Source organism: Nocardia sp. NPDC004711 (assembly GCF_053601595.1).
On the sequence record NZ_JBSGCB010000014.1, the window covers coordinates 1 to 197,960 of the forward strand.

General features: G+C 68.1%; 204 protein-coding genes, 4 pseudogenes and 1 riboswitch. Of the genes and pseudogenes, 112 read left to right on the plus strand and 96 right to left on the minus strand.

The window, feature by feature from the left end:
• Positions 1–272: 272 nt before the first annotated feature.
• Positions 273–530, plus strand: a pseudogene (locus tag ACWEKS_RS15770) (GNAT family N-acetyltransferase); the annotation flags it as partial.
• Between the two features lie 61 nt (positions 531–591).
• On the opposite strand, the gene ACWEKS_RS15775 reads toward ACWEKS_RS15770, so the two are convergent.
• The 6 genes from ACWEKS_RS15775 to ACWEKS_RS15800 all read right to left on the minus strand — a co-directional run bounded on the left by ACWEKS_RS15775 (position 592) and on the right by ACWEKS_RS15800 (position 5,870).
• Positions 592–1,383, minus strand: coding sequence for an SAM-dependent methyltransferase (locus ACWEKS_RS15775; RefSeq protein ID WP_452340740.1), 792 nt, complete (start codon positions 1,381–1,383; stop codon positions 592–594).
• Positions 1,384–1,498: 115 nt separating this feature from the next.
• Positions 1,499–2,137, minus strand: coding sequence for a hypothetical protein (locus ACWEKS_RS15780; protein ID WP_452340741.1), 639 nt, complete (start codon positions 2,135–2,137; stop codon positions 1,499–1,501).
• Between the two features lie 225 nt (positions 2,138–2,362).
• Positions 2,363–3,277 (minus strand): hypothetical protein, encoded by a 915-nt coding sequence (locus tag ACWEKS_RS15785; RefSeq protein WP_452340742.1) that lies wholly within the window; start codon positions 3,275–3,277, stop codon positions 2,363–2,365.
• Positions 3,278–4,220: 943 nt separating this feature from the next.
• A complete protein-coding gene (locus tag ACWEKS_RS15790; protein WP_452340743.1) occupies positions 4,221–4,592 on the minus strand; it encodes an SLOG family protein in 372 nt (123 codons plus the stop codon).
• Positions 4,593–5,022: 430 nt separating this feature from the next.
• Positions 5,023–5,349 (minus strand): antibiotic biosynthesis monooxygenase family protein, encoded by a 327-nt coding sequence (locus tag ACWEKS_RS15795; RefSeq protein WP_452340744.1) that lies wholly within the window; start codon positions 5,347–5,349, stop codon positions 5,023–5,025.
• A 95-nt stretch (positions 5,350–5,444) separates the two neighbouring features.
• The gene (locus ACWEKS_RS15800; RefSeq protein ID WP_452340745.1) at positions 5,445–5,870 is read right to left on the minus strand and encodes a DUF2871 domain-containing protein; all 426 of its coding nucleotides are present in this window, start codon (positions 5,868–5,870) and stop codon (positions 5,445–5,447) included.
• 231 nt (positions 5,871–6,101) lie between these two features.
• Between ACWEKS_RS15800 and ACWEKS_RS15805 the strand changes: the two genes are divergently transcribed.
• Complete coding sequence (locus ACWEKS_RS15805; RefSeq protein WP_452340746.1) at positions 6,102–6,725, plus strand: TetR/AcrR family transcriptional regulator; 624 nt, start codon at positions 6,102–6,104, stop codon at positions 6,723–6,725.
• Between the two features lie 99 nt (positions 6,726–6,824).
• The gene (locus ACWEKS_RS15810) at positions 6,825–7,190 is read left to right on the plus strand and encodes a hypothetical protein (RefSeq protein WP_452340747.1); all 366 of its coding nucleotides are present in this window, start codon (positions 6,825–6,827) and stop codon (positions 7,188–7,190) included.
• A 10-nt stretch (positions 7,191–7,200) separates the two neighbouring features.
• On the opposite strand, the gene ACWEKS_RS15815 is transcribed toward ACWEKS_RS15810, so the two are convergent.
• The 8 genes from ACWEKS_RS15815 to ACWEKS_RS15850 form a co-directional block, all read right to left on the minus strand.
• On the minus strand, positions 7,201–7,959 hold the full coding sequence (locus tag ACWEKS_RS15815) for a hypothetical protein (protein ID WP_452340748.1): 759 nt from the start codon (positions 7,957–7,959) through the stop codon (positions 7,201–7,203).
• Between the two features lie 222 nt (positions 7,960–8,181).
• Positions 8,182–8,838 (minus strand): 3-oxoacid CoA-transferase subunit B, encoded by a 657-nt coding sequence (locus ACWEKS_RS15820; protein WP_452340749.1) that lies wholly within the window; start codon positions 8,836–8,838, stop codon positions 8,182–8,184.
• On the minus strand, positions 8,835–9,602 hold the full coding sequence (locus ACWEKS_RS15825; protein ID WP_452340750.1) for a CoA transferase subunit A: 768 nt from the start codon (positions 9,600–9,602) through the stop codon (positions 8,835–8,837). The genes ACWEKS_RS15820 and ACWEKS_RS15825 overlap by 4 nt, the downstream gene beginning before the upstream one ends.
• Positions 9,599–10,201 carry an RBBP9/YdeN family alpha/beta hydrolase gene (locus ACWEKS_RS15830; protein ID WP_452340751.1) on the minus strand — a complete coding sequence of 201 codons (603 nt, stop codon included), beginning with the start codon at positions 10,199–10,201 and terminating at the stop codon, positions 9,599–9,601. Before ACWEKS_RS15830 ends, ACWEKS_RS15825 begins: the two co-directional genes overlap by 4 nt.
• The gene (locus ACWEKS_RS15835; RefSeq protein WP_452340752.1) at positions 10,194–11,555 is read right to left on the minus strand and encodes an MFS transporter; all 1,362 of its coding nucleotides are present in this window, start codon (positions 11,553–11,555) and stop codon (positions 10,194–10,196) included. The genes ACWEKS_RS15830 and ACWEKS_RS15835 overlap by 8 nt, the downstream gene beginning before the upstream one ends.
• Positions 11,556–11,701: 146 nt before the next feature.
• The gene (locus tag ACWEKS_RS15840; RefSeq protein ID WP_452340753.1) at positions 11,702–12,754 is read right to left on the minus strand and encodes a 3-keto-5-aminohexanoate cleavage protein; all 1,053 of its coding nucleotides are present in this window, start codon (positions 12,752–12,754) and stop codon (positions 11,702–11,704) included.
• A 35-nt stretch (positions 12,755–12,789) separates the two neighbouring features.
• Complete coding sequence (locus ACWEKS_RS15845; protein WP_452340754.1) at positions 12,790–13,683, minus strand: TauD/TfdA dioxygenase family protein; 894 nt, start codon at positions 13,681–13,683, stop codon at positions 12,790–12,792.
• Between the two features lie 47 nt (positions 13,684–13,730).
• Positions 13,731–14,705 (minus strand): quinone oxidoreductase family protein, encoded by a 975-nt coding sequence (locus ACWEKS_RS15850; protein WP_452340755.1) that lies wholly within the window; start codon positions 14,703–14,705, stop codon positions 13,731–13,733.
• Positions 14,706–15,000: 295 nt separating this feature from the next.
• Between ACWEKS_RS15850 and ACWEKS_RS15855 the strand changes: the two genes are divergently transcribed.
• From ACWEKS_RS15855 to ACWEKS_RS15870, 4 genes are all read left to right on the plus strand, one after another.
• Positions 15,001–16,098 carry an AraC family transcriptional regulator ligand-binding domain-containing protein gene (locus ACWEKS_RS15855; protein WP_452340756.1) on the plus strand — a complete coding sequence of 366 codons (1,098 nt, stop codon included), beginning with the start codon at positions 15,001–15,003 and terminating at the stop codon, positions 16,096–16,098.
• 98 nt (positions 16,099–16,196) lie between these two features.
• On the plus strand, positions 16,197–17,729 hold the full coding sequence (locus tag ACWEKS_RS15860) for a MutS-related protein (RefSeq protein WP_452340757.1): 1,533 nt from the start codon (positions 16,197–16,199) through the stop codon (positions 17,727–17,729).
• Positions 17,720–19,228: a MutS-related protein gene (locus tag ACWEKS_RS15865; protein WP_452340758.1), complete on the plus strand. Its 1,509-nt coding sequence runs from the start codon at positions 17,720–17,722 to the stop codon at positions 19,226–19,228. Before ACWEKS_RS15860 ends, ACWEKS_RS15865 begins: the two co-directional genes overlap by 10 nt.
• 235 nt (positions 19,229–19,463) lie before the next feature.
• Positions 19,464–19,751, plus strand: a complete 288-nt coding sequence (locus ACWEKS_RS15870; RefSeq protein WP_452340759.1) for a hypothetical protein — start codon at positions 19,464–19,466, stop codon at positions 19,749–19,751.
• Positions 19,752–19,837: 86 nt separating this feature from the next.
• On the opposite strand, the gene ACWEKS_RS15875 is transcribed toward ACWEKS_RS15870, so the two are convergent.
• Positions 19,838–20,176: a hypothetical protein gene (locus tag ACWEKS_RS15875; protein ID WP_452340760.1), complete on the minus strand. Its 339-nt coding sequence runs from the start codon at positions 20,174–20,176 to the stop codon at positions 19,838–19,840.
• Between the two features lie 258 nt (positions 20,177–20,434).
• Here ACWEKS_RS15875 and ACWEKS_RS15880 point away from each other — a divergent pair, with 258 nt between their 5' ends.
• Positions 20,435–21,367, plus strand: a complete 933-nt coding sequence (locus tag ACWEKS_RS15880) for an AraC family transcriptional regulator ligand-binding domain-containing protein (protein ID WP_452340761.1) — start codon at positions 20,435–20,437, stop codon at positions 21,365–21,367.
• A gap of 273 nt (positions 21,368–21,640) precedes the next feature.
• Here ACWEKS_RS15880 and ACWEKS_RS15885 read toward each other — a convergent pair whose 3' ends face one another.
• Positions 21,641–22,738 (minus strand): amidohydrolase family protein, encoded by a 1,098-nt coding sequence (locus tag ACWEKS_RS15885; RefSeq protein ID WP_452340762.1) that lies wholly within the window; start codon positions 22,736–22,738, stop codon positions 21,641–21,643.
• Between the two features lie 599 nt (positions 22,739–23,337).
• Between ACWEKS_RS15885 and ACWEKS_RS15890 the strand changes: the two genes are divergently transcribed.
• The 4 genes from ACWEKS_RS15890 (at position 23,338) to ACWEKS_RS15905 (ending at position 26,016) form a co-directional block, all read left to right on the plus strand.
• Entirely contained in the window at positions 23,338–23,823 is a 486-nt protein-coding gene (locus ACWEKS_RS15890; RefSeq protein WP_452340763.1) for a hypothetical protein, read from the plus strand.
• Positions 23,808–24,128: a transcriptional regulator gene (locus tag ACWEKS_RS15895; RefSeq protein ID WP_452340764.1), complete on the plus strand. Its 321-nt coding sequence runs from the start codon at positions 23,808–23,810 to the stop codon at positions 24,126–24,128. The genes ACWEKS_RS15890 and ACWEKS_RS15895 overlap by 16 nt, the downstream gene beginning before the upstream one ends.
• 172 nt (positions 24,129–24,300) lie before the next feature.
• Positions 24,301–24,663 carry a hypothetical protein gene (locus tag ACWEKS_RS15900; protein ID WP_452340765.1) on the plus strand — a complete coding sequence of 121 codons (363 nt, stop codon included), beginning with the start codon at positions 24,301–24,303 and terminating at the stop codon, positions 24,661–24,663.
• 468 nt (positions 24,664–25,131) lie between these two features.
• Positions 25,132–26,016, plus strand: a complete 885-nt coding sequence (locus ACWEKS_RS15905) for a recombinase family protein (RefSeq protein WP_452340766.1) — start codon at positions 25,132–25,134, stop codon at positions 26,014–26,016.
• Between the two features lie 174 nt (positions 26,017–26,190).
• On the opposite strand, the gene ACWEKS_RS15910 is transcribed toward ACWEKS_RS15905, so the two are convergent.
• Positions 26,191–26,502 carry a hypothetical protein gene (locus ACWEKS_RS15910; RefSeq protein WP_452340767.1) on the minus strand — a complete coding sequence of 104 codons (312 nt, stop codon included), beginning with the start codon at positions 26,500–26,502 and terminating at the stop codon, positions 26,191–26,193.
• Between the two features lie 203 nt (positions 26,503–26,705).
• On the opposite strand from ACWEKS_RS15910, the gene ACWEKS_RS15915 reads away from it, so the two are divergent.
• Positions 26,706–26,927, plus strand: a complete 222-nt coding sequence (locus ACWEKS_RS15915) for a hypothetical protein (protein WP_452340768.1) — start codon at positions 26,706–26,708, stop codon at positions 26,925–26,927.
• Between the two features lie 187 nt (positions 26,928–27,114).
• Here ACWEKS_RS15915 and ACWEKS_RS15920 read toward each other — a convergent pair whose 3' ends face one another.
• Positions 27,115–28,041: an SMP-30/gluconolactonase/LRE family protein gene (locus tag ACWEKS_RS15920; protein WP_452340769.1), complete on the minus strand. Its 927-nt coding sequence runs from the start codon at positions 28,039–28,041 to the stop codon at positions 27,115–27,117.
• Positions 28,042–28,816: 775 nt separating this feature from the next.
• Positions 28,817–29,296 carry a GNAT family N-acetyltransferase gene (locus ACWEKS_RS15925; RefSeq protein WP_452340770.1) on the minus strand — a complete coding sequence of 160 codons (480 nt, stop codon included), beginning with the start codon at positions 29,294–29,296 and terminating at the stop codon, positions 28,817–28,819.
• A gap of 744 nt (positions 29,297–30,040) precedes the next feature.
• Between ACWEKS_RS15925 and ACWEKS_RS15930 the strand changes: the two genes are divergently transcribed.
• From ACWEKS_RS15930 to ACWEKS_RS15945, 4 genes are all read left to right on the plus strand, one after another.
• Positions 30,041–30,325, plus strand: a complete 285-nt coding sequence (locus ACWEKS_RS15930) for a hypothetical protein (protein WP_452340771.1) — start codon at positions 30,041–30,043, stop codon at positions 30,323–30,325.
• Between the two features lie 188 nt (positions 30,326–30,513).
• Complete coding sequence (locus ACWEKS_RS15935) at positions 30,514–31,173, plus strand: hypothetical protein (RefSeq protein WP_452340772.1); 660 nt, start codon at positions 30,514–30,516, stop codon at positions 31,171–31,173.
• Between the two features lie 666 nt (positions 31,174–31,839).
• On the plus strand, positions 31,840–33,063 hold the full coding sequence (locus ACWEKS_RS15940; protein ID WP_452340773.1) for an oxygenase MpaB family protein: 1,224 nt from the start codon (positions 31,840–31,842) through the stop codon (positions 33,061–33,063).
• Between the two features lie 71 nt (positions 33,064–33,134).
• A complete protein-coding gene (locus ACWEKS_RS15945; protein ID WP_452340774.1) occupies positions 33,135–33,932 on the plus strand; it encodes a TetR/AcrR family transcriptional regulator in 798 nt (265 codons plus the stop codon).
• Positions 33,933–33,989: 57 nt separating this feature from the next.
• On the opposite strand, the gene ACWEKS_RS15950 is transcribed toward ACWEKS_RS15945, so the two are convergent.
• Entirely contained in the window at positions 33,990–35,228 is a 1,239-nt protein-coding gene (locus tag ACWEKS_RS15950) for a serine hydrolase (RefSeq protein WP_452340775.1), read from the minus strand.
• Positions 35,229–35,314: 86 nt separating this feature from the next.
• On the opposite strand from ACWEKS_RS15950, the gene ACWEKS_RS15955 reads away from it, so the two are divergent.
• Positions 35,315–37,345 carry an ArnT family glycosyltransferase gene (locus ACWEKS_RS15955; RefSeq protein ID WP_452340776.1) on the plus strand — a complete coding sequence of 677 codons (2,031 nt, stop codon included), beginning with the start codon at positions 35,315–35,317 and terminating at the stop codon, positions 37,343–37,345.
• Positions 37,346–37,489: 144 nt separating this feature from the next.
• Here ACWEKS_RS15955 and ACWEKS_RS15960 read toward each other — a convergent pair whose 3' ends face one another.
• On the minus strand, positions 37,490–38,068 hold the full coding sequence (locus tag ACWEKS_RS15960) for a TetR/AcrR family transcriptional regulator (RefSeq protein WP_452340777.1): 579 nt from the start codon (positions 38,066–38,068) through the stop codon (positions 37,490–37,492).
• Between the two features lie 345 nt (positions 38,069–38,413).
• Between ACWEKS_RS15960 and ACWEKS_RS15965 the strand changes: the two genes are divergently transcribed.
• From ACWEKS_RS15965 to ACWEKS_RS15975, 3 genes are all read left to right on the plus strand, one after another.
• Positions 38,414–39,157 carry an SDR family NAD(P)-dependent oxidoreductase gene (locus ACWEKS_RS15965; RefSeq protein WP_452340778.1) on the plus strand — a complete coding sequence of 248 codons (744 nt, stop codon included), beginning with the start codon at positions 38,414–38,416 and terminating at the stop codon, positions 39,155–39,157.
• 157 nt (positions 39,158–39,314) lie between these two features.
• Positions 39,315–39,698 (plus strand): DUF427 domain-containing protein, encoded by a 384-nt coding sequence (locus tag ACWEKS_RS15970; RefSeq protein ID WP_452340779.1) that lies wholly within the window; start codon positions 39,315–39,317, stop codon positions 39,696–39,698.
• Between the two features lie 53 nt (positions 39,699–39,751).
• Positions 39,752–40,156 carry a hypothetical protein gene (locus tag ACWEKS_RS15975; protein WP_452340780.1) on the plus strand — a complete coding sequence of 135 codons (405 nt, stop codon included), beginning with the start codon at positions 39,752–39,754 and terminating at the stop codon, positions 40,154–40,156.
• 580 nt (positions 40,157–40,736) lie between these two features.
• Here the strand turns inward: ACWEKS_RS15975 and ACWEKS_RS15980 are convergent.
• A complete protein-coding gene (locus ACWEKS_RS15980; RefSeq protein ID WP_452340781.1) occupies positions 40,737–42,287 on the minus strand; it encodes an FAD-dependent monooxygenase in 1,551 nt (516 codons plus the stop codon).
• Positions 42,288–42,367: 80 nt separating this feature from the next.
• Between ACWEKS_RS15980 and ACWEKS_RS15985 the strand changes: the two genes are divergently transcribed.
• The gene (locus ACWEKS_RS15985; RefSeq protein WP_452340782.1) at positions 42,368–43,003 is read left to right on the plus strand and encodes a TetR/AcrR family transcriptional regulator; all 636 of its coding nucleotides are present in this window, start codon (positions 42,368–42,370) and stop codon (positions 43,001–43,003) included.
• Positions 43,004–43,017: 14 nt separating this feature from the next.
• On the opposite strand, the gene ACWEKS_RS15990 is transcribed toward ACWEKS_RS15985, so the two are convergent.
• Positions 43,018–44,922, minus strand: a complete 1,905-nt coding sequence (locus ACWEKS_RS15990) for an alkyl/aryl-sulfatase (RefSeq protein WP_452340783.1) — start codon at positions 44,920–44,922, stop codon at positions 43,018–43,020.
• 129 nt (positions 44,923–45,051) lie between these two features.
• On the opposite strand from ACWEKS_RS15990, the gene dinB reads away from it, so the two are divergent.
• Together dinB and ACWEKS_RS16000 are read left to right on the plus strand one after the other, a co-directional pair.
• The gene (gene dinB, locus ACWEKS_RS15995; RefSeq protein WP_452340784.1) at positions 45,052–46,281 is read left to right on the plus strand and encodes a DNA polymerase IV; all 1,230 of its coding nucleotides are present in this window, start codon (positions 45,052–45,054) and stop codon (positions 46,279–46,281) included.
• 36 nt (positions 46,282–46,317) lie between these two features.
• Complete coding sequence (locus ACWEKS_RS16000; RefSeq protein ID WP_452340785.1) at positions 46,318–47,115, plus strand: HugZ family pyridoxamine 5'-phosphate oxidase; 798 nt, start codon at positions 46,318–46,320, stop codon at positions 47,113–47,115.
• 29 nt (positions 47,116–47,144) lie between these two features.
• Here ACWEKS_RS16000 and ACWEKS_RS16005 read toward each other — a convergent pair whose 3' ends face one another.
• Positions 47,145–48,017 (minus strand): class II glutamine amidotransferase, encoded by an 873-nt coding sequence (locus ACWEKS_RS16005; RefSeq protein WP_452340786.1) that lies wholly within the window; start codon positions 48,015–48,017, stop codon positions 47,145–47,147.
• A 75-nt stretch (positions 48,018–48,092) separates the two neighbouring features.
• Between ACWEKS_RS16005 and ACWEKS_RS16010 the strand changes: the two genes are divergently transcribed.
• Positions 48,093–48,323, plus strand: coding sequence for a hypothetical protein (locus tag ACWEKS_RS16010; RefSeq protein ID WP_452340787.1), 231 nt, complete (start codon positions 48,093–48,095; stop codon positions 48,321–48,323).
• Positions 48,324–48,380: 57 nt separating this feature from the next.
• The gene (locus tag ACWEKS_RS16015) at positions 48,381–48,809 is read left to right on the plus strand and encodes a nitroreductase family deazaflavin-dependent oxidoreductase (protein WP_452340788.1); all 429 of its coding nucleotides are present in this window, start codon (positions 48,381–48,383) and stop codon (positions 48,807–48,809) included.
• Positions 48,810–48,829: 20 nt separating this feature from the next.
• Here the strand turns inward: ACWEKS_RS16015 and ACWEKS_RS16020 are convergent, their stop codons facing one another.
• Complete coding sequence (locus tag ACWEKS_RS16020) at positions 48,830–50,140, minus strand: epoxide hydrolase family protein (protein WP_452340789.1); 1,311 nt, start codon at positions 50,138–50,140, stop codon at positions 48,830–48,832.
• 23 nt (positions 50,141–50,163) lie between these two features.
• Here ACWEKS_RS16020 and ACWEKS_RS16025 point away from each other — a divergent pair, with 23 nt between their 5' ends.
• The gene (locus tag ACWEKS_RS16025) at positions 50,164–51,387 is read left to right on the plus strand and encodes a site-specific integrase (RefSeq protein ID WP_452340790.1); all 1,224 of its coding nucleotides are present in this window, start codon (positions 50,164–50,166) and stop codon (positions 51,385–51,387) included.
• 20 nt (positions 51,388–51,407) lie between these two features.
• Here ACWEKS_RS16025 and ACWEKS_RS16030 read toward each other — a convergent pair whose 3' ends face one another.
• Together ACWEKS_RS16030 and ACWEKS_RS16035 are read right to left on the minus strand one after the other, a co-directional pair.
• Entirely contained in the window at positions 51,408–52,589 is a 1,182-nt protein-coding gene (locus tag ACWEKS_RS16030) for an NAD(P)/FAD-dependent oxidoreductase (RefSeq protein ID WP_452340791.1), read from the minus strand.
• Between the two features lie 107 nt (positions 52,590–52,696).
• Positions 52,697–53,227 carry a hypothetical protein gene (locus ACWEKS_RS16035; RefSeq protein ID WP_452340792.1) on the minus strand — a complete coding sequence of 177 codons (531 nt, stop codon included), beginning with the start codon at positions 53,225–53,227 and terminating at the stop codon, positions 52,697–52,699.
• 194 nt (positions 53,228–53,421) lie between these two features.
• Between ACWEKS_RS16035 and ACWEKS_RS16040 the strand changes: the two genes are divergently transcribed.
• The 5 genes from ACWEKS_RS16040 to ACWEKS_RS16060 all read left to right on the plus strand — a co-directional run bounded on the left by ACWEKS_RS16040 (position 53,422) and on the right by ACWEKS_RS16060 (position 56,452).
• The gene (locus tag ACWEKS_RS16040) at positions 53,422–54,039 is read left to right on the plus strand and encodes an ArsR/SmtB family transcription factor (protein WP_452340793.1); all 618 of its coding nucleotides are present in this window, start codon (positions 53,422–53,424) and stop codon (positions 54,037–54,039) included.
• 2 nt (positions 54,040–54,041) lie between these two features.
• Complete coding sequence (locus ACWEKS_RS16045) at positions 54,042–54,776, plus strand: SRPBCC family protein (RefSeq protein ID WP_452340794.1); 735 nt, start codon at positions 54,042–54,044, stop codon at positions 54,774–54,776.
• 61 nt (positions 54,777–54,837) lie between these two features.
• Positions 54,838–55,410: a dihydrofolate reductase family protein gene (locus tag ACWEKS_RS16050; RefSeq protein ID WP_452340795.1), complete on the plus strand. Its 573-nt coding sequence runs from the start codon at positions 54,838–54,840 to the stop codon at positions 55,408–55,410.
• 188 nt (positions 55,411–55,598) lie between these two features.
• Positions 55,599–56,036 (plus strand): GlcG/HbpS family heme-binding protein, encoded by a 438-nt coding sequence (locus ACWEKS_RS16055; RefSeq protein WP_452340796.1) that lies wholly within the window; start codon positions 55,599–55,601, stop codon positions 56,034–56,036.
• 206 nt (positions 56,037–56,242) lie between these two features.
• Positions 56,243–56,452, plus strand: coding sequence for a hypothetical protein (locus ACWEKS_RS16060; protein ID WP_452340797.1), 210 nt, complete (start codon positions 56,243–56,245; stop codon positions 56,450–56,452).
• A gap of 50 nt (positions 56,453–56,502) precedes the next feature.
• Here ACWEKS_RS16060 and ACWEKS_RS16065 read toward each other — a convergent pair whose 3' ends face one another.
• Positions 56,503–57,291 carry a hypothetical protein gene (locus ACWEKS_RS16065; RefSeq protein WP_452340798.1) on the minus strand — a complete coding sequence of 263 codons (789 nt, stop codon included), beginning with the start codon at positions 57,289–57,291 and terminating at the stop codon, positions 56,503–56,505.
• Between the two features lie 166 nt (positions 57,292–57,457).
• Between ACWEKS_RS16065 and ACWEKS_RS16070 the strand changes: the two genes are divergently transcribed.
• The 4 genes and pseudogenes from ACWEKS_RS16070 (at position 57,458) to ACWEKS_RS16085 (ending at position 59,056) form a co-directional block, all read left to right on the plus strand.
• A complete protein-coding gene (locus tag ACWEKS_RS16070) occupies positions 57,458–57,841 on the plus strand; it encodes a MarR family winged helix-turn-helix transcriptional regulator (protein WP_452340799.1) in 384 nt (127 codons plus the stop codon).
• 87 nt (positions 57,842–57,928) lie between these two features.
• Entirely contained in the window at positions 57,929–58,234 is a 306-nt protein-coding gene (locus ACWEKS_RS16075) for a GbsR/MarR family transcriptional regulator (RefSeq protein WP_452340800.1), read from the plus strand.
• Between the two features lie 92 nt (positions 58,235–58,326).
• Positions 58,327–58,716, plus strand: a pseudogene (locus ACWEKS_RS16080) (FAD-dependent oxidoreductase); the annotation flags it as partial.
• Between the two features lies 1 nt (position 58,717).
• Complete coding sequence (locus ACWEKS_RS16085) at positions 58,718–59,056, plus strand: hypothetical protein (protein WP_452340934.1); 339 nt, start codon at positions 58,718–58,720, stop codon at positions 59,054–59,056.
• 28 nt (positions 59,057–59,084) lie between these two features.
• On the opposite strand, the gene ACWEKS_RS16090 is transcribed toward ACWEKS_RS16085, so the two are convergent.
• The 6 genes from ACWEKS_RS16090 to ACWEKS_RS16115 all read right to left on the minus strand — a co-directional run bounded on the left by ACWEKS_RS16090 (position 59,085) and on the right by ACWEKS_RS16115 (position 65,885).
• Positions 59,085–59,249, minus strand: a complete 165-nt coding sequence (locus ACWEKS_RS16090) for a hypothetical protein (protein WP_452340801.1) — start codon at positions 59,247–59,249, stop codon at positions 59,085–59,087.
• Between the two features lie 128 nt (positions 59,250–59,377).
• Positions 59,378–60,997, minus strand: a complete 1,620-nt coding sequence (locus ACWEKS_RS16095) for an MDR family MFS transporter (RefSeq protein WP_452340802.1) — start codon at positions 60,995–60,997, stop codon at positions 59,378–59,380.
• Positions 60,998–61,025: 28 nt separating this feature from the next.
• Positions 61,026–62,165 (minus strand): cytochrome P450, encoded by a 1,140-nt coding sequence (locus ACWEKS_RS16100; RefSeq protein ID WP_452340803.1) that lies wholly within the window; start codon positions 62,163–62,165, stop codon positions 61,026–61,028.
• Between the two features lie 27 nt (positions 62,166–62,192).
• Positions 62,193–63,398, minus strand: coding sequence for a GNAT family N-acetyltransferase (locus ACWEKS_RS16105; protein WP_452340804.1), 1,206 nt, complete (start codon positions 63,396–63,398; stop codon positions 62,193–62,195).
• Positions 63,395–64,696 (minus strand): DegT/DnrJ/EryC1/StrS family aminotransferase, encoded by a 1,302-nt coding sequence (locus ACWEKS_RS16110; protein WP_452340805.1) that lies wholly within the window; start codon positions 64,694–64,696, stop codon positions 63,395–63,397. Before ACWEKS_RS16110 ends, ACWEKS_RS16105 begins: the two co-directional genes overlap by 4 nt.
• A gap of 7 nt (positions 64,697–64,703) precedes the next feature.
• Positions 64,704–65,885 carry a 2-deoxy-scyllo-inosose synthase gene (locus tag ACWEKS_RS16115; protein ID WP_452340806.1) on the minus strand — a complete coding sequence of 394 codons (1,182 nt, stop codon included), beginning with the start codon at positions 65,883–65,885 and terminating at the stop codon, positions 64,704–64,706.
• A gap of 294 nt (positions 65,886–66,179) precedes the next feature.
• Between ACWEKS_RS16115 and ACWEKS_RS16120 the strand changes: the two genes are divergently transcribed.
• Positions 66,180–66,968, plus strand: a complete 789-nt coding sequence (locus ACWEKS_RS16120; protein ID WP_452340807.1) for an MmyB family transcriptional regulator — start codon at positions 66,180–66,182, stop codon at positions 66,966–66,968.
• Here ACWEKS_RS16120 and ACWEKS_RS16125 read toward each other — a convergent pair whose 3' ends face one another.
• The 12 genes from ACWEKS_RS16125 to ACWEKS_RS16180 all read right to left on the minus strand — a co-directional run bounded on the left by ACWEKS_RS16125 (position 66,969) and on the right by ACWEKS_RS16180 (position 78,494).
• Entirely contained in the window at positions 66,969–67,760 is a 792-nt protein-coding gene (locus ACWEKS_RS16125; protein ID WP_452340808.1) for an alpha/beta fold hydrolase, read from the minus strand.
• A 145-nt stretch (positions 67,761–67,905) separates the two neighbouring features.
• Entirely contained in the window at positions 67,906–68,502 is a 597-nt protein-coding gene (locus tag ACWEKS_RS16130) for a GTP-binding protein (RefSeq protein ID WP_452340809.1), read from the minus strand.
• Entirely contained in the window at positions 68,477–68,824 is a 348-nt protein-coding gene (locus tag ACWEKS_RS16135; protein ID WP_354832974.1) for a DUF742 domain-containing protein, read from the minus strand. Before ACWEKS_RS16135 ends, ACWEKS_RS16130 begins: the two co-directional genes overlap by 26 nt.
• Positions 68,821–69,255 (minus strand): roadblock/LC7 domain-containing protein, encoded by a 435-nt coding sequence (locus tag ACWEKS_RS16140; protein WP_452340810.1) that lies wholly within the window; start codon positions 69,253–69,255, stop codon positions 68,821–68,823. Before ACWEKS_RS16140 ends, ACWEKS_RS16135 begins: the two co-directional genes overlap by 4 nt.
• A complete protein-coding gene (locus tag ACWEKS_RS16145) occupies positions 69,252–70,784 on the minus strand; it encodes an ATP-binding protein (protein ID WP_452340811.1) in 1,533 nt (510 codons plus the stop codon). The genes ACWEKS_RS16140 and ACWEKS_RS16145 overlap by 4 nt, the downstream gene beginning before the upstream one ends.
• Before the next feature lie 396 nt (positions 70,785–71,180).
• On the minus strand, positions 71,181–72,128 hold the full coding sequence (locus ACWEKS_RS16150; protein ID WP_452340812.1) for an ABC transporter substrate-binding protein: 948 nt from the start codon (positions 72,126–72,128) through the stop codon (positions 71,181–71,183).
• Positions 72,129–72,174: 46 nt separating this feature from the next.
• Positions 72,175–73,344 (minus strand): LLM class flavin-dependent oxidoreductase, encoded by a 1,170-nt coding sequence (locus ACWEKS_RS16155; RefSeq protein ID WP_452340813.1) that lies wholly within the window; start codon positions 73,342–73,344, stop codon positions 72,175–72,177.
• Positions 73,341–74,576 (minus strand): LLM class flavin-dependent oxidoreductase, encoded by a 1,236-nt coding sequence (locus tag ACWEKS_RS16160; RefSeq protein WP_452340814.1) that lies wholly within the window; start codon positions 74,574–74,576, stop codon positions 73,341–73,343. Before ACWEKS_RS16160 ends, ACWEKS_RS16155 begins: the two co-directional genes overlap by 4 nt.
• Before the next feature lie 109 nt (positions 74,577–74,685).
• A complete protein-coding gene (locus tag ACWEKS_RS16165) occupies positions 74,686–75,711 on the minus strand; it encodes an ABC transporter substrate-binding protein (protein ID WP_452340815.1) in 1,026 nt (341 codons plus the stop codon).
• The gene (locus ACWEKS_RS16170) at positions 75,708–76,478 is read right to left on the minus strand and encodes an ABC transporter ATP-binding protein (protein ID WP_452340816.1); all 771 of its coding nucleotides are present in this window, start codon (positions 76,476–76,478) and stop codon (positions 75,708–75,710) included. Before ACWEKS_RS16170 ends, ACWEKS_RS16165 begins: the two co-directional genes overlap by 4 nt.
• Entirely contained in the window at positions 76,475–77,455 is a 981-nt protein-coding gene (locus ACWEKS_RS16175) for an ABC transporter permease (RefSeq protein ID WP_452340817.1), read from the minus strand. Before ACWEKS_RS16175 ends, ACWEKS_RS16170 begins: the two co-directional genes overlap by 4 nt.
• Position 77,456: 1 nt before the next feature.
• Complete coding sequence (locus ACWEKS_RS16180) at positions 77,457–78,494, minus strand: NrtA/SsuA/CpmA family ABC transporter substrate-binding protein (protein ID WP_452340818.1); 1,038 nt, start codon at positions 78,492–78,494, stop codon at positions 77,457–77,459.
• A gap of 205 nt (positions 78,495–78,699) precedes the next feature.
• Here ACWEKS_RS16180 and ACWEKS_RS16185 point away from each other — a divergent pair, with 205 nt between their 5' ends.
• Together ACWEKS_RS16185 and ACWEKS_RS16190 are read left to right on the plus strand one after the other, a co-directional pair.
• Positions 78,700–79,449, plus strand: coding sequence for an IclR family transcriptional regulator (locus ACWEKS_RS16185; RefSeq protein ID WP_452340819.1), 750 nt, complete (start codon positions 78,700–78,702; stop codon positions 79,447–79,449).
• A gap of 88 nt (positions 79,450–79,537) precedes the next feature.
• On the plus strand, positions 79,538–80,509 hold the full coding sequence (locus ACWEKS_RS16190) for an aldo/keto reductase (protein ID WP_452340820.1): 972 nt from the start codon (positions 79,538–79,540) through the stop codon (positions 80,507–80,509).
• On the opposite strand, the gene ACWEKS_RS16195 is transcribed toward ACWEKS_RS16190, so the two are convergent.
• The 3 genes from ACWEKS_RS16195 to ACWEKS_RS16205 all read right to left on the minus strand — a co-directional run bounded on the left by ACWEKS_RS16195 (position 80,506) and on the right by ACWEKS_RS16205 (position 82,658).
• Complete coding sequence (locus tag ACWEKS_RS16195) at positions 80,506–81,249, minus strand: aquaporin (RefSeq protein WP_452340821.1); 744 nt, start codon at positions 81,247–81,249, stop codon at positions 80,506–80,508. The two genes, ACWEKS_RS16190 and ACWEKS_RS16195, sit on opposite strands and share 4 nt — an antisense overlap.
• A gap of 84 nt (positions 81,250–81,333) precedes the next feature.
• Positions 81,334–81,756 (minus strand): helix-turn-helix domain-containing protein, encoded by a 423-nt coding sequence (locus tag ACWEKS_RS16200; RefSeq protein ID WP_452340931.1) that lies wholly within the window; start codon positions 81,754–81,756, stop codon positions 81,334–81,336.
• 143 nt (positions 81,757–81,899) lie between these two features.
• Entirely contained in the window at positions 81,900–82,658 is a 759-nt protein-coding gene (locus ACWEKS_RS16205) for a hypothetical protein (RefSeq protein ID WP_452340822.1), read from the minus strand.
• A gap of 108 nt (positions 82,659–82,766) precedes the next feature.
• On the opposite strand from ACWEKS_RS16205, the gene ACWEKS_RS16210 reads away from it, so the two are divergent.
• The 6 genes from ACWEKS_RS16210 to ACWEKS_RS16235 all read left to right on the plus strand — a co-directional run bounded on the left by ACWEKS_RS16210 (position 82,767) and on the right by ACWEKS_RS16235 (position 92,132).
• On the plus strand, positions 82,767–83,276 hold the full coding sequence (locus ACWEKS_RS16210; protein WP_452340823.1) for a hypothetical protein: 510 nt from the start codon (positions 82,767–82,769) through the stop codon (positions 83,274–83,276).
• A gap of 247 nt (positions 83,277–83,523) precedes the next feature.
• Entirely contained in the window at positions 83,524–84,009 is a 486-nt protein-coding gene (locus tag ACWEKS_RS16215; RefSeq protein WP_452340824.1) for a MarR family winged helix-turn-helix transcriptional regulator, read from the plus strand.
• A gap of 190 nt (positions 84,010–84,199) precedes the next feature.
• On the plus strand, positions 84,200–87,724 hold the full coding sequence (car, locus tag ACWEKS_RS16220; protein WP_452340825.1) for a carboxylic acid reductase: 3,525 nt from the start codon (positions 84,200–84,202) through the stop codon (positions 87,722–87,724).
• Positions 87,725–87,789: 65 nt separating this feature from the next.
• Complete coding sequence (locus tag ACWEKS_RS16225; protein ID WP_452340826.1) at positions 87,790–88,746, plus strand: class I SAM-dependent methyltransferase; 957 nt, start codon at positions 87,790–87,792, stop codon at positions 88,744–88,746.
• A 379-nt stretch (positions 88,747–89,125) separates the two neighbouring features.
• Positions 89,126–90,445, plus strand: a complete 1,320-nt coding sequence (locus ACWEKS_RS16230) for a family 1 glycosylhydrolase (protein ID WP_452340827.1) — start codon at positions 89,126–89,128, stop codon at positions 90,443–90,445.
• A gap of 322 nt (positions 90,446–90,767) precedes the next feature.
• Positions 90,768–92,132 carry a family 1 glycosylhydrolase gene (locus ACWEKS_RS16235; RefSeq protein WP_452340828.1) on the plus strand — a complete coding sequence of 455 codons (1,365 nt, stop codon included), beginning with the start codon at positions 90,768–90,770 and terminating at the stop codon, positions 92,130–92,132.
• A 20-nt stretch (positions 92,133–92,152) separates the two neighbouring features.
• Here the strand turns inward: ACWEKS_RS16235 and ACWEKS_RS16240 are convergent, their stop codons facing one another.
• Positions 92,153–92,830: a MerR family transcriptional regulator gene (locus ACWEKS_RS16240; protein ID WP_452340829.1), complete on the minus strand. Its 678-nt coding sequence runs from the start codon at positions 92,828–92,830 to the stop codon at positions 92,153–92,155.
• A gap of 100 nt (positions 92,831–92,930) precedes the next feature.
• Here ACWEKS_RS16240 and ACWEKS_RS16245 point away from each other — a divergent pair, with 100 nt between their 5' ends.
• Positions 92,931–94,661 (plus strand): GMC oxidoreductase, encoded by a 1,731-nt coding sequence (locus ACWEKS_RS16245; protein WP_452340830.1) that lies wholly within the window; start codon positions 92,931–92,933, stop codon positions 94,659–94,661.
• A gap of 111 nt (positions 94,662–94,772) precedes the next feature.
• Here the strand turns inward: ACWEKS_RS16245 and ACWEKS_RS16250 are convergent, their stop codons facing one another.
• Positions 94,773–95,231, minus strand: a complete 459-nt coding sequence (locus ACWEKS_RS16250; RefSeq protein WP_354833010.1) for a hypothetical protein — start codon at positions 95,229–95,231, stop codon at positions 94,773–94,775.
• 237 nt (positions 95,232–95,468) lie between these two features.
• On the opposite strand from ACWEKS_RS16250, the gene ACWEKS_RS16255 reads away from it, so the two are divergent.
• The 5 genes from ACWEKS_RS16255 to ACWEKS_RS16275 all read left to right on the plus strand — a co-directional run bounded on the left by ACWEKS_RS16255 (position 95,469) and on the right by ACWEKS_RS16275 (position 101,458).
• Positions 95,469–96,044, plus strand: a complete 576-nt coding sequence (locus tag ACWEKS_RS16255) for a DUF2599 domain-containing protein (protein WP_452340831.1) — start codon at positions 95,469–95,471, stop codon at positions 96,042–96,044.
• A 128-nt stretch (positions 96,045–96,172) separates the two neighbouring features.
• Positions 96,173–97,453 (plus strand): aminotransferase class V-fold PLP-dependent enzyme, encoded by a 1,281-nt coding sequence (locus ACWEKS_RS16260; RefSeq protein WP_452340832.1) that lies wholly within the window; start codon positions 96,173–96,175, stop codon positions 97,451–97,453.
• A gap of 2 nt (positions 97,454–97,455) precedes the next feature.
• Positions 97,456–98,706 (plus strand): heavy-metal-associated domain-containing protein, encoded by a 1,251-nt coding sequence (locus ACWEKS_RS16265; protein ID WP_452340932.1) that lies wholly within the window; start codon positions 97,456–97,458, stop codon positions 98,704–98,706.
• Positions 98,703–100,124, plus strand: a complete 1,422-nt coding sequence (locus ACWEKS_RS16270; protein ID WP_452340833.1) for a decarboxylase — start codon at positions 98,703–98,705, stop codon at positions 100,122–100,124. Before ACWEKS_RS16265 ends, ACWEKS_RS16270 begins: the two co-directional genes overlap by 4 nt.
• Complete coding sequence (locus tag ACWEKS_RS16275) at positions 100,124–101,458, plus strand: pyridoxal-phosphate dependent enzyme (protein WP_452340834.1); 1,335 nt, start codon at positions 100,124–100,126, stop codon at positions 101,456–101,458. The genes ACWEKS_RS16270 and ACWEKS_RS16275 overlap by 1 nt, the downstream gene beginning before the upstream one ends.
• A gap of 1 nt (position 101,459) precedes the next feature.
• Here ACWEKS_RS16275 and ACWEKS_RS16280 read toward each other — a convergent pair whose 3' ends face one another.
• Positions 101,460–101,684, minus strand: a complete 225-nt coding sequence (locus ACWEKS_RS16280) for a hypothetical protein (RefSeq protein WP_452340835.1) — start codon at positions 101,682–101,684, stop codon at positions 101,460–101,462.
• Between the two features lie 519 nt (positions 101,685–102,203).
• On the opposite strand from ACWEKS_RS16280, the gene ACWEKS_RS16285 reads away from it, so the two are divergent.
• Positions 102,204–102,569, plus strand: a complete 366-nt coding sequence (locus ACWEKS_RS16285; RefSeq protein WP_452340836.1) for a hypothetical protein — start codon at positions 102,204–102,206, stop codon at positions 102,567–102,569.
• 120 nt (positions 102,570–102,689) lie between these two features.
• The gene (locus ACWEKS_RS16290) at positions 102,690–104,558 is read left to right on the plus strand and encodes a Na+/H+ antiporter (protein WP_452340837.1); all 1,869 of its coding nucleotides are present in this window, start codon (positions 102,690–102,692) and stop codon (positions 104,556–104,558) included.
• Here ACWEKS_RS16290 and ACWEKS_RS16295 read toward each other — a convergent pair.
• Positions 104,534–105,790 carry an MFS transporter gene (locus ACWEKS_RS16295; RefSeq protein WP_452340838.1) on the minus strand — a complete coding sequence of 419 codons (1,257 nt, stop codon included), beginning with the start codon at positions 105,788–105,790 and terminating at the stop codon, positions 104,534–104,536. The two genes, ACWEKS_RS16290 and ACWEKS_RS16295, sit on opposite strands and share 25 nt — an antisense overlap.
• 274 nt (positions 105,791–106,064) lie before the next feature.
• Between ACWEKS_RS16295 and ACWEKS_RS16300 the strand changes: the two genes are divergently transcribed.
• Both ACWEKS_RS16300 and ACWEKS_RS16305 read left to right on the plus strand, forming a co-directional pair.
• Positions 106,065–106,529 carry a hypothetical protein gene (locus ACWEKS_RS16300; protein WP_452340839.1) on the plus strand — a complete coding sequence of 155 codons (465 nt, stop codon included), beginning with the start codon at positions 106,065–106,067 and terminating at the stop codon, positions 106,527–106,529.
• Entirely contained in the window at positions 106,526–106,840 is a 315-nt protein-coding gene (locus ACWEKS_RS16305; protein ID WP_452340840.1) for a transcriptional regulator, read from the plus strand. Before ACWEKS_RS16300 ends, ACWEKS_RS16305 begins: the two co-directional genes overlap by 4 nt.
• 29 nt (positions 106,841–106,869) lie before the next feature.
• Here the strand turns inward: ACWEKS_RS16305 and ACWEKS_RS16310 are convergent, their stop codons facing one another.
• The gene (locus tag ACWEKS_RS16310; protein ID WP_452340841.1) at positions 106,870–107,310 is read right to left on the minus strand and encodes a hypothetical protein; all 441 of its coding nucleotides are present in this window, start codon (positions 107,308–107,310) and stop codon (positions 106,870–106,872) included.
• A gap of 601 nt (positions 107,311–107,911) precedes the next feature.
• On the opposite strand from ACWEKS_RS16310, the gene ACWEKS_RS16315 reads away from it, so the two are divergent.
• On the plus strand, positions 107,912–108,319 hold the full coding sequence (locus ACWEKS_RS16315; protein ID WP_452340842.1) for a hypothetical protein: 408 nt from the start codon (positions 107,912–107,914) through the stop codon (positions 108,317–108,319).
• Positions 108,320–108,399: 80 nt separating this feature from the next.
• Here ACWEKS_RS16315 and ACWEKS_RS16320 read toward each other — a convergent pair whose 3' ends face one another.
• Positions 108,400–108,786, minus strand: a complete 387-nt coding sequence (locus ACWEKS_RS16320; protein ID WP_452340843.1) for a DUF6221 family protein — start codon at positions 108,784–108,786, stop codon at positions 108,400–108,402.
• 97 nt (positions 108,787–108,883) lie between these two features.
• Between ACWEKS_RS16320 and ACWEKS_RS16325 the strand changes: the two genes are divergently transcribed.
• On the plus strand, positions 108,884–109,510 hold the full coding sequence (locus ACWEKS_RS16325) for a TetR/AcrR family transcriptional regulator (RefSeq protein ID WP_354833038.1): 627 nt from the start codon (positions 108,884–108,886) through the stop codon (positions 109,508–109,510).
• A 58-nt stretch (positions 109,511–109,568) separates the two neighbouring features.
• Here ACWEKS_RS16325 and ACWEKS_RS16330 read toward each other — a convergent pair whose 3' ends face one another.
• Positions 109,569–110,078, minus strand: coding sequence for an SRPBCC family protein (locus ACWEKS_RS16330; protein WP_452340844.1), 510 nt, complete (start codon positions 110,076–110,078; stop codon positions 109,569–109,571).
• 60 nt (positions 110,079–110,138) lie between these two features.
• Between ACWEKS_RS16330 and ACWEKS_RS16335 the strand changes: the two genes are divergently transcribed.
• Positions 110,139–110,759 (plus strand): TetR/AcrR family transcriptional regulator, encoded by a 621-nt coding sequence (locus ACWEKS_RS16335; RefSeq protein ID WP_452340845.1) that lies wholly within the window; start codon positions 110,139–110,141, stop codon positions 110,757–110,759.
• Here the strand turns inward: ACWEKS_RS16335 and ACWEKS_RS16340 are convergent.
• A complete protein-coding gene (locus ACWEKS_RS16340; protein WP_452340846.1) occupies positions 110,756–111,097 on the minus strand; it encodes an ArsR/SmtB family transcription factor in 342 nt (113 codons plus the stop codon). The genes ACWEKS_RS16335 and ACWEKS_RS16340 overlap by 4 nt on opposite strands.
• A gap of 87 nt (positions 111,098–111,184) precedes the next feature.
• On the opposite strand from ACWEKS_RS16340, the gene ACWEKS_RS16345 reads away from it, so the two are divergent.
• The 3 genes from ACWEKS_RS16345 (at position 111,185) to ACWEKS_RS16355 (ending at position 114,253) form a co-directional block, all read left to right on the plus strand.
• Complete coding sequence (locus ACWEKS_RS16345) at positions 111,185–112,405, plus strand: MFS transporter (RefSeq protein ID WP_452340847.1); 1,221 nt, start codon at positions 111,185–111,187, stop codon at positions 112,403–112,405.
• A 72-nt stretch (positions 112,406–112,477) separates the two neighbouring features.
• A riboswitch (M-box (ykoK) riboswitch) is annotated at positions 112,478–112,653 on the plus strand.
• Between the two features lie 201 nt (positions 112,654–112,854).
• Positions 112,855–113,568: an MgtC/SapB family protein gene (locus ACWEKS_RS16350; RefSeq protein WP_452340848.1), complete on the plus strand. Its 714-nt coding sequence runs from the start codon at positions 112,855–112,857 to the stop codon at positions 113,566–113,568.
• Between the two features lie 61 nt (positions 113,569–113,629).
• Positions 113,630–114,253 carry an AAA-associated domain-containing protein gene (locus tag ACWEKS_RS16355; protein WP_452340849.1) on the plus strand — a complete coding sequence of 208 codons (624 nt, stop codon included), beginning with the start codon at positions 113,630–113,632 and terminating at the stop codon, positions 114,251–114,253.
• Position 114,254: 1 nt separating this feature from the next.
• Here ACWEKS_RS16355 and ACWEKS_RS16360 read toward each other — a convergent pair whose 3' ends face one another.
• The 3 genes from ACWEKS_RS16360 to ACWEKS_RS16370 all read right to left on the minus strand — a co-directional run bounded on the left by ACWEKS_RS16360 (position 114,255) and on the right by ACWEKS_RS16370 (position 116,565).
• Positions 114,255–115,019 (minus strand): glucose 1-dehydrogenase, encoded by a 765-nt coding sequence (locus tag ACWEKS_RS16360; RefSeq protein WP_452340850.1) that lies wholly within the window; start codon positions 115,017–115,019, stop codon positions 114,255–114,257.
• 123 nt (positions 115,020–115,142) lie between these two features.
• Positions 115,143–115,583 (minus strand): nitroreductase family deazaflavin-dependent oxidoreductase, encoded by a 441-nt coding sequence (locus ACWEKS_RS16365; RefSeq protein WP_452340851.1) that lies wholly within the window; start codon positions 115,581–115,583, stop codon positions 115,143–115,145.
• A gap of 142 nt (positions 115,584–115,725) precedes the next feature.
• Entirely contained in the window at positions 115,726–116,565 is an 840-nt protein-coding gene (locus tag ACWEKS_RS16370; RefSeq protein WP_452340852.1) for a helix-turn-helix transcriptional regulator, read from the minus strand.
• Positions 116,566–116,647: 82 nt separating this feature from the next.
• On the opposite strand from ACWEKS_RS16370, the gene mraY reads away from it, so the two are divergent.
• A complete protein-coding gene (gene mraY / locus ACWEKS_RS16375; protein WP_452340853.1) occupies positions 116,648–117,736 on the plus strand; it encodes a phospho-N-acetylmuramoyl-pentapeptide-transferase in 1,089 nt (362 codons plus the stop codon).
• 63 nt (positions 117,737–117,799) lie between these two features.
• On the opposite strand, the gene ACWEKS_RS16380 is transcribed toward mraY, so the two are convergent.
• Both ACWEKS_RS16380 and ACWEKS_RS16385 read right to left on the minus strand, forming a co-directional pair.
• Positions 117,800–119,377, minus strand: a complete 1,578-nt coding sequence (locus ACWEKS_RS16380; RefSeq protein ID WP_452340854.1) for a DHA2 family efflux MFS transporter permease subunit — start codon at positions 119,375–119,377, stop codon at positions 117,800–117,802.
• A gap of 89 nt (positions 119,378–119,466) precedes the next feature.
• A complete protein-coding gene (locus tag ACWEKS_RS16385) occupies positions 119,467–119,640 on the minus strand; it encodes a hypothetical protein (protein ID WP_452340855.1) in 174 nt (57 codons plus the stop codon).
• Between the two features lie 159 nt (positions 119,641–119,799).
• On the opposite strand from ACWEKS_RS16385, the gene ACWEKS_RS16390 reads away from it, so the two are divergent.
• The 10 genes from ACWEKS_RS16390 (at position 119,800) to ACWEKS_RS16435 (ending at position 126,016) form a co-directional block, all read left to right on the plus strand.
• On the plus strand, positions 119,800–120,021 hold the full coding sequence (locus tag ACWEKS_RS16390; RefSeq protein ID WP_354833062.1) for a hypothetical protein: 222 nt from the start codon (positions 119,800–119,802) through the stop codon (positions 120,019–120,021).
• A 37-nt stretch (positions 120,022–120,058) separates the two neighbouring features.
• Complete coding sequence (locus tag ACWEKS_RS16395) at positions 120,059–121,162, plus strand: SPFH domain-containing protein (protein WP_364611279.1); 1,104 nt, start codon at positions 120,059–120,061, stop codon at positions 121,160–121,162.
• Between the two features lie 43 nt (positions 121,163–121,205).
• Positions 121,206–121,601, plus strand: coding sequence for a cold-shock protein (locus tag ACWEKS_RS16400; RefSeq protein ID WP_452340856.1), 396 nt, complete (start codon positions 121,206–121,208; stop codon positions 121,599–121,601).
• A gap of 51 nt (positions 121,602–121,652) precedes the next feature.
• Positions 121,653–122,753 (plus strand): ATP-dependent DNA ligase, encoded by a 1,101-nt coding sequence (locus tag ACWEKS_RS16405; protein ID WP_452340857.1) that lies wholly within the window; start codon positions 121,653–121,655, stop codon positions 122,751–122,753.
• The gene (locus ACWEKS_RS16410; RefSeq protein WP_452340858.1) at positions 122,750–123,814 is read left to right on the plus strand and encodes a DNA polymerase domain-containing protein; all 1,065 of its coding nucleotides are present in this window, start codon (positions 122,750–122,752) and stop codon (positions 123,812–123,814) included. The genes ACWEKS_RS16405 and ACWEKS_RS16410 overlap by 4 nt, the downstream gene beginning before the upstream one ends.
• A 204-nt stretch (positions 123,815–124,018) precedes the next feature.
• A complete protein-coding gene (locus ACWEKS_RS16415) occupies positions 124,019–124,360 on the plus strand; it encodes a hypothetical protein (RefSeq protein ID WP_452340859.1) in 342 nt (113 codons plus the stop codon).
• A 30-nt stretch (positions 124,361–124,390) separates the two neighbouring features.
• The gene (locus tag ACWEKS_RS16420; protein WP_452340860.1) at positions 124,391–125,005 is read left to right on the plus strand and encodes a hypothetical protein; all 615 of its coding nucleotides are present in this window, start codon (positions 124,391–124,393) and stop codon (positions 125,003–125,005) included.
• Positions 125,002–125,388 (plus strand): hypothetical protein, encoded by a 387-nt coding sequence (locus tag ACWEKS_RS16425; protein ID WP_452340861.1) that lies wholly within the window; start codon positions 125,002–125,004, stop codon positions 125,386–125,388. Before ACWEKS_RS16420 ends, ACWEKS_RS16425 begins: the two co-directional genes overlap by 4 nt.
• Positions 125,385–125,723: a hypothetical protein gene (locus tag ACWEKS_RS16430; RefSeq protein WP_452340862.1), complete on the plus strand. Its 339-nt coding sequence runs from the start codon at positions 125,385–125,387 to the stop codon at positions 125,721–125,723. Before ACWEKS_RS16425 ends, ACWEKS_RS16430 begins: the two co-directional genes overlap by 4 nt.
• Positions 125,720–126,016 (plus strand): YbaB/EbfC family nucleoid-associated protein, encoded by a 297-nt coding sequence (locus ACWEKS_RS16435; RefSeq protein ID WP_452340863.1) that lies wholly within the window; start codon positions 125,720–125,722, stop codon positions 126,014–126,016. Before ACWEKS_RS16430 ends, ACWEKS_RS16435 begins: the two co-directional genes overlap by 4 nt.
• Here ACWEKS_RS16435 and ACWEKS_RS16440 read toward each other — a convergent pair.
• Positions 126,013–126,306, minus strand: coding sequence for a hypothetical protein (locus ACWEKS_RS16440; protein WP_452340864.1), 294 nt, complete (start codon positions 126,304–126,306; stop codon positions 126,013–126,015). The genes ACWEKS_RS16435 and ACWEKS_RS16440 overlap by 4 nt on opposite strands.
• A 255-nt stretch (positions 126,307–126,561) precedes the next feature.
• Between ACWEKS_RS16440 and ACWEKS_RS16445 the strand changes: the two genes are divergently transcribed.
• Genes ACWEKS_RS16445 through ACWEKS_RS16455 form a run of 3 tightly spaced genes read left to right on the plus strand, consistent with a single transcriptional unit; the run spans position 126,562 to position 129,342 of the window.
• Positions 126,562–127,578, plus strand: coding sequence for a TIGR03617 family F420-dependent LLM class oxidoreductase (locus ACWEKS_RS16445; RefSeq protein ID WP_452340865.1), 1,017 nt, complete (start codon positions 126,562–126,564; stop codon positions 127,576–127,578).
• Complete coding sequence (locus ACWEKS_RS16450) at positions 127,575–128,381, plus strand: enoyl-CoA hydratase/isomerase family protein (RefSeq protein WP_452340866.1); 807 nt, start codon at positions 127,575–127,577, stop codon at positions 128,379–128,381. The genes ACWEKS_RS16445 and ACWEKS_RS16450 overlap by 4 nt, the downstream gene beginning before the upstream one ends.
• 19 nt (positions 128,382–128,400) lie before the next feature.
• Positions 128,401–129,342, plus strand: coding sequence for an SDR family NAD(P)-dependent oxidoreductase (locus tag ACWEKS_RS16455; RefSeq protein WP_452340867.1), 942 nt, complete (start codon positions 128,401–128,403; stop codon positions 129,340–129,342).
• 9 nt (positions 129,343–129,351) lie between these two features.
• On the opposite strand, the gene ACWEKS_RS16460 is transcribed toward ACWEKS_RS16455, so the two are convergent.
• A complete protein-coding gene (locus tag ACWEKS_RS16460) occupies positions 129,352–129,969 on the minus strand; it encodes a TetR/AcrR family transcriptional regulator (RefSeq protein WP_452340868.1) in 618 nt (205 codons plus the stop codon).
• Between the two features lie 140 nt (positions 129,970–130,109).
• On the opposite strand from ACWEKS_RS16460, the pseudogene ACWEKS_RS16465 reads away from it, so the two are divergent.
• Positions 130,110–130,430 (plus strand): annotated as a pseudogene (locus ACWEKS_RS16465) (DUF4158 domain-containing protein); the annotation flags it as partial.
• A gap of 257 nt (positions 130,431–130,687) precedes the next feature.
• Here the strand turns inward: ACWEKS_RS16465 and mptB are convergent.
• The 3 genes from mptB to ACWEKS_RS16480 form a co-directional block, all read right to left on the minus strand.
• Complete coding sequence (gene mptB, locus ACWEKS_RS16470) at positions 130,688–132,391, minus strand: polyprenol phosphomannose-dependent alpha 1,6 mannosyltransferase MptB (protein WP_452340869.1); 1,704 nt, start codon at positions 132,389–132,391, stop codon at positions 130,688–130,690.
• Positions 132,392–132,921: 530 nt separating this feature from the next.
• A complete protein-coding gene (locus ACWEKS_RS16475) occupies positions 132,922–133,362 on the minus strand; it encodes a hypothetical protein (RefSeq protein WP_452340870.1) in 441 nt (146 codons plus the stop codon).
• A 157-nt stretch (positions 133,363–133,519) separates the two neighbouring features.
• A complete protein-coding gene (locus ACWEKS_RS16480; RefSeq protein ID WP_452340871.1) occupies positions 133,520–134,653 on the minus strand; it encodes a pentapeptide repeat-containing protein in 1,134 nt (377 codons plus the stop codon).
• 361 nt (positions 134,654–135,014) lie between these two features.
• On the opposite strand from ACWEKS_RS16480, the gene ACWEKS_RS16485 reads away from it, so the two are divergent.
• The 5 genes from ACWEKS_RS16485 to ACWEKS_RS16505 all read left to right on the plus strand — a co-directional run bounded on the left by ACWEKS_RS16485 (position 135,015) and on the right by ACWEKS_RS16505 (position 140,570).
• Positions 135,015–135,365: a hypothetical protein gene (locus ACWEKS_RS16485; protein ID WP_452340872.1), complete on the plus strand. Its 351-nt coding sequence runs from the start codon at positions 135,015–135,017 to the stop codon at positions 135,363–135,365.
• A gap of 42 nt (positions 135,366–135,407) precedes the next feature.
• Positions 135,408–135,614, plus strand: coding sequence for a hypothetical protein (locus ACWEKS_RS16490; RefSeq protein WP_452340873.1), 207 nt, complete (start codon positions 135,408–135,410; stop codon positions 135,612–135,614).
• A gap of 519 nt (positions 135,615–136,133) precedes the next feature.
• The gene (locus ACWEKS_RS16495) at positions 136,134–136,445 is read left to right on the plus strand and encodes a hypothetical protein (RefSeq protein WP_452340874.1); all 312 of its coding nucleotides are present in this window, start codon (positions 136,134–136,136) and stop codon (positions 136,443–136,445) included.
• A gap of 411 nt (positions 136,446–136,856) precedes the next feature.
• A complete protein-coding gene (locus ACWEKS_RS16500) occupies positions 136,857–137,327 on the plus strand; it encodes a hypothetical protein (RefSeq protein WP_452340875.1) in 471 nt (156 codons plus the stop codon).
• Between the two features lie 231 nt (positions 137,328–137,558).
• Entirely contained in the window at positions 137,559–140,570 is a 3,012-nt protein-coding gene (locus ACWEKS_RS16505) for a Tn3 family transposase (RefSeq protein WP_452340876.1), read from the plus strand.
• A gap of 41 nt (positions 140,571–140,611) precedes the next feature.
• Here the strand turns inward: ACWEKS_RS16505 and ACWEKS_RS16510 are convergent, their stop codons facing one another.
• On the minus strand, positions 140,612–142,138 hold the full coding sequence (locus ACWEKS_RS16510; RefSeq protein WP_452340877.1) for an MDR family MFS transporter: 1,527 nt from the start codon (positions 142,136–142,138) through the stop codon (positions 140,612–140,614).
• 94 nt (positions 142,139–142,232) lie between these two features.
• Here ACWEKS_RS16510 and ACWEKS_RS16515 point away from each other — a divergent pair, with 94 nt between their 5' ends.
• Positions 142,233–142,955 (plus strand): TetR/AcrR family transcriptional regulator, encoded by a 723-nt coding sequence (locus tag ACWEKS_RS16515; protein ID WP_452340878.1) that lies wholly within the window; start codon positions 142,233–142,235, stop codon positions 142,953–142,955.
• Positions 142,956–143,097: 142 nt separating this feature from the next.
• On the opposite strand, the gene ACWEKS_RS16520 is transcribed toward ACWEKS_RS16515, so the two are convergent.
• A complete protein-coding gene (locus ACWEKS_RS16520; RefSeq protein ID WP_452340879.1) occupies positions 143,098–144,336 on the minus strand; it encodes a serine hydrolase domain-containing protein in 1,239 nt (412 codons plus the stop codon).
• Positions 144,337–144,413: 77 nt separating this feature from the next.
• On the opposite strand from ACWEKS_RS16520, the gene ACWEKS_RS16525 reads away from it, so the two are divergent.
• Positions 144,414–144,992 carry a YdeI/OmpD-associated family protein gene (locus ACWEKS_RS16525; RefSeq protein WP_452340880.1) on the plus strand — a complete coding sequence of 193 codons (579 nt, stop codon included), beginning with the start codon at positions 144,414–144,416 and terminating at the stop codon, positions 144,990–144,992.
• 60 nt (positions 144,993–145,052) lie between these two features.
• Here ACWEKS_RS16525 and ACWEKS_RS16530 read toward each other — a convergent pair whose 3' ends face one another.
• Positions 145,053–145,889 (minus strand): LLM class F420-dependent oxidoreductase, encoded by an 837-nt coding sequence (locus ACWEKS_RS16530; RefSeq protein WP_452340881.1) that lies wholly within the window; start codon positions 145,887–145,889, stop codon positions 145,053–145,055.
• A gap of 22 nt (positions 145,890–145,911) precedes the next feature.
• Positions 145,912–146,322, minus strand: a complete 411-nt coding sequence (locus ACWEKS_RS16535; RefSeq protein WP_452340882.1) for a winged helix-turn-helix transcriptional regulator — start codon at positions 146,320–146,322, stop codon at positions 145,912–145,914.
• A gap of 274 nt (positions 146,323–146,596) precedes the next feature.
• On the opposite strand from ACWEKS_RS16535, the gene ACWEKS_RS16540 reads away from it, so the two are divergent.
• Positions 146,597–147,508, plus strand: coding sequence for an NADP-dependent oxidoreductase (locus ACWEKS_RS16540; RefSeq protein ID WP_452340883.1), 912 nt, complete (start codon positions 146,597–146,599; stop codon positions 147,506–147,508).
• Here ACWEKS_RS16540 and ACWEKS_RS16545 read toward each other — a convergent pair.
• Positions 147,505–148,374, minus strand: a complete 870-nt coding sequence (locus ACWEKS_RS16545) for an AraC family transcriptional regulator (RefSeq protein ID WP_452340884.1) — start codon at positions 148,372–148,374, stop codon at positions 147,505–147,507. The genes ACWEKS_RS16540 and ACWEKS_RS16545 overlap by 4 nt on opposite strands.
• A gap of 149 nt (positions 148,375–148,523) precedes the next feature.
• Here ACWEKS_RS16545 and ACWEKS_RS16550 point away from each other — a divergent pair, with 149 nt between their 5' ends.
• On the plus strand, positions 148,524–149,561 hold the full coding sequence (locus tag ACWEKS_RS16550) for a saccharopine dehydrogenase family protein (protein ID WP_452340885.1): 1,038 nt from the start codon (positions 148,524–148,526) through the stop codon (positions 149,559–149,561).
• 40 nt (positions 149,562–149,601) lie between these two features.
• On the opposite strand, the gene ACWEKS_RS16555 is transcribed toward ACWEKS_RS16550, so the two are convergent.
• The 3 genes from ACWEKS_RS16555 to ACWEKS_RS16565 all read right to left on the minus strand — a co-directional run bounded on the left by ACWEKS_RS16555 (position 149,602) and on the right by ACWEKS_RS16565 (position 152,182).
• Positions 149,602–150,273, minus strand: coding sequence for a TetR/AcrR family transcriptional regulator (locus ACWEKS_RS16555; protein WP_452340886.1), 672 nt, complete (start codon positions 150,271–150,273; stop codon positions 149,602–149,604).
• Positions 150,257–151,402 (minus strand): acyl-CoA dehydrogenase family protein, encoded by a 1,146-nt coding sequence (locus ACWEKS_RS16560; protein ID WP_452340887.1) that lies wholly within the window; start codon positions 151,400–151,402, stop codon positions 150,257–150,259. Before ACWEKS_RS16560 ends, ACWEKS_RS16555 begins: the two co-directional genes overlap by 17 nt.
• Positions 151,403–151,489: 87 nt before the next feature.
• On the minus strand, positions 151,490–152,182 hold the full coding sequence (locus tag ACWEKS_RS16565; protein ID WP_452340888.1) for a TetR/AcrR family transcriptional regulator: 693 nt from the start codon (positions 152,180–152,182) through the stop codon (positions 151,490–151,492).
• A 188-nt stretch (positions 152,183–152,370) separates the two neighbouring features.
• Here ACWEKS_RS16565 and ACWEKS_RS16570 point away from each other — a divergent pair, with 188 nt between their 5' ends.
• The 5 genes from ACWEKS_RS16570 to ACWEKS_RS16590 all read left to right on the plus strand — a co-directional run bounded on the left by ACWEKS_RS16570 (position 152,371) and on the right by ACWEKS_RS16590 (position 156,884).
• Positions 152,371–152,586 carry a hypothetical protein gene (locus ACWEKS_RS16570; protein ID WP_452340889.1) on the plus strand — a complete coding sequence of 72 codons (216 nt, stop codon included), beginning with the start codon at positions 152,371–152,373 and terminating at the stop codon, positions 152,584–152,586.
• Entirely contained in the window at positions 152,583–153,845 is a 1,263-nt protein-coding gene (locus ACWEKS_RS16575) for a hypothetical protein (protein ID WP_452340890.1), read from the plus strand. The genes ACWEKS_RS16570 and ACWEKS_RS16575 overlap by 4 nt, the downstream gene beginning before the upstream one ends.
• A 116-nt stretch (positions 153,846–153,961) precedes the next feature.
• The gene (locus ACWEKS_RS16580) at positions 153,962–155,422 is read left to right on the plus strand and encodes an SDR family NAD(P)-dependent oxidoreductase (protein WP_452340891.1); all 1,461 of its coding nucleotides are present in this window, start codon (positions 153,962–153,964) and stop codon (positions 155,420–155,422) included.
• A gap of 291 nt (positions 155,423–155,713) precedes the next feature.
• Positions 155,714–156,490, plus strand: a complete 777-nt coding sequence (locus ACWEKS_RS16585; RefSeq protein WP_452340892.1) for an O-methyltransferase — start codon at positions 155,714–155,716, stop codon at positions 156,488–156,490.
• Positions 156,491–156,509: 19 nt separating this feature from the next.
• Positions 156,510–156,884, plus strand: a complete 375-nt coding sequence (locus ACWEKS_RS16590; protein WP_452340893.1) for a DUF2784 domain-containing protein — start codon at positions 156,510–156,512, stop codon at positions 156,882–156,884.
• Here ACWEKS_RS16590 and ACWEKS_RS16595 read toward each other — a convergent pair.
• Genes ACWEKS_RS16595 through ACWEKS_RS16605 form a run of 3 tightly spaced genes read right to left on the minus strand, consistent with a single transcriptional unit; the run spans position 156,868 to position 158,685 of the window.
• Positions 156,868–157,620, minus strand: coding sequence for a hypothetical protein (locus ACWEKS_RS16595; protein WP_452340894.1), 753 nt, complete (start codon positions 157,618–157,620; stop codon positions 156,868–156,870). The two genes, ACWEKS_RS16590 and ACWEKS_RS16595, sit on opposite strands and share 17 nt — an antisense overlap.
• Complete coding sequence (locus ACWEKS_RS16600; RefSeq protein ID WP_452340895.1) at positions 157,617–158,444, minus strand: ABC transporter ATP-binding protein; 828 nt, start codon at positions 158,442–158,444, stop codon at positions 157,617–157,619. Before ACWEKS_RS16600 ends, ACWEKS_RS16595 begins: the two co-directional genes overlap by 4 nt.
• Positions 158,437–158,685: a hypothetical protein gene (locus ACWEKS_RS16605; protein ID WP_452340896.1), complete on the minus strand. Its 249-nt coding sequence runs from the start codon at positions 158,683–158,685 to the stop codon at positions 158,437–158,439. The genes ACWEKS_RS16600 and ACWEKS_RS16605 overlap by 8 nt, the downstream gene beginning before the upstream one ends.
• A 45-nt stretch (positions 158,686–158,730) precedes the next feature.
• Here ACWEKS_RS16605 and ACWEKS_RS16610 point away from each other — a divergent pair, with 45 nt between their 5' ends.
• Together ACWEKS_RS16610 and ACWEKS_RS16615 are read left to right on the plus strand one after the other, a co-directional pair.
• The gene (locus tag ACWEKS_RS16610) at positions 158,731–159,291 is read left to right on the plus strand and encodes a helix-turn-helix domain-containing protein (RefSeq protein WP_452340897.1); all 561 of its coding nucleotides are present in this window, start codon (positions 158,731–158,733) and stop codon (positions 159,289–159,291) included.
• A 35-nt stretch (positions 159,292–159,326) separates the two neighbouring features.
• Complete coding sequence (locus ACWEKS_RS16615) at positions 159,327–160,103, plus strand: O-methyltransferase (RefSeq protein WP_452340898.1); 777 nt, start codon at positions 159,327–159,329, stop codon at positions 160,101–160,103.
• A gap of 49 nt (positions 160,104–160,152) precedes the next feature.
• Here ACWEKS_RS16615 and ACWEKS_RS16620 read toward each other — a convergent pair whose 3' ends face one another.
• Positions 160,153–161,514, minus strand: a complete 1,362-nt coding sequence (locus ACWEKS_RS16620; protein WP_452340899.1) for a cytochrome P450 — start codon at positions 161,512–161,514, stop codon at positions 160,153–160,155.
• Between the two features lie 62 nt (positions 161,515–161,576).
• The gene (locus ACWEKS_RS16625; RefSeq protein WP_452340900.1) at positions 161,577–162,365 is read right to left on the minus strand and encodes a thioesterase II family protein; all 789 of its coding nucleotides are present in this window, start codon (positions 162,363–162,365) and stop codon (positions 161,577–161,579) included.
• A 62-nt stretch (positions 162,366–162,427) separates the two neighbouring features.
• On the opposite strand from ACWEKS_RS16625, the gene ACWEKS_RS16630 reads away from it, so the two are divergent.
• Complete coding sequence (locus ACWEKS_RS16630) at positions 162,428–163,801, plus strand: CoA transferase (RefSeq protein WP_452340901.1); 1,374 nt, start codon at positions 162,428–162,430, stop codon at positions 163,799–163,801.
• A 168-nt stretch (positions 163,802–163,969) separates the two neighbouring features.
• Positions 163,970–165,538, plus strand: coding sequence for an MFS transporter (locus ACWEKS_RS16635; RefSeq protein ID WP_452340902.1), 1,569 nt, complete (start codon positions 163,970–163,972; stop codon positions 165,536–165,538).
• 23 nt (positions 165,539–165,561) lie between these two features.
• Here ACWEKS_RS16635 and ACWEKS_RS16640 read toward each other — a convergent pair whose 3' ends face one another.
• Positions 165,562–166,134, minus strand: a complete 573-nt coding sequence (locus tag ACWEKS_RS16640) for a TetR/AcrR family transcriptional regulator (protein ID WP_452340903.1) — start codon at positions 166,132–166,134, stop codon at positions 165,562–165,564.
• Positions 166,135–166,267: 133 nt separating this feature from the next.
• Here ACWEKS_RS16640 and ACWEKS_RS16645 point away from each other — a divergent pair, with 133 nt between their 5' ends.
• The 3 genes from ACWEKS_RS16645 to ACWEKS_RS16655 all read left to right on the plus strand — a co-directional run bounded on the left by ACWEKS_RS16645 (position 166,268) and on the right by ACWEKS_RS16655 (position 168,668).
• The gene (locus ACWEKS_RS16645) at positions 166,268–167,299 is read left to right on the plus strand and encodes a nucleoside hydrolase (protein WP_452340933.1); all 1,032 of its coding nucleotides are present in this window, start codon (positions 166,268–166,270) and stop codon (positions 167,297–167,299) included.
• Positions 167,296–168,183: an amidohydrolase family protein gene (locus tag ACWEKS_RS16650; protein ID WP_452340904.1), complete on the plus strand. Its 888-nt coding sequence runs from the start codon at positions 167,296–167,298 to the stop codon at positions 168,181–168,183. Before ACWEKS_RS16645 ends, ACWEKS_RS16650 begins: the two co-directional genes overlap by 4 nt.
• Before the next feature lie 122 nt (positions 168,184–168,305).
• The gene (locus tag ACWEKS_RS16655; RefSeq protein WP_354849236.1) at positions 168,306–168,668 is read left to right on the plus strand and encodes a DUF1304 domain-containing protein; all 363 of its coding nucleotides are present in this window, start codon (positions 168,306–168,308) and stop codon (positions 168,666–168,668) included.
• Here the strand turns inward: ACWEKS_RS16655 and ACWEKS_RS16660 are convergent.
• From ACWEKS_RS16660 to ACWEKS_RS16670, 3 genes are read right to left on the minus strand one after another with little or no spacing between them, the layout of a single operon-like run.
• Entirely contained in the window at positions 168,654–169,649 is a 996-nt protein-coding gene (locus ACWEKS_RS16660; RefSeq protein WP_452340905.1) for a zinc-binding dehydrogenase, read from the minus strand. The two genes, ACWEKS_RS16655 and ACWEKS_RS16660, sit on opposite strands and share 15 nt — an antisense overlap.
• An 11-nt stretch (positions 169,650–169,660) precedes the next feature.
• A complete protein-coding gene (locus ACWEKS_RS16665; RefSeq protein WP_452340906.1) occupies positions 169,661–170,083 on the minus strand; it encodes an organic hydroperoxide resistance protein in 423 nt (140 codons plus the stop codon).
• Complete coding sequence (locus ACWEKS_RS16670; protein WP_452340907.1) at positions 170,083–170,535, minus strand: MarR family winged helix-turn-helix transcriptional regulator; 453 nt, start codon at positions 170,533–170,535, stop codon at positions 170,083–170,085. Before ACWEKS_RS16670 ends, ACWEKS_RS16665 begins: the two co-directional genes overlap by 1 nt.
• Before the next feature lie 201 nt (positions 170,536–170,736).
• Here ACWEKS_RS16670 and ACWEKS_RS16675 point away from each other — a divergent pair, with 201 nt between their 5' ends.
• From ACWEKS_RS16675 to ACWEKS_RS16685, 3 genes are all read left to right on the plus strand, one after another.
• Entirely contained in the window at positions 170,737–171,921 is a 1,185-nt protein-coding gene (locus ACWEKS_RS16675) for an acyl-CoA dehydrogenase family protein (RefSeq protein WP_452340908.1), read from the plus strand.
• A gap of 193 nt (positions 171,922–172,114) precedes the next feature.
• Positions 172,115–173,092: an alpha/beta hydrolase gene (locus tag ACWEKS_RS16680; RefSeq protein WP_452340909.1), complete on the plus strand. Its 978-nt coding sequence runs from the start codon at positions 172,115–172,117 to the stop codon at positions 173,090–173,092.
• A gap of 15 nt (positions 173,093–173,107) precedes the next feature.
• Positions 173,108–173,233 (plus strand): hypothetical protein, encoded by a 126-nt coding sequence (locus ACWEKS_RS16685; RefSeq protein ID WP_452340910.1) that lies wholly within the window; start codon positions 173,108–173,110, stop codon positions 173,231–173,233.
• 111 nt (positions 173,234–173,344) lie between these two features.
• On the opposite strand, the gene ACWEKS_RS16690 is transcribed toward ACWEKS_RS16685, so the two are convergent.
• The 4 genes from ACWEKS_RS16690 to ACWEKS_RS16705 all read right to left on the minus strand — a co-directional run bounded on the left by ACWEKS_RS16690 (position 173,345) and on the right by ACWEKS_RS16705 (position 179,059).
• Positions 173,345–173,851 (minus strand): N-acetyltransferase family protein, encoded by a 507-nt coding sequence (locus ACWEKS_RS16690; RefSeq protein ID WP_452340911.1) that lies wholly within the window; start codon positions 173,849–173,851, stop codon positions 173,345–173,347.
• 5 nt (positions 173,852–173,856) lie between these two features.
• Complete coding sequence (gene meaB, locus ACWEKS_RS16695; protein WP_364612020.1) at positions 173,857–174,855, minus strand: methylmalonyl Co-A mutase-associated GTPase MeaB; 999 nt, start codon at positions 174,853–174,855, stop codon at positions 173,857–173,859.
• A 125-nt stretch (positions 174,856–174,980) separates the two neighbouring features.
• Positions 174,981–177,239 (minus strand): methylmalonyl-CoA mutase, encoded by a 2,259-nt coding sequence (gene scpA / locus ACWEKS_RS16700; protein WP_452340912.1) that lies wholly within the window; start codon positions 177,237–177,239, stop codon positions 174,981–174,983.
• Positions 177,240–177,241: 2 nt separating this feature from the next.
• Positions 177,242–179,059 carry a methylmalonyl-CoA mutase family protein gene (locus ACWEKS_RS16705; protein WP_452340913.1) on the minus strand — a complete coding sequence of 606 codons (1,818 nt, stop codon included), beginning with the start codon at positions 179,057–179,059 and terminating at the stop codon, positions 177,242–177,244.
• A 168-nt stretch (positions 179,060–179,227) separates the two neighbouring features.
• Between ACWEKS_RS16705 and ACWEKS_RS16710 the strand changes: the two genes are divergently transcribed.
• The gene (locus ACWEKS_RS16710) at positions 179,228–179,941 is read left to right on the plus strand and encodes a TVP38/TMEM64 family protein (protein WP_452340914.1); all 714 of its coding nucleotides are present in this window, start codon (positions 179,228–179,230) and stop codon (positions 179,939–179,941) included.
• Here the strand turns inward: ACWEKS_RS16710 and ACWEKS_RS16715 are convergent.
• The 4 genes from ACWEKS_RS16715 to ACWEKS_RS16730 form a co-directional block, all read right to left on the minus strand.
• Positions 179,920–181,104 (minus strand): hypothetical protein, encoded by a 1,185-nt coding sequence (locus ACWEKS_RS16715; protein WP_452340915.1) that lies wholly within the window; start codon positions 181,102–181,104, stop codon positions 179,920–179,922. The genes ACWEKS_RS16710 and ACWEKS_RS16715 overlap by 22 nt on opposite strands.
• Before the next feature lie 691 nt (positions 181,105–181,795).
• Entirely contained in the window at positions 181,796–182,242 is a 447-nt protein-coding gene (locus tag ACWEKS_RS16720; protein ID WP_452340916.1) for a hypothetical protein, read from the minus strand.
• Between the two features lie 2 nt (positions 182,243–182,244).
• Positions 182,245–182,712: a hypothetical protein gene (locus ACWEKS_RS16725; RefSeq protein ID WP_452340917.1), complete on the minus strand. Its 468-nt coding sequence runs from the start codon at positions 182,710–182,712 to the stop codon at positions 182,245–182,247.
• A 210-nt stretch (positions 182,713–182,922) separates the two neighbouring features.
• Entirely contained in the window at positions 182,923–184,263 is a 1,341-nt protein-coding gene (locus tag ACWEKS_RS16730) for a lipase family protein (RefSeq protein ID WP_452340918.1), read from the minus strand.
• Positions 184,264–184,594: 331 nt separating this feature from the next.
• Here ACWEKS_RS16730 and ACWEKS_RS16735 point away from each other — a divergent pair, with 331 nt between their 5' ends.
• Positions 184,595–185,134: an ATP-binding cassette domain-containing protein gene (locus ACWEKS_RS16735; protein WP_452340919.1), complete on the plus strand. Its 540-nt coding sequence runs from the start codon at positions 184,595–184,597 to the stop codon at positions 185,132–185,134.
• Between the two features lie 78 nt (positions 185,135–185,212).
• On the opposite strand, the gene ACWEKS_RS16740 is transcribed toward ACWEKS_RS16735, so the two are convergent.
• A complete protein-coding gene (locus ACWEKS_RS16740; RefSeq protein WP_040863871.1) occupies positions 185,213–185,548 on the minus strand; it encodes a transglycosylase family protein in 336 nt (111 codons plus the stop codon).
• 434 nt (positions 185,549–185,982) lie between these two features.
• Between ACWEKS_RS16740 and ACWEKS_RS16745 the strand changes: the two genes are divergently transcribed.
• From ACWEKS_RS16745 to ACWEKS_RS16770, 6 genes are all read left to right on the plus strand, one after another.
• Positions 185,983–186,720, plus strand: coding sequence for an IclR family transcriptional regulator (locus tag ACWEKS_RS16745; protein ID WP_452340920.1), 738 nt, complete (start codon positions 185,983–185,985; stop codon positions 186,718–186,720).
• Between the two features lie 172 nt (positions 186,721–186,892).
• Entirely contained in the window at positions 186,893–187,972 is a 1,080-nt protein-coding gene (locus ACWEKS_RS16750; protein WP_452340921.1) for an ABC transporter substrate-binding protein, read from the plus strand.
• The gene (locus tag ACWEKS_RS16755; protein ID WP_452340922.1) at positions 187,969–188,805 is read left to right on the plus strand and encodes an ABC transporter ATP-binding protein; all 837 of its coding nucleotides are present in this window, start codon (positions 187,969–187,971) and stop codon (positions 188,803–188,805) included. The genes ACWEKS_RS16750 and ACWEKS_RS16755 overlap by 4 nt, the downstream gene beginning before the upstream one ends.
• Positions 188,798–189,670, plus strand: coding sequence for an ABC transporter permease (locus tag ACWEKS_RS16760; RefSeq protein WP_452340923.1), 873 nt, complete (start codon positions 188,798–188,800; stop codon positions 189,668–189,670). The genes ACWEKS_RS16755 and ACWEKS_RS16760 overlap by 8 nt, the downstream gene beginning before the upstream one ends.
• Before the next feature lie 24 nt (positions 189,671–189,694).
• Positions 189,695–191,041, plus strand: coding sequence for an LLM class flavin-dependent oxidoreductase (locus tag ACWEKS_RS16765; RefSeq protein ID WP_452340924.1), 1,347 nt, complete (start codon positions 189,695–189,697; stop codon positions 191,039–191,041).
• Positions 191,042–191,059: 18 nt separating this feature from the next.
• The gene (locus ACWEKS_RS16770) at positions 191,060–191,998 is read left to right on the plus strand and encodes a TauD/TfdA dioxygenase family protein (protein ID WP_452340925.1); all 939 of its coding nucleotides are present in this window, start codon (positions 191,060–191,062) and stop codon (positions 191,996–191,998) included.
• 100 nt (positions 191,999–192,098) lie between these two features.
• Here ACWEKS_RS16770 and ACWEKS_RS16775 read toward each other — a convergent pair whose 3' ends face one another.
• The gene (locus ACWEKS_RS16775) at positions 192,099–193,349 is read right to left on the minus strand and encodes an SPFH domain-containing protein (protein ID WP_452340926.1); all 1,251 of its coding nucleotides are present in this window, start codon (positions 193,347–193,349) and stop codon (positions 192,099–192,101) included.
• On the minus strand, positions 193,349–193,780 hold the full coding sequence (locus tag ACWEKS_RS16780; RefSeq protein ID WP_357007533.1) for an NfeD family protein: 432 nt from the start codon (positions 193,778–193,780) through the stop codon (positions 193,349–193,351). Before ACWEKS_RS16780 ends, ACWEKS_RS16775 begins: the two co-directional genes overlap by 1 nt.
• 128 nt (positions 193,781–193,908) lie before the next feature.
• Here ACWEKS_RS16780 and ACWEKS_RS16785 point away from each other — a divergent pair, with 128 nt between their 5' ends.
• The 4 genes from ACWEKS_RS16785 to ACWEKS_RS16800 all read left to right on the plus strand — a co-directional run bounded on the left by ACWEKS_RS16785 (position 193,909) and on the right by ACWEKS_RS16800 (position 196,488).
• Positions 193,909–194,733, plus strand: coding sequence for a DUF3097 domain-containing protein (locus tag ACWEKS_RS16785; protein ID WP_452340927.1), 825 nt, complete (start codon positions 193,909–193,911; stop codon positions 194,731–194,733).
• Between the two features lie 22 nt (positions 194,734–194,755).
• Complete coding sequence (locus ACWEKS_RS16790) at positions 194,756–195,565, plus strand: hypothetical protein (protein WP_452340928.1); 810 nt, start codon at positions 194,756–194,758, stop codon at positions 195,563–195,565.
• Positions 195,566–195,616: 51 nt separating this feature from the next.
• Complete coding sequence (locus ACWEKS_RS16795) at positions 195,617–196,009, plus strand: VOC family protein (RefSeq protein ID WP_452340929.1); 393 nt, start codon at positions 195,617–195,619, stop codon at positions 196,007–196,009.
• A gap of 155 nt (positions 196,010–196,164) precedes the next feature.
• Positions 196,165–196,488 carry a hypothetical protein gene (locus ACWEKS_RS16800; RefSeq protein ID WP_452340930.1) on the plus strand — a complete coding sequence of 108 codons (324 nt, stop codon included), beginning with the start codon at positions 196,165–196,167 and terminating at the stop codon, positions 196,486–196,488.
• Between the two features lie 21 nt (positions 196,489–196,509).
• Here the strand turns inward: ACWEKS_RS16800 and ACWEKS_RS16805 are convergent.
• Positions 196,510–197,480, minus strand: a pseudogene (locus ACWEKS_RS16805) (IS110 family transposase); the annotation flags it as partial.
• Between the last annotated feature and the right edge of the window lie 480 nt (positions 197,481–197,960).

The window sequence follows — 197,960 nt, forward strand, 5'->3', positions numbered from 1 at the left end:
ATCCTCGCGATCAACGAATCCAGTTCGGCCACAGCATGATCCAACACCACCCGACAGGTCTACCAGCAACGAATCACGCGAGTGCAGTTGCAGTACTAGGCGGTGTCGAGGTGGCCTGCAATGACGCGAATTCCATAGTCGGCGTGGCACTCTGGGCCCCGCCCGGCCACTGGCACGTCGCCGACACCGCGATGCCACCCCAACTGCCGGGCCTCGCCTACGCCTTCCGACACCGCCTGCTCATGGCCGGCAGGCTCGCCGACCGCATGGCGGCTGCCCATCCTCGCGAACCGCACTGGTATCTCGCCGTCATCGGCTCGCTGCCCGGCGTCCGAGGTCAGGGGTACGGCCAGGCGCTGATGGGGTCCCGCCTCGAGCGGTGCGACGCCGAGGGCATCCCCGCCTACCTCGAATCCAGCAAACCTCAGAATGTCCCGTACTACGAACGCTTCGGCTTCGACGTCACCGGCACCCTCGATGCGACCCGCGGCGGTCCACCGCTGTGGCCGATGTGGCGCACTCCGCGCTGACGCGCAAATGCGGTGTTGCCGACCGGGATTCGGCCGGCAACACCGCATTTGCGTGACAGGGTTACGGTTTGCGGGCCATACCTCCGACCACCAGCTGTTCCCAGACTGTCAGCTCAGGGTTGGCGGCGTCGGGCTCCGATGGATCGGGACGCCACTGGGCGCATGGGCGCAGGCCGTCCTCCTCCAGTGTCAGTGCACCGAAGAGGAACTCGATCTCCGGTTCGGTGCGGAAACGACCGCGACCGAACGCTTCCACGATCTTGTTCGCGGTCGCCACGGCCTCGCGGGTGGCGCCGGAACGGAAGTGTGAGATATAGACCCGGCTACCGGAAGGGAAGCGATCCGACCAGTACCGAACCACGCCGGCCGGATCCTCTTCGTCATTGACGAAGCTGAGGGTGATCCCGAACAGGATGCCCACCGGCTCGTCGAAGTTGATCAGACGCTGTACTTCGGCATGCTTCTGAATGCTGTCCGGATCACGAATATCCGCTTCCAGCACCACGATTCCGTCATCCACGGCGAGCAGGGCCCGGCCGTGAGAAGCCACGAACGGGTCGTCGTCCACATACACGACGCGGGCGTCCGGATACACCTGCCGCACCACCTCGTGCACATTGACGCGGGCAGGCAGGCCGCAACCCATATCGATGATCTGGCGAATTCCGGCCGCCGCCATGGCCTTCACGGCCCGCAGCACAGCCTCCCGATTCGTGATGGCCAACCGCTCGGATCCGGGTAGGTCCTCGATGAAGTAGTCACCGACATCCTTGTCGACACCGTAGTTGTCGCGCCCGCCGAGTACGTAGCTGTATACGCGTGCCACGCTCGGCCGGGACTGCCGCGCTCGCATGGCGTTGATGTTCAAGTGTCACACCCCTCTTTCCTCATCGACGATACCGCTATCCACCAGGAAATCCTGCGCCATCCACGCAACACCGCCAGCCGCTCCGAACGACGGATCGTGCCTATTGCGTAGCGCCCGCGGCGGCCGCGGTCGTGGGCACCGCGGCGGTGGTTGTCGGTGTGGGAGTGGTTGTTTGGGGCGCGGTCGTCGTGGTCGTGACCGGTGCGGCGGTTCCCGGATCCGTGGTGGTGGCGGTGGTGGTCGGGGCGACCGTGGTGGTCGGCGTCGGGATTATGGACGCCGAAACCGGATCGGGGCAATGGCCGAGTATCTCACCGAGACGGTTGATCTCGGCATTGCTACGCGGGTCACCGACATAGTTGATCTTGTCGGTGCACTTGACGTAACCGTCAGGCGCGGGGGCTCCGCCGGGGGGCGAGTCGGACACGGGCGGGGTATCGGGCGACTCGCCCGGGGGCTGCTGCTGCGGCGCCACGCCGCCCGGCGAGCCCGCCACGGGACTACCCCCGACCGGCTGGCCCGCACCCGGACTCGCCACGGGCGCACCAGAAGTAGTCGAGACCGCCACCGTGCTCGTCACACTGGCCGACGGCTTGACCGTCGTCGCGGTCGCGGTCGATTTTCCCGAGTCACTCGAGCAACCCGCCACCAGCGCGACCACCGGTGTCATCATCAGCACCGCGATACGCGTGGCCGTTTGCGGGCGCGACCGACCACGCCATTCCGCCAGAGCGGACATCGATTCCTCCTGAGGGTGCAGCCCCAACCCCGACTCATCCGCTGCACGAGCATCTTTCGCCGATCCAGAACCGAACCGGCAACCTTGAATCCAGGGGCATTAACACCCCCCGCTCGACCCTAAGGGCTCCGGCAACCGGACGCCATCGTGCTCGGTGCCCCTATTTCCGTGGGCCACTTATCGATCAGGTACCTGCGATTTATCGATTGAGTGCCGACTCTACTCTCATGGCTTCGCCGCCGAGGCCGGATCACGTTGCGCGAGCAGGGCATCCAGCTGCTTTTCGGCGCGTTCGGCACGCGCCAGGGTCTGGGTACGGGCATCGTCCAGGGCGGCGAGCCGTTCGGCGGCCTCCTGCCGTGTCTTGTCGACGGCGGCCGCCGATTCCGTCCGCACCGCGGCCAGGTCGGCGGCGGCCTGCCGGCGCACCTCGGTGAGTTCCGTCCGCGACCGATCGAGCTCGGCGCGGGCCCCCTTCAGTTCGTCCCGGGTGTCGGCGACCACCTGATTGCGTTCGGCCACAGCGGCTTCGGCCCGTTCAATGGTGCGCTCGGCATCGGCGGCACGCTGCACGGCGAGATCGCGTTCCGCGCCCGCCGCGGTGATCCGCTGGGTGGCGTCCCGGCGCACCTGCTCGATCTCGGCCGCCGCCTTCGAGCGGGCCAGCTCGATGTCCTCGCCGGCCTGCTGGCGCGCCCGCTCGGTGTCCTCGGCGGATTCTCGCCGGATGGTGCGGATCTCGGCCTCGGCCTCCGCCCGCGCGGCGAACACATCGTCGGCCGCCTGCTTCGTGACCCGCTCGACTTCCTTCAGCGCGTCGTCCCGCGCGGCGAGTGCCTCCGCGATCCGGCTCTCGGCCTCCTCCGCGGCCAGCGCCGCGTCCTCGGCCGCCGATTCGGCTGCCGCCCGCGCCTCTTCGGCCTCCCGCCGCGCCTGCTCGGCCGCGACGGTGGCCATCTCCGCCTCCGCGATCCGCCGTGCCGCATCCGCCTGCACGGCCTGGACCTGCGCTTCCGCGACGGCCGGATCGGCCAGCGTGGACAACTCCGCCACGGCGGTATTGAGCGTCGTCCCAAGCTGTTCGGCGATCGCACGGAACTGTCCGAGCAGCTCATCGGCCCGCAGCCGAGCCACGGTCACCGGCCCCCGTTGCGTCACAGTGACATTCGCCGGGGGCGTCTCCCCCTCGGCCTGTTGCTGCCGTTGCCGCTCTCGCCAGGCCCGCCAGCGGGTGTGCTCCGGGTGATCACAGTATTCCGACGGACGCCCCGGCCCTCCGCCACGCGTAATTGGTTTGGTGCAGCCGGGGTAGTTGCAGATGCTCGACACAACGGGAATCGTAGCGTTGGTTTCGTCAAATCCAACGGAACAACACGTAACGAAACCTGAAGTACCCCAAACCAAACCGAGCCGTTCTGACCCCCGATAAGTGAACCTTATCGGAGGTCAGAATCGCCACTCCCCCTGAAAACGCTTGATTCCGTTTCGTTTACGTTTGGTTGGCCCACACGCTACGGAAATGCAACGAAACCTCTGAAAAACTGGGCACGCATGTACGCTCGTACCACTTCTGTCGGGTCTCACCTAAAGTGGCGGATTCTCAACCCATCTGGCGAAAGCGTGGCGAGTTTGGCGTGGCAGCGTCACATCGTCGAGGTCGAAACCGGCCCGCCGGCGGACGCGGCGGAAGGTTCGAGACCTCGCCCGGAAGACGATCCCGCACAGCCGATCCACGCGCGTGAGAAGGCCAAGGCCACGGAGTTGACGGCTCAGTGCCGGCGAACGAGCGCGCGGCCGAACACGGATCCGATTGGATGGTTGCTGGTGGGTACCGCCCAGGCTGGGTGGCGGTTTGTGCTGGTAACGTCCGAATTGTGACGATCCCTGATCTTGTCGCTCGGGCGGTGGCAATCCGGGGCGACGTCGGGCGCGCCGACGTCGGAAGCCGAACTGGTTGCGGCCGAAGCTGGCTCGGGGTTCGCTTCGATACCCAGTATCGCGACCTGATGTTGATCTGCAGCGGCATCGAGGGTCTGGGGTCGTGGCGGACCGCAGGTCAGACGCTCGCGACCCGCCGACCCCGTCAGCGCTCGGGCATGATCCCGGACCGGAAGATGCGCGTCGGGATGCCGGCTCGTTGCGCCAAATCGGCGGTATGACTGGCACCGGCTGAACCGTCGTGAATGAAGGCCAGGCATACATCGGCGCCCAACTTCACCATCTCTGCATTCCGCTGGAAGCCCGCGCGGCGACCGAACTGCTTCCAATCCGCCGGAATCCGTTCAACCTGCCCACCCCAATGAGTCCAGCACGCCTCGCACAGCGCATCAGCACCGGTCGGACAAGCCCCCGACACCAGAACGGCATCCAGATCCCACACCTCTGCCAACGCATCCCGAATGATGCGCCGGTCCCTCCACGACCGCGAGCCGGTCACCAGAACCCGTTTTCCCACGCTGCACAGATCTCCCTCGAATTGGCCGGTTGCACTTCGCCGCACACTCTGTCAGCAGGTCCCGACATCCCGCACCGACAACGCCCCGCACCCGAATCCCGGTCCCAGTTCACGGCCGCCGAATCGCGACGACTGCGTTCAACGCCGACGCCGCGGAAACCGCCACTCAGTCTGAGCAACACCCACCGGCAGCCGCCCCATCGCGGCTGGCCGACCGCAGGTCAGAGGCTCGCTCTCCGCCAGGTCGGCTGAGAACTCACAACTCTCACGAGATGTGGTTGCCAGGTCTCACCCAAAGTGGCGGATTCTCAACCAAATTCCGGACAGGGGTCCGACATCGACGCAACGACCGCGGACGTGGCCTTCCGCGCCTGACACTGCTGGGGCGGACCCCGTCTTGGGCCCGCCCCGGCAGTGTCAGGCGCGATTGTCAAGCGCCACAGATCCCCTCGACGGCGATCTTCTGGAATGCAGTTGGGTAGGTAACGATCCCGTCGGGATACTTCGCTGCCCCCTGCTGGAACTCTGGGTTGGACAAAGCCGCCAACAGTGCTGCGGAGGATTCCCACACTGCAACATTGGCAAACAGCTGGCTGCCGCCGATTCCGCGGTTCATTTGAGTGGAGACGAAGCCCGGCTCCCACTTCATGAAGGAAGCGTCCGCGGCCCAGATCTTCAAGAAGTCATCAGCCAACTCGGCCGGGACGGCAAAAATGTTGATTACGGTGATCGGACCGGTGGTTTCCTGCAGCTGCACGGGGAGTGGGACCGCGGGATCCAGTGCCTTGAATTGAATTATTGTTTCATCCTTTCGTTTCTACCTTGATTCGTAAATCTTGAGATGCCGATCCGTCATACCTGGACGGGTTCTTCCTGACGGGCCGTCACCGGCCGATACAGGCAGGCGAAGAACAGCGCGAACCCAACGGTCAGGAGGATGTGTCCACCTCCGGCCAGATGGGCTGGCAAGTCACTCTCGGAGTGGCCCAGCACGGTCCGAATGCCGATCATCGTCATGCAGGCCACCGACCAGAGGACACCTGCGTTGTACGTCCAGAAGAACCATCCGTATAGCCGCTGTGAAGAAAGTGCGAACTGCTTTTCCAGGGCCAAGACAATGAGAAAAAACAGCGTGCCGAGCGACAGGAGGTGCGTATGCGTGATCGCAAGCTCGGTCTTCCCGGTGAAATTGTGGGACTTGGTGAAATCGCGATAGAACAACCCGGACACCAGTCCGAGCACGGTATAGAGGGTCGCCGCGTAGTAGAGCTGTTTCATCGAGATCCTTGTCGGAGTGTTCGGCGCTGGCCACCTTTGGGCACCCTGCCCGATCCTGTCGGCCGGTCGGCCATCATGACGACCACCACACTAGAACAGATGATCGTTAAATGGAACAGTGGTCTAGTAGGTAGTCCGATGCTCTCCTACACTCGATGTAGTACGAGCAAGTCGACGACGAGGGGCTCGATACGCTGACTGGCGAGGTGAGGTTGTTGACAGGAGGAGTAGATGTCGGCGGAGCAATCCAGCGTGATCCGCTTGCGTGATCGACGTGAGCAACTGACGCTGCGGATCATCCTGACCACCGCACGCCGGCTCTTCGCCGAGAGCGGATACACGGGTACGTCGATTCGGAGCATCGCCCGCGAGGCCGGGGTAGCACCGCAGACGATCTACTCGCACTTCGGCTCCAAGGCCGGAGTGTTGCGGGGACTCATCGACCTGCTCGAGGAAGAAGCGGGGTTGATCGACCTGCGGGCCCAGTCCGAGCACCTCGACGATCCCATGGAGTTGATCCGGACACTGGCAAGAGGGAGCCGGCAAGTCCGCGAGCGGTGCGGTGACATCCTCACCCTGCTTCACTCCGGAGCCAGCATCGATGCCGACATCGCTAACGCCAGGACCGAAGCTATGCGACGCAACCGCATCGAAATCGACGCAGTCATCGGGCAGATTCGCGATGCCGGTAGAAATCTCGACGTCAACGCCACAGACGTCGCAGTTTCACTGATGACGGACGACGTCTATCACAGCCTGGTCACCGATGCCGGCTGGACGCCTGCGGCGTACGAGCGATGGCTCACAAACACGCTCGCGCTCCTGCTGTCGCGCTCGGAGCCGGAAGTCGGCTGAGCATTTCGACGACCGCGTTGAGCGGAAACCGCCACTCAGGGCTGCGGCATACATTTGCGCAGTACCACCCATAACCGACCAGGAAGGACGGGATCCGACGTGTCCGACGCAGAACGGATCAACTGGGATCATCTCAAGACTCGGCAGCCGACCGACGCTGAAAGAGATTCGCTGCGAGCAGACCTGGTCGAACGGGCGCTTGCGGTCAGGCGGAACGGGTGGGACGACTACCGGTCCGTGTGGACGAGCGGCGAGGTTGCCGGGGTCGCCTACCTGCTAGAGGAAGGCGACCTGCTGGAGGAACTCGACGAGCACGAGGGGTCGGTGCTGACCCGATTCGCCGGCGATCTCTACGGCTTCAAGGGCGCACGGAAAGACATCGAAGCCGGCTTGGTCGGCACCCAGGCGTGGTTCGCCACCGCCCGCGCCGAACTGGATGCCCGCAGTTCCGGCGCGAACGGATAAGCACTATCGGCTATTTCGCCTGTGGCGCAGGCTGGGCCGGATCCTTGCAGTACGGGAGTTCGGGTGGGCAGGGGGTGAGGATGGTGGAGAAGTACTGGATGGCCGAGAAGAGGGTGACGGGTCCGCCGGCGAGGACGATGCCGGCCATGGAACCGACCGCGCCGAGGGTTGCCATGCCGAGTACGCATCCGGCGACGGTGGCGCCGACGAAGGGCACCAGCAAGGCGATGACCGGGCTGGAGATGACGGCGCCCGCGGCACCGCCGACCAGACAGCCGACACCGGCGCCGAGCACGGCACCGAGCACGGCGCTGACGGCCGCACCGATCGCGACGCGTTGCGCGAATGCACCCAGGGCTTGTGCGTCACGTGGCGTAAAGGATTCGGCCACTTGGGTTGCCGCTTGGTCGACGGTCACGACGTCGCGGGCGTCGACCCGAGTGATCTGCTGCGGGTTGGCCTTCGACGGTGTGAGGGTCGCGGTCGAGCCGTCGAGTCGGGCGGTGACAGGGTAGGCGGTGTCGTCGATGCGGTAGGTCAATGGGAGCGCGGCGACGGGTCGGTCGTGCCGGTCGAAGAGCACCAGTTGCTCGTCGAGACGGCGCAGTGTGCCGTCGCTGACGGTAATAACAGCGGAGTCGCCCTGCCGGGTGACTTCGTATGCCACCGAGCCGGATTCGTCGCCTGCGGTCGGTTCCGCGTAGGCCGTTGCGGCGGGAATGACCACTGCAGTCGCTGCGAACGCGGCGACTACCGCGGATTTCCTCATTTTCATGGGTACCTCATCATCATTGATGGAATCGGGCGCGGCACTGCGGTCCTCACCCGTGGTTAGCGGGGGTAATAGGCCCCGCATCCGGCGGTCAGGCGCCGGAGGCTGTGTCGTTCGCGAGAACCGTTGCCCCTGGGGCGGTATGGGCCGCGACGAGCTCGCTTTGAGGATCTTGCCGCTCGCGGTCATCGGTAGGGTTTCGGTGAACTCGACGATGCGTCAGGACGCGACGGCCAGCGGTGCGGCGGTGGCGGCCCGTACCTGCGCCGCAATGATGCCGGGGGCGCATTCGCGCAGCATCAGTCCGGCCGGAGTGACATCGATGACGGCGAGGTTGGTGATGATGCGGTGCACCACCCGTTCGCCGGTCAGCGGAAGCGTGCAGTGGGACACGATCTTCGGCGCTCCGGTCTTGTCGGTGTGTTCCATGAGCACCAGGACGCGACCGGCGCCGTGCACCAGATCCATTGCTCCGCCCATACCTTTGACCATGTGGCCGGGGACCATCCAGTTCGCCAGATCGCCCGCGGACGAGACCTGCATCCCGCCGAGCACAGCGGTGTCGATGTGCCCGCCGCGGATCATGCCGAAGCTGGTGGCCGAGTCGAAGAACGACGCCCCCGCCACGGTGGTGACAGTCTCCTTGCCTGCGTTGATCAGATCGGCGTCGATGTCTGCCGCGGCCGGATACGGTCCGGTGCCGAGGATTCCGTTCTCGGAGTGCAAGGTGACGCGAACGCCGGCCGGTAGATGGTTCGGGATGAGGGTCGGCAGCCCGACGCCGAGATTGACGTATTCGCCCGGGCGGAGTTCGCGGGCGGCCCGGGCGGCCATTTCGGTGCGGGACCAGCCCAGATTCGTGGTGGCCGTGGTCATGTCGACTGCTCCTGGGCGACGGTTCGTTTCTCGATGTGTTTGAGCTGCGGTCCGGTGTGCACCACCCGGTCGACGAAGACGCCGGGCAGGTGGATACGCGCCGGATCGAGATCGCCCGCGGGAACCAGGTACTCGACCTGCGCGATGCAGCAGCGTCCGGCCATGGCGGCCAGCGGGTTGAAGTTGCGGGCCGACTTCTCGAACACCAGGTTTCCCTCGGTGTCGCCGATGCGGGCGTGCACCAGCGCGAAGTCGGCGGTGAGCGCTTCTTCGAGCACATAACGCCGCTCACCCCAGCCGCCGAAGGTGCGTACTTCCTTGGCGGGCGAGGCCACCGCGACCGATCCGTCCGCGGCATACCGCCACGGCAGCCCGCCATCGGCGACCGGGCTACCGACCCCCGCCGGCGTGAAGAACGCCGGAATGCCCGCGCCGCCGGCCCGCAATTTCTCCGCAAGGGTGCCCTGCGGGGTCAGCTCGACCTCCAGTTCGCCGGCCAGGTACTGGCGGGCGAACTCGCTGTTCTCGCCCACATAGGAGGCGATGATGCGACGGATGCGCTTGTCCGCCAGCAGAATTCCGAGGCCGTGCGCATCGGTGCCGCAATTGTTGGATATCACCTCGAGATCGGTGACCTCGCGGGCGGCGAGCGCGTCGATGAGTGCGTCGGGGATACCGCACAGCCCGAATCCACCTACCGCGAGCGAGGAGCCCGAGGTGATGTCGGCGACGGCGGCCGCGGCCGACGCGGCGACCTTCGTCATCGGGTGGCCTCCGGTGCGGCCGCCACCGGCGGCGTCTCCTCGACGAGTTCTCGCAGCAGCTCGGCCGCGCGCGGCCAATCCCCGTATCCCGAGGCGGGATTGAGGTGGCCGACCTCGCCGAGATCGACCAGTCGACTCCCCCACGCCTCCGCCATCCCGGAGACACGCCGGTAGGTGGCCAGCGGGTCGTTGGTGGAGGCGGCGACGATGCTGGGAAATGGCAAGCGCCGCCAGGGAATCGGCGTCCACCCGTTGGCGTCCAGTTCCTCGTGCGAGGGGTACCCGTCCGGTAGCGGGGTCTCGAAATCCGGGGGCGTGGCCAGTAGCGCGCCCTGCACGGGCCGGGTGGACTGCTGAGCCCATCGCACCGTGATCATGACACCGGCGCTGTGGGCGACGAGCACGACGGGCCCGTCGATCTCGGTGAGCACCGCGTCGAGGGCGGCGACGCGGGCGGCGCAGGAGAGCTTGTCCCGCTCCAGCGGCGGCACCGTGCGGACCCGGTCCAGCTGGTCGGCGAGCCGGGTCTGCCAGTGGTCGGGGACGTGGTCGCGCAGCCCGGGCACGATCACAATGGTCGGTGTGGTGGTCTCATTCATGGGGTGCGGCAAGTCCTTTCGAAGGTCGATGCGTCAGGCCGGAGTCGAGCGCGGCGAGCCTGCGCAGCCCGGCGGGATAGGCCCGCTTGCCCAGCGCGAGTGCGGCGATGGCGAGCAGATAGGTCAGCGGCGCGAGCCGCAGCGCGTTCGCCAATCCGAGGTGATCGGCTAGGACGCCGACGACGAACGGGCCCAATGCCAGGCCGAGCAGACTGTTGGCGAGGGTGAGGGTGCCGAAGGCCGAAGCCTGGACGGAGGGGTGGGTGAGGTTGGCGACCATGGCCGCGGCCGGTCCCGACGATCCGCCGGAGAAGAACGCCCCGACGCCGATCAGCAGTAGCTGCAGCGGACCGTGGCCGACGGCGAAACCGATTGCGAGGCAGGCCAGGGCGATCGCGCAGAACACGATGGCCGCGGTCCATTTGCGGGCCATGTCGGTGCGGCTGACCCGGTCGGTGATCATCCCGCAGCCCACCATTCCGGCGCCGACGAGCAGCACGAACACCGAGGCGACCGCGCCCGCCCGGTCCGGGGCCAGGTCGTAGTAGCGGCCGAAGAAGCTCGGCATCCACGACAGCAGCACCGCTGCGGTGAAGATCTGCAGGGCACTGCCCGCGTACGCGCACAGGACCGCCGGATTGGTGAACAGTGTCGAGACCGGAATCCGCAGGCCCGCTCCACTTTCCTGGCTCGGCGCCGGGTCGGCGGCGTGCCGGGCGAGCTTCTCCTCGCTGACGGCCGCCCGGAACAGCGCCGCCAGGACCAGCCCGAAGACCGCCATGAGAGCGAACGACCAGCGCCATCCGAAGTGCACGGCGATCACCCCGCCGAACGCCACGCCCAGCACCGAGCCGAACGATCCGCCCGCCATGAACGCGCCGCTCAGCGCGGCATGCATGCGGGGCGCGAAGACGCTGAGCACCACGGCGATTCCGACGCTGCCGTAGGCGGCCTCACCGACGCCGACGAGGAAGCGGGCACCGAGCATCTGCGGGTAGTCGGCGGCCACCGCGCACAGCAGGGTGGCCGCGCTCCACAACACCGCCATCAGGACCAGGCTGCGCACCCGGCCCCAGCGGTCGGCCAGCAGCGAGAGCGGCAACGTCAGTAGACCGACCATCAGCGCGACCACGCTGCTGAGCGAGGCCAGCCGCGAATCCGAGAGTCCCCATGCGGTTTTCAGGAAGGGAAAGACCGCGCTGAGGACTTGGCGCGACATGTAGTCGGCCAGCAGCAGACCGAAGGCCAGCGCGAAGATGAGCCACGGATACGCCCGGCGGGTCCGTGCGACCGCCGTGGCCGGGGCGGCGGCCGGCTGGCCGTCCGTCCCGGCGGCGGTAGTGTGCAACTCCATTGGTGCTCCTACGTATCCGGTGTGCGAGACGGTGGTGCACACCGGAGTTAGAGAGGGAACCGGGGGCACACGACCGTCGGCCGTGTGCCCCCGGAAATCGGGCACTGCCAGATCAGCGACCCGAGAGGCGGCCCGGTGCGAGCTGGTCAGGCGTGGTGGGTGAAGCCGACCTGGCCCGGCTTGCGGTTGGGCGCGAAGCCGAGCTTGGCGAGCGTCGCGTCCGCGTCGGCGTAGCGCTCGTCGAGCTTGTAGATCCCGCGCGCCTCCTTGCCGGTGGCGACCTCGCGACCCAGCTCACCGGCGATGCGCACCAGTTGCTCGACCTGCTGCACCGAGGTCATCTTCTGGCCCTTGCGACCCCAGAGGGTGTCCTCGTTGCCGCAGCGCGCGTGCAGACCCATCGCGATGGCCATGGTGTTGACCGGCAGCACGCTGCGCATGAGCGTCTCGAGGGTCAGCACCGCGCCGTCGGGGACCCGGCGGATGAACTCCATCATGTTGTAGGGGTTGGGTCCGTCGAAGCCGCCGCCGATGCCGACCCAGGTCACCATGAGCGGGCCGGTGTAGACGCCGCGGCGGATCAGCCGTTCCACCGTCTCGAGCTGTGCGATGTTCGCGAGCTGGAAATGCGGTTGAATTCCGGCCGCCTGCAATCGCTTCAGGTGCTCCTCCACCCAGCCCGGTCCCGCCGGGACGTGCATCTCGCGGTAGGCCTCGTACACCTCCGGGCGGGTGAACGAGGTGCCCGCGATGTCGTCGGCGGTCATCAGCTCGACGATGTTCATCTGATTGGTGTTGATGGCGATGGTGACCTGATCCGGCTTGGGATCCAGCGCCGCGAGCATGTGGCGTGCGTCGTCGGAGAGCCATTTGGCGTCGGCGCCATCACCTTCCGGCGCGAACGAGATGGAGCCGCCGACCTGGAGGATCATGTCCGGCACCGCCTCTCGCAGCCGGCCCAGCAGCTCGTTGAACTTCGAGAGCCGCTTGGAGCCCTTGCCGTCGAGTTCCCGCACGTGGATGTGCAGGACGGTGGCGCCCGCGTTGTAGCAGTCGACCGCCTGCTGGACGTGCTCGTCCATGGTCAGCGGCAGGTCTTCGCGGAAGTCGTCGGGCTCCCACTCGGGGCCGTAGGGGGCGACGGTGATGACCAGCTTCTCCTGGACCTCCGGGAACAGCGCATCGTCGTGGAAATGCATGGGTTTACTCCAATGTGAGTGGGCTGGAAGGGATGTCAGTACGGGAGGTCGCCGATGATCCCGGCGCGCTCCATCTTTCGGATCGCGGGCCAGTAGTCCTGGACCGCGTAATGCTGGGTGGACCGGTTGTCCCAGATGGCGAAGCTGTTCGGGGTCCACCGCCAGCGCACCTGGTATTCGGGGACCGCGGCCTGCCGCATCAGGTAGTGCAGCAACTCCGCCGCGCCCGGCGCGTAATCGAAGCCGAAGCGCACGTTCTCGGGGGTGTGGTAATTGACCAGGTGTGTGGTGAAGGCGTTGACGAACAGGATCTGCTCGCCGGTCTCCGGGTGTGTGCGCACCACCGGGTGCTCGGCGTCCGGAAAGCGTTGCGCCAGTTCGTGACGCTGCTCCAGCGGCATGGCCGCGCCGAAGCTGGCCTCGATGCTGTGCCGGGCGCGCAGGCCTCGGATACGGTTCTTCACCTCGTCGGGCAGACGCCGGTACGCCTCGGCCATATTCACCCAGATGGTGTCGCCACCGACGGGCGGCGCCTCCACACAGCGCAGCACCGAACCCATCGGCGGATGCTGTCGCCAGGTGGCGTCGCAGTGGTAGGCGTTCTCGTAGTGTTCCGGCGCGCTGTCCAGATCCTTGTAGATGCGCACCAGGCCCGGGTGGTCCGGGTCGCTGCCGGCTACCGGATGGTCCTCCAGCTCGCCGAAGCGACGGGCGAGCGCGACGTGGTCGGCGCGGCTGATGTCCTGATCGCGGACGAACAGGACCTTGTATTCGAGCAGCAAGGCGCGCAATTCGGCGAAAAGATCGGCATCGTGCGCGGCCGCGGCCAAGTCGACGCCGGACAGCTCGGCACCGATAGTGCAGGTCAGCGGCGTCACGCCGATAGACCAGCGCAACGTCGAATCCTCCAGCGGGGTAAGGGTTGTCATGACAGTCCTCCAAGGGGTGTGAGCCGCGGCATCGGGCGGCCGGAGTTTCAGAGCACGAAGACCGAGGTGCCGACGCTGCGACCGGACTCCAGGTCGCGGTGCGCCTGCTCCGCGTCGGGCAGCACGTAGCGCTGATTGATGTCGACGCGAATGCGGCCCGCGGCGACGTGGGAGAAGAGCTCACCCGCGAGTTCGGCTCGTTCGGCGGGGTCGGCGATGTAGTCGGCGAGCGCGGGGCGCGTCACGAACAGCGAACCCTTCACCGCCAACTGCATGGCGTCGATCGGGGGGACCGGGCCCGACGCGGTGCCGAAGCAGACGAGCAGGCCGCGCCGCGCCAAGGAATCCAGAGACGACTGATAGGTGGTCTTCCCGATGCTGTCGTAGACCACCGGCACGCCCTTGCCGTCGGTGATCTCCCGGACTCGTTCGGCGACGTTCTCGCGGGTGTAGAGCACGACGTGATCGCAGCCGTTCGCACGGGCGATCGCGGCCTTCTCCGCACTCGACACCGTCCCGATCACGGTGACGCCCAGCAACTTCGCCCACTGGGTGAACAGCGAGCCGACACCGCCGGCGGCCGCGTGCAGCAGCACGGTGTCCCCGGCGCGCAGCGGGTGAGTGCGCCGCAGCAGGTATGCGGTGGTGAGTCCGCGCATGGTCATGGAGGCGGCGGTCTCGAACGCGATCTCCTGCGGCAACCGGATCAGGTGCTCGGCGGGCATCACGCGTTCGGTGCTGTAGGCGCCGAGCGGGCTGCCGGTGTAGGTCACGCGGTCACCCGCCCGGAAATCGGTGATGTCCGGACCGACCGCCTCGATCACGCCCGCCGCCTCGACGCCCATGCCGGCCGGCAGCGCCGCCGGGTAGAGGCCGGTGCGGAAGTAGGTGTCGGCGAAGTTCAAGCCGACCGCTTCGTGCCGAATCCGGACCTCGCCCGGTCCGGGCTCGCCGACTTCGGCTGTCTCCCACCGCAATACCTCCGGTCCGCCGGTTTCGTAGAAGCGAACAGCTTGTGCCACAGTGCATCTCCTTTTGGACGCGACCGCGCCGGGGCGGCGATCGGCGTTCTGGGTCCGACAGGGGTACCCGGCACCGACCCGTCGCGTGCCCGCGGCTGCGGGGACGCTCGGAGGCCCGGGCTATCGAGAACGAGAGACCTGCGCAGAATTCGTGCCGGGTGCGCTCACCGACCGCGACTTCCTGCTTTCCGCTGGTCAACTCGTTGTGATGAACCCAGAGTAAGACGGATCACAGTCATTTGCTTATCCTTGCGGGACAAGAATCCATTCAGCTCGGGACACGAGAGGATGTGTGGTGAAACCGCTCGCCCGCTATGCCGCGTTGAACAATTACGTGGAGCTGGGACGATCCGTCGGTCTCGATCCGGTTCGCCTGGTGCGCGAATCCGGGCTCGATCCGGCGAGCCTGACCCTGCCGGACCGCTGGGTGCCGGCCGCCACCATCGCCGATCTGCTCGAACGCTCCGCGGCCGCCGCGCAGTGCGAGGACTTCGGGCTGCGCCTGGCCGAGCGGCGACGCTTCGCGAACCTCGGCCCATTGAGCCTGGTCATCCGCGAGGAACCGGATGTGCGCAGCGCGCTGCGGGTCATGTCCCGGCACGAGCACATGTACAACGAGGCGCTGCACACCCGCCTCACCGAACGCAACGGTCTCGCCACCATCCGGCTCGGGCTCGATATCGGGCAGCCCGGCGAAACCCGCCAGGCCATCGAACTCGCCGTCGGAGTGCTGCACGGCCTGCTGCGCGGATTCCTCGGCAGCGGCTGGCAGCCGGTCGAGATCCGCTTCGCCCACGCCGCGCCGTCCGACCGCAGCACCCATCACCGCATGCTCGGGCCGAACATCACCTTCGGTCAGGACTTCAACGGAATCATCATCTACACAACAGATCTCGATGCGCGCAACGCCATGTCGGACCCGCTGCTGCGCACCTACGCCCAGCAGTTCCTCGGCTCCACCGACCTCACCGCCACCGCCACCACCATCGACCGGGTCCGGGAATTGATCGAACTCCTGCTGCCGACCGGCCGCTGTTCGGTCGAACAGATCGCTCGCAGCCTCGGCGTCGACCGCCGCACCATCCACCGGCACCTCGCCGCGGAAGGCGAAACCTTCACCGCCCTACTGGATTCCACCCGCGCCGAACTGGCGCAGCACCTGGTCACGAATCGCCGCCACTCCCTCACCGAGATCGCCGAAATGCTGGCCTTCTCCTCCCCCAGCAACTTCTCCCGCTGGTTCACGAAACGCCACGGCTGCAGCCCGAGAACCTGGCGTGCCCAGGGCAAGCCCACCGTGCGCCCGAAAGTCCATGACGCCCAGCAGGACCTGGAAGGTCACCGTCATCGACCTGCGCCGAATCTGACAGCGGAACCAGAATCCAAAAGATAGCTTGACGGCCGGTAAGGTATTCTCTACCGTGCAATAGGTCCGTCCGAGGCTCGCCCGCTGTTGCCGAGGGGCTGGCATACCTGATGGAGGTGGGGTGTATGCCGGGCGTCAGCATGCTGTGGCCGGACTCAGTGGCGTTGGGCGACAGCCTGATCGTGGATTCGGGCGCGGTGACCGACCTCCATATCGATCGGATCATCGCCGCCGTCGTCGGGGCCGATGAATACCGGCTGCGGGCCTGGCTTTCCGAACCCGTCCGGGACCCGGAGACGGTGAGGTACCGACACGAGATCTTCGCCGATCTCGCGGATGATTCGGTGTGGGAAGCGTTCGACGCGTTCGCCGCCGGCATGCGCCGCACACGTGAACGGCTCGATTGGCAGGAACGCCTGCATCATCCGCATCAGCGTCAGTGGTGGCAGCTCAGTGCTGCTGCCGAATACGTCGAGGCGGTAACGCGGTTCACCGAGGCGCTGGCCGCACTCCCCCTGTCCGCTCGTGCGCTGACCCGATGGCGGGAGTTCATCGCCGAATACATCGTTCGGCCCGACTTCGGGCATCTGGCCACGGCCGTGCACCAGGCGCAGCAGGCGTTGAGATCGGTGCGCTACAGCGTGCGGATCGTCGACCGCACCCTCGAGGTGGGGCCCGTCGGCGCTGAGGCGGATTACAGCGCGGCGATCGCGAAGTTGTTCTCGCGCTTCGGTGTCGGTGCGCCGCGGCCGGGGCGGCCGCGCTCGGACTGGGACGCCATCAATCACATGGAGGAGCAGATCCTCGATCGTGTCGCCGTTTTGCACCCTCGGAGCTTCGAGCAACTCGCCGAATTCGCCCGCAACCACGGGCAGTTCGCCGACACCGCGGTGATGGCGTTCGATCGGGAGATCCAGTTCTATCTGACGTATCTCGCCTTCGTCCGCCGGGTCAGTGGAACAGACCGGGCGATGTGCCTGCCACAGTTGGCAACCCGGGGCACGGAGATTCACGCCGAAGGCGCGTTCGACCTCGCACTGGTCACCCGTCGCGGGCGCGCCGACACCGAAGTGGTGCGCAACGATCTGCGGCTGTCGGGTCCGGAACGAGTACTGGTGGTGACCGGCCCCAACCAGGGCGGGAAGACGACCTTCGCGCGCACGGCCGGCCAGCTGATCTATTTCGCCGCGCTCGGCTGCCCGGTCCCGGCCCGCAGTGCCTGCCTGCCGTTGGCGGACCGGCTGTTCACGCATTTCGAACGTGCCGAGCAGGCAACCGATCCCGATGGGCGTCTCGCCGAGGAGCTGCTGCGCCTCCGCGACACACTCGCGGAGGCGACCGCGGACAGCGTGATCATCCTCAATGAGAGTTTCAGCGCGACCAGTACCGCCGATGCCGTGCGGATCGGCCGCGATGTGCTCGATCGGATCGTCGAGCGTGGCGCGATGGCCGTGTGGGTCACCTTCTTCGACGAGCTGGCCCGGTCCGGACCGGCCACAGTCAGCATGGTGGCCACCACCGACCCCGGCGATCCGTCCCGGCGCACGTTCCGCATCGAGCGCAGACCGGCCGACGGCCATGCCCACGCCGTGGTGCTCGCCGAGCGCTTCGGGCTGACCTACGACCTCGTGACCGCCAGGATCGCCGCATGCAGGTGAATCTTCTCCATCCTGCCGACTACGAACCGCGTCCAGCAGGCAACGGGGACAACGCTTTCGATGATCTCGGTCTCGAGTCACTGTGCACTGCGGCCTCCGACGATCCTGTCATCCGTGATGCCGTGCGGGCCGGGCTGGCGGCACCGGTGACCGATCCGGAGGTGATCCGCTACCGGCACGCCGTGCTCGCCGACTGCCAGGCTCATCCGATACTGGTGCGCGAGCTCTACCTGATCGCGTCCCAGGCAACCGAAGTCAGGCGCCGCAAGGCCGGTCCATTGCACCGCGCCAGTGGGAAACTGCTGCTCGCGCTGGAACCCCTGACCGAGTTGATCACGTTCCTCCGGCGATTGCGCGCCCTCTGCGATCGGGACGGCCGCCGGTTCCGAGCGCCCGGATTCACCCATCTGATGGCCGTCATAGCAGCTGAGCTCGACGACCGGTATCTCGACAGTGTCGAAGCACAGTTGGCGGCAATGGATTTCGACCGCGGTCTGCACATCAGCGCCGGGCTCGGCGCCGGCAACCGGATCGAGGGCATCGTGCTGCACGAGCCGATCCGCCGTCGCCGCTTCGGATTCGATCGCCCGAGCCGCCACGCCTTTCGCGTCATCGACGAACCCGACCCCGAATTCGACCCGGTCATGCAGCTGCGCGACCGAGCCGTGTCCGTGATCGCCGATGTCGTCAACGACGCGGTCGTCCACGTGCAGGACTTCTTCCGGCGACTGAGCAGCGAACTCGCCTTCTACGTCGGCTGTCTCGCACTACACGACCGCTTCCGCAATGCCGGGCTACCGGTGTGCCTGCCGACCCCGCATCCCGCCGGTCAGGCGCGACTGCGTTGCACCGGCCTGCGCGACGTCACACTGTGCCTGACCTCCGGCCACCCGGTGGTCGGCAATGACATCGACGCCACAGGCCGCTCCCTGATCGTCATCACCGGAGCCAACAGCGGCGGCAAATCCACCCTGCTGCGCAGCATCGGCACCGCCCAGCTGATGATGCAGGCCGGAATGTACGTCGTCGCAGACACATTCGAAGCCGATGTCCGCGATGGCGTCTACACCCACTTCGTCACCGACGAGGACCGCACCCTGTCCCACGGCAAGCTGGCCGACGAGCTGGCCCGCATGAGCCGCATCGTCGACCGCATCACCCCGAACTCCCTGCTGCTGTGCAACGAGTCGTTCTCCTCCACCAGCGAACACGACGCCACCCGCATCGCCGCCCCACTCGTCGACGCACTCCTCGAAGCCGGCGTCTCAATCGTCTTCGTCACCCACCTCTACGAATTCGCCCACCGCCGTCACCAATCCGCCCACCCGACCGATCTCTTCCTCCGCGCCGGCCACCACCCGGACGGCACCCGGACCTTCTCCTTCACACCGGCACTCCCGGAACCCACCAGCCACGCCGACGACGTCTTCCGCCGGATCTTCGACGCTCCTACTGCCTTCCACGGTTCAGACGGATCTGCGCTACCAGGGCGCCTCTGACTGCACGATATTGCGGCGCGTGAGGTGAATGTGCCTGCTGCAGGGAGCGCTGAGGCCTTAAAGCTGATCAGGGCATACGCCGAACTTCGTTGGATTTCGACGAGTTCGACCGCGACCCCTGCCAGAACTGCTTGGCTTCGTCCCTCGCCCGCAAGGTCGGCGCACAAACCGACGTGGAAAACGTTGCCCACCAACAACTTCGCAGCTGAATCAACGTCCGATAGGATTTGTCAGGATGAAAAATACAGACCCCTTGGTCCCGGTGCTGACCAGCCTTGTCGTTGACGTCATGTGGTGGCTGGACAGTTACGACGACACCGACGACGACCTGGACGCCGCGGTGGTCAGCATGATGGACAGCGTGGCCTGGACCATCGGCCAGCTCCCCTTCGAGCAGCAGGAACGGCTCCTCGGAGTCCTCCACGAACCGGCAAACGCTGAGGAAAACCCAGCACGTCGAGAACAACTGCGGTCATTTCCAGCCGCGGTGGGACTGGCCGAGGAGCCACCCAGCGGCGAATGACTTCATCTACCACTGAGCTATGAGGTAGCGGTCGCCGCCGTGCTCTGTGCCGGCAGAGCACGGCGAACAGTGCGGGGGAACGGAACCTACTCTTGCGCGGCAGCCACGGCCGCGAAGCCATCCGCGAGTTCCCGGAGCGGATCAAATGTAGGGGCGAAAAGGTTGGCGACCGCGGTGACCGTGTAGGCGGGCTCCGTGGTCAAACCAACGTCTTCGGCGGCAGGTAGCAGTCGCTCGCGGACGAATGCCTCAAATGCGTCCTCGTCATCCCACACTTCCACGATCCGCATTCCAGTCGCGGTTTCCCCCGCGATATGGAGGAGGATGCCCTCGGCCGGTGCGTTCTGGACGCCCATGCGCTCGATGATCGCAACGTAGAAAGTCGGCGAATTGCCGACCCATTCCATAACACTCAGTACCGCCATTTTCGAAGCTCCTTCAATCGATCAGGCCGCGGATCGCGGCCCGTTCTTGACCCAAAGTAGGTGCGCGGCAGCGGCGTTCGGATGCAGGAGCGCGTCAATCTCGGGACTAAACACGACACCGCTGCGGTTTGCTCTCGCATGGGAGGTCAACCTCGAGGGAGTGGCGCAGAAATCGGCTCGGGCGCGCAACATCGGGCTGCGATCGATGGCACGGTGTCATCACACATCACCCGTCTGGTGTTGAGGACTGCTGGTCGGTTGGGTATTGCGGCCGCCGACGCCGAAAACCTAACCGGTCTGACATGTCATCAGTTGGATGACGACCTTGTTCGTCCCCCCACCAACTCGCTCCTGCGCCTCTGGGAGATGATGACGACCGCGGCACCCGAGGGCATGCCAGGGTTGCGGGCGGCGGAGCTGGCCGCAGTGGGCAGCCTGCATGTCTGGGACTACCTGTTCACCAGCGGTGCCACTCTCGCCGACGGTGCCCAGCAGGCTGCGGAATACTTGCATCTGCTCGTCGACCCCTCAGCGACGATGAACGTCCGATCGGACGGGGCTCAGCTGACACTGCGCTACGGTTCGGAAGCATCGTGGACGCCGGCTGCGGGCGCGATCCACGAATTCATCATGCTCCTGATCTTGCGCCGCTGCCGGGAAGCGATCGGCCACTCGATTGTGCCGCTGCATGTCGGGTTCGCCCACCCGGCCCCGCGGACATCCCAACTGCTGGCGGATGCGTTCGGTACGCGACGTCTCGACTTCGGTGGGCAGACCAACTCCATCACATTCCTGGGCTCGGATACCCAGCCACTTCAGCCGGCAGATCCCGAACTCGCCCGCATATTCCGCCGTTACGCCGAGATGACGGCATCCAGGAGCAGGCCATTGCCAGATTGGCGAGACAGCTTCAACGACGCCCTGGCGAAACCCTTCGCCGACAAGACACCGTCCCTGCACGTGGTCGCACACCGGCTTTCGCTCAGCCCCCGCACCGTGCAACGCAGGCTGGCCGACTACGGCACAACGTGGCAACAGCAACTCGACGAAGCACGCCACGCGCGCGCCGAACACCTACTGCGCCATGCCCGAATGTCCCTCGGCACAGTTGCATCCCACCTCGGGTACGCGGATGCACGATCGCTACGCCGCGCTCTTCAACGCTGGGGCAGCACCGAGAAATTGGTGTGAATGCATCGTGGCGTAGTTGCTCAGCCGAGTCGTCGCCGGAGACCCCGGAAGGGGAGCAGGACACCGACCCGGCTACATCGTCGCGCCCGGCACGGACAACCCGCCCCCACCGCCGGTCAAGGCAACTTCGTTGTCTTTCGCGCGATTACTACTTCCGCGACCCTTAAGGCATCTCGTATCAGTGCAGCAGGATGACGCCGGTAACGAGCACCACGCCGAACAGTGTGACAAGGACGGCGGCGACTGACCGCCGCGGCCCGCGCGGCGGTCGCCTCAGACCGGAAGTGCCTGCGCGGGAGCGTGTTCGGTGCCGCCGCACCAGATGGCGCGGATGGCGCGGGTGGCGGCGATGTCGGCGAGGGGGTCGGCGTCGAGCAGCACCAGATCCGCGCGCAGGCCCGGGGCGATGGCGCCGCGGTCGCTCAGGCCGAAGTGCCGCGCCGGGGCGGCGGTGGCGGCTTGCAGGGCCGCCGCGGGTGAGAGTCCGGCGCGCACGAGCAGTTCCAGTTCGTGGTGCAGGCTCGCCCCGTGGGGCGGGTGGAAGGGGATGCCGGGCATCCGGTTGGCGTCGGTGCCGGCCAGGATCGGCACGCCGACGGCGTGCAGGGCGCCCACGGTGGCCAGGGTGGCGTCGAAATACTTGCTGACGCTGTAGATTTCGGCGGCGCCTTCCATCATGGCGAGGGTGGGGACCACCTGGTGGCCGCCGGCGGCGAGGCGGTCGATGTCGGCGGCCGGGATGCGCGCGCCGATGGGGACATGGGTGAGGATGTCGACTCCGGCGTCGACGGCCATGGCGTACGCGCCAGGGGTGATGGTGTGGGCGACCACGACGCGGCCGTACGCGTGGGCCGCACGGACGACCGCCGCGGCGGTCTCGGCGTCGGGGCCGCCGTCGCCGGGGGCTTCCAGGACCATCTTGATGTAGTCGCTGCCGTCGCGGACGCGCTGCGCCACCATGGTTTCCGCGTCGGCCGGGCCGGTGATGACCTCGACCTGCGCCATGCCCGGCACCTGGGCGTGCACGCCGGCCGAGGCGATGATCGGCACACCGGCGCCGCGCACGTCGGTCGTGGCGGTGCGCTCGCGCAGGACCGCCATCAGCTCGCCCTGCAGCGATGCCATGTCCAGGGCGGTCGTGACGCCGTGGGCGGCATACGAATCCAGCGCGTCGAGGCTGTCGAGGTGGACGTGGGCGTCGATCAGGCCCGGGATGAGGATGGCGCCGCCGGCGTCGAGGGTCTGCGCGCCGGTGGCGTCGGTGCCGATCACGGTGCCGTCGATGACGACGGTGGCCGGTTCCCCCAGCCCGTGACCGTCGAAGACGCGGACGTTCCGGATGGCCAGTTTGTTGTCGGAGTCTCCCCGCATCGAACCAATCTAGAACCCGTTCTACACCCGGGCAAGATCGAATCGGCTGGACCACACAGGCTTTGGTGGCCGCGAGCGCAGTGGTGGGACTCACCGCGGCCTCTGCGTCGGCCGCCTCGCTGGGCAGCAGGACCCGGCCGAGGCCACCAACTTCGCCACCACCGTGGCGATCGCCATCGACGCCGCCGCCCAGCCCGGCCCTGCCACCGCCGAGATGCCCCGCAAGATCACCGCCGCCCTCGCCGCCTGAGGCGAACAGCCACCCGGTCCGGTCGCAACGAAGGCCCGCAGATCGCTTCTGCGGGCCTTTCGGGTGTTCGGAAAACGATCGTTTACCGACACTGGCCGGCGAATCAGGGCAAGCGATCAGTGCCGCCATGTGCGCGCACTCACCGAAGGGACCCGCGGCCTTCGATCTTGTTCACATGATTCCCCGGCCTGAGCGAGCGATCGGGCAAAGGCCGCCTACTTTTCCGCCGAAACCTCAACCAAGCCAAGCGGTCTGAAACCAGAACGGGCAAACCCAGGCGAGAGGAAAGTCATCGCAGTGGGCCGATAACTACTTTCCATGATGGAAAGTATCCGATAGGCTTTCCATCATGGAAAGTAACGAGCTGGGGGCGGCGTACACGCCTGAACAGGCGCGACGGGCTCTGGAAGAGGTATCGGCGACCCGGGATCGACTGGTCGAGCGAGCAGCGATCCCGTGGTGGTACCACCTGGGTGTCGCGGCGGGGATCGGCATCGCGCTCTCCTCGTTCAGCATGGGACACGATCTCCCCTCCTCGCTGGTGCCAGCCGGTTTCATCCTGGTTCCCTTCACACTGAGTTGGCTGGTAGGCAAGAAAACCGGTATCGGACTCGGCCTCTACCGCACCACCCCGAGCGTGCTCGCACCCTCGTGGAAGTGGATGGCCAGCGCCACGGTTTTCGTGCTTGCCGGCGCGGCACTGCAGTGGGGATTCGACCTGCGGTGGGCCATGGCGGCGACCGGGTTGGCAGTTTTCGGGCTTACGTTGATCTACTCGCCGCGCATCATGGCGGCGATGCTCGAGGATCTTCGCGCGGGGTGGACCGGCCGCTGATGGCACCTGCTGAGCCCGCATTCGACGAGATCATTCATCCACCCAACCGCTTGAAGCTGTGTGCCATGCTGGCCACGGCCGATCTCGTCGAATTCGCCGTCGCGCGAGAGGTTCTCGACATCAGCGACTCGGTACTCAGCAAACAAGTCAAGATCTTGAAGGACGCCGGGTACGTGCGGGTCGCCAAGAAGACTCGCGATGCCCGACCCCAGACCTGGATCGGGCTGACGAAGGCCGGACACGCCGCACTGAGCGGGCACCTGGCGGCACTGCAGAAAATCACCGAACAAGCCCAGAGCGTATAGCCGGTTGGGAATCGTTCAACTGGGAGGGGATCACTTTGCAATTCAGAAAGATTCAACGTCGCGTCTCGCCGCTGTGTTGATGATCGGCGGATCCGCTGGTACGGCTCGCCGGCGTCCTATCTGGAATCCCCGGCGGTCAGTGCCGCGACGTGAAGTTCAGGGAGATCGAAGAATGAAAGCTGTTGGGACCCTCGCTCTCAGCCTTGCCGCAACTGGGCTGTTGGCGGGAACGGCCCACGCGGGCGCGGGCAGTATCCAGCTTCTGAGCATGAACCCGGCCGGGAACATCGCCAACATCATGGTCACGTGCTCGGGCACCGATACCGGCTACACCACCCCGGTTGTGGCGACCGCGACAGACTGGGATACACGTCAGACCGCGACAGGCACCAGCGGAACCGCCCGCTGTGACGGGAATCCACAGGTGGTCGGCGTGCTGTGGGGCGGGCGCTTGTTCGACTCGCAACCCGGCGACCGGATTACGTACAGCTTCTCGGCCGGTGACGCGTACCTCTCGGGTGAGATGACGCTATGACCGTTCGTAGCGCGAATACCGCGAGCCGCAAGGAAGACCAGTGAAGCACTATCTGCTGGCCGCTACTCCAAGGCGGATTTGCCGATAAGGCACACATGGTAGTCACGCACACGCGAAAAGGCCCCGATTCCGGTCGGGGCCTTTTCGCTGTCTCAGGAAGCGGCGACCGGTGGCATTCACCCGAGGTCGCAAGATCAGGATGTCGGGGCGTGGGGTCACGGGTGTGTCGTGGCGAAGTGGCCAGCCCGGCCTCCCTTCGTCGCCGCGACCGCGCCCTTTCCCTCACCACAACCAGCTGGCGTTTTCCTACAGCCGACCAACTGAACAGACTTCGAACATCACTGACGGCGACTTCGAAAGCTGACATGAAGACCCTGGTCGACCCGATCGAGCGAGTGTCGGAAAAACGTGTCGAAAACCTTTGGTGTCCAACAAGTCCTGTCGGACCTTTCTCGTACAGTCACGGTCATGACCGACACCTCCGCCGTGACGCCGGCGCTCGTTCTCGACGGTGATGCCCTCGATCCGATCGGCGGCGGTGGCGCGCTCGTCGGCTACGCGCGGGTGTCGACCACCGGGCAGCTGCTCGACCGCCAGCTGCTGGCATTACGTGAGGCCGGATGCCAGAGGGTGTTCTCGGACAAGAAGTCCGGCAAGAATATCGAGCGCGAGGAACTGCACAAGTGCCTCGACTACCTGAGGCCCGGCGACACCCTGGTGGTGCCCGCGCTGGATCGGCTCGGCCGCTCCCTGCAGGATCTGATCTCGATCGTCGCCGGACTCCGCAAGCGCGGCATCGGATTCCGATCCATGCACGAAGCCCTGGACACCACCACCCCCGGCGGGCGCCTGGTGTTTCACGTCTTCGCTGCGCTCGCCGAGTTCATCCGCGAGCTGATCGTCGACGGCACCCACGAGGGCCTGGCCGCCGCGCGCGCCCGCGGGCAACGCCTCGGCCGCCCACCGGCCATGACCGGCGAGCAGATCCGCCAGGCCCGCGCCCTATTGACCCGGCCTGACGAATCGGTGTCCTCGATCGCCCGGTTGCTCGGGGTCTCACGTTCCACGATCTACAAGTACGTCCCCGAGATCGGCACGGGCCGAGGCCAACTCGGTGCTGGGGAGGATCCGCCGCTGTCGGAGGTGGGCGAGTACGACGATCTGCGACCGTCCCGGCCCGTGAGGTCCAGTGACGAGAAAAGTCACGTTCAGCGTGAGCGGGTCGCGCAGGCGGTCAGCAATCAGCTCGCGGCCCTCATCACCCAAGCACAAGGACCGCTCCAGCTCCGCCCGCGACAACGCCATGAATCGGCCGTACTCGCTCACGCCCTCATCACGCACAGCCGGGCATGAAACCATCAGCGCCACAACGCCGCTCGTAGTTCACCGAAGAATGACGATCGGTCCGCCCGCCAGCCGCGCACGCGGCTAACGAATCACAACGACGTGAGACACGGTCTAACCGCCCGCTCCACCCACCGAAATCGAAACCCCCTCAGCCGGTTGACATTTATAGGAGCGTCAAGCTCAGGAGTCGATGGGCCGGAGCTTCTCGTCTTTGACAGCGGCCTTGATGAAGCCCTCGATCAAGATCCGGTTGAGGTTCCAGGGGTCACTGATCGGATAACCTCTTTCGATGGCGTTCTGATGGTCGGCACCGTTTTCGGGCACATCCCTGCGAGAGCCGTACGGTCCGTACGGTCCAACCGTCACCATCGAGGTGACTGCGGTGATGACTGCTTGTGACCGGGAAGATATGTAGAGTTCATCGCGGTTGCTACTATCCGGCGGCATCAACGATAGGTCATACACCAGCTCAACTTTGTCGCCGACATTCATGGAAACAGCCTCTCGATGGAAACGACACTTCCAACCACTCGGACATACCGCTGAAGCGAAACGTCCACGGTATCACTAGTTTTCGACTTCCGGCCCATTGGCGATAGGGTGCAAAGCGTCTTGCTGTCAGGCAGGGCGTTGTGCATCGGTCAGGCAGCCGAGCATTGCGAACCGGGCGGTCCGGCCAGACAGAGGTGCGCGAAATGCGAAGCCTGGAAGAGGAATTCGCCGACTTCATCGACCGGGTGAAGCGCATCGACTGGTCCAGGCTGGCCGCCCGGCGCGACGAACTGCCCAAGGAACTGGCCGCCCTCGACCAGGCGGTGGCAGCCGTCCCCGCCGGCGCCCACCGTGGCGAGCTGGACAAGCTGAGCCGGGAGGCCTTCACGGCCTGTGAGGGCCAAGTCCGCCGGATCTGGCGGTAAGCCGCCACCGCAGATAGTTTCGCGAGTCGGCAGCATTCGCCGGCGCATACGCCCAGGTCGCTGGCCGAGTTACCGCACATAGTGCGCGGTTATGCGCGGTAGCGCGCTAACGCCAGATTCACAGATTTGGACTGGCCGCTAGAATCGCCCCTGGTCAGAACGCCATCCCGTTGGCTACCGCCAGATTTCACGCTGATGGACCCCACGGGCCGACACCGGCCGGAGGCCGGATGCGGCGGAAGGTGCCGTCGAATGCGGTGACATACAGTGCCCAGCCGGCACCGTCCGGGCCGATGCGGACCGAGGACGGGCCGCTCCAGCCCCAGGAGATGCCGGTCGCGATCGAACAGGTGGCGCCGGTCGCCGGATCCAACCGATCGATCGAACCGCCGACATGCGCTGCCACGTACAGGATCCCGGTCTGGGAGATGGTGAGGTCGTCGTCGCCGGGGACGACGCCGCCGAGCCGGCCCACCGTGGTCCAATGCCCGGGATCATCAAGCGGGATGCGGTAGATCTGACCGGTGATCATGTCATCGGTATAGACCGCCGTGCCGTCGGGACTCAACGTCAGTCCTTCGGCGCGGGGAACCGGCGCCCAATTCGGTTGGACCACACCGGTGTCGTGGTGATAAGCGCTGACACCGGCCGGTGCGGTGCCCTCGAGGCCGATCCAGGTGGTCAGCAGGTCGCCGTTCGGTAGCCGGAGCAGGCCGTTGCCGGTGAGATCGGTCACATGGGTCACCGCGCCGGTCGCCGTGTCCAGCGCGTGCACGCCGACGGTGCCGTCGGTCATGCCGCCGCTGACGTACAACGTGCTGCCATCGCGCTGCAACCCACCCGGTCCGTAGGCGAAATCGTCTCGTACGACAGTGACATTGCCGGCCGCGTCGATGTCGTACAGCTTGTGCGCTTCCAGCCCGGAGACAAAAAACCCGCCGTTCCCGTCGGTTTCGAGATTCTCCACGTTGCCCAGCCCCTGCGCCAGGGTGTCCATCTGCCAGCCATCGCAGCTGCCCGGCGCCGCCTGTGCGGATCCGGTGGCGCACAGCAATCCGGCCACGACGGTCGCCGCGACGCCGACGACACGAATTCGGCTGGTAGACATATCCATATGTCGGCAGCCTATTAGTTGGGCGGCACCGGCACCGCACCAATCGTGGATCCGATGCGCTGGCCGGTTTGCTGAACGGCGGCGGCAGAGCCGCTCTCGCTGACCGGGACGTCTTGCGTGGCCATCACCATGTTCGGTGCCACCACGAGTCCGCCACCCAGGCCGACCAGTAGTAGCGGCCCGGCGACAAGCAAGCCCGCGCGGCGGGCGTTCGGTCACACGCTCTTTCCACACCTTCATCGGCGCCGATGGCTACCCACTGGCCGACTTACGCAGCGACCTGCACCGGTTCGTCGATGTCCTTCAAGGTCTCGCGATCCCCGCCGACGACCTCCACCCCGAGCCTTTCTGACACGCCCGGACGTTGAACACGCCGACCGGGGTGGTCTCACAATTCATGGATACACCGGCCCCGAACCGGCCCAGAGCGGTCTCCGAATTCATGGATAAGTGGTCTCAGAATTCGTACTTATAGCCACCCGCCCACACCTCAGCCTGAGGGGTACTGCCGAAAATCCAACGAAGGTCAGGATGTTCGCTGGTAGAGGGGTGATTCGCTCGTTCCGGCTGTGGGGCAGGGTGCACCGATCACGACACCTCGCAGCCCCAACCCGCCATCGTCGCTGGTCAAGGCAACTTCGTTGCCTTTTCGCGCGATTACTACCGGAACCCCAACACGGTGAAGGCCTCCCGGCTCAGCTTGTCGGGGTGTGAGATCCAGGTCCGCGAAAAAGTCACGCTAAGACCGCATCTGAGAACTTGCTCCGGCAGGCGTTCAGTCGGTGAGGTCGCGGTAGTAGAAGTACATCGGTTCGGGTGCGCCGGGTTCGGTGTGGCGGAAGCCGTGGGCTTCGTAGAAGCGGCGCGCGTCGGTGTCGACGCCGTCGACGTTGATCTGCAGCTCCTCGGCACCGCGGGCACGGGCCAGGTGGCAGGCGGCTTCCAGCAGTGCGTGGCCGAGGCGGTGGCGGCGCAGGGCGGGCTGTACGTACAGCTCCTCCAGCAGGGCCACCGGTCCCTCGCTCCACACCGCGGGGCGGAAAGAGACGACAGCGATGCCGGTGGCCGGGTCGCCGCTCAGCAGGGCCACCAGATCGCCGCCGGTCAGGGTGCGGCGAAGGCGTGTGGTGAGGATCTCGGTTCCCGGTGTGGGCGTATCGAATTCGCGGTTGAAGGCGTCCAGCAGCGTGGCGACAGTGGCTGCGTCGGATACGGCGGCCGTGCGGATCTGCCGATCCAGCTCTTGTCTGGTCATCCAGACAGCCTCGCAGCCGATGACTGCGGTCGCACTCGACGGTGTTGCATGGCAGGGATTTGACGTCGGATGGGACGATCCGACGACCGATTCGGTCCAGGGCTGGCTGCGCCGGGCTGCCCGCTGTTCGCACGCGCACTCGGGATAGCCCAGTGGCGGGGTGTACACCGTCGCGCCGCAGACCCTCGGACCGCCCAGTCCGCAATGCTCGGCTGCCCGACCGACGCACAACGCCCTGCCTGACAGCAAGAGGCTTTGCACTCTATCGCCAATGGGCCGGACGTCGAAAACTAGTGATACCGTGTACGTTTCGCTTCTGCGTTACGTCCGAGTGGTTGGAAGTATCGTTTCCGTCGAGAGGCTGGTTCCATGAACGGGTAGCGGCCCGGGGTGTCCTCGACCGATTCCACCGTCGCGGCCTCGCCCTCGATGGCGAGGACCTCGAACACCGACACCCCGCTGGCCACCAGCTTCGCCCGATCACCGACTGCTAACACGCCAGAGCCTAGCCGAACACATGTTCGATCCGACGACGCCCTAGTGGGCTGGATCCCGTGCCCGGCCCCGGCTGCCGCCGACGGGACTTCCCCGGCGCGGACCGGCCACCGCACGCACCAGTGCCGGGCCTGCGGCGCGACGGTGTGCACCCCGCCACTGGACTATCCCGAGTGCGCGCGCGAGCAGCGGACAGCCCGGCGCAGCGAGCCCTGAACCGAGAGGGCTGGGGCCTACCCTGGACGAGTCGTGTCCGACCAGACAGGGGTGCGCGAAATGCGAAGCCTGGAAGAGGAATTCGCCGACTTCATCGACCGGGTGAAGCGCATCGACTGGTCCACGCTGGCCGCCCGGCGCGACGAACTGCGCAAGGAACTGGCCGCCCTCGATCAGGCGGTGGCAGCCGTCCCCGCCGGCGCCCACCGTGGCGAGCTGGACAAGCTGAGCCGGGATGCCTTCGCTGTCCCGGAGCGCCGGGTCTACGCCCTGGACCACCCGCCAGTGCTCGGCCCCGACCGCCGGCGGGAGCGGTAGCCCGCAACCGTCGACTCGGGCAAAAAGTCTCGCGGCGGTGTGGCCTCTCCTAGAATCAAGATCACCTGGTGACCGTCGGTTCGGTTCGGTGACCGGTGACCGGTGACCGGTGACCGGGTGATGTTGCACGCCGTCACGGGTGCGTGATGCAGATTCCTTCTTCGTTTCCGACGTGAGAGGAGTTCGTCATGGCTGGCAACAACAAGCCGTCAATGCAGCAGAAGCTCCCCGGAGGCACCGTCTGGGTGTACCCCGCCAACGGTGCGGAGCAGATCGACGATCCGGTGATCGTGGTCGCCGAGCCCGATCAGGGCCCCACCGACCTCGACGCGTTCGCAGACCGGGTGGACGGCCCGGACTACCCGCTGCGGACGAAACTGGCCCAGCGCGGCAAGGACGTGATCCTGGTGGGCTACGACGACAAAGCCGACTGGAACACCGCAGAGCGGGTGATCGAACAGGCGGCGATATACACCCAGCAGATGCGCGCCAGTAGCAAGCCCATCACCGTCGTCGGTGCCGGACGGGCCGCGCTGCTGACCCGCTACGCCATAGCCCGTCTCGAGAACATGCGGATGGATCATCAGGTGGCTGCCCTCTTCAGCCTCGACAGCACGACACCGACCGCGGCCGAGAAGAAAGCACTCGATGATGTCGGAGCCATGCCCATGATTCCGCGGTCGGGGAAGATCACCAGCGCGGGCACCCGCGACTTCGAGGGCCTCGGCCCCCGCGACTCCCTGGACAAGTCCCAGTTCGACGACGCCCTCTACGCATCGGGCCCGGCCTCGGAAATCTCGCTGGTCAACGAGGAAGAGGGCGACTGGCTGCTCGAACGACTGCCCTGACCAACCGGGCGACCTGACCACCCGCTCTGCCGAAACCCAAAGTGCCCCTGCTTCACAGCAGGGGCACTTTGCCGGTCGGGGTCTCCCAGCCGGACCCGTTGTCTACCACGACCGACCACACGCTGGTATCAACCATCGGCCGCCAGTCGGCCGAGTTCCGCTACACACCTACCGGCTCACCGATACCGGCATCATGGTCCCGGCCCTACCGGTCATCGGGCCCGAACAACCGGCATTCGAGATCACCTCGAGGCACCAACGTCCTGAGACGTCACACCTAGCGGCGGGCGAGGATCCGCGCCCGGCGCCGCTCTGAGGCCCGCTGATCGGAGGCTGGTTGCCGATGGAAGTGTTCGCGAGAGTTGAATACGCGCGCTTACCAGTCCTGAACCCCAGACCGCGACGGAGCCGATCCAGAGCGGTTGCGTCCGAACCTAAATGGCGATTCCCGAGCGTTCGGTCAGCGCGACGGGGCCGCTGCTTCCGGCCGACCCCAGGTCCAGGTGGTTGAGGAGGTTCTGGATAACGACGTACGGATTCATCGGCCGGTCCTTCGTCTGGAAATTCGTGCCAACTGGTTGTGACAGCCGTCACGGTGTGCTCTCATCAAGATACACAGATACATCGCATGTTTCTGTGTATCAGACTCACGAACAGGAAATCGGCATGGATGCACACCGTCTCAGCAGGCGCGACGCATTGAGGACAGGTGGCGGTTTGTTGGGCGTCGTCGGTGCGATGACACTGACCGCGCGTACCGCGAGGGCGGAGCCATGGAGGTGGTCGCCCGCCGATTCGGTGGTCGGCGCCGGTGGCGGCGCCGACCCGTTGACCGTGTACGACCCCGATGCCGATTCCGTCTTGGCAGATGTGATCGACCACGCCGATGTGCCCGAGGTCAACAGACTGCTGGCGACCTGGGTCTACAACGACCAGCCCCTGCCCGCCGGTCTGCCGAAAGGCTTGGCGGACTTCATCGAAACCGCTCGCCGGCTGCCCTCGTGGACCGACCAGGGCAAGCTGGCCAGCTCCTTCGAGTTCAACAAGAAGCGCGGTCTGTATCTCGGCGTGCTGTATGCGTTCGCCAGCGGCATGATGTCGACGGTCATCCCGCACGAGGCCCTCGCGGTGTACTACTCACGCGGCGGATCGCACCTGAAGGAGCGCATCGCCAAGACCGCGAAATTCGGGTACGACATCGGCACGGTCAATGCCTACGGGGACGGCGGCGAGATGATCGTGACCTGTGTGAAAACCAGGATCATCCACGCGTCCGTGCGGCATCTGCTGCCGCAGTCGCCGCACTGGCCCGCGGGCGTCACGCCGATCAGCCAGGACGACATGATGATCACCTGGCACAGCTTGGCCACCACCATCATGCGGACCCTCATCGCGTGGAAAGTCCCCATCCCCGCCGCCGAATCCCATGGCTACCTGCACAGTTGGCAGCTGGCCGCGCACCTGCTCGGCATTCGCGACGAGTACATCCCCGCGACCTGGGAGCAGGCCGATGCGCAGGCAAGCCAGCAGCTCGACCCGATCCTGGCACCGACCGCGGAGGGCAACGACCTGGCCAACCAGTTGCTCGACCTCGGCGCCGATCTCGACCTGACGCTGCTCAGCCGGGGCATTCTGGGCGCGTTCACCCGATTCATCATGGGAGACAAGGTCGCCGACTGGCTCAACATTGCTCGGGAACCGGTCTGGAGCCCGCTGCTCGAGCTGGCGTGGGGCCCGTTCGTCGCGGTTCGGGAAGGAGTGTTGTCGGTGGCGCCGGTGGTGGACGCACCCTACTGGATGTTCGACGAGTTCCTGCGCCAGTTCGCCCTGTGGTACGTGGCCGAACTACGGATGCCCCTGAGCATCGAAATCCCGCTGACCAACCGATGATTCGCCGTCCTCGTCCAGGGACATAGGGTCCGGACGACACGCGGCCCGGCACGGGTACCCCGCTGGATCCGATGAAACAGCTAACGTACCTGCGTATCAACAACGATGTGGAGTACGTGCAACGCGAACATCCGGCGAAGCGCGATCGCGGCGCAGCCCGAGAACTGACGCAGGACAAGATGTTTCAGGAGGACACCGTGGAATCTGCGCCGCCCGCGAATGAGCTCCCCGCCGGGAAATCCTTGCTCGAACGCGCCTACCTGCAGGCCGTCGAACAGGTCGACGACACCGACCCGATGCGCACCCGCATCCTCGACGCGGCCGAGGAACAATTCCGGCGGTGGGGTATCCAGCGCTCGACCATGGAGGATGTCGCGCGCACCGCGGGGATCTCACGGATCACCGTCTATCGCCGCTTCGCCACCAAAGAAGAACTGGTCGAACGCGTCATCCTGCGTGAATTCCGCCGGTACTTCGACACATTCCTCGTCGATATCGCGGCGGCGGCGAATGTCGGCGACCGCGTCGTCCTCGGATTCGTGAGCTCCCTGCGCGCGCTGCGCGGCAACCCCCTCATCGGCGCGCTGATCACCGCCGAACCCGACCACTTCGTCAGCTCGCTGGTCGGCGACGACGGACGAGCGGTCGCCATGGTCCGAGAATTCGTAGCCCATCAACTCCGCCAGGAGCAGCGGGCCGGCACCATCCCACCGGACCTGCAAATCGAGCTGGTCGCCGAGTTGATGGTCCGAATCTGCGCCTCGTTCCTGGCAATTCCGAGCCAGGTCGTCGACCTCGACGACGACGAACAACTCGCCGCCATCGCCCGCCAATTCCTGGTCCCCATGCTCGACCCGCACGGGCGATAGCACGCGAACACCGGCGATCGTCTTGCGAAGTCCGGTTTTGTCAGGGTGGCCGAACCGTCATCCGCGATCGGTGCGGGGATCCATGGTCGCGGATATCTGGGCGACCAGGCGCCAGGGGCGGTCGGTATCGGCCTGGGCCTTGCCGCTGGTGAGGATGGCGCCCGACAGGTTGCGGGCACGATCGGACCAGCCGTATTGGGTGGTGAGGCCGCTGCGGCCGAAGTGGGATTCGGTGTTGCGGCCGAACTTCGAGCGGCGGGCGCCCAGTTCGTAGCCCGCCACGGAGACACGGCCCGCCATGCCGGGCAGCCAGGGGGCGGGATGGATTGCGGCGGCGAGGGTTTCGGGGCGCATGATGCGGATTCCGTCGAGTTCTCCGCCGCGGGTGAGGATTTCATAGAAGCGGGAGAGTTCGGCGGCGGTGGTGACGAGGTTGCCGGAGGGGAGTTCGGCGGTGAGGAAGGCGCGGGCGGCGGCCGGGTCCGTCGGGCCGGATAGGCCGCCGCCGAGGGCTCGGCCTGCCAGGTGACGCCAGACTTTGGAGGGTCCGGGGCCGACCTTGACGCTGGGCACCACCTGGTCGACGTCCTCGGGGCGGACGCCGAAATTGGTCCAGCGGAAGCCGAGTGGTTCGAGGACCTGTTCGCACAGATGGTCGCGCATGGCTTTGCCGGTGGCGCGCTGGACCAGCAGACGCTGGATCAGTCCGCCGGTCAGTGCGTGATAGACGCGAAACCGGTTGGGCGGCCAGCTCGGAACCAGGTCGGCCAAGCCCTGGACGGCGAGTTCCTCATCGAGGACCAGATCGGAGCCGCGGTGGGGCGGGGTGATGAACGGGACGCCCGCGGAGTGGGAGAGGACGTCGCCGATGGTGATGCGGTCCTTGCCGTGGCCGGCGAATTCGGGGATGTAGTCGCGGACGGGGTCGGTGAGCGCGAAGGCGCCCTGTTCGATGAGCATGAACATCAGGGCGGCGGATACGCCCTTGGCCGTGGAGAATCCGCAGAAAGGCGAGTCCGGGGTCACCGGGCGTTTGTCGGCGTCGGGGGAATCCTTGGGCGCATTGCCCCAGCCGTGGCCGATGGCCCGGTTCAGCACGATGTGGCCGTGACGGCGCAGGCACACCTGGATGGCGGGTGTGGTCCCCATGCGGTACCAGTCCTGCACGGACCGCCAGATCGCCTCGATATCGCCGGGCGCGAGTCCGGCGTCGGCGGGGTCGGCTTCGGGTCCGAGGGTGGTCACCGCGTCGATGTCCGGGTCGATCCGCACCAGCGCTGTCATACCTGGGCTCATCCGACCAGCATAGGGAGATCCCGGTTCACAGGAAGCTCCCAGCGAGGAGTCAGGGTCTTCACCGGCTGGCGCGACACACTCCCGCGGTGAGCGTGACCACTGCCGAGCTGGCCCCGTCCGAACCGACCGCCCCGCCATCCGAGCCATCATCGGAAGGCCTCTCCCCCGCCCGCCGCTGGGAACGGCCGGCGCTGGCGCTGCTGCTCATCGGCACCGCCGTCGCATACCTGTGGAACATCACGGTCAACCAGATGGGCAACGGCTTCTACGCGGCTGCCGCCTGGTCCGGATCGCAGAACTGGAAGGCGCTGCTGTTCGGGTCGCTGGACCCGGGCAACTTCATCACCGTCGACAAGCCGCCGGTCTCGCAGTGGGTCATGGGCCTGTCCGGGCAGCTATTCGGGTTCAGCAGCGCGAGCATGCTTGCGCCGCAGGCAATCATGGCGGTGGGCGCGGTCGCGCTCATGTACGGCGCGGTCACCCGGGTCACCCGCAGCCGCGGCGCGGGCCTGCTGGCGGGACTGGTGCTCGCGGTGACGCCCGTGGTGGCGTTGATGTTCCGGTTCAACAATCCGGACGCCGCCATGGTGCTGCTCATGACCGCCGCGGCCTACTGCACCGTGCGCGCGCTGCCGCGGGCGAGCCTGAAGTGGATCGTACTGACCGGTGTCGCACTGGGATTCGCGTTCCTGGCCAAGATGCTCGAAGGCCTCATGGTGCTGCCCGCGCTCGGGCTGGCCTATGTCATCGTCGCACCGACCACGCTGCGCAATCGGCTGCTGCACTCGCTGGCAGCGCTGGGCGCGCTGATCGTCTCTTCCGGCTGGTACGTGCTACTCACCATTGTCTGGCCCGCCGATTCGCGCCCCTATCTGGCGGGATCGAAGGACAACACCTTCATGGATCTGGTGCTGGGCTACAACGGTTTCGCCCGCTACCTGGGCAAGAACCACATGGGCGGCAACGCCAAGAACCCCTTCGAACTGCCCGAGGGCTACCAGATTCCGAAGGCGTTCGAGGGCGGCGGATTCGGTGGCGGATTCGGCAACGGGCCGGACCGGATGTTCACCGGTGAAATCGGTTTCGAGATCTCGTGGCTGCTGCCGGCCGCGCTGCTCGCGTTCGTGCTGGTGCTGGTGTCGCGGGGACGCCGGCCGCGCACCGATCTGATCCGCGGCGCGGCGCTGGTGTTCGGTCTGTGGCTGGTCATCGACGGGGTGCTGTTCTCGGCGATGAAGTCGGGCATGCACGCCTACTACACGCTCGCCGTCGCCCCGGCGATCGCGGGCTGCTTCGCCATCGGCGCGTACGAGGTGTGGCGGCGCCGGGCCGAGGCGTTCGGCCGCGTCGGCGGCGCCGGGCTGATCCTCTCGGCGGGGATCTGGGGTTTCGTACTGCTGCAACGCAATTCCGACTGGCTGCCGTGGCTGCGCTGGACGGTGCTGGCGGTCACGGTGATCACAGCGCTGGGATTGCTCATGCTGGCGCTGCCGGTCGCGGCCCGCTGGGACCGGCAGCGCGGCCGCGGGACCGCGGTGCTGCTCGTGGTCGGTGTGATCGCGGGCCTGACCGGTTCCACGGCGTATGCGGCCGCGACCCTGCCGCAGTCGCACACCGGCGGCGGCCCGACCGTGGGCCCGCCCCAGCCCAAGAAGGCCGGACCGGCCGACCAGTTCCGTAAGCAGCTCGAGACGCTGTTCGGTGGTCAGACCGATCCGCAGCTGGTCACGCTGCTGCAGCAGACCAATACCAAGTGGTCGGCCGCCATCGACCGTTCGTCGCCCGCGGCCGGGCTCGAATTGGCCAGCCGCACATCGGTCCTCGCCATCGGCGGCTTCACCTCCGAGGATCCGGTGCCGACGCTGCCCCAGTTCGAGGACATGGTCCGCAACCACGAGATCACCTACTACCTGGCTCCTGAGGTTCCGCTGCCCGACTCCTGGCGGGTGGATCCGAAGCCCGGTGACACCGCCGCGCCCGCGCAATCGGGTGCGAAGCAGGGCGTCTGGCGTCCGACGGGCAACAAGGAGATCCTCGACTGGGTGACCGCCCACTACACGGCGACCCAGCACTTCGGTTACATGGCGGCCTACGACCTGACGGTCCAGCCGCACTGATCCCTACGGCGGCGTCCCCGGATTCCGGCTCGGCCCACCGAGTCCCATCGATCCGGGGACGCCGCCGAGGTCTTTCCGGGGCGGCTCCTACGGCGACCCCGAGATTGTGGTGTGAGGAACACCAAGATCACCGACCGAGTCAAGTTAGCCGAAGGCGACATCGACCAGTGCCTTGGCGGCGCTGGCGGAGACCTTCGCGACGGCGGGGTTGTGGTCGAGCCACGCGGAAACTCCTGAGCCGTCGTAGAGCACGACCAACTGATCGGCCAGCGTCTCCGGGGCAGGTGCGCCTGCGGCGTAGGCGAGGTCGAGGAACAGTGAGTGCACCCACAGCCGGTACTCGTCGGTCGCCTTCTCCACCGCCTCGCTGGTCTCGGATTCGGCACTGGCGCACATGAACGCGCAGCCGCGGAAGTCCGGGTCGGCGAAGATGTCGCCCTGTACCTCGAAGATGCCGACCAGCCTCTCACGGGGTGTGCGGTAGCGTGCCTCGAGCTCGCGGGCCATGCGCTCGCGGGTCTGGGCGTGGCGGCCTTTGAGGTAGGCGCGGACCAGCTCGCTCTTGCTGCCGAAGGTGTTGTACAGCGATGCCCTCGCCACACCGGCCTTCCTGATCACCTGGTCGACGCCCACCGAGTTGACTCCCTCGGCGTAGAACAACTCGTCGGCAGCCGCCAGCAACCGCTCGCGGGTCGAGACTCGCGCCTTCATCTCCTCAGTCATGGGTCCATCATATCAAAATTAGACCGACCGTTCTATCAATCTCGACACTGTAATGATAGACCGTTCGGTTCAATCAGGATGGTTCCGAACCTGGGTCAACGGTAGGGAATCGGCGGGTGCTAGCGGGCAACAATGCGCCCTTGCAGTGGAATTTGCCATTTCTCCGGCGTGTTGTGCGGATGTTGGCCTGTTGCGGAAAGCGGCGAACATCCTTGACACCTGTAGATCGATCGTTCTATGTTGTTTATGTGGGCAGACCATTGAGTCTGATTGCATATGAGAAGAAAGCGCCGCATGGCAGACGAGGCCAACACGAACGAAGGAAATCCACAGGAGGCACCCATCATGGCAACACCCGTAGTTCTGATCACCGGAGCACTCACCGGCATCGGCCGCGCCGCCGCGCTCGCGTTCGCCGACACCGGCGCGAAACTCGTCGTCTCCGGCCGTCGTGATGCCGCAGGCAAGGAACTCGCCGAGGAGCTGCGCGCACACGGCGCGGAGGCCGAATTCGTCAACTCCGACGTACGCAACGAGGACGAAGTCCGCGCTCTGGTCGACCAGACCATCGCACGCTTCGGCCGCCTCGATGTGGCGGTCAACAACGCAGGCACCGAAGGCACCCCCGGACCCATCACCGACCAGAGTGCCGAGAGCTATACCGCGACGTTCGACACCAACGTCCTCGGGGTGATCCTCAGCATGAAGCACCAGGTACGCGTCATGCAGCAGCGGGGCGGCGGCAGCATCGTCAATATCTCCTCCACCTACGGGCACGAAGGTGGAGCCGGAGCCGCGATCTACGTTGGCAGCAAGCACGCCGTGGAAGGCATCACCAAGTCCGTGGCGCTCGAGCTCGCCAAGACAGGAATCCGCGTCAACGCCGTCGCCCCCGGCGCCACCGACACCGCCATGCTCACACGATTCACCGGCACCGACGAGAACAAGGCCGCCCTCGTCGGCACGGTTCCGGTGGGGCGGCCCGCCCGCACGAAGGACATCGCAGACGCGATCGTCTTCATCGGCTCGGACCATGCCTCCTACATCACCGGGGCCGTGATTCCCGTCGACGGCGGCCTGTCCGCATAACACCCGCCCGCCGGGCGCGGAGCACCCACCGCCGCCTACGCAGTGAACGCGTCCGCACCCGGTCTCAGGCGCCCGTCCAAATCCGAATACAGCAGCCAACGTAATAACAGCAGCAATACCAGCAATCGGCCCGTGCGGCCGGGAACAGGACACAGTCATGACCGAACGCGAGCGCAAGATCCCCGGCCCCGAGCACCCCATCACCATCGAGGAAAGCGCCGGCACGCGTGTCGTTGCCCGCGTCAGCGGCCGTGTCGTCGCCGACACCACCAGGGCTCTGACCCTGCGCGAAGCCGGATACCCACCGGTGCACTACATCCCGCTCGACGACTTCGATCAGAACCTGCTGGCAGTCTCGGAAACCCACACCTACTGCCCGTACAAGGGCGAAGCGTCGTATTACACGATCACCCTGCCCGACGGCGGCGATCTGACCGATGCCGTCTGGTACTACCCCGAGCCATACGATGCGGTCGCCTCGATCGCCGCACACGCCGCGCTCTACACCGACCGCGTCAACGTCACCACCGAGTCGGCCTGACCAGACCGAGCCGAGGCCCGACGGAGTCCACGACAGACCCCTGGAGGAGAACCGTGAACGCCACACACACCAAGCCCCCGCGCGCCGTCCGAGCTATCTCCGCCATCGTGGTCCGGCTGAGCCATCTCGGAATCCCGCTGGGACCAATGCGCCTGATGGAATCAGGCCGGGCGACCTTTCCCGTGGACCTGATCCGCTACGACGGACACGACTGGCTCGTGTCGATCTTCGGGGAGACGGTATGGGCGAAGCGGGCCCGCAAATCCCAGCAAGTTCGGCTACGCCGTGGCAGGCGCTCCGAGACGTTCGGCGTCGTCGAAGTCGATGACGGCGAGCAACGTGAGGCGGTCCTCGAGCTCGTGCGTCGACAGGCCCGGCGCAACCCATGGGCGACCGCGGCCCTGCGAGCCGACCATAACCATCCGGTGTTCCGGATCGAGCCGCGAAGAACACGATGATCATCGCCACCACTGCCGGCCACCTGGCCAGTCGGTCTCGATGGCCCTGAGCCAGGTACCACCCTTAATCGATTGCGCCCACTTCGGTCTTGATCAGTTTCAGTTTCGCTGTGTCGGTCATGTCGGCGCCCGCCGGTCGGCAATCGTAAGGTGGCGCTCTCACGCTGGTTCACTGGTCTGCCCGGCGTATCCGAATCCTTGGGACCACGTTCTGCACTCACAGCGAGAGAGGATTCCGGACAGCGTCGAGGGCCGAGCTAGGCCTGATCCGCGTAGTGCGTCGAAGGCGGTGTCCCAGGAGGTGTGGACGCGATTCATCTGGTCGAGCAGCCGATCGTCGCGCTCGAAACCGGCGGCGACGATGTCGTGCATCTCGTGGATCACCGCTGCTGAAATCGCGTCGAATTCTCGGTGCGCGGCGTCGGCGCGCTAGCGGGCATAGGCGAATTTCGTCGCGTCACCGCCTTTCTGGGCTTTGATGCACCGGCCTTTCCTGTGGCGGCGGAACGGCCCCTCACCCCAGGCCATGCGAGAACTGACCAGCCTCCTCGGCCCAGGCGCTGAACGACGACGCTGACGATCAGCCTCTACCAGACGATCCGCCATATCCGCCCGAAATTCGGCCGATGCTACGGCGACCCCCACTCGGACCGGCCCAGGCGCCGAGCGCTTCGAAAAGGCCTGTGTCGCAGGGTTCATCCGCGGCCCATGCCACATAGCCGTCCGGCCGGACCAGGACTGCTGTCGGCGCGGGGATGTCGCCGAGGCCGGGTACCGACCACCGGCCCGCATCGCATCGGGCGTGGACGACGTCGATGTGACCCTGCCAGTCCCCGATCCGCGGGCGAATTCCGTTCAGGGACAGCAGGACCGGGCGGCCACTGCGGAGCAGTTCGTGGACGCGCGTACCCCCGGTGGGCAGCGTGAGATCGACGTCGGGGACGCGATGGCCGGACAACGGGTGGCCGTCGCCGACGTCGTAGCGGATGTCCAGGGCGAAGAGCATGCCGCCGAGGCGGTTTCGGACCTCGTCGATGTCGAAGAGTCCGGCGAGCGTTTCGCGCAGCGCCTCGGTGTGGGGGCCGGGGCGCATGAGCGCGGTCTGGGCGCGGGTGTTCTGCAGTACGCGCGCGGCGACCGGCCGGCGTTCGGATTCGTAGGTGTCGAGCAAGGCCTCGGGCGCGCGGCCGTGCAGAACGGCGGCCAGCTTCCAACCCAGATTGGCGGCATCCTGCACCCCGGTGTTCAATCCCTGTCCGCCGGCGGGGAAATGAGTGTGCGCGGCATCGCCTGCCAGCAGCACACGGTTCGAACGGTAGCGTTCGGCCAGGCGGGCAGCGTCGCTGAACTGCGACACCCAGCGGGGACTGTGCATCCCGTAGTCGGTGCCGGCCACCTCGCGGAAGGATGCCCGGAAGTCCTCGAAGGAGGGTTGGGCCGCGTGGTCGATGACGCGGTCGTGCCGGTTGACCATGAGCCGGAACCAGCCGGGCTGCAATGGAAGTACCGAGAAGTCACCCGGTCCGCGACGCTCGGTCAGGATCCAGCCGGGCGACGGCTCCGCCAGTTCGGCGTCGGCGATCATGCCGACCATGGTCGCGTCGGTCCCGGCGAACTCGATCCCGGCCAGCTTGCGGACCGCACTGCGGCCACCGTCGCAGCCGACCAGATATGCGGCCCGGACGCGGCGGCCGTGCGCACCACCGACCCGGATCTCGACACCATCGGAGTCCTGCTCGAGGTCGACAACCGGTGAGTCCCACTGCACGGGTGCACCCAATTCGGTTGCGTACCGGTCGAGTTGGGTCTCGAGGTCGGCCTGGGTGATGACCAGTCCGGTCGGATACCGGGTGGCCAGATCGCCGAACTCGAGGGGCAGCCCGGCAAAATGCCCCGGACCCCGGCCGCGGAACACATAGCCGTGTGCCAGCACTCGCTCCATCAGCCCGCGCTGATCGAGGATCTCCATGGTCCGGGCGTTGATGCCCCCCGCCCGCGACTGTCCGGTGCGTGCGGTGAGGGCGTCGAGCAGGACCACTTCGATTCCCGCGAGTCGCAATTCGCAGGCGAGCATCAGCCCGGTCGGCCCGGCTCCGGCGATGACGACGCCAGTCTGGTAAACATTGTTCACCAGACGAAGGCTAAGGGAGGTGATCCGTGTCGTCAACCACGCAAACCCGGCCGCCCAGGCCGCCGCTAGGCTCTGGACCGATGGTCAAACGTGGATTGAGCCGGGATCGGCTGGTAGAAATCGCCCACGAGTACGTGTCGGCGAACGGATTGGACGCGCTCACCATGCGGCGGCTGGCAGCGGCCGCCGAGGTGACTCCCGGCGCGCTGTACAAGCATCTGAAGGATCGCCGGGATCTCCAGCGCGCCATGTCCGATGCCGTCTACGCCACCATCGACCTGTCCGATATCGACCCCGACACCCCGACGCTCGCCCAGGTCATCGCCTGCTGTGAGCGCATGCGCGCGGCGATGCTCGGATTCCGCGACGGCGGCCGCATCGTCGCGGGCTCCTACTCCCCCTTCGCGGCCACGGTGAAACTGTCGGGCACCCTCATGGCACTCCTGCAGGGCATCGTCGTAGCGCCCTTCGAAGCCGGCGACCTGCAATCGGTCCTGCGTTCCTACACAACCGGTTTCGTCATCGAGGAACAGGCCTATCTGGAGCTCGAGCGGTCCGGCGAATGGCAGCCACTGGTCTCGGCCCTCACCGCCGACGCCCCCCGCCCGAACCCCACCGGCGACACCATCTCCATCATGACCGGCGAACGCGACCGCAGATTCACCGCCGGCCTCACCGCCATTCTCACGGGGACGGTCCGCGAGGATCGCCGGTAGCCGAGTACGCCCGATCAGGGGGTGACGATCGGGAATGTCGGCTCGAAATCGTCCAGCAGCGTGGCGAGTTCGCCGAGTGCGGTCACATCACCGTCTAGGGTGATGGCGCCCGAGCGGGCGAGTTCCCCGGCGCTGCCCGGGGTCAGCAGCACCCCGACGAGCGCCGCCTTCGGGCCCGACACCGTCACCCGGGCATCGTCGGCGCGCCCCTGGCGGGCGTTGAGGACGCCGCGGCGCACCCACATCGTCCACTGCTGTCCCGAATCGGTGAAATCGAGATTGACGCTGATGTTCGCGCCGGTGGCTCGCTCACCGATGACGTGGACCGCGACGAAGTCGAAGAGGATGTCGATCGGCATGGCCAGAATCGAGTCCGGGCTGGCCGTCACATAGGGCGGCGGCTGCACACCCGCACGCAATTCCTTCGCGGCGCTGAGGAAGACGCCCCGCCACTGCGGCCCCTCGGCCTGATACCCCATCTGCTCGTAGGCGTCGGCCTGCAATTCCCGCGCCGCGGTATTGCCCGGATCGGCGAAGACCAGTTTGTGCAGGATCTCGGTCGCCCACCGATAGTCGCCGGCCTCGAAAGCACGCCGGCCCTCGGCGAGAATCGCCTCGGCTCCGGCGAATTCGACGAAGCGGGTGGCCGAGTCCACCGGTGTGTGCGGGTGCAGCGACACCGGATCGCCGTCCCACATGCCGAGCTCCTTGGTGAACACCGCGCGCACATTGTGATGCACGGTGCCGTGGTAGCCGCGATTGGCCCAGGTGCGGCCCAATTCGTCGGGCAGTTCGATGATCTCGGCCGCCTCCAACGGGGTATATCCCTTGTTGGCCAGCCGCAGCGCCTGGTCGTGGATGTACTTGTAGGTGTCGCGCTGTGATTCCAACAGGGCACACACCTGGTCATTGCCCCACACCGGCCAGGTGTGCGGGCCGTAGTGCACCACGGCATCGTCGCCCCACCGTTCCAGTGACTCGTCGAGGTAGCGGGCGAAATTGCGGGCGTCGCGGGTGCGGGCGCCGCGCAGGGTCTGAATGTTGTGCAGCGCATGGTTCGCGTTCTCCGCGCAGGTCAGCGCCTTCAGCTCCGGAATCCAGATGTGCAGTTCCTCGGGCGCCTCGGTGTCGGGGGCGTAGAGGAATTCGAATTCCAGTCCGGCGATCTCGCGCCGCGTGCCGGTCTCGGTGATCGAGTCGGTGGGCGAAATGTAGGAAACGGTCGCGCCTTTGGTGGAGATGATGCCGATGCCGCAGGTGATGTGTCCGGTGGCGTTCAGGTCCAGCAGACCGCCGAAGGCGTAGAAACTGCGGCGCGACATGGCATTTCCGGCAATGACGTTCTCACCGATGGCGAACTTGTCGAACGACTTGATCGTGCCCGGGGCGATGATCGGAACCTTCCCCGACGCCACGTCCGCGGGATCGATCACGCCCTTCACGCCGCCGTAGTGATCGACGTGCGTGTGGGTGTAGATGACGGCCGCGACCGGTTTGTCGGAGACGTGCGCGCGGATCAGCTCCATGCCCTGCTGCGCCGACTCCACCCCGAACATGCAGTCGACCACGATCAATCCGTCGTCGCCCTCGATGACGGTCAGGTTGGCCATGTCGTTGTTGCGGACCTGGTAGATCCGATCGGATACCTGATACAGGCCGCCCAGTTTGATGAGCTGACTCTGCCGCCACAGGCTCGCATCGACCGTGCCGGGTGCGGGCGCACCCTCTTCGATCCAGTCCAGGGCGTGCGGGTCGAAGATGACCGAACCGTCACCGGCGACGACATTGCCCGGCAGTTCGGCGATCAGGCCGCGTCGCACATCCGAGTAGTCCTGCACGTTCGCCAGGTCGTAGCCCGCGGCCGCTTCCCGATGCACGCGGGCGGTGGCCAGGGTCGCTGGTTTCGGCTGGGTGCACATGTCGACTCCATTCTTCGATCCGTGTTGCCGAAGTGTTGCCGCGCCTTGAAAGCTACGCCTCGGCCGTCTGGCGTGAATCGGTCGGGTGAGCGGGACACGCGGACAACAGACCATCGGGTATGCGAACATATGTTCGTGTCCGGTTCGATCACGAGGATGAGCGCGCGCCCCGAGCGGGCGGCGATTCTGCATGCCGACCTGGACTCCTTCTATGCGTCGGTGGAGCAGCGCGACAGTCCGCGGCTGCGGGGGCGGCCGGTGCTCGTCGGCGGCGGGGTCGTGCTGGCCGCCAGTTACGAGGCGAAGGCGTTCGGGGTGCGGACGCCCATGAATGTGCGTCAGGCACTGAGCTTGTGCCCCACTGCGATCGTGGTGCCGCCGCGGATGTCGGCGTATTCGGAGGCCAGCAAGGCGGTGTTCGAGATCTTCCGCGACACCACGCCCGAGGTGGAGGGCATCTCCATCGACGAGGCATTTCTCGATGTGGCCGGACTGTGGCGGATCGCCGGCACTCCGGTCGATATCGCGCGCGGGCTGCGGGCGCGGGTGCGCGCGGAGGTCGGACTGCCCATTTCGGTCGGGGTGGCGCGCACGAAGTTCCTGGCCAAGGTGGCCAGCGCGGTATCCAAACCCGATGGGCTGCTGGAGGTTCCACCCGACCGGGAGCTGGAATTCCTGCATCCGCTGCCGGTGGAACGCCTGTGGGGCGTCGGCGAGGTGACCGCGCGGGAGCTGCGTGAACGCGGCATCACCAAGGTCGGGCAGCTCGCGGACCTGGGTGAGGGGCCGCTCGCGGCAGTGCTCGGCCCGGCCACGGGCAGGCATCTGCACGCCCTGTCGTGGGCGCGGGACCCGCGCCGGGTGGACACCGGGCGGCGCCGGCGCTCGATCGGCGCGCAGCGGGCGCTGGGCCGCCGCCATCGCAGCGACGAGGAACTCGAGGGGTACCTGCACGGACTGGCCGACCGGCTCGGGCACCGGCTGCGCAAAGCCCGGCGGGTGTGCCGAACGGTGGTGCTGCGCATGCGTTTCGACGATTTCACGCGCGCCACCCGCTCGCACACGCTGGCCGAGGCGACCGACAGCGGCGAGACCGTTCTGCGGGCGGCGCGCACTCTGCTGTCCGCGACCATGCCGCTGATCCGGGAGCGCGGCGGCCTCACTCTCATCGGTCTGTCCCTGACCAATCTGGACGACGCCGACACCATGCAGCTGTCGCTGCCGTTCGAGCCGCGCGCGGAATCCACCCTCGATTCGACTCTGGACGCACTGCGCGATCGCTTCGGCGCGGGCACCGTCACGCGTGCGGCCCTGCTGCGGAAGGGCGAAGGGCTCTCGGTGCCAATCCTTCCCGACTGATCGGTCCTGTTCGGCCGCGCGGGTAGCCTGTGACGCATGGCTCTCGACCACGGCGAACCGGGCGACGCGCCCTCGACTCCCCCGCCGCTGACCCCCATCGCGATCACCACCCGGCCGTCCGCGGCGGATGAGGCCAGAACCGTTGCCGCGGCGACGAATACGGCCACCCTGGCCACCCTGTCGGCAGACGGCGGCCCCTGGGCCAGTTTCGTCACGTATGGACTGCTTGCGGGACAACCGGTCCTGTGTGTGTCCCGGATGGCCGAGCACGGCCGAAACCTGGCCGGCGATCCGCGCGCCAGCCTGTCCATCGTGACCCCGGAGTTGCCGGAGGACCCGCTGGCCGGAACGCGATTGACGCTCGCCGGTGTCGCCGAACGCCCGCAGGGCGAGGAGGCGGTGGCGGCCCGCGAGGCCCACCTGGCCGCGGTCCCGGCGGCCAAGACCTACATCGACTTCAGCGATTTCACGGTGTGGGTACTGCGTGTGCAGCGGGCCCGCTGGGTCGGCGGGTACGGCCGCATGGATTCCGCGACCGCCGACGAATACGCGGCCGCCCAGGCCGATCCGATCATCCCCGGTGCGGCCCGTGCCATCGCGCATCTCAATGACGATCACGCGGACGCGTTGCTGGACATGGCCCACGCCCGCGGCGGCTATCCGGACGCGACCGCCGCGGTCTGTGAACGCGCCGACCGCTTCGGCCTCGACCTGCGGGTCACCACCCCGCGTGGCATCGCGGTCACCCGTATCGGCTATCTCGCACCGATCGACAACATCGCCGAGTTGCGCGCGGCCACTGTCGATCTGGCCCGGGTCTCGCGACCGGAGTGACCGAGCGGACCATGCCGCAGCGATAATCGTCAGTGCGCGGTCTGGGAGGCGGCGGCGGTCTCGTCGAGGTCGGCGAGCGAAAGCAGGTGGCGGGGTGGGGAATCCCGAATGATGCTGGACCGCACGTCCAGACGCCCGTTGACGTGGAGCAGTTCGCCGGAGGCGAGCAGCCGCCATCCGGGGTCGTCGTCCATGCGTTCGCTGGCGATGACGACAGCAGGATAGTCGGTCAGCGCGCCACTGCTGGTGCGAATGCCCCGATGACGGTGACTCGCGTGGTCGAGCCGCCGATCGCCTTGTGCGCCACCGGCGGCGCGCTCGAGGACATACAGGTCGTGGGTGCCGGGATAGCGCAGGGCCCACAGCTCGGTCGCGGTGGTGAGGATCAGGTTGAGCGCATAGAGCGGCAGCCGGTCGGCGATCCAGCCGACCGCGTCGGTGATGCCCGCGGTGACATCGCCCGCATGATGGTCGATCCGGGCGGTGATCAGGGCGAAGAAACGCTCGGAGTCGGTGTCGCCGTGGACGAGTCGGCGATAGTCACCGAGTTCGTGATCCAGCTCGTCGAGTCCCTGCAGCACCCCGTTGTGCGCAAACAGGCGCCCGTGCTGCTCGAACGGATGGGTATTGCGCGTCTTCAGCCCGCCCGTGGAGGCGAAGCGAACATGCGCGACGAAGGTTTCGGATTCGCATTCGCGGGCCTCCTGCGCGAAGAGCCGGTCCTCATAGGCGGCGATCGGCTGCTTCTCCACCAGCGGCGCGCCCGCCGCGGTGAAGGTGCCCAGGCCGACGCCGTCGGGTTCGCGGTGACTTTGCTGGGACAGGCTGTCCGGCGCGTTCAGCAACCAGAAGGTGGCGTGCACCCGCTGCGGGGCGGCCGAGAGTCCGAACAGACGACACATGACCAACTCCTCTCACGAGAGGCGAAGACGCGCGGACTGGACGACAGCACGGCCGGGCTGAGGGATGATTGGGCCATGTCGGACACGCCGTCGGTGCTCACGCATCATCGTATGCCCGAGCATGACGCCATGCGCCTCTCGGGCACGGTGGAAGCCATGATGTGGATCCACCGCAACTGCGTCGAGGGCGACGGTGCCACCGAGCAGTCGTGTGGTCGCCGACAGCAGTTACTGGAGCTGCGCATGAAGAGCCGGTGGACCTGGCCGCTTCCGAAACCGGATGCGGAATGGCGGTTGCAGCACTGAGGCGGATTCGCCGCCGGGAGCGGAATACCCACGGCGGCAACACAGTTGATGCCGACCATGACCGACGTTGCGCGTCAGCGACTGCACGAAGAAGTGATCGAGCAATTCCGGGCCGGGGGCGGACAGGTCGGCGGGCAGTTCGCCGAGCGTGATCTCCTGTTGCTGACCACCACCGGGGCCCGCACCGGGCAGGGCCGCACCTGGCCGCTGGCCTATCAACGCGACGGCGACCGCCTGGTGGTCTTCGCCGCCAACGGCGGCCGGCCGCACCGGCCGGGCTGGTATCACAACCTGGTGGCAAATCCGGCCGGGACGGTCGAGGTGGGCACCGAGACCTGGCCGGTCACCGCCGTGGTCGCGAGTGGGGACGAGCGGGCGCGGCTGTGGGACCGGCAGCTCGAGATGACACCCTTCATGGCCGATTTCCAAGCAAAAGTGGAGTGGGAGATTCCCGTCGTCGTGCTGACCCGCACGGCCGCCGCGTGAAAATGTCGCGTTTCGCCCGATCACGGCAAGACCCCTGACACGATTTCCGCCGGCGTTCCGTGGGGCTTGCGAGCGACCTCCCCGCAAGCCCCCATCACATCGGTGGCGGAAGGCCAGCGGCGGTCGCGGAAGGTGCGGCGGAGGTCGTCGGTCCATTCGAACGGGACCTCCCAGGGGATGAAGTGGCCGCCGTGATCGTGGGCGGTCACATTCACGAGGTGGTACCAGGCGCCGCGGTCGCTGTCGCGGAACTGCTGGGCGCGTTGGGCAGTGGTGACACCGGGCGGGTTCTCGTGGGCGACGAAGGTGAGGCCGGTGGGTGCCTCGATCACGGGCCAGCGGTCGTGGGACGGGGTCCAGGGGTAGCGATTGTGGTTGGCGTAGAGGCGCATCGAGCTGCCGATGCAGTTGGTCGCCCAGTAGATGGTCGCGTGGGTCAAGACCTCGTCTTTGCTGAATACGGATTCGAAGTCGCCGCCGCGGTGGTCGCTCCAGCGCATCCAGCGCTCCAGGATCCAGGCCAGCATGCCCGCGGGTGAATCCGACAGGCCGTGCGCCAGGGTGGCGGGGGCGAGCATCTGGGCGGACAGGTGGACCGCGAATCGCTTCTCCAGCTCGATGATTCGCGCGTGCACGTCGCCGGGCAGGCCCTCGGGAATCGGGCGGCCGCCGGTGATGTCCCAGGCGCGTTCGCCGTTGAACAGGTCCAGGCGCTGACCGGAGCCGATATGGATGCCGTAGAGGGCGTCGGCGTATTTGTGGCCGAGCTGGCCGGTGACCAGGGCGCCGACATCGCATCCGGCGGCGGCGTAGGTGCGATGGCCCAGCACATCGGTCATGAGGGTGTGCCAGAGGTCGGCGATCTTCCAGAAGTTCAGATCCGGGCGCGACGGTACCGGGGTGGAGAAACCGAAACCGGGCAGCGAGGGGACGATGACCTCGAACGCGTCCGCGGGATCACCGCCGTGCGCAGCCGGATCGGCCAGCGGGTCGATCACTGTGGACCAGTGCCAGAAGGTCCAGGGCCAGCCGTGGGTGAGGATCAGCGGGATCGGGTTGTCGCCGACGCCAGGTTTGCGCAGGAAGTGAATGGGGACGCCGTCCACCTCGACCCGGTAGTGCTCGTAGGCGTTCATGGCCTTTTCCTGTGCGCGCCAATCGAAGTCGGTACGCCAGTGATCGACCAGCTCGCGCAGATAGGCGGTGGGCACACCGTAGTGGCCGTCGGCATTGCCGTCGTCGTCGAACCAGCGGGTCCGGGTCAGGCGCTGTCGGAGGTCGTCGAGAATGTCGTCGGACACGTGAATCGGGGTCTGCTGCAACGGGAGCACATAGTCAATCTAGGGTCGGGGACATGCCAGATCCGACGGAGGTCACCGAGCCGGTGGAACAGACCGCGGTGATCGCGGTGCCCGACGAGGTGCGCGGCGAATTGCGACGCGGGGTGCGCAGTGTGCTGGTCGACGCGGCGGCGCTGCGTCTGGTACGCGATCGTTTCGACGAGGTGCAGGCCGGATCGCTGCGGCGGTATCTCGAGGCGTCGCAGTCGGCGAATACCTTGCGCGCGTACCGGACCGACTGGATCGCGTGGGCGGCCTGGTGCGCGGCGGAAGCGCGGCAGGCGCTACCGGCGGACGCCCTGGACGTGGCGGTGTATCTGGCCGCGGCGGCGGACGCGCGGCGGGAGAACGGCGAATGGGCCTTCAGCGCCGCCACTTTGGAGCGCAAGGCCGCGGCGCTGGCCGCCGTGCACGCCGCCAACGGATTGCCCTCCCCCACCCGCGCCGACGTGGTGCGGCTGACCCTGCGCGGTATCCGCCGCACCCGGCGCAGCCGTCCCAAGCGGAAGCGGCCGGTGCTGCTGCACACCCTCGATCAGCTGCTGAACGAGTTGCCGGCCGCGCAGTGGCCCACCGAACCGGCCCGCCGCCGCGACACACTGCTGTTGCTGGTCGGATTCGCTGGGGCGCTGCGCCGCAGTGAGATCGCCGCGCTGCGGGTCGCCGATGTCGCGGTCACCACCGACCACACCACCGGCGAGCCGCTGCTGCTGATCCAGCTGCCCGCCACCAAGACCGACGCCACCGGCGTGAACGAACAACGCGTCGCCCTGCCCCGCGGCCAGCGCCCGCACACCTGCCCCGTCTGCGCCTTCGCCGACTGGACCCGCCTGCGCGAGGCGCACGCCGCCACCGACCTGCGCGCCTGGCTCGACGCCACCCCGCCGCCCGACCCCCACATCCACCGCTGCCACGGCTTCGCCGGCACCACCCTCACCGACCCGAATCTGCCGCTGTTCCCGGCCATTTCACGCCACGGCGGCATCGCCGCCACCGCCATGTCCGGCCGCGCGGTCGCCGAACTCGTCAAGCGCTACGCCGCCCGCGCCGGCCTCGACCCCACCCTGTTCTCCGGTCACTCCCTGCGCGCCGGCTTCGCCACCCAGGCCGCCCTCGGCGGCGCCAGCGACCGCGAGATCATGCGCCAGGGCCGCTGGTCCAACCCCCGCACCGTCCACGGCTACATCCGCACCGCCAACCCACTCGAGGACAACGCCGTCACGAAACTGGGCTTGTAGCGGCGATTTCGACCGGCGGTCTACCTCTGATCGGCCATCGCTGCGGCGGCCGCGATGCGCTGCTGACGTTTGCCGCCCTTGATGGCCGCGTAGGAGCCGGGTTTGCGGGCTTCGCGGGCGAGGCCCCACACGGTGGATTTACAGATCGCCTCCTTGACGGTGGCGGCAACGCGGCCGGCGAGGTAGGCCCGACGGGCGGTGTCGTCGAAGTGGGCCAGCTGCACGGTCGCGCGTTTGCGGCCCAGGCTGATGCACTGGCCGACGAACGCGATATCGATTGCGGCGGGCTCGGATTCGGCGAGGCGGCTCAGGATGGTTCCGGCAGCGTGGGCGCCGAGCGGGACGGCGGCCTGGCAGCTCATGCGCAGGGGTTGGCCGGAGGGGGCGGCGGCGTCACCGGCGGCCAGGATGTGGGGATCGTCGACGCTGGTGAGGGTTTCGTCGGTGAGCAGGCGGCCGGCGGCGTCGGTGCTCAGGCCGCTGCGGGCGGCCAGGTCCGGGACGCCGAAACCGGCCGTCCACACCGTGATCGGGCTGGGCAGTTCGCGACCGTCGGCCAGCACGACGCTGTGCGGGTGAACGGCGGTGACCTTGGCATCCGGACCGTCGACGATGGTCACGCCGAGTGTGGTCAGTTGCCGGGCGACCGAGCGGCGGGCGGTCGTCGTCAGGTACGGGCCGAGCAGGCCACCGCACACCAGGGTGACCGGGCGGCCCTGCTCGGCGAGCTCGGCGGCGGTCTCGATGCCGGTGGGCCCGGCACCGACCACTGTCACCGGTGCGGCCGCGTCCGCACCGGCCAGCGCGTCGCGCAGTTGCTCGGCGTGCTCGAATTCCGCGATGTCGTAGGCGTATTCGGCTGCGCCCGGGACGGCCGGGGCCGCCCCGTGGCTGCCGACGGCGTAGATGAGGTAGTCGTAGGCCACATTGCCTCCGCTCTTCAGCGCCACGCTGCGCCGCACCCCATCGATCACCGTCGCCTCATCGACGATCAGCCGGATCCCCGCGCCGAGCAGCGCGTCGTACTCGACCACGGCGGAGCCGGAGCCGGCGACCAACTGGTGCAACCGAATTCGCTCCACGAACTGCGGCCGCGGATTGATCACCGTGATCTCCACGTCCTCCCGAGTCCGCAACCGGTTGGCTGCGATGATCCCCGCATATCCGCCGCCGACCACGACGACCCTGACGACCCGTTCCATGTCCGCCCTCCTTCACCGTTGGTGGTTTCGGACATGAAGACACCATTCGAGCCCGATGTGTGACATCGCGGCGCGTGTCGGTGACGCGGCTCACCGCGGCGCCGACGTCACCGTGGCCGTCGCTTGCGGGCCGTGAGTGCCTCGGACCAGTTCAGGGCAGGCGGCCAGGACGGGCCGTCGATGACCGGAATGTGCGGAGCGTGGCGGGTGACGGCCGCGGCCAGGCTCTGGCGCGATACCCGCCAGCCCGTCATGCGGCGGTATGCCCAGCGGATGGTGCCGTCGGCACCGGGGATCAGGTCGGCGCGACCGGCGTCGCGCAGGAGCCGGGCCGACGATTCGGGTATGGGGCGGGCCGCCGGACCGCCTCGGGAGGGTTGGGTGGTGCCGCGGGCCCGCACGCCGATGCACCGGTGGCGGAACTGATTTCGCGGCGTCGAGGTGGTTTCGGTGAACAGTTCGATCGCGCAGATTCGCGACCAGGGCACGGTCTGGACAGGGCCGAACGCATCAGCAGCGAAGTAGACACCCGCACCGTGGACGGCGAAGACCACTCGGCCGTGCGCGGCGCGGCGCCACCGCCACAGTCCCGTGCGTACAACGTAGGCGTCCGGACCGAAGTCAGCAGGACCGGTCATCGCGCGTCAGTCGCTGGAGCCGCCGCTGTGGGGATGGCCACTATGAAGAAAATTCTCACCGGCGCAGCGTGCGGCGCGACCCGGCCGGTGTCAATGCCGGAAACCCGGTCGACCGCGGTCGGCACCAGCGGCACTCGACGACCGACAACTTCGTCTTCCTTGACAAATATTTTTGTCGGTGAGACTCTGGGGTGGTGCTGGACGTCGCTGTGATCGAAGAACCCGCCGCGGCCGAGGCTTCCCTGGACCCGATCCGGTCCCGGATCCTCGCCGCTCTCGCCGAGCCGGGCTCGGCCGCCATGCTCGCCGGTCGGCTCGGGCTACCGCGGCAGAAGGTGAACTACCACCTCAAGGAGCTGGAGCGGCACGGGCTGGTCGAGCTGGTCGAGGAACGGCGCAAGGGCAATGTCACCGAGCGTGTATTCCGGGCCACGGCAGCCTCTTACGTGATCTCCCCCAGCGCGCTGGGTGCGGTCAGTCCGGATCCGGCGCGCTCGCCCGACCAGTTGTCGGCGCGGTGGCTGGTGGCGCTGGGCGCGCGGCTGGTACAGGAGGTCGGGGCGCTGCTGAGCGGCGCGGCCCGGGCGCAGCGGCGGGTCGCGACCTTCGGGATCGACGCGCAGGTGCGGTTCGCGTCCGCGGCCGACCGGGCGGCGTTCGCCGAGGAGCTGGCGCAGGCAGTGACGACACTGGTCAGCCGCTACCACGACGAGTCCGCACCGGGCGGGCGCGACCACCGGGTGGTCGTCGGCATGCACCAGATTCCCACCGCGCGGAAAGACACCGAATCCGAAGCAGGACAGGAGAACTGACGATGGGGCATCCGTTCGAAATCGAGCTGGAGGCGACCCTGCCCGCGAGCCCGGACCAGGTCTGGGAGGCGATCGCGACCGGGCCGGGAATCGACTCCTGGTTCATGGGGCGCAACGAGGTCGAGGCACGGACCGGCGGGATCGCCGCCATGGATACCGGTGGCCGGCGGGAAGAATCGGTGATCACCGCGTACGAGCCGGGCAAGCACTTCGCCACCCGCACCGGGACCGACGAGGACGGCCGGTTCATGGCCTTCGAGTATCTGCTCGAGGGGCGCGAGGGCGGCAGCACCGTCCTGCGGGTGGTCCACAGCGGCATGCTGGGCGACGACTGGCAGGACGAATACGACGCTCTGCGCCGCGGCTGGCCGTTCCACCTGAACACGCTGCGCGAATACCTGACGCACTTCCCGGGCCGGATCGCGGCTCCCGTATTCGCCGTCGCCATGGGCTCTTCGGGGCAGGCGGTGCGGTCGGCGCTCATCCGGGCGCTGGCGCTACCGGACCCGGTGGCGGTGGGCGCGCGGGTGCAGGCCGAACCAGCGGGCTTGCCGGCGCTGCACGGTGAGGTGGTGTGGGCCGACGACGAGCGTTTCGAGATCCGCACCGCCGACGGGCTCTACACCTTCCACCACGCGCCCACCGGGCTGGCGCTGATGTTCCATCACCTGTTCGGTCTCGACACCGCCGGGGCCGAGACCGCCTGGCAACAGTGGCTCACCAGCCTGCTGGGCTGACGCAGCCCCGGCCGAACCATTCGAATCACCAACTGACACACCACATATCAAGGAGCAGAGCATGCGCACTCTCATCAGCACCGCCTTCATTTCCCTCGACGGCGTCGTGGAGGGCCCGGGTGGCGAACCCGGCTACCGGAACTCCGGCTGGACCTTCAAGGATGTCGAATTCGTTCCCGAGGCCTACGAGATCAAAGGACGGGAGCAGGAGGAAGCCACCGCGATGCTGCTGGGCCGCGTCAGCTATGCGGCTTTCAGCCCGGTGTGGCCCGACATGGCGGATTTTGCCGGGTACAAGGGCATGCCGAAATACGTCGTCTCCACCACGCTCACCGATGCCGACCTGGTGACGAACTGGGGCGAGACCACCATCCTGCGCTCCGTCGACGAGGTAGCAGCCCTGAAGGACACCGACGGCGGCCCGATCATCATCCACGGCAGCGCCTCGCTCAACCGCGCCCTCTCCGACGCGGGTCTGATCGACCGCTACCACCTGCTGGTCTTCCCGGTCCTGCTCGGCGCGGGCAAGCGCCTGTTCTCCGAGTCCGACAAGGACGCGCAGAAGCTGAAGCTGGTCGAGGCCGCCACCTACTCCAACGGAATCCAGAAGAACATCTTCGACGTCGTCCGCTGAGGCATCCGGCCCGGATCCGGCAGCTTCCTGGAGGACTTGCCGGTTGACCCGTGGCATACGCGGCCGACCGGCCCTCACTCCACTATTGCTCGGACATGGCGTCGAATTTCGCCGAAGATGCTGACTACGAGGCGAATTCGAGCCAGCGGACGGACGGATGTTCCTGGGCGCGGGGATAGGGTGTGGGGATGGGTGAGACTCCCCGGTTGCCGGGTTTGACTTTGGCTGATGCTGATTGGTTGGTTGCGGCTGCACTGCGAGTGGGGGCCGAGCGTGAGTTTCCGCCACTTGCAGTAGCAGTTGTCGATGTCACCGGGTCGGTGATCGTGTTGCGGCGTGCCGACGGCGGGATGCCGATGACGAGCCGGATTGCGGTGGCGAAGGCGCGCACGGCCTTGCTGACGCTGCGAGCGTCGGGGGGTATCGACTTGCCTGGAGCGATCACCGGCAGTATCCAGCATCTGTTTGGCGGTGATTTCGTGCCGTACGCCGGCGGTGTTCTCGTGACCGAGAACGGGGTGATTCTGGGCGCGGCGGGGGCCTCGGGCGCGCACGCCAAAGAAGATGAGTTGGCTGTGCAGACTGCTGTCGAGCAGTGGCACGAAGACCGTTCTCACACCGCCTAACCGGGTCGCGAGCCCGCACCGAGGGGCACGTGGTGTTTGGTCGCCTCGAACCTGGCCCGCACGGCGGCGGCCAGTTCGGGCGCGGCATGCTCGAACTCTCTCCAGGTGGCCATCGGTCCACCATGTCATATCGATCGGCCGGAACGGGGGCGACCACGCCAGCGCGTCCACAGGCAAAGAACAGCGGCGTGGATTACTGTGGCCGCGTGGGCTTTACCGAATTCGGTCCGGGCGACGTCGTGTACTTCCCGGAGGGGCCGTTCATCGGAATCTGCGGCGTCGTGCGCACCGTCGACAAGCACCGGGAAGAACTACGCATCGATTTCAGCGAAGGCCTGGTCCACCGGGAGGGCGGCGTCCTGAGCGAACGCCGCCACAGCTTCACCGTACGTTTCGACGAGGTCGAACTCGTCTGACCGTTGGGTGGCCGCCGGTCGGTCGGGCCGTGGGAGGGTGGAAACATCCCTCAGTGGCGGGTGAGTTCGCTGTTGATCAAGATGGGGTCACCCTTGGCGTCGGTGCCGGTCATGGTCGAGATCTGGTGATCGCCCGAGTCGGCAATGGTCCAGAAACGTAGTGTCACAGCGGAATCGCCCTGAGTGCAGGTTTGAACGGGGGGATCGAGTTTGGCGGTGTCGCCGCGGGAGACGAGCGTCCAGGTACAGCCGTCGTCGGTGCGGGCGACCAGCCGGTCGCCGTAATTCCTTGTGAGCGTGACGTTTCCCTGGGGTGCGTTGTTGGCCGACCAGTTTCCTTCGAAGGCTTTCGCGGCGTCCGGGTCGTCCTCGCGGACCCTGGTCCGCGCCCCGTGTTCCAGGGTGAAGGTGTAGTCGGCGTCCTGGTGATGACTGAGGGCGGTAATGGATTCGGTTTCCTTGTCGCCGTGTACCCGTACGGTCCAGGCGGTGGTGGTGTAGGAGTAGCCGAAGGTGGGGTTGTGGCAGGTCTGGTTGGGCGGGTCGAGGGTCAGACCGTCGGCTGTGGACTTGAATTCCCAGGTACAGCCCACGTCGGTGCGCCCGGTGACCCGCCCGGCGGCGGACGAGGTGAAGATGATGTCGCCGATCTGCGGCCCGTCCGGGGCGCCGGGGGTGTTCTCGGTCGCGTAGTTGACCATGGTCGAGTGGTCGGGGAAGTCGTAGTTCCAGCGCCCGAGATAGGCCGCGCCGGAGTCGGGCTCGGCCACGGCCGCGGGTGCGGTGACGACGAATGTGACGCCCAGGAGGGCAAGGGCAGGGAACGGTGATCGGGACATGACTCGCACGGTCTTTCGATTGACTATCCTGAATACACGGAAACTTGATTGCTAGGAAACCTAGTAATAAGAATGACGAGAGGCTTGCGAGATGTCAACGAGGAAAACAGATTTGATCGACGCCGCCCTGGCCGGAATCGGCCGCACAGCTGAAAGCAGCATGCGAATGAATCAGAGCGCCGCCGCGCGCCTGGGCATCAACGCCACCGACATGCAGGTACTGCAACTGCTGCAGTCGGGCCCGCGCACATCCAGTGAACTGGCGAAACTCACCGGTCTCACCACCGCCTCCATGACCGGTCTGATAGACCGGCTCGAGAAAGCCGGATTCGCCACTCGCGTCCGGCATCCCGCCGACCGGCGGCGTGTCCTGATCCACCTGAACGATGCCCGCGCTCGGGCCGACATCGCCCCCCTCTTCGGCCCCCTCCTCGGCACCTGGCGGCGCGCCCTGTCCGCCTACACGGTCGAGGAACTCACCCTGATCACCAGCTTCCTGACCCTTGTCGAGGAAGGCTTCGACAAGGAACTCGGCCCGCAGGCGGACTGACCGAGTTTTGTCGGTTCGATGGCCCGTTCTCGGCTCAACGGCCTCCGGTGCGGAGGCCGTCGAGGGGGTCGGATCCTGGGGTGGTTGATGATCTGCGATCCGGCAGAGCAGTCGGCCGAGGAGATTGCGGAGGCGGTCGGTGCGAGCCGGGCGTCGCTTGCGACCAATATGCGGGTACTGACCGACGCCGGCTTCCTGCGGCGACGCACGAAACCCGGCGAGCGCACCCACTATTACCGGATGGACGACGACGCGTGGGAAACCGTGGTTCGGCGGCGCGTGGCCAGCCTGGCCGCCTTCCACGATGTCACCGTCGCCGGAATGGAATTGGCGGGGCCGACACCGCCCGTGTCCGGCGACTGCGGACCGCGTACGAGGTCTTCGACTGGATGACCAAGCGTCTCACCGAGGAACCCCTTCCCTTCCGAAAGGACGCAATGTGACGACCTCATCGACTCGCGGTGAGCGGACGGCGATAGTGGCCGATGGCGGTATCGGCGGACTCGCCGCCGCGATCGGGCTGCGGCGCCGGATGGTCGGTCACCGTGCTGGAACGACGCGCCGATCTTCGCGAGATCGGGGCCGGCTGGTCGTTCGCACCAAATGCCGTGCGAGCGGCGGACGCGCTGGGCGTCGGCGACGCGTTACGCGCGGTGTCGGTCCCGACGCAGGCTGGAGCGACATTGCGCACACCCGCCGGGCGGTATCTCATGCGATACCGCCCGGGACGTGACACCGCGCTGCTGGCCAACCATCGCGCCGATCTGCACGACGCACTGCTCGCCCACGTTCCTGCCGAATGTGTGCGCACCGCAGCCGAAGTCACCAGTGTCGAGCAATCCGACAGCGGGGCCGTGGTCGCCTACCGCACACCGGATGGTCGAGGGCACGTCGCGGCCGATATGGTCGTCGGAGCCGACGGGATTCACAGTGCGGGCGACGGTGCTCGCTGCGCAGCTCTCGGGCGATACCGACATCCCCACCGCCTTGACGCATTACGACCAACTCCGCCGACCCCGCAGCCAACGGGTGCAACACCTGGCTCGCCAGGACCCGAAAATCAGCCTGTCCACCAACCCACTGACGTACGGGCTCATGACCCGGCTCACGCAGATGGCCGGCGGTGCCGTCGCTGCCCGTAAATCTGCTCCCCTGTGGGACTGGACCCCACCCGCCCTCGATGCACACCACTCCACGCCGGTCAACCGTGAATAACGTGGCCGCCCAATAGATACGGGCGGCGCTAGCTCTTCAGGAACCTCAGGTAGAAGGCTGCGAAGATCAGGACGATGCCGATGTTCACCATCAGGCGTTCCCAGAAATGGTGTCGGAAGAAGAGGATGTCCACGCCGACGAACACGACTATCAGTGCGAGGACGTAGAGAACGACTGTTGGCGCTCTTCCCATGGTGTAGTTGTACTACGCACTGCCGCTGTGGGGGTGGAGGCCGAGGTCCGGACCCCTGGATGCTCTCCAGCGGCCCGGCGGCCGAGATTCGCCCAGTGCACATCGCCGTCCGCAGCGGCGGGAGAGGGTCAGGCGGGCGGGGTGCCCAGGATTGTCGTGGGTTCCTTCTCGTCGCGCGGATCGCGGTCGGTGTCGTGGATCGCCTCCTTGCGGGCGACCAGACCGGACACGTCCGCCAGGGGGATGTGCGGAATCAGCAGGGCCACAATGAAAGCGATCGCCAGGCCGGGGAGCAGGTAGGCGAATACCGGAACCAGCGCATGGGCGTAGGACCCGACGATGGCATCGCGCAGTGGCGCCGGAAGGAGGTTGACGACCGCCGGCGGCAGGGCCGCCGGGTTGGCCCCGGTGGACAGCACCTCGCCGGGGTGCGCACGGAAGGCGGCGTCGAGATTGCCGGTGAGACGGTGGGTGAAGATGGAACCGAAGATGGCGACGCCCAGCGCGCCGCCCATCTCACGGAAGTAGTTGTTCGCACTCGTCGCGGTCCCGACATCCGTTGCGGGAACGGCGTTCTGGACCAACAGCACCAGCAGCTGCATGACCATGCCGAGTCCCAGTCCGATGACGAACAGCATCGCCGACACCACCCACGCCGGGGTGTGTGCGTCCAGGCGCGTCATCCAGATCATGCCGGCGGCGATGATGACCACGCCCAGTGGCGGGTAGACCCGGTAACGGCCGGTGCGGGTCACCGCACCCAGGGTGACGGACACGGTCAGGAACATGCCGATGGTCATGGGGATCGACAGCAGCCCGGACGCCGATGCCGAGACGCCCGTGGCCATTTGGAGAAACGTCGGCACGAACGCCACCGACGCGAACATGATCAGCCCCAAGATGAACCCGAGCAGCGAGGTGGTCGCGAAGGTGCGGTTGCGGAACAGTCGCAACGGCAGCATCGGTTCGGCGGCTCGCGATTCCACGCCGATGAATACCGAGATCACCACCGCCACGGTCACCATCATGGCGAGTATCGTCGGCGAGCCCCACCCGTAGCGTTTGCCACCCCAGTCGCTGATCAGGATGAGCAGGGCGGTGCCCGCGCTCATCAGTGCCGCCCCGAGATAGTCCGGCCGCACGGCCGGCCGCTTGCTGGGCAGGGTCAGATGTCGTGCGGCAATGATCAAGGCCGCCAACCCGATCGGCACATTGATCCAGAAGCACCACCGCCAACCGAGGTGATCGGCGAACTCGCCGCCGAGGATGGGTCCGCCGACCGCCGTGAGCCCGTAGATCGCGCCCATCGGCGCACCGTACTTGCCGAGTTCCCGGGCGGGCACCACATCGGCCATGGTGGCCTGGGCGAGAATCATCAGCCCGCCGCCGCCCACGCCCTGCAGCGCCCGGAAGGCGATGAACTCCCAGAACCCGGTCGACACCGCCGCCCCGAACGAGGCCGCCGTGAACACGGTGATGGCGAACAGGAAGAGCCGCCGCCGCCCGAACAGGTCGCCGAACTTGCCGTACAGCGGCATGACGAGGGTGGTGGCCAGCAGGTAGGCGGTGGTGGTCCAGGCCATGTGCGGGACACCGCCGAGCTGACCGACGATGGTGGGCATGGCCGCGCCGGTGATCATCTGATCGAGGCTGGCGAGCAACAGTCCGGCGGACAGGGCCGCGAAGATGAGCCAGATGCGCCGCTGTGTCATGACGAGGGGCGCGGAATCGGTGGTGGCGAGAGCCATTTCGTGAGTCCTCGGTGCTGAAGGGTGGTCACCAGCGCACGGGCAGCGCGGTCAGTCCGCCGGTGAAGACCTCGTCCCGCTCGGCGAGGGTGGCCGGGTCGACGGCGAGGGTCAGGGTGGGGAATCGGCGCACGAGTTGCCCGAAGGCGACCTGCAATTCGAGCCGGGCCAGCGGCGCGCCGAGGCAGTAGCGGGGGCCGTAGCCGAACAGGAAGTGCGCGGCCTCCTGCCGGGTGATGTCCAGGCGCTCGGGATCGGTGAACAGCGCCCGGTCGTGATTGGCGGAGGCGATGCCCAGCAGCACCAGATCACCGGCCGCGATCTCCACATCGGCGACCTCGAGCGCACTGCGCGCGTACCGGGGCAGGCTGCTGGCGTCGCAGGCGCGCAGCAGTTCCTCGGCGGCCGAGTCCACCAGTTCGGGCCGTTCGTGCAGCAGCCGCCACTGGCCGGGATTCTCCAGCAGCATGCGCACCCCGACCCCGATCTGCACCGCCGAGGTCTCGTGCCCGGCGAACAGCAGAACCATGGCGTGCGTGGCGATTTCGGTGTCGGCGACGCCGTCGATCGCACACAGCCGGGACACGACGTCGTCGCCGGGATCGCGCCGCTTCTCCCCGACCAGCTCCAGACAGTAGGCGAACAGCTCGGCCACCCCCTGCTCGACCTTGGCGCGGTCGGCGACATTGCCGACCGCATCGACCCAGTCCCGGAACAGGTTCCGGTCGGTGTACGGCACCCCGAGCAGCTCGCAGATCACCAGCAGCGGCAGCGGCAGGGCGAGCGCGGCCTGCAGATCGGCGGGCGAGCCCTGATCGGCCATCGCGTCGAGCAGCTCCGAGGTGAGTTGCTCGACCCGCGGCCGCAACTCCCGCATCCGCCTGGGCGAGAAGTGCGGCTGCAGCACGGTGCGCATGCGCGCGTGGTCCTCGAGCTCGGTGTCGAAGTTGCCGATCGGCCCGCCCGAGAAGGCCGACTCCCCCAGCCGCGCCGCGGTTTCCGGCGTGCGATGCGCGCGGCCCAGCCGCGGATCGGTGAACAGGTCCCGCACCAGCTCGTAACCGGTGGCCAGCCAGGCCGGATCGCCGGTGGGGGTGGTGACCCGGGTGACCCCGGATCCGACGACCCCGGTCACCGGGCAGATGGACGGAGGGAGCGGCATTGTCATGGTGGTGCTGTCCTCAGGGGAGTTCGATCAGAACGGCGTGGTGTTGAACGGGTTCCGCGCGGGGGTGAAGGCGCGGTCCAGCGCCTCGAGGGCACCGGCGGTGATCTCCTCGACGCGCCCGGCGCGCGCGAGCTCGCCCAGGGTGTGGGCGCCGAAGTAGGCGGTGGTGAGTTCCAGCGGGCCGATGCGGACATCGGCCACGGCCTCCTCGACCGGCGACCAGCTGCCGCGACCACCCGCGATATCGAGCAGGTAGGCGCCGGAACTGAGGCCCCATGGATCGGCGACCTCGACCACCCCGTGGAAGTCGCCGCGGAACTCCCGCGACGCGATGGCCTTGGGCAGGTTCAGGATCCACATCCACATGCCCGCGTCGATTCCGGTCACCGCGGCCGCGCGGGAGTCCTCGAACAGCAGCGGGGTGGGGTCGTCGAGCGCGGTGTCCATCCGGATCTCCGGGTACTCGCCCTGCCCGAGCAGGCACCGCAGCAGTTCCCGGTGCGCGGCGACGGTGAGTGCGCAGAAGTCCTTGACCAGTACCGTATTCCCGGCCAGGTCGTAGATCACGTAGCCGTCCGGGTGCACGATGATGAAGGACTGCGGGCTGATGGCACTCGCCCACCAGGATTCGCCGCGATCCAGTGCGCCCGGGGTGGCCTGCTGCCACAGCGCGTAGATCTGCCGCAGCTCCCCCACCGATTCCGCCAGCCCGGCCTCGCGCACCGACGCCGAATCCCGCTCGGAGACCCTTAGTTTCGCGCGTCCCCGGTCGATGCGCAGGTGCCGGGTGTGCGTCGTGACCCCGACATAGGCGTAGCTGCCGCCCGGGCCGGGCATGGCAGCCAGCACGTCCGCTTCGGTCTCCATTGCGATGGTCATGAGCTCGGCCTGGACCTTGGCGTAGATGCCGCGTTTCTGGTGGGTGGTGGCGACCATCCCCTGTGCGCACGCCGCGACCGACAACTGCGCGCCGCCGGGCACGGTCACCGTGGTGCGGATGATCGCGGCGGTCCCCACGATGCGCGGTTGCCGCGCGATCGAGACGTCCTCGACCACCGCGATGTCCTCGAGCCGGAACTGCCGCTTCCACGCCTCGAAATCGTGGGTCTTCACCCCGCCGAATGCGCGGGCATACCGCCCGCGCAGCTCGTCCCAGTCCGATTCGACGGCCCGGCGGGTGACGATGCCGTCGATGATGCGGCTCTCCCAGTCCGCCATGAGTTCCGATGTCATGCCATGCCTTTCGGGTCGGGGGCGGGGCGCACGGGCAGGTCGGCGGCGTGGGTGCGCACCTTGTCGAGCGCGGTCAGAATGTCGTCGACGTCGCCGCGCCGGCCCAGCAGCACGCTGTGGTGCAGCAGCAGGGTGTGGTCGCGGTAGTGGTCGGCTCCGGGGAAGGGGCGACCGGCGGCGCGTTCGACGGCATCGGCCCACCAGCGCGCGAAGCGGGGTTTGGTGTGCGGGCGCAGCAGGGCGCTGCGGTGCAGGGGCGCGCGCGGCGGGTAGACCCTGGTGCCCAGTTCGGCGGTGAGGGCCGCGGCCACCTGTTCGACGGTGGCGTCACCGAAAGTGCCGGGCTCGAAACGGATTCCGTATTCGTAGACGGCACGCCGATCCACCGGGGCGGGCACCGGAATGGGTGCCAGGCCGGGGATTCGGGGCAGGCCCGCTTCCAGTTCCTTGGCGCGCGTCTCGCGGATCGTGTGCTGGTCGTCGAGGCGCGGCAGCTGGTCGAGCAGCAGCGCCGCGGTCAGCTCGGACATGCAATAGTTCGCGCCCATGACCGTGCCGTCCTCGACGAGCTCGTATTCCCCGGGCGCGGGACCGTCGTCGGTGTATCCGCGGGAGTCGGCGCGCAGCATGAGCATTCGCCGGTAGAGCTCGTGGCTGCCGGTGATCGCGGCCCCGGCCTCTCCGGCGGCGAGGGATTTGGCGGCCCCGAGGCTGAAGACGCCGATCTGGCCGAAGGTGCCGACCGCGCGTCCGGCCCATCGGGTGCCGTGGGCCTGCGAGCAGTCCTCGATCAACGCGAGCCCGGCGGCGTCGGTGACCGCGGTGATCCGGTCGAGTTCGGCTGCGGTACAGGCCAGGTGCACCACGATGGCCGCTCTGGTACGTGGTGAGATCGCGGCGCCGAGGTGGCCGGCGGTGAGGCAGCCGGTGGCGGGATCGACGTCGACGAGCACCGGGACCGCGCCCACCCGCAGCACCGCGGTGGCCGGGGCGACCCAGGTCATGGCGGGCACGATCACCTCGTCGCCGGGGCCGATGCCGAGCGCTTCGAGCGCGATGACCAGGGCGCTCGAGCCGTGGTCCACGCTGACCCCGTAGTCCGCGCCGTTGTAGCGGGCGAACGCCTCCCCGAACCTCCGCTCCCGGGACTTGCCGCCGTTCGGGCTGTACCAGGTGACCGACCAGCGCGACGAGTGCAGTGCGGCAAGCAGTTCCGCGGCGGTGCGATTGTCGTACTGGGGCCAGCGTGGCCACGCACGCGCCGAGCGCACCGGTGTGCCGCCGTGTATCGCGAGCACGGCGGGCCTACCCGACCACGACCGGCGCGGACGCCGACGGCTGGGCGATCACGTCGAGGGCGGCGCGGATCTCGCGCACCGCCACCGGCACCAGCGGCAGGTCGCCGGTGTACTCCGGGCGGCCGAGGGCGCGCAGCAGCACGAACGGCACCGCATCGGGCCGAGGCGGCAGATAGCCCCTCTTGTTGTCGTCGGCGACCACCGCGAGCACATCGTCGATACGCACCGAATCCGGCAGCGCGGGTTCCACCCCCAGACCGGTGACGATCTCGTAGTGGACGCTCACCTCGTCGTCGGACAGCCACCCGCGCGCGTGCGAGATGTGCGCGGCCACCAGCATTCCCAGCGCAATCGCGGCGCCGTGCGGCAAACCCGCCGCGCCGCGCACGCGATGATCGCAGATCTCGATGGCGTGGCCGGCGGTGTGACCGTATTCGAGGACCAGCCCCGCGCCGCGCTCGTACGTGTCGTTCCGGGTGACCGCGGATTTCGCGGCAATGCTGGCGTCCAGCAGCCACAGCAGCGAATCCGGTGCGGTCATGTTGCCGATCACCGCCCGCAACCCGGCCAATGCGGAAGGGTCGATCGCGAGGCAGTTCTTCGCCATTTCGCACAGGCCCGAACGCAATTCACGCTCGGGCAGCGTGGTGAAGAACTCGACATCGGTGAAGACCGCCTCGGGCGCGTAATAGGTGCCCAGATGGTTCTTGCCCACTCCGCTGTTGATGGCCTGCTTGAGCGAGAGCACCGAATCCATCGCCGCGATGGTGGTGGTCGGCACGTGCACCAGCCGCACACCTCGGAACAGCAGATTCGCCATCAGCCCCGCCAGATTGCCGGGCACGCCACCCCCGAAGGACACCACCACCGACCGTCGCGTGATGCCCGCGCGCAAGGCGGTTTCCAGGTGGCCGGACAGGCAGGTCAGCGTTTTCATCGACTCGCCGGAGGGATGCGAAAGGATCAGGGACGGAATCGATCCGGCCAGCCGGTCGATATCACGGCGGTAGCGGGACAGCACCTCGTCATCGGTGACGAATACCAGCCGGTCCGCGCCCAGCGCGGCGATGGCCGCACCGATCTCGGTGATGCAGTCGCGGCCGAAATAATAGGGAAACGATTCTTCCCCGATCACTATCGGGCGCGACCGCAGCCCCGATTCGTCGCCCGACAATGAAGTACTGGCCATTTCCGGTGCCGCTCCTCGCTATTCGCCGATACCCCCCATCGACTCCCCGGCCGGCGCCGCTGCCGTCCCTCGCACGGCCAATATCGAATGCGGGCTCCCCGCTTGGCAACCGCTCGGATACCCCAGTCATGAGCAGGCGAATTCACGAGCACCACTGCGCGAAACAGGTTTCCGCACCGCGACCACCGGCGGTGGTACCGCCGCATCCGGGCACCCCGGCTCGTCGTTCCACCGCACCCGGCGGCGGGCGGGCACCTAGGGTGGAGGCACGCTGATCTGTTCGAGGGGATGCCGTTGGCCGACAACGAATTCGGGCTGCCGACCGCCGAGGGGCTGCGCGCGCCCACGCTGGCCGAGTTCGTGCGCGAGCGGCGCGCCCGGGCCACCGGCCGGCATCCGGCGGGCCTGACCCGGAAGCAGCTGGCCGAGGCCACCCACGCCAGCTTGGGCTATATCGCCAAGATCGAACAGGGTGAGGCGCTCAATCCCGGCCCGGCCATTCTGGATTCGCTGGCGGCGGTGCTGGAGCTGGATGTGGCCGAGCGCATCCACCTCTACCACCTGGCCCAGCAGCGCCCGGCCGCCTCGTCTGCGCGGGCGCTGCGCGGCGGAGATCCGGCGGTGGGCGCGGTGTGCACCATTCTGGACGCGCTGCTGCCGCATCTGGCGGCGGCCCTCGACGACGGCTGGCATGTGGTGGCGTGCAACAGCGCTTTCGACGCGGCGCTGCCGGGATTGTCGCGGCACGGCCACGTGCTGCGGTGGATGTTCACCGACCCGCGGGCACGCCTCGTCGTCGAGGAGTGGGAGCGCGAGGCCCAGTTGATGGTCGGGCGTTTCCGCGCCTACGCCGCCGGGTCCCGCGACCGCGACGAGATCGAGCAGCTGCTACGCGAACTGGGCGAGCAACCCGACTTCCGGCGGCTGTGGACCGCGGGACATGTGCACATCGGCCGCCACGACCCCACCTTCACGCTGCGCGATCCGCGCACCGCCACCGTGTTCGACGTGCGGGTGCAGCGCTATCGCGGGACCGCGCCGGGTCCGGCGCACCAGCTGTTCCTCGGACTGGTCGAGACCTGATCAGGACGGCAGGGCGGCGAGGAACTCCCGCAGCAGCGTGTTGACCTCGCCGGGGTGGGTGAGGTTCGGTGTCATGGCGGCCCCGGCGATGGTGTGCACCGGGGCCGGACTGCCCAGCGCCGCAGCCAGTTCCGCGACCTCCTCGGCGCTGGTGGCCTGATCGGCCAGCCCGCGGATCACCAGCGCCGGACAGTCGATGTCACCGAGCAGCTCGTGCACCGAGTCACGGTTGACCAGGCATTCGCCAGCCAACCGCATCCGATTGCGCGGTGCGGTGGCCCATTTCGCCCGCCACGGCTGCTGATCGGCCGCGGTGCCCCCGATCATGAGCGAGCACACCATTCTGATGGTGGGCCCCGGGGTCGCGCTGCTCGCCCACATGTCGAGCACTTCGCGGTACCCGGCACGCCGCTGCGGCGTCATGGCCGCCGGGCTCGACCCGATCACGATCAGCCCCGCCACCCGCGGCCGCGCCAGCAGCGCCATGCGCACGGCCGTGAACCCGCCGTGCGCGACCCCGCCCACCACGACCCGCTCGAGGCCCAGCTCGTCCACCACCGCCCAGGCGTCACGGGCGAGATCCCAGTAGCTGAACGGGGTCTCGTCGTCCTCGCTGGCCCCGTGCCCGCGCGAGTCGATGGCGATGATCCGGTAGTCGGGCGCGAGCGCGTCCATCTGCGGGGCGAACATCTCCTGGTCCATGAACAGGCTGTGCCCGAACACCACCGCCGGCCCCGGCCCGCCGGTATCGGTGTAGTGGATCTTGACCGATCCGCGGCTCGCAAACGGCATTCCGAAACTCTTTCGCTTCACCCGGCAGGAAGCGCTCACCGTAGCGTAGATTCCAGCTCGGATGGATGGCGTTGCGAGATGCGTCACGCGAGCGGCCCGGCCGGGCCTTTCACCACGAATGATGTTCTGCCCGTGGAAAATACGGCTAGACGCGCGGCTCCAACAGGTACTCGACCAGGGTGATGAGCGATTGCAGGCACGGATTGCGGTCCCGGGCGTCGAGCCGCATCAGCGGCGTGCCCTGGTCGAGATCGAGCGCATCGCGGACCTCGTCGAGCGGATGCTTGGGCGCGCCATCGAAGTCGTTGACGGCCACCGCGAACGGCACACCGCGCTCCTCGAGGATGGACAGCGATTCGTCGGCCTTTTCCAGCCGGCGTGTATCGACCAGTACCAGCGCGCCCAGCGCACCGACGGCCAGGTCCTCCCAGATGGGCACGAACCGGCGCTGGCCGGGCGTGCCGAACAGGTACAGCGCCAGACGCGGATTCAGGGTGATGCGGCCGAAGTCCATGGCCACCGTGGTGGTGGTCTTGCCCGGCAGCCCGGCCATATCGTCGATGCCGACGCTGGCCTCGGTGATCGTCTCCTCGGTGCGCAGCGGCCGGATCTCCGACACGCTGCCCACGAACGTGGTCTTCCCGACGCCGAAGTTACCCGCCACCAGCAACTTTACGGTGCGGGTGACGGTCTGCGGCACATAGTCGACGACGCGCTCATGCGGAGAGAGCGCGGAGTCCATCGAGTACCTCCTCCAAGAGGGCTTTGCCCGGTAGCGCTTCCACCGGGGTCGGGACGGCCAGATGACCGCTGTCCAGTAGATCCGCCACCAGGATTTTCACGACCGAGGGCGGCAGGTCCAGATAGGCCGCCAACTCGGCCAGCGTCAGCACGCCGCGGCGGGCGAGCTGGATGATGCGGCGGGCGTCGGCCGACGCGCCGGGGGCCGGATCGGCCACCGCGACAACCAGACTGACCAGATCCAGCACCCGCGTGGGGCGCGATCGGCCGCCGGTGCGCACATACGCCCGGACCAGATCGGGGTCGCGCCGCGGCCGGCTCATGAGCGCGGCAGATCCGCCCTGGTCCGCGACATACTGCCGAGCTCACGCCCGACCCGCAGGGCCAGTTCGTTCATCCGGTGCGCGACCAGGCTGACATCCACGTCCTGGGTGGTCGAAACACCCAGGAGCGCACCGGCTCCGGCGGCGGTGATGAAGATCATGCCGTCGGCGTACTCGGTCATGTTCTGGCGCACCGCATTGTCGGAGGTGCCGCCGCAGAACTCGGCGAGCGCCTTGCCCAGGGCCCGCAGGCCGGAGGCGGCCGCGGCGAAACGCTCGGCGTCGTCGATGCTCACGCCACTGGTGTGCGCGATGCGCAGGCCATCCTCCGATAGCAGGACGGCGAACCGGACCCCCGGCGCTTCGAGATCATCGAGCAACCAGGCCAGCCGGTTGGTGTCACTGACGGCGGTCGCGGGCGTACCGGTCACGATGTCATCCCTTCGGAGTGCTCGAACGCGGCCGCTCGACCGCGCTGGGAGCCGCTGTGCCAGGCAGCGGCGATATCGGGTCGCGCGGATGTCGAATCATCCACGACGACCGGGCGCACGGGTGCCGCCACCGACACCGACGCCGAGCGGCGGCGCCGCTTGGGCAGGCCACCGGAAGTGAGTTCCTGAGGCGCCGAATCCATGGCCACCACCGTGGGTTCCGGGTCGGGTGCCGGAATCCGGGCGGGCGCCGGCACGGGGGTCGGTGCGGCAACGGCCACGGGGGTCGGGGCGGGCGCGGCCAGCAGGGTCTCCGGAATGAAGACCATGGCGCGCATGCCGCCGTACATATTGGGGCCGTCGATGTAGACCGAGAAGCCGTAGCGGCGCGCAAGTGCGGCCACGCCGGGGAACCCGACGCGCGGGGTCGGACCCAGCGCGTGGATGTCGACGAGCTGGTCGCCCGCGAGGACGCGGCGGGTCTCCTCGAGCTGCTCGGGGTTCATCCGCACACCGGCGTCGTCGATGATCACCGTGATGCCGTGGTGACCCTCCTGGAAACCGATGTCCACGTACGAAGTCGGCGGCGAGTAGCGCAGCGCGTTGTCGAGCAGCGTCGCGACGGTGTGCACCAGCGGTTCCACCGCGCGGCTCACGACCGGGCGGTCCAGCTCGGTGGCGCGCACCCGCGTGTAGTCGCGGACCCGGCCGGTGGCGCCGCCCACCACGTCGGTGAGGGTCTGCTGCGGCCAGCGACGGCCGGGCAGACCGCCACAGACGATCACATAGGACTGCGCCTGGCGGATCATCTGCTGCACGGAATGGTCGATGCGGGTGAGCGTTTCGAAGGTCTCGTCATTGCGGTGCTGACGCAGCGCGGCGCTGAGCACCTGGCTGACGTCCGCGCCCAGGCTCACCACCGAGGCGCCGAAGGCGCGCACGGCGGCCGAGGTGGCCTCGCGGGCGGAGCCCTCCACCTGGGCGCGGGCGGCGTCGGCGGCCTCGGCGACCGCGCTGCGCGAGGCCGCCCCGGCCTGCGCGACGGCGACGCGGGCGGCCTCCTCGGCCTGGGCGATGGCCAGCTGGGCCTCCTCCTCGGCGTGGGCCATCGCGGTCTCCCGCTCGGATTCGGCCTGCGCCACCGCGAGCTGCGTTTCGGTCTCGGCTTCGCGCCGGACCCGGTCGCGGGTCTCGGCGGCCACCTTCTGCAGCTCCTCGCCGCAGCGGGCGGTCCACTGCCACACCAGCTCCGCGATACGTGACTGCTCGAGCACGATCGGCAGGTCCACGGTGGGGTTGTCGGGGTCCGAGCGTCGGACGGCGGCACCGATGGCGGGCACGACGTTCTCGGTCAGGTTCACGATCATGTCCTCGACCGCGACGTCGCGGTTGGCCTGCTCCGCACGCAGGGCGGCAACCCGCCCGCGTTCGGCGCGCATGGCACGCCACAGAAACAGCAGCCCGACCACGGCGATTAGGAGCGCGGCAGCGAGAACCCAGGAAAGCAGCACGGCGTTGTCTTGATTCATCAATTCTCTTGTCGTCCGGCCGATCCTGAAATCGGCGGAGCCACCATAGCAGAATCCTCTGTCTCCCCTAACCTTTCGGTATCTCCGAGCAAACCGCAACCCGGAGCCCGTGCAGCTCACAGCATTTCACTGCGATTTGCACCCCGAAGCCCCGGTGCGGAAGGACCCGGTCACCCGGGCGATCCGAACCCGAGGTCCACGGCCCGGCAACTGGTCACTTGACCACCGCCCCGGATTCCCTGCTGTCCCCGCCCCTGACCTGCGCCCCGGCCCTGCCTGCACGCCAGCAACCTCCCGGTTCCCGCAGCAGAACGCCGCGTGGCACCCGGTGGAGACCGCTACAGCAAATCGTCTCCATCGGATGCCGCGCGGCAACGGGCACTGCTCGCGCAGGCCTCAGCCGGCGGTGGCCGCGGTCGTGGCAGTGACCGCATCGGTGATCCAGGGAACGACCGCCGCGCGCACATCGATCCGCCGGGTCAGCAAGCCGTTGGCGCTCAGCAGGTCCGCCGCGCGCTGTTGCTCATCGAGGAACTCCGCGGTCACCGGACCGACGCCGAAGGGCCGGCCACGCAGGGCGGCCTCCCAGGCATCGAGGTCGGCGGTGCCGCCGCGGGCGACGATATCGTCGACGAAGTACTGTGCGGCCGCGCGCGGGTTCTCGGCGATCCACGCGTCGGATTCCTGCAGGGCGGCGATGATCGACTCCAGTTCCGCACGGTGCTGCTCGGCGAACCCGCGGCGGGTGAACCACAGTGACGGGTGGCTGAACACCGACTCGGTGTCGACGAGAGTGTGCAGTTCGGTGGTGGCCTCGAGCGCCGCCAGCGCCGGGTAGGCGCCGACCCAGGCGTCGAGTTCACCGGTGCGCAGCAGGTTTCCACCATCGTGGATATCGGTGTCGACCGGTTCGATATCGGCCCAGCCGAAGCCGGCACGGTCCAGGGCGAACAGCAGCAGGGTGGTCTGCCAGGAGCCGTGGGCGATGCCCACACGCTTGCCCTTCAGGTCGGCGACGGCCTCGATGCCGCTACCGGCCAGGGCGACCAGGCGGCCGTTCTCGATACGCGGGCCGGAGATGCCGACGTAGACGATGTCGCGATCATTGCCCAGGGCGGTGATCGGCGGGGTGAAGCCGGTGCCGATGAAGTCGTAACCGCCCTCGGCGAACAGCCAGTCCGAATGCTGGGACGGCAGGGCGGCTTTCACGTCGACAGGTGCGGGCTCGGGCAGTGCCCGCAGATCGACCCACTCCACCTCGGGCAGGGCGCGTTCGAGGATGCCGCGGTGGCGCAGGACGAACAGGGAGTTGTTGTGCGGGAAGTACCCGACCCGGATGCTCATGAAATCTCCTGGTGAATGCGGATTTTCGGGGATGTGGTCACGGTGGTCAGCGGGTGGCGGCGAGAGTGCCGGCCGGGCCGGGTACGGTGAGGCGGGAGCGGCCGAGCAGCGGCAGCACCTCCTCACCGACCCGGTACGCCTCTTCCAGGTGCGGGTTCCCGGCCAGGATGAACGCGTCCACACCCAGGTCGATGAGTTCGTCGAGGCGCTGGGCGACCTGCTCGTAGCTGCCGACCAGGCCGAAGGCCGGGCCGCCGCGAATCAGGCTGAACCCGCACCAGACATTGGGCTGGACCTCCAGATCCCGATAGCCGGTAATGGTTTCGGGGACCCAGCCCTGGATGCGGGCCGCACCCACCGAGTCGCCCTGGGCGGCGCGGTTGGCGGCGTCCCGATCGACGAAGGTCCAGCCCTGCTCGATCTCGGCCCAGGCGGCCTCCGCGGTGTGGCGGGCCACGATGTCGATGCGGACGGCGAACTTCGGTGTGCGGCCGGTGCGTTCGGCGTGCGCGCGCACGCCGTCGAATTTGGCGCGCAGGTCGGCGAAGGGCTCGAGCCAGGACAGGTAGTAGTCGGCGTGGCGGCCCGCGGCCTGCACGGCGGCGGGTGAGGAGCCGGAGAAGTACACCTCCGGGAACGGTTGCCCGGCCAGGGCGGGCGGCAGTGCCGCGCCCCCGGTGCGGAAGAAGCGGCCCTCGTGGTCGAGGGGTTCGCCGTCCCATACGCCGCGCAGCACCTGGAGGAATTCGCTGGTGCGGGCGTAGCGGTCGTCGTGGGAAACCTTGTCGCCCCACCACAGTTGGGCCGGTCCCCCGCCGCCGCTGATGATGTTGTAGACCAGCCGCCCGCCGGTGGCGCGCTGCAGGCTGGCCGACATCCGCGCGGCCTGCACCGGGTGCAGGAATCCGGGCTGGAAGGCGACCATGAACCGGTAGGTGGTGGTCTCGCGAGCCAGGGCGGCGGCCACCGCCCACGGGTCTTCGGTGATGGGGAACGACGGCAGCAGGCCACCGAGGAACCCGGCCGATTCCGAGGCACGGGCGACGGCCGCGGCGTGATCGAGGTAGCTGTAGCCGTCGAGTTCGCCCGCGCGCACGGCCGGGGCGATATTGCCGGGACCGTAGCCGCCCGCGTGGCCGCGGTTGTAGCGGCGCGGGGTGCGCAGTGAGGCGTGATCGCCCTCCATGCCGATGCGCCAATAGATGTCGATGGTCATGCGGTGGCCTCCTTCAGGGTGCGGCCGGTCGGGTCGGCCAGGTACAGCAGGTGTTCCCCGGCGCGGTAGACCTCCTCGAGGTGCGGGTGCCCGGACAGCACCACGGTGTCGACACCGGCCGTGGCGTACGCCCGCAATCGCCGTGCCACCTGCTCGTAGCTGCCGACCAAGCCGATGGCCTGCGGATATCCCAGCTGGGTGAAGCCCGCCCAGCGCCCGTCACCGAGGTCCAGCGCGTCCGCACCCGGCCCGTCGGGATACAGTTCGCGCCATTGCCTTTCGACCCGGGCCCACGCCTCGGTCTCGGTCTCGCGGGCGATGACGGGCACCTCGACGCCCGCCCGCACGCTGCGCCCGGCCGTGGCGGAGAGCGCCCGCAGTTCGGTGAGGGACGCGTCGAGGCCCTGCGGCGTCTCGGTGAAGACGTGCACATCGCCGTGACGTGCCGAAAGTTCCAGCGCCGCAGTCGAATCCCCGCTCAGGTACACCGCCGGGAAGGGCAGGCCGGACAGGATCCCCCGGAATCCGCCGTCGATGACGTCGTAGTACTCCCCCGCGTAGTCGAACCCGGTGCCGCGGAATCCGGCCGGGGGCACCGGGTTCTCGTTCCAGACACCGCGTGCCACGGTGAGGAATTCCGCTGCGCGCGCGTACCGATCGTCCCCGGTGACGCGGTCACCGCGCTGTCGCGCGTCGTCGGCGTCGGTGTCCACCGTCAGCCGCCAGCCCAGTCGCCCCGCCGAGAACCGTTGCAGGGACGCCGAAACCTTCGCCGCGTAGACCGGTGTTCCGAAGCCGGGATGGAAGTCGACGACGACGCGCGTGTGCCGTGTGGCCCGCAGCGCCGCGCCCGCCACGATCCACGACTCTTCGCCCGCCGGGTCGTAGGGTGCGACCACCCCGTCCAGACCGGACAACTCGGCGGCGTGCACCACCTGGTGCAGGTCGTCGAACGGCCCGAACCGCCCGGCTCGGACATCGGTCACGGCACGATCCACCGTGGGGGCCTCGACGCTCGCCGAGCCGCCTGCCTCGGCCGAACCAGCGCCGACCACGCCGAGAGCGGGTGCTCGGCCCCGGTCCGACGCGCCTCCGATACCGTTGCGCCCGGCCCGATTCCGATCGGCATCGACGGCGGGGATCGGACTGCCACTCCGGCCGCGGTGTCGCAGCCCGGCATCGGCGCGGCGGCCGTCGCCGCGGCTGGGCAACCGCCACAGGTACTCGGTCATGCGCGCACCTCCGCGGCGGCGCGGGCGGTGGCGCTGGTCGATCTGCGCGTGCCGCGCCTGTGGCGCGCGGCGAGGTCGGCGGGAGCGGTTGAACGCCATCGGGGTTCGGTCATGCTGCGGCCTGTCCGGCGGCGACGAGGGCGCGCGCCTGCTCGAGGGGTTCGGGGGCGATCCAGGAGCCGAGGTCGAAGTCGGCGGCGAGGAAGCCGTGGGTGTAGAGGAACTGCTGCTGGACGGCGAGCAGCTCGAGGCGCTCATCGGACAGCGACGGGTGCAGGCCGATGTTGAAGTCCGTGCCGTAGGCGGCGGTGACACCCTCGGGGCCGGACAGGGTTTCGCGTTGCAGGACTTCGGCGGCGGCGTCGCGGTGGGTGGTGGCCCAGTCGGCGGCGCGCAGGGTCTGGGCGAGGAAGCCGATCACCACGTCGGGGCGGGTGTCGAGCAGGTGCTGGTGGACGGTCAGCGGGCGGGGTGTGCCGTTGTTGACGCGTAGCCGCTTGGACTCGGTGGCGTCGAGGTCGACCGCGATCCGCAGCCCGTGTTGCCGGGCGACCTCCTGTGCGCGTGCGCCTTTGACGTAGATGGCGTCCACGGTGCCGTCGAGCAGCTCCGCCACGCCCCAGGTCAGGCTCCGCTCGCGCTGCTGGATCTCGGTGCGCACCTGGGGATTCGACTCCACGCCGAGCTCGATGACGCGCACGTCGGCCAACGTCAGGCCGCCCAGGCGCAGGGCACTGGCGAAACCGTGCAGGGCCATGGCGCGCGGGAAGCTGCGCGCCCGGTCCCGCGCCCAGGCCGGAATGCCGACGCGCAGCCCGGCCAGCTCGGCGGCGGAGGTGACCGGCGAATCCGGGCCCACCACAATGGCTTGCGCCTCGTCGATCCAGGTCAGGCCGATGAGCCGGGTCGGCGAGCCCTGGGCGCGGGCGGCCAGGGCGGGCACATTGCCGCCCTCGCGGATGAGGCCGGCCAGATCGTGGTCGAAGTCGCGGATCGCGAGTTCGGGTGCGGCGTCCTGGAGGACGCCGAAGGCCAGTCCGTTGTGTTCGGCGGTGTCGCCGAGCCAGCCGAGGCTGTGGGCGAGGCCGCTGGCGGTGGGGACCGGGCAGCGGGTGTACCAGAGGGTGTCGGTCATGAAGTGCTCCTGGGGTTTTCGGTGCCCGGACGGTGGACGCCGAGCTGGGCGAGGAACGCGGACCGGTAGCGCAGGGCGGCCGGATCGGTGTGGTCGCGCGGTCGCGGCAGGTCGATGGCCTGATCCACGGCGAAGCGGCCGCGGTCGAGGATGAGCACCCGATCGGCCAGCCGTACCGCCTCGTCCACGTCGTGGGTGACCATGAGCACCGCCGGGCGGTGACGGGCCACCAGGTCGCCGACCAGGTCCTGCATGCGCAGGCGGGTGAGGGCGTCGAGTGCGGCGAACGGCTCGTCGAGCAGCAGCAGATCGGGTGCTCGGACCAGCGCCCGGGCCAGGGCGGCCCGCTGGGCCTCCCCGCCGGAGAGCGTGGCGGGCCATTGCCGGGCCTTGCCGGCGAGCTGCACCTCGGCCAGCGCGCGCAACCCGGCTTCGCGCGTCGCACGCGAACGGCGCTGCCCGATGGTCACATTCGCCAGCACCCGCTTGGACGGAACCAGGCGTGGCTCCTGGTAGACGGTGGTGCGGGCGGGCGGGACCAGCACCTCGCCGGCGTCGGGCTGCTCGAGTCCGGTCAGCAGGCGCAGCAGGGTGGTCTTGCCGGTGCCGCTGGGGCCCAGCAGCACCACGAACTCGCCGCGGCGGATGGTCAGGTCGACACCGTCGAGGATCACCTTCTCGCCGAAGGCTTTCCGCAGTCCGGTGATCGAGACCGCCAGTGGCGACGCGGTGTCGTGCGGGATGGTGATGGCGTGCGGGGTCGTCATCGCATGGCCACCTGTCGCCGCCACGGCATGGCCAGCCGCTCGACCAGCCGCACCGCGCCGTCGAAGACCAGTCCGAGCAGCGCGTACAGGACCACGCACAGCACCATGTAGTCGGTGCGGTTGTATTCCTGGGCGAGGGTCACCAGATAGCCGACGCCCTCGGTGGTGCCCACCTGTTCGGCGGCGATGAGGCCGGTGATGCTGATGGACAGGCACACTCGCAGGGCCATGAGCACCCCCGGCAGCGCGGCGGGCAGGATCACCTCGGCGACCAGCCGGACTCCGGTGAGCCCGAAACCGCGGGCGGCCTCCACCATCTTGCGGTCCACATTGCGGACGCCGAGGTAGGTGTAGGCGTACATCGGGGCCACCGTCGCGACGGCGATCAGCAGCACCTTGTACAGCTCGTCGATGCCGAACCAGGCGATGAACAAGGGCACCAGCGCCAGGAACGGCACCGCGCGCACGATCTGCAGGGTCGAATCCACCAGTTCTTCACCGAGACTGGACAATCCGGCGAGCAGGCCCAGCGCCATGCCGGCCGTCACACCGAGCGCGACGCCGAGCGCGGCGCGCGTGAACGACGCGAGCGCGAAGTCCGTCAGCTGGCCGTTGCGGGCCAGCTCGAGCATTGCCGACCACACCTTGGGCGGACCGGCGAGTACCTGCGGCGACAATGCCCCGGTGGCCGACCCGATCCACCAGGCGGCGATGATCAGCGCGGGCAGCACGAATCGCAGCGGCAGCGAAACCCATGCGGGCCTGCGACGTTCGACCCGCGCCCGGGGCGGGGCCAATCCGGATCGATCCCAGCCCGGGTCCGGGGCGGCCGCGGTTGCACGGCCGGCCGCGTTCTCACCGATCGCGCCCGAGGCGGGATCGGCTGCGGCCGAACCGTTCTCATTCTCGGTCGTGCTGAAAGAGTCGTCGTCGATACCCGAGGCCCGCTGCGGGGCGGGCGCGGCGGAAGTGGCCATGTCAGCGCCCCGGCTGCCGCCCGGCCAGCTGGTCCGGGCTGAGTTTGGACTTCAGGTCGTAGAAGATGTCGGCGGCGGTGATGTCGCGGGAGATGACGCCGTTGTCGCGGAAGAGCTCGACGATGGTGGCGAGGTCGGCCGCGTCGCTGTCGGTCGGGAGGTGCGGCACGGTCGCATCGCCGCCCAGGCGGATGGCGTCGGTCAGGCGCGGGCCGCTCAGCGCGCGGGGGCCGGTCTTGTCGAAGACGTTCTGGAAGTCGGCGGGATTGCCACGCTGCCGGGTAGTGAGCTGCTGCACCGTCTGCAGGAATTTCGCGGCGATGTCGGGGTGCTCGTCGGCGACCTCGGTGCGGAACACGAACACCGTGTTGTCCTTGGATCCGATGGACTGCTCGGTGGCGATCTCGACGCCGCCGTTGGCCTTGGCCTCCTGATAGGGCACCAGGAACGAGGCCCACGCGTCGACCTTGCCGGTGGCGAAGGCGGTGGCGGCGTCCTTCTGCTGCAAGGGAACTCGCGTCACCTTGTCGGCGGGCACCCCGGCCTGTGCGAGGGCCTGCAGCAGGATGTACTCGCCCTTGCCCGCCGGATTCACCGCGACCCGCTTCCCGGCCAGATCGGCGACGGAGTGGATGCCCGAGTTCGGGGCGGCCAGGATGCCGCTCTGATCCTTGCCCGCCGGATCGGAGACCGACACGATGCGCACGGCGACATCCTTGGACAGCGCGCCCACCACCGGACTGAAGGCGGCGTCGGAGACGTCGAGCTCCTTGGTGTTGAACAGTTTCAGCATGGAGCTGAAACCCGGTGTGGTGGTGACCCATTCGACGCGGGCGTGCAGTGGCGCGAGTGCCTTGTCGAAGGTGCCGTCGCGTTTGCCGACGGCCAGCGGCCCGGCATTGCCAGGGTCGACGACCTTGAGCACCACCTCACCGGAGCCGGTGTCGGTCGAGCCGGCGCCACACGCGGCGAGCAGGGCGACGACGGGGGCCAGGACGAGGGCGTGACGCCAACGGTGTGGCCGGCGCGTGCGGAACATGGTGGGCACCTCTTCGATTCGGAACGGTCCAGCGATGCCCTGGGACAGTAGGGATCCCACGCGACCGGAGCGAGGTAATCCATTCCGGGGATTGGAAGGGTTGACAGGCCTCCACCGAAGGCCTTATGGCCATTTGCCTTTCAGCTTTCCGAATAGTGGAAAGCTCGGGTCTGCCGGACCGGCACGCCGTGCTACCGTCCCAACCGTGGAAGCCTCCGGAGTGCAGACCGTCGCCCGTGCCCTCTCGGTCCTCGACTGCTTCCGCGACGGTGCGGAGCGCGGCGTCTCGGAGGTCGCACGGCAGCAGGGACTGGCGGTCAGTACCACCCACCGGCTGCTCACCGCGCTGGTGCAGGCCGGATTCCTGGACAAGAGCGAGGATTCCGGCCGCTACCGCATGGGCGGCGCACTGGCCGGGTACGGTCAGATCGCCTATCGCCAGCACCGCATCTATCTGGCCGAACCCGCGCTCGAACAGCTCGCCGCGACCACCGGCGCCAGCGTCTCGATCGCCCTGCGCCACAGCATCCACGCCGTGTTGCTGGCCACCAGCCGCTGGCGCGACACCGACGGCCACCGGCTCCAGGGCGTCCGGCTGCCGCTGCATGCCAGCGCGCTCGGCAAGACCCTGCTGGCGTGGAACGACGCCGGCGACGCCGAGCTGGCCGCGCTGCCCTACGACGAGGGCACCGCCCGATCCGTCTCCACCCCGGCCGAACTCCGGCGCGAGCTGGTCCGCACCCGCGAACGCGGCTACGCCTACAACGACGAGGAGCTCGATCCGGGCTTCCGCACGCTGGCCGTCCCCATCCTGACGCCCGGCACGCCCTGCCGGTTCGCGCTGGGGCTGCGCGGAACGACCACGCTCATGATTCCCGAACGGCTCCCGTTCCTGGTCGATCTGGCCAAGATCACCGCCGCCGACATCGCCGCCCGGTTCGCCGCCGCCGACTGACCCGGATGTACCGATCCATCTGGCAGTCAATGGATTTCATTCGAGTTTCGATTGGTGGACGGCGGGCGCGGCTGACACGATGGGCGGCATGCGTGAACAGCGGCTCGGGAACGGTTTGACGGCGTCGGCGATCGGCCTGGGGTGCATGGGGTTCTCCCAGGGGTACGGGGCAGCCGACGACACGGAGTCCGCCGCGGCCATCCGGGACGCGGTGGAGGCGGGAATCACCGTGTTCGATACGGCGATGAGCTATGGGCGCGGGCACAACGAGCGGCTGGTCGGGCAGGCGCTGGCGGGGACGAACGCCCTGGTGGCCACCAAGTTCGGGATCGTGCGGACCGAGACCGGCGTGGGACTCGACGGCAAGCCCGAGCATGTGCGCGGGTACTGCGAGGAATCGCTGCAACGGCTCGGGCGCGAGGCGATAGACCTGTATTACCTGCACCGGATCGACCCGGAGGTGCCGGTGGCCGAGACCGTCGGAGCCATGGCGGAATTGGTGAAGGCCGGCAAGGTGCGGCACCTGGGCATTTCCGAGGCCACCCCGCAGCAACTGCGGGAGGCGGTGGCGGAGCATCCGATCGCGGCGGTGCAGTTCGAGTGGTCGATGCTGTGGCGGGCGCCCGAGCGCGATATCGTTCCGGTGGCACGCGAACTCGGGGTCGGGATCGTGCCCTACAGCCCACTCGGGCGCGGATTGCTCACTGCCACACTGGATTCGGCCACGGTCGCGGACAGCGACTTCCGGCGCAACGACCCGCGCTTCCAGGGCGAGCATCTCGACGAGAATCTCGCACAGGTGGCGGCGCTGCGGGAACTGGCCGCGCGCCTGGGCATCTCGGCCGGGCAGCTGGCGCTGGCCTGGCTGCTGGCGCAGGGACCGGACATCATGCCGATTCCCGGCAGCCGCCGTGCGGCGCGCATTCTGGAGAATGCCGCGGCCGCCGCGGTCGAGCTCAGTGCCGAGGATCTCGCCGAGCTCGACGAGCTGGTCCCGCCCGAAGGCTGGTCGGGTGACCGCACCTCCTTCGCGGTCCCCTCGACCACGCGCAACCCCTAGTCGGCCCCGGCCGGCCGGTACAGCAGGGTCATCAGGCTCAAACCGGCCAGGCCGCCGAGGATCTGAGCCGCGGCGAACGCGGGCACCGAGGCCGGGGCGATGCCGGTGAAGGAGTCGGAGAGCATGCGGCCCACGGTGAGTGCGGGGTTGGCGAAGGACCCCGAACTGGTGAACCAGATGGCCGAGCCGAGGTAGGCGGCCACGGCTGCGGCGCTCGCACCGCGGCCGTGGCGGGCGGCCGCGAAGCCCACGGCGATCAGGCCGGCGGCGGCGAGGATTTCGCCGAGCAGGTGGCCGCCGGTAACGCGATGGTGGGTCGCGATCTGCAGTGGAGTGCGGTCGAACATGGCGTTGGCCAGCAGGGCGCCGACGATCGCGCCCGCGCACTGGGCGGCCACATAGGCTCCCAGTTCCCGGGTGCCGAGCCCGCTGCGCTGCCGCCGTCCGCCCAGCCAATCCGCCAGTGACACCACGGGATTGAAGTGGGCGCCCGAGATCGGGCCGAACGCCAGGATCAGCACGGCCAGGCCGAAGGCGCTGGCGGTGGAGTTCTCCAGCAGCTGCAGTCCGAGATCGCCGGGCGAGAGCTGTTCGGCCGCGATCCCGGAGCCGATCACGACCGCCGCCAGCGCCGCGGTTCCGGCGAACTCGGCCACCGAGCGCCGCCCCAGCGACGGTCCGGCCTGGGCGGGCGCGGTGTCGGGGGCGGGATCGATCAGCGGACGGTCGTGGTTCGGCACCCGGACACAGTGACAGACCGGCGCCTGCGCAGGACCGCGTCGCCGCAAGATATCTCGTATATCAGGCGCGGCCGGGCTCGGCGATCAATCGACCCCGCCGCCGCCCACCTCGGGCAGCCCCTCGGTGACGCGCAGGCGATCGGCCATGGCGGTCAGCAGGTGCTGGGACTCCTCGCTCAGCTCGAAGGCCCGCGTGGACAATTTGCGCAGGCCCTGGAACTGCAGCCGGGCGATCAATTCCGAGTCCCGGTCGGCGGCGGTGGTATAGGCGTCGTCGGCGAAATAGGCCGACCGGACCCGGAAGAAGCGGGCCAGCGCGGCGATCGTCTCGCGGGAGGGATCGGTGCGCACGCCCGAGCGCAGCTGGCTCAGATAAGGCTTGGAGATGGGGTGGCCCCACGCGGTCAGCTGGGCGGCCACCTCGGCGTTGGTGTGCGGGCGCTCGCCCGGGGCAGCCACGACCTCGAAGAGCCTGTTGAGCCGGGCCGCGAATCCGGACGCGGGCACGGGGACGGTGGCCGGGGTGGCGTGCAGTTCGGCGGCGCGGCGCGGGATGCGGGCATAGAGCCGTTGCAGCGCGGGCTCGTTCAGCGAGGACCGCTCGAGCAGCTCGGCGACGCGGGCCACCGGGTCCGGGGCGTGGTCGGGGCTCATTCGGCCGCCTCCTTGCCATCGAGGCCGGTCATCCAGCCGTGGTCGCTTTTCAGCCGGGCCCAGCGCTGTTCGACCGCCTTCACGGACGGGAAGTCGAACAGGTGCCGGATTTCACGGCCGGTCAGACCCATGGCCTTGCCCCACACCAGGCCGCGGTCGCGGTCGCCGAGGCCGGTCAGGCGGCTGCGGAAGGCCAGCCGGTCCACCACCGCACCGGCAACGTCCTCGGTGGAGGCCAGCACCTCCATCAGGTCCGGGCCGTCCTCGGTGACGATGGCCACCGAGGACGTGGCCTGGAACCGATAGAGGTCGCCGGTGCGGCGGCTGCGGCGGAAGTGCTCGACGAAGGCCGGTACACACGCGCCGATGAAGTAGCTGCCCAGGCTGAGGCCGCCGTCGGCATTCCAGCCGTCGCCGTCGCGGGCATTGCGGCGAAAGCGCTGCAGCGCGCGGGTGATGGTCTCCTGCACGAAGTCTTCGGCGAAGCGGGTCTCCACCAGCAGTCGTTCCTGCGCGGTCGGACGCAGCGGCATGCGCTTCTGCTCGGCCACCGAGAAGATCCAGCCGGTGCGCACCCATGGCCCCAGCACCGCCAATGCGTGGCGAACCAGACTGTCCGCCAGCAGTTTCCAGGCCGGGCCCTCGAATCCGGCCTTGCGGACCAGCTCGAACAGCTCGTGCTCGGCCGCGTATCTCTCGGGATCGGTCATGTCGTCGGTGTCCTCACCCAGCACCTCCTGATCTCTGACGAACACGTTATAGGCGTGGCAAACCCGCCGCCCCTCTTTCAGCTAATGACCAGTATCCACGGGCGTGTAAATCGTTCCTTGACAGACGCTTTCGTGTAAAGCCAGCATTTACACATGACCGATCCCCGACACAGAGACCCCGCCGACGAACGCGCGGTCCTGGCAAAACTGTTGTCCACCAATGCCGAATTCGTCGCCGAGGTGCTGCGGCCCGGCGACGGCAAGCCCGCGCCGTCGGTCATGGCGGCGCTGCGCGCGGCCCGCAGCCTCGACGGCGTCGTGGACGATGTGCTGCGCTCCCTGGTCCGCCAGGCCCGCGAAGAAGGCCGCACCTGGGCCGAGATCGGCGAAATCTTCGGCACCTCACGCCAAGCCGCATTCCAGCGCTTCGGCGGGCCCGCCGCGGGCATCCAGATCCCGCCGGTGCCACCCATGCCCGAGATGCCACAGCTGCCGCCCATGCCGGAGCCGCCCGACTGGGCGAAAATGCCTGGCATGCCGCATATTCCGGGCCGGCCCTTCGGCGGGCCCGGGCAACCGGGCGGTCCGGACCACCCGCAGCACCGCGGCCCCGGCCGGCCGGGCTGGGGCCCGAATCCGCACGGCGACCAGCCCGCCGAGTGAGTAGTTCGGCCGGACCGGACAGGTGGATGGTTACGCGAGCCTCGCTGCTCGAGCCAACACTGCGTGGGGGTCGGCGCGGTGTCGAGGATGGTGAACTCTTCGGCAACGCCGGTGGCCAGGGCGGGGGCCTCACTGCATAAGTACATTATCCAATCGACTGGCGCATGCTCGTATTTTGCGCAGCGTAACGGTTTGTTTGCAGATCAACCTCTGGCGACATTGCATAATGTGCTTATATACTTTGGCTATGAAGCGGGAACATGGTTCCGAGATCCGAGAGGGCATCGCCGAAGCCCTCGACGTGGGTGCGGCGCTGCTGGCCCAGCATCTCGCCCGGGGCACCAGCCTCACATCGCGGGCGGTGTTGGCGATGTTGGACCAGGAGGGTCCGGCTCGGCTGACGGTGCTGGCGTCGGCTGCGGGTGCCAGTCAGCCGGCAATGACACAGCTGGTGGGGCGGTTGGAGAGGGACGGCTTGCTTGCTCGGCTGGTCGACCCCGACGATGCGCGCGCCACGCTGGTGCAGATCACCGACGCGGGGCGGGCGTTGCGGGCCGAGTTGCGGCGGTCTCAACATGAGCATCTGGGTGAGCTACTGGACACGCTGCCTGTCCACGACCAGGTGACTTTGGGCCTGGCCATGCGGGTCGCGTTGCCACTGCTTCGGCAGCTGACTCGTCGCGCCGCCGAACATCCACAGTCCCAGCGCGCCCCCGCCTCGCTGACCACATGACCGAGTCCGACCCGGATCATCCGAATCGGCCCGGTTACCGCTTCGTGGCTGACCGACACCGTCGTCGGTCGGCGAAGTCGTTCGCTGGTCGACAACGTCGTCGGCCCCCGAACTCGTTCGCTGGTCGACAACGCCGTGGGCCTCCGAAGTTCCGTCCTACGAGGAAAGTTCGTTCCGGGAGGAGATTTCGATGTCCACCGATGCCAGTGCAGAGCGGCTCGCGCGCCGCATTCAGAGCTTGTCCGCCACCGACGCGCAGTTCGCCGATGCCCGCCCGGACGAAGCGATCTCCGCGGCGATCCGGCGGCCTGGGCTGCGACTCCCGCAGCTTGTGCGGATCGTGACGGACGGCTACGCCGACCGGCCCGCGCTCGGACAGCGAGCAGTGCGGTTCGTGACGGACCCGGACACCGGCCGTACCTCGGCCGAGTTGCTGCCCCGATTCGAGACCATCACCTATGCGCAGGTGTGGGACCGTGTCGCCGCGATCGCCGCCGCCTGGGCGAACGACTCGGTGCGGCCTGGTGATCGCGTCTGCATTCTGGGTTTCACCAGCGTGGACTACACAACGGTCGATATGGCGTTGATGCGCCTGGGTGCGATGTCGGTTCCGCTGCAGAACGGTGCGCCGGTGGCTACGTTGCGGCCCATCGTCGCCGAGACCGAGCCGGCGGTGATCGCCTGCAGTATCGACTACCTGTCGACTGCCGTCGACTTGGTGTTGACCGGCTACGCTCCCGCTCGGCTGGTCGTGTTCGATCATCGGCCCGAGGTGGACGACCACCGCGAGGCGATGGGAGCCGCTCGTGCCCGGTTGGCCGGCGCGGCCGGCCCGCTGGTTGTGGAAACCCTCTCAGACGTCGTCGCCCGCGGCGAACGACTCCCCGCTGCGCCGGTGTTCGTGTCCGACGAGCCCGACCCGGTGCGGCTGCTGGTCTATACGTCCGGCAGTACCGGTGCACCCAAGGGCGCGATGTTTCCCGAGCGGCTGGTCGCCAACTCGTGGCGCCGGTCGCCTGGATCGCAGTGGCCGAGTGGTGCTCCGTCCATCTCGCTCAACTTCATGCCGATGAGCCACATCATGGGCCGGCAGATCGTGTACGGATCGCTCGGCAGCGGCGGCACGGCCTATTTCGGCGCCAAGAGCGACCTGTCGACCCTGTTGGAAGACCTCGCGCTGGTGCGCCCGACCGACGTGGCCTTCGTGCCGAGAATCTGGGCGATGTTGTTCGGCGAGTTCCGACGTGAATTGGACCGGCGGTCCGTCGACGGCGCCAACCGGGAGGCGCTGCAAGCCCAGGTCACGGCAGAGTTGCGGCAGAACCTGCTCGGCGGACGGGTCGTGTGGGCGTTGACGGGCTCGGCCCCTCTGTCAACTGAGGTCGCGGCATGGGTCGAGTCCTTTCTCGACCTGCCCCTTGTGGAAGCCTACGGCTCCACCGAGGAAGGCTATGTGTCCATCGACGGCCGTGTGCAGCGTCCGCCGGTGGTCGGCTACAAGCTGGTCGACGTCCCCGAGCTGGGGTACTTCCAGACCGACCAGCCGCACCCGCGCGGCGAGCTGCTGATCGAGACCGAGGAGATCTTCGCCGGCTACTACGAACAGCCGGACGTCACCGCCGCAGCGTTCGACGCTGACGGCTACTACCGCAGCGGCGACATCATGGCCGAGATCGGTCCCGATCAACTCGTCTATCTCGACCGACGCAACAACGTGATCAAGTTGTCGCAGGGCGAGTTCGTTACGGTCGCCAATCTGGAGGCGGTGTTCGGTGACAGCCCGCTGATTCACCAGATCTATCTCTACGGCAACAGCGCCCGCCCCTACCTGCTGGCGGTGATCGTGCCCACCGGTCAGGCCCTCGCCGGCCATATCGGCGACGAGCTGAAACCACTGATCAGCGCGTCACTACAGGATCTGGCGAAAGTGGCCGGGCTGCGCTCCTACGAGATCCCGCGCGACTTCCTCATCGAACCAGCGCCGTTCAGCCAGGAAAACGGCCTGCTTACCGGCATCGGCAAAATAGCGCGTCCAAAACTGAGGCAACGCTACGGCCGGCAGCTGGAACAGCTGTATGACGAGCTGGCCCACGGACAGGACGACGAGCTGCGCCGACTGCGCTGCGAGGGCGCCGGCCAGCCGGTGCTGCAGACGATCAGACGGGCCGCGACAGCGCTGCTCGGCACAGCGGACAGCGATCTGCGGCCGGATGCGCAGTTCAGTGATCTGGGCGGAGACTCGTTGTCCGCGTTGACCTTTGCCAATCTGCTACAGCAGATCTTCGGCATCGACGTGCCGGTGGGTGTCATCGTCAGCCCGGCTACCGACCTGCAGACCCTCGCCGACTACATCCAGGCGCAGCGACAACCCGGTATTCGCCGGCCCACCTTCGCCTCGGTGCACGGCCGCGCAGAGGACGGGGAAATCACCGAGGTGGCCGCCCGCGACCTCACCCTCGACAAGTTCGTCGAAACCGCGATAGTGGCGACTGCACCGACGCTGCCGCCACCCCGCACGCACGTACGTACCGTGCTGCTGACCGGTGCGACCGGCTTCCTGGGACGGTTCTCGGCCCTGGAGTGGCTGGAACGGCTGGCTCCCGTCGACGGCACGCTGATCTGCCTGGTGCGCGCCCACGACGACGCACAAGCCCGCAGGCGTGTGGACAGGACGTTCGACCGCGGCGACCCGGCGCTGCTGGCTCACTACTGTGAGCTCTCCGCCGAGCACCTGCAGGTGATTGCCGGCGACAAGGGCCAGACGAACCTCGGGCTGGATCAGCAGACCTGGCAGCGGCTGGCCGACACCGTCGATCTGATCGTCGACCCGGCCGCCCTGGTCAACCACGTGCTGCCGTACAGCCAGCTGTTCGGCCCGAACGTGGTGGGCACCGCCGAACTGATCCGGCTCGCGCTGACCAGCAGGATCACGCCGTACAACTACGTGTCGACCCTCGGAGTCGGTGATCAGACGCCTGCATCGGAGTTCACCGAGGACGCCGACATCCGCACCGTCAACCCCACCCGCAGCCTCGACGACAGCTACGCCAACGGATACAGCACGAGCAAATGGGCCAGCGAAGTGCTATTGCGGGAAGCCAGCGACCGCTGCGGGCTGCCGGTAGCGGTGTTCCGCTGCGACATGATCATGACCGACACCCGATACCTGGGCCAGCTCAACGTGCCCGACATCTTCACCCGGCTGATGCTGTCCCTGGTCGCCACCGGGATCGCCCCGTACTCGTTCTACGAGCTGGACCAGGACGGCAACCGCCGGCGCGCACACTACGACGGTCTGCCCGTGGACTTCATCGCCGAAGCGATCGCCACCCTGGGCGCCCAGCTGGACACCGGGGTCGAGACATATCACGTGCTCAACCCGCACGACGACGGCATCGGACTCGACGAATACGTCGACTGGCTCATCGACGCCGGCCACCCGATCCAGCGCATCCCGGATTACCACGACTGGCTGCATCGGTTCGAGACCGCCATGCGCGCCCTGCCGGACCAACAGCGCCGGCATTCCGTGTTGCCGCTGCTGCGCTTCTTCCAGCAGCCCGCACAGCCGCTGCGCGGAGCTCTCGCGCCGGCCGAACGGTTCCACACCGCAGTCCAGGAGGCGAAAATCGGCCCGGACAAAGACATCCCACACATCACCGAGCCACTCATCGTCAAATACATCATCAACCTGCAGCAACTCGGACTGCTGTAACGGCCCGAAGCTCCGGGCCCACCCCACATACGACGGTTCAACTCGATACAGGAAAGGAACAAAGCATGAAGCGTACAAACAACGACACCTGGGACCTGGCCACCAGTGTGGGAGCGACCGCGACGATGGTGGCTGCCGCTCGAGCGACAGCCAGCAACATCGCAGATCCCCTCATTTCTGATCCTCTCGCCGAACCGCTCGTCCGCGCTGTCGGCATCGATGCCTTCACCCGATGGGCCACCGGAGAACTCGCCGCCGCTGACGTCGACCCCGATGCCACTTGGGGTTTGCAGCCCCTGACCGACGCCATAGCTGCACGCACCCGGTATTTCGACGCGTTCTGTCTCGGCGCGATGGCTGCAGGTATCCGTCAGGCGGTGATCCTGGCCTCCGGTTTGGACACGCGCGCCTATCGACTGCCATGGCCACCGGCCATGGCAGTGTTCGAGATCGACCAACCGGAGGTCGTCGAGTTCAAGACCGCTACACTCACCGGCCTCGGGGCCGAACCGACAGCAGACCTGCGGATGGTGCCCATCGATCTGAGGCGCGACTGGCCCGCCGCACTACAGCGAGCCGGGTTCGACACCGACCGACCCACCGCATGGATCGCCGAAGGCCTGTTCCCCTATCTGCCACCGGACGGTCAAGACCGGCTGCTCGACAACATCACCGCACTCAGCGCCATCGGCAGCAGATTGGCGACCGAGACCTTCATGGGCGGCACCACACCTGTCGACGTCGCTGAAGAAAGAATGCGGAACGTCGCCCGAGGATGGCGTGAGCACGGTATCGACATAGAGATTCCGGACCTGGCATATCTCGGCGAGCGCAACGACGTCGCAACGTACCTGGGAAGCCGCGGCTGGGATTCTGCGGGCACGACCATGCGGGACCTGTTGGCCGCTAACGGACTACCCGCGATATCAGAGACCAACCACGAAGCGTCCCTTGCCGACAATCGCTACTACACCTCGATATACACCCATCCACACCACCCGCCGACGGCCTTACCGGCCTGATCAGGGTCAGACCTGAACACGCCAGAAGCCTGCCACCGCGATTGCGGGCGAGTTGAAATCCCGCGACACACACCGGTATTCCGCCCCGAGCAGTCCGCGTTCGTCATCGTCCTCGCGGATCCGCGGCCCGCGGTTCCGGGGTACTCGCGCAGGAGGCGGCGATGCGGTGGCGCGCGAGACAGCCGACCTTTCCCAGCGCGCACCGGGATTCGACGGTCTCCGCGGAACGCCGGGCACGCGGCGGCGTCGCATCGGCGGCGCCGGTGGGTTCATCCACCGCCAGGACCGGACTATTCGGTCGAACCTCGGGTTGGGTGGGCGCGCGTCGGCAATAATGCCGGACGCCTGCCCGATTCGCTGCCCGCCGAATGAGGAGCCCATGCGCACGCACCGCCGCCATGCCGTTGCCATCCTGGCCGCCGCCACCGCCTTGTTCGCGACCGGCGCTCCCGCCGGTGCGATGCCCGCGGCAGCGGAGCTGCCCGCACTGGGCGCCGACTTCCACTGGGGTGTGGCCGCGGCGGGGTTCCAGAACGAAGGCCATGCGCCCGACAGCAATTGGCGCCGGTACGTGGACACCCACCCGGATTACGACCGCTACGGCGACAGCGTCGACTTCTACGACCGGTATGCCTCCGATATCGCACTGGCCGCGAATCTGGGCGTCGACACCTACCGGCTCAGCATCGAATGGGCGCGGGTGCAGCCACGGCCGGGGGTGTGGGACGAGGACGGATTCGCCTTCTACGACAGGGTGATCGCGGCCATCCGGGCCGCCGGGATGCGGCCGATGATCACCCTCGACCACTGGGTGTACCCGGGATGGGAAGCCGATCGCGGCGGGTGGGCGAATCCGGGCATGGTCGAGGACTGGCTGGCGAACATGCGGACGGTGGTCGACCGCTACGCCGGCGACGATCCGATGTGGGTCACCATCAACGAGCCCTTCGCCTACATCATGAACGAGGTCCGCAACGGCGGGCTGCCCGCCGCCGACGTGCCGGCCATGCAGGCGCGACTCGCGCAGGCACACAACAGCATCTACGACTACATCCACGCCCGCCGGGCCGACGCCATGGTGACCAGCAATGTCGCCTACGTGCCCGCCGCGGACCCGATCGTCAACGGCGCCATGCTCGATGCGATCGCGGCCAAGCTGGATTTCGTCGGCATCGACTACTACTACGGTCTGTCGCCCGACACGGCCGCCGAGTACACCAATTTCGCCTCCTCGGCGCTGTGGAAGATGCCGCTGCAGGCCGACGGCCTGTACTACACGCTGCGCCACTTCGCCCACCGTTTCCCCAGCAAACCGCTCTACCTCGTGGAGAACGGCATGCCCACCGAGAACGGCGCACCCCGCGCCGACGGCTACACCCGCGCCGACGACCTGCGCGACACCGTCTACTGGCTGCAGCGGGCCAGGGCCGACGGCATGAACGTCATCGGCTACAACTACTGGAGTCTCACCGACAACTACGAGTGGGGTTCCTACACACCACGTTTCGGCCTCTACACGGTGGACGTACGCACCGATCCGAGCCTGACGCGCCGCCCCACCGACGCCGTGGACGCCTACCGCGCCATCACCCACGACTCCGGCGTGCCCGCCGGCTACCTGCCGACCCGCCCGCCCGCGTCCTGCTCGCTGGTGGACGCCCTCGACAGCTGCGCCGACCCGGTCACCCTGCCCCGCTGATTCCGCAACACGCGCGACAGCCGGCGGGTTGCGCCGGACTGTGACTCCCCCTCGTGGAACTGCTTGGGCCACAGGCCGGTACGACTCGAAACGGTAGGCGTCCATCGACCGGCACCGACACCGCAGATCGCGCGCAACCGGGTAAAGTGGCTGGTGACGGCCCCGAACGGGTTTTCCGGACCGGAAACCCGGACACCGACCGGGGCTCGGGGAGACCGGTCGCGCAGCGCGACACGCCCGCCGCTGCCCCGAAATTCAGTTAACCGGCAGCTACGCTCCGATTCGGGACATTCCGACCACCCGTCCCGGAGGAGGAGCCTCGATGCGCAGACGACTGCACCGCCTCGTCCTGGCCGGGCTCGCGGCCGCCGCGATGCTGCTCCCGGTAGCGAGCGTCGCCCATGCCACCCCGGCCGCACCCCCGCCCGCGGCCGCGGCCGGCACGCGCGGCAGTCTGGGCCCGGACTTCCTGTGGGGCGTGGCCGCATCGGGATTCCAGTCCGAGGGGCATGCGCCCGACAGCAACTGGATGCACTACATCGACGCCAATCCCGGCTGGGACCGCTACCGCGACTCCATCGACTTCCGCTCCCGCTACCCCGGCGACGTCGCCCTGGCCGCGAGCCTGGGGTCGAAGGTGTTCCGCATCGGCATCGAATGGGCGCGGCTGCAGCCCGAGCCCGGGGTCTGGGACGAGGACGGGTTCGCCTTCTACGACCGGCTCGTCGACGACATCGTGGCCAACGGCATGGAACCCATGCTGACACTGGACCATTGGGTGTATCCGGGCTGGGAGGCCGAGCGCGGCGGCTGGCGCAATCCCGGCATGGTGGACGACTGGCTGGCCAATGCCCGCAAGGTGGTCGACCGCTACGCCTCGCGAAATCCGGTGTGGGTCACGGTGAACGAGCCGGTCGCCTACATCATGCACGAGGTGCGCCAGAACGGCACCGACGCCGACCAGATGCTCGACAAGGTCGCCCAGGTGCACAATCAGATCTACGACTACATCCACCAGGTGCAACCCAAGGCGCTGGTCACCAGCAATGTCGGGTATGTGGCCGGTTCGGAGTCGCAGGTCAACGGCCCGCTCATGGACCGCATCGGCGACAAGCTCGACTTCATCGGCGTGGACTACTACTTCGGCCTCGAGCCGCCCAAGACCAATGCCGTCAACCTGCCCGACGGTTCGGCCGCCCCGCCGCCCGGGATGTGGGAGCTGCCCATCCGGCCCGAGGGCATCTACTATGCGCTGCAACACTATTCGCAGAAGTTCCCGGGCAAGCCGCTGTGGGTGGTGGAGAACGGGATGCCCACCGAGAACGGCGCACCCCGCGCCGACGGCTACACCCGCTCGGATCACCTGCGCGACACCGTCTACTGGCTGCAGCGGGCCAGGGCCGACGGCATGAACCTCGTCGGCTACAACTACTGGAGTCTCACCGACAACTACGAGTGGGGTTCCTACACACCGCGTTTCGGCCTCTACTCCGTCGACGTGCTCACCGATCCGAGCCTGACCCGCAAGCCCACCGACGCCGTGGGCACCTACCGCCAGATCATCACCGCGGGCGGCGTGCCCGCCGGCTACGAGCCGGTCCGCCTCCCCTCGGACTGCCACCTGGTGGATCCGCCCGCCAGCTGCGACTCCCCCGTCACCGTCCCCAGCGTGGCCCCGGCCCCCTGAAGCGGCCGCCGCGACGGGGTTCAGCGGTCGAGTTCACGCACCGCGCGTTCGATCTCCTCCACCAGGGTGACCCCGCCGACCTCCCGGGCCGCGGCCCGGAACCGGTCGCGGAAGCGATCGAGATCCAGGTCCACGCCCTCGCCGCTGTACTCCGCACCCGCGGCCTCGCGGATGACGCGGATCATCTCGTCGGCCAGGGTTGCGATATGGGCGCGGATCAGCTTGCGCAGCACGCCCGACAGGGCGATGTCGGTGCCCACGTCGTAGAGGATGAGCGCTCCGGTGAGCATGGCCGGTTCGGGCACCCGCCAGCGCTCGCCGACGCGCTCGAGATAGCCCGCGCCGAGCAGATCGTCGAGGATCTCGGGGCGACGATCACCGAGCAATTCGGTCAGGGCCTCGTCGTCGAGGATCGTGCCGGTGTCGGCCTCGGCGCTGTAGCGCGGATCGAAGACCTCACGCCAGTCGCCGTCTGCGGGTACCTCGGCGTCGAACACCTCGCGGATCGCGTCCAGGCGCAGCCCGCGCGCCTGCATGGCGGTGATGGCGTACAACCGTTCCAGGTGTTCGGGACCGTAGACCGCTTCCTTGCCGGCCCGGCCGGGCCTGGGCAGCACGCCGACCGAGTGGTAGTACCGGATGGTGCGGGCGGCCACACCGCTGAGTTCGGCGAGTTGCAGACGGCTGTATCGATCCACCCGAACAGCATAGATACCGCTACCGGTGAACGTTGACAGTTACAACTGTCCGCATTAGCGTAACCGCCGCCACACTGTCGACGACGACAAGGGAGAGTCCATGACCCAACGCGACACCGATTTCGACGTGCTCATCGTCGGGTCAGGATTCGGCGGCAGTGTGAGCGCACTGCGCCTCACCGAGAAGGGTTACACCGTCGGTGTGCTCGAGGCCGGTCAGCGATTCGCCGACGACCAGCTCCCCGACACCAGCTGGGACCTGCGCAACTTCCTGTGGGCGCCGAAGCTGGGCTGCTTCGGGATTCAGCGCATCCACCCGCTGCGCGATGTCCTCATCCTCGCGGGCGCGGGCGTGGGTGGGGGCTCACTGAACTACGCCAACACCCTCTACGTGCCCCCGGCCCCGTTCTTCCAGGACCCGCAGTGGCGCGAGATCACCGACTGGCACGACGAACTCATGCCCTACTACGACCAGGCCCGCAAGATGCTCGGCGTGGTCACCAACCCGCACATGACCCCCGCCGACGAGGTGTTCAAGCAGGTCGCCGAGGACATGGGCGTGGGCGACACCTTCGTGCAGACCCCGGTCGGCGTGTTCTTCGGCGAGGCGGGCAAGACCGTGCCCGACCCGTTCTTCGGCGGCGCGGGCCCGGACCGCACCGGCTGCATCGAGTGCGGCGAGTGCATGACCGGCTGCCGCCACAACGCCAAGAACACCCTGGTCAAGAACTACCTGTACCTGGCGGAAAAGGGTGGCGCGCAGGTCTTCCCGATGACCACGGTCACCACCGTGCGACCGCTGCCCGACGGCACCTGGGACGTGGAGACCGAACGCACCGGCGCCTGGCTGCGCAGACAGCCCAAGACCTACACCGCCAAGCACGTGGTGCTGGCCGCCGGCACCCGCGGCACCCAGCAGCTGCTGTTCGCCATGCGCGACCAGGGCGTGCTGCCGCAGCTCTCGCCGCGGCTGGGCGTGCTGACCCGCACCAACTCCGAGTCCATCGTGGGCGCGGCCACCCGCAAGGTGAACCCGGATGTGGACTTCACCCGCGGCGTGGCCATCACCTCCTCGATCCATCCCACCCCCGACACCCACATCGAGCCGGTCCGCTACGGCAAGGGCTCGAACTCGATGGGCCTGCTGCAGACGCTCATGGTCGACGGCGGCGGCAAGATCCCGCGCTGGCTGCGGTTCCTCTGGACGGTGCTGCTGCACCCGCTGACGCTGCTGCAGTTCCTGTCGGTGCGCAACTGGAGCGAGCGCACCATCATCTCGCTGGTCATGCAGCATCTGGACAACTCCATCACCACCTACACCAAGCGGGGCCTGTTCGGGCGCAAGCTGACCTCCAAACAGGGCCACGGCGAACCGAATCCGACCTGGATCCCGGTCGGCAACCAGGTCACCCGCGCCGTCGCGGACAAGATCGGCGGAGTCGCCGGCGGTTCCTGGGGTGAGGTCTTCAATATCCCGCTGACCGCCCACTTCCTGGGCGGCGCGGCGATCGGCGCGGACGCCGACCACGGTGTCATCGACCCCTACCACCGCGTCTACGGCTATCCGACCCTGAGCGTGGTCGACGGTGCGGCGGTCTCGGCGAACCTGGGCGTGAACCCGTCGCTGACCATCACCGCGCAGGCCGAGCGCGCGGCGGCGCTGTGGCCCAACAAGGGTGAGGCCGACACCCGCCCGTCGCAGGCCGCGGGCTACGCCCGCATCGCACCCGTTGCACCGGTGCAGCCGATGGTCCCGCCGACCGCCCCGGCGGCGCTGGTGCTGCCCATCGTCGAGATCCGCAGCGGCGGGCCCGAATCCACCCCCGCCTGATCCACACCGGCTACAGCGCAGGCCCGTCGATCGTTTCCGATCGGCGGGCCTGTGACGTTGCGCTGGTCGGTGCGGTGACACCGCGCCGGTCAGCGCGTGACAGCACGCTGGTCAGCGGGCGTGGATGTGGGCCATCGGGGAGGTGGGCGGCGGGACGTCGCCGACGGGGGCGCGGAATTCCTGCAGCGCGGCAAGCACATCCACGTGGCGGGCGGCGTAGCAGCGCACCTGTGGCAGGGCGTGGGCGACCTCGCTGCGCTCGAGCGGTTCGGCGTCGATGTAGCCGACCTGGTCCAGGCCCACGCCCAGGGTTTCGGCGATGCGGGTGATGGCCGCGGACTTGCGGCCCCAGCCGACCTCGACGGCGGCGAAGCGCTCGGCCACGCCGTGGCGGCGCAATTGCTCTACCGTCCAGGCCCATTCGCCGCGGGAGGCGACGGCGTGCATGACGCCGCGCTCGTTGAGGATGCGCAGCGAGCGCGCGGCCTCGGCGCGCAGCGCGCCTGCGGTGGAGTCGCAGACCACCCCGTCCCACAGGGTGTTGTCGCACTCCCACACAAGCAATTTCACAGTCGCGGCGTTCATTGTTCCCCTGCCAGTCAGCAACCATCCGGTACCAAGGGTGCCGGACGGTCCTCTCTTTCACGAACCGCCCTGCGCGTGACATCGTAGGTGCTGTCTGGGCCAATGCACCAGCGCGGGCGGATTCGGAACGCCGAAGTTCCTAGCTACCCGCGAGTACGGTATGTGCGTAATCACCGCTGGTAGCGTCGGATCCAGGCCCGACGGATCGGAAGAAAGGGGCGAATGCCCATGCGGCGGCGCTGGAAGCTCGCGGGTGGCCCACCTGTGCTCGCGCTGGCACTGGTACTGACCGGTTGCGGGGCGGCCGAGGATTCGCCGCCGGTGGTGGTGAGTTCGCTGACGCTGGCGCCGCACCCCTCGACGGTCGCCGGTTCCCCGCCCACCGCCTCCGCCCAGGCCACCGACACACCCCAGCCCACCGGTTCCTCCGCGCCGGTCGCGAATCCGTCGCCGACCACGCCCGGGGTGCCGGCGGTGGATCCGTTCCCGGATCAGCCGCTCATCGACCACACCCAATGGTCCGACGATTCCGACGGCCGCCGGTTGCGGGTCTATCCGACCCAGGCCGGGCGCGCCGACACCTTCCCCGCCGCGCTGGGGCGGGCCTGGCAGGAGGTGCTCACCTCCGCGCCCGACGCCGATTCCCCCGGCATGTACGACCAGTTCCGCTGCCACTGGGAGTGGGCACGGGTGGTCCAACCGGACAAGACCAGCTGGAATCTCGAACCGTGGCGTCCCGCGGTGGGGTATGACGCGACCGTGGCGGCGCTGTGCAATCCGGGCGGACCCGAACGCTGAGCGGTCGTTCGATGCGGTAACGAAGCCGTACCGACGAAAGCGGTTGCCCGCGAGAACCTTCGAGCGCACCGGCAAATGTGCGTATCGTTGGTGACGTCCAGCGCGAACTCCTGGGAGGGAGGGTTCCGGTGCGCGCCTCCGCAGCCGCGACCTCAACGCCCACGCCGCCCGCCGCCGCCCGGGGACCGGCGCGCCCGCCCCTGCGCAGGCTCTTCCCCGCGCTGACCGAAACCTCCGACATCTACCTCGATTCGGCGTCCACCACCCAGAAGCCACTGCCGGTGATCCGCGCGGTACACCGCTATCACAGTGAACGCACCGCCAATGCCGGACGCGGCACCTACCCGTGGGCGAGCAGCCTGACCCATCGCATCGAGACGGTGCGCGAGCGGATGGCCGAATTCATCGGGGCCGCACCGGATGAGGTGGTGTTCACCGGCGGGTCCACGGCCGGTCTCAATGCGGTGGCGCTGTCGTGGGGGCTGACCACGCTGCGCGACGGCGACGAAATCCTCTACAGCCCACGCGATCACGCCTCGAACGTGTATCCGTGGCATCACCTGCGGCGGCTGCTGGGCGGGTTCGGGCGCACGATCCGGCTGGTGCCCTACCGGGTCACCGAGCTGGGCGAGGCCGATGTCGAGGATGTGGCCGCGCGCATCACCCCGCGCACCCGGCTGATCACCGTGGGGCATCTGCATCACGTGTTCGGGGCGCTGACCACCCTCGAGGAGTTGCGCGGGCGCATCGATCCGGCGATCGCGCTGTGTTTCGACTGCAGCCAGTCCGGCGGGCATCTGCCGGTGCGGGTGGCGGAGCTGGACGCGGATTTCGCGGTGTTCTCCGCGCACAAGATGTTCGGGGCGCCCGGGACCGGCGTGCTGTACTGCCGCCGCCGGCGCCACGATGAGCTGACACCGTTTCTGCCGGGCGGCAATTCGGCGGTGTCGCTGGGTGATTCGGGGCTGCTGGCCGGTTCGATGCCGCAGCTGCTGGAGGGCGGCACCCACAACATCCCCGGCATTCTCGCGCTCGGCGCGGCCCTCGAGGTGCTCGACGACCTGGGCCTGGATGCCGTCGCGGCCCACAATCGGGCGCTGACACAGCGGCTGATCGCGGGATTGCGCCCGATACCGGGCGTGGAGTTCCTGCCGGGTCCGGCGCACGCGCCGTGCGAAACCGGCTACGGGATCGTGTCTTTCACCCTGGACGGGATCAGCGCCACCGATCTCGGGTTCGTGCTCAGCGAGCTCGGGTTCCTGGTGCGCACCGGTGCGCACTGTGTGCCCGCCGACGATGTGCCGATGGACGAGGACTCGGTGCGGGTCAGCACCCACGTCTACAACACCGTCGACGAGATCGACCGGTTCATCGAGTGTGTCGCCACGATTGCCGAGGAGGTCTCTTGACCATGTCCGGCCCCGAACCCCGCTACGACCGGCGTGCCGCCTCCCGGGTGCTGGCCGCGCTGGCCCGGCCCGGCCTGGGCGCGCCCCCGGTGCTGCCGCCGCCGCGGCGCGTCGAATACACCTGCGCGGCACTGCAATCGGAGCCTGGCTCGCACCTGACGCTGTCGCAGCGGCTGTACCTGGAACGGTTCATGCGCCCGTGCCGCGCCGCCCAGGTGACCAGTGCGACCCATCGCATCGCCTGGACCGACAGCGACGGGATCCCCAATACCGGGCATTACCGGGTGGGCGGTCTGGGCGCGATCGTACCCATCGCCATGCGCGAGACGGTATTGACGCTGTGGCACGCGCTGCAGGCCGATACCGCACTGGCCCGGCGCATCTCGGAGCTGACGCCGCGCGACGAGGCGGTACTCGAGGGCACCACCACCGACCACGAGCCGCTCGAGATCTTCCGGGTGGGCATCGAGGCGGCGGGGCGAGCGCTGGCCCAGCACGCGCTGCTGGCGCGGTGGACGCCGTATCGGACGCCGACCGAATTCGCGGTCGGCATGCGGGATTCGGGGATCTACGGCGCGGTGGCCACCCGCTGGTACTGGGAGCTGCAGGCCTCGAGCTACCGGCGCGGCATGATCGCGGTGACGCTGACCACCCAACCCGATGGGACCGTACGGTATTCGGCCGAGACGGTGGCGACGCTGCGCGCGATGAAGGACATGACCATCGAGGACGCGCACCGGGTCATGCGCCGCGCCACCCACACCGAGGGATTGAGCGTGGCCGAGGCCATCACGAAATACCACGACGATCTGGACCTGATCTCGCGCCAGTACGCGCTGCTGCCGCCCGGAACGCGCCCGGCGTGCCTGGCGGCCATGCCGCATCAGCTCGACGGGGAGCACTACAGCATTCTGCCGGTGGTGATCGACACGTTCACCGATGTCTTCACCCGCATCGTGGACCGGGTCACCGTCGCCGAGGTGGCGGCCGACACCGGTTCGGACACCGCGGAACTCGCCGCCGAGGACCAGGTGTTCTTTGTGCCCGACATGACCTGCAAGCACTGCATCCGCACCATCACCGGGGTGCTGGAGTCGATGAGCGTGGGCGTGCAGGACATCGACCTGAACAGCAAGCGGGTGGTCGCGGAGTTCCGCAGCCCCCGCAACCGCCATCGCGTGTTCGAGGCCTTGCGCGACAGCGGCTACAACCCGACCGCGGTCACACCCGCGACCACCGAATCCGCGGTATGACGGCTGCCGCATCGCCGGGACTGCCGGCGAAGATGCATGCGCTGGTGCGGGAGTTCGTGGCCGCGCCGCACGCGGTGGCCGACGCGGTGGCCGAGTTCGGGTCGCCCGCGCATCTGGTGTTTCCGCAGGTGTTCGCGGAGAACCTGGAGCGGCTGCGAGCGGAGCTGGCCGCCCGGGTGCCGGGTTTCCGGATCTGCTACGCGCACAAGGTGAATCAGTCGCGGACATTCGTGGGGGCGGCGCGGGCGGCGGCCGCCGGGATCGATGTGGCCTCGGCGGCGGAGCTCGAGAGTGCGCTGAAGGCGGGGTTCGACCCCGAGCGGATCGAGGTGACCGGACCCAAGGGTGAGGGGTTCGTGCGGGAGCTGGTGGGCAGCGGGGTGACGATCAACGTGGACAACGCGTGGGAGCTGGAACGCATTGCGGCGCTGGCGCCGGCGCGGGTGCCGGTACTGGTGCGGGTGTGCGGGTTCGCGGGGACGCCGGTCAGCCGGTTCGGGGTGCCGCTGCATCGCGTCGATGCCGTGCTGGCGCTGCTGGCGGCGCAGCGGGAGCGGATCGAGTTCCGCGGGTTCGCCTTTCACCTGGATTCTGGAGAGCCGGCCGAGCGGGTGCGGGCGGTGGAGAGCTGCCTGGCGTTGACCGAGCGCGCGTACGGGTACGGGCTCGCGCCGTCGGTGCTGAATATCGGGGGCGGGTTCCGGCAGGTGTTCACCGCGGACGCGGATGCGTTCGATGCGTATGTGCACGCGTTGCGGGAATCGCTGGTGGGGCGTGGTGAGCCGATGACGTGGGGCGGCAACACCTTCGGGTTCCAGCTCGAGGACGGCGCGGTGCACGGGACACCGGTTTTTCACAAATACGCCAACATTGTGAGTGCCGACCGGATGCTGGCAGACCTGCTGGATACGGGGCTGGAATCGCACGGGGGCCGCACTTTTGCACAGGTGGCTGGGGAGAACTCGATCGAGATCTGGCTGGAGCCGGGCAAGGCGCTGGTCGATCACGCCGGAATCACGGTGGCGCGGGTGGAATTCGTGAAGGAGACCGCGGACGGCAGTACGCTGGTGAATCTGGATCTGAGCCGCGACACCGTCACCCCGGCCGATCAGGAGGTGATGGTGGACCCGATCCTGGTCCCCGCCCGCGATTTCCCCGACGCGCATTCCGGTGCGGCGGGGGTGTTCCTGGCCGGGCGTTTGTGCCTGGAGCGGGATCTGATCACCAATCACAAAGTGTGGCTGCCGCGGCTGCCCGCTCCCGGGGACTTCGTGATCTTCCCCAATACCGCTGCCTACCATATGGATTTGTCGGCAGCGCGTGCATCCATGCATCCGGTGCCGCCGAAACTGGCGGTGGTACAGCGGTCCGGGACGTTTTCGGTGGGCCGCGACGTCGACTGGCACGAGGTGCACTGATGCGCTATGACCACATCACCGAGCTGATCGGCAATACCCCACTGCTGCGGCTGGATCCGGCCGTGCACGGGCTCGCGCACGTGGAGCTGTACGCGAAACTGGAGTTCTACAACCCGTTCGGGTCGGTGAAGGACCGGGTGGCGTGGGGCATGATCCGCGACGACCTGGACGACATCGTCGCGCAGAAGAAGACGTTGATCGAGGCCTCGAGCGGCAATACCGCCAAGGCGCTGCGCATTCTGGCGGCCATGCACGGGATCGGGTTGCGGGCGGTGACCAATCGGATCAGGGTCGCCGAGGTGCGGGAGCTGTTGCAGTTGCTGGGCACCGACATCGAGGAGCTGCCCGGATTGTCGGAGTGCCCGGATCCGACCGCGCCCAACGACGTGTACTCGGTCATCGAATCGACCATGGCGCGCACGCCCGGGGGCTGGTATCACCCGTCGCAGTACACCAGCGAGAAGAACATCGAGGCGCACCATCACGGGACCGGGCGCGAGATCCACGAGGATCTGGCGCGTGACGGCATCACCCGGGTCGACTATCTGGTCGGCGGGCTGGGCACCACCGGGTCGACGCGCGGCACGGCGACGTTTCTGCGCAAACACAATCCGGAGTTGAAGACCATCGCGGTGGTGTCGGAACGCTCCGATTTCATTCCCGGTATCCGCTCGGAGACCGAGATGTGGGATGTGGGCCTGTTCCAGCCCGATTTCTACGACCGCATCATGGCGGTCGAGGCCGGGCGCGCGGTCGACGCGACGCTCGAACTGGCCACGGGGCACGGTGTGCTCGCCGGACCCACCAGCGGCGCGACCTATGCCGCGGCCCTGGAGTTCCTCGGGACCCTGGAACAGCCCGCCGCCCAGGCCGATCCGCTCGTCGCGGTGGTCATCGTCTGCGACCGCCTGGAACCGTATCTGTCCTACATCCGCAAACGCCGCCCGGAACTGTTCGGCAAACCCGGGCGCGCGCCGGCGCCGACCGCGGCCGAATTGTCGGCCACCCCGGTGCTGTCCCCCGACGAGCTCGAGCAGCTCGACCGCACGGCCCGCCCGACCATCGTCGATACCCGGGGCGCGATGGCCTACCGGATCGCACATGTGCCGGGCGCGATGAACATCCGCGACGACCAGCTCGACGACATGCTCACCCAGGGCATCCCGTTCTCGCGTTCGCGCCCCGTGGTTTTCGTCTGCCCGGTCGGTGAGGTGTCGCTGCGCTTCGCGGCCCTGGCCCGCCGCGCCGGGTACGACGCGCACAGCCTCGCGGGCGGCATCACCGCCTGGCGGGATGCGGGCAAACCCATGGAATCCGCGCCGCGACCCGAATGAGCTACGGGGCAGCCGCTTCTCGGGCGGCCCCGACCGGTTCGGGCGGGCGCCGTAGTCGCAGCCCGAGGGCGACCAGGACGGCGATGACGAGGGCGTTGACCTCGAGCTGCACGGCCCAGTCGCTCACGGTCGACCGACCGGGTTTCGGTTCGGTGCCCGCGAGCGCGTCGCAGGCTTGGATCATGGCCGCGGCCAGCACACCCGCGCACACCGCGAATCGGTGCATATCGGTCCATTGCGGGGCTGCTGAACGCCCACAGCAGGAACATCGCGTTGACGCCGAACGGGCTGCCGCCGTAGGTGAGTGGCCAGTAGACGTGATGGATGGAGGTCTGGCAGAGCACGAACTCCTCGAGCAGCGACCAGGCCGTCGCGAGGCCCAGCAGGGCGGGCCAGCCCAGGCCGCGGGTGCGCACCGCTGCGCGCGCCAATACCGCGGCGCCACCGTACATCAGCATGAATCCGGGGAGCTTGGTGACCAGGTTGGCGCTGGGGACCGGCAGCATCTCCGTGATGAGCGCGGCCCACAGCAGCAGGGTGAGCACCGGCGCCCAATCTCCGCGTGGCTCAGCGCCTTCTCGGCGTGCCCCGGTGGGTTCTCGGTGTGGCCCTGCATGTTCCCCGGGCCGCGCGGTGCGTGCGACGACGACGAGCCAGCCGCCCAGCAGTGCCGCCTCGAGGGCGGCCGCCAGTGGCCAGTAGTGATCGATGTCCACGTGCATCGGTCCCCCGCCCGCGAATCGTGTTGAGCAACAGGGTAACCGGGATCGGGGCGCGTGCCGGTGCGAAGTCGGTGAACTCGTGGAATCTGCACTTCGGCGTGCGGGGCGCTAAGGTGCCGGGGGTCGAATTCACCAGCGTTGCCAGGAGTTTCACCATCAGCATCGAGCCAGCCGCCGGTCCGGACACCGACCTGCGCATCACTCTGACCGTCTGCCATGCCGCCACCGTCGTCTGTTTCTCGGCGGGTGTCGTCTCCATCCTGATCGGTGCCTATACCGATGCCGGGACGGTGTTCAACCTGGTCGGTGTGGTGCTGTGGCTGGTGGCGCTGGCCGCCCGGTTCGGGGTTTTCGCGATCACCCGGTCGCGGTCCGGGCACGCGCCGTAGCTCCGGTCGCCCGCGGCGGAGTGAATCCGGCCGGGTCCGGGCACGCCCATGGCGGGCGGGGTTGTTCGCTGGTGGCGAGCCGATGCCGGAATCGGTTATGGCGACTGGCACGATGATCTCGTGGAGTGGGCGTTCGGACTCGTATTGCTGGTGTCGGTGGCGGTCGCATTGGCCGCCGGTGCGCGCCGGCTGGGGCTGGGTGAGCCGTTCGTGCTCACCGTCGCCGGGGTGATCGGCTCGTATCTGCCGCTGGTGCCGGAGTTCGATGTCGCACCCGAGCTGGTGTTGCTGGGGTTGCTGCCGCCGCTGCTGTACACGACGGCGATCCGCACGTCGCTGGTGGACTTCCGGCCGAAGAAGACCACGATCACCCTGCTGTCGGTGGGATTGGTGCTGTTCACCGCGTTCGCGGTGGGCGGGGTGGTGTATTGGCTGCTGCCGGTGCCGTTCTCGGCGGCGGTGGCGATCGGCGCGATCGTGGCCCCGCCCGATGCGGTGGCGGCCACGGCGGTGGCCCGCCGGGTCGGGATGCCGCGCCGGATCGTGACGCTGCTCGAGGGTGAGTCGCTGTTCAACGACGCGACCGCGCTGGTGACCCTGCGCACCGCGGTGGCCGCCATGGCCGGCAGCGTGACGATGTGGCAGGCGGGGGCGAGTTTCGTCGGCGCGGCCGGTGGCGGCGCGCTCATCGGCGGGGTGGCGGCGATGGTGCTGGCGTTCCTGCGCCGGCGCATCAGCGATCCGGTGCTGGACACGAGCGTGTCGCTGCTGGCGCCGTGGATCGCGTACCTGCCCGCCGAAGGGGTGCACGCCTCGGGTGTGATCGCGGTGGTGACCTGTGGCCTGATCCTGGGTCACGGCGCCCCGCAGTGGCAGAGCGCGGCCTCGCGCATCGCCGAGCACACCAACTGGCGCACCATCCAATTCCTGCTCGAGAGCGCGGTTTTCCTGCTGATCGGCCTGCAGGTGCGGCATCTGGTCGAGGATGCCTGGCACAGCGGGCTGTCGCATTCGACGCTGCTGTGGACCTGCGCGGCGGTGCTGGTGACGGTGATCGTGGTGCGCCCGGTGTGGGTGTTCCCGGCGACCTACGCGGCCTGGCGCGTCGAAGGGCGGCGGCAGGGCAAACCCAAGCCGGAGTGGACCGGTCAGGCGGTGGTGGCGTGGGCGGGCATGCGCGGGGTGGTGACGCTGGCCGCGGCGCTGCTGCTGCCCGGCGATACCCCGGAGCTGGCGACGCTGCGGCTGCTGGCGGTCGTGGTGGTGGGCGGAACGCTGCTGCTGCAAGGCCTGTCGCTGCCGTGGCTGGTGCGGCTGCTGCGGTTGCGCGGTCCCAGCCAGGCCGAAGACCTCCTGCAGGAAGCGAATCTGTTGCAACAGGCCACCGTCGCGGGACTGAAGGCGCTCGAGGAGAACATCGCCCCCGAGACCCCGCCGGACGTGGTCGACGCCCTGCGCAACCGTGTGGTGGTGCGCGCCCAGGCGGCGTGGGAGTTGCTGGGCCGCTCCGAATCCCAGCGCGTCACCCCCAGCGGCGAGTACCGGCGCCTGCGCCTGGCCATGCTGGCCGCCGAACGCGAAACCGTGCTGCGCATTCGTGATTCGGGCCAGGTCGATCAGGAGGTCCTGCAGGCGGTCATGGCCACCCTCGACATCGAGGAGTCCACCATCGACCGGGTCGCCGAGGCCGACGAGGACGATGGCACCCCCCTGAGCTCCCCCGTCACCGCCGGCGCCTGCGAGCACCTGCGCGAGGCCCCCTGCGTCCGCACTCCCGACACCCCCGACGCCTGCGGCGAATGCCTCGACGAGGGCCTGGTCTGGGTCCACCTGCGCATGTGCCTGGACTGCGGCCATGTCGCCTGCTGCGACTCCTCACCCGGCAATCACGCCACCAAGCACTTCGACAACACCGGTCACCCGGTCATGCGCAGCGTCGAGCCCGGTGAGTCCTGGCGCTGGTGCTACCTGGACGAACTGCTGGGCTGACGGCGAGGTCGACGGCGGGATGGGCGGCCGAAGGCCAAGGGCACGAACAACATCAGTGCGATCGCCTGTGTGGCGAGGGTGAACACGACGACCGCGGTCACCGAATGACCGTAGAGCACACCGATCAGGGTGGAGCCGGCCAGCCAGGCCAGACCGTAGACGGCGGTGAACACGCCGTATCCGGTGCCGCGGCGCGCGGCGGGGACCATGTCGGCGACCGCGGCACGCAGGGTGGATTCGTGGATGCCCATCGCCGCGCCCCACACGATCGCTCCCGCCCACACCGGGCCGGCATGGGTCGAGAACGACAGCAGCGGCACCACCGCCGACAGCGGCAGCGCAATCACCAGCCCCCGCAACCCGATCCGGTCGTAGAGGTGTCCCGAGGCGAGTGCGGCCAGTGCCGCCGCACCCATGGCGGCGGCGTAGGTGACCGGGATCAAGCTGTCGGGAAGCACGTGACCGGCCTGCAGGTGGAACGACAGCACCCCGAACGTGGCGAACCCGGCCATCGAGGTCGCGGTGAACGCCGCGTAGAGCCAGAATCGGCCCGGTAGCCGGCCATCGGCTCGCACGGTGGTCCCGGCGTCGTGATGTTCGGTTTCGTAGGCCACCGGCCGGGGCGCCGCGCGCCGCAGCCAGGCCAGGGTGAGCAACGCCAACGCGCCGGGAATGGCGAGTACCGCGAATCCGAGCCGGAAGCCGGAGAGCGCGATCATGCCCGCGACCAGCAGCGGTCCCAGCAGCGCCCCGGATTGGTCGAGTGCCTCGTGCACCGCGAACGCCCTTCCGCGCCCGATGCCCGAGCCGGCGGCCTGGGCGAGCATGGTGTCGCGTGCCGGGGCGCGCACGGCCTTGCCGAACCGTTCGACGACCACCAGCCCCGCGGCGGGCCACAGCCAGGTCGCCAGCGCCAGCAGCGGCACCGACACCACTGTCAGCGCGTACCCGGCGATCGACAATGCCCAGTGCCGGCCGGTGCGGTCGGACAACGGGCCGGTCACGAGGCGGAACACCAGCGCGACCGCCTCCCCGGCCCCGGTGACGAAGCCGACCAGTGCCGCCGAGGCGCCCAGGGTGCCCAGATACGGGCCGGTGATCGACCGCGCGCCCTCGTAGACGACGTCGGCGAGCATGCTCACCACGCCGAACGCCATCACGAACCGCAGCGGCGACAACCGATTCACCCCGGCCGCTCGATCCGCCGGCCCCCACTCGATCCCATCCGCCATGACCGACAGTCTCCCCTGCCGGCCGCCCTCCGCCCGGGTGGTCGCGAGCGGGTCGTTGCGACATGGATGGCCGGCGCATCGGGCGGAACGTGCAACATCCGGCCAGAGCGGTGGCGCGGCGGTGACCGCCCCAGCAGGGTGGCGGTCGATCGTCTTCGTGCGCAACGCTCTTCGCAGCACCGGACCCGGAATGCCCTGTCGGCTACCGGCCGCCTTGACTTTCCCATCAGGAAAGTGGACGCTTACTTTCCGAGTAGGAAAGTGAGGGGCCGACATGGACGGCATTACTCCGGATCAGGCCCGGGCGGCACTGGATGCGGCGGGACGGGCGCGGCGGCAGGTGGCCGAGGAGGTCGGGCTGCCGCGGGGGTACTGGTGGGGAATGGGTTGCGGCTGGGTGGTTTTGGGGGTGATCGGGGATGTCGGGCCGGGCTGGCTGGCGGCGGTCGCGACGCTGGTGTTCGGCGCGGGGCATTCGGCGCTGGCGTCGCGATTGCTGGACGGGCGCCATCGCACCGGCCGGGTTCAGGTCAGCGCGGAGGTCGCCGGGCGGCGCACACCGCTGGTCGTGATCACCATGCTGCTGGCGCTGGTCGCGCTGACCGTGGTGGCGGCCCTGCTGCTGGATGCCGACGGGGCCGGGCATCCGCGGACCTGGTCGGCGGCGCTGATCGCGGCTGTCATCGGGTTCGGCGGGCCGGAGCTGCTGCGGGTGGGCCGTCGCTGGGTGCGCGCATGAGCGTGGCCCGCTTCGACGAATTGATCCATCCCAGTACGCGATTGAATCTGGTCGCGACCTTGGCCGCCGCGGATTGGGCGGAGTTCGCCTTCCTCAAGGAGCGGCTGAATCTGTCGGATTCGGCGTTGTCGAAGCAGCTGGCGACACTCGAGGACGCCGGGTATGTCGCGACCGAACGCCGTCTCGAGGGCAGCCGCCGCAGGGTTCGGGCCCGCCTGACCCGCGCCGGGCGCGACGCCTTCGACGGGCACATCGCGGCGCTGCGGGAGATCGTCGCCGCGGCGACGCCACCGCAGACTCCCGCCGGCTAGGCGCTATCGGCCGGGCGAGGTGTGCGCGGTCAGTCGGTGATTCGCCATTCGTTGCGGTCGGCCATGGCGCGCGCCGACCAGCGGATGGCGTAGCCGATCATGAAGCAGGGCAGCGAGGTCAGCACGAATACCGCCGTCGCGACCACGAATCCGCTGACCAGCCCCATGATCAGCGACTGCCAGCCGGGATCGCAGCGGCTGGTGAATCCGCTGACCGCGGCGCAGTCACCGAAGGTGGCCTGCCCGTAGAGGCGGGCATACAGCGTGATCGCGGCCCAGATCGACAGTGCCAGTAGCACATTGGCGATGTACCAGCAGCGCACCAGCTTCCGGACGAAGATCAGTGCGCCGAGTTGCCCGGCGTCGAGACCGTCGGCGACGTCCTCGTTGATTCCCAGATGCCGGCCCCAGCTGGAAGGCTCGGGGACCTCGGCGACGACGGGTTTGCTGGCGTACCGGGTTGCGGTCATACAGGTCGATCCTTCTGCACCTCGAACAGTCCACGGGCACAGGTTGATTCGCGGTGCCGACCCGAACTGAAGACAAATCCGGGTCGATCATTGCAGCAGCGGCCGGTTTCCGATGGTTTTGCGGCGGAATCGTGGTCGATCACAGTCGCTGCGCCGGGGAGGTGCCGCGGCTTCGAATTGCGGTGCGGCGGCACCGAGGCCGGGATCGGGGGTGGCCTCGGCGCCGCCGTATTCGCGGCGCCGCCAGATGCGGGGACGCGGGTGCGAGCCTCGGGGAAGAGACTCGCGGGTATCCGGTGCCGTGGGCGTCTGCGCGTGTCCGCCTGGGCACGATTCGGACAACAAGAACGGTAGCGACGCGGTAGCTGCATTGCTCGGCGAGCACGAGAATTAGGGGATCGTTAGGGGCATCGGACTTTTCGGGCCGATCGGATGCAGCTGGACGATAACCGCTGATCATGAGGCCGCCACGACCACCCGAATGGTCCGGAACGAGTCGTCCGATACGCGCGTGCCGGGGGTCCTGACCGCCGACACTGGTGGAATGCGCCATTGGCGCGAAAGATCCCATTCCTCCGTATATCTGGGGAGATGATCGACGATGATCCGGTCACGGAAGTCGGCCCTCACCGCATTCACCACCTTCGCCGCCGCAGCCGCGGCGCTCGTACTCGCCGCACCGCAGGCGTCGGCGTATGTCACCAGCGTCAGCGTGTCCAGCGGGTCGAGCATCGGTCTCGGCGGCGGTGGCTACGGCACCAACTGCTCGTACACGGTCACCGTGAACGGCAGCCCGTACGAATACGTCTGGCTCTACGACAGCAACACCGCCACCTTCGGTCAGCAGCAGTTCAGCCTCGGCAGCGGCGGCACCGGCACCTCCAGCTGGACGCCGACCTCGACCGGGGTGCACTACATCCAGGCCTGGACCTACAACGGCTCGCAGTGGGCGCTGGTGACGGTCAAGACCGGCATCAACCTCGGCAGCGCCTGCGTGGTCACCGGCTAGCGGCGCGAGTACCCGGCGGTCCGGTGCCGGGCGTCGATGGCATCCGGCACCGGGCCAATGGATTCGGCCCGGTGCGCCGATCAATCACGCGGGAGCGGGTAGTCGCGGTGATCGGACCAGATGCCGGCCACCGCGCGGACGGTCGGGCACGGCCACGCCGCCGGTTCCTGGCCGCCACGAGAGTCGGGCTGCCGGCACACCGAGCAATGGCCGCCCGTGTCGGGGGTGTGCTGGCCGAGGATCAGCCGCAGCGCCGCCTGGTGGCGCAACAGTTCCCTCGGTGTCGGTGCGCCGGGCAGGAACACCGACGAGGGGGCGGTGCGGCTGCCGCGGCGGCGCACGTGACGCACCCATTCGTATTTGATCTCGCGGCCGGTGTCCTGGAAGTCGCGCTCGAGTTTCAGAGCGAATTCGGCGGCTTCCTGCTGCTTGTCGAGGCGGCCCGCGATGAACGCGCTGATATCCATCCACCCACGGTAGTCGGCACCGCCGGCATCGCCGCGAATCCGCCCGCCGGTGCCGGGTGTGCGATACCGCCCGGCACCGGGCACTACTCTTGACCCGGTGCACACCGAGCAGCCTCCCTCCGACGCCGAGCCCCGTATCTGGGGTGGGACGACCCTCACCGAACGCCGTGAGGCGCGCCGGGCCGCGTTGCTCGAGGCCGCACTGGATCTGATCGGCGAGTCCGGGGCGGGCGCGGTGACCATGCGCGCTGTGTGCCGGCGCGCCAACCTGACCGACCGCTACTTCTACGAATCCTTCGCCAGCCGAGACGAACTGCTCGATGTGCTCTATCGCCAGATCGCCGAGGAGTTCCTGGATCCGATGACGGCCTTCGCGGTCGCCGACGATCCGGACCGGGATCGCGCGCTGTCGGAGACGCTGGTGGCGAAGGTGCTCGAGGATCCGCGCAAGTCGCGGCTGTTTCTGGTGGAGCCGTATTCCTCGACGGGGCTGGGGCAGACGACGATCGCGGTGATGCCCGCGTTCACCCGGTTGATCCAGGATCACCTGTTCGCCCATATCGAGGATCCGGTGCGGCGCCGGCTGGCGGCGGTCACCATGGCCAGCGGCAATGCGGGCATGTTCTCGGCGTGGCTCAATGGCACGCTGCGCGCCACGCGCGAGCAGATCGTCGACCATCTGGTGGAGACCATCGACGCCTATCGCGGCGTGTATCGCGGCTGACCCGGGCGGTTGGCCCGCCCGGATCCGCTTGCGGCGCAGCGGGTTCGGTTCCGGCCGATCAGGCGGCCGGTACCGCGGCGTGGACGCGGTCGAGTGATCGGCGCAGTATGCGCACCCAGGGGGACCATCGGGCCGGTTCGGCGGGCGGGTGCCCCATTTCCGTCGCGGCGCGATCGAGCAGTTCCTCGAGCACCGCGTCGTGCAGCCAGCGGATGGCGAGGCTCCACAGCAGCCGGCCCCGCGGCGTGCGGGCCCGCGCGACGACGAGATGCCTCAGCACGCAACCCCGTTCACCGCGATCGATGATCTCGAAGGTGTGCGTGCCGGCGAAGGGCATGCTCGGCGCGAAGGTGAACTCGACGGCGCGGCCGGGTTCGTACGCGGTGCAGACGTAGCGGATGTTGCCGTGCCCGCCGTCGGCGCCGACCTGCAGCGGCCGGTCCAGGATCAGGGTCGGCCAGTGCTCGCCCGGCCAGAGCGGGTTGCCCGGCTCGGCCACCGCATCGAGCAGGGCGCCGGCCCGTTGCGCCGACACCGGCAGTTCTCGCTGGTGAATGTTCCAGATCATCGACTCACCCGTTCCGTACGGTACCGTATGTTCCGATTCCATACGGTACCGTACGGAGCTATGGCGGAGAAGAGGCGACGGCTCAGCCGTGACGATTGGGTCGCGGCCGCGCTGGCGGCGCTCGGCGAGGGTGGCGTGGGCGCGGTCGCCATCGAACCCCTGGCCGCGCGGCTGGGCGCGACCAAGGGCAGCGCCTACTGGCATTTCGCGAATCGGGACGAGTTGCTGGCGGCGGCCCTGCAGCGCTGGGAGCACGAGGAGACCGATGCGGTGATCGCGCTGGTGTCGGCCGAACCCGATCCGGCGGTCGGGCTCCGGACGCTATTGGGCGCGGCGCTGGCGCATCCGCAGGAGAAGCTCGCGGTACTGCTGGCCGGGGCGACGGATCCGCTGGTGGAGCCGGTGCTCACCCGGGTCACCGTGCGGCGCATCGCGTATCTGGCCGAACTGTTCACCCGGCTCGGTTTCGCCGACCCGGTGGCGAAACATCGTGCGGCACTGGCGTATTCGGCGTATCTGGGCACAGGTCAGCTGTGGCGGACGATGCGCGGCACGCTACCGGCCGACCAGGAGGCCTGGGAGTCCTACGTCGACGAGATCTGGCGGGTGCTGACCACCCCGGGTCCGACCGGGCACGCACCGGCGCCGGGCAGCGCGAAGTCGCCGCGAGACTCGGGCTAGACGCTCAGGGCCGCACCACGGCCGTGGGTGAGGACCAGGTCGAGCAGCCCGGGGAAGCGGGCCTCGAGGTCCTCGGTGCGCAGGCGGTTGAGGCGGCGGGTGCCCTCGTCGCGCTGGCGGATGACGCCGGCTTCGCGCAGGGTTCTGAAGTGCCCGCTCTGGGTGGATTTGCTGATCGGCAGGTCGAAGGTGGTGCAGGCCAGTTCGCCGTTCTCGGCGGCGGCCAGGCGGGTGACGATGGTGAGCCGGACGGGGTCGGCGAGGGAGGCCAGCACGCTGGTGAACCGCAGTTCGTCGCGGGCGGGGTGAACCAGTTCGGTCGCGGTTCGGCTTGCCATGGCGTCCAGGCTAGTCCACATGTTCACAAAATCCGAACATCTTGTTATGTTCGGAATTATCGAACATGCCTGTGCCGGGAGGACGCCATGACCGTCGAGCAATCCACCGCAGCCCCCGAAGACGCTGCCTCCCCGCAGGATTCACCGCCGGGGAGCGGTACGCGGTTCTGGGGCACCGCCTACACGCTGCTGATCCTGTTGACCGGCACGAATGTGGCCACACCGCTGTATCACGGCTACGCGCATCGGTTCGGGTTCTCACCGCTGGTGATGACGCTGGTGTTCGCGGTCTACATGGGGGTGCTGATTCCCGCGCTGCTGATCGCCGGCCCGGCCTCGGATGCACTGGGGCGGCGCCGGATTCTGCTGCCCGCGCTGGCGCTGGCGGCGCTGGGCACGCTGGGTTTCGCGCTGGCCGGCGCGGTGGTCTGGTTGTTCGCGGCCCGCATCCTGCAGGGGCTGGCGGTCGGGGCGGCCTCGGGTGCGCTCACCGCCGCGCTGACCGAGCTGGAACCGCACGGTGATCGCCGCCGCGCGGCCCTGGTGTCGGCGGTGGCCTCGGCCGGCGGCATGGGCCTGGGCCCGCTACTGGGAGCTGTTCTGGCGCAATATCTTCCGGCTCCCTATGTGACGCCTTTCGGGGTGGAGCTGGCGCTGCTGGTCCCGGCCGCGGTGGCGGTGGCGGCGCTGCCGGAGACCGCGACGGTCACCCGGTGGCGGCCGCGGCGGCCGAGTATCCCGGCCGGGATGGGTGCGGTCTTCGCGGCCGCGGGCACGGGCGCGTTCCTGGGTTTCGCGGTGGTCGGCGTCTTCCTCACGCTGATCCCGACCTATGCCGCGACCCTGTCGGGCAGTGCGAATCTGGTGGTCGGGGGCGCGGCGGCCGCGCTGCTGCCCGCGGCGTGGGCGGTGGCGCAGCTGGTGGGTTACGGCAAACCCGAACGGGCCCTGGACTTCACGGGGTTCCCGCTGCTGGCGGTGGGTCTGGTACTGCTGGCGATCGCGGGGGCGGTCTCCTCGCTGCCGTTGCTGTTGTTCGCGACAGTGCTGGCCGGGGCCGGTCACGGCCTGGTGTTCCTGTCGGGATTGACCGCGATCAATGCGGCCGCGCCGGCCGATCGGCACGCCGATGTGCTGTCGACCTATTTCGTGATGGCCTATTGCGGCAGCGGCGGCCCGGTCATCGGCGTCGGCCTGCTGGCGGGCGCGACCGGTTTGCTGGCTGCGGTGCAGATCTTCGCGGCGGTGGTGGCGGTGCTGTGTGTGGTGCGGCTGGTGGCGCGGGTCGCGGTCGAGGCGCGCCGCTAGCGGGTGCGCGAATGCGACGGCGCTCACGTCGGGTTGCCGATCGCGGCGGGCCGGTGTTTACTTCTGGTCGCAAGGTGCCGTCGTTAGCTGAGGCTCCTTCACGGATACAGGCCGGCGATCCCGAACGTCGAGAGACGCCCCGGATCAGGACAGGTTTCCCCGAGCTAAGGGGATGCCCCGACCGGCTCCCGCCACCCGTGGCGGGTTCACGCCGTGGAGTGCTGAAGGTCTTACGAGGGGTGGTACCCGTACCGGCGATGTCGCGCCGGTCCCACTCCCCTGGCATGCGTGCGTGTGGCGTCGAGGAGGTGGTGGTCGTGCCCGATGGACCGGATCGAGTTCCGTTAGCCAATCGTTCACTCGGTGTCACTCCCGCAATCTTCCGGCCGCTACCCGTACCCCGGTAGCGTCCGAGTCCGGAGTGCGCCGTCATCCGCTGGGAGATCGAGATGACCATGTGGGAAATGCTGCTGCGGCTCGGCACGGGTGTCGGGTTGGGCGCGGTGATCGGGTTCGAGCGTCAGTTCCGGGCCCGGATGGCCGGACTGCGCACGAATTCGCTGGTCGCCGCCGGGGCGACCTTGTTCGTGCTGCTGTCCGCGCACGGCTTCAACGGTGCCTCGGCGGATCCGACTCGTGTTGCGGCACAGATCGTTTCGGGTATCGGCTTCCTGGGCGCGGGCGTGATCCTGCGCGACGGGTTCAATATCCGCGGCCTGAACACCGCCGCGACGCTGTGGTGTGCGGCGGCGGTGGGTGCGCTCGCGGGTGCGGGCATGTATTCGACCGCGGTGGCGGGCACGGTGGCGGTGGTGGTGGTCAATACCGCGCTGCGCACGGTGGCGCGCACGGTGGATCGCCCCGGTGTCGACGAGGCCGAGGCCCAGGAGGCGTTGTACGCCTTCCACGCCGACACCGACGACGCGCACGAGGCGCATGTGCGGGCGCTGCTGGTGCAGTCGCTGACGCGCACCGATTTCCGGCTGGTGTCGATCTCGAGCCACGACACCTCCCCGGGCCGGGTGCAGGTGCGGGCGGAGTTGACCGGTGACCGCCGCGACGACCGGCAGATGGAGGCCGCGGTGAGCCGGTTGAGCCTGGAGCCGTCGGTGACCAGCGTCGGGTGGCGCACGGTGCCGCTGCGGGCGGAGGCCGAGGAGTGAACGCCGCGTTGCGGTCGTATCCGTCGCGCGGGGTGGCTTCGGCGCAATCGCCGAGATCACGGTGGAGCAGCCGCGCCCGCGCAGCCGCCGCACGCCGGGGTTCGAGACGCTGGTCGATCAGATCTACGGTCTGCTCACCGGCCGTGACACCGAAGTCGCTGCGGCCCCGGCGGATACGTTGACGCCGTTCGCGGTGGCGCTGCCCGATGCCTCGGTCGGCGGGATCGCGGGTCTGCTGGAGCTGGTGTACGGCAACGACGGCCGCGCCGACCTGCCGGTGGTGGCCGACGAGCTGAATTTCGAGGTCGACGACCTCATGCCGCTGGTCGACGCGGCGGCGCTGCTGGGTCTGCTGCTGGTGGAGTCCGGTGACGTGATGCTGACCAATGTCGGGGCGAATTTCACCAATGCCGACATCCGGTCCAGCAAGGCGATTTTCGCCGCGCAGGCCCGCCGGCGTGCCCCGCTGGTGCGCACCATCTGCTCGGCGCTGGTGGGCAGCAGCGATCAGACGGTGGGCGCCGATTTCATTCTCGATCTGCTGCGGCGCGGCTGCTCCGACGACGACGCCCGCCGCCAGCTGGAGCTGGCCATCGACTGGGGCCGCTACGCCGAGTTGTACGACTACGACACCGATTCCGGCCGCATCACCGCCGATCCCGCCGCCGATCTGCGCGCGTCCTGAGTCACACCATCGCCGACGGGATCACCGTGGTGAGGCCGCCGTCGACGAGCAGGTCCTGACCGGTGATGTAGGAGGCGTCCGCGGAGGCCAGGAACGCGACGGCGGCGGCCACCTCGTCGCTGTCGCCGACCCGCCCCAGCGCCACCCGTGACCCCGCGGTGGCCTGCGCGTCGGCGGAGGCCTCGGCCCGGTAGGCGGGGGTGTCGATGTAGCCGGGGCTGACCGAGTTCACCCGGATTCCGCGCGGCGCCAACTCCGCCGCCAGCGTCCGCGTCAGATTCTGCACCGCCGCCTTCGTCGCCGAATACAGTGCGGCGCCGGGCGCGCCCCGATACGGGGCGAAGGAGGCGTTGAGGACGATCGCACCCCCGTCGACCAGCAGCGGCAGCATGTGCTGCACGGTGAAGAACGCGGCCTTGAAGTTGATCCCCACCACCCGATCGAACTCGTCGCCGGTGACCGCCGAAACAGGTTGGAACGCACCGATTCCCGCATTCACGAACGCCACATCCAGCCGCCCGAACCGCTCGGACACCACCCGCGCCAGCGCCGCGAGATCCTCGGGCTCGGTGGCGTCTCCGGCCGCCCCGACCGCCCGCTCCCCCAGCTCGGCCACCGCGGTGTCCAGCCGGTCCTTGTCCCGCCCGGTCACGACCACCCACGCCCCCTCCGCGACGAGCCGCCGCGCGGCGGCCAGCCCCATCCCGCTGCTGCCGCCGGTGATGAGCGCGACCTTGTCCTGGAACCGGAACCCGTTGTGTGTCATGGCTTCAGCCTGCCGGGCCGCGTGATGGGTTAACAGTGCGCAGTTATCGTGGGTGTGCCACCACCACCTTGCCGGGCACGGCTCCCGCCGGCGCGGCGAGGGCGCCACCGGTGGTGACCGTTGTCAGTCCCTCAGTTCACAGATGACGACCGGGATCTCGCGGGTGGTCCGCTCCTGGTAGTTCGCGTAGCCCTGGTATGCCGAGGTGATCTGCGGCCACAGTTCGGCTCGCTCGCTGTGATCTGCGGTGTGTGCGTGCACTTTTCGCCGTCGGCCGTAGATCACCAGTTCGGCATCGGGGTGCGCCTGGAGGTTGCGGTACCAGTCGGGATTCCGGTCGTCGCCGCCCTTCGAGGCGACCAGCACGACCCGGCCGGCGTCATGGACCGGAGCGGTCAGGTAGCACGAGCGCGGCAGCCCCGACTTCCGCCCGACCGTGTGCAATTCGACCACCGGCATCCCGAACGGGTTGGCCAGCAGTTTGTTCCCGCTGACGGTGAGGACGACCCGGTGGGCGAGGTTCATCAGTTTGGCCCCGCTATCTTTCAGTGCGTACTTGTTCAACGCCTGTCCCTTGTCCCTGATGGATCGAAGCCTTCTACGACAGCCACTAGAGTCGAGTTAGCGCTGCAAACATTACCAGAAATGTGAGCAGGGTCAACATTGCTGGGTTGCGGCCCGCGAGCACGATTCGGTGCCGGCGAGCTCAGGCGGGCGAGGCCAGCCGGAGGCGGTGGAGCTGGTCGAGGCGAGCGGCGGTGTCGGTGCCGGCGCGGGGGTTGTAGAGAACCAGGTGGCGGTCGGATTGGTCGGCGAGGGTGAGGGTGGTGGCCTCGAAGTGGAGCGCACCGGCCTCGGGGTGTGCCAGCGCGTTGACCGCCTGCTGGGCCGGGCCGACATCGTGGCGCGACCACAGGCGCGCGAATTCCGGGCTGCGGGAAGCGAGTTCGGCGATGACGGAGTCGAAGCCGGGGTCGCCGGGGCAGAGTGCGGAGTCGGCACGATAGGCGGCCACGACCGCGGGGGCGGCCTCGGACCAGGTCTGCGGCATGGCCAGGTAGCGCGGGTTGGTGAAGTAGGTGACCAGGCAGTTGCTGCCGGGGCCGTCGTAGCCGAAGACGGCGCGGGCGGTGTCGTTGTAGGCCAGCACATTCCAGTAGCGGTCGCGCAGAACGGCCGGGCGGGGGTTCCAGGCGTCGAGCAGGTTGCGGGTCTCGGCACCGATGCCGGTGCCGCTGTCGGTGGCGGCGCAGGGCGGGTTGAGACCGGCCAGGACGTAGAGGTGAGCGCGTTCGGAGGCGGTGAGCTGCAGGGCGGCGGCGACGGCATCGAGGACGTCGGTGGAGACGGTGATGTCGCGGCCCTGTTCGAGCCAGGTGTACCAGGAGACGCCGACACCGGCGAGGACGGCGACTTCCTCGCGGCGCAGCCCGGGGGTGCGGCGGCGGCCCGCGGCGGGCAGCCCGACCTGATCGGGGGTGAGGCGGGAGCGCCTGTCGCGCAGGAACTCTCGCAGATGGTCGCGTCGTCGGCCCGCTGTGTCCATACTTCACGCTAACAATCACGCATGCCCGTTTCGTTCGGGTCCCGGTTAGCATGTGACCGAATTCGGGTCTCGAGGGGGGCGGATGCGGCAGATTCTGGTGGCGGCGATGGTCGCGCTGGCGGTGTCGATCACGGTGACGCCGTTGCTGATCCGAGTCTTCACCCGCCACCGGCTGGGGCAGCAGATCCGGGCGGACGGCCCGGCGAGCCATCTGGCCAAGCGCGGCACCCCGACCATGGGCGGGCTGGCGATCCTGATCGCCCTGTGGTGCGGGTACGGGGCCGCGCACCTGGTGGGGATGTACTACGAGGGGACCGGCACGACCGCGTCGGGGCTGCTGGTGCTGGGGTTGGCGACCGCGCTGGGTGCGGTGGGTTTCCTCGACGATGTCATCAAGCTGTCCCAGCAGCGCAGCCTGGGGCTGACCGCGTCGGGCAAGTATCTCGGGCAGGTCAGTGCCGCTGTGCTCTTCGGGGTGCTGGCCCTGCATTTCCGGGGCGGTTCGGGGCTGACGCCGGGCAGCCGTCAGGTGTCGATCGTGCGCGACATCTCCACGGTCTCGCTGGGGCTGACCGGGTTCCTGCTGGCGGCGATCTTGCTGGTGGTGGCGTGGTCGAACGCGGTCGACATCACCGACGGCCTGGACGGGCTGGCGGCGGGTTCGGTGGGTCTGGCACTGGGGTCGTATGTGCTGATCACGTTCTGGCAGTACACCCATTCGTGCGCGGTCAAGGCGGTACCCGGCTGCTACACGGTGCGCGATCCGCTGGATCTTGCGCTGGTGTGCGCGGCCGGGACGGCGGCGTGTGTCGGATTCCTGTGGTGGAACGCGGCTCCGGCGAAGATCTTCATGGGTGACACGGGGGCGCTGGCGCTGGGCGGGCTGCTGGCGGGGCTGTCGATCACCACCCGCACCGAGTTGCTGATGGTGGCGGTGGGCGCGTTGTTCGTGGCGGAGATCCTGTCGGTGCTGTTGCAGATCGTCATGTTCCGCACCACCCGCACGCGGCTGTTCAAGATGGCGCCGTTCCATCACCATTTCGAGCTGACCGGGTGGCCGGAGACCACGGTCATCGTCCGGTTCTGGCTGCTGGCCGCGATCGCCTCGGCCACCGGATTGATCGCCTTCTACGGTGAGCACCTCACCACCGCCGGCTCCCGGCTGCCCTGAGACCCGCACATGCCGTGTGGCCCATCCGGAAGCGTTTCCGGATGGGCCACACGGGTTTTCGGGTCAGTGCACCACGGCGGGCACGTCGGCCTCGGCGGGTGCGGCCGCTTTGGCGCGGGGCAGGAAGAACGCCGGGATCAAGGTGGCGACCAGCAGGCACAGCGCCACCACGAAGGTGTGGGCGAAGGCGCGCGCGGCGAGGTCGAAGCCCTCGCCGAGCAGGGTGTGCGGCAGCTGCGCGAGCTGGCCGTTGTAGCGCGACCCGATGGCCGCGTTGGCCAGCGACGGGTCGGGGGCGCCCGGGGGCAGCTGCACGCCCTTGCCGCCCAGGGTGTCGCCCCGGTTGAGCAGGCTGGTCAGCACCATGGAAATGGTTGCGGTGCCGATGGATCCGGCGGTCTGGTTGACGATGTTCATCAGCGTCGACCCGCGCGCGACCTCGCTGTGGGTCAGCGTCTGGATGGCAGCGGTCATGGTCGGCATCATGGTGCAGCCCATGCCCAGACCCATCACGAACAGCACCCCGCACAGCAGCGCATAGGGGGTGTCGGCCTTGACCTGGGTCAGGAACGCCATGGACAGCGCCATGACGGTGATACCGGTGAGCACGATCTTGCCGGGCCCGATCTTGTCGACCAGCCGGCCCGCGATCGGCATGGTGAGCATGGCGCCCAGGCCCTGCGGGGCGATGAGCAGACCGGCGGCCAGCGTCGATTCCCCGCGCACCTGCTGCAGATACGACGGCAGCAGCAGACCGGAGCCGAAGAACGCCATGGCGAACAGGGTCATGGTCATCACCGCGTAGCGCAGCGACTTGTTCTCGAACAGCCGCAGTTCGATCAGCGGGTGCTCGGTGCGCAGGGCGTGGAAGACGAAGCCGATCAGCAGCGCCAGGCCGATGATCGCGGGGATGAGCACCTTGGCCGATTCGACGGTGCCCTCACCGGGAATCGAGGACACGCCGTAGAGGAAGGCGGCCAGACCGGGCGAGGCCAGCAGCATGCCCAGGAAGTCGAAGCTCTGCGAGGGTTCGGGGTTGTCGCGCGGGAAGACGACGAACGCCAGGATCAGCGCGATGATGCCGATGGGCAGGTTGATCAGGAAGATCCAGTGCCAGCTGAAGGATTCGATCAGCCAGCCGCCCAGGATCGGGCCGCCGATCGGGCCCAGCAGCATCGGCACGCCCAGCACGGCCATGACGCGGCCGATGCGCTGCGGGCCGGCGGCGTGGGTCATGATCGTCATGCCCAGCGGCATGAGCATGCCGCCGCCCAGGCCCTGGATGACGCGGAAGGCGATGAGGGACTCGATGTTCCAGGCCGTCGAGCACAGCACCGAGCCGAGCACGAAGAACACCAGCGCCATCATGTAGAGGCGTTTGGTACCGAAGCGGTCGGCGGCCCAGCCGGTGAGCGGGATGACGGTCGCCAGGGCGAGGGTGTAGCCGGTCATCGACCAGGCGGCGATGGCGTAGGTGGTGTCGAAGTCGTGCTGGAAGGTGGGGATCGCTACGGTCACGACGGTCACGTCGAGGATCGACATGATGGCGCCGAGCACCACGACACCGGCGATTTTGAAGACGCCGATGTCCAGTTTGTCGTCGGCGGAATCGGCCGCCACGGTATCCGGAGGGGTGGTCACCGGTTCAGCCTGCCAGCCGGTCGGTTACGAAACCAGCACATATTGATATCGGCGTTTCGGCGGCATCCGGGCGGCATCGTCATCGCGTCTCATTCCGGCGGCGGCGGCCGGCCATCGTCATTGTCGTAGAAGTTCTCCGCGGCCGCGTCGGCGGCGGCCTCGGCCCGCATCTCGAACTCGGAAGGGTCAGCCGGATCCGGTTCGCGCACATCGCTTCTGCCCTCGGAATCGGTGGGATCGACGGGAATGCGATCGGTGCTCACGAGAGGTCCTCTCTGCAGCGCGATGGTCGCCAGGAGCCGGATCAACCGATCATACCGAGCGGTAGCAAATATCCGGCGACTTCCCGGGCGCCCCGGTCGGGCCACTCGGCGCGCGTACGCTGGCGTTCTCGAGCGATCCAGTCGAGGAGTTCATTCGCGATGACCGACCCGGTAGTGGGCCTGACCGGTACGCTGACCTCGCCGATCCGAGGCAAGGGACTCCTCGGTGAGGTGCAGGTCGCTATTCGAGGGGGAACCGAGCTCTACATCGCCCGCGCCGAGGAGCCGTTGGCGGCCGGCGCGACCGTGCTCGTCGTGGCCGTGCATCCGGGGCGCATCGTCGATGTTGTTGCGTGGATTCCCCTTCCGGGCGATCGATAGATCGAGAACTTCTTTCCACGAGTAGAGGGAGACAACGATGCTCGGGTACCACGTTCCGGCGCCGGACCAGGCGATGCTGGTCAGCGGCGGCCGCGGCGGCAAGGACAACGCACCGTTTCGGGTGATCATCGGGCACGGCGCATGGGTGGTGCCGTTGTTCCGCAAGGTGCGGTATCTGTCGCTGGCCATGTTCGAGGCCGAGATCGGCGAACGCTGCGTCACCAAGCAGGCCATCCAGCTCGATGTGCGGGCGGTGATCGCGTTCAAGGTCGCCAACGACACGCAGTCGATCGTCAATGCGGCACAACGGTTCCTGTCCGAGCAGGAGCGCGAGATGAGCGTGCTGACCGGGCGTATCTTCTCCGGGCATCTGCGCTCGATCGTGGGCTCGATGACGGTGGAGGAGATCATCCGCGAACGCCAGAAACTGGCCGACGAGGTGCTGGTGGCCTCCAAGGTGGAGATGAGCAATATCGGGCTGTGGGTGGACTCGTTCCAGATCCAGCACATCGACGACGGCAACCTCGGCTACATCGCGGCCCTGGCCGCCCCGCACAATGCCGCGGTCAAGCGTGACGCGCAGATCGCGCAGGCCGCGGCCGCGCAGCTGGCGGCCCAGGCCGAGCAGGAGTCCCAGCGCAAGCAGGCCGAGTATCAGCGCGAGACCGCGATCCTCAAGGCGCAGTACCAGCGCGATATCGACAAGGCCAATGCCGAAGCGGCGCAGGCGGGTCCGCTCGCGCAGGCCACCGCCATGCAGGAGGTGCTGTCCGCGCAGGCCGAGCAGGCGCGCAAGCAGGCCGAGCTGCGTGAGCAGCAGTTGCAGGCCGAGGTGGTGAAACCGGCTCGGGCAGAGGCGGATCGGGTGCGGATCCTGGCCGAGGCCGAGGCCGATCGCACGCGCATCCAGGCCGAGGCGGCGGCGTCGAACAACCGGATCGCGCTGGATCAGCTGCTGATCGAGCAGTTGCCCGAGATCGTCAAGCAGGCGTCGGTGGGCCTGTCGAAGGCGAATCTGACCGTGCTCAACGGTCCCGATGGGGTCTCGGAGATCGTGAACGGCATGGTGGGCCAGGGACTGACGGTCTTCAATTCGTTGCAAAAGGCACTTTCCTCCAACAATGATCAGCCCGCGGACTAGAGTGACCGCCAGAGGGACGCGGCGACGAGGAGCGGGTGTTTAGGTGTCCATCGGGAAATTGGTGTCGTTCGACAGTTCTCGGGGTTTCGGATTCATCCGTCCAGAAGACGGTGGTCCGGATGTGTTCGTGCACGTCAACGACATCGGGCTGGACGAGGACGAGTTGCGCCAGGGGCGGGTGTTCGAATTCGATGTGACCGAGGGTGATCGGGGTCCCAAGGCGATCAACCTGGCGGTGGTGCCGGGGCAGTCGGCTCCGGTGCGGCATGCCAAGGGCAAGGATCATCGCGGGTCGGGGCAGTTGACTGCGGCCGAGCATCGCCGGCTGATCACCGAGTTGCTGCTGGATGCCTCGCCGCAGCTGACCGCGGCGGAGATCATCACCATCCGCGACCGGCTCACCGCCTTCGCCGATCAGCACGGGTGGATCGAGAACTGACCGGTTCGCATTACGATCGGTCTCGGGTCCATCGCGAACCGAGGAGGTCGTGTGCAACTACCCGTGATGCCACCGGTCAAACCGATGCTGGCCAAATCGGTCTCGGAGCTGCCCCGTGACCCGGGGTTGCTGTTCGAACCGAAATGGGACGGCTTCCGCTGCATCGTCTTCCGCGACGGCGACGAGATCGAACTGGGTTCCCGCAACGACCGGCCCCTGACCCGGTACTTCCCCGAACTGGTGGAACTACTGGGTCGGGCGCTGCCGGACCAGTGCGTGGTGGACGGGGAGATCGTGGTCGTCACCGAGAACGGCCTGGATTTCGACACGCTGCAGAACCGGCTGCATCCGGCCGCCTCGCGGGTGAAGAAGCTGGCGGTGGAGACACCGGCCAGCTTCGTCGGCTTCGACCTTCTGGCGCTAGGAGAGCAGGATCTGACCGATCGGCCCTTCGCCGAGCGGCGGCGGATGCTGGAAACCGTGCTCGACGGGCAGGCGCCGGGCACACATCTGACACCGATGACCGAGGACCCGCAGGTGGCGGCGGACTGGTTCACCCGGTTCGAGGGCGCGGGGTTCGACGGGGTGATGGCCAAGGCGGCGGATCTGCCGTACCTGCAGGACAAGCGGGTGATGCTCAAGATCAAGCACGAGCGGACCGCCGACTGCGTGGTGGCCGGGTTCCGCTGGCACAAGGACGGGCAGGGGGTGGGGTCGCTGCTGCTGGGGTTGTTCGACGACGAGGGGAATCTGCATCACGTCGGGGTGGCGTCGAGTTTCACCGCGGCCCGGCGCAAGGAGCTGGTGGGTGAGCTGGAACCGTTGCGCGAGAACGCACTCGAGCAGCATCCGTGGCGATCGTGGGCCGATGCGGCCGCGCAGGCCAAGGCGGACGGGAAGATGCCGGGCGGGGTGAGCCGCTGGACCGGCGGCAAGGATCTGTCGTGGGAGGCGCTGCGCCCGGAGCTGGTGGCCGAGGTGCGCTACGAGCATGTGATGGCGGGCCGGCTGCGCCACGGTGGCCGGCTGGTGCGGTTCCGCACCGACCGCACCCCCGAATCGTGTACCTACGCCCAGCTCGACGAGGTGGCGCCCGCCGAGCTGGCCGACATCTTCGCCGACGCCAGGAACGCGAAAGGGACTGCGCGGTGAGCGATTCGGTGGAGCTCGAGGTGGCCGGGCATACGGTCGGCGTCTCCAATCCGGGCAAGGTGTACTTCTCCAAGCGTGGGGAGACCAAGCTGGACCTGGTGAATTACTATCTGGCCGTTGCCGATCCGATCATGCGGACCATCGGCGGGCGGCCGGTGCTGCTGGAACGGTATCCGGATGGGGCCTCGGGGAAGTCCTGGTTCCAGAAGCGGGTGCCGAAGTCGGTGCCGGACTGGTTGCAGACCACGGTGGTGTCGACGCCGAACGGGACCACCAGCGACGCGCTGGTCGCAGTCGATATGGCGCACATCGTGTGGGCGGTGAACCTGGGCTGCCTGGGTTTCCACGTCTGGCCCACCCATGCCGGCGCCGAGGCCGCCTCCACGTTTCCCCCGGTCATGGACGCGGCCGGCACCGTCCTGCCGCCGACCGGGGTGACCGATGAGTTGCGTATCGATCTGGACCCCTCCCCCGGTATCGGTTTCGACGATCTGCGGGCGGCCGCCTTCGCCACCCGCGAGCTGTGCACCGAACTGGGTATCGATGTGCGCGTGAAGACCTCCGGCTCGCGCGGTCTGCACCTGTACGCGCTGCTGCAACCGGAGTGGGACGGTTATCAGGTCCGGGCCGCGGCGGTCGCGCTGGCCCGTGAGCTCGAGCGCCGCCACCCCGAGCGCATCACGGCCGCCTGGTGGAAGGAAGAGCGCGGTTCGCGGGTGTTCGTGGATTTCAACCAGAATGCCCCGCACAAAACGGTTTTCGGTGCCTGGTGTGTCCGCCCGAAGGTCGGCGCGCAGGTGTCCACCCCGATTTCGTGGGAGGCGCTGGCGACGATCGTCCCCGACGAACTGACCATCGCGACGGTCCCGGCCCGGGTCGCCGAACTGGGTGACCCGTGGGCCGATCGTGTCCCCCAGTCCCTGGAACCACTGCTGGAGATGTCGGAGAAGGACATGGCCGCAGGGTTGATGGACGCGCCCTGGCCGCCGGTCTATCCGAAGATGCCCAACGAGCCGCCGCGCGTGCAGCCGAGCAAGGCTCGCAAGGACAGTGCCGAATAGCGGTGTGCTGGTAGCACTCTCACCGCACAGCCCCCGGCGAGCCGCGCTCGCCGGGGGCTGTGCGGTTGTGAGATGTCTCGTGGTGGCGGACGGCGAGTTGTGGCGTTACCGTCATCGGCGACAACGCCGACGACTCGGGCTATATCTGGAATGTCGTACTGTCCGAACAGTTTCCGACACACCACCGACAGGCAGGGACATTCGATGGACAGCAATATCGGGCGCGTGGCGTGGGACCACCGGGCCGCCGCCGCGTACGTGCGTGCGGCCGGTGATGCCGCGGCCCTGCTGGGCACCGCGAAGGATCACGCGCACACCGTGGCCGGTATGGACCTGTCCGGGCTGGGGACCCTCGGCAACGGGTTCGCCGCGGCCTGGGCGACGGCCTGGACCACCCACGGCGGCCACCTGCAGACCGCGTCGGCGCTCACCGGCGCCTACGGCCGGGCCGTCACCGGGTGGGGGACCGTGCTCGGCGGGGTGGACACCGAGTCCGCGGCCACGATAGCGGGCGCCGTCCCCGGCACCGACGAGATCCAGGCGTAGGCCCGTCAGCGGATCAGGGGGACAACCGATATGCGGACCGGCATTCAGGGCGGAGACCTCACCGCGGTGGACGAACCCGCTCTGGTCACCGCCTTGGTCGCACCGCTGGTGAAGCTGCGCGCGGCTCTGGGCGACGGGACCCGCCCCGGCGGGACGGCCCTGGCGGCGCTGGCGGCGGTGCCAGGCACCGTGCGCTCGGCCGAGGACGCCCACCGGGGCGGGATCACGCCGCTGGCGTCGACCGAGACCGCCGCGGCGGCGGTGCCCGTCCTGACGCGAACGGGCGATGAGGTGGGTGCCCTGGCCGACGTGGCGGAAACCCTTGCGCCGCTGGTGACCTCGGCCTACGCCACTCGCGACAAGGCCGCCGCCGACCTGGATGCCCTCATCGCCGATTTCCGGGCGCAGGCCACGCCGCTGGTGAAAGCCGCACGCTCGCAAGCGGATCTGGACTCGGTGGTGAGCCTGGCCGCGGACTACGTGCGTGACGGGGTGAGCGTGGCCGAAGCTGCCGACGGCCGCATGGACATCCTCACCGCCCGGATCACCAGCATCGACCAGGCCGGGGTCACCGTGCCCACCGGCCTGCCGATCGACAACGACATCAGCACACAGCGCGACGGACAGGCGGGCACGATCTCATGAATTTGTTCGGCGACCTGCCCGGCTTCGCGGGCGGACCGATCGTGCCCGCGCCCGGCACCCCGGTCGCGGTGCCCCCGCCCGGCCCCGACACCGACCCGCCCGAGACCGAGGACTTCGAGGTCACCGGCGATATCCGCGATCACAGCTGGGACGAGCTGCCGACCGCGCGGCCCGGCCACCGGACCACCCTGTGGGACGATCCCGAGCACGCCGCGGCCCTGCAGGGCCCGCTGGCGGCCACCGATCCGGTGCTCGGGGCCGACACCACCACCGAGGCGGGCACCGCGCGCATCGATACGCACACCACCTACCACGAGATCGAAAAGCATTGCGCCGCCGAGTATTCGGTGACTCTCACGATCCAGATCAAGGCTCAGCCATGACCGACCCTGACGTTCCGGTGTTCACCACCACCAGCAGCAACCGCACCATCACCGTGACCGCCACCGACGCCGGCCAGATCATCGAACTCCGTTTCGAGGCCGCCGAATACGGCCGTGGTGCCGCCGCCCTGGCCGCCGAGATCGTGCGCCTGGCCCAGCGCTGCACCCTGCTGGCCCGTGCCCGCCGCCGCGAGGCCCTGGCCGCCTTCGGCCTGGCCGACGTACTCCTGGACCGCCTGGGGCTGCCCGACCCCCACACCGTCGCCGCCGAACTCGCCCGCCTGGACGCCCCCGCCGCCGACACCACCCCGCACAGGTGGGTGCGTGCCCTATGAGCGCCGACATGCAAGCCCTCATCGCTCAGGTCGGCGACCAGCTCGAAGCCCTCACCCTCGCCGCCGACGGCCTGGCCCGAGTCACCGGCCACGCCTCCGGCCTGCACGGCACCATCACTGCCGAGGTGGCCGGCGACGGCACCCTGACCGCCCTGACACTGGCCGAGTCCATCACCGCCCACCCACCCGACCAGGCCGCCGCCGCCATCCTGGCCACCATCACCGCGGCCACCACCGCCGCCGCTCGCCAGCGCGCCGAACTGCTGGCCCACCTCAGCGACACCCTCACCTAGCTGTCCTGGCTGCCGTCCCCGAACAGCGCGAGCTGGCGCGACGAAGCGACCGATCCCCCGATCTTGCGCAGACACCGGGCGCACGTGACTTCCGCCCGGGTCGGCTCCAGCACAGTCGGCGACCACCCGGCAACACCGGTGTGGCACAACAGCTCCGGCACTTCCTCACCCTCGATCCAGTGCCCGAGGCTGACCGCGTGCACGGTACGCCCGGACCGCACGACGGCGTGCACACCCGGGTCGCCGAACACCGCTCGCGCGGCGGAGGCTAGAGGAGCGATATCGGTCATGCGCCCAGACGATAGGTCTGGTCACCGACAAACCGAACCCACCAGGACCTGCTCCGGGCACTCGCCGAAGATCCCCACGCGACTTACGTAATGTCATGTAACGTAACAATAAGGCGAGGGTTCTGTTCCGGTGCCGCATACATCGAGGCTGATGGCCAGGCTCGTGTGCGCCGTTCCGCAGTCCGCAGGGTCCGTGCTCGATCTCGTGGAATTAACGTGTCTAGGTGGTATGTAAATGGCGCAGGTGATCGTCGAATGAAGATCGACGTGCAGTTGGATTGCCGGCCCGAGGACTCCGAGCAGGCAGCCGTCGAGAACGCTGCTCTCGGTGTCGACGGGTTGTTCAGCTTCGAGGGCGCCCACGATGTTTTTCTGCCGCTGGCGCTCGCGGCGCGGGTCGCCGACCTGGACTTCTTGACCAATATCGCGGTCGCGTTGCCTCGCAGTCCCTTGCATCTGGCGCATCTGGCCTACGACATGCAGTCGATCACGAAGGGGCGGTTTCGGCTCGGTCTGGGGTCTCAGATTCGGTCCCACATCGAAAACCGGTACGGGGGTCAGTGGTCGCGTCCGGCGGCGCGGATGCGAGAGACGGTGGCCGCGATCAAGGCGATCCTCGACACCTGGCAGTACGGCACACCGCTGCGGTTCGAGGGCGAGTTCACCCGCCACACGCTGATGACGCCCACATTCGATCCCGGACCGAACCGTTTCGGCCCTCCGCAGGTGTGCCTGGGCGCGTTGGGCCCGGTGATGACACGCACGGCCGCGGAGGTGGCCGACGGCTTGCTGGTGATGCCGTTCGGCAGCCGCCGCCATTTCGGGGAGGTCACCGTGCCCGCGGTCGAGGAGGGCCTGGCGCGAGCCGGTCGCACGCGGGCCGATCTGGCGATCTATCCGCAGGCGATCGTCGCGGTGGGCCGCACACCGGAGCAGCTCGACGCGGCGCGTCACGGTGTGAGACGACTTCTCGCGTTCTATGGCTCGACCCCGGCCTATCGGTCGGTGCTCGAGGTCGAGGGGTGGGGCGGGCTGCAGCCGCGACTGCATCAGCTGGCCAGGCGCGGCGAGTTCGACGCGATGGCCGATCTCGTCGACGACGCGATGCTCGACACCTACGCCGTGGCCGGGACACCCGAGCAGTGCGCGATCGAGATCCGGTCGCGGTTCTCCGCGCACGCCGATCGGGTGTGCTGCTATTTCCCGGGCTACTCCCCCAGCGGTCAGCACATCGCGGATCTGGCCCGCGCGGTCAAGGACAGCGCCGCATGAGCGGGGTGCGGGTCGAGATCGTCGACGGTGTCGGGCTGGTGACGCTCGATCGTCCCGCCAAGCGCAACGCTTTCGACGGGCCGATGGGGCGGGCACTGGGCCGGGCCTACCGCCGGTTGGACGAGGATCGGACGGTGCGGGTGATCGTGCTGACCGGCACACCGCCCGCGTTCTGCGCCGGGGCCGACCTGTCGGCGGGCGCGCAAACCTTCGCCGCACCCGAGGATCCGGGCTTCTCCGCCTCACCGATCACACCGCCGGCATTCGATCTCCGCACACCGGTGATCGCTGCGGTGAACGGGCACGCCATCGGCATCGGGCTCACCCTCGCTCTGCAGGCCGACATCCGTGTGATGGCGGCGGAGGGGAAATACGCGATCCCCCAGGTACGCCGCGGGGTGATCCCGGACATGATGGCGCACTGGACCCTGCCTCGGATCGGCGGGATCGCCGTTGCGGCCGATCTCCTGCTGACCGGTCGGACGTTCGACGGCACCGAGGCCGTCAGCCTGGGACTGGCGTCTCGATGTGCACCCGCGGACCAGGTGCTGGCGACAGCGATGGACATCGCTTCCGACATCGCGACCAACGTGGCGCCCCGGTCGGCGGCGTTGAGCAAGCGGCTGTTGTGGGACGCCGCCCGCACCTCCGACACCCCCGAAGTGGTGGCCGCCCGCGAGACCGCGGTCCACCGGCAGCTGATGGGAACCCCGGATGCCCGCGAGGGGGTGCGCGCCCACCTCGAGCGCCGCGCCCCCCGATGGGCCCCGGCGGAACCTGTGACCCACGACCACGCCGAGTAAGAGAAGAGGCCCTCCGGCAATGGGAAACACCAGCAGATTCGGTGCGACGACGGTGACCGACGAGGTCCTCGCCGACGCCGACCTCACCGGCCACGTCGCACTGGTGACCGGCGCCACCAGCGGGCTCGGTGCCGAGACCGCGCGGTCACTGGCCGCGGCCGGCGCCGAGGTGATCCTGGCGGTGCGGGACATCGCAGCCGCCACCGTGCTGTGTGAACGGATCCGTGACCGGCATCCGCACGCTGTGCTGGACGCGGTCCACCTCGATCTGGCCGACCTCGGCAGCGTGCGGGCGGCTGTGCATCTGTTCACTGCCCGTCGGCAGCGGCTGAACTTCCTGATCAACAACGCGGCGGTGATGTACACGCCGTTCGGGCACACCACCGACGGGTTCGAGCTGCAGTTCGGGATCAACCATCTCGGCCACTTCGTCCTGACGACCGGCCTGCGCGCTGCACTGTCGGCCGGTGCCCAGCACACGGGTCACCCCAGCCGTATCGTCACGGTCTCCTCCGACGCCCACCACCGGTACCCGGCCGACCTGGGTGACCCGAACTTCCATCGACGCAGCTACGACAAATTCGCCTCCTACGGTCAGTCCAAATCGGCCAACATCCTGATGACCGTCGCACTGGCCGCGCGGCGGACCGGGGACGTGCACGCCTTCGCCGTGCATCCAGGAGTGTGCGCCACCAACCTGGCCCGGCACATGTCCCGCACGGACTTCACCGAGATGCGCCGGCTGTCGAGCCGCGACCCCGGCCTGCTGCGCACCCTCAAATCGGTGCCCGCCGCGGCGGCAACCACGGTCTGGGCGGCGACCGACGCTCGACTGTCCGAACTCAACGGCGCTTACCTCGCCGACTGCGCGCCGGCGCAAGCCAGTGCCCATGCCACCGATCTCGACACCGCCGGCGCGCTGTGGGAGTTGTCCGAGGAGCTCACCGCGCACCGGCCGTGACCGCACCCCTCACCTGCGTGCCGTATTCGCGCCGGCGACCTCGCTGTGTCGTGCCGCGACCACATAGAGTGCGCCGGCGAGGGTTTCGACGTAGGCGTCGGCATCGTCGAGCCCGCGTCGCAGCCCGCGCATGGACGTGGAATCGGCCAGGAGATCGAACAGGAATTCGGTGTCGACATCGGCGCTGATTTCGCCGCGCTGCACGGCATGGTCGATCAAGTCCGAAAATGCTTGTCGCACAGGCGCACCCAGGGCGGTCAATCGAGCCCGTGCCTGTTCGGTCTGGGTGTCGGCCAACAGCCCCGGAAAGCCCGCGCGCGCAGCGGGGCGCGCCGCGCGGGCCAGGAAGGTCTGGACCCAGGTCTTCAGATCCTCGCGCAGGTCACCGGTCTCCATCGGCAGCGGATGCCCGCCGGGGCCGTGCACGGCCTCCTCGATCAACGCCTCCCGAGTCGGCCAGCGGCGGTAGATCGCCGGCGTATTCACACCCGACTGCCGTGAGATCGCCGCGATCGTCGTCTGTTGGTAACCGACCTCGGCCAGCAGGCGACGAGCCGCCACCAGCACGGCCTGATCCTTCGATTCGTCCCGTGGACGCCCGATCCGCGGCCCCGCTCCTTCGCTCATAGTTCCATGTAATCACGCTACGTTTCTGCGGACCAGAATCTGGCAGTGACGGGTTGCAGAGGCTGACCACCCTGCAGATATGGACTGTTCAGACCGCCGAGCGCCCTAGAATAGTTATGTGGCACCCCGTTACGTAATTGGTGACTTACGGCGACCCGAAAACCGTCCTGCACCTGTTCGCGCGACTCCACACCGCCTCGGCGCCACCCCTGGGCGGGGGCGCGGCCCTGCGGAGCGACTGGGTCTGTCGGTGGCGTTGTGCACGTTTCCGTGGCTGGGGTTCGTGCCGGACAAGGTGGCCGCCGGTCGCGGTGGCGCGTCTGGCCGAGCAGCTGAAAGTCGATGCGTCCCTGATCCGTTCGTACGGTAGGCGAGCGCAGACGCGCACCGAGCGTCTGCGGTTGGTCGCCCAGCATGTGGGGTGGCGGCCAGCTGGGGCGATGGAGCTGAAGGAGCTCGACGAGTTCCTGTTGGCGCGGGCGATGGAGCACGATTCACCAACGCTGTTCCTGGCCACGCTGGGCCGCCGCCTGGACGACGAGGTCTCGGCCCACATCAGCCCGGCGCACAGCGAGAACATCTTCTTCGGCGCGATCGAGGTCGACATCGACGCCGAACTCGCCCAGCTCGGCCCCACCGGTTACCGACCGCTACGAGTACGCGACACCCTGTTCCAACCCCAGCGGGCCCGACCGACGCGAAGGACGAACCAGCGCGGTTACGCTGCGTCGGCGCGTAGCGCCTTCGGGACCGAGGAGCTATCACCGGGCCGGTACCTCCACGGCAACGCATTACGGGTCAACGCGATGAACAGCACCGACACGAAGACGACAGCGCAGGCAGCCTCGACAATCTGAAAGACCGCGAACTCGGCACCGCGTGGCATCTCCAAAACTCCTACTACCACAGAGAATGCCACCGCCGGCCCTCGGAACGCCGGCTTCGTCGCCCACGCGGCCAGCGGCACGATCGCCCACAGCAGATACCACGGTTGCACCACAGAGGACAGCAGCACGATTGCACCCACCGACAGGCCGAGCGCACCGATCGGGTGCAGGCGCCCGGTCCACGTGGCCACCAGCATGCGCAGGCTCAGGAACGCGGCTGCCGCCATCGCGAGCGGGCGCGTGAAGCTCAGCAACGCGGTGGTGTGATCACCCAAACCCAGGAGTACACCGCCGAACCCGGTGATGATGCCCAGAGCAGTCGGAAGCGACAGCCAACTGCGTACCGCATTGGCCGTGCCGAGGGTGTAGATCCAGCCGAAACCGAGGCCACTACCCCAGCAGACCAACAGGGTGGTCAGCGCGGCGATCACACCGAGCGCCATCGCGGCACGAATCACAGGCCCGATACGGCTGCCCCACTGTCGAGCCAGCGCCATGCCGACGAACCCCAGCGCGATGATCGCCGGAGCCTTGACCATGGCCGCTAGCGTGATGAGCACTGCGCCGAACCCCAGCAGCACCCAGGCGCGCCCGTCCAAAAGCGGAGATGAACCCGTATAGATGTCAACGCCGACGGGGAGCGCGCGGAGACAGTACTCCAGCCCGACCAGCATGAGTCCGAGCATCAGCGTGTCGTTGTGCACCCCGGCGACCAGGTGGAACAGCACCAGCGGATTGGCCGCGCCGAGCCACAATGCGCTCACCGGCGCCACCCCGCAGCGGCGCGCCAATCGCGGCAACGCCCACACGATCAACGCCATCCCGCCGAGTTCGAGCAGCCGATGCGACCAGACCCCGAGCAGGATGTTGTCACCGGTGATCGCAGCGATCCCGCGGCCGATCCAGAGAAACAGCGGGCCGTATGGGGCGGGCGTCTCACGCCAGATGTTGGGCACGTTGTTGGTGAGCACATTGTCCAGGCCGAGCCCGGTTGCCGGACCCACCACGTAGGGGTCCATGCCACGCTGCGCGATTTCGCTTTGTGCCAGATAGGAATACACGTCGTTGGAGAACATCGGCGGGGCGATGATCAGCGGAGTGATCCACAGCAACAGAGTGCGGTCGAGCTGAGAGCGGCTGATCCGGTGCGCGGGAGCCTTTCTGGTGCCGCCGACCACGAATCTGCCCAGCAGCAGCCAGGCCAACACCACCGCGACCGTGCCGATCATGCACATTGCCAGCATGGATGTCGGCATCCGCGCGAACAATCCCATCACCCGCACTCCCGACACCGGGTTCTGATGCACCGGCTGAGCGCCCACACCCAGCGCGCTGATCGCCATCAACACTGTTCCAGTGGTGCCGAGCATCCGGATCCGTCCGAACTGCACGGCTTCCCGGCGATCGAGCCCCGGCACCTCTGCCTCGTCGCTGTGCAGGTCGGCGATGGAGTGGTCGGCGGGCGGTGTGTCCAGACCAATGGCCCGACGTCCTAGGTCGATGCTCCTGCGCCGCACGCTTTCTCCCACCCCCACAGCAACCGAGCCTAGCCGCACCACATCGGTAGGTTGGTCGACCTCGGTTCTGGCAGGTCACTACGATTCGCTCCTCCCACGATGCGAGCGCTGTGTCGCGGAAACGATCGCTTTCGAGATCCGTTGTGCGGCAGCCAGCTTCGCTGGATGGATCGGTCTTGGAACCCCGTCTCCGAACCTACGTTTCCAGTGCCCGGGCTGCGGGCCACGCCCTCTACGGCCAGCTTCAGGTGAGCCTGTCCCGGGACCGTTAGGAAAATGATGGTCAGCCGACCTCCCTCGCGTATTCGGCGGCGGTGAGCAGGCGGTCGGTAGAGGCCGCCCGCCGCCAGCCTGATCTTGTACAGCCATGTGCCGTACGCGTCGGCGTTCACTCCCCGGGGGGAGTCGACGGCGTCAGCGTTTGTATGCGGCTTTCCGGGCCGGCGAGCGGGCTTGTCACAACCGGTCGGTGCCCGATCGTGGCCTATCGATGATGAGGCCGATACGGCCCATGTGGTCCGGTCGATGGAGGTGCGGCCCGCGTTTTGTCAGCTGGCCGAGCCTGTGGGGAATCCGGGGCCGACCTTCGTGATGTCGACGGTGATGGTTTTGGTCGATGCGCCCTGGGTCGCGGTGAGGGTGTAGGTGCCCGTGGTGGCGGGTGTCCAGTCGTATCCCAGCAAGGTGGTGCCGTCGTCGTTCCTCGCGACCACGCGGCCGTTGATGCTCAGTGATGCGGGGGTGTACTGGTCCTCACCTACCAGCGTGACGGTGACAATGCAAACTTTCCACGTGGTGGTGCAGGGGACGAAGCCGCCTTCGCGGATGCCGGAAGAGGTATCGGCGGTGAAATAGTCGATTGCCGCCGATGCCGGGGGCGCAAGGAGTGCGGGGAAGAACAGTGCACCTGCCGCGATCGCGGTCAGGGGTGCCAGTCGGTTGATCAAGGTTTCCTCCCCGAGCGAGGCCCGGATTTCGCCGGACCCCATATGAAATGCAATTGTTTCATATTGAGGTGGGGTGGAAAGGGTGTCAAGGCAAAGGAATTGGGGGGTGCTCGAACCGTGCTCGACATAGGTTCTTTGCCCGAGGTGCGGACGCGGCGACCCAAGCCGAGGTGTTCGTAAAACGATCGATTCTCGACACTTACGTGCTGGTGGATGGAGGCACACCAGCAGGAGGCCAATCCTGCGGCTCGACATTGCCAGGCTTCTGAACTATGTCCTGGTCCCAGTCGAACGTCGGCGCTGGCGGACCCCACTGCCGTGGATTGGCGAACGAGACAATTTCGCCACTAAAATCCGCCCTTTTGAAGTCGGTGGTGCCGGAGAAGGTCGCGCCCCCGAACCTAGTGGCGCCGGAGAAGGCCGCGTCGTCGAAGTCGGTGTCACCCGAGAAGATCGCACCCCCGAAGTCGGTGGTGCCGGAGAAGGTTACGCCCCCGAACCTGGTGGCGCTGGAGAAGGTCGCGCCCCCGAACCAGGCGTTGCCAGAGAACGTCACGTCCCCGAAGTCGGTGGTGCCGGAAAAGGCCGCGCCCCCGAACCAGGCGTTGCCAGAGAACGTCGCGCCATCGAAGCGGGCGGCACTCGAGAACCTAACGGCACTGAAATCGACGTCCTCGAGGTATGCGGTTCGAAAGTCGAAGTCACTTGTCGACCAACCATACTCAGCGTTTGGTCGGAGATGGTCGGCGATAACGCGGACGATGGTTGCGCGTACTTCTTTGTCGTTGTGCCGGTACTCGAGGTGGCGCTCAGAGTCGTCGGCGCGGGTGCCGTCCGCGGTCGCGCGGTGATGCTTGAGGACCAGCTTGCTCTGATGGTTTGCCCCGAGTTCAGGGCTGTAGGGCAGTCGGAGGTAGCCGCACGGGACCTCGATGCATTGCTGGCGGCGCAGATCAGCGGATTCGTCAGCGACGCCGGCCATGGCGTAGACCCCGGCGATGCGGACAGCGACGTCTGTCGCACCGAGTTGTGCGGCCGCAGCACCGAAACGTTCGATAAACCGACCCTGCTCGATATCGCGCTGCCGCCGGTAGGCGATCACCAGCGCGACCACACCACCCACGCCGGCCACGACGGTCAACGCGATACGAGTGACGTCGATCTGGGCAGCGGGCTTGGTCGTATCCACCGGCGTGACCCAGCGCAGGAACCCATCGGCGGCGACTGCGATGGCCAGCCCTCCGCAGAGCGCTGCGAAGATCGCCGGAAACAGGCCGATTCCTCTAGTGAAGCGACCAATTGCCTTGTTGCTCTTTCGCACCCACGCGAGCACCGCTCGATTGTGCTCGAAACCATGCCTTCACCGCTCCCGATTCGCCGGCACGCTGTCCTGGTTGACGAACGGGCTTCCGAACGCCGCCACCGGCGAGGACGCGAACGGGCCCGGTGAAGGCGCTTGCGTTCGTTCACCATCGTTTTCCGAACGTGCGATCTAGCGCGCACCGTTCCCAGTAATCGACGATCGGGCGGCAGCGTGCCAGTGTCCGGACCGGATGACAGTTTCACGGGTCTGATCAGGAATTTTATGATCTTGGTAAGCGTGAGACTAGCCACGTTTTCTAACGTCATCGATGTTCAGCCCCAGGCTCACCTGGGGCGCGACTTTCTTGCTCGAATCACTACCCAGGGGAACCATGAAGCACACGATCATCGCCGGCGTCATCGCCGCAGCCGGCACCTTGCTCGTCGCAGCCCCCGCCCACGCCGAAAACTACGACTACCCCGGGTCGTGTCTAGCGGTTCGTAACGACACCGGTCGTACTCTCGCGTTCACGATCGACAATCCGCAGTACGCCGGGCCGTGGGTCTACGCCGTCGGCGAGTACTCCACGGCGACGACCGGCGACGGTCGGCTGGTCCAGTCCAGCAGCGGCGCCTACAATCTCACTCCCTCCAACGCCGCCACCACCAGCAGTTGGGCGTACGACGTGTATATGAATCGGGACGCGGGCTGCAACGGTTCGTGGATCGTGACGTTCAGCTAGATCGCTGATGGCATAGCGGTCGCCGGTAATGTGATCTCGGCGGTGTCCCCGGCCGCCGAGTTGCGCCGGATGGGCGTCTCGCTCGTCGACCCGGGCGAGGAGGTCAAACCGGCCGTCGATGACCTGCTGCGCGATTACCAGGACCGGCTGCGGGTGGGCAACACGCGCATGACCGCCGCCGCACGCGCCGAGCTCGACGACGCGAGCGTGTCCTCAGAAATGCGGTCGACCAGAGCGTCCCACTCGTAGCTGTCTTCCACGTGTTTCCCTCTGCGATCGTCAGCGTCCGGCCGATGCGGAGCGTAACAGAATCCACTGCGGCCGAAGGGAACTCGTGCGATCACTACGACACTGTGCGACTGGCCGGCCACACCAGCAGCGAGGCGGAACAGGCTTCGTCGGAAGCTGACCGTAGAGGGCGTGCCCGCAACCCGGGCACTGGAAACGTTGATTCGGAGACGGGGTTCCAAGACCGATCCATCCAGCGAAGCTGGCTGCCGCACAACGGATCTCGAAAGCGATCGTTTTAGAGACAGAAATCGGTGAATCTCGGCGACACCGGCCCCAGATCCCGCCACATCATGACGGGCGTATCGTCCGGATATGGGTGACGGCATGCCCACAACCTGCGGGTGGTGCGGTGCCCGGCTGCCGAGCGATCGGGCCGGGGTCCGTCGCTACTGCCGGCCCGCGCACCGGCAGGCTGCCTACCGGGCCCGCCGGCGGGAAGCCCGGTCGGTGTGAGCGGCGGTCAACCCGCAGGTTGCGATGGCGTTCATCGCCGAAGACCTGACCGTGCAGATCGAGGTAGTGAAGGAGCTGGTCGCCGACCTCACCCCGTACGGCCGCCTCGCTGCCGGTGGACTGCACAGCGTGGCGGTGGCGCCCTTCCCGGACCTGGTCGAGGACCTGATCAGCTGCGCGGTCATCGCGGACCGCCGCTCCGGAGCGACGTGGGCTCAGATCGGTGCGGCACTGGGTCTGACCGCCGACGCCGCCCGCGCCCGTCACGGCCATCGGCAGCTCGCCGTGGAGTGGCCGATCCCGGCTACCGGCGGGAATGAGAGTTCGCGACGGTAACTCCGAACCCAAAACGGCAGTCCGGGGTGCACCCCAAACGAACAGGTTCCCGAACACCCCCTCCTGCGGGAACGCCTTACCGCCGGGCAGAGCTGCTCGCGTTCGGCCGACCATCGTTTTCCGAACGGCCGCCGCTTCATTCGATCAGGTGCCGCCGTGGCAGCGCGCAAGGGGGAGGGAAGGTGGCGGGCGCACTCGCCGTCTCTGCGAGGAAGCCGAGCGATGTCATCGAGGAACTCCGTAGCCGGGCAGCCGGAACGGCGGGTTGCGGCATGGCGGGTCGGCCGGGATGTTCGGGGTGTCAATACCCCAAATTGTGAAACGGATTCAGTTCTGAATGTTGGCCGAGTCGTTAAACTCGCCGACACCCGGTGGCCTTTCTCCGGGGGGAAGCAAGGAGATCTACCAGCCATGAAGCTGAAACCACTGGCGTGCAAGGGGTTCGGTATCTTGACTGCCGCCACGGTAGCGAGTCTCGCACTCGGGGCGGCACCGGCCTCTGCCAGCATCACCGAACTCGGGGCGGAGTGCCCGATAAGCGGGTACGAAGGGTCCGACCCCAGGTGTGAAAACTCGCACATCTGGGTTGGCACTACGGACTCGACTCCGGTGTGGCTCACCGTCAACGGCACTGTGCTCGGCGGGAGTCCCTTCCCGGTGACGCTCTACGCTGCCGGCGGCGGCTACGGGGCCGGGGTGTACCTCGACTGCGCCGAAATAACGTTGCATGTCACCGCCATGCAAAAGAGCGCGGACGGCACGATCACCAGCCAGAAGTCGATCGATTACACACCTGCCTACCCGCGGGTGGGGAGCACGGCCCAAAGCATCTTGGCCGGTAGCGCCAGCGGCTCGGCCAGCCCCACCTGTCACGTTGTGTAAGGACAGCGTGAGTAGATGCATCCCTGAGGTCAACTGATCCTGCCCATCCACAAGCCGCTGACCATCGTTTTCCGAACAGTTCGGGGTTCCGGTAGTAATCGCCGAAAATCCAACGAAGTTCGGGATGTGCCCTGGTAAAGGGTGATTCGCCGGTTCCGGGTGCGGAGCAGGGTGGTTGGTGCTTGGCTTGGCTGCCGATGAGGTCGGTCGGTGTGCCGGAAGGCTGGGTTCGTGGCGACGCGGGTATTCGCTGATGAGGAGTTGCAGCGACTTCGGGAGTTCCCGGAGATCAGCCGCGATGAGCTGTTCCGGTACTTCACGCTCAGCCCAGCAGATTTGGCGTTCGTCACGCCACAGGGTCGAGGGGCGAGTGTGCGCCTGGGCTTGGCCGTGATTCTGTGCAGTCTGCCGTGGCTGGGGTTCGTTCCGGACAAGGTGGCTGCGGCGCCGCCGGTGGCGGTGACGCGGTTGGCCGAGCAGTTGAATGTCGATGCGGCGCAGCTTCGTTCGTACGGTCGCCGTGCCCAGACGCGCAGTGAACATGTGCGGCTCGTGGCCCAATATCTGGGCTGGCGCGCGGGCGGAGCAATCGAGCTGAAGGAGCTGGATGAGTTCCTGCTGGCGCGAGCGATGGAGCATGATTCGCCGACACTGTTGTTCCGGCTGGCGTCCGAATACCTGATCTCGGCGCGGGTGATCCGGCCGGGCCCGGTCACGCTCGTGGAGCGGGTCGCGCACGCGCGCAACCAGGCTCAGGCCGAGACGTATGACCGGCTGGTACACGAGCTCACACCGCAGCGCTGTCAGGACCTGGATGCGCTGCTGGTGGTCGATCCGTCACTGGGGATGTCGAGGTTGACGTGGTTGTCGACCGGTCCGGTGGAGGCTTCCGCGGCCGCGGTGAAGGCCGAGGTCGACAAGCTGGGGTTCCTGCGCGGGCTGGGTGCCGACGCCCTGGACATCTCGGTGCTGCCCGCGGAGCGGCGACGGTTCCTGGCCACGATGGGCCGTCGCCTGACCGGTCAAGCGCTGGAACGGCGTGATCCGCAGCGGCGGTATCCGATCCTGCTCACACTGCTGACTCAGTCGGCCACCGACGTGCTCGACGAGGTGGTACAGCTGTTCGACCAGGCGATCTCGGCGAAATTCAGCACTGCCGAGAAACGGATGCGCGACGAGCTGGCCGAACGCGGCAAGACCGGCGAGGACCGGCAAGCGCTGCTGGACGATCTCCTGGCGATCGTCACCGACATGCAGATCCCCGACGAGGAGATCGGCGGATTGATCCGCGGCGAGAACATCGGATGGGAGCGGTTGCGCGCGGCGATAGCGCAGGCCAAGCCACGGCTGCCCCGCGATCACGGCCATTTGGCTGCCCTGGATGCCTCGTATTCGTATCTGCGGCAGTTCACTCCGGCGGTGTTGTCGACGGTGCGCTTCGCCGGCGGCACCGCGGCCACCGAGCTGCTGATCGCGGTGAACATGCTGCGCGAGCTCAACGCCACCGGCGGCCGGAAGGTCTTCGACGACGCGCCGACCGGGTTCGTGCCCACCAAATGGCGCGGCTACCTCGACGAAGCCCGAAAGTCGGGCAGCGCGACCGCCTACCGGCACTACTGGGAGCTGTGCGTGCTGCTCGGCCTACGGGACGGCTTGCGCAGCGGCGATGTGTACGTGCCAGGCTCACGCCGCTACGCCGACCCGGCCGCCTACCTGCTCACACCCGAGCAGTGGGAGCCCCAACGCGCCGAATTCTGCCGCCTGGTCGGCAAACCCGCTGATCCGGCCCGCGCGCTGGCCAGCGCCACCGACGAACTGTACGAGGCTCTCGGCGAGCTGGAGACGGTGCTGGTCGAGGGCGACGGCCCGGTCCGTCTCGACGAGGACGGTGATCTGGTGATTTCGCCGTTGACCGCCGAAGATGTCCCGAAGGAAGCGAAGGCGCTCAAGGCCGAGCTCACGGAGATGCTGCCGTTCGCGCCGATCGTGTCGCTGTTGATCGAGTTGGACAAGCGCACCGGCTACCTGGACTGCTTCACCCAGGCCTCGGGCAAGCAAGCCCGCAGTCCCGAGCTGAAACGCAACCTGATCGCGGTCCTGCTGGCCTTCTCCACCAACCTTGGTCTGACCAGGATGGCCGAAGCCTCCGGGATCTCCTACGACATCCTCGCCTGGACCTCGGAGTGGTACGTGCGGGAGGAGACACTGCGCGCCGCGAATACGGCGCTGATCGGCTACCACCAAAGCCTGCCGCTCACAGCGATTTTCGGTGCGGGCACGCTGTCCTCTAGCGATGGCCAGAGGTTCCCTACGCGCGGCAAGTCGATCACCGCCCGAGCCCTGAGCCGCTACTTCGCCCACGAAGGGCTCTCCACCTACACTCACGTCACCGACCAGCACGCCACCTACGGCACCAAGGTCATCGTCGCCACCAGACGCGAAGCGCACTATGTGCTCGATGAAATCCTCGGCAACGCAACCGATCTGCCGATCACTGAACATGCCACCGACACTCACGGCGTCACGCTGGTCAACTTTGGGCTGTTCGATCTACTCGGCATGCAGCTGTCCCCACGCATCCGCGACCTGGGGCGCATCACCCTGTACCGGGCGGGGCCACGCTCCGAGGCGGAATCCCGATTCCCTCACACAGGCCCGTTGCTGACGCGCAAGCTGAATCTGGATCTGATCGCCGAGCACTACGACGACCTGCTCCGACTGGTCGGATCGCTGAAGTTCGGGCACGCCACCGCCTCGCTGCTGGTCGGCAAGCTGTCCGCGTCCGGGCGGCAGAACGCCCTCGCAGCTGCGCTCAAGAAGTACGGGGCGTTGCGCAGGACGATCTACGCCGCGAAGTACCTGTCGGACCCGGACTACCGGCGCAGGATCTCCCGCCAGCTCAACAAGGGCGAATCCCTGCACGCATTGCGTCGCGACCTGCTCTACGCCCACGAAGGCATGATCCGCGCCCGGCACCTGGAGTCCCAGACCGAACAGGCCTGGTGTTTGACCTTGGCCACCAACGCCGTGATCGCCTGGACCGCAGAGTATTACGGGTTGGCGGTGGAGCAGATGCGCCGCGAGGGGCGGCGCATCGACGACGAGGTCCTCGCGCACGTCTCACCCGCGCACAGCGAGAACATCAACTTCTTCGGCGCGATCGAGGTCGACATCGATGCCGAACTCGCCCAACTCGGACCGACCGGTTACCGACCGCTGCGGGTTCGTGACACCTTGTTCTGATCGACACCTGGCGTGCCGATCAGAACAAGAATCTCGAGTGACTACTCCTCGGTCGTTATCCCGGAGCTGACCGCGGGCCGGTCATCGACGGCGCCGGTCCTGGAATCCTCCGGTGCGGAGACCCGTGAAGACCGTCGCGGCAGCATCAGCGCGGGTACCACCGCTACAGCGCCGATCGCGAGTGCCCACCAATAGGTTTGGGTGAACGCGTGCGCCAGCGTGTGGGTGATTCCGTCGGTTGGCACTGTTGTCGTCAACGCGTTCGCAACGGAACCCTCGTGTTCGATGTTGCGTTGGACCAGCACCAGCAGCGCCGCGACTCCGAACGAACTCGCCGCACGGAGGCTGACGTTGGTAGCGGTTGTGGCCGAGGGGATTTCGGAACGCTGCAACGTCTGATAGCTGGCGCTCATCGCGGCGGGCATTATCATGCCGTGCCCGAGGCCGATCACGAACAGCGTGGCCACGACCAGGGCATTGCTGGTGTCGGGGCCGATCTGGGTGAGACCGAGGATTCCCAACAGCACCAGAGGCAGTCCGATGAGGATCAGCAATCGTGGAGAGTGCTTGTCGGTCAGTTTGCCGGTGATCAGCGTCGTCATCATCGCGCCCAGCCCGAGCGGCGCGACCATAGCTCCCGAACGCAGCGGGCTGTCGGCGTTGACGGTCTGGAAATACAGCGGCAGCAGCGCCGTCAGGCCGGACAGAGTGCCGATATAGGCGAAGACCAGCACGTTGACCGCGGTGAAGTTTCGATCCCGCACCAGCCGAACGTCGACCAGGGCTGTGGCACCCTTGCGGCGAGCATGCAGGACATAGCAGGCGATCAGCGCAACTCCGGCGAGCACGCTGGCGACGACACCGATATCGGTCAGCCTCGTCCCGCTGCCCGCCCGCGCGGTGCCGTACACCAGTGCACCCAAACCCGGTGACAGCAGCACCAATCCGACGATGTCGAGCCTGCTGCCACGGTCACGGACCTCGTCGGTCGGCAATAGCCGGATCGCGGCGATGACGGCCATCGCGCACAGGGGCACGTTGATGTAGAACATCCACCGCCACGACAGGTGACCGAGGATCAGCCCGCCGACTGTCGGACCGAGTACCGGGGCGAGCATCGCGGGTACCGCGACCGCGCTCATGACGCGGCCCATCCGGGCGGGGCCGGCGGCACGGGCCAGCATCGTCTGCCCGATCGGCAGGATCATGCCGGCGCCGAAGCCTTGCAGCACTCGGAACGCGATGAGGCTGGTGATGTTCCAGGCCATTCCGCACAGCACCGATCCGGTGATGAACAGCAGCAGCGAGGCGATCCACATCGTTTTCGGGCCGAACCGCATGATCGCCCATCCCGACAACGAGATGCTGGCCGAGAGCGCCAGGGTGTATCCGGTCAGCACCCATTGAATCGCCGTGAGCGACGTATGGAACTGAGCACCAAGGGTGTTCACTGCGACGCTGGTGATCGTGGTGTCGAGGATCGTCATGATCGCGCCCAGGACCACCACGATTACGAGTTTGCGCAGGGCCGGGTCGAAGTCGGTCGTTTCCGTTCGAGGTTGTGTCATTGCGAGGTTTCCCCACCATCGTTATCGATACACTGTATCGATAACGATACGGCGTTCTGTCAAGCGATACGGTGTCTCGGGTAGACTGCGGACCGTGGAGCTGCATGATTCCGGCGAAGACAACACCGCGTCTGGCACCCCGATTTGGGCGCGCGAGACGCCGCGGCGACGGCCTGCGGTGACCAGGGACGACATCGTTGCCGCCGCAATGGAACTCGCGAATACCGAGGGCCTCGACGCTGTGTCCATGCGTCGGGTCGCCGCACGGCTGGGCGTCGGTCCGATGGCCCTCTACACGCACATCGACAGCAAAGACGATCTGTTCGACCTGCTCGCCGACGCGCTGGCCGGTGAGATCGTCCTCGACGAGGGTGATCTCACCGCGGACTGGCGTGAGTCGATCACCCGTGTGGCCCGGTGCGAGCGCGCCATGATCAAACGGCACCCTTGGGCCACCGATCTGGTCGGCAAGCGCACCACGATCGGGCCGAACGCGCTGCTGCACATCGAGCAATCACTCAAAGCGCTGGACGGGCTGGGTGTTTCACCGGCACAGGCGACGCAGATCGTGCAGGCAGTCGATCAGTACACGACTGGATTCGTCCTGCGGGAGACCCTGGCATCGTCGCCGGAGTCGTTCGGGCTCGACTCGCCAATCGGTGCCTATCTTCGTGATGCGGCGACTGCGGCCGGCCACGAGCGGCTGACCGAACTACTCCAACGCAATCCGTCCGAGCTGCCTGACCCCGACGAGAACTTCGAACAAGGACTGCGCTGGCTGCTGGAAGGTATCGCGCGCGACACCAGCGCTCCGTGATCCTAGAGGCGTCTCGGAAACGATCGTTCGCGAGACACCTTGGGCTTCCAGGGATTCCCGCAGGTCGAATGCCACCGAATCTGCACGGTTGCCGTGTACGCGCCAACGTCAACCTGTCGGGGGTTCGCAATTCGCGGCCTGCTCAGGCGGCGCCGGCGGTGGGCTGCTGGATGTCGAGGGCGGGTTCACGGGCGGCGCGCAGGATGAGGTGGAGCAGGGCCACGACGAGGGTTTGATCGAGGGGGCTCCAGGTCAGGGACATGCGGTTGTGGACGAAGCCGACGGAGATGCCGGAGCGGGGGTCGGTCCAGCCGGTGGAGCCGAAGGCCCCGACGTGGCCGTAGCCGCGGGGTGCCCGCGCGGCGGGGAGGCTGTGATAGCCCAGGTGCCAGAACGGGACCAGCAGACTGTGGTCGAGGCGGTAGGTGCGGATGCGTTCGAGTTCACGGACGGTCGGGGTGGACAGGTAGGGGCGGCCGTCGGCATATCCGTCGCAGGCCAGGGCGCTGTACATTTTCGCCAGCGCCGCCGCGGTGCAGACGGCGTTGCCGGCGGGCAGGGCGGTGTCGAGGATGGCGGGGTCGTCGCCGCGGAAGATGGATTCCAGGCCGGGCACGTAGATCGATGAGAGCGGGGCGCGCAGCAGGCGGGGCAGGCGCGGGACGGCGGCGGCGACCGGGGCCGGGATGCTGCGTTCGGCAAGGGTTTTCAGGGAGCCGACGAGGTGGGCGGGCCGGGTGCGGGACCCGGCGGGCGGGCGGCCGAGGTGGATGCCGTCCACGCCGAGGGGGTCGGCGACCTCGCTGCGATAGAGCTGGGTCATGTCGCGGCCGGTGACGGCGCGGGCCAGCCCGCTCATGAGCCAGCCGATGGTGAGGGCGTGGTAGATCGGCGTGCCCAGCAGGTCATCGGGTTTCGCGGCAGCCAGGCGCGCTTCCATGAGTTCGTGGTCGAGGACCTCGCCGGGGGTGGCGGCGGGCAGCGCCGACAGGCCGGCGCGGTGGCTGAGCAGTTCGGTGACGGTGATGCGGGCCTTGCCGTTGGCGGCGAACTCGGGCCAGTATTCGGCGACGGGCGCGGCGTAGTCGAGCAGGCCGCGGTCGGCCAGCCGCGCCAGCACGGTCGCCGAGACACCCTTGGACGCGGAGTAGACCATGGCGCCGGTGTCGGCGGTCCAGGGCGTGCCGTGGGCGTCGGCGGCGCCGGCCCAGACATCCACGACCGGTTCGCCGTGCTGGTAGACCGCCAGTGCGCCGCCGTTGCCGCGGCGGCCGGCGAAGACGCGGGCGAAAGTCTTGATGGCGGAGTCGAATCGGGGTTCGGCGGTGCCGTGCACCCCGGTGGGCAGTCCGGCAGCGGCGGCGGAGCTGGAGGTCGTCATCGATCCACGGTAGCGGCGCGGCGACCACTCCGACAAGATGTGTCTGGGACAATTTTCCGGCGTGGTGGAGAGTTCGGATGTCGGTGCCGTCTGCCACAGTGACGGTCATGGATCCGGTGACCTTCCCCGACGCCGCCGCCTTCGACACCTGGCTCGAAGCCAATCACGCACGTCCGGAAGGGGTTTGGATCCGCATGGCCAAGAAGGGCTCGGGTATCGCCACGCTCACCGAGGACGAGGCGGTCGATGTCGGACTGTGCTGGGGCTGGATCTCCGGGCAGCGCAAGGCCTTCGACGCCGACTACTACCTGCAGAAGTATGTGCCGCGCCGCCCGCGCAGCCACTGGTCGCAGGTCAATGTCGACAAGGTCGCCGACCTCACCGCCGCCGGGCGCATGCGCGCGCCGGGACTCGCCGAGGTCGAAGCGGCCCGCGCGGACGGGCGGTGGGCCGCGGCCTACCCGTCACAGGCGAACTTCACGGTGCCGCCGGATCTGGCTGCCGCGCTGGCCGATCGGCCCCGCGCCCGGCAGGCCTTCGACGCCCTGGACCGGACCCGCCAGTATGCGATCGTGCTGGAGTTACTGCGGGCGAGAACCGCGAAAACCCGTGCTTACCGCCTCGACAAGGCGCTCGACAGCCTCGAATCACACTGAAACCGGCCGATTCCGGGTGCCCGGGCCATATCGGGCACCCGGAATCGGTTCGTGCCGGGTTCAGTTCAGTCGTTCGGCCAGCAGCGGCGCGAGGGTGCGCAGCACCTCGAGGTAGTCCCCGCCGACGACCTGCGGCGCGACATGGTTCGCACCGGCGTGCACGTGTTCGGCCAGCCGGTCGGCGATCTGGGCGGCGCTGCCGTGCGCGACGACCGCGTCCACGAACCGGTCGCTGCCGGGCTGGGTCAGGTCGGTCTCGTCGAAACCGAAGCGGCGCAGGTTGTTCACGTAGTTGACCAGGCCCAGATAGAACCCGGCCTTCTCGCGACCGACGACCCGGGCTCGCGCGGTGTCCTCGTCGAGGACCACCTTGTGCTCGCTGACCAGCAGCTTGTCGGGGCCCAGGATGCCGCGCAGCTCGGCGGTGTGCTCGGGCACGGTCAGATACGGCAGGGCGCCGGCGCTGCGGTCGCGCGCGAGTTTCGCCACCCGTGGGCCCAGTGCGGCCAGTGCGCGGCCCTGCTGCGGGACGCCGCGGGCGTCGAGGATGTCGAGGTAGTTGACCAGGGCGTCATAGGGTTTGGCGTAGGTGCCGGTGTGCTCGGGGTGACCGACGCCGATGCCGAGCAGGAACCGGCCGGGGAATTTCTCCGCGAGCCGCAGGTAGGTGTCCGCGGCCGCCTCGGCGGTGGAGCCCCACACATTGACGATGCTGGTACCCACGACGATCGATTCGGATCCGGCGAGCAGTTTCTCGTAACCGTCCCAGTCGGCGGGCGGCGATCCGCCCAGCCAGACCGCGCCGTAGCCGAGGTCTTCCAGTTCACGCACCGCTTCGGGGGTGAACTGCGTGTAGAACTGCCATGCACCGAACTTGCCCAGGTAGTCGAATGCCATATCAGCGGCCAACACATCAAGATCACGACGCATTCCCGGCGGCGCTGTCGAATTCGGCGCGTGCGGCGAGCACCTCGTCCATGTGGCCCTCGGCCCACTGGTGCAGCCGGGTCACGATCACCAGCAGGCTCTGCCCGAGCGGGGTCAGCGAATAATCCACGCGCACCGGTACCTGCGCGGTCATGCGCCGCGCCACCAGGCCGTCGCGTTCGAGGGTGCGCAGGGTCTGGGTGAGCATCTTGTTGCTGACCGCGGCCACGATCGCACCGATCTCGCCGTAGCGGCGCGGTCCCGGGCCGAGCGCGGCCAGGATCAGGCAGGTCCACTTGTCACCGATGGTGTCGAGCATCTGATTGGTGGGACAGGCGGCGAGGAAGGCGTTGTACTCGACTTTGGCCTGTTCCCGGCGTTGCGCGGCGGTGGTGGTCGGCATCGTCACTCCCCTGGTGCGGGCCCGGCCACGAGCCCGGATCGACAACTGGCTGTGCAGGTACAGCCGACGCGGTGGCGTGCGCATTCCCGCCCGCCGGGACCGGTTCGGGTCGCGATCCGCACTCTCACCGGTGACCTGGGTACTTTTCGGTGCCTACTGGCCCGGCGCCCGGACGCCGACCTACGGTGAAACCACGCCCCGCACCGCCGGTCATCCGGCGCGGCGGCGTTCCACCGGTGGACCTTCATTCCTTCGCAGTCACAGGAGCATTCCCATGCGTGCTGTTGCTTTCTCCCGTTTCGGCGGTCCGGAGGTCCTCGACCTGATCGACACCCCCGTACCCGTCCCAGGACCGGGTGAGGTGCTGGTGAAAATCGCTGCCGCCCCGGTCAATCCGGTCGATATCGGGGCGCGGGCCGGGGCGTTCGCCGCGCTGCTGCCCGAGCGCGACCATTACGTGCCCGGCGTCGAATTCTCCGGCTGGATCGAGGCAACCGGTCCGGGAGTGGCCGACGCCGAGCCGGGTCGGCCGGTGGTCGGTCTTCTTCCGTGGCTGGCCACCTTCGACGGCGCCTGTACCGAGTACGTGACGATCGCGGCCGAGCTGGTCGCCGCCGCCCCGACCGGCGTCGATCTGACCGCCGCGGCGACCCTGCCGCTCAATGCGATCACCGCGGACCTGGCCGTGGCGGCGGCCCCCGGAGCCCGGGTGCTGGTGACCGGCGCGGCCGGCGGTGTCGGCGGATACGCGGTGCAGTTGGCCGCGGCACGGGGCGCGACGGTGATCGCCGTGGCCGGGCCCGGGGACGAAGACCTGGTGAAGTCACTGGGTGCGAGCGAATTCGCCACGCGCGGTGAGGATCTGGGGCAGAGTGTGGGCGTGGGCAGCGTCGACGCCGTCATCGATGCCGCGCTGGTGGGTGCGTCGCTGCTGCCACTGGTGCGCGACGGCGGCGCCTTCGTGGCGTTGCTGCCGCCGGTGACCCCGCCCGCCGAGCGTGGGATCACAGTGACGACGGTGCAGCAGGCCCCCGACGGCCGCCGCCTGGCCGAGCTGGTGGATCTGGTCGAGGCGGGCACGCTCACGCTGCGGGTCGCGGAGACCTTCCCGCTGGCCGAGGCCGCCGCCGCGCACGCCCGCTTCGAGAAGGGCGGTCTGCGCGGGCGGCTGGTACTGCTCCCCTAGGCGGCTTCGGGTCGGCCCTGGGCGCGGAATTGTCCGGGCGCCACCCCGAATTCGCGTTTGAATGCTTTGGCGAACGCGTATTCGGAGGTGTAGCCGGACTTTTCCGCGACCACCCGCAACAGGGCGTCGGACTCGCGCAGCAGCCGCGCCGCGCAGGTCATGCGCCACCAGGTCAGGTAGGTCAGCGGCCCGGTGCCGAGGGTGGCGGTGAAACGTTGCGCGAACACCGAGCGCGACACCCCGGCGCGGGCCGCGAGGGACTGCACCGTCCACGGCGCGCCCGGCTCGGCGTGAATGGCCTGCAGGGCGGTGTGCACGGCCGGATCGCGCAGTGCCGCAACCCATCCGGCGCCAGCGGGGTGGGCGTCGTGCCAGGCGCGCAGCATGAACAGCAGCAGCACCTCCAGCAGCGGCGCGATGGCCCCGGACCCGCCCTGGGTGTCGAGCTCGTGGCCGAGCAGATCGATGGCGGCACGCAGCGGGCTGTGGTGGCCGACGCGGGCGGGCAGGTGGATCACATCGGGCAGTTCCGCCAGCGCCGGGTGCGGGCGCGAGTCGTCGAGAGAATAGGCGCCGCACAGTAATACGGTCTCCGCGCCGGTGTCGCCCCCGCCACGTCCGGGCTCGGGACTGTCGGTGATGGCGTGGCCGCGGCTGCGTGGCATGAACGCCACGTCGCCGACCTGCAGGTGCACCGGTTCCCCGCCCTCGGGCAGCAGCCAGCACGAACCCTGCAGCACCACATGGAATCCCGCGCTGTTGCCCTGCGCCGGGAAGTGCGTGCGCCAGGGCGCATGCTTGACGGTCCGGTTGGAATGCGGGGTGCCCAGCCGCATCGCGGCGACCGCGTCGCTGAGAATGTCCACCACCCAACCGTACCGGTAACTCCGGCCTATCCGGACGATCGGATATCAGGGCCGGAGTTTCGAGCATGGATCGTCCGGACCGGACTCCATAGCGTGAAGCGCGAGCCGAATCCCGGTTCGTATCCCCTCACTCGATGGAGTTGTCTCCCATGCGTATTGCCGTGCACGGCGCCAGCGGTTTCACCGGTTCCCTCGTCGTGGCCGAGCTCGCCCGCCGCAACCTCACCCCGGTCCTGGTCGGCCGCGACCCGGACCGCCTGCGCCGCATCGCCGACCAGGCCGCGATCCCGGACGCCGAGATCCACGTCGCCCCCCTCGAGGACACCGCTGCCCTCACCGCCGCGTTCGCGAGCACCGACGCCGTGATCAATACCGCCGGACCCTTCACCCTCTGGGGCGAACCGGTCGTGCGGGCCGCCATCGCCGCCCGCCGCCCCTACCTCGACACCACCGGCGAACCCGCCTACCTGCACACGATCCTCACCACCTACGACGAACCCGCGAAACAGGCCGGGATCGCGGTCGTTCCGGCCGTCACCGACGACGGCGTGCCCGGCGACCTCATCGCCGCACTGACCGCCGCCCGCCTCACCGCCCCGATCGGCGAGGTCGTCATCGCCGACCTGCGCCGCCCCGGCGCCGCATCCCGGGGCACCGCACGCTCGATGGCCGCCATCATGGTCGCCGAACAGATCGAATACCGGTCCGGCAGCTGGCAATCGGTGCAGGAACCCTCGTCCACGATGCGCGAGCCCGGCGAGACCGAACCGGTGCCCATGAGCCCCATCGCCCTGCCCGGCGTCTACACGATCCCCCGCCACATCCAGACCCCGCGCGTGCGCGGCGTGATCCGCGCCGAGGTCGGAGACCTGTTCGCGTCCTTGAATTCCGAAGTCGCCGAGACCCTTCCGGAGGTCCCCGACGCGGCCGCGCTCGACGCCGCCCGCTGGTTCATGCTCGCCGAGGCCACCGGCGTGGACGGCCGGCGCGCCCGCGGCTGGGTGACCGGGTTCAACGCCTACGCCTCCACCGCGGTCATCGCCGTGGAGGCCGCGCGCCGGCTGGTCGCCGACGGCGCCCCGGCCGGAACCCTCGCCCCGGCACAGGCCTTCGACGCCGCGAGCTTCCTCGACCACCTCGCCACCACCGGGGTGACCTGGCAGGTCGAGGAGCTCGCCGCCGTCTGAACTCCGTGCCCCACACCGGAATCAGTGCCCCACACGGGAATCAGCGCCCGGCGTCGACCTTCGGGAAGGTGTCGCTGACCAGCGTGAGCAGCGCGTCCGCGAGCAGGTGGTGCACCTGCTCGCGGGTCAGGCTGCCGCGCACGATCCACTCGCGCCCGGCCGCCTTCACCAGCCCGCCGTAACAGCGCACCAGCGCCCGCAGTTCGGCCGAGTGCAGCGACTCGCTCAGCCCCATCATCTGGACCATGCGGTCGGCCGCGGCATAGTCGGCCTCGTCGAGGATGCGCTGCACCTCGGGGTCGTCGCCGACGCCCTCGTGCCCGGTGACCTTGACCCACGTGCTGCCGTGCTCACCGATGGTGTCCAGCAGCCACGAGACGCTGGCGTCCACCCGGTCCCGGGTGGACCCGGCGGGCACGATCATCTTCTCCGGCCGCGGCAGCGTCACCATCCGCCGCACCACCGCGAGATACAGATCCCGCTTGTTGCCGAAGTAGTGATTGATCAGCCCGCGCGCCACCCCGGCCCGCTGGGCCAGCTCGGCGGTGGACACCGCCGCGTAGGGGCGTTCGCCGAACATGTCGATGGCGCAGGACAGGATCTGCGCCCGGCGTTCGTCGGGTTCGAGCCGGCGACGGCGCGACGGCGCATCCCCCGCGTCCTCGGACGCGGGCGGCTCGATAGTGGTGTCGATATCAGAGTGAGCGGGCAATGAGATCCTTCATCACCTCGTTGGCTCCCGCGAGGATCCGCAGGACCCGAGCGCCGGTGTACAGCTGGGAAATCGGGTATTCGGTCATGTATCCATAGCCGCCGAAGAACTGCAGGCAGCGATCCACCACATTACCGAGTTGGTCGGTCAACCAGTATTTCGACATGGCCGCGGTGGGGATGTCCAGCTCACCACGCAGATGCTTGGTGATGCAGTCGTCGAGGAACACCCGCCCGACCTTGGCGATGGTCGCGCACTCCGCCAGCTCGAAACGGGTGTTCTGCATGGCGAACAGCGGCTTGCCGAACGCCTCGCGGCCCTTGGTGTAGTCGACGGTCAGCTCGACCGCCTTCTCCGTCATCGCCACCGCCATGATCGCGGTGACCAGGCGTTCCTGGGCCAGCATCTGCATCATCTGATAGAAACCCTGGCCCTCGGCGGGGCCCAGCAGGTTCGACACCGGCACGCGCAGGCCGTCGAAGAACAGCTCGGCGGTGTCCTGCCCCTTGCCGCCGATCTTGGACAGGATGCGGCCGCGGGTGAAACCCGGAGTGTCGTCGCCCACTTCGGCGAAGATCAGCGACACACCGGCCGCGCCCAGGGCGGGGTCGGTCTTGCAGGCGATGATGATGCCGTCGCACAGCCACCCGTTGGAGATGAAGATCTTCGAGCCGGTGATGACGTACTCGTCGCCCTCACGCACCGCGCGGGTCTTGATGTTCTGCAGGTCCGAGCCGGTCCCCGGTTCGGTCATGCCGATCGAGAGCACCATCTCACCACTGGCCGCCTTCGGCAGCACCCGCTTCTTGAGTTCCTCGGACCCGAACTCGTGCAGGTAGGGCGCGATGATCGAGGAGTGCACCGACATGCCCAGTGAACCGTCACCGCAGTGTGCCTGGGCCTCGATGATCGCCGCCTCGTGGGCGAAAGTGCCACCGCCACCACCGTATTCGGACGGGATGGCCGCGCACAGCAGGCCCAGTTCACCGGCGCGGTTGTAGAGCGCGCGGTCGGGGTGCCCCTGGGCGATGAACTTCTCCTCGTGCGGAATCACCTCCTTCTCGAAGAAGGTGGTCGCCAATCCTCGTACCGCCTCGACCTCGTCGTCGCTCCATGCGGGGCGTGCCATCGTCCGTTCCTCGCTTGCCTGAAAAGGGTGCGCCTGAGCGCCTCGCCCCTCAGCGTGCACGGCTATTGGCGGTGTGTCAACAATGCGTCAACAATCGCCCGACCGGGACTGATTCACCTCGGCCAAGGTCGAGAAGATCGGCGTGTCCGCATCCGCCTCGATCCCCTGCCGCCGCAGGAACCCATCGATGAGCCCCCACACCAGCTCCGTCGCCCGCTCCACGAACTCCGCGGTCTGCTCACCCGACGGTGTATCCGAGTCCGACAACCACAGATCCGTCATCGACACCACCGCCCCCACCAGCGCCCGCGACAGATAATCCAGCCCCGCCGTATCCAGGGGCACCGCCTCGGCCACCGACCGCGCCAGCTTCTCCAGCCGCCGCGCCGCATCCCGGCCCAGATCCAGTTGCAGCACACCGGCTCCCGACTGCTGCACCACCGGCGCCTGCCCCAGATACCGGAACACATTGGGATGCTCCAGAATCCCCCGCGCGTACTCGGTGAAGATGCGCCGCAACGCCGTCCGCGGCGGCTGCAGCAGCAACGTCATATCCGCACCCGCCGCCGCGAACGCCTGCCGCGACATACGCGCCGCGATCTCGGTGAACAGATCCCCCTTGTCGGCGAACTGCCGATACAGCCGCGGCTTGGTGATCTGCGCTTCCCGCGCGATGTCATCCATACTCGGACGCGGACCCGCCCGATCGATCACCCGGATCGCCGCATCCACGATGTCCTCGCGGGTCACCGACCGGGTCCCGGCACTGCTACGAGCCACGGGCGGAGTGTACACGTACCACTGGTACGTGACCCGGGCCCGTCATACCTGCCCAACAATCCACCGGTCATCGCTCAGTCGCGTGATACAGGCCACAACCAAGGCCACCAATCCCGCATTGATTTCACACAGAACGTACTGCCAGTATCGAATTCCGTACCGGCAGTACGCACAACCGAAAGACCCCGATGTCCCACGCAGCACGCCAACTCAGCGACACCCTGCGGGCACCCCTGCCCGACGCCTTCGACCAGCTCACCGACACCGACCTGGCCGAACTCGACCGTCACCTCCGGGCCACCATGGTCCGCCGCCGCGAAACCCTCGACGCCGCCATCGGCTCCTCCCTCGACTTCGTCCCGCGCCTCATGCGCCCAGCCATCAAGAAGGCCCTCGGACTATGAGTGAACACCTCGTCGCCGTCGCCGAGATCACCAAACTCGCACGCCTGCTCGGCATCACCGACCCCACCGAACTCGACTTCCTCGCCGACCTGCCGCCCGCCGCCATCCGCGCATACCGCGAACGCGTCACCGACCGACTCTTCGATCGAGACACCAAGCGCCTCAAAGGAATCGCCACCGCCAGCAAGATCGTCCCCGTCGGCATCAGCGCCAAAATCGCCGAACGCGCCTTCGGACCGCTACTCTGCGCCGCCGTCGCCAGCGCCGTCGAACCCGAGCGCGCCGTCGACATCGCCAAAGCACTGAGCGCCACATTCCTCGCCGAATGCGCCGTCCAACTCGACCCCCGCCGCACCGCCGCCATCATCGCCGCCGTGCCGCCGGCAATGGTCACCGACGTTGCGCGCGAACTGCTTTCACACGGCGACCACATCACCATGGGCCGCTTCGTCCACGTCGTACCCGAACCCGCCCTGCGCGCCGCCGCCCCCGTCATGAGCGACGCCGACCTGCTGCGCATCGGATTCCTCCTCGAGGACAAAACCGCCATCGACAACGTCCTGCACGTCGTCGCCGACCGCGTCCCCGGCGTCATCCGCGCCGCCTGCGAAAACCAGATGTGGGCCGAAGGCATCGACCTGCTCGACTCCATCGCACCCCACAACCGCGCCTGGATCGGCGACATCACCGCCGCCCTCGGCGGCGACGTCCTCGACGCCCTCATCACCGCCGTCGCCGAACTCGACGCCTGGTCCACGCTGCTCCCCCTCACCAGCGCCATGAGCCACGACAGCCTGCGCCTGATCGCCGAACGACCCACCGTCCACACCGACACCGTCCTCGCCGCCATCACCGACGCCGCCCTCGACGGCGGACAATGGGTCAACCTGCTGCCCCTGGCCGCCCACCTGCCCGACCCCCAGCTCGCCTTCATCGCCACCCGCGTCGGCGAACAGAACGACGACCGCCTCGGCGACCTCATCCGCGACGCCCACACCGCCGGCCTCTGGGCCGCCATGGTTCCCCTCGCCCTCGCCCAGGACCACGAGGGCCGCACCCGCGTCCTGACCCTCATCGACGACCTGGACGACATCGCCGAATTCCTCGCCGCCCTCACCCCCGACACCCCGGACGCGGTGTGGCAGGCCCTCATTCAGGTCCGCGACGACATCCCCGCCCGCCTGCAAACCCGGCTCGCCGAACGCGCCCGCGAACTCGGCCGCGACGACCTCGCACCCCTCGGCGCCACAGCCAACTGACCGCACCCCACCGCCACAACGCCCGGCCCCGCAACGGCCGGGCGTTTCCCAAATCCGGCCCTTTGAGAGAATGGCTCGTCCACCACCCCGCGCACGAAGGATCACCGCAGCTTCCGATGGCCGAGCAGACCACCCCGGCACCACAGTCCGACGCACCGGCCATCGACCCCGGCGACCTGGCCATCTGCCTGCGCGTCCTCGAACAGGCCGGACAGCTCGACAAGGAACACCCGCACTCCGTCACCGTGCAGCGGGCCGTCGCGCACATGTTCAAGAAGTTCAAGCGCAACAAGCGCGTCGCCGCCCGCGACGCCATCTCCGAAGCCGACCGCGAAGTCGTGGCCGCCACCGCCACCGGCTCACCCAACCGCATCGACGACGAAACCGCCGGGATCCCGATCAGCTCCACCACCACGGGAGCCAGCGCCGGAACCCTGCTGCGACCGCGCCCCTGCTACATATGCAAACAGCGCTATACCCGCGTGGACGCCTTCTACCACCAGCTCTGCCCCGATTGCGCCACCAAGAGCCACGCCAAACGCGACGCCCGCACCGACCTCACCGGCAAACGCGCCCTCCTCACCGGCGGCCGCGCCAAGATCGGCATGTACATCGCCCTGCGCCTGCTCCGCGACGGCGCCCACACCACCATCACCACCCGCTTCCCCAACGACGCCATCCGCCGCTTCGCCGCCCAGCCCGACAGCGCCGACTGGCTGCACCGGCTCCGCATCGTCGGCATCGACCTCCGCGACCCCGCACAGGTCGTCGCACTCGCCGATGACATTGCCGCACAGGGCCCGCTCGACATTCTCATCAACAACGCCGCTCAGACCGTGCGCCGCACCGCCGGGGCCTACAGCGCCCTGGTCGAAGCCGAGAACGGGCCCCTGCCCGCGGGCGAACTGCCGGACGTGATCAGCTTCGGCAAGACCATGCAGGCACACCCCACCGCACTCACCGCCTCCCTCACACCCGACCTCACCGCGGCCGACATCACCAACCTGGCCCTGGTCGCCGGATCGGCCACGCCGGAACGCATTTCGCAGGGCGTCGCCATCGACGCGGGCGGACTCGTCCCCGACCTCGCCCACACCAACAGCTGGGTCCAGACCGTCGGCGAGGTCGACGCCACCGAACTGCTCGAAGTGCAGCTGTGCAACTCGGTCGCACCGTTCATCCTCATCTCCCGGCTGCGCCCGTCCATGGCCGCGGCGTCGGCCCGGCGCAAGTACGTGGTGAATGTGTCCGCCATGGAAGGTGTTTTCGCCCGCGGCTACAAGGGCGCCGGCCACCCGCACACGAACATGGCCAAGGCCGCACTCAACATGCTGACCCGCACCAGCGCGCGCGAGATGTTCGAGGGCGACAAGATCCTGATGACCGCCGTCGACACCGGCTGGATCACCGACGAGCGGCCGCACTACACCAAGATCCGCCTGGCCGAGGAAGGCTTCCACGCACCCCTCGACCTGGTCGACGGCGCGGCCCGCGTGTACGACCCGATCGTCCGCGGCGAAGCCGGCGACGACCTCTACGGGTGCTTCCTCAAGGACTACGAACCCTCCAACTGGTAACTCGCCTCACCTGGACCTGCCCGGCCCCTCCCCGCTTGGCTGTTTTTGAGGGCGATGGGGCTGGTACAGGACTTTTCTGATGTGAGGTGATCCATGTTTAGATGCGCATATGTCCGTATCGATATGTTCTGTCCACGATTCGACGACGCCATACCGCTTCGGGCTCCCTTTCCAGCCGAAGGAGACTCCCTATCCGTGCTCAGGCCTCTCGTACAGCACCCCGCCCTACCCCGACGTCCCAGCGCAGGACCATAATCGACGCACTCCCCCACTACGAGAACGGACGATCTCATGAGTGGAAAATCCTGGACCACCACGCTGCGGGAGCGACTGCCGTTCCTGCGCTGGTCGGTGATTCGATTCGCTTTGGGCGGGCCGACTTTCATGCGGACCGGGCAGGTGGGCGATGGTCGTGAGGCCGCCGCCCGGGACTACGTACTCACCCATTCCGCCGCGGGCGATCCGGAGGGCGTGCTCGCGGCCTACGACGGCTTCGCCCGCACGCAGAGCATGCTGGTGAACGTCGGGGACGAGAAGGGGCTGATCCTCGACGCCGCCGTGCAGCGGGCCGCGCCGAAACTGGCGCTCGAGCTGGGCGGGTACTGCGGGTACAGCGCGGTCCGGATCGGGCGGGCCCTCTCCCCCGGGGCGCGCCTGGTGTCGGTGGAGCTCAATCCCGACAATGCCGGGATCGCCCGGACCCTGCTGGCACATGCCGGGCTCGCCGATCGGGTGAGCGTGGTGGTGGGCACCATCGGCGACGGCGGGAAGACGGTCGAGCGGCTCGCGAGCGAGTACGGATTCGGTTCCGGTGCACTCGATTTCGTCTTCATCGACCATGACAAGAGCGCCTACCTGCCCGATCTGAAGACCATCCTGGCGGCCGGCTGGCTGCATCCGGGCAGCATCGCGGTCGCCGACAATGTGCGTATCCCGGGCGCCCCGGAGTACCGGCGCTATCTGCACGAGGCCGAGGGCGCGAGCTGGCGGACCATCGAGCACGACACCCATGTCGAATACCAGTCGCTGCTCAAAGATCTTGTCCTGGAATCGGAGTACCTGGGCTGATCACTTCTATCCTGGGGTCATGGGCTACCGGCTGCTGGCCGACGCGACCGCGATCGTGCACTTCCTGTTCGTGGCCTACGTGGTGGTGGGCGGTTTCATCGCCTGGCGCTGGCCGCGCACCATCTGGCTGCACCTGCTCGCCTTCGGCTGGGGTTTCAGCACGGTGCTGTTCACCATCGAGTGCCCGCTGACGAATCTGGAGAACTGGGCGCGGCATCGGGCCGGCGAAGCGGGCCTGCCCGCGAGCGGGTTCATCGACTACTACATCACCGGCGTGCTCTATCCGCGCAGCGCTCTGGAGGAGGTGCGGGTGCTCGTGGTGATCTGTGTCGTCGTGTCCTGGGTGGGCCTGTATCTGCTGTCGAGGCACCGGGCCGCTACGCAGCGGTCCTGATCGCGCGAATCGGTGTGGTCAGGGCGGCAGTCAGGGCGAGTGTCGTCGCGATCAGCAGGGCCAGCAGCGATTTCGCCGCGCCGGCCGGGGACCAGCCCGCGGCCTCGATGGCCGGTTGCAGGGCGGTGGTGGGCAGGTAGGGCTGCACCGATGGTACGGCCGACACCAGCAGGCAGCCCACGTAGACCACGGCGGTCACCCCGGCGGCGATACCCGCCGAGCCGAACCGCGCCGCCAGGGCCGCGGCGAACACCGCGAACGACACCACCGCGAGGGCTTGCACCGCAAGCGAACCCACGGCTGGACCCAGCGGGTAGGACCCGAACAGCGCCCAGCACTCGTAGAGCGCGACCGCGGCCCCGATCGAGGCAGCCACGGCGATCACCGCCGCGGCGACCAGGATCCGGGGCAGATAGAGCCGTACCGGCGAGACCTCGCGGCTGAAGTAGTAGATCCCGATCGGATCGGTGTTGCGCAGGGCGCATGCCTGCGCGGCCAGGATCATGGCCACCGCCGCGACCAGCAGGCCGGTGTTCTTCACGTACTGCTGCAACCCGTCTCGCCAGTCGGGCACGCGCAGCAGCTGGATCTCCGACGAGTGCCCGATCAGATCCGGCAGGTACTTCGCCCCGAGCAACGAGACGAATCCGAACAGAACGAAGGCGGCCACCAGGGCGACCAGCCGCCGCGTGCGCAGCCACCGGTACCACTCGACCCGGAATACGGTGCGGTTCATGGCTTCTCCCCGATAGCAGCGAAGAACGCGTCGGTCAAGGTCGGACGGGTGATGCGGATGTCGTCGAGCCGGCCGCTGTTCGCGGACGCGTCCGCCAGCGCCGGGCCCCACTGCGGCTGCTCGGCTTCGATGATCCGGCCGTCGGTCATGGCGATCCGCAGGATCGGCGCGGCAGTGTGCTCATCCAGGAATTCCCCTGTCTCCCCGGCGAAGACGGCCCGCCCGCGATGCAGGACCAGCAGCCGGTCGGCGAGATCCTCGACATCGGCGAGCAGATGGCTGGAGAACACCACCGTCATCCGACTGCCCAGGTCCCGGATCAGCCCCAGCACGGCGGCGCGGCCTTCGGGATCCAGTGCGCTGGTGGGTTCGTCGAGAATGAGCACCTCGGGCTCGCGGACCAGCGCAGCGGCAATTCCCAAGCGCTGCAACATGCCCCGGGAGAACCCTCCGGCGCGCCGGTGGGCGTGCCGTTCCAGGTCGACCGCCGCGAGCGCGGCGTCGGGGGACCACATGCCGGCGCCGCGGGCCGGTCCGATGGCCATGGACTGTTCGAGGACCTCCCGCGCGGACAGCCAGGGCTCGAAACCCGGTGTGTCCGGGCAGTATCCGAGGGCGTCCAGCCCGATCGGCACCCGCACGGCACCGCCGGTCACCGGTTGCAGGCCCAGCACGGCGCGGATCAGGGTGGTCTTGCCCGCGCCGTTGAGTCCGATCAGCCCCACGACCCCGGGACCGTCCACGGTCCAGCTCACGGTGTCGAGGGCGAGGAAGTCGCCGAAGCGCACCGACACATCGGTGACCTCGAGGTGGGGCTCAGCCACGGACCGTGTCACCGTCCCGGCCGACGATCAGGTAGATGATCCCGCCGAGCGGAATGCTGATCAGGCAGATGATCGCCCACGCCCATTTCGGCAGGTACTTCACCCGTGTGTGGGACAGGTCGTACCAGCAGAAACCGACGAAGCCGAGCCCCACCACGATCAGGGGCACCAGTGCGGCTACCGGGATGTTGGACACCGCGATTCCTCTCTTCAGCGCGAGCGCGTGATTGCTACCAGACATGCGAACATTATCAATTCCGATAGCAATGGTGCTAGTGTCCAGCCCGTGGAATCCGTCGAACTTCTGCTGCACCCGGTTCGGCTGCGGATCGTGCAGGCATTCCTCGGCGACCGGACCCTGACCACGAGCGAGCTCAATGCCGAGCTCGGCGATGTCCCGCCCGGCAGCCTCTACCGGCATGTCGCCAAGCTGGTCTCCGCCGGCGTCCTCGACGTCGTCACCGAGCGCCGTGTGCGCGGAACCGTCGAGCGCACCTACCGGTTGCGCCTGAGCGCCGCCCAGATCACCCCCGACCAGCTCGACGCCATGAGTCCCGAGGACCATCGCCGCGCCTTCATGGGCTTCGTCGCCGGGCTCATGGCCGACTTCGACCGGTACCTCGACGGCGGCGATATCGATTACCTGCGAGACGGAGTCGGCTACCGCATGGCGGGTCTGTGGCTCGACGATGCCGAGTTCGCCGACTTCGCCCGCGATCTGGGCCGCGTGCTGGCCCCGCGCCTGGCCAATGCCCCCGCGCCGGGCCGAAGGCGTCGTATCCTGCGCACCATCCTGGTCCCCGACTCCCCTGCCCCCGGAGGCGAAACCGCTTCGGGCCCGGCATAATCGCGCTGGCCGTCACAGCAAACGAAGGGGAATCAATGGGTGGCACATCGATCGGGTCGATCTTGCGCGAGCGTGTGGTGTATCCGGTGCGCACGGCCGTCAGCACCGTGCGCGGACTCGGAAACTTCACGCGCACCGGTCAATTCGGCGATGGCCGCGAGGCCGCCGTGCGCGACCACGTCCTCGCGAACGCCGAGCAGGGCGATCCGGAGAGTGTGCTGGCGGCCATCGACAAGTTCGCCCGCACCCGCAGCAACCTGGTGAACGTCGGGGACGAGAAGGGCCTGCTGCTGGATGCCGCTGTGCGCACAGCGAATCCGAAGCTGCTGCTCGAACTGGGCACCTACGTCGGCTACAGCGCGGTCCGCACCGCCCGCACCATGCCGGAGGGCGCGCGCCTCATCTCCGTGGAGTTCAGCGCGGCCAATGCGGAGGTGGCCCGCGCCATCATCGCCCACGCCGGGCTGGCGGAACGGGTGACCGTGGTGGTCGGCACCATCGGCGACGGCGGCGAGACCATCCGGCGGCTCACCGAGGAGCACGGAATCACCGAGGGCGCACTCGATTTCGTCTTCGTGGACCACGACAAGTCCGCGTACCTGGCCGATCTGAAGCACATTCTCGCGGCGGGCTGGCTGCACCCGGGCAGCATTGTCGTCGCCGACAATATGCGCGTCCCGGGCGCTCCGGACTACCTGCAGTACATGCGTGAGGCCGAGGGCAAGACCTGGCGCACCGTCGAGCACGACACCCACATCGAGTACCAGTCGCTGCTCAAGGACCGGGTACTCGAGTCGGAATACCTCGGCTGAGAAGCCTGGAAGACCTGGGCCGAGACTGTTTCTCGGCCCAGGCACGGGTTCAGCGACGCCGCAGCGTGACGGGCAGATCATCCTTCGGCAGTGGCGTCGCACTCATGTCGAGGGGCATGACGTAGTCCTGCGGCACCTCCCATTCGAAGGTGTGCAGCAGCTGGTGCACGATCGTCTTGATCTCGAGCCCCGCGAAATGCTGTCCGAGGCACTTGTGCGCGCCCGCCCCGAACGGGGCCCACGCCACCCGGTGCCGCTTGTGCTCGGCGCGTTCGGCGGAGAAACGCTCGGGATCGAATTCCTCGGGGTGCGACCACATGTCAGGGCGGCGGTGGTTGACGCTGATCGGGACGACGACGAAGGATCCCTTCGGCACGAAATAGCCGCACACCTCGGTGTCCTCCTGCACCGCCCGCGGGAAGATCTGCACCGGGGTACACAGCCGGGTGGTTTCCTTGATGATCCAGTCGAGTTCGGTCAGCTCGGCGAGCTCGTCGTAACCGAGTTCGAAGGGCATCTCCAGTGAGCGCGCTCGCGCGCGCTTCTGCCATTCCGGGTATTTGGCCATGTTGTAGACGACCCCGGACAGCGTGGTCGTGGTGGTGTCGTGGGCGGCGGCCAGCAGGAAGATCATGTGGTTCACGATGTCCTGGTCGGTGAACCGATCGCCGTCGTCGCCCGCGGCCTGACAGAGCATGGAAAGCAGGTCGGTGCCCGGGTTTTCGCGGGCGGCGACAATGCGGTCGGCGAGGAAGGCGGCCATGGTCTTGCGGGCGCGCATACCCCGCCACCAGCGATTGCCGGGAATGGCGACGCGCACCATCGCGCCGCCGGCCTGCAGGATGTCCATGGTCGCGCCGCAGATGCGCTCGGCCTCGTCGCGCGGCAGGCGCGCGCCCATGAAGACCTCCAGCACGATGTCCAGGGTGAGCCGCTGCAGGTGCTGGTGCATGAGCACCGGATTGCCCTCGGCCACACTGCCTTCCGGCAGCTTGCTCAGGTGGCGATCGGCGATCTCGTGCATATCCTTCAGATACGACGTGAGGGCGCCGCGACCGAAGGCCTGCTGCATGATCGAGCGGTGGCTGCGATGCTCGTCGAAATCCAGGCGGACCAGACCCCGGTCGAAGAACGGTCCCTGCAGCGGCGCCCACGCCGGACCGTTGGCGAACACCCGATCCTTGTTCATCAGGATGCGCTGTGCCGCCTCGGGGCCACCGGCGATGATCCACTTGTCGCCGAACATGTTCAGGACATAGAGCGGGCCGTAGGCCGCCTCGTCCTCGAAGGCGGCCCCGGTGGGGTCGCGCCGCTGCCGCTGCAGCTGGGCGATCCAGTGCGTCGCGGGCCCGCTGATCTGCTTCAGATCACTGCCCTGGGGCGGAGCGGCGACGAATTGTGTTCTGGGCATTGAGAACCCCCTCCTGCTACGAAGACGCAACGGAGGAAGCTACCCGCACGAAGACTAGGTGCTCAACTCGAGCGTCCCGGAACCGTCGCGGCCAGCGCGCGGGTGATCAAATCGCCTATCGCGGGCACGTTTTCGGGCAGATCCAGATAGAAATGGCCACCCGGGAAGGTGGCGAGGTCGAATCCGGCGGTGGTGTAGTCGCGCCACTCCCCCGCCTGCGCGGCCGAAGTGGTCGGATCGGCGGAGCTGATCAGCGCGGTGATCGGCGCGCGCAGCGGCGCACCGGGTTCGTGCCGGTAGGTCTCCACCGCGCGGTAGTCGCTGCGGACGGCCGGCAGCACCAACTCGGCCAGACCGGGCTCGTCGCGCAGGATCCGCACCGACGCCGGATCGTTCGACAGGCGTTCCAGATCGGCGATGAGGCCCTCGTCGGGTCCGGCGTGCAGGCTTCCGGTGTCGGCGAAAGCCGGTGCGGGACGGCCGGAGACGAACAGGTGGGTCAGCTCGCGTCCGCCCGCCTCGACCCGGCGGGCGGCCTCGTAGGCGACGGTCGCGCCCATGCTGTGCCCGAAGATGGCCAGGTGCACGTCCCGCGGCCAGGCCAGCAGGTCGGCGGCGGCCCGGTCGGCCAGTTCGGTGAGCTCGGGCACCGGCGCGTCGCCGAGGCGGTCCTGGCGGCCGGGGTACTGCACGCCGAACACCGCGGTACCCGAGCCGACGCGCTGGGCCAGCGCTCGGTAGGCGGTGACCGAGCCGCCGCCGGGCGGGAAGCAGACCAGCACGGTTGCGGGGCCGGGAGCGGGTTTCAGTTCGCGCAGCCAGGCGGTTCCGGTGAGTCGTTGGGCTGTCATCCGATCGAGTATGCCGTGAGATGTGCCACCGTGGTCGGACCCGGTGCCGGCGATACAGTCGGATGGTGGCTACCTACGATGCACTGGTCCGTGAGTACGAGGCCGGAATCGGCGTCCCCGGCGCACCGCTGCCCGCGATCGATCCGGGTGCGAATCTGGCTGCGACACTGCCGGTCTGGGCGCTGGCGGGCGGTGCGGTGGCGGCCTTCGCCGCGGCGGCGGATCGCTGGCGGGCCACCTGCGGCATGACGCCGCTGGGCAGTACGGTCGCCCCGGCCCGGGTCGCCGCGGCGTTCTCCAGCGAGCGCCTGTTCCGGCTCCACGGCGAACCGCCGGACATCTTCGCAGAGCTGTCGGGATTCTTCAGGGCTGCGGACGCATGGGTGCGTACGCACGCCAACTATCCGCATCATCGCGCCCGGTTGCTGGCCGCTGTGGAGTTGCCCGGCACGGCCGATCGTGAGGATTTCACCCGGCGCGCAGCGACACTGACGGCGGCGGACATCGAACAGCGGGCCGGCGAGCACGGTGCGATCGCGGTGCGGGTCCGCCCCGAGCGAGAGTGGGCCGACAGCCCGCAGGGCAAGGCCGCCGCCTCCGGCCCGCTCGTCGCCGTGGCCGAGCGCGGCGATCGGGGTGGATTCGAGTGCCCCACGGCCGCAACACAACTGCTCCCGCTGCGCGGGATCCGGGTTCTCGATCTCACCCGGGTGATCGCCGGACCGGTGGCGACGCGGGCATTGGCCCTGCTCGGAGCCGATGTGCTGCGGATCGACCCGCCCGGGTTGCCGGAGATCGGCTGGCAGTATCTGGACACTTGTCAGGGGAAGCGCTCCACTGTAGTCGATTTGCGTACCGGACTTCCTGTTTTTCGCGAATTGATCAGCAATGCAGACATAATCATCTCGGGTTACCGACCAGGCAGCTTGGAACGCCTCGGAGTACGACCCGGGGAAATTCGCCCGGGAATTGTGCACGGCCGAGTTTCGGCCTGGGGCGAACTCGGCCCGTGGGGTGATCGACGCGGTTTCGACAGCATCGTGCAGGCTGCATCGGGAATTTCGCTCATCGAAGGCACACAAAACAATTCGCGTAGCGAATCATCCGTGGGTGCCCTGCCGGCCCAGGCACTCGATCACGCCAGCGGATACCTGCTCGCCGCGGGCGTGCTCGACGCGCTGTGCGCGCGCCGTGGTGACGGCCTCGGCCGCGATGTCCGGGTTGCTCTGGCCCGTACGGCATCCTGGCTGATCACCGCGCCGGGCCGGACGCCCGCCCACGAACCCGCCGCGGTGCCGGATGCCCGGTACGCGCTCACCCACGACGCCCTGACCACCGCCGGACCCGCGCTGACCGAGTATCCGGAACATCCGTGGCCCGCTCCGGCCCACGGTTCGAGCGCTCCCGAGTGGAAAGCCCAACCGGACGGTTCGTAACGCGCGCGAATGTATACAACGCGCTGCACGCACACCCGCAAGTGCATCAGCGAATTAGGCGAATTGGCTTGCAATACAGCGCTTTCAACACACCGGACTTATCCCACGTACGGCGTTAATATTTGAGACCCTGAAACCGACATCAAAATTGTCGACCCGTATGTCGACATGCGGATGGAGGACGTCATCGTGGACACACCTACTCCCTTGCTCACCGCCGCCAGCGACGCCGGCGCCATCTCGGTGGGGAGACGGGAATGGGCCGGATTGGCGGTGCTGGCGCTGGCCTGCCTGGTGTACTCGATGGACCTCACCGTCCTGCACCTGGCAGTCCCCCAGATCAGCGAAATACTTCGCCCCACGAGCTCCCAATTGCTCTGGATCATCGACGTTTACGGATTCCTGGTCGCCGGGTTGCTGCTCACCATGGGCACCATCGGCGATCGCATCGGCCGACGGCGACTGCTGATGGTCGGGGCGGCCGCCTTCGCCGTGATCTCGGTGATCGCGGCCTTCGCACCCTCGGCGCCGGTGCTGATCGGCTGCCGGGCCCTGCTCGGCGTCGCCGGGGCCACCCTGGCGCCGTCCACGCTCTCGTTGATATTCACCATGTTTCGCGATCCGGGCCAGCGCTCCATCGCGGTCGGGGTGTGGGTGGGGTCCTACTCGGTGGGCGGCTCCATCGGGCCGCTGGCGGGCGGCATCATGCTCGAGCACTTCTGGTGGGGCTCGGTGTTCCTGCTCGCGGTGCCGGTCATGGTGTTGCTGATCGTTCTCGCGCCCCGCGTGCTCCCCGAGTTCCGCGATCCCGACGCCGGCCGCCTGGACCTGGTCAGTGCCGGATTGTGCACGACGGCAGTGCTCTTGGTGGTCTTCGGCATGAAGAAGGCCGCTCAGGACGGCCCCGGCGCGGCCGCGGTCTCGGCGCTGGTGGCCGGCCTCGCGATCGGCGCGCTCTTCGTCCGACGGCAGCTCAATACCAGCGAACCCATGCTGGATCTGCGACTGTTCCGGCTGGGCAGCTTCCGCACCGCGCTCACCATCAATATGGTCGCGATCTTCGTGGCCTTCGGGTACGCCCTGTTCGTGGGGCAGTATTTCCAACTGGTGCTGGGCATGTCGCCGCTGCGGGCGGGTCTCGCCACCATCCCGGCGGGCCTCGGCTTCATGATCGGCTCGCAGCTGGGCCCGCGCATCATGAAGGTGATACGGCCCGCCTACATGATCGGCGGGGGCATGGCCATGGCGGCGTGCGGACTGCTGCTACTCACCCGGATCACCGCGACCGGCGGCGTGGAGCTCACCATCGCGGCTTCGCTGCTGGTGTCCTTCGGGCTGGCACCGGTTTTCGGCATCACCACCGAGCTCATCGTGGGCACCGCGCCTCCGGAGCAGGCGGGCGCGGCCTCCGGGCTCTCGGAGACCGGGGCCGAATTCGGTGGGGCGCTGGGAATCTCCATTCTCGGCAGCATCAGCATCGCGATCTACCGCAACCAGCTCAACACCACCCTGCCCTACGGGGTGCAGGAGCCCGACGCCCGCGCCGCCCGCGACACCCTGGGCGCGGCGCTCGAAGTCGCCCGGACCATGCCGGGGAAGGTGGGCAGCGCCATGGCCGAGGCGGCCAAGCACGCCTTCCTGACCGGCATGCACCTGACCGCCGCCATCGCGGCGGGCGCGGCGCTGCTGCTCGCCGTCATCGCCATGACCCGGCTGCGGCACGTGCCGCCGGGCTGAGTCCACCCGCCCGGACGGTGAGCTCATCTGCCCCGGATGGCTTCGATGGCGGTCACCAGCGAATCACCGTCCAGCAGTTCGGCACCCGGCGCGATCATCTTCTGGATGGCGAGGCCCTGGAACAGCAGGAACAGCAGCTGCGCGACCGCCGCGGCCTGCTCGTCGGTCAGCTCCGGGTGCGCCGAGTGGACAGCCGCGGCGATTTCCCGATGCGCGACCGCGCTGGCCTCGGCCATGTAGACCTGCTGCGCGGGATCGCGCGCGATCTGGATGCCGTTCTCGGTGCTCAGCAACAGGCCGTCGCGATTGCGCTGCACCACATCGACGAAGCCGTTCCAGATCGCGGCCAGCGACTCCCACAGCGTGCGGCCTTCTCCCGCGTCCCGGATGGCGGCCTCCATATCGTCACCGATCTGGGTGCCGACGCCCATGGTGATGGCCTCGGTGACCAGCTGATCCTTGGAACCGAAGTGATAGCCGATGGCGGCCAGGCTCACCCCTGCGGCAGTGGCGATGTCCCGGGCGGTCACCTTGGCCAGGCCGCGTTCCAGGACGGCCTTGCGGGCGCCCGCCAGGAGGTCTTCTCGATTTCCCATGGAACCACCCTACCAGCGTCTTAGACGAACGTTCTAGACGTGTGTTTCACAGGCTGACGAGACCGGCCCATACTCCCCGCATGGCCCCGGCACCGATACGGCTACCCTCGAACGCGTGCGGCAGAAGATCCTCATGGACAACGACACCGGCATCGATGACTCCCTGGGCCTGCTCTACCTCCTCGCCTCCCCCGAGGCCGAGATCGTCGGAATCGCCTCCACCGCGGGCAATGTGCCCGCGCCGCAGGTGGCCGCCAACAATCTCGCGCTGCTCGAGCTGGTGCGGGCCCCGGAGCTCGAGGTCGCCCAGGGCGCGCTGACACCCCTGGCCGTGCCGCTCCGCACCACCGAGGACACCCACGGGCCGCAGGGCGTCGGCTACGCCGAGCTGCCGCCGACCACCCGGACCCTGTCCGGCCGATCCGCGGCCCAGCTGTGGGTGGACCTGGTGCGCGAGCATCCGGGCGAGATCGTCGGGCTGTGCACCGGGCCGCTCACCAATCTCGCGCTGGCATTGCGAATGGAACCTCAACTGCCGCAGCTGCTCCGGCGCCTGGTGATCATGGGCGGCGCGTTCAACCATCCGGGCAACACCACCCCGACCAACGAGTGGAACGTGCACGTCGATCCGGAAGCGGCCAAGGAGGTGTTCGACGCCTTCTCCGCCGCGCCCACCGACCGCCGGCCCATCGTGTGCGCGCTCGACATCACCGAGACCATCGAGATGAAGCCCAAACATCTGGCGCTGCTGGCCGAACGGGCCGGGAGCACACCGGTGGAACACGTCAGCGAGAACGATCCGCCCGAAGCGCGCTCGGCGGCCAGCAATCCGCTGGTGCGCTACCTGACCGATGCGATCCGCTTCTACTTCGACTTCCACAAGCTCTACGACCAGGGGTATCTGGCACACATGCACGACCCGTTCGCGGCGGCGGTGGCACTGGACCCGAGCCTGGCCGTCACCAAGCCGGCGACCGTCGATGTGGAGCTGACCGGAACCATCACCCGTGCCACCACGGTCGCCGACTGGGCGGGCATGTGGGGGCGGGAACCCAACGCCGACATCGTGATCGGGACCGATCCTGAGCTGTTCTTCGAACGGCTCGTCGACCGGGTCGGGCATTACGCGCGAACTGTGTTCGCGGAAGGAGATTCGAGCCGTTGACCGACGAGCAGGACCTCGACTACGTCACCGATTTCCAGACGCGGCTGGGGCTGCCCGGGATCATCGACGTCCACACGCATTTCATGCCCGAGCAGGTGCTGCGCAAGGTGTGGGGCTACTTCGATTCGGCCGGGCCACTGCTCGGTCACCGCGCGTGGCCCATCACCTACCGAGCAGAGGAGCAGGTGCGGCTGAAGACGCTGCGCTGCTTCGGCGTTCGCGCCTTCACCTCGATGGTCTACCCGCACAAGCCGGAGATGGCGGCCTGGCTCAACGACTGGTCCGGCGATTTCGCCGCCCGCACCCCGGACTGCCTGCACACGTCGACCTTCTACCCGGAGCCGGGCGCGGCCGAGTATGTGCGTGCCGCGATCGGGTCGGGGACGCGAATCTTCAAGCTGCACATCCAGGTCGGCAACTACCACCCGGCGGATCCACTGCTGGACGAGGTGTGGGGACTGGTCCAGGAGGCAGGCATCCCGGTGGTCACCCACTGTGGATCCGGGCCTGCCGCCGGGCGATTCACCGGACCCGAGCCGATCGCCCAACTGCTCCGGCGGTTCCCGCGACTCCGTCTGATCATCGCGCACATGGGGGCGCCCGAGTACAGCGAGTTCCTCGACATCGCCGCGGACAACCCCGGAGTGCTGTTCGACACCACCATGAACTTCACCGACTTCTTCGAGGCCGGTGACCCCTTCCCCGCCGCCGAGCTGCCGCGCCTGCGGGACTTCGCGGACCGCATCCTGTTCGGCAGCGACTTCCCGAACATTCCCTATTCCTACGGCCATGCGCTGTTCGCTCTGGAACGGCTCGGTCTCGGTGACGACTGGCTACGAGCGGTCTGTTACCGCAATGCGGCGGACCTCTTCGGCATCGGATAGCTCACCGGCGGCGCGACACTCGAGGTTTCGACGATGCGCTCAGGGCCTTCCGGCGCATCGGTCTGACACGATGAGACGCGGTGGCCGGTGTCGGCTGAAACCTCACGGAAGGCGGGTCGGTCATGCGATTGGTCGCGGACATCCTGGTCGGATTGCTCGCCGCGCTGCACGTCTACATCCTGATCATGGAGATGTTCCTGTGGACCACTCCGCGGGTGCGCGCGGGCTTCGGCGTCACGGCCGAGTTCGCCGAGGAGTCCAAGGTGTTCGCCGCGAATCAGGGGCTCTACAACGGTTTTCTGGCGGCGGGGCTGATCTGGGGCCTGATCGCCGCCGATCCGGTGGGGCAGGCCGCGAAGATATTCTTCGCGGCCTGCGTCGTGGTGGCCGGACTCTATGGTGGGGCCACCGCGAGCCGCCGGATCTTCGTCGGGCAGGCGCTGCCCGGCGCGATCACGCTGATCGCGGTCCTACTGGCCGGGTAGCGCCGCGGCGCTGAGCGCGATCTTGGCATTGCGGCCCGGGCGTTCGCTCGCGGCCGCGGCCTCGGCGGCCTCCGCGAGCGGGTAGGTGGCCTCGATGGCCAGGTCCAGTTCGCCGCGGCCGGCCAGGGTCACCAGCTCGGTGATGAGGCGGCGGCGTTCGTCACCGCCGATCTCCTCGGCGCGCTTGGAACCCCAGAAGCCCTTCACCACGGCCTGTTTGAAGATGATCGGGCCAGGGTTGAGCACGAGCGGCTGGCCCGACAGCGCGCCGAAGGTGATGAGCTCACCACGCGGGCCGAGCACCGACAGCAGGTCATCGGCGGCCGGCCCACCGACCTGGTCCACCGCACGGGCGATGGGTTCGCCGCCGGTGACCTCCGCGACCTGCTGCTGCCAGTCCCCCGACTCGGTCTCGAGCACCGGTTCGAAACCCAGCTCCCGCAACGACTTCGCGGCCGCCGCGCTGCGCACCAGGTTCAGGACGTGGACGCCGCGGGCGCGGGCGAGCTGGTTCACCAGTCGTCCCACCGCGCCATTGGCGGCATTGATCGCGATCCACTGACCAGGTTCGACATCGAGATCCTCGAGCAGCATGAGTGCGCTCAGCGGCATGGCCAGCAGCTGACTCGCGGTCGCGTCGGACACCGCATCCGGCACCGGGACGATCCCGCCCGCCTTGGCCACGAAGTACTCCGCCCACGCACCCTGCACACCCGAAACCGTCACGCGCTGACCGACTTCCAGGCCGGTGACCCCCGGGCCCAGGGCATCGACGCGGCCGACGGCCTCGGTGCCCGGGATGGCGGGCAGCTCGGGCCGGTAGCCGTAGACGCCCCGGATGATGGCCAGGTCGTGATTGTGGATCGGGGCCAGCGTGGTCGCGATCCGCACCTCACCCGGCCCGGGCTCGGGCACCGGCCGCTCGGCCGTGGTCAGGACCTGCTCGGGCTCGCCGAACTGTTCGATAATTACCGCACGCATGCTCATCCTCCTCAGTCTTCGACCACGATGACGTCGACCTCGATATTGCCGCGAGTGGCATTGGAATACGGGCACACCTGGTGAGCCTTGTCCGCCAGCGCCTGCGCCTCGTCCAGGGGCAGGTGCGGCAGCGACACCTCGAGGGTAACGGCCAGGCCGAACCCGCCGGCGTCATTGGGGCCGATGCCGACCTTCGCGCCCACGGCCGAGTCGTCCACATTCGCCTTCAGCGACCGCGCCACCGTGCGCAGCGCCGAGTGGAAGCAGGCCGCGTAACCGGCCGCGAAGAGCTGCTCCGGGTTGGTGCCGAGGCCGTTGCCGCCCATCTCCTTCGGAATCGAGAGCGTGGCGTCGATCTTGCCGTCGTCGGTGCGGACCTGGCCGTTGCGGCCGTCTCCGGTGGCGAGGGCTTCGGCGGTGTAGAGCACGTTCATCAGGGGGTCTCCTTCGATCGGGTGTGGGCGGTGAGAGCTTCGGTGAGTCGGTGCAGGGTTTCCCGCAGTTGGATCAGTTCCTCGCCGGGCAGGCCGGCGATGTCGGCCGATCGCGCCGGGATCCGGCATGCGGCCGAACGCAATTCGCGTCCGCTGTCGGTCAGCGTGATCTCCACGCGGCGTTCGTCGACGGTCGAGCGGCGGCGTGCCACGAAGCCCGCCGCCTCGAGCCGTTTGAGCAGTGGCGACAGCGTGCCCGAGTCCAGTTCCAGGGCCGAGCACAGATCGCCGACGGTGCGGTCGTCGCGCTGCCAGAGCGCGAGCAGCACCAGGTATTGGGGATAGGTGATGCCCAGGGCGTCCAGCTGGGGCCGGTACATGGCGGTCATGGCCCGGGACGCCGAGTAGAGCGCGAAGCACAGCTGGTTTTCCAGCGCCAGCTCATCGGTCATGTCCAATACGGTAGCCAGCAATTAGATTGTGCACAATCTAATTCACCGTCTGCTGCGTCACACCCGGCGATAGCATCGCCCGAACCCCGCCGCAGGCCGGGTTCCGATCATCGGGAATTTCGCTCGCGGGCAAACGGATTCCCGGACACCGCCGCTAGAACGCGTTCTAATAGGGGCACACCGAACCAGTGGGGAGTTGCGATGACGCACGAGGTAGTGAACCGGGTCGCGGAGCTGTCGGGCCAGTTGGCGGCGACCGCCGAGGAGACCGAGCGGCTGGGCAAGCTCTACGACGAGAGCGTGAAGCTGATCCGTCAGGCCGGGGTGATGCGGTTGCTGCAGCCCGCCGATTTCGGCGGGTACGCGGCGCATCCGCGCGATTTCGCCGAGGCGGTCATGGCCGTGGCCCAGCACTGCGGGTCCACCGGCTGGGTGTGTGGCGTCGGCGGCGTGCACCCGTGGGAGATGGCGCTGATGGACCGGCGGCTGCAGAACGAGGTGTGGGGCGAGAACCCCGACACCTGGATCGCCTCGCCGTATGCCGCCCAGGGCGTGGCGACGCCGGCCGACGGCGGATACACCCTGCGCGGTCGCTGGAACTTCTCCTCCGGCACCGATCACTGCGACTGGATCTTCCTGGGCGCGCTGCTCGGTGACGCCGACGGCAACCCGGTCATGCCGCCGACCGTGCTGCACGTGGTGCTGCCGCGCAAGGACTACACGATCGTCGACGACTCGTGGGATGTCATCGGGCTGCAGGGCACCGGCAGCAAGGACGTCATCGTGGACGGCGCGTTCATCCCGGCCTATCGGACCATCGAATTCGATGCCGTCGCGGCCGGTGAGATCGCGGCCGAGCGGGCAGGCCGCACCGAGACCGTCTACAAGCTGCCGTTCTGGGCCATGTTCCCGCTGGGCATCACCTCCGCGGTGATCGGCATCGCCGAGGGCGCGCTCGCGGCGCACCTGGACTATCAGCGCGACCGGGTCACGGCCATGGGCACCAAGATCAAGGACGATCCGTACGTGCTGTCGGCCATCTCCGAGGCGGCGGCCGATATCGCGGCCTCGCGCACGCAACTCCTGGACGGCATCAGCCGCCTCCACGACCAGGCCGAGGCCGGGAAGACCATCACCTTCGAGGATCGTTCCCTGGTGCGGCGCAATCAAGTTCGCTGCGCCTGGCGGGCGGTGTCGGCGGTGGACGAGATCTTCGCCCGGTCCGGCGGCAATGCAGTGCGGCGGCAGAACGTCATGCAGCGGTTCTGGCGGGACGCGCACGTGGGTCTGCAGCACGCCATCCACACGCCCGGATCGCTGTACCACTCGACGGCGTTGACCATCATGGGCATCGAGCCCGAGGGTCCACTGCGCGCCATGATCTGACAAGCGCCGCGTCGGCCCGGCACGGTTTCCGCGCTGGACGGCTACGCTTCCAGACAGTTCCGACGGGCGATGCTACAAGTTTGCTACCGAACGGTTTCTAGAAGGATGCAATCACGTCACCGCAGGACATTCTGTAGACCAACACGCACGATTTTGTCTGGAAAATAGCCTCAAAAGCGACATACTCGCTGTCATGCATCGGCTGTCGCGCTACCTCGTTGCCTTGATCGCCACATTTGCTGCCCTTGCGCCCGTCACCGCGGCGGCCGACCCCAACCCAGGGGCTTCCATCGTCGACGTGCGCCCGCTGGGCGGCCGCCAGTACGAGGTCACCGTCTACTCGGCGGCCATGAACCGGACCATCCCGGTGTGGGTTTCGCACCCGAACGGCCCCGCGCCCGCCCTGTACCTGCTCAATGCGGTCGACGGCGGTGAGACCGGCGGCCCGTGGACCAATCGGACCGATGTCGCCCAGTTCTTCGCCGACAAGCCGGTCAATGTGATCACCCCGATCGGTGGCCGGGCCAGCTTCTACACCGACTGGGTCGCCGATGATCCGACACTGGGCCGGAACCAATGGTCCACTTTCCTTATTCACGAATTGCCGCCGCTGCTGGAATCGCGATTCGCGATGACGGGGCGCAATGCCGTCGCGGGCGCATCGATGTCGGCCACCTCCGCACTCAACCTCGCCATCCAAGCACCCGGTATGTATCAGGCGGTGGGTTCCTTCAGCGGTTGCCCGCGCACGGCGGACGCGGCGGCGCGGACCTATGTGCGATCCACGCTCGAGCTGTTCGGCGCGAATGCCGCCAATATGTGGGGCGGCGACGACAATCCGGCCTGGAGCACCCACGACCCGGTTCTCAATGCGGACCGACTGCGCGGTGTGGCGCTGTACATTTCGGCGGGGAATGGCGTTCTGGGAGTTCATGACTCGCTCGACGATCCCAGCATCGGGGGGAATGTCAACGCGCTGACGGATCGGCTGGGCGTGGGTGGGGCTATGGAGACGGTGGTGCGAGCCTGCACGGATTCGCTTGTCGGAGCATTGGGTTCGCTGGGGATTCCGGCGCAGGTGGTGTATCGGAATGGGACGCATGCGTGGCCGTACTGGCAGGACGACATGCATGACTCTTGGCCGCTTTTCGCGGGGGCTCTGGGAGTTTAGAAGGAGAAGAAAGGTATGGATTGGGGCGGGCAGATCATCGACGACATCACCGCGGTGGATGCGGTCGGTGTGGTGGGTGACGCGCTCGATGTGCTGGTTCAGGATCCGCTGGGTTGGTGTCGGTGGATTCGGCACGCATGATCGGCAAGCAGTCACCGTCGAGCCCTGGTCACCGTAAGTCTGTCGGTGTTCGCCGTCGGTGTGATGGCTGCCCGGCTGCGCCACATCGATCGATTGATCGCGATTCCCGTATCAGCTGCGTGACCAGGTAATTTCCAGTTCCTGGAGATCAAAGCCCTGGGGGAAGTGTGCGGTCCGGGGTTCGCCGGGGTGGCCGCCGTGGCGCTCGTAGAAGGCGATGGCGGGTGTATTGGTCTGGAGGACTTCGAGGTAGACGGGGCGGCCCGGGTATTCGGCAGCGGCCCATTCGAATCCGTGGTGCAGGAGGCGGGAGCCGATGCCGCCTCGTTTGCGGGTCGGGCTGACGTGCAGATTGTCGATCAGAATGCGGCCGTCTGCGCGGGGTGCCAGGTAGATGAATCCGAGTATTTCCGAGCCGGATTCGGCGATGAAGAGGTCGCCTTCGGACCGGTCGCCGGTCAGGCGGCTGTGCCAGAGCGCCTTGTGGTCGTCGGTCAGCGCACCGGTCAGGTAGCTCTCGGGCATGATGCTCGCGTAGGCGGTGCGCCAGCTGGCGGTGTGCAGCGTGGCGACCGCTTCCGCGTCGGATTCGGTACCTGGTCGGATCCGGATGTCCATGGGGCTCAGGCCCGTTCGTCGAAGGCCCGGAGGATTTCTTCGGCGGCGAGGGCGGGGGTGAGCGAGCCGTCGCGGACCTGTTTTTCCACCTGGGTGCGCAGGGCCTTGACGTTCGGGTTCTCGGTGAGGCGGCGGAGCAGGTTGTCGTGGACCATGGTCCAGGTCCAGTCGACCTGCTGGCGGCGGCGCTTCTCGGCGAACTCGCCTGCTTCGGTGAGGACGCGACGGTGGGTGAGGACCGTGTCCCAGAACGAATCCAGTCCGATGCCGTTCAGGCCGGACATGGTGAGAACCGGAGGACGCCACAGGGATTCGCGCGGGTGGATGAGCCGCATGGCTCCTTGCAGCTCCCGCGCGGCGGCCTTGGCCTCCAGTTCGTGGCGGCCGTCGGCCTTGTTCACGGCCACCAGGTCGGCGAGTTCGAGGACGCCCTTCTTGATTCCTTGCAGCTGGTCGCCGGTGCGGGCCAGGGTGAGGAAGCAGAAGACGTCGACCATATTGGCGACGGTGACCTCGGACTGGCCGACACCGACGGTCTCCACCAGGATGACGTCGTAGCCTGCCGCCTCCAGCAGCACGATGGTCTCGCGGGTCGCTTTCGCCACGCCGCCGAGGGTTCCGGCCGTGGGGGACGGGCGGATGAAGGCGTCCCGTTCCACCGACAGTCGCGCCATGCGGGTCTTGTCGCCGAGGATCGAGCCGCCGGTCCGCGTCGAGGACGGGTCCACGGCCAGTACCGCCACGCGGTGGCCCTGGCCGATGAGGTACATGCCGAGCGCGTCGATGAACGTCGACTTGCCGACGCCCGGAACACCGGTGATGCCAACGCGATTGGACACCACCTTGCCCGCTTCGGGGGTCAGCCGCAGCAGCAGCTGCTGGGCCAGGTCCCGATGGTCGGTGCGGGTCGATTCGACCAGGGTGATGGCGCGGGCCAGGCCGGCCCGCTCCCCTGCCCGGACCTGCGCGGCCAGCTGGTCGACGTCGATCACTCGGCGCGCCACCGGAGTGGCGGGCTGGGCGCCGGGGCCGGGCGTTGCTGCGCCGGCGGGGCCGGGCAGGCCGACGCCGGCGGTGGTGCCGAGCCGAGGGTGGATTCCGCCACCCTCGGTCCCGCGTGCGGCGTCGCTCATTCCGTTGCGCCGGTGCCGATCTCGTGGCCCAGCTGTGCGGCCAGCTTCTTGATCAGGTCGATCGCGGCGTCGGCGATGATGGTGCCGGGCCCGAAGATGCCCGCGGCACCCGCGGCGTACAGCTCGTCGTAGTCACCGGGCGGGATGACGCCGCCGACGGTGACCATGATGTCGGGGCGTCCGACATCGGCCAGTGCCTGCCGCAGGGCGGGCACCAGCGTGAGGTGGCCTGCGGCCAGCGACGAGACACCGACGACGTGCACGTCGTTGTCGGCCGCCTGCTGCGCCACCTCCTCGGGGGTCTGGAACAGCGGGCCCACGTCGACGTCCATGCCGAGGTCGGCGAAGGCCGTGGCGATCACCTTCTGGCCGCGGTCGTGGCCGTCCTGACCCATCTTGGCGACCAGGATGCGGGGGCGACGGCCCTCGGCCTCGGCGAACGCCTCGACCAGTTCGATGGCCTTGCTGATATTGGTCACCTTGCCGGCCTCCTCACGGTAAACGCCGGAGAGCGTGCGGATCTCGGCCTGGTGGCGGCCGTACACCTGCTCCAGCGCGTCGGAGATCTCACCCACGGTGGCCTTGGCGCGCGCGGCGTTGATGGCCAGGGCGAGCAGGTTGTTGTCCATGCCGCCCTCGGACGAGGCCGCCGCACGGGTCAATTCGGCCAGCGCCCTCTCGACCTCGGCCGAATCGCGTTCCGCCCGCAGCTTTTCCAGCTTGGCGTTCTGCTCGGCGCGCACGCGCGAGTTCTCGACCTTGAGCACCTCGATCGGGGTGTCTTCCTCGACCAGGTACTTGTTGACGCCGATCACCGGCTGCTGGCCGGTGTCGATGCGCGCCTGGGTGCGGGCGGCGGCCTCTTCGATGCGCAGCTTCGGGATGCCCTCCGAAATCGCCTGCGCCATACCGCCGTGCGCCTCGATCTCGGCGATGTGGGCGCGGGCACGCTCGGCCAGCTGGTGGGTCAGCCACTCCACGTAGTACGAGCCGCCCCACGGGTCGGCCGGACGGGTGGTGTTGGACTCCTGCTGGATGAGCAGCTGGGTGTTGCGGGCGATGCGCGCGGAGAAGTCCGTCGGCAGGGCCAGCGCCTCGTCCAGCGCGTTGGTGTGCAGCGACTGGGTGTGGCCCTGGGTGGCGGCCATCGCCTCGACGCAGGTGCGCGCGACGTTGTTGAACACGTCCTGCGCGGTCAGCGACCAGCCCGAGGTCTGCGAGTGTGTACGCAGCGCCAGCGACTTCGAGTTCTTGGGCTCGAACTTGGCGACCAGCTCGCTCCAGAGGAGCCGTCCCGCACGGAGTTTCGCGACCTCCATGAAGAAGTTCATGCCGATGGCCCAGAAGAACGACAGTCGCGGCGCGAACTTGTCGACCTCCATGCCCGCGTCCAGACCGGCCTTGATGTACTCCACGCCGTCGGCGAGGGTGTAGGCCAGCTCCAGGTCGGCCGTGGCTCCGGCCTCCTGGATGTGGTAGCCGGAGATGGAGATCGAGTTGAACTTCGGCATCTTCGCGGAGGTGTAGGCGAAGATGTCGGAGATGATCCGCATCGAGGGCTTCGGCGGGTAGATGTAGGTGTTGCGGACCATGAACTCCTTCAGAATGTCGTTCTGAATGGTTCCGGCCAGCTGCTCGGGCTTGACGCCCTGCTCCTCGGCGGCGACGACGTAGAGCGCCAGGATCGGCAACACCGCGCCGTTCATGGTCATCGACACCGAAACCTGGTCCAGCGGAATGTGATCGAACAGTTCCCGCATGTCGAGGATGGAGTCGATGGCGACACCGGCCATACCGACGTCACCGGTCACACGAGGGTGGTCGGAGTCGTAGCCGCGGTGGGTCGCCAGGTCGAAGGCGACCGACAGGCCCTTCTGGCCCGCCTGCAGGTTGCGGCGGTAAAAGGCGTTCGAGTCGGCGGCGGTGGAGAAGCCCGCGTACTGGCGGATCGTCCACGGCTGGTTCACGTACATGGTCGGGTACGGGCCGCGCACGAACGGGGCCACACCCGGCACGCTGTCGAGCGGGTAGCCCTCGGCGACGATGGCGTCCCGGTCGGCCTTGGTGAACACCGGCGGCACCTCGATGCCCTCGGGGGTCGACCAGGTGAGCTGTTCGGGCGCATAGTGATTGGCGCTCGCGGCCTCGGCGACGAAGGCGTCGACCTGCGCGGCGCTGACGTCGGCGGGCGCGGTGCCGCCCTCGGTCAGCGGTACTTCGGCGAAATTGCCGATGCGATGTTTGATATCGCTCATCTCTACGCTCCCAGCTTTTCGAGCAGGCCGGTCAGAGCCGCCACAGCATCCATGCGGGCCGTCACGAAACCATCCGGGCGCTGCGCGCCGGTCAGCTCCGCGACCGCCTTCTCGGGTCCGGCCAGCAGCACGGTGGTCACACCGGCAGCCCGCAATTCGTCCACGGCCGCGGCGGCGTCGGTGCCGTAGCGGGTGTCGGAGCCGCACAGCACGGCGATCGACGGGCCGGTCTCGGTGACCGCCTCGATGCCGCCGGAGGCCAGCAGGTTGGTGGTGAAGGTGACACGAACATTGTTCTCCGACACCGGGCCCAGCGGAACCAGGCGCACCTGCGGGCGCGCGCCGTTGGCGGCCAGGTAGGCGTCGGAGCAGTTGCGCAGCGCCTCGAAGGCCGCGCCGTAGCGGGCCGGCGAGGTCTTGGCGCGCGCGGCCTCCGACAGCGGCTTCTCGCCCAGGTTCGGGAACTCGTTGACACCGGTGACGGCGGTCTTGCGGTGCGCCACATCGGAATCGCGCTTGGCCTTGGTCTCGGCGATGCGCTCGGCGAGCAGGCCCGCCTGCAGCGCGGCCAGGTAGCCGCCGGCGGCCTCGATCTCCTGCATGAACTCCCACGCCCTGGCGGCGAGCTCATCGGTCAGCGATTCCACGTACCAGGAGCCCGCGCCCGGGTCCTGCACGTGGCCGAGACGGGATTCCTCGAGCAGCAGCAGCTGGGTGTTGCGGGCCATACGCTCCGAGAACGCCTTGGAGACCTCGAGCTCCCCGCCGGGCAGCGCCTCGTCGAAGGGCAGCACGGTGACGATGTCCGCGCCACCGACGCCCGCACCGAACGCGGCGAGGGTGGTGCGCAGCATGTTCACCCACGGGTCGCGCTGGCTCATCATGGCCGCGGACGTGATCGCCTGCTGCGGCGCGTTACCGAAGGCCGGAGCCCCGCAGACGTGCGCGACGCGTGCCCAGAGTCGCCGGGCGGCACGGAATTTGGCGATGGTCTCGAACTGGTCGTCGGTGGCCGCGAAGCGGAACTCCAACTGCTCCAGCGCATCCGCGATATCGGCCCCGGCGTCGGTGAGCGAGCGCAGGTACTCCAGGCCCGCGGCCACCGCCGCACCCAGCTCCTGGGCGTCGGAGGCGCCGGCATTGTGGAAGGCCACGCCGCACACGGTGATCGCGCGGACCGTCTCGGTGCGGGCCACCGCCTGCTGGGCCAGCGCGACCGCGCCGTCCAGGTCGATGGCCGAGGAGCCGGCGAACAGGCTCGTCAGCGGGGTGGCGCCCAGCGAGACCCGAATGTCCTTGCGGTTCGGGGCCTCATAGCCGTCGAGCACCGAGAACAGTGCGGCCGCAGCCTCATTGGCGGCCGGCCCGGCATCGAGGGTGAGCGGCGCCAGCTCGAAGAGGAAGCCCTGCAGTGCGGTGGCCAGCCCGTCGACCGGCACGCCGCGCTCGGCGACGCCCAGCCACACCGCGCTCACGCCGTTGTCGAGCGCGAAGAGGATGTCCGCGTTGACGGCCTCGGCATCGGGGCCGCCGAAACGCTGGCTGACGAACCAGCCACGGTGCACGTCACGGGTGGCGTCGCCACCGCGCACGTAGGGGAACTGCCCGGGCAGCGGCTGCTCGGGCAGTTCGTCGCGGCGCGTGTAGAGCGGGTTGACGGTCAGACCGTCATAGGTCGTGACCGCGAGCAGCTTCTCCGGCTCATCCGGCAAGTCGCTCGCATCCACCCTGCGGGCCTTCGCCAGCACCCCGGCGACACCCTTGCGCCAGGCGGCATACTCGGGCACCGGATCGGTGTCCGAGTCGGAAGCAATCGGCATAGCTGCTGTTCCTTCTTCCACTCCCTGACCGGATGGCCGTTGCACCGGCATTCACCCAGCTCAACGGCCACTTTGGTTAACGAGCATTCATCGTCTTTCCCCTGATGCTAGCGGCAGCCTCGAGATAACGGTCTCCGGAGTCTCACTACCAGCGGGTAACCTGGCGCGGTGCCAACAACCGTGCGTGTGCCGCTCGAGCGGGTATCCGGGCTGCTCAGCCGTCTCCGTCAACCGCGAAATCTGGCCTTGCTGATCGGCTGCGGGCTACTTTTCGCGCTGGCCGCCTTCGCACCGCACCCGGCACCCCAGCAGATCCGGCAGTGGGCTGGCTCGGTCGGGCCGCTGCTGCCGCTGGTGTTCTTCGCGGTGCACACGCTGGTCTGTGTCGCGCCCTTCCCGCGCACCATCTTCACCCTCAGCGCGGGCATGCTGTTCGGCTCGATGGAGGGACTCACACTGGCCCTCACCGCCACGACACTCAGTGCGGTGCTGGCGCTGTGGCTGGTGCGCGCCCTCGATCACGAGCGGGTCCGCGCGCGGCTCACCCATCCGACCGTGCAGGCGGTCGACACCCGGTTGGCGCGGCGGGGCTGGCTGGCGATCGGATCGCTGCGCTTGATCGCGTTCGCGCCGTTCTCGATCGTGAACTATTGCGCGGCACTGTCTTCGATCCGGTTCACCCCGTACCTGATCGCCACCTTCATCGGCATCATCCCGGGCACCGTGGGCACGGTACTGCTGGGCGACGCCCTCACCAATCGCACCTCCCCCGCCCAATTGATCGTCACGGCAGCCTGTTTGGCGGTCGGCGTGATCGGGCTGGTCGTGGACGCGAGGATGGCCGTCGCGGAACCGGAGGCTCAGCCGGAGCCGGTCGCCTGATCGGGTGGCGGCAGCGGCCACTGGTCGAAGCCGGGGAGCGAATCCAGGGGCGGTGCGGGTTCGATCAGCTCGTTCAGTTGCGCGAGCAGGTCATCCTGGTGTGCCTCGGCGTAATTCAGCGTGCTGTCGAGTTCGTGCGCCCGGACCAGCCAGCCGCTGGCCTGACGAACCACCTCGGCCGGTGGTGCCGCGCCGTCGGAGTCGAGGAGGAATGCGGCGAGCGCCGGATCGACCGCCGCGGCCGACCCCAGATGTTGCAGGCACCGGCCGGTGCCGAGATCGTCGGCGAGAGCGCGCCATTCGCTCAGGGCGGTCTGCCATCGCGCCAGCGCGTGCCGCGGTTCGCCCACCGACCAGTCGAGAACACCCGCGATCTCGTGCACGTGGGCCAGCCCGCCGGGGTCGCGCCCGCCCGCGGCCATGGATTCGGCCAGTTCCAGGCGGTCGCGTGCGGCGGTGTGCCGCCCCTGCACGAGGTGCGCGATCGCCATGTTCACCAGGGCGCACACCTCACCGGCGACGTCTTCGCGCGGTAGCAGCCACCAGGTCTGTTCCAGGAGGTTGACCGCCTTGCTCAGATTCGCGTCCGTGGTGTCCATGACGCCCAGGGCCTGTCGGTGCAGGGCGCGAGCGCGCAGGCTGCGGGACACCGTCCACGGGCTGTAGCGCGCCGGCCGCCGCTCCGGCACCGTCGCGCGGATATCGGCCAGGGCATGCAGCGGGCCGTATCGGGTCGCGGACGTGATCGTCACCATCGCTGCCGCCGGGCCCGGCTCGTGCGGGCCGCCGCCCGCGCCCTGGCTGTCCTCCGGGCGGCCGCTGCGCGCGAACCAGATGTCCAGCGCGTCGGCGATCGCGGCCAGATCCGGTACCACCGCGCGAACCCGGTTCAGCAGTGTGTTGTTCGCCTGTCCCGCTTCCGGTTCGGCCCGTCGCGCACAGTTGCGCAGGAGGAGACAGAGCCGGGGCTCCTCGTTCTCGAACCAGCGGCGCGCGACCGCGGCGTGTGCCGGACGATCGAGCGCCCGCGCCCACCGCGTGGCTTCCTCGGCGTGCCTGCGGAGCAGCGCCGCGAGCGCGGCCCGCCACTCGGGCGTCTCTGTGATGGCGGGATCCTCACCGGCGGGCGGGACCTCGGCCAGCCGGTAGCGGCCCGGCGGCATCGGCTCCACCGCGCCCGCGTGGTCAGGCTCGCCAATAGTCGCGGTGCGGAGGGTGTTTCGGTCTCCGCCGTGGTGGCGGGGAGCCGGGCCGCGGCGCTCGCCCCGAGCACCTCGAGGAGCACTCCGGTCTCATAGGTTCGAATGGGCAGCTCGCGGAGTACGGTCGCGGCCCAATTCCCGGTCAACTCCGGGTTCGTCTCCGGCTCGTGCTCCGGCCCCCAGGGCGCTCCGGGCTCGGGTAACTCCACGGGTCGCGGACCCGTGAGTCCCGCGCGATCCTGCACCAATCGATAACCGCGCCGGACGGATTCGGTCAGGAAGTAGGCGAGCACGACCCACCCGACGGCGGACTCGGTCCACCGCACGGCGGGGTTCGCCTTGAACGCGTCGGTCATCACATTGACGATCAGGGTGGCGATACCGATACCCACCAGTGCCGGGGCGCCCAGCAGCCACTGCCACACCGCGGATTTCGGCGTGGCCATGAGGCTGCGGCTCTCCCGGGCCAGCTCGGTGGACTCGGGTCCACCGGGCGCGGATTCGGTTTCGCTCATATCCGCGCTCCCCCGGCCAGGCCCGGTACCAGCCAGCGTCGCCAGCACACCAGCAGCAGCACCAGCGGGACGACCGCGGAGACCAGCGCCCCGGTCGCGAGTTGGGCGGAGCTCTCGTCGAATTGGCGGGTGTAGCCTCACAGCAGCAGCGACCACGGGCTGCCGCCGGTACCGTTGACCAGCAGTCCGATGAAGAAGTCGTTCCACACCTGGATGAACTCCAGCACCGCCACCGCGACAACCGCCGGCACCACGGCACCCAGCCGGGCGACGATGGTGCGCAGCGATGCCAATCCGTACAGCGCGTCGGCGGCCGGGGTGTAGGCCGGTGCGAGGAGGGCTCCGCGCAGGACGAGAATCGAGATCGGCAGTCCGGCGGCGGCATGGGTGAAGATCAAGGGGACCAGGGTGCCGAACCAGCCGGAGGACCCGATCACCCGCTGCAGTGCGCCCAGATACATCTGGGCGGGCAGCACGGTCAGAATCACCAGGCAGGGCACCGCGATTCGGACGCGTGCGGCGGCCAGCCAGTGGGCGACCGGCAGTGCGAAGGCCACGACCATCGCGGTCGCGAGGACCGCCACGGTCAGGGTGGTGCGCAGTGCGTCGCGCAGGGCCGGATCGATCGTGACAGCTGGTACGCCAACGACTTCCGGCCCGACGGTCCCGTGCAGCGCGACGTAGACCAGCGATTGCCGGACACCGTCTCGACATGCACCAGTTCCCACCAGCCGTGGGCATAACGCGGCGCCTTCCGTTCATCGCCCCACAATGATTCGTCGAGCGGGCGCAGCCGGCCGTCCTGCGCCAGCCGGGTTATCTGCCCGAGCTGCGGCAACACCACGATGTCCGGCGTGTACCGGCCGGCCGAGAACACCGTCCCCACATCGTCACCCAGGGTGAATACCTGAGTGCTGTGCGAAAACTGGCGGGAATCCCGCAGATCGGCGAGCACGTCCTCGAATGCCCGCAACTCCGCGCCGCCCCAGGGCACCGCGAGTTTCACCGTGTCGGAATTCGGGCCGGACACGAAGGGGGTGCACGCCGCAGCCATCGGAAGCAGTGCACCTGCACGCAAAATGGTTCTGCGGGTCGCCATTTCGTCCCCCAACCGATGCGACTTTGCCCCGGTTCCGGCCTCGGTGCGGGACACGTTACTCCTGTGGATGGTCCGGCACGATCGCTATTCACGAGCCGGCCGCACCCCCACGCCACCGCCGTCAGGACGAAATCGACAGCAGCGCAGTGGTTTTCGTGGCGGGAGTCAGTCGAGGGTGCAGCCCGGGATCGGCACGTCGTTGAGGCGATCGACCAGATAGCCGATCGCATTGTCGGTGCCGAAGCCGTCGATCAACTCGGGGCCGAAATGGTTCGGGAGGGTGGCCCCGGGCAGGATCGGGGGCAACTCGTCGGTCCGGAAGCTGACGGTGGCGCCCCTGCCGCACCACTCGGTGGCGAGTTGCCGGGCCTGACCGTAGGGGACGGTGTCGTCGTTGCGACCGCTGGTGATCAGGACCGGACTTGCCGGAGTGAGGTTTCCGATGTGCTGCTGCCGCAGGATGTCCTCGGCCTCGGGGACCTCCTGGAGGTGATCGATCATCGGCCGATGATCGACGGTGAACTCGGTGCTGCGCAGGAACGGATGCTTCAGGATCACGTCGCCGATGCACTCGTTGCCCAGGTCGCTCAGCAGCGCCTTGCCCTCCGGCGTGGTGCGTTCGTCCAGAATCGGCTGCAGATCGGGGTAGCGCGCGACGAAACCGTTGAGCGCGAACCCGATCACGCCGCTGATCAGACTGCCGTCGGCCTGCTTCAGCACCTCGGTCAGATCTGCGACCGGCGCGCCCGCCCACGTTCCCTTCAGGTTCAGTTCGGGGGCGTAGCCGGGTTGCATCTCGACCGCCGCGGCCGTGGCGCCGCCACCCTGGGAGTACCCCCACAGCGCCAGCGGTGTGTCATCGCCGGAACCGGCCAGGTTGTTGGCCGCGCGCGCGGCGTCGAGGACGGCATGGGCCTCCTCGACGCGGTTGACATAGGTATGGGTCCCCGGTGTGCCCATGCCGATGTAATCCGCCACGAAGACGCGGGCGCCCAGCGAATTCCACGCCAGCGCCGAGATCGCCTCCTGGTTCGCGGAGAAGGTCGGCGGCGTGATGCTCGCGTACATCCCGGTCGAGAAGGCCAGCGACACCGCGCATTGATCGCCCTGACCGGTGGTGCCCGGCGCGATGACGATGGTGGGCCGCGGCCCGGACCCGTGCCAGGGCTGGGTGGAATCGAGGAAGACACCGGTCGCCGCGACGGGCGTGCCGTCCTGCATCTGGGTCGTGTACATGACCTGTTTGGCAGGCAACGGCCAGACCCCGTTGTCCGCCGGCTGCGCCAGTAAGGCCGAGATATCGGTGGTCTTGATGATCGCTCCGCGCGTCGGATCGAATTGCGCAGGAGGAACATAGAAGTCGTTGACCGGATCGGCGGAGGCCGACCCCGGAACCGCGGCGGCACCGGCGGCCGTCACGCACAGCGCCGCCGCGATGGCGAGGGCGTGATCGACCTTCCGGGACGTCTGTCGCTTCCGAGGATTCGGACGGCGTTGTCCAGACATTTTCTGCTTTCTCTGCGGACTCGCGAGTAACACCGTTACTCGAGTAACGCGGTTACTCTAGCCACAGACGAAGACCGTGGGAAGAGGGTTGACTCCGGTCCGACCCACATCGTGGCGCAGCTGGGCGTACCGGTGACCGACGTCCGAAAACAGCTGAGCGAGTACGGGTACCTCGATGCAGGCCCCGAGGCCGGGCCGCTTCCCTGGGCGGGCAGCTGGGCACGGACGGACCTGAAGCCTTGCTGCAACCGCTCGGCGGTTTCCTCGAACCCAGCGACGGCACACTGCTGGTCGGTCACGATCCCATCGCCGGGCCCGGTCCCGAACGCGGGTGTGCCTTCCAGGCCCCACCCTCTACCCGTGGCCGACCGCCCGCGGCAGCGTCGAGTTCGGTCCGAAATGCGGAGGTGTGGATCGGAAAACGCGGCTCGCCGAGGCACAGCGCATGCTCGAGCTCGTCGGGCTCGGCAATACCGGCGGCAGGCCGCCCTACGAGCTGTCCGGCGGCATGCAGCAGCGGCCTCGGATCGCGCGGGTGCTGGTCAACGATCCGCGCGTCATCCTCGTGAACGAACCGTTCGGGGCGCTGGATCAGCTCACCCGGGAGCGGCTGCAGGTGGAGCCGCTGCGGCTGTGGCGCGAATCGGGCAAAACCATTGCGTTCGTGACCCATTCGGTGGCGGAGGCAGTATTCCTGCCCACCGGGGTCCTGGTCATGAGCACGCGTCCGGGACGGACCATCGTGGACCGGGAGATCGCATTACCGGGCGATGTCGAGGCGGGCGTCCGGGACATCACCGGCACCGCGACACTCGAATTCCAGGCCCTGAAAACCGAATTGGCGAAGGCGATCTACGCAGCCCGCATTTGATCATGAATACGACAATGGCCCGTGCCGCGACTTTGCGGAACGGGCCATCGGACGTTTCGAACCGACGCGAAACCTGAATTACAGGTAGGCGCCGCACACGGGCCAGGCACCCGCGCCCTGACCGGCGAGCACGTTCTCCGCGACGCGGATCTGCTCCTCACGGCTGGCGTTGGCGGCACTGCCGCCGCCACCGTAGGCGTTCCAGGTGCTCTGGGTGAACTGCAGACCGCCGTAGAACCCGTTGCCGGTGTTGGCGCCCCAGTTGCCGCTACTCTCGCACTGCGCGACAGCGTCCCAGTTGTGCCCGGCGGCCGAGGCGGTCGCGGTGGACAGCGCGAACGGGACGGACACGAGCGCACCGATGGCCGCGGCGGCAGCGAATGTGCGGGTGGTGAGCTTCCGGTTGCGATGCATAAAATGTTTCCTCGCCTGCGCCCGCCGGCCCGCGCTCTCGGCTGCGGGTCCCCGTCCCCAGGGTTATCGGTTGCTCTCGAATCGTGGGACGGAGTTGCCGGTGTTCGTCGATTCGAGCGGGGCCCGGTCGAATCCGAGCCATGAACGACGGTAACGGATCAATCACGTTAGATCACGTAACGATCACGGCCAGTTGACAGATGGATATCTTGGATACTCAATCCGTTTTCGCAGTTCGCATCGGAAGTTCGCCGAATGACATTTCTGGAATTCGTAAACAATTTTGTGACGCAGGTCACGAGAAAATAGTGATCCCGATCTCGTAATACAAACCAGAAACAAAACGATCCCCACCCAAAATCGCCCTCCGACCGGCTCGGATCGCGATGCGCACAACCATTGCCCCAGTTCAGCGCCCTGACCATAGTGCCTCCATGGCCGATGAACCCCGTTCCGGAGCCCGCGCTGTCGACCGCGCGATCCAGGTGCTGAATTGCTTCCACGGCGACGATCCGGAGCTGTCGCTGAGCGAACTCGCCCAGCGGGCCCGGCTGCCCGTCAGCACCGCACACCGTCTCGCCCAGGCCCTGGTGCGCGGCGGCCTGCTCGAGCAGGGACCGGCCGGTGATCGCTACCGCGTCGGGCACGGGCTCGCGACCCTGGCCCGGCCCGCACTCGCCCGGCTGGGCCTGGAGTCCGCCGCGCCCCATCTGTACGCGCTGGCCGCGGGCATCCGGATCACGGTCAGCGTGAGCGTGATGGACGACAGTGACGCGCTCACCGTCTTCCAGGCCCGCCCGCCGATCCACTTCTGCCACCACCAGGTGCCACGGTCCCGGCAGTCCCTGCACGCCAGCGCGGCGGGCCACGCACTGCTGGCCTACTCCCCCGCCCGCGCCGCCGCCGACGTCGACCTGGACCGGGTCCGCCGCACCGGCTTCGCCTCCGAGCTGATCGAGACCGACGACCCCATCCGCGCCCTGGCGGTGCCCATCGTCGGGCCCGGCCGGCAGGTGCACGGGGCGCTGGCGGTGCAGGCCCGCTCGGCCCGCCTGGACAGCGAGCTGATCCGGGCCGTCGTGCCCGCCATGCGGATCGCCGCGGGCCGGATCGCACCGCTGTTCCAGACCACCGACGGCGCGGTGCGCGCCGCCGAGTTTCGCTCACGCTGATTTCCACATGGTGAAAAGCCGGTTGCCGCACCCCAGCGCCCATCGCAGCATGTGACCACCGCCGAATCATCGCCAGTTCCCCTGTCCGGCAAAGGAATCCCCATGACGCTCTGTTGTCGCCCAGCCCTCGAATCCCACCGAGCGACAGTCGTATTCACCGAAAGACTCCCCCATGGCATTCCCTCCCCGCCGGACCCGGGTGCGCCGCGCCCTCGCCGCCGCGTTCGCCGTATCCAGCGCTCTCGTCCTGCTCACCGGCTGCGCGAAAAACGACGCGGGCACGACCGCCGACGGTAGGACCGTCCTCCGCTATCAGGGCTCGACCGGTCAGGTCTCCGCCTTCGAACTGGCCGCCGACCTCGGCTACTTCAGCAAGATCGACCTCCACTGGGAGGGCGACACCACCAGCGGCCCGGCCAATATCCAGGCCGCTGCCACCAAGCAGGTCGAATTCGGCAGCGCCTTCAACGGCGCCGTCATCAAGCTGGTCGCGGGCGGCGCTCCCGTCACCGCTGTCCTCAGCTCCTACGGGGCCGACGAACTCAACTTCACCGGCTACTTCGTCCGCGACAATTCCGGCATCACCTCCGCGCGCGACCTCATCGGCAAGAAGGTCGGCGTCAACACCCTGGGTGCGCACCACGAGTTCATCACCCGGCAGTGGCTGCACGACCAGGGGCTCAGCGATCAGGAGATCAAGCAGGTCCAGCTGGTCGTGTTGCCGCCCGCCAGTACCGAGGACGCGCTGCGCAATGGCCAGATCGATGTGGCCGCGCTCGGCGGCGTCTTCCGTGACACCGCCGTCGGGCGGGGCGGAGTGCATCCGCTCTACACCGACAAGGACCTGTTCGGGCAGTTCGATTACGGCACTTACGTCTTCCGCAACGACTACCTGAAGTCGCATGCCGCGGCCGTCGCCGATTTCGTGCAGGGCACCGCGCGGGCCACCCGCTGGCTGCAGGTCACGCCGCGCGACGAGGTGGTGGCGCGGTTCGCCGACATCATCCACAAGCGCGGGCGCAACGAGAACACCGGACTGCTGCAGTACTACAGGAGCTCGGGCATCCCCGTCCCCGGCGGCGTGATCGCCGAACGCGAACTGCAGATCTGGATCGACTGGCTGGTCCGCAATGGGGAACTGCCCGCGGGCAAGCTCGCGGCCAAGGACCTCTACACCAACAAGGACAATCCCTACGCCAACGGCACCTACCCGGCCACCAGCGGTCCCAGCGGTGAGGCGGTGGCGAAATGAGTTCCGCGACCGTCAAACTCGCGCTCACCGGGGTCAGCAAGGACTTCGCCGTGCGCGGGGAGCAGCAGAGTTTCACCGCGCTCGCCGATATCAGCGTCGATGTGCGGGACGGCGAGTTCCTGGTCCTGGTCGGGCCCAGCGGCTCGGGCAAGTCCACCCTGCTGGATCTGCTCGGCGGGCTCGGCAAACCCACCTCCGGACAGATCCTGCTGGACGGGGCGCCGGTGACGGGACCCGGTCTGGACCGCGGGATCGTCTTCCAGCAGTACGCGCTGCTGCCCTGGCGCACCGCCCGGGCGAATATCGAATTCGGGCTGGAGGCCAAGGGCATTCGCCGCCGCGAACGCCGCGAGATCGCCGAGCACTATCTCGAACTGGTCGGCCTGGCCGGATTCGGGAACCGCTATCCGCACGAATTGTCCGGCGGCATGAAACAGCGGGTCGCCATCGCCCGCAGCCTGGCCTTCGACCCGGAGGTGCTGCTGATGGACGAGCCCTTCGCCGCCCTCGACGCCCAGACCCGGGAGTCGTTGCAGGACGAACTGTTACGGATCTGGCGGGCCACCGGGAAGACGGTGCTGTTCATCACCCACGGCATCGACGAGGCGGTGTACCTGGGGCAGCGCGTGGCGGTGCTGACCTCGCGGCCCGGCCGGATCAAGGCGGTCGTGGACATCGACCTCGACCGTGCCGGGGATCCGGATATCCGTTCCAGCGAACGATTCCGCGAACTACGCCATCACGTCTGGTCCCTGCTGCACGACGAGGTCGCGCGGGCACAGGACCTCGAGCAGGCCGCGCTCACCGCCGACAAGAGGAGCTCCCATGTCTAGCGCACTGCAACTCGTCGAAGCATCCATCGATCTCCGTCCGGAGCCGGCCCGCACCGGCGACGCCACCCATACGGGAACCCGGCATGCTCCGGCCGTGCTGCCGGCCATCGCCAGAATCGCATGGCGAATCGGCAAGCCCGCCATCGTGATCGCGGCCTTCCTCGCCCTGTGGGAAGCCGCGCCACGGCTGGGGCTGGTCGACGAGGTGTTCCTACCGCCGTTCTCGACGGTGGTGCAGGCCGGGCTGGAGCTCATCCGCAACGGCCAACTGTGGGAACACATCTCGGCCAGCGTGACCCGGTCGCTCATCGGCTTCTCCATCGCCCTGGTCGCCGCCATTCCGGTGGGTGTGGCCATTGCCTGGTACCGGCCGGTGGCGGAATTCCTGAGCCCGGTGCTGGAACTGTTCCGCAATACCGCCGCCCTGGCGCTGCTGCCGGTGTTCATCCTGATCCTCGGCATCGGCGAGACCTCCAAGATCGCGCTGGTGGTGTACGCCGGGTTCTTCCCGATTCTGCTCAACACCATCAGCGGGGTGCGGACGGTCGATCCGCTGCTCGTGAAATCGGCTGTCTCGCTAGGGTTCTCACCGCTCCGCCTGTTCCAGAAGGTGATCCTGCCCGCCGCCGTGCCGTCGATCTTCACCGGCATCCGCATGGCCGCCTCCGGATCGATCCTGGTGCTCATCGCCGCCGAGATGTTCGGGGCGCGCTCCGGGCTCGGCTACCTGATCACCGCCGCCCAGCAGAACTTCCAGATTCCGGACATGTACGCCGGAATCGTGGCCATCGCCCTGGTCGGACTCACCTACAACGGCGTGCTCGTGGCCATCGAGCAACGGCTGTCCCGCTGGCGCGCCCACTGAAATCCGTCGAAGGAACCCTCTTCCATGTCCAACGCACGCAAGACCTTCCACCTGAACGCCTTCCTCATGGGCGTCGGCCACCACGAGGCCGCCTGGCGGCATCCGCGCACCGAGGAGCATCGGGTCCTGGAGGTGAAGCACTTCCAGGAACTGGGCCGCATCGCCGAACGCGGCAAGCTCGACTCGGTGTTCTTCGCCGACGGGCTGGCCGTCGGACCCCGGATCAAGCGCAACGCGCTCTCCGTCTTCGAGCCGATCACCCTGCTCGCCGCCATCGCCGCCGTCACCGAGCACGTCGGATTGATCGCGACCGCCTCCACCACCTACAACGAACCCTTCAACCTGGCACGGAAATTCGCGTCCCTCGACCACATCAGCGGTGGCCGGGCCGGCTGGAACATCGTCACCTCGGGTAGCGAGGACGAGGCGTTCAACTTCGGCTACGACGCCATTCCCGAGCACGCCCGCCGCTACGAGCGCGCCGACGAATTCGTCGACCTGGCGGTACGGCTCTGGGACAGCTGGGAATCCGATGCCATCGTGCTCGACCCCGAAACCGGCATCTTCGCCGACCCCGACAAGGTTCACACTCTCGACTACCGCGGCGAACGCTTCCAGGTCCGCGGTCCGCTGAATTCGCCTCGCAGCCCCCAGGGCCGCCCGTTGCTGGTGCAGGCCGGATCCTCCGAGAGCGGAAAGGAATTCGCCGCCCGCCACGCCGAAGCCGTGTTCACCGCACAGCGCACCATCGAGGAGGGGCAGAAGTTCTACCGCGACCTGAAGTCCCGGCTGCCCAAATACGGCCGCGCCGCCGACGACCTCAAGGTTCTGCCGGGCCTGGTCCCCTTCATCGCCGACAGCGAGGCCGAGGCCCGCGCACTCGAACAGGAATTCACCGACCTCATCTCCCCCGACTACGCGCTGCGGCAACTCTCCAGCCTGCTCGGCGTCGACCTCACCGAGCACGCCCTCGACGCACCGCTGCCGCCCTTGCCGCAGGAAGGCGACATCCAAGGCGGCAAGAGCAGATTCACCCTCGTCAAGGAGCTCGCGGAGAAGGAGGACCTGACCGTCCGCCAGCTCATCGGCAAACTCGGCGGCGGCCGCGGCCACCGCACCTTCGCCGGCACGCCCGAACAGATCGCCGACGAACTCCAGTCCTGGTTCGACCAGGGCGCGGCCGACGGCTTCAATATCATGCCGCCCTACCTGCCCGGCGGGCTCGAGGACTTCGTCGACCGCGTGGTCCCGATCCTGCAGGAGCGCGGCCTGTTCCGCACCGACTACACCGCACCGACGCTGCGCGGCCACTACGGACTCGCACCCGTGGAAAGCCAATTCGCCCCCGCCCGTACCCAGGCGACCGCCTGAGATCTGAAAGGAACGCACATGACCACCGCAACCGAGAACCCGGTCGGCACCTTCCGCATCGGACCCGTCGCCGGGCATATCGGCGCCGAGATCAGCGGCATCGACCTGCGCGACGACTTCACCGACGAGCAGATCGCGGTACTCACCGCCGCGCTGCACGAATACAAGGTGCTGTTCTTCCGGGATCAGCACATCGGGCACGCCGAACAGATCGCCTTCTCCCGGCGATTCGGCGCGGTCACGCCCTCGCACCCGTACGACGATGACGCGCCCACCGAGTACCCGGAGATCCTCGCCGTCGACAGCCGCCTGTACGAAAAGCGGTTCGGGAAGAAGAAATTCAGCTACACCAACCACTGGCACACCGACGTCTCGCCGCTCATCAACCCGCCGGCGGCCTCGCTGCTGCGGGCCGAGATCGCGCCCGAGCGCGGCGGAGATACCCAGTGGACCAATCTCGCCGCCGCCTACGCGGGCCTGCCGGATTCGCTCAAGTCCTTCCTCGACGGACTGCGCGCCGAACACCGATTCGGCGGCAAGCTGCCCGCCTGGGACGCGGAGAGCGACTACGCCAAGCGGGTCGCGGCCGCACCGCTGATCACCGAGCACCCGGTGGTGCGGGTGCATCCGGTGACCGGCGAACGCGTGCTCTTCGTGAACCCGGGCTTCACCACCCGCATCGTCGGCCTCAGCCCGCGCCAGAGCGACGCGCTGCTGGAACTGCTCTACGCCGAACTCTCCGATCCGGCGTACACGGTCCGATTCCGTTGGGAGAAGGGCAGTGTCGCGTTCTGGGACAACCGGGCCACCGCGCACCTCGCACCCGGCGACCTCACCCACCTCGACGTGACCCGCGTGCTCTACCGCACGACCCTGGAGGGCGACGTGCCGGTCGGCGTCGACGGCGAGCCCTCACGCTCCATCGCCGGTGCGCACTTCGGCGGCTCGCAGAACTGATCCCGCGGCGCTCGCCACGGAATCAGCGGGGCCCTCTCGACAGTGTCGAGAGGGCCCCGCTCAGTTCCTGATTCGATCCCCGTGTTCGATCCCCGGACCGTCAGCGGCCCAGCGGACGCGGCGGCGGAGGCGGGTTCTGCCAGCGCTGGTCCGGAGGCTCCTGGCGGTACTGCGGCTGCACCGGCTGCTGCGGCGGCGGTTGCGGGGACCGCTGCTCCAGAGTCGGCCGGGTCGAGGTCTGTGGCAAACCGACCGGCTCGACCGGTGTCCGCGCATCCGCCTCGGCCGCCCGGACGGCCCGCTGGGTGGCCGGGTCGGTGGCGGTGTCGAACCAGTCGGCCACCTCGTCGGCGTCGTTCTCGGGCGCTTCCGCGGCCGCACCGTCCTCGGACGGCTCGTACCGGAACACGCCGTCCTCGCTCTGCTTGCCGAAGCCGCGCGCGAAGCCCTCGAGGGCCTTGCCGAAATCGCTGGGCACCAGCCACACCTTGTTGGCGTCGCCCTTGGCCACCTGCGGCAGGGTCTGCATGTACTGGTAGGCCAGCAGCTCGGGGGTCGGCTTGCCGTTCTTGATCGCGGCGAACACCTTCTCGATGGCCTTGGCCTGGCCCTGCGCCTGCAGGTAGGCGGCGGCCCGCTCGCCCTGAGCGCGCAGAATGCGGGACTGCCGCTCGCCCTCGGCCGAGAGGATGGCCGACTGCTTCGAGCCTTCGGCCGAAAGGATCTGCGCCTGCTTCTGGCCCTCGGCCGTCTTGATCGACGCCTCCCGCTGACCTTCCGCGGTGAGGATGATGGCGCGCTTCTCACGGTCGGCCTTCATCTGCTTCTCCATCGATTCCTGAATCGACGGCGGCGGATCGATGGCCTTCAGCTCGACGCGCGACACCCGCAGACCCCAGCGGCCGGTGGCCTCGTCGAGCACCCCGCGCAGCTGAGTGTTGATCTGGTCGCGGGAGGTCAGGGTTTCCTCGAGTGTCATGCCGCCGACCACGTTGCGCAGCGTGGTGATCGTCAACTGTTCCACGGCCGCAATGTAATTGGAGATCTCGTAGACCGCGGCCTGCGGACTGGTGACCTGGAAGTAGACCACCGAGTCGATCTGGACGGTCAGGTTGTCCTGGGTGATGACCGGCTGCGGCGGGAACGACACCACCCGCTCGCGCAGATCCACCTTGGCGCGCACCCGATCGGCGAACGGCACCAGGAAGGTCAGCTGCCCGGAGACCGTCCGCGAATACCGGCCCAGCCGCTCGATCACGGCAGCCTCGGCCTGCGGCACCAGGGCCACCGATTTGAAGACCACCACCACGACCAGGAGGATGAGTACGACGGCGACTATCAGTACAGCCATCACGGCCCTTTCATGACGACGGCGTGAGCGCCGTCGATCCGCATGATGTACACGGTCGAACCGACGGGATAGGACTCCGCGGCGTCATAGGGACGCGCGCTCCACACCTCGCCACCGAGCTTCACGCGACCGCCGTGCTCGTCGACCGTTTCGAGCACCTTCGCGGTCTTGCCGGGCAACGCGTCCACCCCGGTCTGATGTGGCGGCGGAATCGCGTAGCGCCGCAACAGGAATGGGCGGACCAGCACGAGCAGGGCAATCGACGAGACACTGAACACCACCGCGTCGATGAGGACCGACGAGCCGGTTAGCTCGTTGGCGCCCGCAGTGATGAGCGCGGCAACACCCAGCATGATCAGCACGAGACTGCCCGTGAGCATCTCGGCCGCCGCGAGCAGGATCCCCGCGACCAGCCAAACTATTGCGGCCACGTCACCAACAGTAACCGTAATCGCGGGTTACGGCCGGTATTCGTGATCACTCCGCGCTTTCTACCGGACATATCGGAATGGGCGCGGCGCGAGGGGGATTCCCGCTCAGCGCCGGTAACCTCGACGCGGTGAGTGGGCACCAACGGTACGGCGACATCTTCTCCGGGCACGCGCGCAAGCAGAAACGGGAGGTGCCCCGCGTGGTCGCCGAACGCGACCTCGTCGCCGAGGACGCGGCCACCGGATTCTGCGGCGCCGTAGTGGGTTTCGATCGCAGCTACGACGGCGAGTTCGTCAAACTCGAGGATCGCAGTGGGCGGGTCCGGCTGTTCGCACTGCGGGAAGCCGCCTTTCTGATCGACGGGCAGCCGGTGACACTCGTGAAGCCGACCGCCGCCGCGCCCACGCAGCCGACCCGATCCGCCTCTGGATCGACCCGCGTCGAAGGGCTGAAGGCGCGCGTCGCGAAGGCCAGCCGCATCTGGGTGGAGGGTGTGCACGACGCCGCACTGGTCGAGCGGGTGTGGGGACACGACCTACGGGTCGAGGGCGTGGTGGTCGAACAGCTCGAGGGCCTCGACCATCTCGGTGCCAAACTCGCCGAATTCCAGCCCGGACCGACCCGGCGCGTCGGAGTCCTGGTCGACCATTTGGTCGCCGGCTCCAAGGAATCCGGCCTGACCCAGGGCCTGGGCGCGCACGTCCTCGTCACCGGCCACCCCTACATCGACGTGTGGCAGGCCGTCCGCCCGCAGGCCGTCGGCATCCCCGCCTGGCCCGATGTCCCACGCGGCGAGGACTGGAAAACCGGCATCTGCCAGCGGCTACGCTGGGGCACGCCACAGGAGGGGTGGCGGCGCGTCTACAACGCGGTCGACTCCTACCGCGATCTGGAGACCCCGCTCATCGGCGCGGTCGAACGACTGATCGATTTCGTCACCGAGCAGGAGTAGCCCGCCAGTTATCCTCGAATGCATGAGTTCCCCGAGTGCATCGCTGACGGTCTGGGCCGGTGCCTGGCTGGCCGGCCGCAGCGCCCCCGACGACGTGCTGGACGCGCTGCGCGCCTGGGCTCCCCAGCAGACGGTGGCCGCCGGGGATCCCGTGACCGGCGGGCGCACCGGATTGCCGTGGGCGTCCGACGACGAGCCCGCGGCAGTGGCCGGGGCGGGAATCATGGTGCTGCTCAAGGTCATCCGGGAAGCGATCGACGGGCCCGAGGCGCAGCTGCGGCTGGTGCTGCCGATCCCCGGAGACGTGCGCGGACTCCCGGCCGGTACCGAATTCGCCACCGCCGCAACCGAAGCCGAGGAAGGCATTCTGATCGGGACGGCCGGATCCAGCGGCACCGGGCTGGTCCCGGTCTGGACCGACGACGACGCACTGCAATGGCGGGTCTACTCGGCACCGATCCCCTTCGCGCTCGCACCCGAAATACCGCTGGGCGAAGCCGAATACACCATGCGGGAGGCGGTCCGCGACGCCGCCGACGCACTCCAGCAGCTCCAGACCACCCGAATCGGGTCCGGCGGAGTCGGGCCTCGCGAACTCGTCGAAGCCGAACTGGCCGGACATACCAGGCATAAGTACCCCGATTCGATGCCCCTGCGTGCCCGCCGGATCCTCGACACCGCCGACCAGGTGGCCGCGATCCTCACCGTCGCCGAACGCGAACCAGCCTCGGCCCCCACCTCCGCGACCGCCGTGGCCGCCCAGGAGGCTCTACTGCGGCCACTCTGGAACGCGATCCGGGCCGCACGCCTGGCCGCGGTCCACGCCCGCTGACTGTCCGATTTCTTCAAGACCTCTCGTGATGGGGCCGCATACCGTTCGGGTATGGCTATTCGACTGAATGTGATCGGGATCGTGGTGACGGACATGGGTGCGTCGCTGGAGTTCTATCGGCGACTGGGCGTGGAGTTCGCCGACGGCTCCGAGCAGCAGCCGCACGTGGACGCCGACCTGGGCGGCGGTATCAAGCTGATGCTCGACACCGAGGAGACAGTCCGCTCATTCCACCCGGACTGGAAGACAGTTCCCGGGGCCGGGCGAATCGGCCTCGCGTGTGACTGCGGCTCACCCGCCGGGGTGGACCAGAAGTTCGAAGAGCTGGTCGACGCGGGCTACCGAGCAGAGCTCAAACCCTTCGATGCGTTCTGGGGCCAGCGATACGCCACAGTCCTCGACCCCGACGGGAATAGCGTCGACCTCTACGCCACCCTCGCGTAAATCGGCAAGACCCAAGGACGAAGAGACAAAGATCGAAAGACAAAAAGATTCCTGGAGAAGGGAGGGGGTGTCCCTATGTTCGTTGTCAAGACGCGGGGCAGGTGTTCTGTCGGGTGAGATGCTGGGCGAAGTCGGTTGTCGGTAGCGTGATTTGGGTGGGGACGAAGGCTGAACGGCAGGCTGCCCGTCGCGTCGTGGCTGCGTATCACGAGGCGCAGCTCGGTGTGCTGATCGAGCACGTCGGCCAGGCGGTGGACCGGTTCCGGGCCAGCGAGCAGGACGCGTTCGAGGTCGACGCGGTGATTCACCGGTTCCATCGGGCAGCCCGGCAGTTGTGGTTGTTCTGTGCGCAGTCCGGCGCGCAGGTGGAATCCACCGCGCACCTGATTCAGCGCATCGACGAAGACGGCGAGGATATCGATTGGTGGCAGCGCGGCGCACCGGCCAGAGCTCGCGGTGCCGAGGATCCGGACGCCTGATCGGGCCGGTTTTGTGGCAGCTCAGGCGGCGGGGCTGCGATAGGGCTGTTTGGTTCTCAGCGTGGCGTAGAGGACGTCGCAGCGGCGGTGGGCCAGGCAGATCAGGGCGGCGTTTTGCTTTTTGCCCTCGGCTCTCTTGCGGGTGTCGTAGGTGCGACTGGCCGGGTCGTGTAGGGCTGCGAAGGCCGAGAGGAACAGGGCGCGTTTGAGTTTGTGGTTGCCTGAGCGGGCGGGGTGCTCGCCGCGGATCGAGCTGCCGGAGCGGTGGGTGATCGGGGCGATACCCGCGTAGGAGGCCAGGTGGCCGGCGGTGGCGAAGGCGGTGCCGTCGCCGACTTCGAGCAGGATGCGGGCTCCGGTCCTGACTCCGATGCCGGGCATCGAGGTCAGGACCTTGGCAAGAGGGTGGTCATCGAACATCCTCTCGATATCCTCGGCGATCTGTTTGCGTTGCAGCAGAACCGCTTTCAGCGAGTCGGCGAGTCTCGGCAGCACGGTTTCAGCGGCTTTGGTCCCGGGAACGGTCACGGTTTGCGCAGGCAGCGCAGCCAGGATCTCCTCGACCAGACGGGCGCCCATGCGGGGCGCGTGCTTGGTGGCGATCGAGGTGAGCTTGCGTCTGCCCGCCGCGCGGATTCCTTCGGGTCCGCCGCAGCGCGAGAGGATTTCCAGCACCGCCGGGTGCGCGACGCGAGGACCCAGGACCCGCTCGAGAGCGGGATGGACACTGGTCAGCAGGCCGCGGATGCGGTTGCTGGTGCGCGTCGTCTCTTCGGCGAGATCGTCATCGAAACCGACGAGAACGCCGAGCTCGGTGAGGGTTTCATCGCCCAGGTCGACCCGGCGCAGGGTGTGTGGCATGGTGCAGGCCGCGTCGGCGATGATGTGCGCATCGCGGGCATCGGTCTTGGCCTGGCCCGGATAAAGGTCGGCGATGCGGCGAGGTAGGCCACATCGTGGCCGCAGGCGCGAGCGACGGTGACCGGTAGTGACCACGGTCGGAACCTCGGTCGCGGAGGTGGGTCTGATGGAGATAGCTGCGGCAACCGCGGCGGCTCGGACGATCGGGGCGACGGTGGCGGTTGCGGTCGGAGTGGCAGGGCAGGAATATCGTTGCGGGCGTTCGTGATCGGCGAGAGCCGCTGAGCCAGTGAGGGCGGGGTGGTCGCTGGCGATCGCGATAGTGACTGCGTCGGACCCTTGGTCACGGAGGTGGGTCTGGTGGAGATGGCCGCGCCAATCGCGGTGGCGGGAATATCACCGTGGCCGTGAGTGGTTCGGTGACTGGTGGGTAGTTAGCGGCGGGTTTGTCTGTAAAAGGTGATGCGTGTCCTACCTTTTTCCTGGGTCGGTCGGGCCTGTAATGTCGCGGCGGCTCAGGGGAATCGGGTGTGGCTTTGATGCGTGTGCCGCTGGTGGCTCGGACTGCTTGGCCGCTCGGTTCCCCGTGACGACCCTGGCCGCATATTGGG

Excerpts from the sequence above, each read along its gene's own strand:
- ACWEKS_RS15775 (WP_452340740.1), bottom strand. The coding sequence starts at position 1,383 with ATGCGAGCGCGGCAGTCCCGGCCGAGCGTGGCACGCGTATACAGCTAC.
- ACWEKS_RS15780 (WP_452340741.1), bottom strand. The coding sequence starts at position 2,137 with ATGTCCGCTCTGGCGGAATGGCGTGGTCGGTCGCGCCCGCAAACGGCC.
- ACWEKS_RS15800 (WP_452340745.1), bottom strand. The coding sequence starts at position 5,870 with ATGAAACAGCTCTACTACGCGGCGACCCTCTATACCGTGCTCGGACTG.
- ACWEKS_RS15805 (WP_452340746.1), top strand. The coding sequence starts at position 6,102 with ATGTCGGCGGAGCAATCCAGCGTGATCCGCTTGCGTGATCGACGTGAG.
- ACWEKS_RS15815 (WP_452340748.1), bottom strand. The coding sequence starts at position 7,959 with ATGAGGAAATCCGCGGTAGTCGCCGCGTTCGCAGCGACTGCAGTGGTC.
- ACWEKS_RS15820 (WP_452340749.1), bottom strand. The coding sequence starts at position 8,838 with ATGACCACGGCCACCACGAATCTGGGCTGGTCCCGCACCGAAATGGCC.
- ACWEKS_RS15825 (WP_452340750.1), bottom strand. The coding sequence starts at position 9,602 with ATGACGAAGGTCGCCGCGTCGGCCGCGGCCGCCGTCGCCGACATCACC.
- ACWEKS_RS15830 (WP_452340751.1), bottom strand. The coding sequence starts at position 10,201 with ATGAATGAGACCACCACACCGACCATTGTGATCGTGCCCGGGCTGCGC.
- ACWEKS_RS15835 (WP_452340752.1), bottom strand. The coding sequence starts at position 11,555 with ATGGAGTTGCACACTACCGCCGCCGGGACGGACGGCCAGCCGGCCGCC.
- ACWEKS_RS15840 (WP_452340753.1), bottom strand. The coding sequence starts at position 12,754 with ATGCATTTCCACGACGATGCGCTGTTCCCGGAGGTCCAGGAGAAGCTG.
- ACWEKS_RS15845 (WP_452340754.1), bottom strand. The coding sequence starts at position 13,683 with ATGACAACCCTTACCCCGCTGGAGGATTCGACGTTGCGCTGGTCTATC.
- ACWEKS_RS15860 (WP_452340757.1), top strand. The coding sequence starts at position 16,197 with ATGCCGGGCGTCAGCATGCTGTGGCCGGACTCAGTGGCGTTGGGCGAC.
- ACWEKS_RS15865 (WP_452340758.1), top strand. The coding sequence starts at position 17,720 with ATGCAGGTGAATCTTCTCCATCCTGCCGACTACGAACCGCGTCCAGCA.
- ACWEKS_RS15870 (WP_452340759.1), top strand. The coding sequence starts at position 19,464 with ATGAAAAATACAGACCCCTTGGTCCCGGTGCTGACCAGCCTTGTCGTT.
- ACWEKS_RS15875 (WP_452340760.1), bottom strand. The coding sequence starts at position 20,176 with ATGGCGGTACTGAGTGTTATGGAATGGGTCGGCAATTCGCCGACTTTC.
- ACWEKS_RS15885 (WP_452340762.1), bottom strand. The coding sequence starts at position 22,738 with ATGCGGGGAGACTCCGACAACAAACTGGCCATCCGGAACGTCCGCGTC.
- ACWEKS_RS15890 (WP_452340763.1), top strand. The coding sequence starts at position 23,338 with ATGGAAAGTAACGAGCTGGGGGCGGCGTACACGCCTGAACAGGCGCGA.
- ACWEKS_RS15900 (WP_452340765.1), top strand. The coding sequence starts at position 24,301 with ATGAAAGCTGTTGGGACCCTCGCTCTCAGCCTTGCCGCAACTGGGCTG.
- ACWEKS_RS15905 (WP_452340766.1), top strand. The coding sequence starts at position 25,132 with ATGACCGACACCTCCGCCGTGACGCCGGCGCTCGTTCTCGACGGTGAT.
- ACWEKS_RS15910 (WP_452340767.1), bottom strand. The coding sequence starts at position 26,502 with ATGAATGTCGGCGACAAAGTTGAGCTGGTGTATGACCTATCGTTGATG.
- ACWEKS_RS15915 (WP_452340768.1), top strand. The coding sequence starts at position 26,706 with ATGCGAAGCCTGGAAGAGGAATTCGCCGACTTCATCGACCGGGTGAAG.
- ACWEKS_RS15920 (WP_452340769.1), bottom strand. The coding sequence starts at position 28,041 with ATGGATATGTCTACCAGCCGAATTCGTGTCGTCGGCGTCGCGGCGACC.
- ACWEKS_RS15925 (WP_452340770.1), bottom strand. The coding sequence starts at position 29,296 with ATGACCAGACAAGAGCTGGATCGGCAGATCCGCACGGCCGCCGTATCC.
- ACWEKS_RS15935 (WP_452340772.1), top strand. The coding sequence starts at position 30,514 with ATGGCTGGCAACAACAAGCCGTCAATGCAGCAGAAGCTCCCCGGAGGC.
- ACWEKS_RS15940 (WP_452340773.1), top strand. The coding sequence starts at position 31,840 with ATGGATGCACACCGTCTCAGCAGGCGCGACGCATTGAGGACAGGTGGC.
- ACWEKS_RS15945 (WP_452340774.1), top strand. The coding sequence starts at position 33,135 with ATGAAACAGCTAACGTACCTGCGTATCAACAACGATGTGGAGTACGTG.
- ACWEKS_RS15950 (WP_452340775.1), bottom strand. The coding sequence starts at position 35,228 with ATGAGCCCAGGTATGACAGCGCTGGTGCGGATCGACCCGGACATCGAC.
- ACWEKS_RS15960 (WP_452340777.1), bottom strand. The coding sequence starts at position 38,068 with ATGACTGAGGAGATGAAGGCGCGAGTCTCGACCCGCGAGCGGTTGCTG.
- ACWEKS_RS15965 (WP_452340778.1), top strand. The coding sequence starts at position 38,414 with ATGGCAACACCCGTAGTTCTGATCACCGGAGCACTCACCGGCATCGGC.
- ACWEKS_RS15970 (WP_452340779.1), top strand. The coding sequence starts at position 39,315 with ATGACCGAACGCGAGCGCAAGATCCCCGGCCCCGAGCACCCCATCACC.
- ACWEKS_RS15985 (WP_452340782.1), top strand. The coding sequence starts at position 42,368 with ATGGTCAAACGTGGATTGAGCCGGGATCGGCTGGTAGAAATCGCCCAC.
- ACWEKS_RS15990 (WP_452340783.1), bottom strand. The coding sequence starts at position 44,922 with ATGTGCACCCAGCCGAAACCAGCGACCCTGGCCACCGCCCGCGTGCAT.
- dinB (WP_452340784.1), top strand. The coding sequence starts at position 45,052 with ATGTTCGTGTCCGGTTCGATCACGAGGATGAGCGCGCGCCCCGAGCGG.
- ACWEKS_RS16000 (WP_452340785.1), top strand. The coding sequence starts at position 46,318 with ATGGCTCTCGACCACGGCGAACCGGGCGACGCGCCCTCGACTCCCCCG.
- ACWEKS_RS16005 (WP_452340786.1), bottom strand. The coding sequence starts at position 48,017 with ATGTGTCGTCTGTTCGGACTCTCGGCCGCCCCGCAGCGGGTGCACGCC.
- ACWEKS_RS16010 (WP_452340787.1), top strand. The coding sequence starts at position 48,093 with ATGTCGGACACGCCGTCGGTGCTCACGCATCATCGTATGCCCGAGCAT.
- ACWEKS_RS16015 (WP_452340788.1), top strand. The coding sequence starts at position 48,381 with ATGACCGACGTTGCGCGTCAGCGACTGCACGAAGAAGTGATCGAGCAA.
- ACWEKS_RS16025 (WP_452340790.1), top strand. The coding sequence starts at position 50,164 with ATGCCAGATCCGACGGAGGTCACCGAGCCGGTGGAACAGACCGCGGTG.
- ACWEKS_RS16030 (WP_452340791.1), bottom strand. The coding sequence starts at position 52,589 with ATGGAACGGGTCGTCAGGGTCGTCGTGGTCGGCGGCGGATATGCGGGG.
- ACWEKS_RS16035 (WP_452340792.1), bottom strand. The coding sequence starts at position 53,227 with ATGACCGGTCCTGCTGACTTCGGTCCGGACGCCTACGTTGTACGCACG.
- ACWEKS_RS16045 (WP_452340794.1), top strand. The coding sequence starts at position 54,042 with ATGGGGCATCCGTTCGAAATCGAGCTGGAGGCGACCCTGCCCGCGAGC.
- ACWEKS_RS16050 (WP_452340795.1), top strand. The coding sequence starts at position 54,838 with ATGCGCACTCTCATCAGCACCGCCTTCATTTCCCTCGACGGCGTCGTG.
- ACWEKS_RS16055 (WP_452340796.1), top strand. The coding sequence starts at position 55,599 with ATGGGTGAGACTCCCCGGTTGCCGGGTTTGACTTTGGCTGATGCTGAT.
- ACWEKS_RS16065 (WP_452340798.1), bottom strand. The coding sequence starts at position 57,291 with ATGTCCCGATCACCGTTCCCTGCCCTTGCCCTCCTGGGCGTCACATTC.
- ACWEKS_RS16070 (WP_452340799.1), top strand. The coding sequence starts at position 57,458 with ATGAATCAGAGCGCCGCCGCGCGCCTGGGCATCAACGCCACCGACATG.
- ACWEKS_RS16075 (WP_452340800.1), top strand. The coding sequence starts at position 57,929 with ATGATCTGCGATCCGGCAGAGCAGTCGGCCGAGGAGATTGCGGAGGCG.
- ACWEKS_RS16085 (WP_452340934.1), top strand. The coding sequence starts at position 58,718 with ATGGTCGAGGGCACGTCGCGGCCGATATGGTCGTCGGAGCCGACGGGA.
- ACWEKS_RS16090 (WP_452340801.1), bottom strand. The coding sequence starts at position 59,249 with ATGGGAAGAGCGCCAACAGTCGTTCTCTACGTCCTCGCACTGATAGTC.
- ACWEKS_RS16095 (WP_452340802.1), bottom strand. The coding sequence starts at position 60,997 with ATGGCTCTCGCCACCACCGATTCCGCGCCCCTCGTCATGACACAGCGG.
- ACWEKS_RS16100 (WP_452340803.1), bottom strand. The coding sequence starts at position 62,165 with ATGACAATGCCGCTCCCTCCGTCCATCTGCCCGGTGACCGGGGTCGTC.
- ACWEKS_RS16105 (WP_452340804.1), bottom strand. The coding sequence starts at position 63,398 with ATGACATCGGAACTCATGGCGGACTGGGAGAGCCGCATCATCGACGGC.
- ACWEKS_RS16115 (WP_452340806.1), bottom strand. The coding sequence starts at position 65,885 with ATGGCCAGTACTTCATTGTCGGGCGACGAATCGGGGCTGCGGTCGCGC.
- ACWEKS_RS16125 (WP_452340808.1), bottom strand. The coding sequence starts at position 67,760 with ATGCCGTTTGCGAGCCGCGGATCGGTCAAGATCCACTACACCGATACC.
- ACWEKS_RS16130 (WP_452340809.1), bottom strand. The coding sequence starts at position 68,502 with ATGGACTCCGCGCTCTCTCCGCATGAGCGCGTCGTCGACTATGTGCCG.
- ACWEKS_RS16135 (WP_354832974.1), bottom strand. The coding sequence starts at position 68,824 with ATGAGCCGGCCGCGGCGCGACCCCGATCTGGTCCGGGCGTATGTGCGC.
- ACWEKS_RS16145 (WP_452340811.1), bottom strand. The coding sequence starts at position 70,784 with ATGAATCAAGACAACGCCGTGCTGCTTTCCTGGGTTCTCGCTGCCGCG.
- ACWEKS_RS16150 (WP_452340812.1), bottom strand. The coding sequence starts at position 72,128 with ATGAGCATCCGGGTCGGGTACTTCCCGCACAACAACTCCCTGTTCGTC.
- ACWEKS_RS16155 (WP_452340813.1), bottom strand. The coding sequence starts at position 73,344 with ATGACCATCGACATCTATTGGCGCATCGGCATGGAGGGCGATCACGCC.
- ACWEKS_RS16160 (WP_452340814.1), bottom strand. The coding sequence starts at position 74,576 with ATGACCGAGTACCTGTGGCGGTTGCCCAGCCGCGGCGACGGCCGCCGC.
- ACWEKS_RS16165 (WP_452340815.1), bottom strand. The coding sequence starts at position 75,711 with ATGACCGACACCCTCTGGTACACCCGCTGCCCGGTCCCCACCGCCAGC.
- ACWEKS_RS16170 (WP_452340816.1), bottom strand. The coding sequence starts at position 76,478 with ATGACGACCCCGCACGCCATCACCATCCCGCACGACACCGCGTCGCCA.
- ACWEKS_RS16175 (WP_452340817.1), bottom strand. The coding sequence starts at position 77,455 with ATGGCCACTTCCGCCGCGCCCGCCCCGCAGCGGGCCTCGGGTATCGAC.
- ACWEKS_RS16180 (WP_452340818.1), bottom strand. The coding sequence starts at position 78,494 with ATGTTCCGCACGCGCCGGCCACACCGTTGGCGTCACGCCCTCGTCCTG.
- ACWEKS_RS16190 (WP_452340820.1), top strand. The coding sequence starts at position 79,538 with ATGCGTGAACAGCGGCTCGGGAACGGTTTGACGGCGTCGGCGATCGGC.
- ACWEKS_RS16210 (WP_452340823.1), top strand. The coding sequence starts at position 82,767 with ATGACCGATCCCCGACACAGAGACCCCGCCGACGAACGCGCGGTCCTG.
- ACWEKS_RS16215 (WP_452340824.1), top strand. The coding sequence starts at position 83,524 with ATGAAGCGGGAACATGGTTCCGAGATCCGAGAGGGCATCGCCGAAGCC.
- car (WP_452340825.1), top strand. The coding sequence starts at position 84,200 with ATGTCCACCGATGCCAGTGCAGAGCGGCTCGCGCGCCGCATTCAGAGC.
- ACWEKS_RS16225 (WP_452340826.1), top strand. The coding sequence starts at position 87,790 with ATGAAGCGTACAAACAACGACACCTGGGACCTGGCCACCAGTGTGGGA.
- ACWEKS_RS16230 (WP_452340827.1), top strand. The coding sequence starts at position 89,126 with ATGCGCACGCACCGCCGCCATGCCGTTGCCATCCTGGCCGCCGCCACC.
- ACWEKS_RS16235 (WP_452340828.1), top strand. The coding sequence starts at position 90,768 with ATGCGCAGACGACTGCACCGCCTCGTCCTGGCCGGGCTCGCGGCCGCC.
- ACWEKS_RS16245 (WP_452340830.1), top strand. The coding sequence starts at position 92,931 with ATGACCCAACGCGACACCGATTTCGACGTGCTCATCGTCGGGTCAGGA.
- ACWEKS_RS16255 (WP_452340831.1), top strand. The coding sequence starts at position 95,469 with ATGCCCATGCGGCGGCGCTGGAAGCTCGCGGGTGGCCCACCTGTGCTC.
- ACWEKS_RS16265 (WP_452340932.1), top strand. The coding sequence starts at position 97,456 with ATGTCCGGCCCCGAACCCCGCTACGACCGGCGTGCCGCCTCCCGGGTG.
- ACWEKS_RS16270 (WP_452340833.1), top strand. The coding sequence starts at position 98,703 with ATGACGGCTGCCGCATCGCCGGGACTGCCGGCGAAGATGCATGCGCTG.
- ACWEKS_RS16275 (WP_452340834.1), top strand. The coding sequence starts at position 100,124 with ATGCGCTATGACCACATCACCGAGCTGATCGGCAATACCCCACTGCTG.
- ACWEKS_RS16280 (WP_452340835.1), bottom strand. The coding sequence starts at position 101,684 with ATGCACCGATTCGCGGTGTGCGCGGGTGTGCTGGCCGCGGCCATGATC.
- ACWEKS_RS16295 (WP_452340838.1), bottom strand. The coding sequence starts at position 105,790 with ATGGCGGATGGGATCGAGTGGGGGCCGGCGGATCGAGCGGCCGGGGTG.
- ACWEKS_RS16300 (WP_452340839.1), top strand. The coding sequence starts at position 106,065 with ATGGACGGCATTACTCCGGATCAGGCCCGGGCGGCACTGGATGCGGCG.
- ACWEKS_RS16305 (WP_452340840.1), top strand. The coding sequence starts at position 106,526 with ATGAGCGTGGCCCGCTTCGACGAATTGATCCATCCCAGTACGCGATTG.
- ACWEKS_RS16310 (WP_452340841.1), bottom strand. The coding sequence starts at position 107,310 with ATGACCGCAACCCGGTACGCCAGCAAACCCGTCGTCGCCGAGGTCCCC.
- ACWEKS_RS16315 (WP_452340842.1), top strand. The coding sequence starts at position 107,912 with ATGATCCGGTCACGGAAGTCGGCCCTCACCGCATTCACCACCTTCGCC.
- ACWEKS_RS16320 (WP_452340843.1), bottom strand. The coding sequence starts at position 108,786 with ATGGATATCAGCGCGTTCATCGCGGGCCGCCTCGACAAGCAGCAGGAA.
- ACWEKS_RS16330 (WP_452340844.1), bottom strand. The coding sequence starts at position 110,078 with ATGATCTGGAACATTCACCAGCGAGAACTGCCGGTGTCGGCGCAACGG.
- ACWEKS_RS16335 (WP_452340845.1), top strand. The coding sequence starts at position 110,139 with ATGGCGGAGAAGAGGCGACGGCTCAGCCGTGACGATTGGGTCGCGGCC.
- ACWEKS_RS16340 (WP_452340846.1), bottom strand. The coding sequence starts at position 111,097 with ATGGCAAGCCGAACCGCGACCGAACTGGTTCACCCCGCCCGCGACGAA.
- ACWEKS_RS16345 (WP_452340847.1), top strand. The coding sequence starts at position 111,185 with ATGACCGTCGAGCAATCCACCGCAGCCCCCGAAGACGCTGCCTCCCCG.
- ACWEKS_RS16350 (WP_452340848.1), top strand. The coding sequence starts at position 112,855 with ATGACCATGTGGGAAATGCTGCTGCGGCTCGGCACGGGTGTCGGGTTG.
- ACWEKS_RS16360 (WP_452340850.1), bottom strand. The coding sequence starts at position 115,019 with ATGACACACAACGGGTTCCGGTTCCAGGACAAGGTCGCGCTCATCACC.
- ACWEKS_RS16370 (WP_452340852.1), bottom strand. The coding sequence starts at position 116,565 with ATGGACACAGCGGGCCGACGACGCGACCATCTGCGAGAGTTCCTGCGC.
- mraY (WP_452340853.1), top strand. The coding sequence starts at position 116,648 with ATGCGGCAGATTCTGGTGGCGGCGATGGTCGCGCTGGCGGTGTCGATC.
- ACWEKS_RS16390 (WP_354833062.1), top strand. The coding sequence starts at position 119,800 with ATGACCGACCCGGTAGTGGGCCTGACCGGTACGCTGACCTCGCCGATC.
- ACWEKS_RS16395 (WP_364611279.1), top strand. The coding sequence starts at position 120,059 with ATGCTCGGGTACCACGTTCCGGCGCCGGACCAGGCGATGCTGGTCAGC.
- ACWEKS_RS16415 (WP_452340859.1), top strand. The coding sequence starts at position 124,019 with ATGGACAGCAATATCGGGCGCGTGGCGTGGGACCACCGGGCCGCCGCC.
- ACWEKS_RS16420 (WP_452340860.1), top strand. The coding sequence starts at position 124,391 with ATGCGGACCGGCATTCAGGGCGGAGACCTCACCGCGGTGGACGAACCC.
- ACWEKS_RS16425 (WP_452340861.1), top strand. The coding sequence starts at position 125,002 with ATGAATTTGTTCGGCGACCTGCCCGGCTTCGCGGGCGGACCGATCGTG.
- ACWEKS_RS16430 (WP_452340862.1), top strand. The coding sequence starts at position 125,385 with ATGACCGACCCTGACGTTCCGGTGTTCACCACCACCAGCAGCAACCGC.
- ACWEKS_RS16435 (WP_452340863.1), top strand. The coding sequence starts at position 125,720 with ATGAGCGCCGACATGCAAGCCCTCATCGCTCAGGTCGGCGACCAGCTC.
- ACWEKS_RS16440 (WP_452340864.1), bottom strand. The coding sequence starts at position 126,306 with ATGACCGATATCGCTCCTCTAGCCTCCGCCGCGCGAGCGGTGTTCGGC.
- ACWEKS_RS16445 (WP_452340865.1), top strand. The coding sequence starts at position 126,562 with ATGAAGATCGACGTGCAGTTGGATTGCCGGCCCGAGGACTCCGAGCAG.
- ACWEKS_RS16450 (WP_452340866.1), top strand. The coding sequence starts at position 127,575 with ATGAGCGGGGTGCGGGTCGAGATCGTCGACGGTGTCGGGCTGGTGACG.
- ACWEKS_RS16455 (WP_452340867.1), top strand. The coding sequence starts at position 128,401 with ATGGGAAACACCAGCAGATTCGGTGCGACGACGGTGACCGACGAGGTC.
- ACWEKS_RS16460 (WP_452340868.1), bottom strand. The coding sequence starts at position 129,969 with ATGAGCGAAGGAGCGGGGCCGCGGATCGGGCGTCCACGGGACGAATCG.
- ACWEKS_RS16475 (WP_452340870.1), bottom strand. The coding sequence starts at position 133,362 with ATGGGGTCCGGCGAAATCCGGGCCTCGCTCGGGGAGGAAACCTTGATC.
- ACWEKS_RS16485 (WP_452340872.1), top strand. The coding sequence starts at position 135,015 with ATGAAGCACACGATCATCGCCGGCGTCATCGCCGCAGCCGGCACCTTG.
- ACWEKS_RS16495 (WP_452340874.1), top strand. The coding sequence starts at position 136,134 with ATGGCGTTCATCGCCGAAGACCTGACCGTGCAGATCGAGGTAGTGAAG.
- ACWEKS_RS16500 (WP_452340875.1), top strand. The coding sequence starts at position 136,857 with ATGAAGCTGAAACCACTGGCGTGCAAGGGGTTCGGTATCTTGACTGCC.
- ACWEKS_RS16510 (WP_452340877.1), bottom strand. The coding sequence starts at position 142,138 with ATGACACAACCTCGAACGGAAACGACCGACTTCGACCCGGCCCTGCGC.
- ACWEKS_RS16520 (WP_452340879.1), bottom strand. The coding sequence starts at position 144,336 with ATGACGACCTCCAGCTCCGCCGCCGCTGCCGGACTGCCCACCGGGGTG.
- ACWEKS_RS16525 (WP_452340880.1), top strand. The coding sequence starts at position 144,414 with ATGTCGGTGCCGTCTGCCACAGTGACGGTCATGGATCCGGTGACCTTC.
- ACWEKS_RS16530 (WP_452340881.1), bottom strand. The coding sequence starts at position 145,889 with ATGGCATTCGACTACCTGGGCAAGTTCGGTGCATGGCAGTTCTACACG.
- ACWEKS_RS16535 (WP_452340882.1), bottom strand. The coding sequence starts at position 146,322 with ATGCCGACCACCACCGCCGCGCAACGCCGGGAACAGGCCAAAGTCGAG.
- ACWEKS_RS16540 (WP_452340883.1), top strand. The coding sequence starts at position 146,597 with ATGCGTGCTGTTGCTTTCTCCCGTTTCGGCGGTCCGGAGGTCCTCGAC.
- ACWEKS_RS16550 (WP_452340885.1), top strand. The coding sequence starts at position 148,524 with ATGCGTATTGCCGTGCACGGCGCCAGCGGTTTCACCGGTTCCCTCGTC.
- ACWEKS_RS16560 (WP_452340887.1), bottom strand. The coding sequence starts at position 151,402 with ATGGCACGCCCCGCATGGAGCGACGACGAGGTCGAGGCGGTACGAGGA.
- ACWEKS_RS16570 (WP_452340889.1), top strand. The coding sequence starts at position 152,371 with ATGTCCCACGCAGCACGCCAACTCAGCGACACCCTGCGGGCACCCCTG.
- ACWEKS_RS16575 (WP_452340890.1), top strand. The coding sequence starts at position 152,583 with ATGAGTGAACACCTCGTCGCCGTCGCCGAGATCACCAAACTCGCACGC.
- ACWEKS_RS16580 (WP_452340891.1), top strand. The coding sequence starts at position 153,962 with ATGGCCGAGCAGACCACCCCGGCACCACAGTCCGACGCACCGGCCATC.
- ACWEKS_RS16585 (WP_452340892.1), top strand. The coding sequence starts at position 155,714 with ATGAGTGGAAAATCCTGGACCACCACGCTGCGGGAGCGACTGCCGTTC.
- ACWEKS_RS16590 (WP_452340893.1), top strand. The coding sequence starts at position 156,510 with ATGGGCTACCGGCTGCTGGCCGACGCGACCGCGATCGTGCACTTCCTG.
- ACWEKS_RS16595 (WP_452340894.1), bottom strand. The coding sequence starts at position 157,620 with ATGAACCGCACCGTATTCCGGGTCGAGTGGTACCGGTGGCTGCGCACG.
- ACWEKS_RS16605 (WP_452340896.1), bottom strand. The coding sequence starts at position 158,685 with ATGTCTGGTAGCAATCACGCGCTCGCGCTGAAGAGAGGAATCGCGGTG.
- ACWEKS_RS16615 (WP_452340898.1), top strand. The coding sequence starts at position 159,327 with ATGGGTGGCACATCGATCGGGTCGATCTTGCGCGAGCGTGTGGTGTAT.
- ACWEKS_RS16620 (WP_452340899.1), bottom strand. The coding sequence starts at position 161,514 with ATGCCCAGAACACAATTCGTCGCCGCTCCGCCCCAGGGCAGTGATCTG.
- ACWEKS_RS16625 (WP_452340900.1), bottom strand. The coding sequence starts at position 162,365 with ATGACAGCCCAACGACTCACCGGAACCGCCTGGCTGCGCGAACTGAAA.
- ACWEKS_RS16630 (WP_452340901.1), top strand. The coding sequence starts at position 162,428 with ATGGTGGCTACCTACGATGCACTGGTCCGTGAGTACGAGGCCGGAATC.
- ACWEKS_RS16635 (WP_452340902.1), top strand. The coding sequence starts at position 163,970 with ATGCGGATGGAGGACGTCATCGTGGACACACCTACTCCCTTGCTCACC.
- ACWEKS_RS16640 (WP_452340903.1), bottom strand. The coding sequence starts at position 166,134 with ATGGGAAATCGAGAAGACCTCCTGGCGGGCGCCCGCAAGGCCGTCCTG.
- ACWEKS_RS16645 (WP_452340933.1), top strand. The coding sequence starts at position 166,268 with ATGGACAACGACACCGGCATCGATGACTCCCTGGGCCTGCTCTACCTC.
- ACWEKS_RS16655 (WP_354849236.1), top strand. The coding sequence starts at position 168,306 with ATGCGATTGGTCGCGGACATCCTGGTCGGATTGCTCGCCGCGCTGCAC.
- ACWEKS_RS16660 (WP_452340905.1), bottom strand. The coding sequence starts at position 169,649 with ATGCGTGCGGTAATTATCGAACAGTTCGGCGAGCCCGAGCAGGTCCTG.
- ACWEKS_RS16665 (WP_452340906.1), bottom strand. The coding sequence starts at position 170,083 with ATGAACGTGCTCTACACCGCCGAAGCCCTCGCCACCGGAGACGGCCGC.
- ACWEKS_RS16670 (WP_452340907.1), bottom strand. The coding sequence starts at position 170,535 with ATGACCGATGAGCTGGCGCTGGAAAACCAGCTGTGCTTCGCGCTCTAC.
- ACWEKS_RS16675 (WP_452340908.1), top strand. The coding sequence starts at position 170,737 with ATGACGCACGAGGTAGTGAACCGGGTCGCGGAGCTGTCGGGCCAGTTG.
- ACWEKS_RS16680 (WP_452340909.1), top strand. The coding sequence starts at position 172,115 with ATGCATCGGCTGTCGCGCTACCTCGTTGCCTTGATCGCCACATTTGCT.
- ACWEKS_RS16685 (WP_452340910.1), top strand. The coding sequence starts at position 173,108 with ATGGATTGGGGCGGGCAGATCATCGACGACATCACCGCGGTGGATGCG.
- ACWEKS_RS16690 (WP_452340911.1), bottom strand. The coding sequence starts at position 173,851 with ATGGACATCCGGATCCGACCAGGTACCGAATCCGACGCGGAAGCGGTC.
- scpA (WP_452340912.1), bottom strand. The coding sequence starts at position 177,239 with ATGAGCGATATCAAACATCGCATCGGCAATTTCGCCGAAGTACCGCTG.
- ACWEKS_RS16705 (WP_452340913.1), bottom strand. The coding sequence starts at position 179,059 with ATGCCGATTGCTTCCGACTCGGACACCGATCCGGTGCCCGAGTATGCC.
- ACWEKS_RS16715 (WP_452340915.1), bottom strand. The coding sequence starts at position 181,104 with ATGCCGCCGGGCCGCTACCGGCTGGCCGAGGTCCCGCCCGCCGGTGAG.
- ACWEKS_RS16725 (WP_452340917.1), bottom strand. The coding sequence starts at position 182,712 with ATGGCTGCGGCGTGCACCCCCTTCGTGTCCGGCCCGAATTCCGACACG.
- ACWEKS_RS16730 (WP_452340918.1), bottom strand. The coding sequence starts at position 184,263 with ATGTCTGGACAACGCCGTCCGAATCCTCGGAAGCGACAGACGTCCCGG.
- ACWEKS_RS16740 (WP_040863871.1), bottom strand. The coding sequence starts at position 185,548 with ATGCATCGCAACCGGAAGCTCACCACCCGCACATTCGCTGCCGCCGCG.
- ACWEKS_RS16745 (WP_452340920.1), top strand. The coding sequence starts at position 185,983 with ATGGCCGATGAACCCCGTTCCGGAGCCCGCGCTGTCGACCGCGCGATC.
- ACWEKS_RS16750 (WP_452340921.1), top strand. The coding sequence starts at position 186,893 with ATGGCATTCCCTCCCCGCCGGACCCGGGTGCGCCGCGCCCTCGCCGCC.
- ACWEKS_RS16755 (WP_452340922.1), top strand. The coding sequence starts at position 187,969 with ATGAGTTCCGCGACCGTCAAACTCGCGCTCACCGGGGTCAGCAAGGAC.
- ACWEKS_RS16760 (WP_452340923.1), top strand. The coding sequence starts at position 188,798 with ATGTCTAGCGCACTGCAACTCGTCGAAGCATCCATCGATCTCCGTCCG.
- ACWEKS_RS16765 (WP_452340924.1), top strand. The coding sequence starts at position 189,695 with ATGTCCAACGCACGCAAGACCTTCCACCTGAACGCCTTCCTCATGGGC.
- ACWEKS_RS16770 (WP_452340925.1), top strand. The coding sequence starts at position 191,060 with ATGACCACCGCAACCGAGAACCCGGTCGGCACCTTCCGCATCGGACCC.
- ACWEKS_RS16775 (WP_452340926.1), bottom strand. The coding sequence starts at position 193,349 with ATGGCTGTACTGATAGTCGCCGTCGTACTCATCCTCCTGGTCGTGGTG.
- ACWEKS_RS16790 (WP_452340928.1), top strand. The coding sequence starts at position 194,756 with ATGAGTTCCCCGAGTGCATCGCTGACGGTCTGGGCCGGTGCCTGGCTG.
- ACWEKS_RS16795 (WP_452340929.1), top strand. The coding sequence starts at position 195,617 with ATGGCTATTCGACTGAATGTGATCGGGATCGTGGTGACGGACATGGGT.